At 33.9% G+C, this 193,099-nt stretch carries 169 protein-coding genes, 2 tRNA genes and 5 pseudogenes; 65 read left to right on the forward strand and 111 right to left on the reverse strand.

Going from position 1 to position 193,099, the window contains the following annotated elements; translation table 11 throughout:
- Positions 1-266 precede the first annotated feature (266 nt).
- The 6 genes and pseudogenes from C3L50_RS13550 to C3L50_RS13575 form a co-directional block, all read right to left on the reverse strand.
- Positions 267-917: a hypothetical protein gene (locus C3L50_RS13550; RefSeq protein ID WP_103806725.1), complete on the reverse strand. Its 651-nt coding sequence runs from the start codon at positions 915-917 to the stop codon at positions 267-269.
- Positions 918-964: 47 nt separating this feature from the next.
- Entirely contained in the window at positions 965-2,170 is a 1,206-nt protein-coding gene (locus C3L50_RS13555; protein WP_103806726.1) for a tetratricopeptide repeat protein, read from the reverse strand.
- A gap of 188 nt (positions 2,171-2,358) precedes the next feature.
- Positions 2,359-2,647 (reverse strand): annotated as a pseudogene (locus tag C3L50_RS13560) (GIY-YIG nuclease family protein).
- A gap of 130 nt (positions 2,648-2,777) precedes the next feature.
- A complete protein-coding gene (locus C3L50_RS13565) occupies positions 2,778-3,455 on the reverse strand; it encodes a metal-dependent hydrolase (RefSeq protein WP_103806727.1) in 678 nt (225 codons plus the stop codon).
- A gap of 68 nt (positions 3,456-3,523) precedes the next feature.
- The gene (gene menA, locus C3L50_RS13570) at positions 3,524-4,486 is read right to left on the reverse strand and encodes a 1,4-dihydroxy-2-naphthoate octaprenyltransferase (RefSeq protein ID WP_103806728.1); all 963 of its coding nucleotides are present in this window, start codon (positions 4,484-4,486) and stop codon (positions 3,524-3,526) included.
- Positions 4,487-4,615: 129 nt separating this feature from the next.
- Positions 4,616-5,497, reverse strand: coding sequence for a 1,4-dihydroxy-2-naphthoyl-CoA synthase (locus tag C3L50_RS13575; protein WP_262496703.1), 882 nt, complete (start codon positions 5,495-5,497; stop codon positions 4,616-4,618).
- 647 nt (positions 5,498-6,144) lie between these two features.
- On the opposite strand from C3L50_RS13575, the gene C3L50_RS13580 reads away from it, so the two are divergent.
- Positions 6,145-6,999, forward strand: a complete 855-nt coding sequence (locus tag C3L50_RS13580; protein WP_103806730.1) for a DUF3943 domain-containing protein — start codon at positions 6,145-6,147, stop codon at positions 6,997-6,999.
- A 117-nt stretch (positions 7,000-7,116) separates the two neighbouring features.
- On the opposite strand, the gene C3L50_RS13585 is transcribed toward C3L50_RS13580, so the two are convergent.
- Positions 7,117-7,971, reverse strand: coding sequence for a CvfB family protein (locus tag C3L50_RS13585; RefSeq protein ID WP_103806731.1), 855 nt, complete (start codon positions 7,969-7,971; stop codon positions 7,117-7,119).
- Positions 7,972-8,137: 166 nt separating this feature from the next.
- Here C3L50_RS13585 and C3L50_RS13590 point away from each other — a divergent pair, with 166 nt between their 5' ends.
- The 6 genes from C3L50_RS13590 (at position 8,138) to C3L50_RS16565 (ending at position 11,584) form a co-directional block, all read left to right on the forward strand.
- Positions 8,138-9,037 (forward strand): helix-turn-helix transcriptional regulator, encoded by a 900-nt coding sequence (locus C3L50_RS13590; RefSeq protein WP_103806732.1) that lies wholly within the window; start codon positions 8,138-8,140, stop codon positions 9,035-9,037.
- 2 nt (positions 9,038-9,039) lie between these two features.
- Positions 9,040-9,240: a hypothetical protein gene (locus C3L50_RS13595; RefSeq protein ID WP_103806733.1), complete on the forward strand. Its 201-nt coding sequence runs from the start codon at positions 9,040-9,042 to the stop codon at positions 9,238-9,240.
- A gap of 11 nt (positions 9,241-9,251) precedes the next feature.
- Complete coding sequence (locus C3L50_RS13600) at positions 9,252-9,734, forward strand: 3'-5' exonuclease (RefSeq protein ID WP_103806734.1); 483 nt, start codon at positions 9,252-9,254, stop codon at positions 9,732-9,734.
- Positions 9,735-9,739: 5 nt separating this feature from the next.
- Positions 9,740-10,981 (forward strand): PDDEXK-like family protein, encoded by a 1,242-nt coding sequence (locus C3L50_RS13605; protein WP_103806735.1) that lies wholly within the window; start codon positions 9,740-9,742, stop codon positions 10,979-10,981.
- Between the two features lie 150 nt (positions 10,982-11,131).
- On the forward strand, positions 11,132-11,362 hold the full coding sequence (locus C3L50_RS13610; RefSeq protein WP_103806736.1) for a beta propeller repeat protein: 231 nt from the start codon (positions 11,132-11,134) through the stop codon (positions 11,360-11,362).
- A 93-nt stretch (positions 11,363-11,455) separates the two neighbouring features.
- Positions 11,456-11,584 (forward strand): hypothetical protein, encoded by a 129-nt coding sequence (locus C3L50_RS16565; protein WP_262496697.1) that lies wholly within the window; start codon positions 11,456-11,458, stop codon positions 11,582-11,584.
- Between the two features lie 227 nt (positions 11,585-11,811).
- Here C3L50_RS16565 and cydB read toward each other — a convergent pair whose 3' ends face one another.
- The 4 genes from cydB to menD all read right to left on the reverse strand — a co-directional run bounded on the left by cydB (position 11,812) and on the right by menD (position 18,566).
- Positions 11,812-12,849 (reverse strand): cytochrome d ubiquinol oxidase subunit II, encoded by a 1,038-nt coding sequence (gene cydB / locus C3L50_RS13615; RefSeq protein ID WP_103806737.1) that lies wholly within the window; start codon positions 12,847-12,849, stop codon positions 11,812-11,814.
- 9 nt (positions 12,850-12,858) lie between these two features.
- The gene (locus C3L50_RS13620) at positions 12,859-14,211 is read right to left on the reverse strand and encodes a cytochrome ubiquinol oxidase subunit I (protein ID WP_103806879.1); all 1,353 of its coding nucleotides are present in this window, start codon (positions 14,209-14,211) and stop codon (positions 12,859-12,861) included.
- A gap of 128 nt (positions 14,212-14,339) precedes the next feature.
- The gene (locus tag C3L50_RS13625) at positions 14,340-16,691 is read right to left on the reverse strand and encodes an alpha-2-macroglobulin family protein (protein ID WP_133158891.1); all 2,352 of its coding nucleotides are present in this window, start codon (positions 16,689-16,691) and stop codon (positions 14,340-14,342) included.
- A 213-nt stretch (positions 16,692-16,904) separates the two neighbouring features.
- Positions 16,905-18,566 carry a 2-succinyl-5-enolpyruvyl-6-hydroxy-3-cyclohexene-1-carboxylic-acid synthase gene (gene menD, locus C3L50_RS13630; RefSeq protein WP_103806739.1) on the reverse strand — a complete coding sequence of 554 codons (1,662 nt, stop codon included), beginning with the start codon at positions 18,564-18,566 and terminating at the stop codon, positions 16,905-16,907.
- A 154-nt stretch (positions 18,567-18,720) separates the two neighbouring features.
- Between menD and C3L50_RS13635 the strand changes: the two genes are divergently transcribed.
- Positions 18,721-19,218 carry a GNAT family N-acetyltransferase gene (locus C3L50_RS13635; RefSeq protein ID WP_103806740.1) on the forward strand — a complete coding sequence of 166 codons (498 nt, stop codon included), beginning with the start codon at positions 18,721-18,723 and terminating at the stop codon, positions 19,216-19,218.
- 161 nt (positions 19,219-19,379) lie between these two features.
- Entirely contained in the window at positions 19,380-20,105 is a 726-nt protein-coding gene (locus tag C3L50_RS13640) for a PmeII family type II restriction endonuclease (RefSeq protein ID WP_103806741.1), read from the forward strand.
- On the opposite strand, the gene dcm is transcribed toward C3L50_RS13640, so the two are convergent.
- On the reverse strand, positions 20,088-21,335 hold the full coding sequence (gene dcm / locus C3L50_RS13645; RefSeq protein WP_394338031.1) for a DNA (cytosine-5-)-methyltransferase: 1,248 nt from the start codon (positions 21,333-21,335) through the stop codon (positions 20,088-20,090). The genes C3L50_RS13640 and dcm overlap by 18 nt on opposite strands.
- A 132-nt stretch (positions 21,336-21,467) precedes the next feature.
- Here dcm and C3L50_RS13650 point away from each other — a divergent pair, with 132 nt between their 5' ends.
- The 4 genes from C3L50_RS13650 to C3L50_RS16510 all read left to right on the forward strand — a co-directional run bounded on the left by C3L50_RS13650 (position 21,468) and on the right by C3L50_RS16510 (position 24,488).
- The gene (locus C3L50_RS13650; RefSeq protein WP_103806742.1) at positions 21,468-22,418 is read left to right on the forward strand and encodes a tRNA dihydrouridine synthase; all 951 of its coding nucleotides are present in this window, start codon (positions 21,468-21,470) and stop codon (positions 22,416-22,418) included.
- Between the two features lie 63 nt (positions 22,419-22,481).
- Positions 22,482-23,525 (forward strand): o-succinylbenzoate synthase, encoded by a 1,044-nt coding sequence (locus C3L50_RS13655; RefSeq protein ID WP_103806881.1) that lies wholly within the window; start codon positions 22,482-22,484, stop codon positions 23,523-23,525.
- A 227-nt stretch (positions 23,526-23,752) separates the two neighbouring features.
- Positions 23,753-24,292, forward strand: coding sequence for a S66 peptidase family protein (locus C3L50_RS13660; protein WP_449528505.1), 540 nt, complete (start codon positions 23,753-23,755; stop codon positions 24,290-24,292).
- On the forward strand, positions 24,270-24,488 hold the full coding sequence (locus C3L50_RS16510; RefSeq protein ID WP_243400384.1) for a S66 peptidase family protein: 219 nt from the start codon (positions 24,270-24,272) through the stop codon (positions 24,486-24,488). Before C3L50_RS13660 ends, C3L50_RS16510 begins: the two co-directional genes overlap by 23 nt.
- Here the strand turns inward: C3L50_RS16510 and C3L50_RS13665 are convergent.
- The 8 genes from C3L50_RS13665 to C3L50_RS13700 all read right to left on the reverse strand — a co-directional run bounded on the left by C3L50_RS13665 (position 24,485) and on the right by C3L50_RS13700 (position 40,833).
- Positions 24,485-25,549, reverse strand: coding sequence for an AI-2E family transporter (locus tag C3L50_RS13665; RefSeq protein WP_103806743.1), 1,065 nt, complete (start codon positions 25,547-25,549; stop codon positions 24,485-24,487). The genes C3L50_RS16510 and C3L50_RS13665 overlap by 4 nt on opposite strands.
- 104 nt (positions 25,550-25,653) lie before the next feature.
- Entirely contained in the window at positions 25,654-31,698 is a 6,045-nt protein-coding gene (locus C3L50_RS13670) for a PAS domain S-box protein (RefSeq protein WP_103806744.1), read from the reverse strand.
- Between the two features lie 401 nt (positions 31,699-32,099).
- A complete protein-coding gene (locus C3L50_RS13675; RefSeq protein WP_103806745.1) occupies positions 32,100-36,326 on the reverse strand; it encodes a PAS domain S-box protein in 4,227 nt (1,408 codons plus the stop codon).
- A 115-nt stretch (positions 36,327-36,441) separates the two neighbouring features.
- Complete coding sequence (locus C3L50_RS13680) at positions 36,442-36,918, reverse strand: nuclear transport factor 2 family protein (RefSeq protein ID WP_103806746.1); 477 nt, start codon at positions 36,916-36,918, stop codon at positions 36,442-36,444.
- Positions 36,919-37,062: 144 nt separating this feature from the next.
- On the reverse strand, positions 37,063-37,740 hold the full coding sequence (locus C3L50_RS13685; protein ID WP_103806747.1) for a peptidoglycan DD-metalloendopeptidase family protein: 678 nt from the start codon (positions 37,738-37,740) through the stop codon (positions 37,063-37,065).
- A gap of 5 nt (positions 37,741-37,745) precedes the next feature.
- Positions 37,746-39,536 (reverse strand): chloride channel protein, encoded by a 1,791-nt coding sequence (locus tag C3L50_RS13690; protein ID WP_103806748.1) that lies wholly within the window; start codon positions 39,534-39,536, stop codon positions 37,746-37,748.
- A 40-nt stretch (positions 39,537-39,576) separates the two neighbouring features.
- On the reverse strand, positions 39,577-40,245 hold the full coding sequence (locus tag C3L50_RS13695) for a DNA alkylation repair protein (protein WP_103806749.1): 669 nt from the start codon (positions 40,243-40,245) through the stop codon (positions 39,577-39,579).
- A 3-nt stretch (positions 40,246-40,248) separates the two neighbouring features.
- Positions 40,249-40,833 carry an acyl carrier protein phosphodiesterase gene (locus C3L50_RS13700; RefSeq protein ID WP_103806750.1) on the reverse strand — a complete coding sequence of 195 codons (585 nt, stop codon included), beginning with the start codon at positions 40,831-40,833 and terminating at the stop codon, positions 40,249-40,251.
- Between the two features lie 89 nt (positions 40,834-40,922).
- Between C3L50_RS13700 and glmM the strand changes: the two genes are divergently transcribed.
- Together glmM and C3L50_RS13710 are read left to right on the forward strand one after the other, a co-directional pair.
- Positions 40,923-42,323 (forward strand): phosphoglucosamine mutase, encoded by a 1,401-nt coding sequence (gene glmM / locus C3L50_RS13705; protein WP_103806751.1) that lies wholly within the window; start codon positions 40,923-40,925, stop codon positions 42,321-42,323.
- A gap of 232 nt (positions 42,324-42,555) precedes the next feature.
- On the forward strand, positions 42,556-44,406 hold the full coding sequence (locus tag C3L50_RS13710; protein WP_103806752.1) for a T9SS type B sorting domain-containing protein: 1,851 nt from the start codon (positions 42,556-42,558) through the stop codon (positions 44,404-44,406).
- Between the two features lie 245 nt (positions 44,407-44,651).
- Here the strand turns inward: C3L50_RS13710 and C3L50_RS13715 are convergent, their stop codons facing one another.
- A complete protein-coding gene (locus tag C3L50_RS13715; RefSeq protein ID WP_103806753.1) occupies positions 44,652-45,110 on the reverse strand; it encodes an SET domain-containing protein-lysine N-methyltransferase in 459 nt (152 codons plus the stop codon).
- On the opposite strand from C3L50_RS13715, the gene C3L50_RS13720 reads away from it, so the two are divergent.
- From C3L50_RS13720 to C3L50_RS13735, 4 genes are all read left to right on the forward strand, one after another.
- Complete coding sequence (locus C3L50_RS13720; protein WP_133158892.1) at positions 45,092-45,556, forward strand: hypothetical protein; 465 nt, start codon at positions 45,092-45,094, stop codon at positions 45,554-45,556. The genes C3L50_RS13715 and C3L50_RS13720 overlap by 19 nt on opposite strands.
- Before the next feature lie 166 nt (positions 45,557-45,722).
- Positions 45,723-46,412 (forward strand): hypothetical protein, encoded by a 690-nt coding sequence (locus tag C3L50_RS13725; protein WP_103806755.1) that lies wholly within the window; start codon positions 45,723-45,725, stop codon positions 46,410-46,412.
- A gap of 85 nt (positions 46,413-46,497) precedes the next feature.
- Positions 46,498-47,664 carry a hypothetical protein gene (locus C3L50_RS13730; protein WP_103806756.1) on the forward strand — a complete coding sequence of 389 codons (1,167 nt, stop codon included), beginning with the start codon at positions 46,498-46,500 and terminating at the stop codon, positions 47,662-47,664.
- Between the two features lie 228 nt (positions 47,665-47,892).
- On the forward strand, positions 47,893-50,904 hold the full coding sequence (locus C3L50_RS13735; RefSeq protein WP_243400385.1) for a LamG-like jellyroll fold domain-containing protein: 3,012 nt from the start codon (positions 47,893-47,895) through the stop codon (positions 50,902-50,904).
- Between the two features lie 85 nt (positions 50,905-50,989).
- On the opposite strand, the gene C3L50_RS13740 is transcribed toward C3L50_RS13735, so the two are convergent.
- Entirely contained in the window at positions 50,990-51,859 is an 870-nt protein-coding gene (locus C3L50_RS13740; protein WP_103806882.1) for a lysophospholipid acyltransferase family protein, read from the reverse strand.
- A gap of 125 nt (positions 51,860-51,984) precedes the next feature.
- Here C3L50_RS13740 and C3L50_RS13745 point away from each other — a divergent pair, with 125 nt between their 5' ends.
- Both C3L50_RS13745 and C3L50_RS13750 read left to right on the forward strand, forming a co-directional pair.
- A complete protein-coding gene (locus tag C3L50_RS13745; protein ID WP_103806758.1) occupies positions 51,985-52,626 on the forward strand; it encodes a rhomboid family intramembrane serine protease in 642 nt (213 codons plus the stop codon).
- 52 nt (positions 52,627-52,678) lie between these two features.
- The gene (locus tag C3L50_RS13750; protein WP_103806759.1) at positions 52,679-53,371 is read left to right on the forward strand and encodes an SIMPL domain-containing protein; all 693 of its coding nucleotides are present in this window, start codon (positions 52,679-52,681) and stop codon (positions 53,369-53,371) included.
- Between the two features lie 213 nt (positions 53,372-53,584).
- Here the strand turns inward: C3L50_RS13750 and C3L50_RS13755 are convergent.
- The 6 genes and pseudogenes from C3L50_RS13755 to C3L50_RS13780 form a co-directional block, all read right to left on the reverse strand.
- Positions 53,585-53,665: transfer RNA gene (locus C3L50_RS13755), tRNA-Tyr, on the reverse strand.
- A 164-nt stretch (positions 53,666-53,829) separates the two neighbouring features.
- A pseudogene (locus C3L50_RS13760) lies at positions 53,830-54,216 on the reverse strand (TlpA family protein disulfide reductase); the annotation flags it as partial.
- Positions 54,217-54,234: 18 nt separating this feature from the next.
- Positions 54,235-55,002, reverse strand: a complete 768-nt coding sequence (locus C3L50_RS13765) for a DUF4369 domain-containing protein (protein ID WP_103806761.1) — start codon at positions 55,000-55,002, stop codon at positions 54,235-54,237.
- Between the two features lie 177 nt (positions 55,003-55,179).
- Positions 55,180-55,419 carry a hypothetical protein gene (locus C3L50_RS13770; protein WP_103806762.1) on the reverse strand — a complete coding sequence of 80 codons (240 nt, stop codon included), beginning with the start codon at positions 55,417-55,419 and terminating at the stop codon, positions 55,180-55,182.
- Positions 55,420-55,560: 141 nt separating this feature from the next.
- The gene (locus tag C3L50_RS13775) at positions 55,561-56,001 is read right to left on the reverse strand and encodes a KTSC domain-containing protein (RefSeq protein WP_103806763.1); all 441 of its coding nucleotides are present in this window, start codon (positions 55,999-56,001) and stop codon (positions 55,561-55,563) included.
- Positions 56,002-56,131: 130 nt separating this feature from the next.
- Positions 56,132-56,380, reverse strand: coding sequence for a hypothetical protein (locus tag C3L50_RS13780; protein ID WP_103806764.1), 249 nt, complete (start codon positions 56,378-56,380; stop codon positions 56,132-56,134).
- A 92-nt stretch (positions 56,381-56,472) separates the two neighbouring features.
- On the opposite strand from C3L50_RS13780, the gene C3L50_RS13785 reads away from it, so the two are divergent.
- The 5 genes from C3L50_RS13785 to C3L50_RS13800 are packed head-to-tail and all read left to right on the forward strand — an operon-like array spanning position 56,473 to position 58,668.
- Entirely contained in the window at positions 56,473-57,015 is a 543-nt protein-coding gene (locus C3L50_RS13785) for a hypothetical protein (protein ID WP_103806765.1), read from the forward strand.
- A complete protein-coding gene (locus C3L50_RS16365; protein ID WP_165784019.1) occupies positions 57,015-57,167 on the forward strand; it encodes a hypothetical protein in 153 nt (50 codons plus the stop codon). Before C3L50_RS13785 ends, C3L50_RS16365 begins: the two co-directional genes overlap by 1 nt.
- Positions 57,168-57,169: 2 nt before the next feature.
- Entirely contained in the window at positions 57,170-57,400 is a 231-nt protein-coding gene (locus C3L50_RS13790; RefSeq protein WP_103806766.1) for a hypothetical protein, read from the forward strand.
- A complete protein-coding gene (locus C3L50_RS13795) occupies positions 57,393-57,776 on the forward strand; it encodes a YchJ family protein (RefSeq protein ID WP_103806767.1) in 384 nt (127 codons plus the stop codon). The genes C3L50_RS13790 and C3L50_RS13795 overlap by 8 nt, the downstream gene beginning before the upstream one ends.
- 40 nt (positions 57,777-57,816) lie before the next feature.
- Positions 57,817-58,668, forward strand: a complete 852-nt coding sequence (locus C3L50_RS13800; RefSeq protein ID WP_103806768.1) for an EamA family transporter — start codon at positions 57,817-57,819, stop codon at positions 58,666-58,668.
- Positions 58,669-58,674: 6 nt separating this feature from the next.
- Here C3L50_RS13800 and C3L50_RS13805 read toward each other — a convergent pair whose 3' ends face one another.
- From C3L50_RS13805 to C3L50_RS13825, 5 genes are all read right to left on the reverse strand, one after another.
- Entirely contained in the window at positions 58,675-59,607 is a 933-nt protein-coding gene (locus tag C3L50_RS13805; protein ID WP_207764339.1) for a protein-glutamine glutaminase family protein, read from the reverse strand.
- Positions 59,607-60,473 carry a transglutaminase family protein gene (locus C3L50_RS13810; protein ID WP_103806770.1) on the reverse strand — a complete coding sequence of 289 codons (867 nt, stop codon included), beginning with the start codon at positions 60,471-60,473 and terminating at the stop codon, positions 59,607-59,609. Before C3L50_RS13810 ends, C3L50_RS13805 begins: the two co-directional genes overlap by 1 nt.
- Positions 60,463-63,054 (reverse strand): circularly permuted type 2 ATP-grasp protein, encoded by a 2,592-nt coding sequence (locus C3L50_RS13815; protein WP_103806771.1) that lies wholly within the window; start codon positions 63,052-63,054, stop codon positions 60,463-60,465. The genes C3L50_RS13810 and C3L50_RS13815 overlap by 11 nt, the downstream gene beginning before the upstream one ends.
- 87 nt (positions 63,055-63,141) lie before the next feature.
- Positions 63,142-66,567 carry a transglutaminase family protein gene (locus tag C3L50_RS13820; RefSeq protein ID WP_103806772.1) on the reverse strand — a complete coding sequence of 1,142 codons (3,426 nt, stop codon included), beginning with the start codon at positions 66,565-66,567 and terminating at the stop codon, positions 63,142-63,144.
- Between the two features lie 266 nt (positions 66,568-66,833).
- Positions 66,834-67,553 carry a GYF domain-containing protein gene (locus tag C3L50_RS13825; protein WP_103806773.1) on the reverse strand — a complete coding sequence of 240 codons (720 nt, stop codon included), beginning with the start codon at positions 67,551-67,553 and terminating at the stop codon, positions 66,834-66,836.
- Positions 67,554-67,812: 259 nt separating this feature from the next.
- On the opposite strand from C3L50_RS13825, the gene C3L50_RS13830 reads away from it, so the two are divergent.
- From C3L50_RS13830 to C3L50_RS13880, 11 genes are all read left to right on the forward strand, one after another.
- Complete coding sequence (locus C3L50_RS13830; RefSeq protein ID WP_103806774.1) at positions 67,813-68,616, forward strand: SDR family oxidoreductase; 804 nt, start codon at positions 67,813-67,815, stop codon at positions 68,614-68,616.
- Between the two features lie 38 nt (positions 68,617-68,654).
- Complete coding sequence (gene fsa, locus C3L50_RS13835) at positions 68,655-69,311, forward strand: fructose-6-phosphate aldolase (protein ID WP_103806775.1); 657 nt, start codon at positions 68,655-68,657, stop codon at positions 69,309-69,311.
- 14 nt (positions 69,312-69,325) lie between these two features.
- Positions 69,326-69,829, forward strand: a complete 504-nt coding sequence (locus tag C3L50_RS13840) for a hypothetical protein (RefSeq protein ID WP_103806776.1) — start codon at positions 69,326-69,328, stop codon at positions 69,827-69,829.
- A gap of 224 nt (positions 69,830-70,053) precedes the next feature.
- Positions 70,054-70,284, forward strand: a complete 231-nt coding sequence (locus C3L50_RS13845) for a 4Fe-4S dicluster domain-containing protein (protein WP_103806777.1) — start codon at positions 70,054-70,056, stop codon at positions 70,282-70,284.
- A 20-nt stretch (positions 70,285-70,304) separates the two neighbouring features.
- Positions 70,305-71,429: a 3-methyl-2-oxobutanoate dehydrogenase subunit VorB gene (locus C3L50_RS13850; RefSeq protein ID WP_103806778.1), complete on the forward strand. Its 1,125-nt coding sequence runs from the start codon at positions 70,305-70,307 to the stop codon at positions 71,427-71,429.
- Positions 71,383-72,159, forward strand: coding sequence for a thiamine pyrophosphate-dependent enzyme (locus C3L50_RS13855; RefSeq protein ID WP_103806779.1), 777 nt, complete (start codon positions 71,383-71,385; stop codon positions 72,157-72,159). The genes C3L50_RS13850 and C3L50_RS13855 overlap by 47 nt, the downstream gene beginning before the upstream one ends.
- A gap of 3 nt (positions 72,160-72,162) precedes the next feature.
- Positions 72,163-72,726 carry a 2-oxoacid:acceptor oxidoreductase family protein gene (locus tag C3L50_RS13860; protein WP_103806780.1) on the forward strand — a complete coding sequence of 188 codons (564 nt, stop codon included), beginning with the start codon at positions 72,163-72,165 and terminating at the stop codon, positions 72,724-72,726.
- 267 nt (positions 72,727-72,993) lie between these two features.
- A complete protein-coding gene (locus tag C3L50_RS13865) occupies positions 72,994-74,091 on the forward strand; it encodes an SGNH/GDSL hydrolase family protein (protein WP_103806781.1) in 1,098 nt (365 codons plus the stop codon).
- On the forward strand, positions 74,081-75,460 hold the full coding sequence (locus C3L50_RS13870) for a sialate O-acetylesterase (protein WP_103806782.1): 1,380 nt from the start codon (positions 74,081-74,083) through the stop codon (positions 75,458-75,460). The genes C3L50_RS13865 and C3L50_RS13870 overlap by 11 nt, the downstream gene beginning before the upstream one ends.
- Positions 75,461-75,495: 35 nt before the next feature.
- On the forward strand, positions 75,496-77,790 hold the full coding sequence (bglX, locus tag C3L50_RS13875) for a beta-glucosidase BglX (protein WP_103806783.1): 2,295 nt from the start codon (positions 75,496-75,498) through the stop codon (positions 77,788-77,790).
- Positions 77,791-77,941: 151 nt separating this feature from the next.
- Entirely contained in the window at positions 77,942-78,463 is a 522-nt protein-coding gene (locus tag C3L50_RS13880; protein ID WP_133158893.1) for a hypothetical protein, read from the forward strand.
- Between the two features lie 70 nt (positions 78,464-78,533).
- On the opposite strand, the gene C3L50_RS13885 is transcribed toward C3L50_RS13880, so the two are convergent.
- From C3L50_RS13885 to C3L50_RS13920, 8 genes are all read right to left on the reverse strand, one after another.
- Positions 78,534-80,522 carry a glycoside hydrolase family 97 protein gene (locus C3L50_RS13885; protein ID WP_103806785.1) on the reverse strand — a complete coding sequence of 663 codons (1,989 nt, stop codon included), beginning with the start codon at positions 80,520-80,522 and terminating at the stop codon, positions 78,534-78,536.
- A complete protein-coding gene (locus C3L50_RS13890; RefSeq protein ID WP_103806883.1) occupies positions 80,522-81,817 on the reverse strand; it encodes a glycoside hydrolase 5 family protein in 1,296 nt (431 codons plus the stop codon). Before C3L50_RS13890 ends, C3L50_RS13885 begins: the two co-directional genes overlap by 1 nt.
- Positions 81,818-81,833: 16 nt before the next feature.
- On the reverse strand, positions 81,834-83,561 hold the full coding sequence (locus C3L50_RS13895; protein WP_103806786.1) for an alpha-L-arabinofuranosidase: 1,728 nt from the start codon (positions 83,559-83,561) through the stop codon (positions 81,834-81,836).
- A gap of 8 nt (positions 83,562-83,569) precedes the next feature.
- On the reverse strand, positions 83,570-86,416 hold the full coding sequence (locus tag C3L50_RS13900; protein ID WP_207764338.1) for a TIM-barrel domain-containing protein: 2,847 nt from the start codon (positions 86,414-86,416) through the stop codon (positions 83,570-83,572).
- A 26-nt stretch (positions 86,417-86,442) separates the two neighbouring features.
- Positions 86,443-87,651 (reverse strand): AGE family epimerase/isomerase, encoded by a 1,209-nt coding sequence (locus tag C3L50_RS13905; RefSeq protein WP_103806788.1) that lies wholly within the window; start codon positions 87,649-87,651, stop codon positions 86,443-86,445.
- 92 nt (positions 87,652-87,743) lie between these two features.
- Complete coding sequence (locus C3L50_RS13910; RefSeq protein WP_103806789.1) at positions 87,744-88,934, reverse strand: glycoside hydrolase family 130 protein; 1,191 nt, start codon at positions 88,932-88,934, stop codon at positions 87,744-87,746.
- A gap of 23 nt (positions 88,935-88,957) precedes the next feature.
- Positions 88,958-90,349: an MFS transporter gene (locus C3L50_RS13915; protein ID WP_103806790.1), complete on the reverse strand. Its 1,392-nt coding sequence runs from the start codon at positions 90,347-90,349 to the stop codon at positions 88,958-88,960.
- A 35-nt stretch (positions 90,350-90,384) separates the two neighbouring features.
- On the reverse strand, positions 90,385-91,530 hold the full coding sequence (locus C3L50_RS13920; protein WP_103806884.1) for a glycoside hydrolase family 26 protein: 1,146 nt from the start codon (positions 91,528-91,530) through the stop codon (positions 90,385-90,387).
- A gap of 278 nt (positions 91,531-91,808) precedes the next feature.
- On the opposite strand from C3L50_RS13920, the gene C3L50_RS13925 reads away from it, so the two are divergent.
- Complete coding sequence (locus C3L50_RS13925) at positions 91,809-92,687, forward strand: AraC family transcriptional regulator (protein WP_103806791.1); 879 nt, start codon at positions 91,809-91,811, stop codon at positions 92,685-92,687.
- 83 nt (positions 92,688-92,770) lie between these two features.
- Here C3L50_RS13925 and C3L50_RS16240 read toward each other — a convergent pair whose 3' ends face one another.
- The 14 genes and pseudogenes from C3L50_RS16240 to C3L50_RS13990 all read right to left on the reverse strand — a co-directional run bounded on the left by C3L50_RS16240 (position 92,771) and on the right by C3L50_RS13990 (position 103,691).
- A complete protein-coding gene (locus C3L50_RS16240) occupies positions 92,771-93,178 on the reverse strand; it encodes a hypothetical protein (RefSeq protein WP_133158894.1) in 408 nt (135 codons plus the stop codon).
- A 219-nt stretch (positions 93,179-93,397) separates the two neighbouring features.
- Positions 93,398-94,159 carry a tryptophan synthase subunit alpha gene (gene trpA, locus C3L50_RS13935; RefSeq protein WP_103806793.1) on the reverse strand — a complete coding sequence of 254 codons (762 nt, stop codon included), beginning with the start codon at positions 94,157-94,159 and terminating at the stop codon, positions 93,398-93,400.
- A 50-nt stretch (positions 94,160-94,209) separates the two neighbouring features.
- Positions 94,210-94,542 carry a gamma-glutamylcyclotransferase family protein gene (locus C3L50_RS13940; RefSeq protein ID WP_103806794.1) on the reverse strand — a complete coding sequence of 111 codons (333 nt, stop codon included), beginning with the start codon at positions 94,540-94,542 and terminating at the stop codon, positions 94,210-94,212.
- 22 nt (positions 94,543-94,564) lie between these two features.
- Entirely contained in the window at positions 94,565-95,746 is a 1,182-nt protein-coding gene (gene trpB / locus C3L50_RS13945; RefSeq protein ID WP_243400389.1) for a tryptophan synthase subunit beta, read from the reverse strand.
- A 48-nt stretch (positions 95,747-95,794) separates the two neighbouring features.
- Positions 95,795-96,400 (reverse strand): annotated as a pseudogene (locus C3L50_RS16515) (phosphoribosylanthranilate isomerase); the annotation flags it as partial.
- 81 nt (positions 96,401-96,481) lie between these two features.
- Positions 96,482-97,264 (reverse strand): indole-3-glycerol phosphate synthase TrpC, encoded by a 783-nt coding sequence (gene trpC, locus C3L50_RS13950; protein WP_103806795.1) that lies wholly within the window; start codon positions 97,262-97,264, stop codon positions 96,482-96,484.
- A 2-nt stretch (positions 97,265-97,266) separates the two neighbouring features.
- Entirely contained in the window at positions 97,267-98,259 is a 993-nt protein-coding gene (gene trpD / locus C3L50_RS13955; protein ID WP_103806796.1) for an anthranilate phosphoribosyltransferase, read from the reverse strand.
- A gap of 71 nt (positions 98,260-98,330) precedes the next feature.
- On the reverse strand, positions 98,331-98,738 hold the full coding sequence (locus C3L50_RS13960) for a GNAT family N-acetyltransferase (protein ID WP_103806797.1): 408 nt from the start codon (positions 98,736-98,738) through the stop codon (positions 98,331-98,333).
- A gap of 5 nt (positions 98,739-98,743) precedes the next feature.
- Positions 98,744-99,580 (reverse strand): c-type cytochrome, encoded by an 837-nt coding sequence (locus C3L50_RS13965; protein WP_103806798.1) that lies wholly within the window; start codon positions 99,578-99,580, stop codon positions 98,744-98,746.
- 94 nt (positions 99,581-99,674) lie between these two features.
- Positions 99,675-100,241, reverse strand: a complete 567-nt coding sequence (locus C3L50_RS13970; RefSeq protein WP_103806799.1) for an anthranilate synthase component II — start codon at positions 100,239-100,241, stop codon at positions 99,675-99,677.
- Between the two features lie 44 nt (positions 100,242-100,285).
- On the reverse strand, positions 100,286-101,686 hold the full coding sequence (locus C3L50_RS13975) for an anthranilate synthase component I family protein (RefSeq protein WP_103806800.1): 1,401 nt from the start codon (positions 101,684-101,686) through the stop codon (positions 100,286-100,288).
- Between the two features lie 304 nt (positions 101,687-101,990).
- Complete coding sequence (locus tag C3L50_RS13980) at positions 101,991-102,554, reverse strand: YceI family protein (RefSeq protein ID WP_103806801.1); 564 nt, start codon at positions 102,552-102,554, stop codon at positions 101,991-101,993.
- 29 nt (positions 102,555-102,583) lie between these two features.
- Positions 102,584-103,216, reverse strand: coding sequence for an NAD(P)H-dependent oxidoreductase (locus tag C3L50_RS13985; RefSeq protein WP_103806802.1), 633 nt, complete (start codon positions 103,214-103,216; stop codon positions 102,584-102,586).
- A 19-nt stretch (positions 103,217-103,235) separates the two neighbouring features.
- Positions 103,236-103,691 carry a MarR family winged helix-turn-helix transcriptional regulator gene (locus C3L50_RS13990; RefSeq protein WP_103806803.1) on the reverse strand — a complete coding sequence of 152 codons (456 nt, stop codon included), beginning with the start codon at positions 103,689-103,691 and terminating at the stop codon, positions 103,236-103,238.
- A gap of 418 nt (positions 103,692-104,109) precedes the next feature.
- On the opposite strand from C3L50_RS13990, the gene C3L50_RS13995 reads away from it, so the two are divergent.
- The 3 genes from C3L50_RS13995 to C3L50_RS14005 all read left to right on the forward strand — a co-directional run bounded on the left by C3L50_RS13995 (position 104,110) and on the right by C3L50_RS14005 (position 106,692).
- Entirely contained in the window at positions 104,110-104,415 is a 306-nt protein-coding gene (locus tag C3L50_RS13995) for a rhodanese-like domain-containing protein (RefSeq protein ID WP_103806804.1), read from the forward strand.
- Between the two features lie 87 nt (positions 104,416-104,502).
- Positions 104,503-106,083, forward strand: coding sequence for an NADP-dependent glyceraldehyde-3-phosphate dehydrogenase (locus C3L50_RS14000; RefSeq protein WP_103806805.1), 1,581 nt, complete (start codon positions 104,503-104,505; stop codon positions 106,081-106,083).
- Positions 106,084-106,287: 204 nt separating this feature from the next.
- A complete protein-coding gene (locus C3L50_RS14005) occupies positions 106,288-106,692 on the forward strand; it encodes a c-type cytochrome (protein ID WP_103806806.1) in 405 nt (134 codons plus the stop codon).
- A gap of 69 nt (positions 106,693-106,761) precedes the next feature.
- On the opposite strand, the gene C3L50_RS14010 is transcribed toward C3L50_RS14005, so the two are convergent.
- A complete protein-coding gene (locus C3L50_RS14010; RefSeq protein ID WP_317044968.1) occupies positions 106,762-107,823 on the reverse strand; it encodes a substrate-binding domain-containing protein in 1,062 nt (353 codons plus the stop codon).
- A 135-nt stretch (positions 107,824-107,958) separates the two neighbouring features.
- Between C3L50_RS14010 and C3L50_RS14015 the strand changes: the two genes are divergently transcribed.
- The 3 genes from C3L50_RS14015 to C3L50_RS14025 all read left to right on the forward strand — a co-directional run bounded on the left by C3L50_RS14015 (position 107,959) and on the right by C3L50_RS14025 (position 110,622).
- Positions 107,959-108,771 (forward strand): SDR family oxidoreductase, encoded by an 813-nt coding sequence (locus C3L50_RS14015; RefSeq protein WP_103806808.1) that lies wholly within the window; start codon positions 107,959-107,961, stop codon positions 108,769-108,771.
- Between the two features lie 23 nt (positions 108,772-108,794).
- The gene (gene uxuA / locus C3L50_RS14020; RefSeq protein WP_103806809.1) at positions 108,795-109,955 is read left to right on the forward strand and encodes a mannonate dehydratase; all 1,161 of its coding nucleotides are present in this window, start codon (positions 108,795-108,797) and stop codon (positions 109,953-109,955) included.
- A 199-nt stretch (positions 109,956-110,154) separates the two neighbouring features.
- Positions 110,155-110,622, forward strand: a complete 468-nt coding sequence (locus C3L50_RS14025; protein WP_103806810.1) for a hypothetical protein — start codon at positions 110,155-110,157, stop codon at positions 110,620-110,622.
- Between the two features lie 18 nt (positions 110,623-110,640).
- Here C3L50_RS14025 and C3L50_RS14030 read toward each other — a convergent pair whose 3' ends face one another.
- The 5 genes from C3L50_RS14030 to C3L50_RS14050 all read right to left on the reverse strand — a co-directional run bounded on the left by C3L50_RS14030 (position 110,641) and on the right by C3L50_RS14050 (position 116,992).
- Positions 110,641-111,543, reverse strand: a complete 903-nt coding sequence (locus C3L50_RS14030; protein WP_103806811.1) for an AraC family transcriptional regulator — start codon at positions 111,541-111,543, stop codon at positions 110,641-110,643.
- Between the two features lie 136 nt (positions 111,544-111,679).
- A complete protein-coding gene (locus C3L50_RS14035) occupies positions 111,680-112,942 on the reverse strand; it encodes an L-rhamnose isomerase (protein ID WP_103806812.1) in 1,263 nt (420 codons plus the stop codon).
- Positions 112,943-112,970: 28 nt separating this feature from the next.
- Entirely contained in the window at positions 112,971-114,131 is a 1,161-nt protein-coding gene (fucO, locus tag C3L50_RS14040; protein WP_103806813.1) for a lactaldehyde reductase, read from the reverse strand.
- A 19-nt stretch (positions 114,132-114,150) separates the two neighbouring features.
- Positions 114,151-115,455, reverse strand: a complete 1,305-nt coding sequence (locus C3L50_RS14045; RefSeq protein WP_103806814.1) for a class II aldolase/adducin family protein — start codon at positions 115,453-115,455, stop codon at positions 114,151-114,153.
- Between the two features lie 34 nt (positions 115,456-115,489).
- Positions 115,490-116,992, reverse strand: coding sequence for a rhamnulokinase (locus tag C3L50_RS14050; RefSeq protein WP_103806815.1), 1,503 nt, complete (start codon positions 116,990-116,992; stop codon positions 115,490-115,492).
- A gap of 333 nt (positions 116,993-117,325) precedes the next feature.
- Here C3L50_RS14050 and C3L50_RS16635 point away from each other — a divergent pair.
- The 6 genes and pseudogenes from C3L50_RS16635 to C3L50_RS14085 all read left to right on the forward strand — a co-directional run.
- Positions 117,326-117,409, forward strand: a pseudogene (locus tag C3L50_RS16635) (REP-associated tyrosine transposase); the annotation flags it as partial.
- A gap of 23 nt (positions 117,410-117,432) precedes the next feature.
- Positions 117,433-117,681: a DUF6266 family protein gene (locus C3L50_RS14060; protein ID WP_103806816.1), complete on the forward strand. Its 249-nt coding sequence runs from the start codon at positions 117,433-117,435 to the stop codon at positions 117,679-117,681.
- A gap of 907 nt (positions 117,682-118,588) precedes the next feature.
- On the forward strand, positions 118,589-119,344 hold the full coding sequence (locus tag C3L50_RS14070) for a hypothetical protein (protein WP_103806818.1): 756 nt from the start codon (positions 118,589-118,591) through the stop codon (positions 119,342-119,344).
- A gap of 1 nt (position 119,345) precedes the next feature.
- On the forward strand, positions 119,346-119,771 hold the full coding sequence (locus C3L50_RS14075) for a DUF5675 family protein (protein ID WP_103806819.1): 426 nt from the start codon (positions 119,346-119,348) through the stop codon (positions 119,769-119,771).
- Positions 119,772-119,808: 37 nt separating this feature from the next.
- Complete coding sequence (locus C3L50_RS14080; RefSeq protein WP_103806820.1) at positions 119,809-120,045, forward strand: hypothetical protein; 237 nt, start codon at positions 119,809-119,811, stop codon at positions 120,043-120,045.
- A complete protein-coding gene (locus tag C3L50_RS14085) occupies positions 120,032-120,208 on the forward strand; it encodes a hypothetical protein (RefSeq protein ID WP_103806821.1) in 177 nt (58 codons plus the stop codon). The genes C3L50_RS14080 and C3L50_RS14085 overlap by 14 nt, the downstream gene beginning before the upstream one ends.
- An 83-nt stretch (positions 120,209-120,291) precedes the next feature.
- On the opposite strand, the gene C3L50_RS14090 is transcribed toward C3L50_RS14085, so the two are convergent.
- Both C3L50_RS14090 and C3L50_RS14095 read right to left on the reverse strand, forming a co-directional pair.
- Positions 120,292-120,471 carry a hypothetical protein gene (locus C3L50_RS14090; RefSeq protein ID WP_103806822.1) on the reverse strand — a complete coding sequence of 60 codons (180 nt, stop codon included), beginning with the start codon at positions 120,469-120,471 and terminating at the stop codon, positions 120,292-120,294.
- A gap of 24 nt (positions 120,472-120,495) precedes the next feature.
- Positions 120,496-120,918 carry a DUF6943 family protein gene (locus C3L50_RS14095; protein ID WP_103806823.1) on the reverse strand — a complete coding sequence of 141 codons (423 nt, stop codon included), beginning with the start codon at positions 120,916-120,918 and terminating at the stop codon, positions 120,496-120,498.
- A gap of 1,560 nt (positions 120,919-122,478) precedes the next feature.
- On the opposite strand from C3L50_RS14095, the gene C3L50_RS14105 reads away from it, so the two are divergent.
- The 9 genes from C3L50_RS14105 to C3L50_RS14135 all read left to right on the forward strand — a co-directional run bounded on the left by C3L50_RS14105 (position 122,479) and on the right by C3L50_RS14135 (position 127,969).
- On the forward strand, positions 122,479-122,820 hold the full coding sequence (locus C3L50_RS14105; protein WP_103806825.1) for a helix-turn-helix domain-containing protein: 342 nt from the start codon (positions 122,479-122,481) through the stop codon (positions 122,818-122,820).
- The gene (locus C3L50_RS14110; RefSeq protein WP_103806826.1) at positions 122,807-123,550 is read left to right on the forward strand and encodes an ImmA/IrrE family metallo-endopeptidase; all 744 of its coding nucleotides are present in this window, start codon (positions 122,807-122,809) and stop codon (positions 123,548-123,550) included. Before C3L50_RS14105 ends, C3L50_RS14110 begins: the two co-directional genes overlap by 14 nt.
- On the forward strand, positions 123,534-124,061 hold the full coding sequence (locus C3L50_RS14115; RefSeq protein WP_103806827.1) for a hypothetical protein: 528 nt from the start codon (positions 123,534-123,536) through the stop codon (positions 124,059-124,061). Before C3L50_RS14110 ends, C3L50_RS14115 begins: the two co-directional genes overlap by 17 nt.
- A 168-nt stretch (positions 124,062-124,229) precedes the next feature.
- Positions 124,230-124,403, forward strand: coding sequence for a hypothetical protein (locus C3L50_RS16370; RefSeq protein WP_086440623.1), 174 nt, complete (start codon positions 124,230-124,232; stop codon positions 124,401-124,403).
- A 73-nt stretch (positions 124,404-124,476) separates the two neighbouring features.
- Entirely contained in the window at positions 124,477-124,638 is a 162-nt protein-coding gene (locus C3L50_RS16375) for a hypothetical protein (protein ID WP_165784020.1), read from the forward strand.
- Positions 124,639-124,741: 103 nt separating this feature from the next.
- Positions 124,742-125,722: a CBASS oligonucleotide cyclase gene (locus C3L50_RS14120; RefSeq protein WP_103806886.1), complete on the forward strand. Its 981-nt coding sequence runs from the start codon at positions 124,742-124,744 to the stop codon at positions 125,720-125,722.
- Between the two features lie 5 nt (positions 125,723-125,727).
- Positions 125,728-126,240, forward strand: a complete 513-nt coding sequence (locus tag C3L50_RS14125; protein ID WP_103806828.1) for an HORMA-1 domain-containing protein — start codon at positions 125,728-125,730, stop codon at positions 126,238-126,240.
- Positions 126,240-127,124 (forward strand): AAA family ATPase, encoded by an 885-nt coding sequence (locus C3L50_RS14130; protein ID WP_103806829.1) that lies wholly within the window; start codon positions 126,240-126,242, stop codon positions 127,122-127,124. The genes C3L50_RS14125 and C3L50_RS14130 overlap by 1 nt, the downstream gene beginning before the upstream one ends.
- The gene (locus C3L50_RS14135) at positions 127,121-127,969 is read left to right on the forward strand and encodes an SMODS-associated NUDIX domain-containing protein (RefSeq protein WP_103806830.1); all 849 of its coding nucleotides are present in this window, start codon (positions 127,121-127,123) and stop codon (positions 127,967-127,969) included. The genes C3L50_RS14130 and C3L50_RS14135 overlap by 4 nt, the downstream gene beginning before the upstream one ends.
- Before the next feature lie 68 nt (positions 127,970-128,037).
- Here the strand turns inward: C3L50_RS14135 and C3L50_RS14140 are convergent, their stop codons facing one another.
- From C3L50_RS14140 to C3L50_RS14370, 48 genes and pseudogenes are all read right to left on the reverse strand, one after another.
- Positions 128,038-128,703 (reverse strand): hypothetical protein, encoded by a 666-nt coding sequence (locus tag C3L50_RS14140; RefSeq protein ID WP_103806831.1) that lies wholly within the window; start codon positions 128,701-128,703, stop codon positions 128,038-128,040.
- The gene (locus C3L50_RS14145; RefSeq protein WP_103806832.1) at positions 128,700-129,365 is read right to left on the reverse strand and encodes an AAA family ATPase; all 666 of its coding nucleotides are present in this window, start codon (positions 129,363-129,365) and stop codon (positions 128,700-128,702) included. Before C3L50_RS14145 ends, C3L50_RS14140 begins: the two co-directional genes overlap by 4 nt.
- Positions 129,295-130,140 (reverse strand): transcriptional regulator, encoded by an 846-nt coding sequence (locus C3L50_RS14150; protein WP_103806833.1) that lies wholly within the window; start codon positions 130,138-130,140, stop codon positions 129,295-129,297. Before C3L50_RS14150 ends, C3L50_RS14145 begins: the two co-directional genes overlap by 71 nt.
- A gap of 8 nt (positions 130,141-130,148) precedes the next feature.
- Positions 130,149-130,442 carry a helix-turn-helix domain-containing protein gene (locus C3L50_RS14155; RefSeq protein WP_103806834.1) on the reverse strand — a complete coding sequence of 98 codons (294 nt, stop codon included), beginning with the start codon at positions 130,440-130,442 and terminating at the stop codon, positions 130,149-130,151.
- 163 nt (positions 130,443-130,605) lie between these two features.
- Positions 130,606-131,451: an RteC domain-containing protein gene (locus C3L50_RS14160; RefSeq protein ID WP_103806835.1), complete on the reverse strand. Its 846-nt coding sequence runs from the start codon at positions 131,449-131,451 to the stop codon at positions 130,606-130,608.
- Positions 131,452-131,639: 188 nt separating this feature from the next.
- Positions 131,640-131,858 carry a GDCCVxC domain-containing (seleno)protein gene (locus tag C3L50_RS16525; RefSeq protein ID WP_243400391.1) on the reverse strand — a complete coding sequence of 73 codons (219 nt, stop codon included), beginning with the start codon at positions 131,856-131,858 and terminating at the stop codon, positions 131,640-131,642.
- Between the two features lie 51 nt (positions 131,859-131,909).
- Positions 131,910-132,239 (reverse strand): annotated as a pseudogene (locus tag C3L50_RS16530) (MerC domain-containing protein); the annotation flags it as partial.
- A gap of 2 nt (positions 132,240-132,241) precedes the next feature.
- Positions 132,242-133,486: a hypothetical protein gene (locus C3L50_RS14170; protein WP_103806836.1), complete on the reverse strand. Its 1,245-nt coding sequence runs from the start codon at positions 133,484-133,486 to the stop codon at positions 132,242-132,244.
- 106 nt (positions 133,487-133,592) lie between these two features.
- The gene (locus tag C3L50_RS14175) at positions 133,593-134,069 is read right to left on the reverse strand and encodes a 5-fold beta-flower protein (RefSeq protein ID WP_103806837.1); all 477 of its coding nucleotides are present in this window, start codon (positions 134,067-134,069) and stop codon (positions 133,593-133,595) included.
- 160 nt (positions 134,070-134,229) lie between these two features.
- The gene (locus C3L50_RS14180) at positions 134,230-135,447 is read right to left on the reverse strand and encodes an efflux RND transporter periplasmic adaptor subunit (RefSeq protein WP_103806888.1); all 1,218 of its coding nucleotides are present in this window, start codon (positions 135,445-135,447) and stop codon (positions 134,230-134,232) included.
- Positions 135,448-135,449: 2 nt separating this feature from the next.
- The gene (locus C3L50_RS14185; protein ID WP_103806838.1) at positions 135,450-136,697 is read right to left on the reverse strand and encodes an efflux RND transporter periplasmic adaptor subunit; all 1,248 of its coding nucleotides are present in this window, start codon (positions 136,695-136,697) and stop codon (positions 135,450-135,452) included.
- 2 nt (positions 136,698-136,699) lie between these two features.
- On the reverse strand, positions 136,700-137,953 hold the full coding sequence (locus tag C3L50_RS14190) for a TolC family protein (RefSeq protein WP_103806839.1): 1,254 nt from the start codon (positions 137,951-137,953) through the stop codon (positions 136,700-136,702).
- Positions 137,940-139,877 (reverse strand): efflux RND transporter permease subunit, encoded by a 1,938-nt coding sequence (locus tag C3L50_RS14195; protein ID WP_103806840.1) that lies wholly within the window; start codon positions 139,875-139,877, stop codon positions 137,940-137,942. Before C3L50_RS14195 ends, C3L50_RS14190 begins: the two co-directional genes overlap by 14 nt.
- An 11-nt stretch (positions 139,878-139,888) precedes the next feature.
- Complete coding sequence (locus tag C3L50_RS14200; RefSeq protein ID WP_103806841.1) at positions 139,889-141,169, reverse strand: efflux RND transporter permease subunit; 1,281 nt, start codon at positions 141,167-141,169, stop codon at positions 139,889-139,891.
- Between the two features lie 15 nt (positions 141,170-141,184).
- Entirely contained in the window at positions 141,185-141,748 is a 564-nt protein-coding gene (locus C3L50_RS14205; RefSeq protein ID WP_103806842.1) for a DUF3347 domain-containing protein, read from the reverse strand.
- A 23-nt stretch (positions 141,749-141,771) separates the two neighbouring features.
- Positions 141,772-142,230 carry a heme-binding domain-containing protein gene (locus C3L50_RS14210; RefSeq protein ID WP_103806843.1) on the reverse strand — a complete coding sequence of 153 codons (459 nt, stop codon included), beginning with the start codon at positions 142,228-142,230 and terminating at the stop codon, positions 141,772-141,774.
- A 1-nt stretch (position 142,231) separates the two neighbouring features.
- On the reverse strand, positions 142,232-142,783 hold the full coding sequence (locus tag C3L50_RS14215; protein WP_103806844.1) for a DUF3347 domain-containing protein: 552 nt from the start codon (positions 142,781-142,783) through the stop codon (positions 142,232-142,234).
- A 61-nt stretch (positions 142,784-142,844) separates the two neighbouring features.
- Positions 142,845-144,338: a multicopper oxidase family protein gene (locus tag C3L50_RS14220; RefSeq protein WP_103806845.1), complete on the reverse strand. Its 1,494-nt coding sequence runs from the start codon at positions 144,336-144,338 to the stop codon at positions 142,845-142,847.
- Positions 144,339-144,404: 66 nt separating this feature from the next.
- Positions 144,405-144,767 (reverse strand): heavy metal-binding domain-containing protein, encoded by a 363-nt coding sequence (locus C3L50_RS14225; protein ID WP_133158895.1) that lies wholly within the window; start codon positions 144,765-144,767, stop codon positions 144,405-144,407.
- A gap of 52 nt (positions 144,768-144,819) precedes the next feature.
- Positions 144,820-145,437: a heavy metal-binding domain-containing protein gene (locus tag C3L50_RS14230; RefSeq protein WP_103806847.1), complete on the reverse strand. Its 618-nt coding sequence runs from the start codon at positions 145,435-145,437 to the stop codon at positions 144,820-144,822.
- 225 nt (positions 145,438-145,662) lie between these two features.
- Positions 145,663-146,028, reverse strand: a complete 366-nt coding sequence (locus tag C3L50_RS14235; protein ID WP_103806848.1) for a hypothetical protein — start codon at positions 146,026-146,028, stop codon at positions 145,663-145,665.
- Between the two features lie 84 nt (positions 146,029-146,112).
- Positions 146,113-148,137, reverse strand: coding sequence for a heavy metal translocating P-type ATPase (locus C3L50_RS14240; RefSeq protein ID WP_103806849.1), 2,025 nt, complete (start codon positions 148,135-148,137; stop codon positions 146,113-146,115).
- Positions 148,138-148,155: 18 nt separating this feature from the next.
- On the reverse strand, positions 148,156-149,391 hold the full coding sequence (locus C3L50_RS14245) for an efflux RND transporter periplasmic adaptor subunit (protein WP_103806889.1): 1,236 nt from the start codon (positions 149,389-149,391) through the stop codon (positions 148,156-148,158).
- A 10-nt stretch (positions 149,392-149,401) separates the two neighbouring features.
- Entirely contained in the window at positions 149,402-153,724 is a 4,323-nt protein-coding gene (locus tag C3L50_RS14250) for a CusA/CzcA family heavy metal efflux RND transporter (RefSeq protein ID WP_103806850.1), read from the reverse strand.
- A gap of 148 nt (positions 153,725-153,872) precedes the next feature.
- Positions 153,873-154,190, reverse strand: coding sequence for a DUF6660 family protein (locus C3L50_RS14255; RefSeq protein WP_317044967.1), 318 nt, complete (start codon positions 154,188-154,190; stop codon positions 153,873-153,875).
- A 63-nt stretch (positions 154,191-154,253) separates the two neighbouring features.
- A complete protein-coding gene (locus C3L50_RS14260) occupies positions 154,254-155,498 on the reverse strand; it encodes a site-specific integrase (RefSeq protein WP_103806852.1) in 1,245 nt (414 codons plus the stop codon).
- 269 nt (positions 155,499-155,767) lie between these two features.
- A tRNA-Ser gene (locus tag C3L50_RS14265) sits at positions 155,768-155,855 on the reverse strand.
- A gap of 167 nt (positions 155,856-156,022) precedes the next feature.
- A complete protein-coding gene (gene ribB, locus C3L50_RS14270) occupies positions 156,023-157,156 on the reverse strand; it encodes a 3,4-dihydroxy-2-butanone-4-phosphate synthase (RefSeq protein WP_103806853.1) in 1,134 nt (377 codons plus the stop codon).
- 7 nt (positions 157,157-157,163) lie between these two features.
- Positions 157,164-158,600, reverse strand: coding sequence for an LptF/LptG family permease (locus C3L50_RS14275; RefSeq protein WP_103806854.1), 1,437 nt, complete (start codon positions 158,598-158,600; stop codon positions 157,164-157,166).
- A gap of 6 nt (positions 158,601-158,606) precedes the next feature.
- Entirely contained in the window at positions 158,607-159,299 is a 693-nt protein-coding gene (locus C3L50_RS14280; protein WP_103806855.1) for a LolA family protein, read from the reverse strand.
- Positions 159,300-159,308: 9 nt separating this feature from the next.
- Complete coding sequence (locus tag C3L50_RS14285; RefSeq protein WP_103806856.1) at positions 159,309-161,765, reverse strand: DNA translocase FtsK; 2,457 nt, start codon at positions 161,763-161,765, stop codon at positions 159,309-159,311.
- Between the two features lie 18 nt (positions 161,766-161,783).
- Positions 161,784-162,158 carry a diacylglycerol kinase gene (locus C3L50_RS14290; RefSeq protein ID WP_103806857.1) on the reverse strand — a complete coding sequence of 125 codons (375 nt, stop codon included), beginning with the start codon at positions 162,156-162,158 and terminating at the stop codon, positions 161,784-161,786.
- A 7-nt stretch (positions 162,159-162,165) separates the two neighbouring features.
- Positions 162,166-162,663, reverse strand: a complete 498-nt coding sequence (gene tpx / locus C3L50_RS14295; RefSeq protein WP_103806858.1) for a thiol peroxidase — start codon at positions 162,661-162,663, stop codon at positions 162,166-162,168.
- 160 nt (positions 162,664-162,823) lie between these two features.
- A complete protein-coding gene (locus C3L50_RS14300) occupies positions 162,824-163,081 on the reverse strand; it encodes a DUF6952 family protein (RefSeq protein WP_103806859.1) in 258 nt (85 codons plus the stop codon).
- A gap of 2 nt (positions 163,082-163,083) precedes the next feature.
- Positions 163,084-163,392 carry a thioredoxin family protein gene (locus tag C3L50_RS14305; RefSeq protein ID WP_103806890.1) on the reverse strand — a complete coding sequence of 103 codons (309 nt, stop codon included), beginning with the start codon at positions 163,390-163,392 and terminating at the stop codon, positions 163,084-163,086.
- 173 nt (positions 163,393-163,565) lie between these two features.
- Entirely contained in the window at positions 163,566-164,201 is a 636-nt protein-coding gene (locus C3L50_RS14310; RefSeq protein WP_103806860.1) for a peroxiredoxin, read from the reverse strand.
- A gap of 146 nt (positions 164,202-164,347) precedes the next feature.
- Entirely contained in the window at positions 164,348-165,946 is a 1,599-nt protein-coding gene (locus C3L50_RS14315) for a glycoside hydrolase family 3 protein (protein ID WP_103806861.1), read from the reverse strand.
- A gap of 217 nt (positions 165,947-166,163) precedes the next feature.
- Entirely contained in the window at positions 166,164-167,441 is a 1,278-nt protein-coding gene (locus C3L50_RS14320; protein WP_103806862.1) for an MFS transporter, read from the reverse strand.
- Between the two features lies 1 nt (position 167,442).
- On the reverse strand, positions 167,443-169,002 hold the full coding sequence (locus tag C3L50_RS14325; RefSeq protein ID WP_103806863.1) for a glycoside hydrolase family 10 protein: 1,560 nt from the start codon (positions 169,000-169,002) through the stop codon (positions 167,443-167,445).
- A 152-nt stretch (positions 169,003-169,154) separates the two neighbouring features.
- On the reverse strand, positions 169,155-170,426 hold the full coding sequence (locus C3L50_RS14330; protein ID WP_103806864.1) for an acyltransferase family protein: 1,272 nt from the start codon (positions 170,424-170,426) through the stop codon (positions 169,155-169,157).
- Between the two features lie 33 nt (positions 170,427-170,459).
- Complete coding sequence (locus C3L50_RS14335) at positions 170,460-173,456, reverse strand: glycoside hydrolase family 3 N-terminal domain-containing protein (RefSeq protein WP_103806865.1); 2,997 nt, start codon at positions 173,454-173,456, stop codon at positions 170,460-170,462.
- Between the two features lie 34 nt (positions 173,457-173,490).
- Positions 173,491-174,996 (reverse strand): sodium:solute symporter, encoded by a 1,506-nt coding sequence (locus C3L50_RS14340; protein WP_103806866.1) that lies wholly within the window; start codon positions 174,994-174,996, stop codon positions 173,491-173,493.
- A 22-nt stretch (positions 174,997-175,018) separates the two neighbouring features.
- Positions 175,019-175,837: an N-acetylmuramic acid 6-phosphate etherase gene (gene murQ / locus C3L50_RS14345; RefSeq protein WP_103806867.1), complete on the reverse strand. Its 819-nt coding sequence runs from the start codon at positions 175,835-175,837 to the stop codon at positions 175,019-175,021.
- 78 nt (positions 175,838-175,915) lie between these two features.
- Positions 175,916-177,103: an exo-beta-N-acetylmuramidase NamZ family protein gene (locus C3L50_RS14350; RefSeq protein WP_103806868.1), complete on the reverse strand. Its 1,188-nt coding sequence runs from the start codon at positions 177,101-177,103 to the stop codon at positions 175,916-175,918.
- A 46-nt stretch (positions 177,104-177,149) separates the two neighbouring features.
- Positions 177,150-178,883, reverse strand: a complete 1,734-nt coding sequence (locus C3L50_RS14355) for a family 10 glycosylhydrolase (protein ID WP_165784021.1) — start codon at positions 178,881-178,883, stop codon at positions 177,150-177,152.
- Positions 178,884-179,115: 232 nt separating this feature from the next.
- On the reverse strand, positions 179,116-180,045 hold the full coding sequence (locus C3L50_RS14360; protein ID WP_103806870.1) for a hypothetical protein: 930 nt from the start codon (positions 180,043-180,045) through the stop codon (positions 179,116-179,118).
- 25 nt (positions 180,046-180,070) lie between these two features.
- Positions 180,071-181,675 (reverse strand): SusD/RagB family nutrient-binding outer membrane lipoprotein, encoded by a 1,605-nt coding sequence (locus C3L50_RS14365; RefSeq protein WP_103806871.1) that lies wholly within the window; start codon positions 181,673-181,675, stop codon positions 180,071-180,073.
- Positions 181,676-181,687: 12 nt separating this feature from the next.
- Entirely contained in the window at positions 181,688-184,759 is a 3,072-nt protein-coding gene (locus C3L50_RS14370) for a SusC/RagA family TonB-linked outer membrane protein (RefSeq protein WP_103806872.1), read from the reverse strand.
- A gap of 252 nt (positions 184,760-185,011) precedes the next feature.
- Here C3L50_RS14370 and C3L50_RS14375 point away from each other — a divergent pair, with 252 nt between their 5' ends.
- The 6 genes from C3L50_RS14375 to C3L50_RS14400 all read left to right on the forward strand — a co-directional run bounded on the left by C3L50_RS14375 (position 185,012) and on the right by C3L50_RS14400 (position 192,937).
- Positions 185,012-185,761, forward strand: coding sequence for a DeoR/GlpR family DNA-binding transcription regulator (locus tag C3L50_RS14375; protein WP_103806873.1), 750 nt, complete (start codon positions 185,012-185,014; stop codon positions 185,759-185,761).
- A 122-nt stretch (positions 185,762-185,883) separates the two neighbouring features.
- Entirely contained in the window at positions 185,884-187,812 is a 1,929-nt protein-coding gene (gene nagB, locus C3L50_RS14380) for a glucosamine-6-phosphate deaminase (protein WP_103806874.1), read from the forward strand.
- Between the two features lie 281 nt (positions 187,813-188,093).
- Entirely contained in the window at positions 188,094-190,016 is a 1,923-nt protein-coding gene (locus C3L50_RS14385; RefSeq protein WP_103806875.1) for an amino acid permease, read from the forward strand.
- Positions 190,017-190,049: 33 nt separating this feature from the next.
- On the forward strand, positions 190,050-191,357 hold the full coding sequence (locus tag C3L50_RS14390) for an MFS transporter (protein ID WP_103806876.1): 1,308 nt from the start codon (positions 190,050-190,052) through the stop codon (positions 191,355-191,357).
- 161 nt (positions 191,358-191,518) lie between these two features.
- Positions 191,519-192,253 (forward strand): hypothetical protein, encoded by a 735-nt coding sequence (locus tag C3L50_RS14395; protein WP_103806877.1) that lies wholly within the window; start codon positions 191,519-191,521, stop codon positions 192,251-192,253.
- A 168-nt stretch (positions 192,254-192,421) separates the two neighbouring features.
- Positions 192,422-192,937, forward strand: a complete 516-nt coding sequence (locus C3L50_RS14400; RefSeq protein ID WP_103806878.1) for a DUF6252 family protein — start codon at positions 192,422-192,424, stop codon at positions 192,935-192,937.
- Positions 192,938-193,099 lie beyond the last annotated feature (162 nt).

Genomic DNA, 193,099 nt, shown 5'->3' on the forward strand with positions numbered 1-193,099 from the left:
TCTTGAACAATTTGTAATTTAAAAGACATTGTGTAGTCCTTTTGGGTGCGCTTTACATAGCGGCTTTCTTGGGCGTTTTCCATAACGATGAATTTTGTGTATCGTTATTTCAGGACAAGACAAGAACAACAAAACAAAAAAGAGTTTGCCTTGCAAGCTCTTTTTTGTTTTCTTTTATTAAGACGAATGCTGATGCGTTTACTTCATTGGTCGCAAATACAAAATAAATTATGATTTTGGTTGTCGATGTTTCAATTGCATTGATTTTATTTTATAATTCTATATAAAATCCAAATTACAATAAATACAACTCCAATGATTAAAATTCGGTTTCCTTGTTTTCTATCATTTTCAGAATAGGCATAAATTCGGTTCCCATTGGGTAATGTTTTTTTAAATGTCAATAAATGCCACCCGATAAAAACACCTAAAAAACCTCCTAAAAATGCGCTAACATAACCAATAATTATATAAACACGTTGACTTTCTTCTGGCTTGGATAGTTCAACCATTCTTTGCTTTTTAATTTCGCTAATTTGATGCTCTGTAATTTCTTTTCCTCTATCTTTTAGTAATTTATGAGCAAGCTCAACATCAAATTTATTCCATTCATCACTTTTTTCAATTACCTCTATTAATTCTTCGTCTGAAAAACTTAATAGATAATAATCATTTTCAAGTGCTTTTATTTCTGCTTTAGCAGTTTCACGCAAAATAGTATCTGCTTTTTCAAAATCCGCTTTTTTAATTTTTACGCAATACTCTTTTCCAAATTCATTATTTGAGAGAATGGGATCGAAATTTATTGAAGTATTTTCAATCAAATATTCAATTTGATTTAAATTCATTAGGTTCCCAAAATCTTTTGCGGCATTTTGATTATTAAATTTTTGGAATACTATAAATTCTTCTATCATTGCTTTTTTGAGTTTGGAATTTTATTTTTTGGAATTTAAATTTTTTATTACTCCAACAACTTCAAAACTCTTTTAAAATTGTCACTTGGCAATCCTGCTTTTTGGAAGGTTTCGAAATCTGATTTTACTTTTTGAGTCCAACTAATGCTGTCGGTTACGTTTTGTGATTGGTATTTTTTATAAATAAGTTTCGCTGATTTGAAATCATTATTTAACAAATAGGCGTGTGCCAAATTCATTTGTATCAACAATTCCGAATCGTCTATTTTTTCGCCTTCTTTGAGGGTTTTGATAGCTTTTGCATATTGTTTGGTCATCAAATAAGAATAACCAAGGGTGTTAAAATCAAGCGGATTGGCTTTTCCGTAAATCACAATAATCCCAATTTTATCAATTGCTTCGGCATATTTTCCTTGTTGGACTAAATTGGCAGCTTGATTGCGTAAATCCGAATATATTTTATCTGAAGTTCCTATTTCTTTTAAACAAGAATTACCAAAATCAGTATAGGCTTTCGATTTTTCGACAGTCAATAGTTTTTGGAATTCCTGAAATTTGTATTCTTTTTGTAACTTATCAAGCACACAAACACAAAAATCGTCAGGATTAATGAGTTTCTTTGCCAAATCAGTGGTTTTGCATTGATTGAGAATCAATTTCCGGTTTTCGAGATTCCAACCGCGACTTAATCTAGTATTGACCCAAGGCACTACTTCTAGAACTATTTTTTGGTTCATTATCCAGTTTTTGCTTTCAAAACCAAACCACATTGCATTAGAATTGGGTAAAATACACAAAGATTTATCAACAGAAAGTCCTTTGGCATCTTGGCTAACGGGAACATTTTGTTCATAGCAAGCTTTTGTAGTTGTTCCGTTTTTTTGGTAATCTGAAGCTGAAATTTCATTCGAAAAAATAGCGTATTTGCATTTGTCTTCGCCTGAAATTTTGGAAAGTAAAAAAACTGCTCCGGCAGAACCTTGGCTAATTCCAGTTGGGTCTGGTATGGATTTTAAGACTGAAACTAAGCTATTGGCCATTTCTTGATTCTGATCCAAGAGAGTAATTCGATAAACCACTTCGGTGGTTCCTACTGGCAATTCTTCAGTTTTGAAAATAAATCTATCTCTTGCCGAAACTATAATTTCTTTTTTGGTTGCTCGTTCCTTATCCCAATAACCGTCTTTTTGAGCGAAAAGGGTGTTAACAGAAAGGCTAATTAGTAGAACGAAACTGGTGTGTTTTATATTCATTTATTAAGTGTAAATACGCTATAATTATTTAAATTTTAGTTGTCTATTCGAATGATTATCAATTATCCTTTTATTTAAATTTACCCGTCTCTTCGAGTGATTTTGAATAGTAATGCGACAGCTTTACTATTCAAAATTGTATCGAGAAGCTTTATAAATCGCAAATATTCTCTAAGCATTGAACATCTTTAAAACTTTTTCTTTGATAAATTAGGCAGTTTGTCATACTCATCATTTATCAACGCTTCTTTTTTTGCTCTTGACCATTTTTTTATTCTTTTCTCTGTATCTATTGCAAAATTAATATCTGTGAATTCACAATAATAAACCAATTCAACAGGTCATTTGTTTGCTGTATAACAATCAGGATAAAAACCTGTTTCGTGCTGAAAAAAGTCGTTGAGTTAAATTACTCGTCACTCCTGTATAATAAGAATGATCGGAACATTTTAAAATATACACATAAGATTGTTTCATTTATAGATAAATTTTAAAAGGGTTCTCGATACAATTTTTAAAGCACTACTTTTTTTATTTAATGAACATTTATCAAGCTTTAAAAATCACTCGAACTGACGAGTAAAATAAACGCTTTTATTGTCAAAGACTACAATTCGATACTTTCTCCAATTTCAAGAAGCATTAAATCTTTTCCTTTATCAAAAAATTTGCGAATAGCTTCTTCGTGATTAATTTCGATGTAGCCAAAAGTATCGTAATGAGCGCCTAAAATCTTATCGCATTCTATAAAATCGGAAGCGATTATAGCATCCTCGACATCCATTGTGAAATTATTACCAATTGGGAGTATTGCCAAATCGAGTTTGGTTCGCATCGGAATGAGTTTCATATCCATTGTTAAGGCTGTATCGCCAGCAATGTAGATGTTTTTATGCTCTCCTTCAATAACAAAACCACCAGGATTTCCGCCATTACTTCCGTCGGGAAAAGAACTAGAATGAATTGCGGTTACATATTTTACTTTTCCAAAGTCAAAATTCCAGCTTCCTCCGTGATTCATGGGGTGTGATTTCAAGCCTTTGTTGGCATAATGTGTGGCAATTTCGTAATTAGAAACGATTACCGCATTGGTTCTTCCAGCAATATATTCAACATCAAGAATGTGATCACCGTGAGCGTGGGTCAACAAAATATAATCGGCCGTAAGCTCGTTGATATTGATGTGTGACGCATTTGGATTGGCAGAAATATAAGGGTCAACCAAAATGTGTTTCCCACCAACTTGAATTCCTAATGAACCGTGACCGTAAAATGTTATTTTCATTTTTGATATTTTTAAGTGATTTATTCAAACTGTTAGACTCTTAAACCTTTAAACCCTGAACCAAAGATTTATCTTCCTCCCAAAAAGAGATTTACGATTAGGTCTTGAATTAGCGAAATCATACAAATTGCTAAAAGCATAGAAAGTGCAAAAGTGCTTAAGGCTAATTTTTTCAATTCAGGGTCTAATGCTCTAGGCTCTTGATTTTTATATACGGTAATCAAATGTTTAGTCAAAGGGATGTAGGCCAATAAAAATAAGTATTGATCCAAGTTAAAATCATTTAGTATTGCAAAAACCAAAACCAAAACCATTGCGGAAACAATTAGAAAATAATGGTATTTTTTGGCTTTTTCTCCGCCAATTTTTACAACAATGGTATTTTTATTTGACTTTCGGTCAGAAGCTTCATCTCTCATATTATTGAGATTCAAAACCCCTACACTCAAAAAACCGATGGCGGTGGCAGGCAAAATTAAAGGCCATTCGACTTCTTTTGTATATAAAAAATTGACTCCAATAGTACTCACCAATCCAAAGAATATAAAAACAAATAAATCGCCAAATCCTCTGTATCCATAAGCAGTATTGCCAACAGTATAACGAATTGCCGAAGCGATTGCCAAGATTCCCAAGACCAAATAAAACAAAGAATAACCAATATTTGTATCCTTGAAAGCAAAATAAATCAACAATATTGCCGAAATTAGTGTCAGAAACGAAGTAATAACCAAGGCACGTTTCATGGCTTGTGGAGAAATCAAACCGCTTTGTATAGCACGTTTTGGTCCAATTCGATCTTCGTTATCAGTTCCTTTCATTCCATCGCCATAATCATTAGCAAAATTGGATAATATTTGCAAACCAAGCGTAGTGAGAATGGCAAAACCAAAAATGGTCCAACTAGCCACTTCGGTTGGAGTGAGTTCAAAATCTGTAGGGTGGGCTAAAGCGTACATACTTCCCACTACTATTCCGGAAACGGATAGGGGCAAGGTTCTTAATCGTGCGGCTTGAATCCAATGCTTCATTTTTTGTGTATTAAGTATAGTGAATTAAGTATTAAGATTGTTTAAAGGTTTAAAATGGTTTAAAGTTATTTGAAAATTTAAGATTCCTATACAACTTTAAACTTTTAAACCTTAAACTATTAAACATTTTTATGGTAACCATTTTTTTTCAAAATTCGGTTTTCTCTTTTCGAGGAAAGCATTTCTACCTTCTTTAGCTTCTTCGGTCATATAGGCCAATCGAGTAGCTTCGCCTGCAAAAACTTGTTGTCCTACCATTCCATCATCAGTAAGATTCATAGCGAATTTTAGCATTTTGATAGAGGTTGGTGATTTTTCCATTATTTCTTGTGCCCATTGATAAGCGGTATCTTCGAGTTCATCGTGTGGAATTACAGCATTAACCATTCCCATTTCCATAGCTTCTTGAGCGGAATAATTTCGCCCAAGGAAGAAAATTTCGCGTGCTTTTTTCTGTCCAACCATTTTAGCCAAATAAGCCGAACCATAACCTGCGTCAAAACTGGTTACATCGGCATCGGTTTGCTTGAAAATAGCGTGTTCTTTGCTTGCCAAAGTCAAATCGCAAACTACGTGTAAACTGTGTCCACCTCCAACAGCCCAACCTGGAACTACAGCGATAACTACTTTTGGCATAAAGCGAATTAATCGTTGCACTTCTAGAATATTTAAACGATGCTGACCATCATCACCCACATAACCTTGATGTCCACGAGCATTTTGGTCACCACCCGAACAAAAGGAATACACTCCATCTTTAGTTGAAGGGCCTTCTGCCGAAAGCAAAACCACTCCAATAGAGGTATCTTCTTGAGCATCATAAAAAGCTTGATATAATTCTGATGTAGTTTTAGGACGAAACGCATTGCGAACATTGGGTCTGTTGAACGCTATTCGAGCCACACCATTGCATTTTTTATAAGTGATATCTTCGTATTCTTTGACGGTAATCCAGTCCATTTTATTCGGTTTAAAATATAAATGTAAAAATAGCTCATTTTTTAGATTTATCTAATACTTCTGAAATTAAAAATGCAGACTAATTCAAGGCATTCGCTTTCAAAAGTTTTCGCCACGAATTACACTAATAATCACGAATTAAAATTGTTTTTTATTGTACGAATTATTAGAGATAAATGAAATTAGTTTAATTCAAACCCGTTGGGTGTAATTAATTTTTAATACTAATTTTCGTCAGTTCGAGTGCTTTTCGATAGAAAAGTGTATCGAGAACAAAAAAATTAGGATTAAAAATGGTTCTAGATACATTTTTTGTTCCGTTTTACTCCACAAAAAACACTCGAACTGACGATTTTAATAATTACACCCAACGGGTTAATTCAATTTTTAAATTACACTAATTTCTAAAAGTGAGAGAATTAGTGTGATTAATTTTAACAATAATTAAATCTGCCTATTGTTAGATTCAGATTTGTGGTAATTTGTGTAATTTGTGGTAAAAAAAAAGTATGAGTTTGCCCTGCCAGACTAATTCTTAAAATTATTAGGAAAAATATTTTAACTATATTTGCAGCCGTTGTAAATAACCGAGAGCAAAATCGGTTGCATCTATTTATTTGAATATCCAAATAGTATAAATTAAAAAGTGCTTTATAGTCATACTAAAAAAGTGTTTTTTATTTTAAATTTTTCTTTCTATGACTCCTAAAAAGGCTTTTTTTTCTATCGCACTATTATTTTTTATTTACACTTCTACGTTGGCACAACAGTTAGTAAGCAATGATTTAACTGTAGAAGTTACTCCAGAATTTGTTGATAGCACCGCTGTGAATCTAGACAAAACTACGCTAGTACTTAATGACAGCCTTACGGCAATAAACGATTCGGTTGCACCGATTGTACAAAATGTTCCCGCAGCTTATCCGCCACCATATCGAGATTATCGAAGATTGGGTTATGATACAGCTTTATTTGCTGGAGCTGCTGTTGTAGGTTTTGGAGTACTTTGGGTAATGCCAGAAAGTGTTACCAATTGGGATAAAGAGGAGATGAGAGACAAGGGTGTTTTTTGGAAATGGAAAGAAAATGTAAAAGCTGGCCCCGTTTGGGACAAAGATGATTGGGTATTAAACTGGATTACGCATCCTTATTGTGGAGGTATTTATTATATGACAGCCCGAAGCAGTGGTTTTACAGCATTAGAATCTTTTGGTTATTCGGCAATAATGTCCACGTTCTTTTGGGAATATGGAATCGAAGCATTTGCAGAAGTTCCCTCGATTCAAGATTTAATCATAACACCTGTTGTTGGTTCTGTGGTTGGAGAAGGGTTCTTTTATGCCAAAAAATCTATTGTTCGACACGATAAGAAAGTCTTGAAATCAAGATTTTTAGGAATAACAACTTTATTTTTAATGGATCCTTTCAACACTATTTTGGACGGATTTGGGTATAAAGATAGAGTGAAAACTCAGATGAATATTGCTCCAGTTGGAGTCAATCAATTTTCCAAAACACCTGTTTGGGGTGTTAGTTTCTCAGCCATATTTTAAATCAAATTTTACTAGAGTTATTCTAAAAAAACATCGCAAATTCTCAAATTATTTGACCCTTTTGGATAAAAGAAATTTGAGAAATTGCGGTTTATTTTTGCATTTTTTTAAAGAACTTTATTCTTTTACTAGATAAATTCCGTCTTCCTTAATTTCAATTAGTTTTTCTTTATATAACGCTCCGACGGCTTTCTTGAAGGTTTTTTTGCTCATTTTCAAGACCGTTTTGATGTCTTCGGGATGGGAGTTATCTGTTAATCGTAAGAAACCACGACTCGCACGAAGTTCATCTAGAATTTTCTCGGCATTAGGTTCAATATTTTGATATCCTTGTATTTGTAGCGAAACATCAATTTTATGATCGGGACGAATGGTTTTGATGTAACCTCGCAATCTGTCACCAGTTCGAATCGAATCGTCATAGACTTCGTCTTTATACAGCAAGCCTTTGTGTTTTTCGTTAATGATAACATTAATCCCCAATTCGGTGATGTGAGAAACAATCAAATCGACTTCTTCACCTTTTTCGACCGTTAAATGGTCATTTTTCAAGAACTGGTTGGTTTTACTGGATGCCACTAAACGTTTGGTTTTTTCGTCCATATAAAGATAAACCAAATAGCGTTTTCCTTTTTCCATTGGTCGAGCTTGCTCTTTGAAAGGAACCAGAATATCTTTTTCCATTCCCCAATCCATAAAAGCACCCACTTGATTGACATAGTTTACACGCAAAAGTGCAAATTCATTCAACAAAATATAAGGTTCTAATGTGGTAGCAACTGGGCGTTCTTCGTGGTCTAAATAGACAAAAACAATAATTTCTTCGCCTATTTCCCATTCGTTGGGAACGTATTTATTGGGTAAAAGGATGTCGTGAATTCCTTCAGGATCTTTTTCGGGATTTCCCAAAAACAAACCCACTTTGGTATCACGTAATATGGTGAGGGTGTTGTATTTTCCTATTTCAATCATTTTATTCTAATTTTCTAAAGCGCAAAGGTACGAAGATTGAAATGATTTATTTTGAATCCACGGCATTAGCTTTTAAGACTTTTAGCCGCAAATTATCACGAATTATTTCATGCCGTCACAAAACGGCAGACAAACTACATATCTTTGAAAAATAAATTAAAACATTATGTCAAAATTAATCTATTTTAAAAGGTATTTGTACGTTATCGACCGCTTGCGAAGCCGACCTTGTAGTTTCAACGATTTGCAGGAACACGTGATGCGTAAATTGGAAAACGACGACATCGACACGACTTTCGAATATGCGATTCGTACTTTTGAGCGGGACAAGAAAGACATTTCGACCCTTTTTGGGATTGACATTCACTACAACCGAAAAGACAAAACCTATGCTATTGACGAAGCTGAAATCGAAGACCAGTCGGTTACTCGAATGATTGATGCTTTTTCGATTCATCACGCACTGCAAGAAGGCAATAAATTATCGCCAAGTGTATTTCTAGAAAAGCGAAAATCATTGGGAACCGAACATATTTACGGAATTATTCACGCCATACAAAATGCTAATATCCTGCAATTTACCCATCATAAACATTGGATAGACGAGATAACGCAACGGGAAGTAAAACCCATTGCCATTAAAGAATCGCAACAAAGATGGTATTTAGTAGCTTGGGACAAAAAAGGAGAAACCGTAAAAACTTTTGGACTGGACCGAATCTCCAATCTAAAAATCACTGATACCAAATTTAAACTCATTAATTACAACGTAGAAAAAGAATTTCAACACGCTTTTGGAGTAGAAACTTATGAGGCAGCAGAAAAAGTGATTTTGGAATTTTCGAAACAACAAGGTAACTATATCAAAACCTTTCCGTTGCACGAATCCCAACGCATTGTGGAAGAAACCGAAAATACTGTAATCCTAGAAATTTTCATTCATACCACCAACGATATTAAAATGGAATTGTTGAAATACGGTAGCGATGTAAAAGTACTCTCTCCTATTTCACTTCAAAATGAAATCAAAAACAGGATTTCGGAAATGTCTAATCTTTATAAATAATTATGGAAAAAGAAGAGTTTGTGCGCTTGTTTTCAAAACGGATTGATAAGCTTGAGCGTACTTTTAAGGAAAAATTCCCTGATGGAATAGATGATAGAACAACAGCGACTATTCCGCTGGGTTTTCTGAATCGATTAGTAATTGATGGCAGACTATATAAGATAGAAATTTCAGGAATGAATATTACAAATAGTAATGAATAGCAATTAAATTTATGAACTCTTTTACTGCCTTAGATTTTGAAACGGCAACAGGTTATAGAAATAGCATTTGCCAAGTTGGATTGGTTAGAATAGAAAACGGAATCATTACCCAAGAAGTCAATCTATTAGTACAACCACCCGATAATTATTATTGGAATCGCTTTACGGACATTCACGGAATTGCTGCCAAAGACACTTTGAACTCGCCAAATTTCGCCCAAATTTGGCAACAAATCGCACCTTATATCGAAAACCAAAATGTAGTGGCACACAATGGTTTTGGCTTTGATTTTCCTGTTTTAAACAAAACACTCGACTATTATAATTTACTCACTCCTGACTATAATAAATTTTGTACTTATAAGATTTATAGGTCAAATTTGGCTACCTTGTGCGAAGAACATAATATACTGCTGAATCATCACGATGCGTTGAGCGATGCTAGGGCTTGTGCGGAGTTGTGGTTGAGGAGTTTGGGGAAAATTAAAAAATAAAATTTATGGATAAAATTAACAACCTATTGCAGCAAGTTTCAATCATTCAAAAAAAATATGATGAAATCGCAAAAATTACTGGAGAAAATTTTAATATTTTTTCTATTATGAGAGCCGAAAGTGATGAGGTAAGAACACACTCAAGGATAATTGCAGATTTTTTAAATCCTAAAGGGCTGCATAGCCAAGGGAGTATTTATCTAAAACTTTTTTTTGAAGAGGTGAAGGCTCTAAATGAGATTAAAGAAAACTTTGATTTTGAAAACGCAAAAGTTTTGGTAGAAGAGCATACAGGTAGGATTGATGGAGAATATTCAGAAGGTGGTTTTATCGATATTGTGATAAAAGATTCAAAAAATCAAGTTGTTATTGAAAATAAAATTTATGCAGGTGACCAAAAAGGACAATTGTTGAGATACAAAAAAAAGTATCCTATGGGTACATTGATTTATTTGACTTTAGAAGGTAAACAACCTTCTAAATTTAGTTATAAAATTGATAATGGTCAGGAATTGAGTTTAAAGGATATTATTTTAGTCTCATATAAGGATGATATAAAAAAATGGCTGGAAAATTGTCTCGAAAAAACACATTCTCTTCCTATAATTAGAGAGACTTTGGTACAGTATTTATATTTAGTAAAAAAATTAACCAATCAATCAACAAATAAGAAAATGAGTAACGAAATTCAGAATATAATTTTAAATAATTTTCTATCTGCTGAACAAATTGTAAAAGAGTTTGATTCTGTAAAATATAAAATATGTGGAGGCATAAGAGCTGATATTATTAATAAGTTAAAAACAAAATTAATCAACAAATACGATATTTCTGATAAAGGAAGTAAGGTTGGAGATAAAAACTCTAAAATATGGATTGAATCCAAAGAATATATGGGAAACTCTCTGTTGTTTGGAATCGAATCTTTTAGTGGTAGCGGAGGTAATGGTTCAGAATTATTTTACGGAATAATCGATTTATATGAAAAAAATAAAGATTTTTTTGTAAAATTATCTGAATTTAATCAAAAAGGTTGGTGGAGAGAGATAAGATATTTTGAGGATTTTGAAAACTTTAAAGTTGATTTTAGTGATTCTAATTTCATCGGTTTCCTAGGGAGAAATAAAGATAAAAAAGAGGAATTAGTACAGGCTTTATCTCAACAAATTATTGAATATATCGAATCAAGGGAGAAAGTGTTATTTGAGATTTATAAAGAAATAACAGAAAAAAACAATAAATTTTAAATCTCCATTTTTTTAACAAATAAATATAGTTAGCACAAGGGTTGTCGATAATAAAAAAAAGGTGGTGATACCAAAATTTGGTTTTAAACGGACAGGGTTTGGCAGACACTCTTCATAAATTTGTTCCATAACAACTAAAAACAAAAAAATATGTCACAAATGATTAACAGAAATGGGGAATTAATTAGAATTAACCCAAAAAAGAACAACCAAATTGAATACTCAACAACCAACGGAAGGTCTTGGCACGTTCGCTATTCGGGTTCTGGTTGCGGAGATTTTCAAGATTTAATTGATAATGGCAAAGAAATATTAGCCAATACCTCAAAAGGTCTTTTTTATTCAACTACAAACGGGATGAGTTGGCACAAAAGAGGGTAAATAATGCCATCGTTTTTCTTTTAAATTTGAACCGTCACAATATGGCATTGTGGCGGTTTATTTTTGTTTCACAATAATTAAAACATAGCAATTATGGAAGAGAACAACATTATTTCAGCACTAGAAACCATTCACAAAATAGCTGAAAAATCCGAATTGAAACTGGACGCTTTTGCTAGTATTCCAGTTGAAATAAAACTGGTTTGTGACTATTTTGGCTAAAGCCAATTACACATCAAACCTAAATTCCTTTGACTGAAGTCAACGGCAATTGAAAAATGTAGATTGCAGTTTCAAAAAATTAGAGATTATTTTTTATTGTAAACCAACCTAATAACTCTTGAGCAACTAATGAGATTGCTTCGCCAGTTCGCTATTGCTCGAGTCCTCCTTCGTCGGAATGACAAAATTGGGTCACTTTTTCTTTAAATTATTGAAATTATAATTCTCTAATAACTCGTATCGTCCAATTCAACTTTTCCATTAAATGTTCGGTACAAAAAGAAAAAATAACCTGCTAATAACGGTGCTCCAATGACAACAATAGTCAGCATAATTCCTAATGATTTTTGGGAAGAAGCCGCATTGTAAATCGTAACATTATATTGGGGGTCAATGGTCGAAATTAAAAGCGTAGGATACAATTGCAAAGCCACGAGAATAAGCAAAAACGCCATTGTCAAAGACGAAAACACTAATGCCATCATATATTGTTTTTTGGAAACCAAACGAGGCACATTGGCCACAGCCAAAAACGACAATACTGGAACAACAAAATAAAGTGGTTTTTCTCTAAAATTGGCCGTAACTTCTGGAATAAAAACCAAGGTGTAAAGTGTTGTAATTCCGAAGCTGATGATGAAAAAGATCATCCCTTTTTGGAGTAAAAAAGTCAATCGAGCGTGTAATCTTCCTTCGGTTTTTAATAACAAAAAAATCGCTCCTTGAGTCATAAATATAGAAAGTGTAGTAAACCCCACCATTATAGCATACGGATTCAAGAATGAAAAAAAGATGCCTCCTTGATAAGTAAAATTAGGTCCTAAAGCGAAACCTTGCAAAATATTTCCCAAAACGACACCCAACAAAAAGGCAATCATAATACAGGAAACACTGTAAATGACATCCCAACTGGTTCGCCACCAAGGCATTTCTTCGGCACTTCTGAACTTGATGGCTGCTGCTCTGAGTACATTAAACATCAAAAATAACATAAAAGGAATGTACATTGCCGATAACATCGTAGCATACATTACTGGGAATCCTGCAAATAATGCGCCACCGCCAATGACCAACCAAACTTGATTGGCATCCCAAATAGGACCAATGGCGTTGATGGCGATTCTTCGGCTCAAATCTTTTCTGAAAAACAAATGCCAAGCTCCTGCACCAAAATCAAAACCTTCTAAAATGGCATAACCTGAAAACAACAATCCGATGACCAAATACCATAAAGTGGGATAATCTATTCCTAAAAAAGTTTCCATAAGTCTTGATTAAAAGTTTTTAGAGTTTGAAAATGCTACTGCTTCTTCATAAGGGCCGTGTTTTATTTTTTTATTGACCGAATACAAAAACAAGACCAACAAAAGCGAGTAAACCACGGTAAACAATACCAATGAAAACACAATTTGATTGGATGCGACTTCTTGCGAAAAAGCTTTACTGGTTCGTAATAAACCGTAAACTACCCAAGGTTGTCTTCCCATTTCGGCAGTGAACCAGCCCACTTGATTGGCTATTTGAGGCAAAATAACCGAGAAAGAAAAAATCCACATTAGCCATTTGGTTTCGAATAATTTTCCTCGCCACCAAAGGAAACTAGCATAAAGTGTCATTCCAATTAACAGCATTCCAATGGCAACCATAATGTGATAAAACTGAAAAATAGCATTGATTTGACTGGGTCTGTCTTCAACAAGAAAATCATTCAAACCTTTTATGGGAGCTTGAAAATCTTGATGTACTAAAAATGATAATCCACCTGGAATTCCAATTCCCGTAACGGTTTGTTTTTCTTTATCGACCCAACCCAAGAGATACAAATCGGCAGGAGAGTTTTTCTGGAAATGTCCTTCCATAGTCGCCAATTTTGCGGGTTGATTTACGGCAACACCATCGGCAGTACTGTGACCTGAAAGCAATTGAGTAAGCGAAAATAGGGTAGCCACCACCAAAGAAATTTGGAAAGCTTTTTTAGATATTTCGACAAAACGTCCTTTTCTAATATAATAAGCGTGAACACTCAAAACTAAGAAAGCTCCAGCCAAAATTGCACCTTGCCAAGTATGAATAATTCGATCGACGCTGGATGGATTGAAAACCATTTCCCAGAAATCAGTCACTTCGGCACGAGCGTGCAAACCTGTTCCGACAATATGGTAGCCTGCAGGAGTTTGTTGCCAAGAATTGGCCACTACAATCCAAACGGCTGAGAACATTGAACCTAAAAATACGCCCAAAGTAGAAACAAAATGCACCCAAGGTTTTACTCGATTCCATCCAAATAGTAGAATACCTAGAAAAGTGCTTTCTAAACCAAAGGCAAATAATCCTTCGGCAGCCAAGGCACTTCCGAAAATATCACCAACATAACGAGAATAGACCGCCCAATTGGTTCCAAATTCAAACTCCATTATAATTCCGGTAGCCACGCCAATTCCAAAAGTCAAGGCGAATATTTTAATCCAAAAACGAGTTAGAATTTCATAATCCTTGTTTCCGGTTTTAAGATAAAGGCCTTCAAAAATAACCATTATCAGCCCAATTCCGATACTTAATGGTGGATAGATGTAATGGAAAGCAATGGTAAATGCAAATTGTATTCGAGCTAATATTTCGACATCCATGATAGTAGATTTTAACCCAAATTTAGGCAACAAATCTGGGAATGACATTCAACATTCGTTAATTAACTTATTAATTAGAAATTAAAAAAAAATGTGTGTCTATTTATGGATATACCATAAAAAAATCTTTATTTTTTGATGGTGTAATACACTTTTTTTGCCACCGGAATTCCTGTAGCGGTAATTCCTTCCAGCTCAACTTTTACCTTGGTTTCGACCTTAGTGTTGAAAAAACTTAAATTGGCATTACCTGTTGCGTCTGGATGCACGAACGGATTCCAGTAGATGGTGTTTCTTACAGCCAGTTTATTATCCAACTCGGCTTGTTCTGGAGTGGGTGAATAAAAAACACGCTCTGTGTAAAAACCATCGATTTCTTGCTTGACGGAATAAGAGTTTTCGCTTACAGCCTTGTTTCTGTTTCCATTCGTAAAAACGGAAATCACAGAACCCCTTCCGTACAAAGCATCTACAACATATCCGCTTACCACTTCTATTTTCAGGATATCCTCGGGTGCAATTCCCAAGAGCTCTCCGGCTTCATAAGCTTGATATCCATCTATCAAAATAATAGGCATGTTGTTCTCTGGTGATTCAATAAAATAAGAATTTAATTCCATACTAAAATTGTTCGGGATTACTCCCTTACATTGTTCTTCAATAAGGTCGGCACTGTTGCTCAGTTTTTTTGCCTCTTCTTTGTCAATAATGTACTTGTAATCGGGTGCTCCATAGGAGACAACTGCGTATTTTTTCTTTTGGCCTTTGATTTGGATTTCGTCCAACATATTTTCGGGTTTTACCCCAAAAGCGGTAAATTTTCTAAATACATTATATACTAATAAGCGAGTTGATTCATCCCAAATAAAGGGTTCTTTTATAGCAGAAACCGGCATAGAAGATTGTTCAGAATTTGCTATTAATTCGCCTCCATACTTCCCATTCTCATTTCTAGAATTTAAAACCATTTTGGTTTTTCCAGAAAACATTAGATTTTCAAATTTAAAACTTCCTGAAACATCTGTAAAAGTCTTGAAAGAATTCATATGGTTTTTATTCAATAAAACCAGACCAACTCTGTTGTTTACTTTTGCTTTATTTCCAAAAAGTTGCTTTACTCTACCAGAAATTGTAATGCCTTTTTCTGCTTTATAGGTTGTCAAATCACTGAATTTTGAGGTTGATTTCCATAGAAAATCTCGCCAGCCTTGCGTCAAAAGTAAATCATCTAAATGTTCTAGTCGTTTTAAATTAGAAGGATCAAAATAGTATCCCGGATTAAATACTTTGCCTCGAATGTCAGACTCCAACAAGAAATAAGAACAAATAGTAGTGCCAGAATTTTTCTCATCCGCTCTATTCATATCGGTAACGCTTACTGAAAAACTGGCCGATTTGGCAACGCCTGTTTTGGATTTTGAAACCACATTTACAGTAGCTTTTTCATAGGGCTTGTATATCACTTTGTCTGTCAAAAGTTGAACGTCTAAATCCTGATCTTTTTCAATATAAATTAAACGCTCGCTTTGGGGTTTCGAATTGCTGTCGTAAAGTGTTATTTGGCTTATACCATCCAGAGTTTTATCTTTGGAAAGTTCAAAAGAAAATGTGGTTTGGGTTAGTGTTGGCGAGCTTTCAAAATAAGAAACACCTCTTGCTTTGCACACCACAGTTAGTGCAGCGTTCGGATTTTGGAGCAAGGTTTTTTCGTTCGTTAGTATGGATATAATATTTTTGCCTTTGAAGGTTTTAAAACTTAACGAATAGCCTTCTTTAGCCACTTTTGGAAGTTCTATTCGTATTAATTTGCCATCGGGAGTTTTGATTTTTGCGTAATAATTTTTTCCTTCCATGGGAATCATTTGAAATTTCCCCATCCCATCGTGTGGACTTGAAAAAGGTGTGACTAATTCATCATCGGAATTATAAATTTCGCCCGTAACATCTATCGGATTTCCATTGCTATTCACCCCTTTAAAGCCTACAATACTAGCCACATTTTCTATAAGCGAACCTCCCTCGGGAAAGAAATCAATTCTAAAGTTGTTTGGGTTGCCCATTGGAGCGATTAGCTTTTTGGTAGCGGTATTTTGTGCCTCATCGGTTTTTGAATACGATTTAAAAGCATCTATAATTTCGATATTTTTTTTAAACACAAAATCTTCTCCAAAATTTCTATTCCAATTGGTGTAAGCCCGTAATTGGTAAACCCCTGGTTTTACGCCAAGCGAATCGGTCAATTGAAAATCGCCGTGTCCCAAACCTATTTCAATATTGGTTTTGTTTCGGGCAATTATTTCAGAATCGGGAGAGATGAGTTCTACATACAAAATATTGCTATTGTCAAAAAGTAAATTATTGGAAGCTCGAACATCATAGGCTTTGTACCATAAATCTTCCCCTATAAAATAGATAGATTTGTCGGTATGAAGGTAAATTTTCTCTATCTCGGGAATCTTTTTTTGTTCTTGCGCCTGCAAAAAACTAATTGATAAAACAAAGCACAAAAAATAAAGAACACGACAATTTCTATTCTTACTAAAAAACTCAAACATTTGAAATCAAGATTAATTATTTAAAAAATAAAGATATCTAAAAACTTGTTATCTTAATAATAAATAAGAAAAAACTTCAGCAAATTCGTAAATTGTTTTAAAATTTGCAGTATAAATTGTTTTAAAATTTGATTTTAATTAAGTTAGTTCCTTAAAATACTGCAACAAGATTTTGTTGTTTTCTAATGTTGGTGTAAAAATTTCCAAAATAGCGGGTTTATCATTTTGAGAATACAAAGCAATTAAATTCTTTTCTAAACTTACTTCATCACTAGCGATACTATATTCAAAACCATACATTTTTGCCAATTGTTCTGCTGTTAGGCAATGCGAAGTTTCGAAAAATTTGTTAAATACTGGCGTTTCTTCGTGTCCGGGCAAAATCCTAAAAATTCCTCCTCCGCCATTGTTGATGAGTATGATTTTGAAGTTTTTGGGAGTGTATTCGTTCCACAATGCGTTGCTGTCATACAAGAAGCCGATGTCTCCCGCAATTAAAGTAGTTTGTCTTTCGTTGGCAACAGCCGCACCAATTGCCGTAGAAGTACTTCCATCAATGCCGCTGGTACCACGATTACAGAAAACAGTAATCGAAGGTTTTATGGAGAACAATTGTGCATATCGAATGGCTGAACTATTACTTATATGCAACATCGAATTATCGGGCAAGGATGGAATTATTTTTTCGAAAGCCTTGAAATCCGAAAAGGGAGTTTTGGCTAAATATTCCTGATGTTTCTTTTCTCTTAAAGCTGAAATGGCATTAAAAGTCGAAAAATAATTACTTGCAATAGGAATCGTAAAAGGCAAAAATTGAGTAAAAAATTGATTGGGATCAACTTCAAAATGTTTCGTCAAGCAATCGTAAGTATCATAAGCTCTCAAAGTATCAATATGCCAATGATGTGTGGGTTTGTATTGTCTCAAAAAGGCTTTTATTCTTTTGGAAACCACCATTCCGCCAAAAGTAATTAGTATATTGGGTTGTAAATTTTCAAAATCTTTCTGCGAAAATGGAGTAATTATAGTATCAATATTATTCAAAAACGAAGGATGATGTATGTTCGAAGTCGTTTCTGTCATCACCACTACCGATGGATCGTTGGCTAAAGCCTCAATAATTGTTGTATCGATTGTATTGGGTTTATTTTCCCCAACAAGAATTAATTTTTTTTCGAATTGGTTCCAAATACTAGTAAACTCATCAATATCGTCAATTGAAACTTTGTTATTTTTTTTACCGAAAGTTGAAAGCGTCACATCGACATTCAATTTCGAAACCGTTTGGTACAAAGGCTCTTCAAACGGCGCATTGATATGAACAGGGCCTTTTTTGGCGAAAGCCTCATTAATGGCTTCGTTGATTTTTAAATCATTTTCAACCGAAACTTCTTCGGTTAAATTGGCATTGTATAATGAATGATTTTGGAACACATTTTCCTGACGAATAGTTTGACCGTCACCAATGTCAATCTTGCTTTGAGGCCTATCTGCCGAAATCACGATTAATGGAATTTCACTGTAAAAAGCTTCCGCAAAAGCAGGATAATAATTCAACAATGCCGAACCCGAAGTACAAACTACGGCAACGGGTTTCTGAATTTGTTGGGCAATTCCAAGGGCAAAAAAAGCAGCGCAACGCTCGTCGGCAATACTGTAGCAATTAAATTCGGGATTGTTTACAAAACCTATGGTTAAAGGCGCATTTCTGGAGCCTGGAGAAATTACTATATTTTTGATTCCTTTGTCCAAACAAATCTGGATGATGCTTTGTGCAAGGGGTATTTTAGGATAAATCATTAAAGTTTTGGTTTAAAAGTTTAAGTTTTAAAAGTTTAAAGTTTAAAGTTTAAAGTTGTTTGAAACCTCAATTCAGCAAAGTTACAAACTTGCCTACCGATATCCTTTAATTAAATCAACTTTTTCATACTTTTGAAGAGAAATAATTTTAGGAATGGAAATCAAGATTAGACCTTATAAACCTGAAGATACCCAAGCCATTTTGGATATCATCAACCATAATATTTTGCATTCAACTGCTTTATATGATTACAATACCCGAAGTTATGAGCAACAACAAACTATTTTAGAAGAAAAAATAAATAAAAACTATCCCGTAATTATTGCCGAATTGAATGGGCAAGTAGTTGGTTTTGGAATGTACAGTGAATTCCGATTTCGGGAAGCCTATAAATTTACGGTGGAACATTCCGTTTATGTAAACAAAGATTTTCACGGCAAAGGCATTGGCAAATTATTGCTTCAGGAATTGATTTCTTTAGCCAAAAAACAAAAACTCCATACAATGATTGCTGTTATCGATGCTGAAAATCAAAGTAGTGTGGAATTTCACGAGAAATTTGGTTTCAAAACCGTTGGAATTATTAAGGAATCGGGCTATAAATTTGATCGTTGGTTAGATTCGGTTTTTATGCAATTGATTTTGGAGTGATTGATTCTAAAAAAGTTAGCCACGAATTATAGTAATTGATTATTGCGAATTATCAAATACCTAATAGTTTTAAAAAAACTTTTAGGTATTGACCAGAAAAATTTAACGAAAAACCAATTTAAATTCATAGTTTAGTAATTAAAATTAAATTGATAAATCAAATGTCAAATAGAACCGAAAAAGAACTTTTAATTGAAATTGTAGATTATTTCAACGTGTATATTTTTGAAAATCATATTAATGCATCACTAAAAGTTCATTCTAAACTTAAATCTTATAACATTAACCCAATCGTTGTTAAATATTTATCGAAAGTTTTAGAAAATAATTATAGTCCAGAAGGAGTTGCAAAAGCCCTTTTTTATCCAAGAGTTTTAGGAACTTCTATCAATACTTCTTTTGGTACTCGAATTCAAAATATGTTTGTTGAACTTAAAATCGCAGAAGGTTCTTTAATTCCAGGAATGGACATTGAATTTATTGACAAAATAGAAAACCGCAAAAAATGGTGTCAATTGAAATCAGGTCCGAATACTATAAATTCCGAAGATGTAAAACCATTAATAAGAAAATTTACAAATACAATTCAGTTAGCTCGTACAAATAAAGCTCTAAAAAATATAAATAACACTGATTTTATTGTTGGCGTTTTATATGGTGAAATTTCCGATTTAAGTATGCATTATAAAGAAATTGACAAATTTCATCCTGTAATTATTGGAAAAGATTTTTGGCATAGAATAACAGGATTTCCTAATTTTTATGATGGATTAGTTACTGCTCTTCATCAATGTATTAACAATCTTGACACAAAAGATTTTATTACAAAAGGTTGTGATGAATTAGCTAATGAAATTAAAAAATCACCTTTATTTAGATTTCAATAAATTATAATAACTATTCAGAAATTTTACAATCGAATAGCCAACTTCTTTTCCTAAATTAACTGGAACCGCATTTCCGATTTGTTTGTATTGTTGCGCTACAGAACCTTCAAATTTCCAATCATCGGGAAAGGTTTGAATTCTAGCATATTCCCTAACTGTAAACGGTCTAGTTTCTTCGGGATGACATCTTTCCGTTTGTTTTTGGGCAGGACTGCAAGTTAAAGTTAAGCAAGGTTCATCCCAACCAATTCTTCTTGCAATTCCTGTTTTTCCTCCACCAAGATGGAAACTTCCTCCCATAAATTCTTTTTGAATTTCAAGAGGTAAATCTCTCCAATATCCTTTTTGCGGAACCAAATCCAAAACATCTATTTTACTTTTTGGGTATTTTGAACCTTCGGATTTTGGAACATCACAATCAAACAAATCTCCTTTTTTCAAAGCGTCTTTCAAATTGTATATTTTTTTGTTGGGTTTTGGATATTCGTATTTTAAATCAATGTCTTTTCTAATTCCAACCAAAATTAGACGTTCTCTTTTTTGAGGAACATTATAATTTATCGCTTTTAAAACTTGAACAGGAACAACATTATATCCAATTTCATCTAATATAGAAATCATTCCTTCTAGCGTTTTACCATTTTCGTGACTTAATAGGCCACGAACATTTTCGCCAATGCAAATTGCAGGATTTACTTCTTTGACAACTCTTGCAAATTCATAGAACAAAGTTCCTCTTGCATCTGCCAAACCTAATTTTTTTCCAGCATAACTGAATGCTTGGCAAGGAAATCCGCCAGTCACAATATCAATTTTATTGTGGTAATCGTTAAAATTTAAAGTTCTTATATCGCCTTCCAAAACATTCCAATTTGGGCGATTTTTTCTTAATGTTTGACAAGCCCATTTATCAATTTCATTTAGCGCCACACATTTTAAACCAGCTTTTTCCATTCCAACAGCTAATCCGCCAGCTCCAGCAAAAAGTTCTAAAACAGTGTACTCATTTTGAGGTTCTGCATAATTTGAAGTTATATTTTGACTATCTTCATCCAAAAAATCAGCAAATAATGTATCAACATCTGATTTTCTGTAAACTCTATAGTTACTCATTGGCTCACGAACAGCAGACAATTTTCCTTCTTTGTCCCAACGTCTCAAAGTTTCTTTACTTTTTCCAATGTATTCCGAAGTTTCAGAAAGCGTCATATATTCTTCATTCATAACCATATTGTTTAACATTACACAATGGTTACAAATTTAGAAGAATAAACGGGATAACCAAACAAATAGAAAAGAAAAAAAAACATTAGTTATCACAGATTTTTTTTATCCCTTATCTTTGCCTCTTTACAAATATTTATGAGCTTTACCCTTCTTTCATCTCCTTTACAAGGATTTACTGATTTTCGTTTTAGAAATGCCCAAAACAAACTTTTTGGTGGAATCGATACTTTCTATTCGCCATACATTCGTTTGAACGGAAAATTGGAGATAAAAGCCTCGTATCAAAGAGATTTATTGCCAGAAAATAATTTGGATTTAGAAGTGATTCCGCAAGTGATTACTAATAATGCCGAGGAATTTTTATTTGTTGCCAAATATGTTCGGGAATTGGGTTATAAAGAATTGAACTGGAATTTGGGTTGCCCGTATCCAATGGTAACCAAATCAGGAATGGGTTCTGGACTTATTAAAAACACACAACAAATCAATCATATTTTGGACAGAGCCCATTCTGAAACCGACATTATTGTGTCGATGAAAATGCGTTTGGGTTATGAAAATACTGAAGAAATTTTGGATGTTTTGCCTATTTTAGATCGATATCCGATTAAGAATATTGCCATTCACGCTCGAATTGGTAAACAATTGTACAAAGGTGGTGTTCATTTGGATGCTTTTCAGCATTGTATAGACAATACCAAGCACAAATTGTATTACAATGGTGATATAACTTCGGTAGCTAAGTTTCACGAAATGCAGGAACGTTTCCCTACGATAGACCACTGGATGATTGGACGTGGATTGATTTCAGATCCTTTTTTGCCCAGTATGATAAGAAATAATTCAGTTGAATATCCTGAAAATAAAATGGAATTGTTTAGCGAATTTCACGATACTTTGTATGCTATTTATAGTGAATCTTTGTCTGGACAAAGCCATATTTTGTTGAAGATGTATCATCTTTGGGAATATTTTTCGGTGACCTTTTCGAACCCGCATAAAGTGCTGAAACAGATTAAAAAAGCACAAAGTATTCGAAATTATGAGGCGGCTGTGGCATCGATTTTTAAAAACGAAAAAATATAATTATTACAATTGTCAACCAGAAGGGAAGACAAAGTTGAACTTGATAAAACCAGATATCTAATTTTGAAAGCAACCTATCACAAATATATTTTAAATTTTAAACGACCTTCGGGAACTTCTCGTGGCGTAATGACCGAGAAAGAAACTTGGTTTATTGTTTTGGAAAAGGACGGAAAAAAAGGAATAGGTGAGTGTGGAATTTTGAGAGGATTAAGCGCTGACGATAGACCTGATTATGAAACCAAATTGCAATGGACTTGTGACAATATTCATTTGGGCGAAAAACAACTTTGGGAAGCTTTAATCGAGTTTCCTTCGATTCAATTTGGAGTGGAAATGGCATTCCAATCTTTGGCGAGTGAAACGCCTTTTTTACTCTTCTCATCAGACTTTACAAAAGGAGAAAAAAGCATCGAAATTAATGGCTTGGTTTGGATGGGCGAGGAGTCCTTTATGAAGCAACAAATTGAGGAAAAACTAGCCGATGGTTTTCGTTGTGTGAAACTCAAAATAGGAGCTATAGATTTTGATAAAGAACTACAATTATTGCGGTATATTCGTCAATATTTTACTCCAGAGCAAGTTGAAATTAGGGTTGATGCTAACGGAGCTTTTGATGTAACTTTAGCTTTATATAAATTAAATCAATTATCTGGTTTTAAATTACATAGTATAGAACAACCTATTCAAAAAAATAATACTGACAGGATGTCAGAGCTATGTGAAATCACTCCAATTCCTATTGCTTTAGACGAAGAGTTGATTGGTGTGTTTTCATTGGAAGAAAAAGAAGCTTTACTGCAAAAAATCAAGCCACAATATATCATTTTGAAGCCTAGTTTTGTGGGTGGTTTTCGTGGTGCAAAAGAGTGGATTTTATTGGCCGAAAAATACAATATTGGTTGGTGGATTACCTCGGCTTTGGAGTCGAATATTGGATTAAATGCTATTGCACAATGGACTTTTTTGCAGCACAATTTAATGCCACAAGGACTTGGAACAGGAGCTTTATATACCAATAATTTCGATTGCCCTTTACAAGTTTCGGAAGGTCAATTGTGGTATAAAAAAGAACTCAATTGGAAGTTTGATTTTGAATTTTTTTAGATTTCTATCAAAAAAAAAAGCAGTATTTCTATATGAAAAAACGAGAAAATAGAGCACAAAAAAGAGTTCCTTTAATTTGCATTCAACTGCTTTTTATAGTTGTTTTTGTACAATGTAAATCCCATTATCAAACCATGAAACAAGATCCTTTAGTTAGACAAGATCAGAATAAATTGCAATCTATGAAATTCACAAAACCTTCTTATCTTAAAAAAGGAGATACAATTATGATTGTGGCTCCCGCAGGATTTGTTCCTGATTCTACCGAAATTGAACCTGGAATTGAGTTAGCCAAAAGCTGGGGATTGGAAGTAATAGTCGGAAAAAATGCTTTTAAAAAACACAATCATTTTGCAGGAACCGATGAAGAGCGTCAAACCGATTTGCAATTGGCATTGGATGATAAAAAAATTAAAGCAATTTGGTGTTCAAGAGGTGGATATGGAACGGTTCGCATTATTGACCAATTGGATTTTACAGCTTTCGAAAAAAATCCAAAATGGGTTATTGGTTTTTCTGATATTACTACTTTGCATACCACTATTCACAATCTAGGAATTGCTACTATTCACGCTACGATGCCTGGTGGAATAAAGCGAGCTTCTGATGAAGCTAAGCAAACTCTGTATAAAGCTCTATTTGGTTATAGTTATGGATTGGAAATAGCATCAAATTCTTTGAATAAGAAAGGAAGTGCCAAAGGAGTTTTGNTACACTTTGAAAAGAACGGGTGCATTGAAAAACTTGAAAGCCCTTATCGTAGGTGATTTTGATTATAATATTGAAAAAGACACCTTATTTGGAGGAACCCATCGTGAAATTATATTAAATGCTGTAAAAGAGTATCATTATCCAGTAATTTTTGACTTTCCAGCTGGACATATTCGTGACAATCGAGCTTTGATTTTTGGAAAAGAAATCACAATTGAGGTGAATGAAACGGTTTCAAAAATTTGGCATTAATCACGTTTTTTACTTTCTCCTTCGCCCAAAAGGATAGCTAATGTTTTTAGACCATTGGTTTTTTCTGCAATTAATTTTGCAATGCTTACAAACGGAATAAACAAAATCATTCCCGCTGCTCCCCATAGTATTCCGCCAATAATGATTACTACAATTATGACTAATGTATTTATTTTTAGTCGCTTTCCAACTGCCAGCGGAAAAATAATATAAGCTTCGATTAGTTGAACTAAACTAAAAACTGCTATTACTCCAATTGGATACCAAATAGAATTGAAGGTAATCCAAGAAATTGTGATAGGCAAAAGCGATGATATTAGGATTCCAACATAAGGAATAAAAGTTAAAATGGAAGCAATAAACCCAAATAAGAATGGATGCGGAACGCCAATTAATGCAAGTCCAATACTATTCAAAAGTCCGACTAATAGATACACCACAAGCATTCCTTTGATAAAGTCATAATAGGAGTGAATAGTTTGAATAAGGATTTCTCGAATGGTTTCTTTTTTTTCTGATGAGAAAATGTGACAAAGTACATCGACCAATAATTGACGATAATAGAGAATAAGCGCCGAATAAATAGGGATAATTAGTAAATAAAATACTGATTCGGATAGAGAAGATAAAGTGTTTTGTATAAATAAAATGGTTTGTGCTCCTGAATTGTTGATTGCATTTTTTAGAAATAAAGATTGATTTTCTGAGCTGAGATTGAATTGCTCCGACAAATAAATACTCCATTGCGTTCCTGTTTCCAACAGTTTTACTTTTAATAATTGCCATTCGTTTGAAAATTCAATTAGTTGCAAAAAAAGTAAATAGAGTAGGGCTCCAAAAAAGAGTAAGATTCCAAAAATAGAAATGAATATAGAAATGCTTTTGCTAATTCCTTTTTTTTCCAGCCATTTACATACTGGATAAAGTATGAAACTGATGAGTAAGGCAAAACTCAACGGAATAAAAAGAGGTTTTCCGAAGTAAAGCAATACTGAAATTAATACGGTGTACTGCAGAATTTCTAAAACAGAAAATTTCTTATTCGTTGGAATTGGTATCATAATAATTCAGGATTATAAGCTTTTAAACTTTTTTGAGAAGATTAATTCTTCTTCATTTTATTTGAATTATCGTTTTAGTTTTTACATAGGTCAAACAAAAAAAATTATTTAAAATATTTGTAAATTAGTGTACTCAATGACGCTAAATTTACGGGTTTAGAGATATAATCAGTGCATCCAGCAGCAATTGCATCGTCTCTGTCACTTGCAAAAGCATTAGCTGTTTGAGCAATAATCACAAGGTCTTTATTAAATTCTCTTATTTTGTTTGTAGCTTCATATCCGCCCATTTCGGGCATATTTACATCCATCATTACCAAATCAATATCGGGATTATTGCGGCAAGCTTCAATGGCTTCTATTCCGGTATTTGCGTTCAGGATTTCTCCAGCAAATTTTTTGACTGCAATTTTGATTAGCAATTTTGAAACAGCATCATCTTCGACAATTAATATTTTTAGTTTTCGTAAAGGAGCATCTATTTTTTCGATTTTTGTATCAATTTCTTCTTCATTTACTTCATTTTTAGTCGGTATAAACGGAATTGTAAAATAGAAAGTACTTCCTTTTCCTTCTTCACTTTCGACCCAAATTTTACCATTAAGCAATTCAGTGTAAGCTTTAGAAATCGTTAATCCTAAACCAGAACCGCCAAAATTTCTGCTTACTGATTCGTTGGCTTGCCTGAATCTTTCAAAAATAAGTTCTTTTTGGTTTTCAGAAATTCCTGTGCCAGTATCTTTTACAAAAAATTCTAAGAATTCACCTTTTTTTGCATATCCAAATTCTATAGTGCCCTCATTTGTAAATTTGAGAGCATTTTTTACGAGATTGGTTAAAATGGCGTCTAGTTTTTCCTTATCGGTTTTGATGTTTGCTTCCTTATCGTTTAACGTATTGGAATAGGTAAGTTCTAATCCTTTTTGATTTGCCTCGTGTTTAAAGAAAGTATAAAGATCTTTTATCTGTTCGTTTACGTTTGTTTCAGATATTGAAATTTCTGTTTGTCCTGATTCTACTTTAGATATGCTAATGATATCATTGATGATGCTTAGCATTCTATTACCACTTTTCTCAATGATATTGATATATTCTTGTTGGTTTTTGCCAGACAATTTAGGTTCTTTAAGCAATTTTGTAAAACCTAGAATTCCGTTCATAGGAGTTCTAATTTCGTGACTCATATTAGCCAAGAAGGCTGATTTTAAACGATCACTTTCCTCTGCTTTTTCTTTTGCTTTGGTCAATTCAAACTCGGTTAGTTTAGAGTGGGTTATGTCTTGAGTTGTACCAATAGCTCTCAAAGGATGTCCTTGTTCATCATATGAAATATGCCAATTAGCTTCTACGTATTTTATTTTTCCTGATGGGGTTATAATGCGATGTTCCATCGTATTATAGGTGTTTTTATTAAAGGAGTTTTTGAATTGTGCATCCACTCTTTCACGATCATCGGGATGGATACTGTTCATAATTCCTAAATGCGATGCTTGAAAACTAGTAGGGTCAAGTTCGTAAATTTTATAGAATTCTTCTGATAATACTACATCAAAAGTAGTTAAGTCAGTTTCCCAACTACCTATTTTAGCCAAAGTTTGTGCTTCGGTTAAACTTTCAGTAAGGAGTTGTTTTTCTTTCTCAATTTTTTTGCGATCGGTTATGTCTTCCTTAATAGCAATATAGTGTGTAGTTTTGCCTTTTTCATTAATTATTGGCGAAATCAAGGCATATTCCCAGTAAAAAGTTCCATCTTTTCTCTTGTTATAAAATTCGCCATGCCAATCGTTACCTAAAACAATAGAATCCCACATTGCTTTGTATTCATTTGGTTTTGTATGGCCTGAGTTGAGGATTCTTGAATTTTTACCCTGAACTTCTTCAAACGAATATCCGGTTGTTAATTCAAATTTTGGATTAACATATTGTATATTTCCCATTAAATCAGTAATTACAATAGTGGCAGGGTTTTGTTCAACGGCTTGGGATAGTTGACGAAGTTGAACTTCTGATTTTTTGCGTTCTGTGATATCTTGTATGATGAGTTGAACGGCTTGTTTGCGTTGAAATATGGTGGGTATTGCTTTTATTTCTACATCAATGGTTAGTCCGTCCATACGAAGAAATTTTTCTTCTGTTGATGGGAAAGAATTTCCTTCTTTAGAAACTTCTTTCAACATTTTGTAAACTTCAGCACGATTAAAAGGGTGTACAAATTGTAAAATAGATTTGCCTAAAATTTGGTTTTTGCTTTTGGATGCTATTAAATTGACACACTCATTGTTGATAAAAACAATTTTACCATCTACTTGAATGATAATAGCATTAGTTGAATTTTCAACAAGACTGCGGTATTTTTCTTCACTTTCAAATAATGATTCTTCGGTTTCTTTTTGTTCTGTAATATCAAACATTACTCCTCGCAACCATTTTGGTTTTCCATCCTCCTCAATCACGTTTGTAAGGGCTTTGAGCCAAATGATTTTGTTTTTTTGGGTAATAAAACGATAAGTAATATCATAGGATATCATTTTTTCTGTTTGTAAAGCACAAAAAGCGATTATTTTTTGTTTGTCATCTGGATGCAAATGATTTTCCCAAAACTTTGGTACATACCATTCTTCTAGTGTATAGCCCGTTAATCGTTCGGCTTGTTTGCTTATGTATGAATATGTTGAAGTCTTAGCATCAGCTTCCCAAACAATTCCATTAGTTGAATCTACAATATCTCGAAATCTTTCTTCTGCTTGTTTTCGATCTTGTTTGTTTAAAATGGATTCAATAGAGAACGCCATATTATCTGAGACTTTTTCGAGTAATTCAATTTCCTCTTTACTCATAAAAAAATTGTTTTCCTCAGAATACAAGTTAAAGATGCCAATGGTTTTGTTGCGAATTATGATGGGCAGTGCCAGTGAGGAACGATACCCTCTTTTTAAGGCTTCATTGCGCCAAGGTTTCATTTTAGGGTCGTTTGCAATATCATTGCAAACAATAGATTTATTATTAATGAGTGCTTGTGCAGCGGGGCATTTGCCTTCATTTGGATTTTCGATATGAATACTTTTTAATTTTGAAAGATAACCTTCTTCATATCCATACCAATTTGTTGGAATTATTTCATTTGTAACTTCGTCAAGGAGACCAATCCAGCACATTCGAAATTTACCATAGGTAACCGCAATTTTGCATATTTCTTGAAAAAGTGTTTCTTGATTATGAGCTCTAAGGATCAAATTGTTAATTTCACTATTAAGTAAATGTGCTCTGTTGAGTTTTTCTAATTCTTTATATTTTTCCTTGCGTTCTGTAATGTCTTGAATGCTTCCAAGCATTTTTATAGGTTGGTTCTTGTCGTTGAATTGTAATTCTCCTAAACCATGAATCCATCTTTCTGATTCATCATTTTGTCTTATGATTTTAAATTCTAAATCAAATGTGTTTTTTTTGGCAAGTACTTCATTAAAGAAATAATTTGTAACGGGTTCTCGCCAATCTTTATGAATGATAGGTTTCCATCCGCTTAATGATTTTTCATAATTGGCGTCAATACCAAATATAGAATCTAATACCTGAGAAGTTTTCCATGTGGCAGTTTCAATATCTAAAGCATAAGTTCCAAGATTGGCTATTAGTTGTGTTTTTTTTAAAAAATTTTCGCTTTCTTGAATTTTTTTTTCATTTTCTTTTCGTCTAGTAATATCGTGTATTACTGCTACAATGAACTTATTACCATTAGCATCTATAAACCTTGTTTTTGTTGTAGAAATTGTTAATGTTTTACCTCCTCTGACGGTTAATAGTTCTTCATTTATATTTTCTTGTCCGTCTTCAAGTACTTGTTTGTCTATTTTTAAAAAAGATTCTTGTTCTTCTTTAGATACGTCCTCGGCGAGTGTTTTTCCAATTATTTCGGCTTTATTTTTACCAAACATTTTACAAAAAGCATCATTGACAACCAAAATTCTACTTTGATCATCTTTTACAAAAACTGGATCTCCAACATTGTTGATAATGTTGTGCAAGTATTCGCTACTTATTTCGGCTTTTTCTTTGGCTTTAATTATTTCAAATTCTGCGTTTTTGCGTTCGGTAATATCTTGAATAGTTCCTATCATTTTTATAGGCTCATTCTTGTCATTAAAAACTAATTCGCCCATTCTGTGAACCCATCGTTCTTCTTGATTGTTTTGTTTAATTATTTTGTATTCTTTGTCGAATGCTTGTTTTTTGCCAATTACATCATTGGTAAAATAATCCATCATTGTTTGTCTCCATTCAGGATGAATTAGGGTTGTCCAATTTTCAATTGTATGGTCAAAATTTGAATTAATACCAAAAATAGAATCAAGAATTTCAGAACTTGTCCATTTATTAGTTTGAATATCTAAGGAATAGGATCCTAACTGTGCTATAAATTGAGTTTGTTTTAAGAATTTTTCACTTTCTTTGAGAGAATCTTCTGCTAGTTTTTGACTTGTAATGTCAATAACGATAGCTGTTGCATTTTCTATTTCATTGTTTTTGTTTCGATTGGCCGAGATAGATATATTGCCCCAAAAAACAGATTTATCTTTTCTTATATATCTTTTTTCAAAACTGCATTTATCTAATTCTCCATTATAAATTTTCTGTACTAATAGTTTACTTTGCTCTATATCATCAGGATGTGTGATATCAATAAATGTTAATTTGTATATTTCTTCATATGTATAACCAAGGGTTTTTATCCACCAATCATTGACAAAAATAAATTCTCCTTCTTTGTTTACTGATAAAATTCCCGAATTGGCAATATCAAATATAGTTTGAAGTTTTTCTTCACTTTCTTTAAGGGCTTCGATAGCTTTTTTTCGTACAGTAATGTTTCTGGAAAGGGCAATAAAGTGTTTGTCCTTGTTTTTGCTATCATTGATTTTTGAAACTGAAAGTTCGAACCAAAATTTCTCTTTTTGAATCTCTAGCGAAAACTGTTTTCCAATTGACCACCCATTTTTGTTGGCTTCTTTTAATGCTTCAAAAATTATATTCGATGCTTCGACAGGAAGTACTTCCTGAAAAAATTTACCGACAAATATTTCTGGTGGTACGGCAAGAAAGTCATCGCTGTGGGACTGGTAATGATAAATTTTTCCATCAAGTCCAACTTCAAATAGCAAATCAGGAATGGCTTCCATGATTGTTCCTAGATTTTCATAGGCTTTCTTAATGTTATTTTCCAGCTGTTTGCGCTCAGTAATGTCTCTTGTAACATTCATTATTGCGAGTTCATTGATGTAGTTGATCAGTGCTACTTGAACTTCAATGTTTTTCTCTTCACCATTTTTTGTTTTGATAACGGTTTCAAAATCAATTTTACCATGAAGTTTTAGGTTTTTTATTCTTTCGTCCTTTGTTTTCTTGGATATTTTTTCTAAATCATAAACTGTAAATGACAAAAGTTCTTCTTTTGAATAGCCAAATAGTTTTGTAGTAGCATTGTTTACTTCAATAAAAGGACCAGGTTCCCCATCTTTGTCAAGTCTAAATATACCTATACTGTCTCTTTCGTTTTCAAAAATAGTTTGGTATTTTTGTTCATTTATCTTTAATTTTTGTTCGTTTATTTTTTTTTCTGTGATATCAATTGCAGTTATAAGCGATTGCTTTTTATTTTCGATGGCAATACCATCAAGATGAAGGTAAAGAGTAGTTTTGTTTATGTGTAATCTTATTTCACAGCTTACTTTGGTTTCGCTTGCAAAAACTTTGTTGAGAAAGGAGCTAAAAGCAATTTTATCATCATCATCAATAAAAAAGGTAAATCGTCGGTTTAATAAATAGCTACGTTCTTTGCCTAGAATATTGGCTCCCATTAAGTTTAATCCCAGAATTTCGGCTGAATCAGATAGAATGTAGTAGCCTGAAGGCGCAAAATCATATAATTCCGTATATTTTGGACCAGTAATTTCTGGATATTCTTGGGTTGTTTTTAATTCTTCTTTTAGTTTTTTGCTTTCTAATAAACTAAGAATTTTGAATTCGTTTAAAATCTTAATTATTTCTGATGCTGTATGGTTAGAATCATCAATAGGTATTTTGTTTTTTATAATTTCAGTTCCTTTTTTATGAAGAATTATTTCAAGTTCTGATTTTGGAACGCTCTTTTTCATAATTATTGAGTGTTTGAATTATTATTTAATTTTGCTTTTTTTCAAAGTTTTAGTACTTTGAAATAGTACCAGATTTTTTTTTGAAATAAGTCAACTTTTTTATTCAATGATTGAAGTATTGATTTTATTGTAATTCATCATTATTTTAAAGAGGAAAGTCTGGATGTTTAATTAGCTATTTAATGAATTTAACTTAAGAAGTTTCTTAATAGCTATTAGTAAATAAGCAAACTATATACACTCAAATTTAGTAAAAAAATATCATATTTTTATATAAAACCCACTATTTTTCTATAGAGTAACAGAAATGATAGTTTTTATAAACTATTGATTAGTAGTTAATAAGAAATAAAAATAGAAAAAAATATAAATATTGATGTATTAAAATATATTTTTCGAATTTATTTCTTGAAATGCTTGCATATTAATTTGCTTAATGTAGAAATGTTTATTGGTTTTGAAATGTAATCAGTAAATCCAGCTGCAATGGCTTTGTCATGATCGCTTTGCATTCCGTTTGCGGTTTGAGCAATGATTACTAGATCTTTATTGAATTTACGTATTTCTTTCGTGGCTTCATAACCACCCATTTCGGGCATATTTATATCCATCATCACTAAGTCTATATCAGGATGATTGCGACAGGTTTCAATCGCGTCATAACCCGTGCTCACTTTTAAAGTTTCTTTGCTAAAAGGTTTTACAGCAATAGTAATTAGCAATTTAGAGATCGCATCGTCCTCGACTATTAATACTTTGAGGTCTTTGATGTTGTTTTCCTCTTGGTCACAAGATGTAATTTTTTCTACAACCAAGTTTTCTTTACTTTCATATTCTGAATAGAAAGGTAGTGTAAAATAAAAACTGCTTCCAACTCCTTCTTTACTTTCTACCCAAATGTGTCCGCCTTGCATTTCAACATAGGCTTTTGAAATGGCCAATCCTAAACCTGAACCTTCGTGTGTTCGACTAATGGTATCATTGGCTTGTCTGAACCTTTCGAAAATTATATTTTTTTGAGAATCTGAAATTCCTAAACCAGAATCTTTCACGAAAAATTCTAGATAACCTTCTTTTTTTTCGCAACCCAATTCGATGCTACCATTGCTTGTAAATTTGATGGCATTTTTCACAAGATTAGTTAGAATTGCGTATAATTTTTCACGGTCTGTTTTTATAAAACTTTCATTTGGAGGCAATGCTTTAGATGAAAAAAGTGATATTTGTTTGTGTTTGGCTTCTGGTTTAAAGAAAGTGGTTAAATAGTCAAACAGTTCATTTATATTCGTTTCGGATGTTGTTATTTCTATTTGTCCTGATTCAATTTTTGAAATACTAATGATGTCATTGATGATGTTTAGCATTCGTTTACCACTTTTTTCAATGATGTTTATATATTCTTGTTGAATATCACTTGACAAATCTTTTTCTTTTAAAAGTTCGGTAAAACCTAGAATACCATTCATTGGAGTACGAATTTCGTGACTCATATTGGCAAGGAAAGCTAATTTTAAACGATCACTTTCTTCTGCTTTTTCTTTAGCTAAGATGAGTTGTTGTTCAATAATTTTGCGTTCTGTAATATCTTCTTTAATTGCAATATAATGGGTTGTAATTCCTTGCGAATTTAAAATTGGAGATATTGACGCAAATTCCCAATACTTGGTTCCGTCTTTTTTCTTGTTATGAAATTCGCCATACCATTCTTTGCCAGAATTTATGGTATCCCATAATTTTTTATACTCAGTTGGCGATGAATGTCCTGATTTTAAAATATTCGAATTTACTCCAATAATTTCATCATAGGAATAACCCGTTGTTTCAAGAAATTTTGAATTGACGTATTCGATGATTCCAAATTTATCCGTAATCTCAATGGCAACAGGACTTTGTTCTACTGCTTGCGATAGTTGTTTTATTTTATCTTGTGTTTGTTTTTGTTCAGTAATGTCGTGTATAATAACTTGAACAGCATTTTGCTTTTCATATAATGTTGGGATAGCTTTTAGTTCGACATATACTGTTTGACCAGTTAAAGAAACGAGTTTTTCTTCGACCACTCTAGAAGCATATTCGTCAAGAATTACTTCTTTCATTTTTTCAATGATGCTTTCGAGGCTATCTTGATGAACGAATTCTAAGACCGATTTTCCAATAATTTGATCACTATTGTCAGCATTTACAATTCGAACCGCTTCATCGTTGGCATAAGTGATTTTGTCACCGACATAGGTAATAATTCCGTCTGGTGAATTTTCGACTAGACCTCGATATTTTTTTTCGCTTTCTCGAAGTAATTGTTCTGCTATTTTTTTTTCGGTAATATTAGTAACAACTCCAATTGTGCTTGTAATAGTGTTGTTTTTATCTTTTATAGCAGATACGGAGGTTTGACCCCAAAAGATTGTTTTGTCTTTTTTTATATAGCGTTTCTCAAGTTCATATTTATCTATTTCGCCATTTATTAATTTTGATAACATCCTTTTGCTTTTTTCTAAATCAACTGGATGGGTAACACCTAAATTTTTCAAGTTGCTGAATTCTTCCTGCGAATAGCCTGTCATTTTGAGCCACCAATCGTTGAATTCCAGAAAATTACCATTCAAATCGGCTAGAATAATCCCTGAATTGGCTAGATTAAAAATATTCATTAACTTTTCTTCGCTTTTTCGAAGAGCAATTTCGTTCCTTTTGCGTTTGGTTATGTCGCGGGCGGTAACGATTAGAACGTATTTTCCATAATATTTTCCTCTATTGACGACCACTTCTTTGGGGAAAATTTCACCATTTTTGCGAATAGACCAGAATTCTAGCGAGATAGGAACACCGTTGTCAAATACAGATTGAATTATTCTATTTACTTCGTTTAAATCATTGAGTCCAGGGGCAGCAACGCTTTGAGGGTTTTTTCCAATGAGTTCTGATTTAGGTAATTGATACATTAATTCGGCACCTTTATTTACATCAATAAAAGTTCCATTTTCATCAAGTACATAAATGGCTTCTGAAACAGAATCAAAAATGGATTGCAGATTTTCTTCACTTTTTTTGAGTTCTATTTCATTTTTTTTGCGTTCAGAAATATCGTGGATTACTGCCACAATCAACTTATTGCCATTGGCATCAATAAATCGGGTCTTCCTTGTTGAAATTGTTAAAGACTCACCACCTCTTATTGTAAGTGTTTCCTCGTTTATGTTTTCCAGACCATCTGCAATTACTTGTTTGTCTATTCTTAGAAATGATTCTTGTTCCTCTTCGCTTACATTTTCGGCAAGTGTTTTGCCTATAATGTCAATCTTGTTTATGCCAAATAATTTACAAAAAGCATCATTCGCAATCAAAATTCGACTTTGTTCGTCCTTTACAAAAAGAGGATCACCCACATTATTGATGATTTTGTCTAAGTATTCTCTACTTTTCTCGGCTTCTTCTTTGGATTTTATTATTTCAAATTCTGCTAGTTTGCGTTCAGTAATGTCTTGAATGGTACCTATCATTTTTATAGGCTCATTCTTTTCATTAAAAATTAGTTCTCCATTTCCCCAAACCCATCGCACTTCATTATCCTTTTGTCTAATGATTTGGTATTCTTTATTGAAGTTTTCTTTTTTACTAATCACTTCATTTGCAAAATAGTCTGTCATCGTTTGTTGCCATTGAGGATGAATAATGGATGTCCAGCCTTCAATTGTACGATTAAAGTTGTTGTCTATGCCAAAAATAGAATCAAGAAGTTCAGAACTTATCCATTTGCCAGTTTCAATTTCTAAAGTATAAGACCCTAGCTGCGCTATAAATTGAGTTTGTTTTAAAAATTTTTCGCTTTCAATAAGTGCTTTTTCTATTTCTTTTCGCACAGAGATGTTTCGTGCAAGAACAATGAAGCGATTGTCTATGCTTTTTTCTTTGGTTTCCTTTATTTTAGAGACTGAAAGCTCGAACCAAATTTTTCCTTGTGGCAATTGTAGTGAATATTGTTTGCCTAATGACCATCCTTTTTGGTTAGCTTCTTCAATGGCTGAAAAGCAAGTTTCTATTACTTGTTGAGGTAAAATGTCCTGTAAAAAACTCCCAACAATTTCATCAGGCGGAACGGCTAAAAAATCTTTGTTATGTGAATGATAGTTATATACTTTGCCATCATGACCTACTTCAAAGAGTAAATCTGGTATAGCTTCGAGAATTGTTTTTAGGTTTTCTTCAGTTTTTTTTGAGTTTTCTTCGATTAGTTTGCTAACTGAAATATCTCGGGTAATGTTCATTACAGCAGCACTACCTTCATAATTTATTAAAACCGCTTTTACTTCAATATTTCTATTGACACCGTTTTTGTCCCTAATAATGGTTTCAAAATCTATTTTTCCTTTAGACAATAACTCTTTTGTTCTAGAGATTTTTTCTTTTTCGGAGATTATTTCAAGGTCATTAAAACGCATCGCTAATAACTCTTTTTGACTAAATCCAAAAAGTTCAGTTGTAGCTAGGTTAACTTCAATAAAAAGGCTCGGATTCCCTTTCGAGTCAAGTCTGAATATAGTAACACTATCTCTATTTGATTCGAAAAGGGTACGATACTTATCTTCGTTTGCAGTGATGCTTTCTTTTGCTATATTTTCTGTTTTCATATAAGAATAAAGATTCTTTAATGTTTCAGTTTTTAGGATTGTTTTGAATTCATTTCAAAACATTAATTAGTGTAAAAAAAAAATAGGTTTTACTCAAAAAACGAATAATTATAATTCAGATAATATTCTTTTTACAGTATGTTTTTAAGGTCATTCGAGCATTTTCTTGAATTTTTTTCTGCATAAAGCCTGTCCATCCAAGGAGTAAGCCTTTAATTCCCAGCGCTTGTTTTGCCCACTTCCAAATGTCAAAATCATCGGTGTGTTTGACAATCAATCCGTCTTGAAAGTGAAATTTTGCCGATACTGAATTGACCACTTTGCGATTTGTTTTGCTAAAATTGTAAGTTGCAATCCAAAGTGCAGAGCCATATTGTCCTTTTGTTTTGATTTCTGAGAATTCGATTTTTATGTTTCCTTTGCTTTTTTCTAGAAGCATTTTCCACATTTGGCATACATCATTGCCATTTAATGTTCCAAAAGCGGGATCACTAAATTGAATTTTAGGATGGTAACATTCACACATTTGATTAGCATCAGCGTTGGCAAATGCAGTGTAGAATTTTGTAATGATGCCTTCGTTTGCTGTCATTAATTTAATTGTATAATAAACGTAAAGCTAATGATTTTTTTTTAGAATTGCTTTTTTATAGCATCTAATTTAGTAATAAAATAGTGATAAGCCCAAAATAAAAGAATTGTGATTTTGAATAAAGAAATTACTATTGAATATTTATTATTTAATTTTTAATAATAAATCGGGGTCAGGACAATTTTTCAGGTAATATTTCAAATCTTTTTGGTTGCAAACACCAGGATAATCACTAAAATGATCTTCTATGTTTTTTATAATTTGAAAATGCAAATGCGGAGAATAGCCACCATTTACTGTCGAATCTCCCAAAGTAGCTAGCTGTTGCCCTTTTTTGAAAAAGGAGCCAATTTCAATATTTTCAATACTTTCAATTGATAAATGACCGTATAAAGTATAAAAAAAATGATTTTCTAAATTATGTTTTAAGATAATGGTTGGCCCATAATTTCCCTTTCCAGCGTTGTAATCAAATCCATAAACTATTCCGTCTATAGCTGCTAAGACAGGCGTTCCAGCTTTTATCCACAAATCCATCCCGATATGAATGTTTCTTTCATTGACTTGTCCATCTCCAAAAAGTGACGATTGTTTGTATAGATTTCTCACTTCATTATAACCGCCAAAAGCTACTTTTGCATTGTTTTTTTTAAGATAAGTTTCTATATAAATTTCAAAATCATTGGGGTTTTTTATGTCAATTTGAGATAAATCTAAATTGGAAATCGATAAATCTAATGGAATATATTGCGAATAGGGAATGGTGTCATCAATGACTTTTATAGAATTGAGCTGTAATAAAAGAGTTTCTAGTGTTGGCATACAAATTATTCTATTGTCATCGATTTTAGCTTGGTTCTATAGGCTTCGAGGGCATTGGATTTCGAAATAAATCCATAATACTTACTGTTTTTTATTACAGGAAGAAAAACGACTTTAGCTTTTTCGAACTTGTTCATTACAATTTCCATACTATCGGTAGGATAAATAATTTCCAGAGGTTCTATCATTATATCTTTCACCAAAGTATATTTTACCCGATATTGGTTGAAGATTATTTCTCTAATAGTATTAAAATGAACGATTCCTAATAAGTTTTTTTCTTTGTCCACAACGGCAAAAATAACCTGATTCGAATGGGATATCAAATCGACCAATTTTTCTAAATTTTCGTCTGGACTAACCGTCAAAAAATCAGTTTGAATAATCGAATTAGTGTCTAAAGTAGTAAGGATATTGGTGTCTTTATTGGTGGTTAAAACATGACCTTTTCGGGCTAAATTTTTTACATCCATAGAATGTTTTTCGAATCGTTTTGAAATTGTAAATCCAATAGAAGCTACAATCATCAACGGGATCATTAAGTCATAGCCACCCGTTATTTCGGCAATAAGGAAAATAGCTGTCAATGGAGCGTGAAATAATCCACTTAAAATCCCTGCCATCCCCACCATTGTAAAATTGCTAACTGGTAATTTTGTGAGTCCTATTTGATTTAAAAAAGTAGAAAAGAAAAATCCAACATAGGAACCTAAGAACATGGAAGGAGCAAAGTTTCCTCCATTTCCTCCACTTCCCAAAGTAATTCCTGTTGCAAATGTTTTGAGCATGACCGTTAAGCCAATGAATAATAGAAGTGCCCAACTGTTATTTCTGTAACTACTAAATAGCGTGTTTTCAAGTAATTGACCCGGGTCATTTTCAGATAAGGTTTTAATGCTTTCATAACCTTCTCCAAATAAGGTTGGGAAAATAAATATCAATAAGGCTAAAATTGAAGCTCCAAAAAAAGCTTTTTTATAAGGTGAAAATTTCAGTCGGGCAAAAATATGTTCTACTCTTTGAAAATTTCTTGAGTAGTAAACCGAAACAACTCCTGTAATCAATCCAAGTAAAACGTAATAGGGAATGTTGTGATAATCAAAGCCTTCTTGCTGTTTGAAAGTTAACAGGATTGTTTCTTTCAAAACAATTTTAGAAACTAATGCACCTGTTGCTGCAGCAATCATAATTGGGGTAAAAGCCGAAATACTGACATCGACTAATAGTACTTCAATAGCAAACAAAACCCCTGCAATTGGCGCATTAAAAGCGGCCGCAATCCCTCCAGCAACACCACAACCAATAAGAAGTGTTCGGTCTTTGTAGCTTAATTTATAACGTTGTGCATAATTAGATCCAAAAGCAGCTCCTGTAATTACGATAGGACTTTCTAATCCTGCTGAACCTCCTAAACCAACAGTAAGCGAACTAGTTACGATTTGGGCATACATTTGCTTCTTCGGAATGATACTAGCTTTTTTGGCAACAGCATACAAAATTTGAGAGGTGCCTTTTTCTATATTTCCACCTAGAAATCTTTTGACAACAAAAACAGTCAGCATAATTCCTATAACGGGTAGCATTCCTTTGATAAAACCGTATTTAAAGATGCTAATACTGGTAACATAGGTGGCAAAAGTAAAAATGCTGTGGGCAAAAGCTTTTAAAACAATTACTGCAAAAGCCGAAGAAATACCAACCAAAACACTAGATAAAAATATAAATTGTTTGTTTGTGATTTTATCCCGCGACCAGGCAATTAGGTTTTCAATTCTATAAATTGTTTTCTTTAACATTTTGCTTTTTTAGAAGTGTACAAAAATACTTATTTAGAAATCAAAGAATGTTTTTTAAGGCTTCTTTTTGACTTAAATTTTTTAAATTAGTGTTGGCTACATAATTTTTTACTGCTTGAGGATTCGTTTTTGCATACTCTCGTAATGCCCAGCCTATGGCTTTTTGAATAAAAAACTCGTTGGAATTTTTATGTTTTTCACATTCTGATTTCAATAAATCGAAATTGGTTTTTTGCTTGAATCCCAATTGAAAAAGAATCGCACTGCGGTTGAGCCACATATTGTCTGAATTCGAAAAACGTTCTATCACTTTTTCGATTTCTTGCGGATGTTCAAGTAAATATTGACCTAAAATATTTTTTGAAATCGTATCGACACTGTCCCACCAGGAGTTGGTAATTAATAGTTTTTCAATTAGTTGAATATCTTCAATTCTATAATTTCTTTTCAATTGTTTTATCAGGATTTCAAGTCCGCAATAGTGCAATTCACGTTCTGGTTTTAAAAATAATTGCAAAGCAATTTCCCTAGAATGAGCTGAAACTTCTATCCGATTTTCGCTCCAAATCGATTTAAAAACAAGTCTTCTTTGGTCGGTTTTCATTCCATAAAACGAAAAATAATTTCGCATATATTTGGCCATAGCCAAAGCATTTTCAGGATTGCTATTTTCTTGAAAAGCGTTTTCTAAATTTTGAATGAAACTCATTGGTTATAGGGTTTGTATTTTTTGGTTGGAGTAGTATTGTATTTCTTTAAAAAACAAGGTGAATTCTTCTTCAAATTCAGAGTAGAAAGTTCTCAATTCAGCTACAGCAAATCGCATATTCGAATTGCGTTTCATTCGATTATCCATTTTTTCTAAAATTATTTCAATGCCTTCAACGGTTTGGTAACTCATTAACCAGTTTTGAGTAACTAAATAAGGCACCATCTTTTGGGTTTTAGGAGTAAGAACTTCAAAATTATCTCTCAAAGATTGGTAAAAGCGTTCTGTATAATCTTCCAATTTTTCATCCGAATAATTTTTCCAGTTTTTTGCCAAGAAATGGTCGTAAAAAATATCGACAATAATTCCAGAATAATGATGATAATTAGCGTGCAAACGTTTGGTGCTTTGTCTAAATAAAGGATGTGAATCGGTAAAAGTATCAATTTCTCGATGCAAAATAATTCCTTTTCGAATTTCTATAGGAAAAGAATCGAAGTGTTTTCCGTGAATGCCATCGGCCATAAAATTGCCAATTTTTATCAAGCCGTTTTCGCCAGAAAGATAGATATGTGCTAGAAAATTCATTCGACTAATCTATGAATTTTAAATGACTTTTCTAAACTGTGTTTATTATATTTGTAGTCAAAAATTTTAAAATCTAAATTTAATTCAAAATGACTTTAATAAAATCGATATCAGGAATTAGAGGGACTATTGGCGGAAAAGTAGGCGAAAACCTGACTCCTGTTGATGCAGTAAAATTTGCTTCGGCCTATGGAACCTGGTTAAAACAACAAACAATCAACGATAAATTCAAAACAAATTTTAAAGTTGTCATTGGTCGTGATGCTCGTATTTCGGGGCCAATGATTCATAATTTGGTGGTAAATACATTAATTGGTTTAGGAATTGATGTAATCGATTTAGGGCTTTCGACAACGCCAACTGTTGAAGTAGCAGTGCCTTTAGAAAGTGCCGATGGAGGAATTATTCTTACTGCTTCGCACAATCCAAAACAATGGAATGCCTTGAAATTGTTGAATGAAAAAGGGGAGTTCCTAAATGGAATTGAAGGAGAGAAAATCCTTCAAATTGCCGAAGCCGAAGCTTTTGATTTTTCGGATGTGGACAATTTGGGCGAAATTATTGAAAATAATGCTTATATGGATATTCATATCGATGAGGTTTTGAACTTGCCATTGGTAGATATCGAAGCTGTAAAAGCGGCTAAATTCAAGGTGATTGTTGATGGTGTGAATTCATCGGGCGGAATTATTATTCCAAAATTATTAGAATTAATGGGCGTTGAAGTCGTGAAATTGTATTGTGAACCTAACGGACATTTCCCTCACAATCCAGAACCTTTGAAAGAACATTTAACCGATATTTCAGAATTGGTTGTTGAGAAAAAAGCCGATTTAGGTATTGTTGTTGATCCAGATGTAGATCGTTTGGCTTTTATATCTGAAGACGGAGAGATGTTTGGCGAAGAATATACGTTGGTAGCTTGTGCAGATTATGTTTTGAGTAAAACTCCAGGAAATACAGTTTCAAATATGTCTTCTTCGCGTGCTTTGCGTGATGTGACTAATTTACATAATGGTAGCTACGAAGCTAGCGCAGTAGGCGAGGTGAATGTTGTCGAATTGATGAAGAAAAACAATGCCATCATAGGTGGAGAAGGCAATGGAGGAATTATTTACCCTGAATTGCATTACGGTCGTGATAGTTTGGTAGGTGTTGCCTTGTTTTTGACGCATTTGGCCAACAAAAAAATGAGTGTTTCTGCTTTGAGAGCTTCATATCCAGAATACTATATGAGTAAAAACAAAATTGAATTGACACCACAAATTGATGTGGATGCTATTTTGGTGGCAATGACCGAAAAATATAAAAACGAAGATATTGCTACGATTGACGGTGTGAAAATTGATTTTGCCGAAAACTGGGTGCATCTAAGAAAATCCAATACGGAACCTATTATTCGAATTTATACAGAAGCAGCTTCGCAAGAAAAAGCCGATGCTTTGGCCTTGAAAATCATTGATGAAATAAAGGTTATAGCAGGGATTTAACTTTCATAGTTTATTAAAAGCCGTTTTTGAGTAAAATTTAAAACGGCTTTTATATTTAGTATTAGATGTTTTTTTTGAAAAAGCAATTTTTGGTAAGATTTTTGCGTAAGAATATACAAATTAGCAATAAGATAAAAATTAGTATTAATTTTGTAATCTCCAAGGGGTGTAATTAGGAAATGAAATCAGTAAAATAACTTCCATCTGATTTTGAAACGAATAGAAAACTTTTATGAAAAAAAACGCACTACTTTTACTAATAGTTTTTCTAATTACAAACATAGTTTCTTCACAAGAATCCTGTTATAATTTAGATTTTGAAACGGGTACCCTTGTTGGTTGGGAAGGGGGAACGGGACAATGTTGTCCAGTAGAAATCAAATATTCAGGAATTATTAGAGGTAGGCATACTATTATGAAGGGAAAAGGAGTTGATCCCAATACCTGCGATAATTTGTCAGTTGTAGCTCCTGGAGGTTCCTATTCTGCAAGATTAGGTAACGACAGCACGGGCAAAGAAGCCGAATCACTATCTTATACTGTCGATATTACAGAAGCCAATTCCTTATTTATTTATAAATACGCCGTTGTTTTACAAGATCCAGGTCATAAACCCGAAGAGCAAGCCTACTTTAGGGTAAACATTTATAATGATAACAGAGAACTCATAGATCCTACTTGTGGTTCTTATAATGTAATTGCTACAAGCAATCTTCCTGGTTTTAAAACTTGTGATAAATATGGAGTTGTTTATAAAGATTGGACTACTGTAGGATTGGATTTAAGTCCTTATATCGGTAAAAATATTACTGTAGAATTCGAAACTAGTGATTGCTCGCTAGGAGGTCATTATGGATATGCTTATGTAGATGCTTATTGTTCCTCGCTTAGAATAGGTTCTAGTTATTGTGTTGATTCTAATGGGGTTACTCTTTCAGCTCCTACAGGTTTCGAGTATTTGTGGGAAACGGGTGAAACTACCCAAACAATAAAAATTGACAACCCTATTGACGGAAAAAAATACATTTGCGAATTGACATCTGTAACAGGATGTAAGGTTAATATTTCAACAGTTTTAAACCTTCAAGATCCTATAATTAATTTTGAAGTTGCTAATGCTTGCGATAAAAAAGAGGTTGTTTTTACAAATACCACCTTAAATACTGATAATACATTAAATACTTTTCTTTGGGATTTTGGTGATGGAACAACTTCTACAGTTGAAAATCCTAAACATACTTATGCTGCTCCTGGAAAGTACAATGTAACATTCGAATTTAAAAACATTTTAGGTTGTGAATTTAAAATGACCAAAGCAGTGACTATAAATCTAACTCCAGAACCTCATTTGAGCGATGGTGTAGTTTGTTTAGACTCAACCGGAAATTTAGTAAATGGTTATGTTTTGGACACTGGTTTATCTGATGTTGAAAATGAATATCAATGGTTTTTGAATGGTACGTTACTTTTTGGCGATATAAAAAGCACTTATACCGCTCTTGAAAAGGGAAAATATTCCGTATTGGTTACAAATTCAAAATCGGGCTGTTCTAATCAAGCTTTCGCATCAGTAACTTCATCGATAATGGCTAGTGATTTTATAGCAAATGTTAGTGAAGCTTTTGCAACAATTGGTTCTGTAAATGTTCAGGTTGTTGGAGGAACAGGGCCTTTTCGTTTTAAATTAGACGATAATGAATTTCAAGAATCCAATGTTTTTAATGGATTGCCATACGGAGAACATAGCATTACAGTAAAGGATAGTGTTAATTGTACTTTAATCACTAAACCAATTACTATTATGGGATACCCCAAATTTTTCACACCTAATAATGATGGTATTAATGATTATTGGAATATTCCAAATTTCAAAAATTTCTATCAAGCACAGATTTATATTTTTGATCGATATGGTAAATTGATAAAAGAAATATCTCCAAAGGAATTAGGATGGGACGGTACTCGTCTTGGTAATTTTATGCCAGCTTCAGATTATTGGTTTACTTTGAATTATACAGAAATGGATCAAAATGGGGATTTAAAATCAAAAACTTTTAAGTCTCATTTTTCTTTAAAGCGATAATTTTACATCAAAGCCCATTTGATGACAGTAAGTAGTAATTTTTATTTCTCAAATTATTGATGAATTCAAAATTATTGCTGGAATTTGAGTAATAGTTAATCCAAAAAGCAGAATTAGTTAAAAAAATGCATTCAATGTTTTTATATATTGGATGCATTTTTTTTATATTTTTAACAAAAAGGTGTGTGTTTTTTTATGTGTTAAATAAAAACTTGTATATTTATAAAGTTTTTTAAGAAAATAGATTACAATTCAGGTTTGTTAAACCAGCTTTCAATAGATTGTCCAGCAGATTCAGGCCCAAGATAATTTATAGTAATTTCCTCATCTTTTGCGATGGGTTGAACTGCTTCAAAAATCATAAGTTCTTTGTCTTTGTTGAAATAATAAATGGCATTGCAATTGTCTGAATGGTTGTATAAAGAGCCATAACCTAGTGCAATTCCTGTATATTCGCTTTGTTCATCAATCATAAAAGCATAATAGTTTAACAACATATGCTTTCTAACTGTCATTTCCTGAAGTTTCATTTTTATAATGGGACATTCTTCAATAATGGAGCCAACTTTAATAGGATGTTGAGCAAAAACGCCACGACCGTGAATAGTTGAAATGGCAACATAAATAGAATTATTGGGTTTAGTAACAAAAAAAATATTTTTATCACTTTTAAATTTCTTGAAATATGAAAAAAACGATCGCATTAATTGGAGCTTTTTTTATGGGTGCTTTAGCGTTTGCGCAAGTTAGCAAAAAAGATACTATAAATAAAACAGCTAGTAGGAAAGTAATGAGTAATGATTTGAAAAGTATGCCTTCAGATGCTGATAATGAGGTTAAAAGCGATGCAATTAAGAGGGGATATAACCAAAAAACGAGTAGTCAACAAAACGGATATATGAAAATTTCTGATCAAACTTCTCAAAGTAGTAAAGCATCAGTTATCCAAAAAGGCAAATCTTCTGCTACATCAATGTCAGATGAAACAATTACTCAGAAGGGAAGAGAGGGAAAAATGACAACTACAGAAAAACAACATTATACCATAAAAATGAGTAATGCAGATAAGAAAGTTGTTAAAGACAGTATTTCTAAGCCTACAAAATCTTCGGATACTTTTATAAAAATATCAGATGTAAAAGGAGAATAATATTTTTTTTAATTTGTAACCATATGTATTTTAGCTGTTTACATTTTTGAAAAACAATTCAGTACTATTTTTTTTAATATTTTTAATTTTAAGGGGTAACAATTTTTGGACTTAAAGTATCTACTACTATAACAACAAATAAACTAACATTTTAACTTTAGAAATCATGAAAAATCAATTTATTATTACAGTAGCATTTATTGCCGTAACAAGTTTTACAAATTCATTATTAGCACAACAACCCGCTGCCAAAACTGCTGGTTATGATCTCAAAACTGCAAAAGGACTTAGTTGCAGTGTCGTTAGTACAGACCAAGGTTGCTCGCTTAATTTCACAAAAATTGAAATGTCTTACAGAGATGGTGCCAGCGGAATGGCTACTGGAAAAAGACAGCACAAACCTTTTGTTGTAATATATGATGTGAGTTCAAGTGATAATTCAGTTAGCCAAGTGAAAAGCCCAAGAGATGCAGCTAGCGGACAAGCAACGGGAAAAAGAACATCTTCAGTAACATCTGGAATGAGTGAAGTAAGTTCTAGTTCAACAGTTCAAGGTTCAGGTGGTGGAGCAGGAAAAGTTTCGATGCAAGATTTTCATTTCTCGATGAAAGGTAACGGAAAAACAATAAGTTTATCCTGTCCTGATGGCAGTTGTGATATTTCAACTGATTTGCCTGATGGTCAATACACATTATCTTGTGATTGGAGCTGGGGTTTGTCTCAAACAGGAACGATGTCTTCTGGAACTGGTGGAAAATCAAGCCCAAAAAGAGGTTCAGTTGACTTTTTATTAGATATTGAAAATGGTGCTTGTATGGCAATTAATCAAAAAGGAACAGGAGCTTCGAATAAATAGATTAAATGATGAACAGGGAATCAGATTTGATTTCCTGTTTTTATTTAAAAAGTTATTTGGATTTTTTTACTAAAACAGAAACCATATGAATAACAATACGCTTCATTTGTCAATCTGTAAAAAAGCAAAAACTGTTGTATTTAATCCTTTTTTATTGTTTCTTCTTTTTCTTGTAGGAAATAGTTTGTTTGCTCAGAAAGATGTAATAATTAAAAAAGACAGTATCGAAATTAGATGTAATATTCTAAAAGAAAATCACACAAAATATACCTATGCTTATATTAATTCAGCTAATAAAGTTGTAAAAGCATCAATTTTAAAATCAGTGGTAAGTACTATAAAATATGATAAATATGACTCTAATTTAGTTGCCAATAAATTATTTGACCCCGAACCAATTCCTGCGGGTGAAGAACCTGTAAAATCGTATCAATTTACTTTTGGTATTGGTTTGAATGTTAGCAATATATTAGAATTTAATTCGTCTTCGGGACCTGATAAAAAAGCTTTTTCAGCAACAAGTGCTTTAGATTTAGGATTAGATTATTACAAAGAAGGAAATAGATTTGCAATGACCAATGAACTTCATTGGAATCTTTCCTTACAAAAAACAGGAATTTCTGCTACAGATCATATTCAAAAAGTCAGTGATGAATTCGTAACCTTACACGATTTCTCCTATTCACTGGGCAAAAGCAGCAAGTGGAACGTAAATTTAATTGTCAAAACAAACACTTCTATTTTTACCACTTTTGATGGTAATTATTTTAAAGATTACAACAATAACGGAAAGATTCAAGGTTTTTTAAGTCCTTATGAAATTGTGCTTTCGCCAGGAATAAAATACCAACCCAATGATTATTTCAGACTTTCTTTTGCACCTTATTCCGTTAGTTTATATGGATTGACAAGCCAAGAGATTGCTAATACAGGATTTTATACCCAAACATTTGATACAAATAATAACTATGATTTATTTGTTTTTAAACAATTGGGTGCAGAGCTTAATATTTGGTACGACAGGAAATACAAAAAATGGTTAGAAATGCAATATCGATTAGGAATTTCTTCGGACTATTTTTCAGAAACTTCAACGACTGTTCTGTTTGAAGGCTTATTTATTACAAAATTTAAAATCTATAAAAATATTTCTTTGTCTCATAGAGCGAGTTTGAAAGGAGACTTTATGGAGAGTCCTTTTAAACCTTATTACAAGCAAACCATTTTGTTAGGATATTCAAAAAGCTTTTGATTAGAAAGCAAACTATTCTATTTCAATTTAAACTATATAAAAAATGAAACGACTCTTTTAGTGTTTTAAACTCTGAAAGGGTCGTTTTGTCGCTTATTAAAATAAACGATAAAGTCTAAAATAGCTTTTGATGATGCAGGATGGTACAGGATACTATATTATGTCTTTAAGGCTAAATTAGCTTTTAACTAAAATAGTAGCTAATAACCAAAATTACAACCAATTTTTATGAAACAAAATAATTTTATTGTTAAGCATTTGCTTAAAATTTTTATGATTTGTGGGTTAATCATCACTTTTGGTGATTTAAATGCTCAAACATTATCATTTCCAGAGGCTTCTGGTTTTGGACGATACACACTTGGAGCAAGAGGATATGCAACTCCTGAAGTTTATTTTGTAACAAATTTAGACGATAGTGGAGCAGGTTCATTTCGAGATGCAGTTAGTAAACCGGGTAGGTTTGTAATATTTAAAGTTGGTGGTGTCATTAAACTAGCGTCTGCAATTGCAGTAGCAGCTAACACAACTATTGCTGGACAAACCGCACCTGGCGAAGGTATTGTACTTTTAGGAAAAGTATCCTTTTCTGGGTCAAGTAATACAATAGCTCGATACCTTCGTATTCGTTATGGAGATACGACACAAAATCAAGATGCTTCTGGTATCTCAAATGGAGCTAATATCATTTTGGATCATATGACTTTTACTTGGGGTACTGATGAAGTATTTTCTATTAACTGGGACAGTAAAGGAACTAGCCCTGATAATATAACTCTTCAAAATTGTATTATAGGTCAAGGTTTGCATCGTCACAATCACTCTGCCGGAGGATTGATGCAGCCATCTGGTGGAAAGATAAGTTTAATTGGGAATTTATACATCTGTAATAAAACGCGAAATAATAAAATTAAAGGAATTAATGAATTTGTAAATAACGTGGTTTATAATTGGGGTAATTATGGCAATACTTATGGACATGTCGAATCTGGTGATGCCTACATTATGGGTGGAGATTCAGCAGGAAGTTCAGACGTAAACATTATCAATAATTATTTTATTGGAGGTCCTAATACAAGTACTACAGTTTCTACTCCTTTCAATAGAGGTAACTCACTTTTCTCTCTATACGGAGCGGGTAATTATTTCGATAATAATAGAAATGGTATTTTGGATGGAACATTAGTTCCTGCCGATTTAACAGGATATCCTGTTGAAGATGCGGCTTCTATTTTGGCAACGCCGTATGATTATCCAATGAAGAATACTACTTTAACTGCTCAAGATGCATTTGATAAAATTGTTTTAGGTGTTGGAGCATCTTATCCAAGACGTGATCAGGTTGACAATTTGATGATTTCTGATTTGATGTCAAAAGGAACAACAGCAACTTATGTTTATGTTCAAACGGATTTAACGAAAGCCCCATATAATTTTAGTAACGGTGGTGCTGGACATGTTTATGGTGCTCCAGCTCCTTTGGATACTGATAGTGATGGAATGCCAGATGCTTGGGAAGATGCCAATGGCTTGAATAAAAACGTTGCCGATGCTTTGGCTGTAAGCACTACTTATGCACCGTATTTGAATATAGAAGTTTATATAAATGGTCTAACCAATACAACACCTACTGATTTTATTATACCTCCAACTAATGTGACTTTTACTAATGTAATTACTACTGAGGTTCCAGCCGCAAGCTCTTTTACTGTGAATTGGAATGATAATGCTGCTAATGAAACTAATTATGTATTAGAACGTTCTACAGATGGAACTAATTTTACGGTAATTGCAACATTGGGGGCTAATGTAACAAGTTATAACGAATCAGGTTTAACACCAAATACTTTATATTATTATAGAGTTAAAGCTATCAATGCTACAGAATCATCGGTTTATACTTCGATTGCATCCTTAACTACTCCGCCAATTCCATCGGCTCCAACTAAACCATCAGCTCCATCGCCTGCTTCAGGATCAAATACTGTTGAGTTAGTTAGTGGTAATTTAACTTTAAAATGGACGGGTAGTTCAAACACAACCACTTATTCAATTTATTTTGGAACTGATGCAGCAAATTTGACTAAGCTAGCCGATCTTGCTTATGTTGCTTCTCCTTCTTATGTAGTTAATGGTCTAATTCCTGCCACAACTTACTATTGGAGAATAGATGCTTCTAATGTAAAAGGAAATATAATTGGGGATGTGTGGAGTTTCAAAGCATTGACTCCTGAGCTTGTTGGCCATTGGCCTTTTAAAGAAGTTGCTGGCGACGGACAACAAATTGCCGATATTTCAACTTATGCTAATAATGGTCAAATTGATGCAGCTTATGATAATAGTGCTGTAAGAGTAGCTGGTAAAGCCAATAATGCGATAGATTTCTCGACATTATTACCCAATAAACTTATGGTAAGTGTCCCAAATCAGGATAATCTTTTTTTTGATAAAAATTCATTTACTGTTTCATTTTGGATGAAAGCTGATGCAAGTATGCTACCGGCAACGTCTCCAACAGCTTTAAGTTCTTATATATTGTGCAAAGGCTCAATGACTAAAAATACCATAACAGGCGCGACAGGTAGAAGATTTAATGTCGAAATTAAAAGTAATCAATTGCGTTTTGCTATAGATAATGATGTAACTAAAACAGAACTTAATTCAACATTAGCAGCAACTAGTTATTTTAACAGTACTTGGGTTAATGTGGTTATTATGAGAGATATTACCGCAGCCAAAATGAGGATATATACCAATGGTGTTTTAACCGGCGAGAAGGCAGATGCAACAGGAACTTCAGTAGGTATAGGTGAACCAACAGATTTAGTAATTGGTAACATCGGAGCGCTAGAGTTGTTTGCTAATACCACTCCTGCACCATACAAAGGATTGTTTGACGAACTAAAAATGTTTAATTATGTCCTTACAGCATCAGAAGTAACAGCCCTGTACAATCAAGCTATGTTAAGTAATGAAAAATTTAGCTTTAACAATTATGGTACTGTTTATCCTAATCCTGTAAAAGACCAAATTTTTGTTAGTATTCCTAGTTACAAACAATCGCAGGCAACTGCCACATTAAGTGATATTTCAGGAAGAATTATCCTTAAAGAGAAAGTTGTTTCTGATTTGAATGGAACTTTTACTTTAAATATTGCAAACAAAAAAGTGTCAGGAATATATATATTGAATGTTTCTGGCGAAAATTTAAATAGTAGTTTTAAAGTTGTGGCAGAATAAACAATTCAAGTTATTTATTTTTCACAAAAAAACCGTTTTAGATTTTTCTAAAACGGTTTTTTGTATTCAATAGACATTCTAAAATCTATCTTTTATGTTTCCAACGTTTGTGAGTCCACAAATAATATTCAGGGGCTTCATAAATTTGTTGTTCAACTAGTTTTAAGAATTTATCAGTAATTTGATAGTTTGGAACTTCTTTAGCATTTTCCGAAAGGATTTCAAAACTAGCTTCATAAAAACCACGTTTTACTTTTTTGACTTTCAAGAAAATGACATTCATATCATATTTTTTCGAAAGCATTTCAGCTCCAGTATGAACAGGAACTTCGATTCCCATAAATTTTTGCCAATGAAAAGCAGAAGCAACTTTGGGCGATTGGTCACTAGCAAATCCGTAAATAGACAACAAATGATTATTTTTATTTTTAATAATATACGGAACCGTTTCTTTAGTCGTTATTAATGCTGCCTTAAATCGGGAACGAATATCACGAACTAATTTATCAAAATAAGGATTTGCAATTTTTTTGTAAATAGCAAATGCACTGAAATTTACATAGGTATTCATCGAAATAACCCATTCATAACTAGCATAATGAGCCAGCATCATAGCAATGCTTTTATCTTGTTCTTCAAGTTTTTTATATACTTCAAGATTAGGAAATACAAAACGCTTGCTGATCTCTTTTTTTGAAATAGTCATTGTTTTAATCATTTCAAGAAACATATCGCACAAATGTCTAAATGATTTTTTTTCGATGTTTAATCGTTCGGAAGCAGACAACTGAGGCAATGCCAATGCTAAATTTTCCCGCACTGTTTTTTTTCGGTAACCAATTACATAATAAACAATTAGATACATGAAATCTGAAAAAAGATACAATAGTTTAAATGGCAACATCGAAATGCACCATAAAAACGGATAAACAATAAGGTAAATAAGAAAACGCATTAACTCCATATTTTCAACAAATATAATTCAAAAAATGGTCAGGATAGTAATTTTAGATTCATTGCTCTATTTTATTACCACAAATATTAATTAGATTTACATCTTAAAATACATTCAAATTAGTTATGGACTCACTTTTAATTGCAGTTATTGCCGCCACTTGTTTATTCAGTTACAAAGGATTTAATGATTTGGCATTTTTTAGAAAATATGAATTTCACATTGGTAGCATTCGTTCTGGCGAACAAATCCGAATGATTTCATCCGGTTTTTTGCACGCCGATTTGGGACATTTATTTTTCAATATGTTCACACTTTATATGTTTGCGCCTGTTGTGATTCAGTATTTTGGAAATACTTCTTTTTTATTAATTTATATGATTAGCCTTGTTTTTGGTAGCCTTCTGACCTTATTGATGCATAAAAACGACTATAGTTATAGAGCCATAGGGGCATCAGGAGCAGTGACAGGAATTTTATATTCGGCTATTCTGATTAATCCTAATATGAGTTTGTATTTATTTTTTATTCCCATTCCCATACCTGCATATCTTTTCGGTATTGGCTATTTATTGTATTCCATTTATGGAATGAAGGCCAAGAATGACAACATTGGTCACACGGCTCATTTTGGAGGTGCAATAGGAGGTTATTTGATTACATTGATAAAAGACCCAGATATGCTAACAAATAATACTTCTATGGTAGTGCTTTTAGCAATTCCTATTCTGATTCTATTTGTGATGACAAAATTAGGAAAGTTATAATTGGCACAAGATTTGAATACAGATTGTATAATCTAATTAAATTTATTTTAAAATGAAAAAAGCACTATTGATTCTAGGTATTCTATTTCTAACAATGTCAAATGCACAAGAGCAAAAGCAAATTCCGATGATAAATGTTTCTGGCGAAGGAAAAGTAAAAGTGGCTCCTGACCAAGTTTCGATTTCAATTTCAATTGAAACAAAAGGAACTAAAGCCGAGGACGTAAAAAGGGAGAATGATAAAAAAATGGATGGAATTTTAAAATTCATCAAGAAATCGAACATTTCAGCCGAAGATTTTCAAACCCAACGAATTTCCTTGAATCCAAATTATGATTACGAGAAAAAGAAATCTAATTACATAGCCACTCAGTCAGTTCAAATTTTGTTAAAAGATTTATCAAAATACGATACTTTGATGGAAGGCTTGGTTAATGAAGGAATCAACAGAATTGATAATGTTGAATTCAAATCTTCCAAATTGATACAATTGCAATCCGATGCTCGAAAATTAGCAATGAAAGATGCCAAAGCCAAAGCTGAAGATTATGTTTCTGTTTTAGGACAAAAAGTAGGGAAGGCCATATTGATTTCTGATAATTCACAAACCTATAATCCGCAACCGCAACCCCGAATGTATGCAATGAAATCGATGGCAATGGATGAAGCAACCCCAAAAGAAACCTTGGCAATTGGTGAAATCGAAATTGTAGCGAATGTAAGTGTGAGTTTCGTTTTAGAATAGCAAATAAGAAACTGTAGTAAATAAAAAAAGTCCTGAAATTTCAGGACTTTTTTTGTGGGGACAAGGTTTCCTAATTACGATTGGCTAGGAATGGTTTAATTTCTAAAAAAAAGTCGGATTATTTTCAATGATCCTTGAAGAGGAAACCTTGCACAAAAATAAAAACACATTTTTAATGAAGCAAGCTTCTTAAAAATGTGTCATTTATTCTTGTGGGGAGAGCAGGATTCGAACCTGCGAAGTTCACACAGCAGATTTACAGTCTGCCCTCGTTGGCCGCTTGAGTATCTCCCCAGAACCACTTTATTAGCGGTAAGCGGTTGCAAATATAATAACTGTTTTCAGGTTTCCAAATTATATTTCAACTTAATTTTAGATAAGTTTTTAATGTGTTGGTATTGAATAAAATAAAAAAATCTCCACTAGGGAGATTTTTTATATTCTATAAAACTTAAATGTTATTTAGATAAAAGCTCGGCTATTTTTGCTCTAAGTGCTTCGCCTTTTAAATCTTTTGCAATTAATTTACCCGAGGCATCTAGTATAAAAGGAGCAGGAATAACTTGAACTTGATATTGTGCGGCTATAGGTTCGTCCCAATATTTTAGATGTGATACCTGAGTCCAAACCAATTTATCTTTTGCAATAGCTTCTTTCCATTTAGCTGCATCTTTATCTAGAGATACCCCAATAATATTTAAACCTTTGGAATGAAAATCTTTGTAAAGGGCAACCATATTAGGGTTTTCAGCTCTACAAGGTCCGCACCAAGAAGCCCAAAAATCAACAATAGTTATCTTTCCTAAACTTTCTTTTAGACTAACTATTTTTCCCTCAGGATTTGGAGCTGAAAAATCAGAACTTCATTTAGCTGTACCCGGAGCTGCTTGAACTGGAGGCATTGCTCCAGCACCAACAGAAGGTGTTTTTGCGGCTTTAATTTTTTGTGAGATAGCTTTACCTGGTTTTGTTGTTTTTAATGATTCATCAAGACCATTATATAATTTTTCAACAGCTTTTATATCAACTGATGGATCGTTTGTCATTCCTTGAACAATCAATACACTGATGAATGATTTAGGATGAGATTCTGTATAGCTATTGTATTTCTTTTTAGATTCAGTAGTTACAACTTCTTGAAGTTTGTTATACTCTGCCATTAATTTATTGATAGTAGCAGTGTCATTACTTTGTTGTGCTTGAGACATTAATGGAGTGTTTTTCTTTTGGAAAGCCATTATCTCTTTTTGAATTTTTATAAGTTCTTCGTTAAAACTTACAAACTCATCATTATTGTATGTTCCAGAAACTTTAGATTTATTGATACTATCTTTATTAATTTCAATACTAATATCTCCATTTTCTAAGATAAAAGGAAATTTCCCTTGAACTCCTTCTACGTTTATCATATGAAATGAAGGTTCTGTAGCTTTTCCTGTGATTTCAAATTTTCCATTTTCTACTTTTACTGTATCTACGGCAATAAGACCCATTCCTGAAGCATCTTGTGTTTCCATAATTACGGTTTTACCATTTTCAATTCCTTTTGCAGTTCCTGAAATAGTGTACTTGGTTTTGCTACAAGAAATTAAAAGCACAGTAGCAGATAGTAATAAAATTATTTTTTTCATTATGATTAAGTTAAATGATTTAAGTGTGCAAAAGTATTTAATTTTATAAAATATCAATAATTTTAAGCCTTAAATTTTTGTTATAACTAATAAATAGTATTTCTCATTCAGGCACAAATGATTTTATGACTAGTTTTAGTCAAAAAATCAAATTATTGAAATATTAAGTAGAGTTTCCTAATTTGAAATTGGAATGTTTTTTGAGATACATTCTTGAATATTGTATTCAGCATGTTCAATTTCATTCAAAGTAATTCGAATATCCATGTTCAAGGTTCTTAATTCCTTATGTAAATTAGCACAGAAATCATTTGATTTAAGTTTAAAATTGATTTCATCTCTTTGTTTTTCCAGAATATCAAGTGCCTCTTTTGCTTTGTTGCGTTGTGAAATATATAGATTACAAGGGTCTTTCATAATGAGTAATTTGAAATAGTATTTAGGGTTGCTAACTTACTCAAAATAAAACCACTAAACAATTCTTACTTTGTTTTTTCGATGAACAACAAAAAAAACACCCCTAAAAGGAGTGTTTCTAAATATATTCTAGTAAACTGTTTAGTCTTGGTTGATAGTTTTTCTCCAAGTAAAAGAATTTAATATATGTCTTTTTGCAAATCTTCCTGGAGAATCAGCATTTACCATTTTTACGTAAGTAGCTTTAGGTACACTAATGTACTCATAAACACTACCGTTAGAGAAATTGATAATTAATCTTCCTTCAACAAACTTGTAATCAGTTATAGTTGCTGTAGAAATTGTTTCTGTATATTCTGGCAAGTTAGCTTTGATAGTTTCAGGGTTGATGCTTACTAAAAAGTGGTAGGCTTCAATAATTTTGGTACTGTTTTCTTCAGCAGCTTTCAAACCGGCTTCGTCTCCTTGAAATTTATCAGGATGCGATTCTTTCATCGCATTGCGATAAATGGTTTTTAATTCTTTTAATTCTACTGTTTTATCAACATTTAGCAGCTTGCGGTATTCAACTATTTTTTTCATAAATAAGATAACTACTTGTCTTTTACTATGGAATCAGTCTAATTTAGATCCAAAATCGACAATTTTTTGCAAAGGTACACTTTTTTTTAAGTTTTCAATTTTCGACTGAAAAAAAATCAATTAAAACTGATTATTGTTGCGGTTTGTTATTCGCTTTGTCAAAGTTTTTTGACTTTTTAGGATATGTATTGTAGTTGATATCACTTGGGTTTTCAATCACTGATTTGATAGTAACCCTATCGCCAAGTTTAAAATTGGCCATTACCATTTTGTAATCCAATAAATAGTCGCCACAAAAAAAGTTATTGTTTTCGTCTTGTTCAATGATTCCTGTGAAAACTCCTTTTTGAAGCATTTTTTCTTGTGAAGATTTGGTCATAATCGTTTTGTATTAAGTGAATTCTTGGTCGCAAAGTTAATCAATTATTGTTTGTCTTGCTTAATTCTGCGCATTCTGATTATCTTTGCAGGATGAACAAAGTATTTCGTCCGAGTCCTAATTCTTTTAAAAACACCTTTTGTGTATTTCAAGAACTACTGCCTGAAAAAGTTCAAGGAATGCCAATTCAATACGATAGCAAGTCGGGAAGTAAGTATTTTTATACCGAAGAAGGAATGTATCGATTGTCGAACCATTGGGGAAGATTGGCTAACAGCAAATGGCGATTGGAGCCAATGGAACCAGAAACTGCATCAAAAACAAAATTAGGTTTTGCTGCTTGGAGCGAATTTTATCCCGATAATGCCGAAGAAAAAATCTATTATTTAGAAGCTAATTTCATCAAAAAAACGGTTAATTATCAGCATAAAAATAATCCGAATTATGATAAAAAGGCGATTCTGCGAACGAGTTTTGAAACGACTAAAAAAATCAAACAAATTCGGAATTTATTTGCGTTAACTTCTTGGGCAAAATATTATGAATACGACGATTTGGATGAATTACGTGCAACAATAATCAATCAATTAATTTTTACCAATAAAACATTGGAAGAAATAAAAAGAGAACTATAATGGGAAGAAATAACGAAAGGAATATCAAAATACACAACGATAAACTGCACAAAGAACAGCAGAAAGTTAAGGCTGCCAAAGAGTTGCGCAAAGAAAAACTGAAACAAATCGTGAAAAAATTCAACGAAGATAAATCTTCAGAAAATAATTAATTATGGAAAAAAGTCAATTCGAAGAATTAAAAAACGGCGTTCAAGAAATTATAGATTTCATTGCAGCCAAAGACAATAAATCAGCCAACAATAAATTATTGGAAGTAAGCGATAAATTAGACGATTTTTTGGATCATACAGACGAAGACGAAGATTTAATCGAAATCAGTAAATATCAAGTACTTTTGAATCAATTGTTTAAAAAAATCAATCCAGAAGAAGAAGGTGAATAATTCAGTTCATTGCTTTTGTGGTTCAACAATTTCGTTTGAAGATTGTTGCCAAAAATACATCAATGGAAGCCAAAAAACCCCTACTGCTTTAGCCTTGATGAAATCAAGATATTCCGCTTATGCCACGCATCAAGCGGATTATTTGTTTGATACTACTCACATTTCCCAACGAAAATACTATTCTAAAGCCGATATTTTGAATTGGGCTACAGCCAATGAATGGCAAAAACTAGAAATCATTTCCTTTACAGAAACTACGGTGGAATTCAAAGCCTATTTTCTGGATAAAAATAAAACTGCCCAAGTACATTATGAGTTTTCTACTTTCAAACAAGAAAACGGTAATTGGTTTTATGTGGATGGAAAGTTTGAATAAACATTAGAGTTGAAGAACACTTCTTAAGAAAAAATAAATTATGGTATTCCTGATTTTAAGTATTATTTGCAGCGTGAGTGTGGGTGTTATTTTTAAAATAGCTCGCAACTATTCCATTAATATTCCTCAGATTATTGCCGCAAACTATTTAATAGCGCTTTCCCTTTGCTACTTTTTTTTTCGTCCAGATTTTGCTGAAATTGGAGAAGAGATTCCTTGGAAGATCTATTTTTCTCTTGGCGTTTTAATGCCTACTATTTTTCTTTTTTTAGCGGCTTCGATTAAAAATGTGGGAATCGTAAAAACCGATGCGGCTCAACGACTTTCGTTGTTCATTCCTATTTTGGCGGCTTGGTTACTTTTCGACGAAAAATTCAGCATTTTAAAAATAGCAGCTTTCGGGATTGCTTTTCCTGCACTTCTTTTCATTTTGAACAAACCTTCAGAAAAGACATCAAACAAATGGGTTTATCCTGCCATTGTTTTAATTGGATTTGGAATTATTGATATACTTTTTAAACAAATTGCCTTGTTCACAGATTTGCGATACACAACTTCTTTGTTTATCGTTTTTGGCTTGGCTTTGCCGATAATGCTGGTGGTGGTTGGTTATGAAATGGGGTTCAAAAAAGTAAAATTCGATTATAAAAACCTTCTTTTTGGAAGTTTGGTCGGTATTTTCAACTTTGGCAATATTCTGTTTTATCTAAAAGCACATCAATCTTTTGCCGAAAATCCTTCGACAGTTTTTGCGGGAATGAATATGGGAGTAATTCTCATTGGGAGCCTAACAGGTATCTTCATTTTTAAAGAAAAACTGTCCAAAATGAATTATGCGGGATTATTTTTGGCTTTGATTGCAATTGTATTAATTGTGTTATCACAACAATAATTCCAATTATTTGATGTTTTTTTGAAGTATAATTTCGTTTAAAGATGCCAATGCTTTTTTCCATTTATCAAGATTCAAGGAATAAATCGTGCGGTATTTTGAAATAATTTCCTGATGTTTGATTTGAAAGTCATTATTCATTTCATAATTCCAATTGTTATCTCTAAAAATGGTTTCGAAATTGAAAACATCTCCCACCAACATTTTATAATCTTTAACTAAATCTTGATGCTGTTCAGAATATAAAATGGGTTTGATTTCGGTATCATAAAATTCTATGGCAGTTTCGTTTACAGCCAATCCTTTTTCTACCCAATGTTGTTCTAGAGATTCTTCTTCATATTTAAAAAAATCAGTGATAAGTTTGTCTGCAAACCATTCTGGAAGTTTAATATTGGGTTGATTTGCATTTATTTCTTCATTAGAATCAAACTCTAATTGAGCATTAGTAATCATTGATGAATTGTATAAATACCATTCTGAATCCATAATTAAATAGATGAGTTTTTTGGTTTTAAGTTTGGCAAGCCAAGTTCTGTACCGAACAAATTCATTGGGAAATAGCCCCAAATCAATAACCATTTTTCGCACTTTGTTTCCAATTTGGACTTCTATTACAGGGGCTACGTGATAACGCCAATCGATGGTTCCTGTTGGAGAAATATTTTTTTCATCGATAAAAGAAATCAATTTACTATTGGAAGTAGAATAAACTGCTGGCGCAAAAGCCCAAATTTTGGCACATTGATACCCTTTCGATTCTAATAGCGAACTAATATAATGCGAAATATTATGACAATTAGCTTGTTGATAGTCATAAGGAATTCCAGATTCTGTAATTTCAGCAAATAAGGATTTTGCTGTATTTAGATCTAGTATTGATGCTTTATGCGACGTTAAAAGTGGATGCTTTTTGATGATGCAATTGTTTTGATTTATTACAAAGGTATAACATCTACTTCAACTTTTATTTTTTGTTCGCCAGAACTAAAAATAATTCCTTTTAGAGGCGAAACATCGGCAAAATCTCTTCCGTATGCCGTTACAATATGGCGCTGTTGCGGAATCATGTTGTTGGTGGGGTCAAATTCGCACCAGCCCATTTCTGGAATGTAAACAGATATCCAAGCATGAGAAGCATCAGATCCTTCTAATTTTACTTTTCCTTTTGGTGGCAGGGTTTCAATATAACCGCTTACATATTTTGCTGGAATTCCAACACTTCGCAAACTCGCAATTGCCAAATGGGAGAAATCTTGACAAACACCTTTACGTTCTTTAAGTACTGTTTTTAGTGGTGTATTGATATTTGTTGCACCCGATTTGAATTGGAATTCGGTATATATTTTTTTGATTAAATCTAAAACTGCTTCAAAAAGGGGAACATTGGGTCGTAAACAAGTTTCTGCAAAAGCTACAATTTCTTCGTCCCAACTGATGAATTGACTAGGTAATTGATATTGTAAAACTTCAATTTTCAGTGGACGATCGGTGGTGAATTTCACCCTAGCTTCTTCACAAGTGATGGTGCTCAAGGGTTGAACTTCATTTTTCAACACTTCAATTTCGCTAGAAACTGTAACTTTTAAGGATTTATGCGATTCGTGAAGCGAAAAATAATGCTGAATATTGCCAAAATAATCGGTTCGTGAATATATTTTAGAAGGTTTTGGTTCAATTTCTAATTGGAAATTTGTGCAAATTTGTTTGGCTGAATTACGAGGTTGCAAACACAAAATACTTTGATAATTGTGAACTGCGTTTGCATAAGTATAAAGAGTCTTATGTTTTAGTTTATATTTCATCTGTATCTCTATTTTCAAGGGTGTCTAAAGCGGAATGTTGCATCACAGAATGATTAAAATACAAACTGGATAAATTGGTAGAAACTTGACAAATCAGATCAAAAACTTGCGATATTGTTTTATCTAATTTCGGTCGAAATTGAGTGAATTCATCTACTTGTATTAATTCATCTGCATCAATTAGTTTGACTATAGTACATGCTTCCAAAGCTGATTTTTCGGCAATACTCAATCGATTAGGGTCATTGGCTTTAGGCAATTTTGACAAATAATAACAAAGAGTATCCAATAAATAAGAAAGGGTATAAGGCAAGTTTTTTTCCAAAAACACCATATTGACTACGGCTTTCAAACTCAAATGCGATTTGTAAATATTTCGATATTTGGCCAATAAATGGTGATTTTCTAGAATAGCTTCCATCAAAAGGGCCTCTTCTTCCTCTTTTTTCTTGAAATTTAATGTAGATCGAAAAACCGAAAGCAAGGATAAAATGCGTTCCACATTTTTACCAGTTTCTAACAAGTAAAAACCATTGTCACGAGGCAAAGTTTCATAGATATTGCCATAAAATGAAAACAGGCGAATATGTAATTTGTCTAAACCGTGGTTTACAAATGTTATGTTATTAGTGTTGGTGTTTTTTAGGGCAAAAAGACTGTCTTCCACCAAGTTGATAATTCGTCTTGTGTCGTGATTCCATTTTTCGCTAACTTGATTAATGGTGTTGAGCATAGACTGAAGATTATAAACTACCGAACCGGGTTTGGTCGAATCATTGATCAAAAGAAGTAATTCTTCTATAGGGTTTTCAAAAATGGCTTCGTTGTCAAAGACTTCTCCTAGTTTAGGCTCTTTCCCCACAAAACCAGGATAAGTTTGTGTAAGATGGGTCAAAGATTTAAGTAAAACGACTAAAAAATCGGGTTGTTTATTATCACTTTTAGTTACATTTTCGTTGAGACTATTCAAGATGATTTTCAGGAAACTACGCAATGCCATTGTTCTTTCGCACAAACGTCCTAACCAAAATAAATTTTCAGCATTTCGGCTGGTCAAAGAGTTGTTGAGTTGGTTGTTGGTGTTTTTTCGTTCTACAGACTTTTCGTGATATTCTGTTGGCGAATCCGAAATAATCCAAGTATCTTTTGAAATCCCTCCCAATTGGTTTGAAATTTCAAACTTTCCTTTCACGGCTGAACTTCTGGTTAAACCACCTTGCATAACAATATAATCTGTTTCATCGGCAATTAAAAATGCACGAAGAGCGGCAAATCGAGGTTCGATAGTTCCGTTGATAAAGGATGGCGTTGTTGATAAACTTACTTCCTCTTGGGCAACAAAATCTTTTGGGTTTTTGAGAATAAGTTTTTTTAAATCTTCGAGCTGTTCTTTGGTTAACAAACGACAATAAATGGATCTAAAACCTTGTTTCCTATTGGTTTTCTTAATGATTAATTTGGGCAAATTGGTTAGAACAAAATTCAATTCTTTGGCTTGACCACACCACCAAGTAGCCACTGAATTCATCAATAAAGGTTCTTTGAGAAGAAATTTACATGCATTTTGCATAAAAGCCATTAAACCATAATTCTCTAAAATACTAGTTCCAGGAGGATTCACCACCGATACATTGCCTAAGCGAATCACTTGTAGCAAACCAGGAATTCCTAGTAAAGAGTCTTTGCGTAATTCTAATGGGTCACACCAAGTGTCGTCCAATCGTTTGATAATTACATCAACCCGTTCGAGTTGGTCAATAGATTTAAGCCAAACAAAACCATCCCGAACCAATAAGTCATTTCCTTGAACTAGGGTATATCCTAAATAGGAGGAAAGGTAAACGTGTTCAAAATAGGTTTCGTTTCCGGGACCTGGAGTCAAGAAAACTACATTTGGATTTTCATTAGAATTATTCCCTAGTGTGTCAACGGTTTGCTGCATTTGACTGAAGTAGGGTGAAAGTCTTTTTCTATACGTTTTTTTGTTGAGTTCAGGAATTACCTTACTCATTACAATTCGGTTTTCGAGAGCATAACCTGCACCCGAAGGCGCTTGGGTTCGGTTGTCTAGAAGCCACATTTTTCCGTCGGGACCACGAGCCAAATCAACAGCATAATTCAATAATTGTTTGTTGTGTTTTTGTCTAATGTCAAAACAAGGCAAAAGAAAACCTGAATTATCAAACACTAATTCGGCAGGTATAATGGCGTTTTTAATTAATGTTTGAGGGCCATAAAGGTCTTTCAAAATCAAATCTAGCAATCGCGCTCTTTGTTTTAACCCTTTTTCAATCGTTTTCCATTCCGATTCGTGAATTAAAAACGGAATAGGATCTAGTTTCCATGCTCGATTCGAATTTTTGTTGGAATCATAAATATTGTAGGTAACTCCGTTTTCCTTTAATTTTTTTATGATTTCTTCATTGCGCAAATTAAGTTCCTCGATGCCGATGGATTCTAAAGTATCAAAAAGCCCTTTCCAATAAGGCTTTACTTGACCATTCTGGTCAATCACTTCGTCGTATGAGTTGATGCTTTCTTTATATGTGTTGAGTAATCCCAATGAAATATCTTGAATCATTTGTTAATATTGAATGATTTACATGTATTTTGGTTTGCAAAATAATAGTTTTAAAACAAACCACAATACAATTGGCTTAATTAAATATTATTCTTTGGCTTTCCAATAATGTCTTAAATCTAAAGTATAAGGATATTCAGGATTTATTAGTTCTATCGGTGTATCAGGTCTTAGTTCTGATTTTGATTCTACTAAAAATCGAGAAGTGGCATTACTATTTACGATAGTTTCTCTTTCTTTCTCATTTTCAGCTTCTTCAAGTGCTGAAGAAGGCGTGTGGCCAAAATCCCAGAAACGACTTATTTTTCTGGATTCTGCTTCAAAACTATTTATAGGGAAAGTATCAAAACTTCTTCCGCCGGGATGCGTTACAAAATAGGTACAACCACCAATTACTTTATTATTCCAAGTATCAACTAAGTCAAAAACAAGAGGTACATCAATGCCAATATTGGGATGCAAAGCCGAAGGTGGATTCCAAGATTTATATCGGATTCCAGCAACATATTCACCTTTAGTTCCAGTACTTCTTAAAGGAATTCGACAGCCTTTGCACAATAAAATATGACGGTCAGGAACAATTCCAGAAACCTTTACTTGCAAACGTTCTAAAGAGGAATCAACAAATCTAGAAGTTCCAGAGCTAGAGAGTTCTTCGCCCAAAACGTGCCAAGGTTCTATTCCCAATCGAATTTCTAATTGAATATTATCGATAGTCACATTACCGTGATGCGGATATCTGAATTCGAAGAATGGATCAAACCATGATATGTCAAAATTATAGCCTGCATCTTTCAAATCATTAACCACATCAATCATATCCAGATAGGCGAAATGAGGCAATAAAAACTTATCGTGCAATTCAGTTCCCCAGCGAATTAGTTTCTTCTCGTAGGGGTTTTTCCAGAATTTGGCCACCAAGGCACGAACCAATAAGTTTTGAACCAAGTTCATATGTTTGTGTGGTGGCATATCAAAAGCACGTAATTCTAATATTCCCAATCGTCCTGTTGAGGAATCTGGAGAGTATAATTTATCGATACAAAACTCGGTGCGATGAGTATTTCCTGTAATATCGGTCAAGAGGTTTCTAAAAATTCGATCCACCATCCAAAACGGAACTTCTTTGTCTTTTGGGATTTGTTCAAAAGCAATTTCCATTTCGTATAAACGCTCATCACGACCTTCGTCAATACGGGGAGCTTGACTTGTTGGACCAATAAAAGGCCCTGCAAAAAGGTAACTCAAAACCGGATGATGTTGCCAATAGGTAATCAAACTGCGCAATAAATCGGGTCTTCTTAACAGAGGACTATCTTCAGGTTTTGAAGCACCTAAAGTTACGTGATTGCCACCGCCTGTCCCAGTATGACGACCATCTACCATAAATTTATCGGTTCCCAAACGAGATAAGAAAGCTTCTTCATATAAAGCGGTGGTATTATCTACAATTTCTTGCCATGATTTTGCTGGATGTACGTTTACTTCAATTACACCTGGATCTGGCGTTACCATCATTTTCTCTACTCGATAATCTGTTTTGGGTTGGTAGCCTTCAATTCTAACAGGCATTTGTAGTTTTTCGGCTGTAATTTCTATCGAAGTGATTAAGTCGATATAGTCTTCCAAATAATCTGTTGGCGGTAGAAAGATATATAACATGCCATCACGTTCTTCTATACATAAGGCTGTGATGAAAGTATCTACTTCAAACAATAAGGATTCTTCGGCTTTCTTTTTCTCTTCTTTTTTTGACAATACTTTTTTGACCACTTCAAAAATCTTTGAAATGGTTCCGTAGCGATTGTTTATTTTTTCGGTAGGATCTCCTAAAGCGGGTAAATCTTCGAATAAACTTCTATCTACAACGGTTTCTCTTTTGTTTTTGGAAGTCTTTGGAAGAGAATCCAATGGCAAACGCAAACCAATAGGGGAGTTTCCAGGAATTAAGAAACAATTGCCTCTTCTGAATTCCCAAGCGCAACTTTCCCAATTGTCTTGAGCGTAATCTTTTCGAATTGGTAAAACGAATCCCGATGGATTGTTCAAGCCTTTTTCTAGGACTTTGGCTAAATTGTGGCGTTCGATAGAATCTTTTAAATTTACTTTCAAGGGATCTAAATTCACAGGAAGTTTTCCTTCTTCCAATGCCCAATAAATAGGGTCTTCGTAGGTTGGTAATAGGTTTTTAGTGTCAATTCCAAGAAATTTGGTCAACTCTAGGGCAAATTTTTCGGCATCGTGAAAATTGTATTTGGTTTCACCTTCTTTGGCTACTAAATCATCATTTTTCCATAAAGGCAATCCGTCTTTTCTCCAGTACAATCCATATTGCCAACGCGGAAATAATTCGCCGGGATACCATTTTCCTTGTCCAAAATGCAGCAACCCTCCGTGAGCAAAGCGTTGTTTCAATCGAAGGGCTAAATCGTAAGCTAATTTTCTTTTCAATGGGCCATCGGCAGCAGTATTCCATTCATCGCCTTCAAAATCATCAATAGAAATAAAGGTGGGTTCGCCACCCATTGTTAGACGAACGTCGCCTTCAATTAAATCTTTTTCGACCACATTTCCCACTTCCATAATTTCTTCCCATTGCCTGTCGGAATAGGGTTTGGTTACTCTTGGGTCTTCGTGAATTCGGGTGACTATATTTTCAAATTCAAAACTTACTTCACATTTTTCTGTTGCACCCGTTACTGGAGCTGCACTTTCGTAATGTGGTGTACAACACAACGGAATATGACCTTCGCTGGCAAATAGTCCCGAAGTAGGGTCAAGTCCAATCCAGCCCGCACCAGGAATATAAACTTCTGCCCAAGCGTGTAAATCGGTAAAATCTTTTTCAGGTCCTGACGGGCCATCAAGTGATTTAATATCTGGGGCTAATTGTACGATATAACCAGAAACAAAACGCGCAGCAAGACCAAAATGACGCAAAATATGAATCAACAGCCAAGCAAAATCCCTACAAGATCCGCTTTTTATTCTTAAGGTTTCTTCTGGAGTTTGCACCCCAACTTCCATCCTTAGATTATAGGTCAGCTCTTTGTAAACAGCTTGATTGATGTAAACTAAAAAATCATTTATTTGTATAGAATCATTTAGTTTTATCTTTTCAATAAACTTCAAAAAAACAGGACTTTCTTCGCTTAGTTTCAAATAAGGAATTAATTCGTCTTTTAGTGTACTATCGTATTTGAATGGGAATTTTTCAGCATATTCTTCTACAAAATAGTCAAATGGGTTAATGACTTGTAGTTTGGCAATAACTTCAACTTCCACTTTTAATTCCTTGATTTTATTAGGAAAAACAACTCTAGCTTGATAATTTCCAAAAGGGTCTTGTTGCCAATTGATAAAATGCTCTTCTGGACTTATCTTGAAAGTATAGCCCTCTATTTGAGTTCTCGAATGTACCGCTGGACGTAGTCTAAAGATGTGTGGAAATAATTGAACACTTCGGTCAAATTTATACGTTGTTTTGTGGGAAATGGCTATTTTTATGGACATATAAAAGTGTTTTTTATAGAATAATTTTACTTATACAAATATTGAAAAAAAAACACCATTTACCCAATTTATATGATAATTATTTATCAAAATTATTTATTAATACCTTTAAATCGATAATTTTAAGTTTTATTTTTGAGAATAATGTAATTCAAGTAAAAATCCTTTGTGGTACACTCTATTTTAAATTGAGGTAACTTATTTTTTATTCCATATTTACTCCAAAAAAGAATAGGCTTTAGCTATTTTAATGCTATTCGAATCAATTACGGTATTTTCTCTAATTCGAGTTTCAGTTGATCGGATTCGTTTTTTAGTTTGGATATATTGGTTTTAATCGAATCAATTTGGTTTTTCAACAAATCCATTTGTTCTTTTTTCTCTGCTGCGGTTCTCAATAACTTAAATTCAGCTGCGTTGGTTAGTTTATTTTCATAGGTATTCAAATTATTTTGAGAGTTGACCAATAGTTGCTCAATTTCCAAAAGTCTATTGTTGTTTTTTTGTTTTAATTCTGCAGCCATTCTATCTGCATCAATTTTTTCTTGTATAGCTGCCTGAATTTTTTCGTCTTCTAATTCTTTTTGTTTAAGTTCCAATTGATAATTTTCAATTTCGGTTTTGTGGTTTTTTTCTTTTAATTCTTGACTTCTTTTTTCTTCTAAGGCTCTCAATACTGTTATTCCAACTAAAATAATTATCGCAGCACAAACAATCCAAAACGTATTCTTGGACAAGCCTAAAATCTTGATTGTATTTCTTTCTGTATCTGTTTTTGTCTCTGGTTCAGGAGTCATAAACGGAGGAAAAGGAGGCGGGTTTACTACAAAAAGTTGGTTCAATTCGGGGATTTCTCCAGCGGTTTTCCAATGTAGCATTCCTTCAAACCATACAGGGCTAGAGGGTGTGATTTTTTTGAACTTTAATTCTCCTATATCAAAAGGACCACTGCTTTCGGTTCCGTTGTGTAGATAGTATTTTTTCATAAAAAGACGCTATTAAATCGATTTTTTCAAATCTACAATCATTTTTTGATACTTCAAAATGGGTTTGTATCTAAAAGTAATTTTAACTATTATTCTTTGCAATTATTATAACTTGTTGAAGTTATTCAAAAAGTAGTTTGCTACGTCCTTCACTTGGGGCATAATTGTTTTTGCAGTTTGTATTTGAAAAAAAATACTAAATTTACAATCAAAATTCACTAAAATCCCCATCTCTATAGCTGTTGGGTTCAATAATAATATGAGTAAAGTTGTTTTAATCACAGGCGGTTCTTCGGGAATCGGAAAATCTATTGGCGAATTTTTACACCACAAAGGATTTATTGTTTACGGAACTAGTAGAAATCCAGATCGGGTCTTAAATTCAGTATTTCCATTAATTGCTTTAGATGTTAGAAGTACTGAATCCATTCAATCGGCTGTTGCTAAAATTATTGCATCTTCTGGGCGAATAGATATCGTTATAAATAACGCTGGTGTTGGAATTACTGGCCCTTTAGAAGAAATTCCGACTGAGGAAATCAGAAATAATTTCGAAACTAATTTTTTTGGACCAATTGAGGTAATGAAAGCGGTTTTGCCACAAATGCGTTACCAAAAATCAGGAATGATTATCAATATTACTTCTATTGCAGGTTATATGGGGTTGCCTTATCGTAGTGTTTATTCAGCATCCAAAGGCGCTTTAGAATTAATTACCGAAGCGTTGCGAATGGAAGTACAATCATTTGGAATTCAGATTACGAATGTAGCTCCAGGAGATTTTGCTACAAATATTGCTTCTGGACGTTTTCATGCGCCATTATTCAAGGATTCGGCCTATGAAATTCCGTATGGAAATACTTTGAAAATGATGGATGAACACGTGGACAGCGGCAGTAATCCTAACGAAATGGCAGAAGCAGTTTATCAAATAATTCAAGAAAAAAATCCTAAGATACATTATAAAGTGGGGGCTTTTATGCAAAAATTTTCGATTGTTTTGAAGCGAGTTCTGCCTGATAAAGTGTATGAAAAAATGCTGATGAACCATTATAAATTGTAATTTTACTAATCAATAATAGTAACTATAAACTTTAAACAATGAAATTTTTTATCGATACAGCTAATTTAGCTCAAATTAAAGAAGCCCAAGCATTAGGCGTTTTAGACGGAGTAACTACCAATCCATCCTTGATGGCAAAGGAAGGTATTACCGGAAAAAATAATATTTTGAAACATTATGTTGACATTTGCAACCTTGTAGATGGAGATGTAAGTGCCGAAGTAATCGCGCTGGATTTTGATGGAATGATCAAAGAAGGTGAAGAATTGGTTGATTTACACGAACAAATTGTGGTAAAATTGCCAATGACTAAAGAAGGTGTAATGGCTGCAAAATATTTTTCGGATAAAGGAATAAAAACTAATGTAACCTTAGTGTTCTCTGCAGGCCAAGCTTTATTGGCTGCTAAAGCGGGTGCCACTTATGTTTCTCCTTTTATTGGTCGGTTAGACGATATTTCTACAGATGGATTGGCACTTATTGAAGAAATCAGATTGATATATGACAATTACGGTTACGAAACACAAATTCTAGCTGCTTCAGTCCGTCATACTATGCATATTGTAAACTGTGCTAAAATTGGTGCCGATGTAATTACTGGGCCACTTTCTGCTATTTCAGGTTTATTAAAACACCCATTAACCGATATTGGATTGGCACAATTTATGGCCGATTTTGAAAAAGGAAATAAATAAAAAACAAAGTATCTATGAGAAAATTGGCTTTAATAATAGCATTCTTGTTGACAGGTTTATTTGTCAATGCTCAAGTAAAAAAAATTGTTATATCTGTTGATGAGTCTGGTGATGTAGCCAGTTTTGATTTGGATTGTAGTACAAGTTTTCCAACCTTGGCCAAAGGTCTGAAATACAATGTCACTCGACATGAATACAAAGGCGAAGAACTGAAAAACACCTATCATTTATTATTAGTCATGGATGGATTTTTTACTAAAACACTAAATAAAAAGATGACTATTTCAGTTGTATTTAGTGATGATACCACTTTTTCAGAAATTGAAACCATAGAAAACGATGGTTATTTTGATGGAGCATGTACGCTAAAAATGAAAAGCCCACCAGAGAATGCTTTAACTTTGGATTTGAAAAAAGTTATTGTAAGTACTGGTACTAAAGATGTAGTTTATACAATTTCTGCTCAAAAAGCAGCTGATTTTAAAAAGAATGTACAGAACATTGTTACTGCTAAATAAAAGTTAGATCTTACTTATAATCATTGAGTTGATTTTAAATTTTAAAAGCCACTAAATTCAAAATTTAGTGGCTTTTTTGTTTGGAAAATGTTTTAAATTGAAATTATTTTTTTGTGTCCAAAAATCTAAACAATATGACATTTGTCATTTTATTTGCAATGGATAAGTTGTAAATTTGAGAATAATAAAATTATGATTGAATAATTACATCTAAATTTATTAAAATGGCAAAAGTAAGAGGTGCTATAGTTGTAAATACTCAAATTTGCAAAGGTTGCGAAGTTTGTGTTCCTGTTTGTCAGGAAAAAGTCATTGGAATCTCAAGCGATGTCAACAGAAAAGGCTATCATTATGCTTATATGAAAAACCCCGAAGCTTGTAATGGTTGCACCAATTGTGGCACTGTTTGTCCAGATAGAGCCATTGCCGTTTATAGGGTAAAAGTCGCAACATAATCCTTTATATTTTAAAAAAAATGTCTGAATTAAAATTAATGAAAGGAAATGAAGCATTAGCAGAAGCTGCCATCAGAGCAGGGGTTGATGCATATTTTGGCTATCCAATTACTCCACAAACCGAAATTATCGAATATTTAATGACTGCTCGACCAGAAAATAGAACAGGAATGGTCGTTTTGCAAGCCGAAAGTGAAATTGCGGCGATAAATATGGTTTATGGTGCAGCAAGTACCGGCAAAAAAGCGATGACTTCATCTTCAAGTCCTGGAATTTCTCTGAAATTAGAAGGAATATCGTATTTGGCTGGAGCCGAATTACCAGCTGTAATTGTAAATGTCGTTCGTGGTGGCCCTGGTTTAGGAACCATCCAACCTTCGCAAGCCGATTATTTTCAATCGGTAAAAGGTGGAGGTCACGGTGATTACAAATTGTATGTTTTAGCACCAGCATCGGTTCAGGAAATGGCCGATTTTGTAGAAGATGCTTTTGATATCGCCTTTAAATATAGAGCTCCAGTTTTAATTCTTTCCGATGGATTAATTGGTCAAATGATGGAAAAAGTAATTTTAAAAGACCAAAAACCAAGATTAACTGATGCCGAATTAATCGAAAAACAAGGCAATTGGGCCGTTACAGGCAAGAAAGGACGTGAACGCAATATTATCACTTCACTCGATTTGCAATCCGAGAGAATGGAAGCCAGAGTGCATCGATTGCAAAAGAAATATGCCCAAATGGAACAAGAGGATTTGCGTTTCGAAAAAATAAATTGTGATGATGCCGATTATCTGATTGTGGCTTATGGTTCAAGTGCCAGAATATCGCAAAAAGCAGTGGAATTGGCTAGAGCCAAAGGAATAAAAGTGGGGCTTTTGAGACCAATAACTTTATTTCCTTTTCCAAAACAAGCCCTTTTTGAATTGGCCAATCAAGTCAAAGGAATTTTAAGTGTGGAATTAAATGCAGGACAAATGGTAGAAGATGTGCGACTTTCGGTAGAACATAAAATACCGGTAGAACACTTTGGAAGAACTGGAGGGATTATTCACACTCCAGAAGAAATTGTAGCTGCTTTAGAACAAAAAATCATCAACAATGGAAGTTTTAGACATCATAAAACCAGAGAATCAAGTATTTTGTAAATCGCAATTAATGACCGATACGCCTTTGTCGTATTGTCCGGGTTGTGGTCACGGAACGGCCAATAATTTGATTATGGAAGTCATTGATGAAATGGGAATTTCTGAAGATACTATTGGGGTTGCGCCTGTAGGTTGTTCCGTTTTAGCCTATGATTTTATGAACATCGATATGACCCAAGCCGCTCACGGACGTGCTCCGGCGGTGGCAACAGCCATTGTGAGAACTTGGCCCGAAAAATATGTTTTCACCTATCAAGGAGATGGTGATTTAGCCGCCATTGGCACTGCCGAAACGATTCACGCTTGCAACCGAGGCGAAAATATGGTTATCTTTTTTATCAATAATGGAATTTATGGAATGACTGGTGGACAAATGGCTCCAACAACTCTTGAAGGAATGAAATCCTCAACTTCGCCTTACGGAAGAGAAATTGCTACGATGGGTTCTCCCTTAAAAATAACCGAATTAATTGCTAATCTTCCTGGAGTATATTCCGTGAGTCGTCACGCACTTCATACTCATAAACATGTTCGAAAAGCTAAAATAGCCATTAGGCAGGCCTTTGAAAATACCCGGTTGAAAAAAGGGCTTTCGTTTATTGAAATCCTATCCAACTGCAATTCGGGTTGGAAAATGACTCCCAACGATGCCAACGAATGGATGGTTGAAAATATGTTTCCCTACTTTCCTCTTGGGGATATTAAAGTCGAAGGAAAATTAAAAGTATAAATCATGACTGAAGAAATAATTATAGCAGGTTTTGGTGGGCAAGGAGTACTCTCGATGGGAAAAATTTTGGCCTATTCTGGAATAATGCAAGATCAGGAAGTGAGTTGGTTGCCGTCTTATGGTCCAGAAATGAGAGGAGGAACGGCAAATGTTACTGTGATTTTGAGTGATGAAAGAATTAGTTCGCCTTATTTAAAAATAGTAGATACCGCCATTATTTTGAACCAACAATCGATGGATAAGTTTGAGGCATCTGTAAAACCGGGAGGCATTTTAATTTATGACCCTAACGGAATCACCGCACATCCCACAAGAACCGACATTAAAATTTACCAAATCGAAGGCACCAAATTAGCGGCTGAAATGGGCAATAAAAAAATCTTCAATATGGTGATTTTAGGTGGGTATTTGAAAATAAAACCCGTAGTAAAAATAGAAAATGTGATTGAAGGATTAAAAAAATCAATCTCCGAGAGATACCATCATTTAATTCCTTTAAACTTAGAAGCAATAACATTGGGAATGAATAGTATCGTTCCTTACAAAGTTGTTGAACCCGTTTCTTAGAACGAAAAAAATAGTAAAAATCATTTTGAATTAGTAACCCATTGATTTTTTATATATGACCTTTGAAGTACAATTGCTTCAAAGGTCTTATTTTTTTGATAATATAATACCTTTATAATTCAATTTATCATCCAATGGGTTTGGCATAAAAATCGAGCCGAGTATATAGAAATTTGCATATTTTAGATTATAAATTGACAGTTTTGTATCTTTATTTTTGGTATTTATTTAATATTTTTACTGCTTTCAACATAAATTCTTAAAAAAATGATTTTCAAAAAATGCTCTTTTCTTTTTCTGTCCTTGTCTTTTTTCATAGCTTCTTCGTTTCAGAATTTGCAAGCTCAAAAAACCTTTTTTTCTTCAGCAGCAAGGGTTGAAATTCTTGACCAAAACAAGTTCATTCTCATCGGAGCAGCTTCGTCTGTGTCTTTCGATTTCAAAGGAAATTCCTGTTCTATTTCCTTGCAAAGTTTAGTAGATCATCAAAATTATGTTTCCATAGAACTGGATGGTAAATATGTGGGAAGAATTCGAATTGAAAAAGGAGAAATGAAATCCTTTCCGATTGAAGTTTCAGGAAAGAAAAAAACGCATCAAATTTCTATTTATAAAGCTACAGAAGCAGCTAATGGAGGCGTTTTATTTGCAGGCACAACTGCCCAATTAATAGAGAGCCCTGCTCCAAAAATTAAGAAAAAAATTGAACTCATTGGCGATTCCATAACTTGTGGCTATGGCAATGATGATTCTGCAATTGCTTGTGGAGCAGGGGATTGGTTTGATCAACACAATGCGTATTGGGCTTATGGACCAGTGCTTTCCAGAGCTTTGGATTTGGATTATGTGCTGAGTTCGGTGTCGGGTTACGGAATGTATCGCAATTGGAATGATGAGCATCTGTTAGAACCCATTATTCCCGATGTATATGAAAATTTATACCTCAATAAAGACAGTTCAAAACCCTATGATTTCAAATTTCAACCCGATTTGGTAAGCATTTGTTTAGGAACCAACGACCTTTCCGAAGGCGATGGCAAAAAAACGAGATTGCCTTTCAATGAAGAAAAATTTATTTCGAATTATATTGAATTTGTCAAAACGGTTTACAAACACGCTCCCAATACCCGAGTTGTTTTGCTCAATAGTCCAATGGTTTCGGGCGAAAGAAATGTAACTTTTATCAATTGTTTGAAAAAAGTAATTCAGGCATTCGAAAACGACAATGCTCACAAAAAAATTGAATTATTCGAATTCCAACCCATGCAGCCAAAAGGGTGTGGCTATCATCCTAATATTGCCGATGACAAAGAGATGGCCGACCAATTAATTCCTTACTTTAAAAAATTACTCGATGAAAAATAATTTAAAAGCATTTGTTTTTTTCCTACTACTTTCGAATACGGCTTTCGCCAATGTGATGCTTCCGAATGTGATTTCGGACAATATGGTTTTGCAACGCAACAGCGATGTTAAAATTTGGGGTTGGGCAAATCCGCAGGAAGAAGTCGTGATTGCACCAAGTTGGAACAATCAAACCTACAAAATCAAAGCCAGCAATCAGGCAAAATGGGAAATTACTATTCCAACTCCAAAAGAAGGAGGCCCTTATACGATTTCGATAAAAGGCTATAACGAAATTGTCTTGAAAAACATTTTGATTGGCGAAGTTTGGGTTTGTTCTGGTCAATCTAATATGGAAATGAACGCCAGTTGGGGAATTGAAAATGGTGACGAAGCAGTAAAAGCTGCCACCAATCTTAGTATTCATTTTTTTGTGGTTCCGAAATTGACCGCTACAACTCCTCAAAATAATCTGTCGGGAAATTGGACAGAATGCACGCCAGAAACGATGAAATATTTCAGTGCTACAGGCTATTTTTTTGCAAAACGCTTGCAGGAAGAATTGAAAAATGTGCCTATTGGTTTAATTTCTTCCAATTGGGGCGGAACTCCAGCCGAGATTTGGACACCCGAAGAAGTGATTCAAAACAATGAAGTTTTACTTGAATCAGCCAAAACAAGAAGAGAAGAAAGTTATGGTCCCAACCAACCAGGACGTGCCTTCAATGCTATGATTTATCCTTTGACGAATTTCAAAATCGCAGGTGTAATTTGGTATCAAGGCGAAAGCAATGTGGGTTCGCCGGTGTATGACAAAACATTTTCGGCTTTAATAACCTCTTGGCGTAAATTATGGAATACCGATTTTCCGTTTTATTATGTTCAGATTGCGCCTTATAAATATGGTGAAAATCATTTTGGAGGTGCCGTAATTCGCGATGCACAAAGAAAAGTCTTGCAAGAAGTCCCGAATACAGGAATGGCAATAACCAGCGATATTTCTCCAATAGATGATATTCATCCGAAAGACAAGAAATCGGTTGGAACTCGTTTGGCGAATTTAGCATTATTCAATACTTATAAAACCAACACTAATTTGGTTAATGGGCCACTTTATAAAGCAATTCAAATCGATAAAAACAAAGTTATAGTTTCTTTTGATTTTGCCGAAGGATTGCATTTTACCCATACAAAAACCAATCAATTTGAACTAGCTGGAATCGACGGTGTTTTTTATGAAGCTATTGCAGTCATCAAAAATAATACAGTAATTTTACAATCAGATAAAGTGAAAAATCCTGTGAAAGTCCGTTTTGCTTGGAAAAACACCGATCAATCTCAACTTTTTAATAAAGCCAATTTACCAGCTTCTTCATTCCTATCAGAATAAATACCAATTTTAACTAAACCAATAAAAATACCATTATGATTCATAAAAATTTAATTTTTGCAGGGACTTTTTGTCTGTTAGCTTTTGGAACTTTAAATGCCCAAAAAAAAGCATATTTAGACAAATCCAAACCTACCGAAGAACGAATTGATTTGTTGATGAAACAAATGACAATCGAGGAAAAAGTGGGACAAATGAACCAATACAACGGTTTTTGGGAAGTAACTGGGCCTGCGCCAAAAGGAGGAAATGCCGAAGTCAAATATGAACATTTGCGCAAAGGCTGGGTAGGTTCAATGCTAAACGTTCGGGGAGTAAAAGAAGTTCGTGCAGTTCAGAAAATTGCAGTCGAAGAAACCCGATTAGGAATTCCTTTAATCATAGGTTTTGATGTCATTCACGGCTACAAAACATTAAGCCCAATTCCGTTAGCCGAATCAGCGAGTTGGGATATGGAAGCGATTAAAAAATCTGCTCAGATTGCAGCTGACGAAGCTTCGGCAGTTGGAATTAATTGGACTTTTGCTCCAATGATTGATATTTACAGAGATGCTCGCTGGGGAAGAGTGATGGAGGGGGCTGGAGAAGACCCTTATCTAGGTAGCAAAATAGCAATAGCAAGAGTAAAAGGTTTTCAAGGCGAAACCAAAGCCGATTTGTTAAAAGTGAATACGATTGCGGCTTGTGCCAAACATTTTGCAGCCTACGGTTTTGCCGAAGCAGGAAGAGATTATAATACGGTTGATATAAGTAATTCAACGCTTTACAATACCGTTTTGCCTCCTTTCAAAGCAGCGACCGATGCAGGAATTCGCACCTTTATGAATTCGTTTAATATTTTGAATGGAGTTCCAGCCACAGGAAGTAGCTTTTTGCAAAGAGACATTCTAAAAGGAAATTGGAAATTTGACGGATTTGTAGTAACCGATTGGGGTTCTATCAGAGAAATGATTGTTCACGGTTATGCCAAAGATGGAGCAGAAGCTTCTGAAAGAGCTGTAAATGCAGGTTCCGATATGGATATGGAATCTTCTTTGTATGTTGCTGAATTGGTTAAATTGGTTCAAGAAGGAAAAGTAAAAGAAACTTTGATTGACGACGCCGTTCGTAGAATTCTTCGTGTAAAATTTGAATTAGGATTATTTGACGATCCTTATAAATATTGTGATGAGAAGCGAGAAAAAGCAATTGTTGGCAGCAAAGCTAATAATGATGGTGTTTTGGATATGGCTAAAAAATCTATCGTTTTGTTGAAAAATGATAAAAATTTATTGCCACTAAAAAAATCAGGACAGAAAATCGCCTTAATTGGAGCTTTGGCAAACGACAAAAACAGCCCATTGGGAAGTTGGAGAATTGCAGCTGATGATAACACGGCAGTTTCTGTTTTGGAAGGAATGCAACAATACAAAGGCAATCAATTAACCTTCGAAAAGGGAGCTGATTTAACCATCGGAAAAACCTCTTTTACTAATGAAGTAGTTCTCAATACCACCGACAAAAGTGGTTTTGAAGCTGCTAAGAAAGTTGCCGCCAACGCTGATGTTGTTGTAATGGTTTTAGGTGAAGTTGGATTTCAGACCGGAGAGGGTAGAAGTAGAAGCAATTTGGATTTGCCTGGTTTGCAACAAGAATTATTAGAAGAAATCTACAAAGTAAATCCAAATATTGTATTGGTTTTAAACAACGGAAGACCGCTTGCATTGCCTTGGGCTGCAAAAAATATCCCTACTATTGTTGAGGCTTGGCACTTAGGAACTCAGGCCGGAAATGCTGTTGCACAAGTTTTATATGGCGATTATAACCCAAGCGGAAAATTGCCAATGTCTTTCCCTAGAAACGTGGGGCAATGTCCAATTTATTATAACAATTATAGTACTGGAAGACCTGGAAATTCGGATACAAATGTTTTTTGGTCGCATTATACTGATGTGGAAAAAACACCACAATTTCCTTTCGGATTTGGATTGAGTTATACGACTTTCGATTATAAAAATTTGAAAATCAACAAAACGGCTTTCGCCAAAGGAGAACCTGTAACTGTTTCGGTTGAGGTAACTAATTCAGGAAATTATGATGGTAAAGAAGTAGTTCAATTGTACATTCACGATGAGTTTGGCAGTTTAGCACGACCAGTGAAAGAACTCAAAGGTTTTGAGTTGATCGAATTAAAAAAAGGCGAAACCAAAACGGTAAGTTTTACTTTGACAGACAAAGAATTAGGTTTCTATAACAATGACGGCAATTATTTGGTAGAACCAGGCACTTTCAAAATTATGGTAGGAGGAAGCTCTGACAAAGGTTTGGAGAGTGGTTTTGAGTTGAAATAATAAATAATCAAACACAGATTCCACTAATTTCACGAATTAATTTGTGAAAATTAGTGGGATTTTTGTTTTAAAATTAGTTGTATATTTGGAATTGAGCGGATATTTCAAGTTAGTGGTATTAGATCACAGAATTCAACGAAAATCTAATATAATGAAGAAATTAATCATCATGTCAATTCTTATCTTGTTTTCTTGTAAAAATGAAAATCCAAAATTGACAGCAAATTTTAAAGACTTTTTTTACATAAACTTGAATTTAACAGAGACTAATTCTTTAAAATTTAGCGTAAATGATACTTTGTATTTACAAAAAAGTTTTTCTGAAAAACCAGATGAACATTACATTGTAATTCTAAATAGACAAGTTAAAGATTCTCTAATAAATAGAATTAATGCATTAAGTTTTGAAAAATATGAACCCAATTATATAGGTGGTGTTAATAAACAAGTTTTGATAATATGCAGAAATAAAAAATCTGAATTCATTTCAATTGACGAAAAAAATGGTTCATCAGAAATTAGAACTTTTAAAAATTGGTTAGAAAAATTGGAAAACGAATTAAAATTTATCAAAACAAAAGAAAATAGTCACTTTTGGAATAACAAAAATATTGTTCCAGCACCACCACCGCCAAAAAAAGTGAATATAAAATTTAATAGTAACAGTCACTAACAGCCGTTGGAGAGCTAAATTTCAAAACATAAAAGGGGCAAATTTTGAATTTCAAGTTTTGCTCTTTTTTTTATTTTACCGTGATAATTCCAGATAACCCACCACCGCTAGCCAAATGATAAGTCAATTTGGTTGAAGAATTTACAGTAACAACTTCTTTTTTATAATCTTGTGCAGCTTTGTCAGCATTTAAGCCGTCAGAGTAAATTTCGGCTTCGAATTGTTTTCCTTTTTCCAAAAACGAAAAATCAATTGTAATATCTCTAGCGTTCCAGTTGGTTATGGCACCCAAATACCATTTAGACTCTTTTTTTCGAGCTATCGCAATATACTTTTCAACTTCGCCATCCAAAGCCACTGTCTCATCAAAAACGGTTGGAATTTTGGCAATAAAATCAGTCGATTCTTGCTCTTTCATATAAGCCGTCGGACTGTCGGCCATCATTTGCAAAGGAGCTTCAAAAATGGTATATAGCGCCAGTTGATGGCATCTCGTTCCTTGACTTACTGGATTGGAATGGCTGGGTTTGAATTCGCTTTTTGTAGCATTTCGCATCGCTCCTGGAGTATAATCCATTGGCCCCGCCATCATTCGGATAAACGGAATCGAGCAATCATAAGTAGGAACATTATCGTTGGGAGTCCATTTGTTGTTTTCCATTCCTTTAACCCCTTCAAAGTTCAAAATATTGGGAAAAGTACGTTGAATTCCAGTTGGTTTGTACATTCCGTGAAAATCGAGCAACAGCTTGTAATTTGCAGCTTTTTGAGCAATTTCATAAACTGAATTCACCATTTTGGCATCGTCTCTGTCCAGAAAATCCACTTTAAAACCTTTGACACCCAAATTAGAGTAGTTTTTGAAAATCGCTTCGGTATTTTCGTGTAAAGCCATCCAAGAACTCCACAGAATAATGTCCACATTTTTCTCTTTGCCATAAGCGATTAAAGCATTTAAATCCACTTTTGGGTTGTTTTCCATAATGTTGGTTTCCACGCTCCAACCTTCATCCAAAACAATGTATTCGACTTTGTTTTTTGCTGCAAAATCGATGTAATATTTATAGGTTTCGGTGTTGATTCCCGCTTGAAAATTGACGTTGTAAATATTCCAATCGTTCCACCAATCCCAAGCTACTTTTCCGGGTTTTATCCAGCTAATATCTTTGATTTTTGAAGGCTCAGATAATTTTTGAACCATATCATTGTTGGCTAAATCTTTGTCGTTTTCAGAAATAACCACAATTCGCCATGGGAAATTTCGATTGCCTTTTGTGACAACCAAATAATCGGCTCTTTGGCTAATTAATTTGTTGAGAAAGTTGAAACCTCCATTTTTTTCCTGCAATGGATAGTTAGAAAATCGAGCTTCAAATCCTGTTTTGGTTTTGTTATGGGTTACAAATAAACCAGGATAATCTTCCAAATTAGCTTCCAAGAAAACGGCTTTTTTATTATTTTTTAAATCAACTAAAAACGGTAAAAAGGCCAATGTATCTTTGGCAAATTCGCTAATTTTTTTGTTTTCGTAATGCGATTCAAACGAAGAAATATATGGGTCTTTCGGGTTTCTTAAATCCCGAACATAAGGCATTACAGTACTGTAATCTTCATCGAAATTTAAACTGACTTCTTCTGATTTTACTGTAATATCTTTTTTATTTTTGGTAATAAAACGATACGCAACACCATCATCAAAAGCACGGTATTCAATGCTGAAATCATTTTTAAAATTTAAAAGCAGCAGATTGTACTGGTTTTTGATGGCACTTTTTTTATAAAAAGGGGAATCAAATGAAGTGTTTACTTTTTCTCTTTTTGAATTCAAAAGCACACTATTTTTTCCTAAAACTTCATTTGGGTCTAACGTCATTGACATTGCCGATGGTGTCAAAACCACTTCTTTTTGGTGCAAAATGGTCCAAGTAATGATATTATCAATCACAATTTTAACTTGAATTTTTCCGTTTGGAGAGGTTAAAACAAAGTCTTGTTTTTTTTGTCCAAAGGAAAGGTTCATTAAAAGTACTGCCAAAAAGAAATAGCTTGTTTTTTTCATTATTTTTTGAATTTCAAATTGTATTTCTTCACGATTTCTAAAGTAGATTTATCCGATGAAAAAACACTATTCAATCCTTGTGGTTCTTGCGGTGGATCGGTTGTTAATGGATCTCCTGGTTTCCATTTTCCATCAGCGGTAACTGCTTTTCCTTCGCCACCAAATCCCCAGAAATTTGCCGCTTGTAATGCCCCATTTTTAGCAACACTTTCGGCTACTCTGTTGAAAATATAATTGTAAAAAATATCTCGGTTGGTAACAGAAGTTGTTGAAACTAAACTTTCATTTTCTCTTGGTAAACCAAATTCTTCAATGATGATGGGTCTTTTCAAATGATTGGCAACAGCAATATGAGCATCAATATATTTACCTGCATTTTCTAGTGTTGTTGGCAAGGTTTTTTCGGCATCGTCGGCTTTGAACCAGTTCCAGTTTTTGGGCCAAATGTGCATTGTTAAATAATCGATATTCGGGTTTTGATGTGTTCTTTCAAAAATTTCTATCTTGTCATTTGAACTATTCAAGCCTTCGGATCCAGTCGAAATCAAATGATTTTTGTCTAAACTATCCATCAAATTGACAATATTGTTTAACCAAACTGTGAATTTCGCTTCGTTTTCTACCGAAAAAAGTCTTGGTTCGTTGCCTACTTGCCAAGCCATAATGGTGTTGTCTTCGGTGTATTTTCTTTGGGTATAAACATTTGTTCTACCCATAATAAATTTCACGTGATTATTTAAGGCTTCCATACAAGATTCGCAACTGTAGAATTGTTCAGTGTAAGCCATATATTGCGGCCAAGTATTAGGCGGAATCGCAGGAATTGGAATTGCTCCTTTTCCAGACCATTCTAGATATTGCGACATTCCGCCTGACCATTCCCAGTTGTTGGTCAAAAATAAAACAGCATACATTTTGCGCTTGCCCATTTCGGAAATCAAGAAGTCCAAACCATCTAGCAAATCTTGGTCGTATTTTCCTTGCTCGTATTGCAAAGCTGGGCGAACGGTATAATCGTATTTTCCGCCATCTCCACCTACCAAAATACGCAAGTTGTCGATGCCATTTTTTTGCATTAAATCCAGTTCACGCAACAATCTTTTTCGGTCGCCCACTTTTTTGGAAGCCAACAAACTTCCGTACCAATAATTGGTTCCAATGTAGGAATAAGGTTTGTCTCCTTTGAAGAATTGAGTTCCTTTAACCGTGATTCTAGGTTGCTGTTTTTGGGCTTGACAAGAGATATTTCCAATGCAAAAAAGGATTACAATTATTTTTAAGAGTGATTTTTTCATATTTAAATTTATAATATTATTGTTTTTCGATGACAACAAATACCGAAGAACGTGCAGGCAAAGTTACATTGGTTCCGTTTGTTGTTGATGCAGAATACGGTTTAATGGTTTCATAATTAGTAGGACCACCCGCTTCTAATGTTGGGCCAGTGCCATTGATGATTACTTTTCTTGAAAATTCACCGTTATCGGTATCGCCAACAAGAGAGTACCAATACATTCTTTTACCAGTGAGGAAATTATTTAATTTAATTTTTATTGTAATGGCAGTGGTAGCTTTGTTCACAAAAGTAATTCCCACTTTTCCATCCGAAAACGAAGAAGCATACACTTCGTAGTTTCCTGTGGCATCTTTGGTGGCATCGATAAGGCGATCTCCCATATTTTTTTGAAAATAATACATTTGATAGAAAGCTGGACGGGGATTTCCCTTAGGAATATTGGGTTCATCTCCATTGCTGAACAAACCGTGGTCGTCACCTTTACTCCAACCATTGAATAAGTCCCAACGTGCGGCAAGACCTATTTTGTTTTTTAAAACTTCGCCTAGCAATAAAACGCTGTGTAACCCATTAATATGCGATACTTGTTGCTTACTACCATTAGCAAAAATGTTCCATTCATCGAGTGCAAAAGGTTTAATTTGTCTATTATTGGCACTCAAACTATTTTTGACGTAGGTCGTGAATTCGTTTATTCTTGCTTTTGGTGTTTCTAAAATGGTAACAGCATCAACATTTGCAATTGCCGTAAAATAGCTGTGTAATACATAATAATCGGCTTCTTCGAGAATGGTAGGCAAGAGTTTGTCGTTCCAAGTTTTATTGTTGGTGCTCATCCAAGTTTCAGGTTTGGATTCAAATAGCACTGCGCCAATCTTGATGTTTGTATTCCCAACAGATTTGGCAGCTTCTCGCATTGCGGCAGCGATTATTTTGAAATGTTGAGCATACAATTCGCCTGTTAGAAATTCGGGTTGACCGTCTTTATTAAGTGCTGTATTGATGCGATATCTGGCTTCCCAATCGCCAAAATTTTCATTGCCAATTTCCCAATATTGGGTTCTGCCGTTGTCATATTTTACCCAATCGGCGGCTAATTTTGCAGCATCTTGAACTGGGTTTGTACCTGTTCCATATCGGGCATAGCCATAATTTACGGTTATTAAACCTTTGCTATTGGTGGCTTGCAAAAGTTGGTAATAGTTGTCTAATGAAATCGTCCAATTGGCGTCATTTTTTCCAAACCAAAAGTTAGAAGGAACAGTTGTACCGTCTGAATTGACCATAGTCGAAGGTACGGTTGAAGGATTGCTAGCTGCATTCCAAAAGTACACATCACTTATACTTCCACCAGGAAAGCGTATGATATTGGTTTTTAAATTGGTAAGATCGGATACTAATTTAGTATCTGTGACCATTTTGCCAGACCATAAATTGGCGTTGTTGCCATAAATAGTAGTAGGAATTTTGGTAATTACATTGGCATAATCAATTGTTACTGTCGAGTTTGTAGTTGTGGGAACTGCTGTTTCAACAAAATTTGTTGGCGAAGTCCAATTTTTTGGACTCCAATTGTCCATAAAGAAGCCTACTGTGTTTTCTACAGTTGGATCAACCTGTGGTTTTATCACGGGAACTTCAGGAGTTGGAGTTACTGGAATTGGTGTTGGATTTTCTTGACTCGAACAAGCCGAAAGCCCCAAAATAATGATCGCTACGATACTAATTTTGTATGTTTTCATATAAGTTTTTAGTATTGAACAGCAATTTTACTGCCATTGTACTTCACTTTTTTACCTTCATTTGCGTTTGAAGTCAATTGAAATGTTGCGTTTTTGTTTTTGCCAATAAAGACAATGTTAAAAACTCTATTTTTTAGCATTCCGTCAAAACTACCTTTTCTGTCGGCAATAGTTAGTGTTTTTGAAGCTTCGTTATATTGGAATTCTATGTTAGAAAATTTCCCTTTTTCGTAATTGTAATTGGTGTTTTCATCTTCGTATAAACTAAAATTAGCATCTTTTCCGGTGTAAACATAAATCGTAAAAGGTTCGGATGATTTTTGTGAAGTATATTCAATATTTGGACCACAAGGCAGGATAGAACCTTCTTTTACATACAATGGAATTTCATCGTAATCGGCTTTTGCTGTGATAGATTGACCACCTTCTAAGAATTCGCTAGTATAAAAATTGTACCAACCATTGGTGTTCGGCAAATACAACTCACGACTGCGTTTTTTGTATTCGGTTACAGGATTGACCAATATTGCTGGGCCAAACATAAACTGATCGGCGATATTTAATACTTTTTTATCAGAACTAAAATCCATTGGAAGTCCACGCATCATGGTGTAATCGTTTTGGTAGATTTGTCCCATTAACGAATAGATGTAAGGCATCAATCGGTAACGCAATCTATTAGTATTTAAGATGCTTTTGTAAGCTGGATGATCTTCGGGTGCAATGTTGAATATTTCTCTGTATGGAAATTGACCGTGAGCTCTAAAAAGCGGACAGAAAACACCATATTGATACCAACGTGCGTTTAATTCTCTCCATTCTTCAAGAGTTTCACCAGTAGCTTTTTCATAACGAGTTTCTACAGAAAAACCTCCAATATCAGTTGTCCAATAGGGCAATCCAGACATTGAAAAGTTCAAACCTGCTGGAATTTGATTTTTCAAATCTTCCCATCTTGAACCAATATCACCGCTCCAAGTGGCTGCCGCATAGCGTTGCAATCCTGCAAAACCAGAACGTGTTAGCATAAAGATTCGTTTGTTGGGATCAACGCTGCGTTGCCCTTCATAAATTCCTTTGGCGTTCATTAGCGAGAAAGCATTATAATTGATTTCTGCCGCTCCAAGAAAGGTGTTTCCAATCATTTCTTTTCGAACTTCGGGTGGCATATTGCTGTGAATATCTGGTTCTGAGGCATCCATCCACCAAGCGTCAATTCCTGTACTGTAGATATTTTTGTTGATTAATTTCCAAAATTCTTTTCGAGCATCGGGATTGTAAGGATCATAAATAGCGTTGTTGAATCCTAACCAGTCTTTACGGTTTTCGGCTACGTTTCTTTTTAAAATATAGCCTTTTGCGTCTAAATCTTTGTAGTTTTGAGTGTCTTCATAGAATTTTGCCCAAACCGAAATCATTAAATTAGTATTGTATTTTTCGTGCAATGTTTTCATCATTCCTTTTGGGTCTGGAAAACGTGCTGGGTCAAATTCTTGACTTCCCCATTGGCCTTCTCTCCAGTATCTCCAATCGAGTACAATATTGTCTAATCCAATTTTTCTTTTTCGGAATTCGGCAACAGTAGTCAAAATTTCGTCTTGTGTATTATAGCGTTCACGGCTTTGCCAAAATCCCATTGACCATTTTGGCATCATCGTTGCTTTGCCCGTAAGGGTTCTATAACCGCTAATTACTTCGTCGATATTTTTTCCAGAAACAAAGAAATAATCTATTTTTTGCCCTGCTTCTGATTCAAAAGCGAATTCATTTTTTTGAGCTTCAGTTTTCGGTTTTGACCAAGTGAAACTTATGAAAGATTCATTTCCTAATGGATCCCATTCGATTTTTAGTTTGTGTTTTACTCCTTTTTCAAGATTGATTCGAATTAATTCGTTGGTAGCATTCCATCCTTGTCTCCATCTTGCAGCTACTAATTTATCGTCAATATAAACATTGGTGTATCCTGATAACCAAAGATTGAATTGGTGTTCACCTGAAAAATCAGATTCGAAAGAGCCTTCCCATTTTACAAGTGTATTTTCTAATTTAATTCCTTCAGGAAGCTGTTTTAATGATGGAATATAACTGTAATCAATATAGGATTCTGGACGAGTAAGTACTTTTTTAGGGTCTTTTTTATCTGTGTATGTTGCTGTCAACCAACCTTTGTCTCCAGTAGCAGAATACAATCTTAGCGTAGAAATTTTATCATAATTTTGAGTATCTATCGACTTTGTAAGTGAATTATTGTCCCACAAAATGCCATAATTTTTGCTGGATACCAAGAATGGAATCGCCACTTCGGTATTGTATTGCGATAATAAAACTTTAGTGCCTTTGTAATTGAAAGCACCATTTTGATGTTGTCCTAAACCGTACAAAGCTTCATCAGTTTCGCTGGTGAAGGATTGTTTTACGATATAGGATTGTTTGCCATCCAATGTGGTTCCTGTAATGGTTTTTCCGCCACCTTTGGTTTCTTGTAAGAGTGTTTTTCCAGCCCTATCTTTAAATACTATTTCACCTGTTTCTATCGAAACGGTGGCTTTCAAATTTTTTGTCGAAAGGGTCGCAGTATCGTTTGAATTTATCACTTCAAATGGAGTCGAGTTTGGTTTTAAATCGAGAAGCATCAAGCTTTTTGTAGTGTCAAAAGTAGTGGTTGGGCTAGCTGTGATGTGTAAAATAGCATTTGAAACTACTTGTATTCTTAGAACAGCGGCATCGTTTTGTTGTGGCTTTTTAATTTTAATTTCAATTCCATCGCTCAGTTTTGTTACATTTTCTTGAGCCGAAACTTGGAAAAAAGGTAGAATGATAAATAAAAATAGAAATTGTGGTTTTAGTTTTTTCATTTGGATAGGTAATTTAAGTAACGATTTTATTTAGCTAAAGGTAAGTTTTTTATTCGATAAATCAATTCGATGCATGCTCTACTATTGTGATAGGGGCATTTCCAAAATCCCGTTTTGTCTTTTTCAATTTTGGAGTAATCTTGGTTGATTCCCCAAATCCATTCTCCATTTTCGGGGTCTAAGATGTATTGCTTTACAAATTCCCAGTTTTTAAGTACAACATCCAAGTATTTTTTGTCATTTGTCATTTGGTAGGCATTAAAAAAACCAATCATCAATTCGGATTGTGGCCACCAATGTTTCTCTGCCACCAAGGTGTTGGTTTCGGGCTCTAATTCGTACCAAAGTCCTCCATCTTTTGAGTCAATTCCTTCGAAAGTGGCATCGGTTAAGAGAATAGCGTATTTTTTGTAACGCTCAATTATGTTTTCATCACCCGAAATTTCAGCACATTGTAATAATAACCAAGCAGCTTCAATATCGTGTCCATAAGAAATCACGTCTGGCTTTTCGATCCAATTTTCGTTAAAAAACAGTTTTAAATGCCCCGTTTTTTGGTCGATAAAATGGGTTTCTATGACTTCGAGTAATTCTATAATGTCTTTTTGTAAACCTTCGTTTTTCCAGACTTTATACAAATTAGCATAGCCTTCAACAATGTGTAAATGAGTATTCATTGTCTTTTTTTCGTTGGCATCTTTATCGCTCAAACGCAAATCTTCGATGGGTTGCCAATCGCGGGTAAAAGCTTCGAAATAGCCTTTGTTAATGGGGTCGTAACTGTATTCCTGTATTTTTTTATACAGTGCTATTGCATATTTTAAAGCTCTTTCATCATTAGAAATTGCGTAATATTCGCTCATTCCATAAATGGTAAAGGCTAGTGCATAAATTTGGTTTTTGGTGTCTTTTGGTGTTTTATCAGGATTGATGCTCCAAAAAATTCCACCAAATTCCGCATCATAAAAATGGGCAATAACATATTTAAAAGCTTGTTTTGCAAGCTGTTTGTGTGCTTTATTTTTAGTGATAGAATAAGCAGCAGCGAATGACCAAAGAATCCGAGCATTGAGTACAGAACCTTTTTCGGCTTCGAAATTTTTAAACTCTTTGTAATCAATTTGACCAATAAAACCACCGTTTTTTGAGTCAATAGTGTGTTTCGACCAATATTCAAGAATGTTGTCGAGTTCAGCGGTTAATTCGGTTTTAAGATTATTAGTTTTTTGAGTCACAGTTTAATTTTTTATAACTATTTTGTTTATAAATGCGGATGGAGACCGCTAGTCGCATCCGCAAAGTCGGAGACTTTGCGGAGCAGAATTTATTATTTAATTTCTTTGTTCTTGTTCACTTGAGCAATGATAGTATTTACTGAACCTGCAGATATGAAAGTGTCTTCGGGTGTATTCATCACATAATCTACTAATTGATCTACGGAAGAAACAGCTACATGCATTCGAGTATCTGAAGAAGCATAATAAATGAAAACTGTTCCGTCTTCATCAGCAATCCAACCATTGGAGAACAAAACATTGGACACGTCTCCAACTCTTTCGGACTCTTGAGGCGCCATAAAATGTCCAGCAGGAACGTGAGTTACTTTCGAAATATCATTTAAATCGGTCATAAACATATAGAGTGTGTAGCGTAATCCAGCAGCGGTATTTCGAACTCCGTGTGCCAAATGCAACCAACCTTTTTCGGTTTTAATTGGAGCTGGGCCCAAACCATTTTTGAGTTCATAAACGGTGTGGTATTGTTTTCCGAAGATTATTTTTTCTTCTTTTACAATTGGATTTAACATATCATCGATATAACCCAATCCAATTCCACCACCACTTCCTACATCAATAAATCCATCTTGTGGTCGAGTGTAAATAGCATATTTCCCGTTTACAAATTCTGGATGCAAGACAACATTTCTTTGTTGACCTGTATTTGAAATTAAATCGGGCAAACGTTCCCAATTCACTAAATTATTTGTGCGCACAATTCCTGCATTGGCAATAGCCGAACTGGTATCGTCTTTTGGAGCGTTGGGATCTTTTCTTTCGGTGCAAAAAATGCCGTAAATCCAACCGTCTTCGTGGTTGATTAAACGCATATCATAGACATTGGTATCGGGCTCATCGGTTTGTGGAATCACGCAAGGTTTATCCCAAAATTGGAAATTATCAACTCCATTTGGACTTTCGGCAATAGCAAAAAATGATTTTCTGTCCACACCTTCTACACGAACGGCAAGAATGTATTTATTGTTCCATTTCATCGCACCAGCGTTGAATGTTGCATTGATGCTAATGCGTTCCATCATAAATGGATTGGTGGCTTCATTTAAATCAAATCTCCATTCTATTGGTGCGTGATTTCGGGTTAGAACTGGATTTTTATACCTGCTGAAAATTCCATTTCCGGCACTTGATTGTGGTTCGTTTTTTTTCTCAATCAATTCTTTAAATTCGTTTTGGATAGCCGCTTTTCTTTTATCAAAAAGTGTATTTGTTGTTGTGTTCATAATCGATATTGCTAAATCAAAGATTAATTTGTTGTATTTCTTTGTTGGGTTAATTCGTGTTCGATGGTTTCTAGTTTTTCTTCATTTAATGGATAAAGAAGTATGAAGAGTACTGAAACTCCAGCAGCAATTGCAGGAAGAATACTCAACATTAATTGTATTCCGTTTTGGGTTACTGCGGTTTGAACAACATTAGCTTGAAAACCATAATATCCCAATAGCCATCCTGTTGCAGCTCCGCCAATTGTCCAGCCAAATTTTTGTGACATGGAGGATGCTGAAAAGATAAGTCCAGTAGCTCTTCGGCCTTGTTTCCATTCCGAATAATCGGCGCTATCGGCATACATAGACCAGATTAATGGGAAAATACAACCTGCACAAATGCTTATCAATACTTGGAAAACCATAATTAAGAGTACGTCTTCTTTTCCAAGGAAATAGAAGAATACACTTAAAATTGCCGCCAAGGCCATTGCTCCAAAAAAGGTGTTCTTTTTTCCGATTTTGTTGGCGATTGGTGTGGCTGCGATTACTCCGATGATATTGGCAGCTTGACCTAAAACTAAGTAAAAGGAGGTGGGTGTCATGGCAAAATTTTCGCCAAACACATTGAAACTATAACTTACAGTACTGCTTACAAAATATTTAAAATAATAAACAGCAGCACCATCGCGAATAGAATTGAAAACCAAGGCGCCAATTCCAGCCCCTAAAAGAATCCACCAAGGACGATTTTTTAATAAGTCGCTTAAATCTTCTTTCAAATTGGGTTTTTCGTCTGAAATGGGTACCACTCTTTCTTTGGTTAGAAAAAAGCAACCCCAAAAGAAAATTGTGGTAATCATTCCGAAAACAATTATGGTGTATAACCAGCCTGTTTTTGAATTCAAACTCCCTCCAAAATGATTTACCAAAGGCTCGATTAACCAAAGTGCTAATAAGCTTCCGCCAAAAGCAAAAACCATGCGATAGGAGGAAAGGGTTGTTCTTTCTTTTCGGTCTGAGGACATTACCCCAAGTAATGAAGCATAAGGAACGTTGATTATAGAATACACCATCATCATTAAAGAATAGGTTACATAAGCATAAATTATTTTTCCTTTTTCGTCAAAATCTGGAGTGTAAAAAGTTAAGATTCCAATGATGGCAAATGGGATAGCTGTCCATAAAAGATAAGGTCTAAATTTGCCCCAACGTGTTTTGGTTCGGTCAGCCATAATACCAACAAAAGGGTCAAAACATGAATCCCAAATTCGAGTAATGAGGAACATGGTTCCAACAACTGCTGGTGCTATTCCGAATACATCGGTGTAAAAAAACATCAGATACATACTGAATATTTTCCAAAACATAGACGAAGCTGCGTCTCCCAGGCCGTAACCTACTTTTTCTTTTAAATTAATTTTTTCGTGCATTGGTTGGTTGTTAATTTCGATGATTGGGTTAGTACTTATTTATTATATAATTTTTCTTTTGCGGCTTCTTTTTCGAATAAAATTTGGTCTAGATTATAAAAATCAACAAAATCTTTTTCGCTTATTTGTCCTTTATAAGGAGCGTAGTAGTGCATTTTTTTCTCATCTTCTTTCCATCCGTGATTTCGCCATAACAAAACATAAGAAATTTTATAATCGCCAATAGCTTTCATCAAAGTGTTCGTCCACCATTTGTCATACGGAATGGCTTCGTAACCTGTTTCGGCAAAAGCCATAATTTTGTTTTGTTCTTGGGCTATTTCGTTCATTATTTTGAATTGTCTTTGGCAATTTTCTACAAAGGAATTGTCTTTTGTTGGGTCATTGTATTGGTAATTGTCAAAACTCAAAACATCCGCATAATTAAAACCGGGATAATAGTCTAAAAAATCTTCTTTGGATTTGAAATCGGCAGTATTGTAAACGTAGATTAAATTATGAAGTCCTTTCGCTTGAAAATAATCGAAGGTAAATTTCCACAAAGTCTTAAATTCTTCGGGGCTTGCATTGTTTTTGCACCACCAAAACCAAGTACCTGTCAATTCGTGATACGGACGAAAAAGAATTGGAATGGTTTTTCCGTTTTTATCTTTTAATGTTAGAATGAATTTTGCAACTTCATCCATCCAAGATTTAAATTTTTCGTGATTTTTTCCTCCAGGTAAGGCAGAAACGAGTGATTTTGGCGTGGTGTCCCAAGCGTTTTTACCCGTTAACGGATTGTCAACATGCCAACTAAGCGTGATTAATCCTCCACGAGAATGCCCATCTATTATATATTTTCGCATTTTGTCAAAAGGAACTCCATCAATATTTTTATCGGATTTTTTTTCTAATCCGCTAATATCCCAACCATAAACTGCAGGATAGTCGCCGGTAACGTCTTTTACATCGCTTCTTCCTGCTTCATATTTCCAATTTACACCATAGGCCAAATCGTCTTGGTGACCAAAAAGGATTCCTTTATTGACTAAGGTTACTAAATTTTTATACATTATTTTAGTTTCAACTGTCGCTTTTGGGTCGGCCAATGATGGTTTAGTATTAGTAGTTTGGGCTTTCGAGGCACAAGATATTCCTATATTAATAATGATGACGAACAGAATTAGGTGTTTTTTCATGGTTTTTGAGTTGTTGTTTGGAATCACTTTGATGCTGTTTTTTTTTGATAAATTACTGAGAATTAATTCATTCTGTAAATTTTTATAATAGGAATGATTTTTCTGTAGAATTATTAAAATCATAAAAACTAGTAAGGTTTATAACGATTAGTGTTTTTTATAAATATTAATTCTAAAAATACTGTAATTATATCTTTTCAAAGATAATTTGATGATACAAGTTTTAATAATATTATTTTATCATTTATATATCCTATTATTGCAAATAAAAACTCGATATGAGTAATTTGAAAAAATTTTACAGAGAAATACCGCCACTTTCCCCGCAAGATAGTTTTTTGGTTTTCGATAGAGTTAAAGATACTTTTGATTTTCCAGTGCATTATCACCCTGAGTATGAGATTAATTTTATCCTAAATGGCAAAGGTGTAAAACGGGTCGTAGGCGATAATATCGAAGATATTGACAGTGTAGAATTGGTTTTGATTGGTCCTAATTTATACCACGGATGGGAATTAAATAAATGCACTAGTGATAAAATTCACGAAATAACCATTCAATTTGATACTAATTTATTTCCCGATTCTTTGCTTTCTAGACGAATTATGAATCCTATAAAGGAGATGTTTAATCGTTCGATTCATGGGATTTTATTCTCAAAAAAAGTAGCCGAAGAGCTGACTCCCAGACTTATTAAATTATCAAAATTAGACGGAATGGATTATTTTTTGGAGATCACTTCGCTCTTGTTTGATCTTGCAAACTCCCGAAATCAAAGGCTTCTTTCAACTTACACTGTTGATTATGCCACTTTTGAAGATTACGACAAAATGAAGTTGGTGTATGAATATGTTCAGAAAAAATTTGCCGAAAAAATAACTCTCGAAGACGTTTCGAGCGTTGCTAATATGACTAGTATTTCCTTTAATCGATTTATAAAAAAACGTACAGGTAAAACATTTGTCAATTACATAAACGACATCCGAATTGGGTATGCGGCAAGATGGTTGGTCGAGAAAGATATGAGTATTTCCGAAATTGCCTTTAAGTCTGGGTATAACAATCTGGCTAATTTTAATCGAAGTTTTAAAGCTATAAAAAACCGAACTCCAAGCCAATATCGGGATGATTTTTCGGGGTTGAAGAGGATACTTTAGAATATTGGTTTAAGGTTATCTAATTATTTTGATATGAGAACTTTTTTGGGGGTTGTGTAACGGCTACGGCTGTTGGCAGTAGTTCATCTATTTCTCGGTTTCTTGATTCTGAGCCAAATTCCAAATATTCCAATTCCGCTAAAATTTGCAATAAAGTAAAAAAGTGCACTATCCAATATTGCTGGAGATTTCAATTCGTCCCAATTTGAATCATAACCATATATCATCCCTAAAATTTTGTCGACAAGTATTCCCGAGCCAATTAGTACAATAATTGATACTATTCCAGCGTAAACAAATTTCTCGACAAAGATTAATTTCTCTGTTGTCATTAAGTAAACTAACATATTCAAAATTGTAATTAGGAAATAGAATCCGTATGCTGGCTCACCGTAATAATCTCCATGATATGGTGATTCTAAAAATACTGAACAGAAGGTCAATAATAATACTATGAAAAGTATCCTATATTTAGTGAATTTGTCAATCATTCGCGTAGTTTCTATAGATATGCATGTGAATTACCACCAACTATTATATACTCGCTACTAGCTAGCGACTATACACCCCAAATAGGTTAGATTGTTGCAACAAAGTTTTTTGCTTTGCTAATATATAAATAATTCTTTACAAACCACTTCCAAATAAGTATAAAAAAACGACGTTTAAATCAATTTTAAACGCCGTTTTATATTTATATTAAAGTAAATTTATCGAATTCCCTTCACAAATTCTCCAATTTTTGAAGTACCTTCTTCAGATAAATGTTTGATAAAAGCACTTCCAATAATTGCCCCTTTGGCAAATTGTGTGGCTTGATTAAAAGTTTCTTGATTGCTAATTCCAAAACCTACAATTTGAGGATTTTTCAGGTTCATATCGGCAATGCGTTTAAAATAGTCTTCTTGTGTGCTTCCAAAACCCGATTGCGAACCCGTAACACTAGCCGAACTCACCATATAAATAAATCCATCCGAAACGCTGTCAATAAAACGAATGCGCTCGTCAGAGGTTTGAGGTGTAATTAGGAATATGTTTTTGAGTCCGTATTTGTCGAAAGTAGCTTTGTATTCATCTGCATAAACATCAACTGGAAGATCTGGAATAATTAATCCATCAATACCAATTTCGGCACATTTCTGGCAAAAAGCTTCTACACCATATTGCAGCATTGGATTAAAATATCCCATAATCACTAACGGAATGGAGACTGTTTTCCGAATATCTTTGAGTTGGTCAAACAAAACTTGAGTAGTCATTCCGTTTTGCAAAGCTTGAGTCGAACTAGCTTGAATCGTAGGTCCATCAGCCAAAGGATCACTAAAAGGTAATCCAATTTCTATCATATCAACCCCGTTTTTTTCTAAATCTTGAATGATTTGCACGCTATCGTTTAGGCTCGGATATCCTGCCGAAAAATAGATGGAAAGTATTTTTTTGTTTTCTTGTAATTTTTGATTTATTCTGTTCATTTTATGTTTGTAGCAGCACTATATGATGCTTTTTTGAATTTAGAAATATTTTAAAAGTGGGTTAAATTAGCAGCACTATAAGCCCAAGCTTTTTGGTTCGAATGCAAATGTACTGCTACTCGTTTGTAATGCAATCCTTCATACAAATCCGCTTGATTCAGTTCGTGTTCTGTAAGCTCATATACAATTCCATCTATGAAATCCTCTTCATTATTAGTTTCTACAATAACTGGATATTGAACTATTCCAAATTCTTCTTCGATCTGAATTCTCTTTAAAATATATCCTATCAATTTTTCGGGGGTTCCGGTTAGAACACGTCCAAAAAGGTTTTCTTGTACATCATCATGTTGCAAAGTTCCGTAGGTGAATAATTGTATCATAGCATGCAGTTTTTAACGTCAATTATAATTTAAAATAATCTATATAGGTGTTCAAATCTTTGTCGCCACGACCTGAAAGGCTGATTACGACAATATCTTCGGGTTTGAAATTCTTGTCATTTAAGACCGCCAAAGCGTGTGAAGATTCTATCGCAGGGATAATACCTTCGAGTTTGCAAAGTTCTAATCCTGCTTTCATAGCATCGTCATCGGTTACAGAGAAAAATTCGGCACGACCGGTTAGCGCCAAATGTGCGTGCATTGGTCCAACTCCAGGATAATCCAATCCAGCCGAAATAGAATAGGGTTCGGTTATTTGACCGTCGGGAGTTTGCATCAATAAGGTTTTGCAACCGTGAATGACACCTACTTTTCCCAGTTTGCTTGTGGCAGCACTGTGTCCAGAATTGACTCCTTTTCCAGCGGCTTCTACAGCTATAATACTCACTTCGGGCTCGTGCAAAAAGTGGTAATAGGTTCCTGCTGCATTACTTCCGCCACCGATACAAGCTACAACATAATCAGGGTTTTCACGTCCTTCCTTTTCTTTTAACTGCCATTTAATTTCTTCAGAAATAACACTCTGAAAACGAGTTACCATATCAGGATAAGGATGTGGACCAATGGCTGAACCAATGATGTAATGCGTATCGACAGGATTGTTAATCCAATCGCGAATGGCTTCATTAGTAGCATCTTTTAACGTTCTTGAACCAGAAAGTGCTGCACGAACTTCAGCGCCCAACATCTTCATTCGAGCTACATTTGGAGCCTGACGAGCGATGTCAATTTCACCCATATACACGATGCATTCCAATCCCATAAGAGCACAAACGGTAGCTGTGGCCACTCCGTGCTGACCTGCTCCAGTTTCGGCAATGATTCTTTTTTTGCCTAGTTTTTTGGCTACTAAAATCTGACCAATAGTATTGTTGATTTTGTGTGCTCCAGTATGATTCAAATCTTCTCTTTTCAGATAGACTTTGGTGTTGTATTTTTCAGAAAGTCTTTTGGCAAAATACAACGGACTTGGGCGACCTACATAATCTTTTAGCAATTGGTCAAATTCGGCTTTAAATTCGGGTTGAGCCGTGATTTCAAGATATTTTTGACGTAATTCTTCCACATTTGGATATAACATTTCAGGGATATATGCTCCTCCAAATTCTCCGTAATAGCCTTTTTCGTTAACGTTGTATGACATTTTTATTTTTTTAATTGTAGAGACGTAATGCGTTGCGTCTCTGCATAATTGTATATTTTTTAATCCAGGTTCAATTTCAAATTTACTGTTTACATCAATGGCATAAATGGGTAAATTCGTTTTCAAAATTTCATTTATGGCCTCTATATTATCCATTCCGATTCCGCCACTCAAGAAAAACGGCTTCGTCGAAGGGTATTTTTCTAAAACTTTCCAATCAAAAGAGGTTCCGTTTCCACCAGGCAATTTTCCTTTGGTGTCAAAAAGAAAATAATCACACACTTTTTCGTATGGTTTGAGCAAATCAAAGTCAAAGGTATCTAAAATTGAAAATACTTTTATGATATCTATCAGGTTTGGTATATTTTTTTTTAAATTTTCACAAAATTCAACAGATTCGGTACCGTGAAGCTGAATGGCTTGCAAATCGTGCATTTCAATTTTCTTTAGAATTTCTTCTAAAGAAGCATTGACAAAAACGCCTACTTTCTTAATAGACTTAGGCAGTTCGGGAATTATTCCATCAAAATAACGTGCCGATTTCTCCCAGAATATAAAACCCATATAATCGGGTAGGAGCTCGCATACTTCGAGCATGTTTTCGGGGTATTTCATTCCGCAGATTTTGAGTTTCATAGTTTTAGTTTTTGCCATAGATTTGCTTCGCCTATTTGCTGTCGCTTGGGTCACAGATTTTCACAGATTTGATTCGTGTAAATTTGTGAAATTTGTGTCTTATTTTAATTGCTTAATAAATTCTGTTGCTGCTTTTCCAGCATTGTCGGTTTTCATAAAGTTTTCTCCAATCAAGAAGCCTTTGTAACCATATGGTTTTAATTCGTTAATCGCTTCAATGGACGAAATGCCGCTTTCGGAGACTTTCACGAAATCATTCGGAATTTGGTTGGCCAATTCTTTGCTGAAATCTAGGCTAACCTCGAAAGTTTTCAGATTTCTGTTGTTCACGCCAATCATATCTAATGTAGGCATAATTGATTTTTCCAGTTCTTCCTGATTGTGAACTTCCAATAAAACTTCCAATCCTAAACTTTTGGCAAACTCTGATAATGATTTGATTTCCTTGCGAGTCAAAACTGCTGCGATTAATAAAATCAAATCGGATCCGTGGGCTTTGGCTTCCAATATTTGGTATTCATCCACAATGAATTCTTTTCGTAATAACGGAATATTTACCGATGCTCTCGCTAAAAGTAAATCGTCTAAAGAACCGCCAAAATATTTTCCGTCTGTTAAAACCGAAATGCCGCAGGCACCAGCACTTTCATATCCTTTTACCACTTCTTCAACGGTGAAACTATAATTTATTTCAGCTTTCGAAGGTGAACGACGTTTGTGTTCGGCGATGATTCCAGAGTTGCTGTTTTTTAAATTTTGACTCAAAGAAATCGTCTTTTTTTCAAAGAAAACCGAAGTTTCCAATTGCGAAACAGGAATGATGGATTTCTTGAGAATAACTTCTTTTTTTTTGTCGATTATGATTCTGTCGAGTATGTTCATTTTTATTTACTTAATTCTTGTAATTTATTCAATGCTGTCAATGCTTTACTTGAAAGCAAACTTTCTTTTGCCAACTGGAAACTTTCCAAAGCAGAATTTCCGTTCACCGTTGCAATTGCCATCGCCGCATTGGCACAAACCACATTATTCTGAGCTTCATTTCCTTTTCCGGAAATGATATTCATAAACATTGCTGCCGATTCTTCTATGGTTTTTCCGCCTTCGATTTCGCTTTGCAATAATTGTCGAACGCCAAAATCTTCTGGTTTCAGCACGCCTTCCATTCTTTTCGTAATGGTCTTCGTTGGGCAGGTCAAAGATACTTCATCATACCCGTCCAGCGAATGTAAAATGGTAAAATTCATATCGGTGTTTTGATACAAATAGGCATATTTTCTGGCGAGTTCTAAATTGAAAACACCTACCAATTGATTTTGAGGAAAAGAAGGATTTATCATTGGTCCGAGCATATTGAAAAAGGTTCTCACACCTAATTCTTTTCTAATGGGGCCCACGTTTTTCATTGCAGGGTGAAACAAAGGTGCGTGCAAAATGCAAATCCCAGCCTGATCAATACATTTTTCCAAAAAATCATTATTATTACTGAATTTTACGCCTAGTTTTTCCATTACATTGCTGGAACCCGAAATAGACGAAACCCCATAATTCCCGTGTTTCGCCACTTTGATTCCTGCTCCAGCTGCCACAAAAGAAGCTAAAGTGGATATGTTGAAAGTGTCTTTTCCATCGCCCCCAGTTCCGCACAAATCGATAGTGTTGTAAGTGGATAAATCCACCCGAACACACAATTCCAGCAAGGCTTCGCGAAAACCGGCCAATTCATCAATACTGATGCTTCGCATCATATAAACGGTAAGAAAAGCAGCAATTTGACTCGGATTGTAATTTCCGTTGGATATGTTGAACAACACGTTTTTGGCTTCTTCCTTGGAAAGCATTTCGTGGTTGATGAGTCTATTTAATATATTTTTCATTTTGATTTAAGATTCTAAGTTTTATTTTTGAACGGGCACTGCTAACTAAATACTGATAACTGACTACTTTTTTAGTGTTCGTTTCCAGAATAAATCCACATTGGTTTCGTATTTCCAGCACGTTCAAATCCATTTTTTTTATAAAAATCTATTGCTTTTCCATCAGCTGTTAGCATTTGCATATGGAAATCTTTATATTTTTCTTGCATTTTATCCATAATCATCTTGCCAATTCCTTTCCCTTGATAGTCTGGAAGGACTAATAAATGCGGATAATAAACGGTTAAATGTCCATCGGAAATGGCGTTTCCAAGTCCAACCAATTTTTCATTGTCCCAAGCGGTTACCAAAGTTTCAGAATTCAAAAGTCCGTTATATAATTGATTCGGTTTATTTGCCGAACTCCATTCATTTGCTTTATAAAGTTCTAAAATGTCTTCAAGATTTAAATCTCTTCGATCGGAAATTTGGATATTCATTTGGCTTATATTTTCTTTTTATTTTCAGACATATATTTTAAATAATCAACAATTTCCTGGGATTGTTGTTTGGTGATTCCGAGTGTCGGCATTTTTACCTTGTTTCTGAAAGAAGCCGGATTCACAATGTAATTTACCAATTCGTTTTCTTTCCAATATTCGGTCACGCTTTTCGGATAATTCAATTCCGGTCCCATTGTTCCTCCGATGCCGTTTATCGAATGGCAAGTTAGGCACTGATTTTTGAATAATGTATAGCCCGTTTCCAATTTTTTGTTTTTCAGAGGATACAATTCCAAAGTTGATTTATTCAGCGGTTCCAAATAGATTTTCACCAGATTATAAGGCCATTTGTAACGCGAATCTTTTTCCGAAATCGAAGGATAAACAATGTAAAATGGTTCAGCATTCATCTCGTTCCCTTCCTTTAGAATAGGTTCCCATTTGCTTCCTTTTGGCGCGTCAACATCTTCAAATGCCAAAAACGGATTGGCGTTTAAAAACAATTCCAAAGGCATTTCAGGTTTGTAACCATCCACACATTCAAACACTATTTTGGTGTTTTTGCTGTCGATTTTGTTTAATTCAATTTCAGTTTTAACCAAAAGCGACGCACTCACGGCTTTGTATTTCTTTGCTTTGTGATAAACAGGATCATTCACAATGGTCACAAGCGTATCTTTTCCTAATTTGTTATTTGCCTGTAAATCCAATAAATCCAAAACCATTTCGGGTTGGGAAATACTCGTGGTTTCTATTTTTTGCTCCTTCTTTTGATTGCAAGAAAGGATGCTAAAAATAAAAAGACAAGAGAGTATAAGATGGATTTTAGCTGTTTTCATTTTATTTACCGTAAGGTAGGGACGTGTTGCAGTGCAACGTTTCTTTTTTATTGTTTTTTTATTAACAATGTACAGACGTTGTATTGCAACGCCTCTACGATTTCAACCAATTCTCCAAAATCTTCTTTCCATTTGGTGTCAACACACTTTCCGGATGAAATTGCACGCCGCGAACATCGTATGTTTTGTGACGCAAAGACATTACTTGTCCGTTTTCGTCAAATGAAGTGGCTTCCAAAACATCTGGTAAATTGGCATCAACCACCCAGGAATGATAGCGTCCCACTTCGAATTCATTTCCTAAACCTTCAAATAAAAGTTCATCATTAACAGATGTTTTTACCATTGAGGAAACTCCGTGATACACTTTGTCCAAATTAGATAATGTCCCGCCAAAAACTTCTCCAATAGCCTGTTGGCCAAGGCATACACCAAGAATACTTTTGGTTGGAGCATATTTAGCGATTACAGGTTTCAATAATCCTGCTTCATCAGGAATTCCAGGTCCTGGAGAAAGTAATATTTTGTCGAAATGAGCAATTTCGTCAATATCAAATTCATCGTTTCTGTACACGGTAACTTCACAATCCAAATCTTCAAGGTAATGCACCAAGTTGTAAGTGAAGCTGTCGTAATTGTCTATAACTAGTATTTTTTTCATTTTGTTATTTTTGTTTTAGTGACAAGTCGTGACTTGTCCTTACATTATATTGTCTCTGCTAAATCCAGCGCTTTATTCAACGCCAATAATTTATTGTAAACCTCCTGCATTTCGTTTTCTTCGCTAGAATCGGCTACAATTCCGGCTCCGGCCTGACAATGCAACTTATGATTTTTACTTAAGAAAGTTCGAATCATAATAGCGTGATTGAAATTGCCTTCAAAATCCATAAAACCGATAGCACCTCCGTAGAAATTACGATTGGTTTTTTCGTAATCTTCGATTAATTGCATCGCTCTGTGTTTGGGCGCTCCGCTTAATGTTCCTGCCGGGAATGTATCGGCAACGACCTGCATTGTGGTGGCTTTTTTATGTAAATGTCCAGTCACTTTGGAAACCAAATGGATTACGTGAGAGAAAAATTGAACTTCTCTGTATTTTTCCACTTCCACACCGTGACCGTGACGGCTTAAATCGTTTCTCGCTAAGTCAACCAGCATTACGTGTTCGCTGTTTTCTTTTTTGTCTTCGGATAATTTTTTGGCCAAAACGGCATCTTTTTCGTCATCGCCAGTTCTTCTGAAAGTTCCTGCGATGGGGTGAATTTCGGCTTTGCGGTTTTTGACAATAATCTGGGCTTCTGGAGAAGAACCGAATATTTTGAAATCGCCATAATCAAAAAAGAACAGGTAAGGAGAGGGGTTGATGCTTCTCAAAGCTCTGTACACATTGAATTCATCACCTTTGAAACCTTGGGTAAATCTTCTGGACAATACCAACTGGAACACGTCACCTCTGTGGCAGTGTTTTTTTGCTAAAGCTACATTGTGTTTGAATTCTTCATCAGTTAAATTAGAAGAACCTTCGCCATCTCTTGAGAATTTATACGAAGCTATATTTCGGGATTGCAACAATTGTTCAATTTCAGCAATGTTATTTTTTCCGTCTACACTGTGGCAGAAAATATAAGCTTCGTTTTTGAAATGATTGATGGCAATGATGTTTTGATACACTGCATAATACACATCGGGAATGGTGGTTTCTCCGTCTTTTTTGGCTATAGTTACTTTCTCAAAATAACGAACAGCATCATAAGAAATATAACCAAACAATCCATTGTTGATGAATTTGAAATCATTCTTTTCGGATTGGAACTGACCTGAAAATTCCTGAATTACTTGAGGAATATCCGTTTTTGAATCTATCGAAATGGTTTCGGAAGTTCCGTCAGGAAATGTTTTGAAAATGGTTTCGTTTTCGATTTTGATGGAAGCAATCGGGTTGCAACAGATGTAGGAAAAACTATTGTCGTTTCCGTGATAATCACTACTTTCCAAAAGCAAGCTGTTGGGGAATTTGTCACGAATTTTAAAATAGACGCTTACTGGGGTAATCGTGTCGGCAAGGATTTGCTTGTAATGTGTATTTAAAGTAAATGCTTTCATTTTGTTTTTATTATTTGATGGAGATTTTTACAACTCCTGTATTTTTGAAATAGAAAAAGGCTTGTCGTGATGACAAGCCTTTTATATGATAGTTTATACTACAGGTGCTTTGTTCACGACGTTTGACGTAAATTGTTCCACCACCAAGTATTGTTTAAAATCGTTTTCATTCGACAAATATAGAAATCAAATTTGAAAATCCAAACAGAATAAATTAAAAATACTTTTTTTTTGTCTTTTTGTTAAAAAAAGTAACCCTGACAATTGCTTGTCAGGGTTTACTAAAATTTATTTTAACTTGAAATTAGAATTTCAAAGTCACTTTCAATTCGAATTCATCATTGATTGCTTTGTCTCCAATGCTATCAAAGAAAGATTTTGAACCGTATTGAATTCCGTAAATAGTTCTGTTTACATTGAAAGCTGTTGTAGCAGTATTTCCGTTTACAGTGATGTCAAAAGTTACCGGTTTAGTGATTCCTTTTATAGTCAAATCGGCAGTTGTAGTGTAAATGTTGGCTGATTTAGCACCAATTTTTTTGATAACCAAGGTTGCTGTTGGGAATTTATCGGTTCCAAAAAAGTCGTCTGCTTTCAAGTGTCCGTTCAGTTTCCCTAAATATTCACCAGTAAGATCGGTAGCGGTCAATGAAGTCATGTCAACTGTGAAAGTTCCACCCACCAATTTTTTTCCTTTTAATACTACGGCTCCGTCTTTGAAATTTACGGTACCATTATGTTGTCCAGTTACTTTTTTTCCAACCCATTCGATGGTACTTGTTTTAACATCAATTTTTTTGGTTTGAGCTGATACTGAAAGGGTAGCGAAGGCTACGAATGCTAATGCAATTGTTTTTAGATTTTTCATAATGTTTGAATTTGTTTTTGGATTTATAATTAAAGTGTGATAAATAATTCTTCGTTTGATTTTCTAACTTTTGCGTAATGCTGGGTGTCATCTTCTTGGCTTCTGTAACCGATAGGCGCAATTAATGAAGCGTTCAATCCCAATTCGTTGAAACCTAATATTTCGTTTACTTGGGCAGGAACAAAACCTTCCATTGGCGTCACGTCAATTTTTAGTTCCGCTGCGGCATTCAATAAGTTTCCAAGTGCTAAATAGGTTTGTTTAGATGTCCAATTGGCTTTATCGTCATCTGATCTGCTTAGGATTCCACCTTTCATAAAATCGCCGTAACCTGATAATGCTGTTTCTGGGATGTTTCTAGTTTCGGCTACGTTTTTCAAATAACCATCAATATCCGCTTCTGTTATATTAGTTTGATTTGCGAAAACGATAAGGTGAGAAGCATCCACAATTTGGGTTTGACCCCAAGCAGCAGGTTGAATTTTGGCTCTTAATTCAGAGTTTTCAATGATAAAAACTTTGTAAAGTTGTAATCCATAAGAAGAAGAACTTAAACGAATGGCTTCTTTTAATGTATTTAAATCTTCGGTTGAGATTTTTTTGGTGGAGTCGAATTTCTTTGTCGCGTATCTCCAGTTTTGGTGTTCTAAAAAAGTACTCATATTGTATTTGATATTTAATTTATTGATTTCTATATTTTTCTAATAATTGGTTTAATACCACAATTTCGTCATCCGTTAAGTTTTTCGAAAAAGCGATTTCGTGTTCGGTTACTTTTGGATCTAGTTCTTTCAAAACATCTAACCCTTTTTGAGTGATGGTGACTTCGATTTTGCGTCGGTTTTCTGGGCAAACTTCTCTTGTAACAAATTCTTTCAACAATAATTTATCAACTAACCGGGTGGTATTACTTGTTTTTGCCAGCATTCGTTCTTGAATCACACACATATTGGCTGGATTTCCTTTTTGACCTCTCAAGATTCGCAATACATTATATTGTTCTCCTGAAATATCGTAAGGTTTCAAAATTTCATTAAATTTTTCTGCCAAAATATTTTGTGTGTACATCACATTCAGGATAATTTTTTTGGAATTTTCCATCGGTACAGTTGATTTTATAACATCTTCAATTTTCATATTTGTATGTATGTTATTTGTTGATACAAATGTAATATGTTTTTTAGTTGTATATACAAATGTTTGAGTTAATTTTTTGTTAAAACAATTCTAAGAAAAATTAATGATTAGTAGATATTGTATTTATGTACTTGATTTTTAATGTTTTAAAATGGTGTTTAAAAAATAATTACAACATATAATTATTGATTATTTATAATAATTAAAATTTTTAATTAGAGATAAAAACAAATAAACTGTAAATTAGCTGCATAATAGTTAGTTTTTCGAGTAGTTGTTAATGAATATTACAGTAGAATTAAAATTTTATTGTTTTTTTATTTATACTAAAACGTTTTCTGTAAAAAATTATCCAATTAACAGATAGTGCCATAAATGTTGGGCAAAAACTTTGTAATTTTACCAAAAACAATATTATATGAATTTAACACAAGAAGATTGGGTTTCTCAATTGAAAGCCGATGATAATTCAGTTATTCTGGATGTCAGAACCGAAGCCGAGTGCGATGAAGGAATGATTGCTAATGCTATCAATATTGATATTTATGAAGGTCAAGGATTTGTATCAAAAATTGAAGACTTAGACAAAACCAAAAATTATTATGTCTATTGCCGCTCTGGAGCTAGAAGTGCTAAAGCTTGCGAGGTTATGAATAGCCTTGGTATTGAAAATACCTATAATTTATTAGGTGGAATTTTAGAATGGGATGGGGAAGTAGTTTAAATATTTAAAAGTTTAAATGTTTAAGAGTTTAAAGGTTTGAATGTTTTAATCGGTTAAACAAATTAATGAATCAACAACAAAAAAAGAATGAATACAATACCACAAGAATTTCAAATTAGCAGTTTACTTACTCAAGATACCTATTTAGTTAATGGCGAATTAAAAAAATGGTCAGGCGAAACAACTCCTGTTTATTCGACAATTTCTTCAACAGAAAATTATGCACCTACTTTATTAGGAAGTATTCCTTTTATGGGTGAAAAAGAAGCATTGGAAGTGCTAGAATCAGCTTCTTCTGCTTATAATAACGGACAAGGTTTGTGGCCTACTATGAAAGTAGCTGATCGAATTAAATGTATGGAAAAATTTGTCGCTCAAATGAAAACTACTCGAACAGAAGTGGTTAAGCTTTTGATGTGGGAAATTGGAAAATCATTAGGAGATTCTGAAAAAGAGTTCGATAGAACGGTTGAGTATATTTATGATACCATCGAACATTACAAACAATTGGATAGAAATAGTGCTCATTTTACCAAAAGTCAAGGTGTAAATGCAATGATTCGTCGTGGACCATTGGGAGTTGTTTTGTGTTTAGGACCTTATAATTATCCTTTAAATGAAACTTTTTCCTTGTTGATTCCTGCCTTAATAATGGGAAATCCGGTTATTTTCAAACCCGCAAAGCACGGAGTTTTATTGATTTCACCATTATTAGAAGCTTTTAGAAACAGTTTTCCCAAAGGTGCTATTAATGTAGTTTATGGAAGAGGACGCGAAGTGGCTTCGCCAATAATGAAATCAGGGAAAGTTGATATTTTGGCTTTGATTGGCAACAGTAAATCAGCGATTGCTTTGCAAGACCAACATCCAAATAAAAACAGATTGCGTTTGGTTTTAGGTTTAGAAGCTAAAAATCCAGCCATTATTTTGCCAGATGCCGATTTAGATTTGGCTATCCAAGAGTGTATTGTAGGAACTTTGTCTTTCAACGGACAACGTTGTACTGCTTTGAAAGTTTTATACGTTCACGAAACAATTTCCGAAGAATTCAACAAGCGTTTTGCTGCCAAAGTAGATGAACTTGTTTTTGGTAATCCTTGGGATAAATCAGTTTCATTAACACCATTACCAGAGAGTGAAAAACCAGCTTACATTCAGGAATTGATTGATGATGCAACCAGTAAAGGAGCAAAAGTAATTAATGCCAAAGGTGGAGAACATTCAGATAATTTCATATTTCCAGCGGTTTTATTTCCAATAAACAAAGAAATGCGTTTGTATCACGAAGAGCAATTTGGGCCCATTGTGCCTATTTTGACATTCAAAGACATTCAAGAACCATTGAACGATATGGCCGAGTCTAATTACGGACAACAAGTGAGTTTGTTTGGGCAAGATATCAAAACCATTGCTCCGCTAATCGATACTTTAGTGAATTTGGTTTGTAGAGTAAACCTAAATAGTTCTTGCCAAAGAGGACCAGATTTGTATCCATTTACAGGTCGAAAAGATTCGGCTGTAGGAACATTGAGTATTTTTGATGCGCTTCGTTCTTTCTCAATCAGAACTTTTGTGGCATCCAAAGACAATGAATATAACAATGCAATTTTGCAAGAATTGTTAAATAGCAAAGAATCAAACTTCATCAATACAGATTATATTTTATAGTCTAAATTTGATCAATATTCTAAACCGCATCAGTTTTGCTTTTGCGGTTTTTTTGGCTCAAATAGTATCTAAAGAATTTACAATCAGTATCACATTGCTATATTTGTTATAATATTTTAATTGTTTGAATATTTTGTGATATTTATGATGTTTTATTGAATAATATGTAGTAACTTTATTATGTAAATTTTAATCTATACTATTATGAAAAGTAAATATTTGTTATTGGTAGTGTTTGCAATACTGTTTTTTGTTAGTAATACAGTTATAGCTCAAAAAAAATGGGCAGTTCCAGAATATACTAAGGGATTAAAAAATCCTTTTGATGGTAATGCGGTTGCAACCAATGAGGGAAAAGTAATATATGGACAAATGTGTGTGTTATGCCACGGTATTTCTGGCAAAGGAAATGGAGAAGCTGGGTTGAGTTTAGAAAAAAAACCAGCCAATTTCTTGGCCTTAAAAAACATTCCCAATGAAACTGATGGTGAAATTTTTTGGAAAATAACTGTTGGAAAACCACCAATGTCTTCTTATGATGAGTTGTTAACCGAAGACCAACGTTGGAAATTAGTTAATTATATAAGAGAACTCAATAAGAAAAAATAATTTTTATTCCATTTCAAATACAAAGAAGCCATTTCAGTAAGGAGACGGCTTCTTTGTTTGATTTTTATCCTAAATCGTTTTTGTATAGTTTTCTTGTACAATAATTTCTAAAGGCAAATATTGCTTCTCATTTACTGGCTCTTTTAAAACTACTTTTTTATACAAATGACTGATGCCTTTGTAGCCTTGATCTTCGGGTTTCTGATTGATTAAAAAGGCTATGGTGTCCTCTTTTAAAAATTCAATGTTATCTTTCAATAAATCATAACCTACTAAGTGAATGTTTTTTAAATGATTGTCTTTGATGAATTTAGCAACAATGTGTGCTCTAGAATTTGGAATAAAAACACAATCAATACCTTCGAACATTGTACTATTTAATTGGTTTTTACTGTCATATTGTATGCTAATTTCAGAGAAATTAAATTTTGGAAGATTTGTTTTTTCCTTAAAATAAGAATAAAATCCTTTAATTCTTTGTAAGTAAACATTTGTTCTTGTGGTGCTTTCTGCATTTCGATTGATTTCTAAAATCAATACATTACTATTTTCTTTTATTCCATAACTAATGAGTTTGCCCCCAAGATAACCACTCTGATAGGAATCTTGGCCAATGTAGGCAATGTTTTCGATTTCTTCAATATTAGAATCGATCATCACAATTGGAATGTTTTTTTTCTTGTATTCGTTCAGAAAAGAAACCGATTCTTTATAAAATATGGGTGCAAACAGCAATCCGTTGTACTCTAATTTTAGGATTTCTTGGGCTATTTGATTAAAAGAAGTAGTGTTGTATTCAAAAAAGAAGTAATCAATAGTCACTCCAAAATTCGCAAACTCTTCTGCCGCTTTTTTGATTCCAACAATTGGAGCTTGCCAATATTCAATGTTTTCATTTTTGGGGAGAAAGACGGCAAATTTAAATTTCTTATTGAAGGCTAAATTACTAGCAAAAATATTTTTCTTATAACCATATTCTTTGATTATGGCATTTACTTTTTCAATGTTTTCTTCCGTTACTTGACCTCGATTATGGATAATACGATCAACTGTTCCAACTGAAACATTGGCAATTTGAGCTATTTTTTTTATTGTTATAATGATTTCAAGTTTTTGTATTGGGCTGTAAATTTATCATTTTTTGCCTCAATATATTTATAATTTATTTTTAGTTTGACTTAAGTTTTTTTATATATTTGCATAAGCCGTGTGCGTACACGAATATATAACTATTTTTTAAAACAATAATAAATTAATACACAAAAAATGAATTCAATTTTTAATTTAAAAGGAAAAGTTGCCCTTATAACAGGTGGTGGCGGTGTTTTAGGAGGTAATATGGCCGAAGTTTTAGCAAAACAAGGCGTAATTACAGGAATTGTGGGACTTACATTAGAAGAAGCGGAAGCTACTGTTGCAAGGGTTAAAAATAATGGTGGCGAAGCATTTGCAGTAAAGGCTAACGTATTAAACAAAGAAGAACTAGAAGTGGCTAGAGATTTTGTAATAGAGAAATACGGAAAGTTAGATATTCTGATTAATGCAGCAGGAGGAAATATGCCCGGAGCTACTATTGGGCCAGATCAGGCTATTTATGATATGCAATTGGCACATTTGCAAAAAGTGATTGACTTGAATATCATTGGAACCATGTTGCCTTCGCAAGTGTTTTCTGAAATTTTTGCTAAACAAAAATCTGGAATTATAATCAATTTATCATCGGCTTCGGCTCAAAGACCTTTGTCTAGAGTAGTTGGTTATTCGGCTTCAAAAGCAGCAATCGACAATTTTACCAAATGGATGGCTGTAGAATTAGCGGGTAAATATGGTGAAGGATTACGTGTAAACGCCATTGCTCCAGGATTTTTTATTGGAGAACAAAACCGAGCTTTATTGCTAAACCCTGAAGGTGGATTAACTCCAAGAGGTGAAAAAATTATCGATCATACTCCAATGGGAAGATTTGGTGTGCCGGAAGATTTAGATGGTGTATTGTTGTTTTTATGTAGCGATATGTCAAAATTTGTAACGGGTGTTGTGGTTCATGTTGATGGAGGTTTTGGAGCTACAAGTATTTAATTATAATTAAAAATATATAAATTATGGAACAAACATGGAGATGGTATGGACCAAATGATCCAGTAAAATTATCGGATGCCAAACAAGCTGGAGCAACCGGAATTGTGACTGCGCTACATCATATCAAAAATGGTCAAGTGTGGGAAGTAGAAGAAATTATGAAGCGTAAAAATGAAGTGGAAGCGGCTGGATTAACTTTTTCAGTAGTCGAAAGTATTCCAGTTCATGAGGATATTAAGAAACAATCAGGCGATTATTTGAAATATATTGAAAACTACAAGCAAAGTATCAAAAACTTGGCTAGTTGTGGAATTCACATTGTTTGTTATAATTTTATGCCTGTTTTAGATTGGTCTAGAACCGATTTATCATACGAAATGCCAGATGGTTCAAAAGCTTTGCGTTTTGATATTAATGAGTTTGCAGCCTTTGAATTGTTTATTTTAAAACGTCCTGGAGCCGAAAATACTTATACTGACGCTCAGAAAGCCAAAGCCAAGGCTACTTTCGAAAAATTGACTGATGCTGATAAAATTAAATTGCAACAAAATATTATTGCAGGTTTGCCAGGAGCAGAAGAGTCCTATACAGTTGAAGATTTCTTAAAAGTACTTCAAGGATATGATGGAATTGATGCCAATAAATTAAAAGAAAATTTATATTATTTCTTGCGTGAAATCGTGCCTGTGGCCGAGAGTGTTGGCGTAAAAATGGCCATCCATCCTGACGATCCACCTTATCCTATTTTAGGATTGCCAAGAGTAGTAAGCACCGAAGCTGATTTGGTACAACTTCTCAATGCCATTAACTCTCCTTCTAATGGATTTTGTATGTGCACCGGTTCTTATGGAGTAATTGCCGAGAATGATTTGTCAGGAATGATTGATCGAAATGGTGAGAAAATGAATTTTATTCATTTGAGAAGCACTCAACGTGACGAAGAAGGAAACTTCTATGAAGCCAATCATTTAGAAGGAAATGTCGATATGTATGAAGTGGTAAAATCTATTATTAAAATGGAAAAACAAACGGGTAGAATCATCCCGATGCGTCCCGATCACGGACATCAAATGTTGGACGATTTGAATAAAAAAACCAATCCAGGTTATTCAGGAATTGGCCGTCTGAGAGGGCTTGCTGAGTTGCGTGGATTAGAAATGGGAATTAAAAGAAGTTTGTTTTAATAGCCAATTTCAGTTTCTATAATTTAAAGACCTTAAACCAATCGATTATGATGGTTTAAGGTTTTTTTTAGGGAACAAAATTTCTTTTTTAAATTTAAAAAACAATTATAATTACCGTTATATAAAGTTTAATTACTCGCTTTTTTTCGTATTTTAGCATTGGCTATTGCCACATTATTAAATTAAAAAATGGATTATTATGAAAAATCTAAGTTTGTTTGGTTTACTATTAGTTTGTGTTTCATTCGGAAGTTGTAATAAAAATCAGAAAGCTGCTGATGCTCAAACTTTGAATGAAAAACCAATTGAGGTAAAATGTTATAAAGCCATTTATGAAAAAGACACCATTAATTTGAAAATTAATACTTTAAAAAACAATAAAGTTTCAGGAGATATGGTGATGAAATTTGCAGATATGCCAGTTAAAGATGGTAAAATTGCTGGAGAAATGCGAGGAGATACCTTGTTTGCCGATTATACTTTTGCTTTAGGTGCGAATACTTTCAAAAACCCAATTGCTATTTTAAAAAGGGGAGAGGAACTGATATTGGGTAACGGTCAAATAGAAACTTATTTAGGCGCATCTTACTTTGCAAAAGGCAAACCAATAGACTTTGATAAAGTCAAATTTAAGTTTACTGCTGTGGATTGCATCGAAAAAAAATAAGTCGATTTTTTAAATAATCTAACTCCCATTGGAAGCAAAATTTCTGTATTCGCTGGGAGTTTTTCCTGTTCTTTTTTTGAAGAAAATAGGGAAATAATCAGGGTTTTCAAAGTTTAAGCTATACGATATTTCTTTGATGGGCAAATTGGTATTGTTCAATAAAAGTTTGGCTTCATTGAGTTTTAATTCCAACATATATTTTGAAGGAGAAGTTCCTGTTAGCTCTTTAAAAGCTCTACGAAAACCAGAATAGCTAATGCCCAAATTTTTGGAAATATCCTCGGCGGTGACGTTTTTATATACATCTTCGCGCATCATTACTTTGGCTTTGTTGATTTTGTTGATAAGCTCTTGATCTTCAAAAGCTCTTGTTTTGTTTCGGTAATACATCAAACCCAAAATATTCATCACAATTCCAGAAAGTGCTTGTTGAAATCCAGAACGTTCCTCGTTGGCAATTTCTATCGCTTTGTAATACAAATCGATGATTTCTTCATTCATACCAAGATTAAATACGGGAGTTTTATTCAAGAAAAAGCCTTCTTTTACAATTTTTTCGATGATTTCGCCCTTAAAACCAATCCAATATTCATTCCAACCCGAATTTTCTAATGGTTTGTATGTGTGCCAAACTCCAGGCATTAAAAAAAACATTTTTCCTTCGGTAATGAAACAAGATTGCTTCGAATTGCCATAAGTAAAGACTCCATTGCCGTTTGTGATATACAACAGTTGATATTCATTTAGAACACGGCCTTTTTCTACATCGAAAAAATAACCAACAGGATGTTTTTCGGGAGGATAGTTTTCCTTTTCACAAATATTTTGGCGTCCAACTGTGGTAATGGTCAAACCCCATAACTCATCTTCCTCAGAAGATATGGGGTAATTAACACTATTATTGAGGTCTTTATTAAGCATCAAATAAAAAATTCAGGATGTAAATTTTAGGGTAGTTTTCATTACAAATATAGCTAATAATACCGTTTTAACTTTAGAAATAAAATCAAAAAAACTCCCCAATCTCTTATTAATTAGAAATTGGGGAGCAGTATAATTATCTTTTTGAAGTTACCTCTTTTTCATATTGTTGAATGTCTGAAATATAATTTTCGGCAGCAATAATTCCTTTTGATGCACAATAGTAATCATAAACAGCAGCCCAAGGCAAGGATTTAGCTTCTTCTAGCAAAGCCAAACGCTCAAAATTTTGACCATTTGCTTCATAAGAACGCAATTGAACCGTTGGCTCTAATAAAGCTTGCAAGAATGCTTTTTGAGTGGCACGAACTCCAATAACATAAGCGCCAATTCTGTTGATGGAAGCATCGAAGAAATCTAAACCTACGTGAACTCTTTCTAGGGCATTAGCACGAGTAATTTCTTGTGCAATGGCTTGCAATTCGTCGTTTAAAATTACTACGTGATCGCTATCCCAACGAACACCGCGACTTACGTGAAGCAAGATTTCAGGTGTAAACAACAATAAGGAAGATATTTTATCTGAAATGACTTCGGTAGGATGAAAATGGCCAGCATCGAGTGTAATCATTTTGTTATTAGCAATGCCATAACCCATATAAAATTCGTGTGAGCCTACTACAAAACTTTCGCTTCCAATACCGAATAATTTACACTCGATACTATCTAGCATTAGTTCGTCATTGGTTTTGTATTCGAAAATTTTGTCTAATGAATCTTTTAGATTTTGACGGTATAGTGAACGGTCAATCACTAAATCTTTGGAACCATCAGGAATCCAAATGTTGTGAATACATTTTGAACCCAATTGACGTCCCATTTCTTCAGCAATTTTGCGACAACGAATGACGTGTTCAATCCAAAATTGACGGATAGCTGGATCAGGATGTGATAATGTAAAACCTTCTGATGATTTTTCGTGAGAGAAACAAGTGGCGTTGAAATCTAATTTGTATCCTTTTTCTTTTGCCCAATCAATCCAACTTTGAAAATGTTTGATTTCGATTTGGTCGCGATCTACTTTTTCTCCTCCAAAATCACCATACAATGCGTGAAGATTTACTCGGTGTTCGCCAGGAATTAATGACATTGCTTTGTCGATATCAGCACGAAGTTCGTCAATGGTTCTGGCTTTTCCAGGATAATTTCCTGTAACTTGAATGCCTCCTGTTAATTCGTCATTGCCCGATTCAAAACCAGTTACATCGTCGGCTTGCCAACAGTGAAGCGAGATAGATAATTTATCCATTTCGGCAACTGCTTTTTCAACATCGATTCCAAGACCAGCATATCTTGATTTGGCATATTCAAATGCTTGATTAATTTGTTCTGTTTTCATTATTTTTAATTTTTTTATTTGTGGTAAGTTAAAATGCTTTTTTATAAAGTGTTAAAATGTCGTTTAATTGTACTTCACGAGGATTTCCTGGCGTGCAAACATCTTCAAAAGCAGATTGAGACAAACGCTCCAAATCTTCTTCTTTTACATTCAACAATTGTAATTTTTCTGGAATACCTACTTCAATAGCCAAGTTTTTCACAGCTTCAACTGCCGCTTGAGCCGCTTCTGAAAGTGATAAATGATCTACTTTTATTCCCATAGCACGCGCAATATCTACATATTTGGCAATAGACGATTCGGTGTTGTATTCCATAACAATTGGCAATAATAAAGCATTGGCAACACCGTGTGGAATGTCATAATAGGCTCCAAGTGGATGTGCCATTCCGTGTACCAAACCTAATCCAACATTCGAAAATCCCATTCCTGCGATGTATTGGGCAACCGCCATTCCGTCGCGAGCTACTACATCTGAAGGATTTTTGACAACTACTGGCAAATGTTTAGCAATCATTTCGATAGCTTTCAATTCAAACATATCCGACATTTCCCAAGCTCCTTTGGTAATATATCCTTCGATGGCGTGGGTCAAGGCATCCATTCCTGTTGCAGCTGTCAAACTTGGTGGCAAACTCAACATTAATTCGGCATCTACAATAGAAAGAACTGGAATAACATTTGGGTCAACGCAAACCATTTTCTTTACATTTTCTTCGTCGGTAATCACGTAATTGATGGTTACTTCGGCAGCCGTTCCAGCAGTGGTTGGCAAAGCGATAATCGGAACGGATTTATTTTTGGTATTGGCAACACCTTCTAGTGAAACCACATCGGCAAATTCGGGATTGTTGGATATAATTCCAATTCCTTTGGCAGTATCTATTGGCGAACCTCCACCGATTGCCACAATCGCATCAGCGCCCGATGTACTAAATTCTAGCACGCCTTCTTTTACTTGGGCAACTGTTGGGTTTTGTTTTACATTTGAAAAAATAGTGTATTCAATTTTTGCTGCATCTAAAATAGAGGTCACTTTTTCGACTACTCCAAATTTTAGTAAATCTTTATCGGTTACAATAAAAATTTTCTTCAAGCCTCTTTTTTTAATTTCTTCGGCAAGTACAGAACGACTTCCTGCACCGTAATAGGACGTTTCGTTTAAAATAATTCGTTTAATGGAACTCATAATATTTTTTATTTTTAATTTATCTAATTATTGCGCTAAAGGCTACTCTCAATTCCTCTATTTCAGCATCTCCCATTGGACATAAAGGCCCAACAGACGCAGCCATTACAAGTGAATTGGCACTAAATTCAGCTACTTCAAGATAGTCGAAAGTGTTTAGTAGTTTGTCTCCTGTAACCACAACGCAGTCATTTTCTATTAAAACAACACGGTTTTTGTCAAACATATTTGCCATACCATCAATATCATCGAATAAAGAACCGAAAGGAACCGAAGGTACATCCTGAAGGAAAATCCAACTTTCTGGAATGGTTCGAACGTCAAATTTGGTTCCGCTAATCGAGTGAGCCATCAGATTAGGTGACTGTGTCATGATGATGGAATTGATGTGCGGGTTTTGTTCGTAAATACGTTGGTGCAATGGCACTTGATAACTTGGATTTTTATTGTCTTCGGTCATTCCGTTTTTAACCTGAATGATATTATCGGCCGTAATGTTCCAACGAGAGACATTGTGAGGCGTAATCAAGAAGTCATTTCCACTCCAACGCGCTGAAACGGTTCCAAAAGTTGAAATCATTAATCCTTGCTCACAAGCACGGTGAATGATATTTACCATATCTCTTCTTATGGCCAATTCATCTGATGGATATCCTGGATCTGAGAAACGAGTGGCTTTTGAAGGAATTTGTGCTCTGTACTGTAGAATTTGTTCATCGGTCAATACATTTACTTTACCCAATTTTCCGGCACTTACGATGGTGCAACAGCATAATTCCAAAGTTTCAAATCGTTGGTAGGCATCCAGCATGTCTGAACCTCCTAGCACCACTCCGTGATTTTCCATAATTACTGCTTTACTGTCAGTACCAATAAATTGATCCGCAATTTTTTGGCCTAATTCCTCACTTCCCGGACAACCATAAGGTGCATAACCTACTTTACCGCAAACCGAACGGAAATGGGGAGTAATATTGGTATTGGGAACTTGGCGAGTGATGCTGAAAGCTACCAATCCAGGAGGGTGTGCGTGAATGATGGCGTTAATGTCAGGACGCGCTTCAAAAATGGCTTTATGAAAAGGGAATTCAGATGATGGCTTGTGCAAACCTACAATGCTTCCATCTTTTTTGACGCAAACAATATCCTTTGGAGTCAAATCTCCTTTATCAACAGCTGAAGGAGTGATCCAAATATCTCCGTTTTTATCTCTTATCGAAATGTTTCCACCTGATGTAGTAGTCATTCCTTTTTCGTAAATTCTTCCGATTACCATATTGATTTGCTCAACAGGGTGCATTAATTTAATATCTAACTTTTTCATTATTTTATAATTTGTCTTATGATGTGTTTTTAATTTAGATTTGATTTTCGAATGTTTCTTTTTGGAGTTGGGTTATATCCAAGAATTTTTCATATGCTTCGTTCCAAACAAATGAATTTTCAGGTGTGAATTCGTCTAATGGTACTGAATTGGCAATAATCTGACGCATTTCATGTAGTGAACTTACATCGCCAGCAGCTTTAGCTTGAATCATGATATTCCCGATAGCAGTAGCTTCAGAAGGACCTGCAATTACATTAATTCCGGTAGCATTTGCAGTCCATTGATTTAGTAAAGGATTTTTCGATCCACCACCAATGACGTGTAATTTTTCAATTGCGAAAGGAGATAAGTTTTTGAGTTTTCCAAGGACATAATTGTATTTTAGGGAAAGACTTTCAAAAATGCAACGAACAAATTCAGCGTGAGTTGAAGGAACGATTTGATTCGTATTACGACAATAAGTAGCAATAGCCGTTGTCATACAACTAGGATTAGCAAATGAACTGTGATCCGGATCAATTAATGATTGAAAAGCAGGAACTGAAGCTGTCATTTGAACTAGTTTTTCGTAGGCATAGGTAATGCCTTGAGTTTTCCAATCTTTCAAGCATTGTTCTAGAAGCCACATGCCAGTAATATTTTTCAAAAAACGAGTGGTTCCTTCAATTCCGCCTTCGTTAGTGAAGTTCAAATCAAAGGTTTCTTCGTTGATAATTGGCTCTTTAACTTCGATTCCCATCAAAGACCAAGTTCCAGAACTGAGGTAAGCAAAATTTTCGTTTGTTGCGGGAACGGCTGCCACGGCTGCAGCAGTATCGTGTCCTGCCACCGCAATAACATTTATTTTGCCTAATTCACTTTCTAAAGCTATATCTTCTTTAAGTGTTCCAATCAATTGACCTGGCATTACAATTTCTCCAAGGATTGAAGGCGAAACTCCAGCTTTCGAAAGTAATTCGCTTTCAAATTGTTTGGTTCGAGGGTTTAATAGTTGAGACGTTGAAGCTACAGTATATTCCACCACTTTATTTCCGGTAAGCATATAGGCTAAGGCATCGGGAATGAACAACATATCTTTAGCACTTTTGAGCAGAGAATTGTTAGCTAGACTTAGTGCAAAAAGTTGGTATAAACTGTTAAAATTCATTACCTGAATTCCGGTGAGTTCATAGACTTTTTCACGAGAAATTAATTCGAAATATTTTTCAGGCATATCGACAGTATGAGGATCACGATACGCATAAGGTGCTCCAAGTATAGAACCGTCTTCGGCAAGTAAAACAAAATCAACTCCCCAAGTGTCAATGCCAATCGATGCAATTTCGACCCCTTCTCTTTTGGCAGCAACGAGTCCTTCTTTTAGATGTTCGAATAAGGAATAGATATTCCAGTGAATGTGATTTCCAATTTGAAGTACATGATTTGGAAAACGACTAAGTTCCTTCATTTGAAGTCGGCCTTGTTCAATTGTTCCTAAAATGGTACGTCCGCTAGTAGCGCCAAGGTCGAAGGCTAAGAATGATTTATTTTTCATCCGATGGTATTATTTGGTCTTTAATAGAATAAGAAATAAGTGTTTGATAGTTATTGCTTTCAGTAGTATTATTTTTCTAAACGGCTAATAACTCTATACAAATGTATTTTTTAAACTAAATGAGGATAATGTATTTTTGATATTTAAACTTAGTTTTTTGATAAAATTCTAAATTTTAACACTTGTTTTTTATCATATACGCAATTTTATCGATTATATCGTTTTCGTAGAGTAGTTGGATTAGTTTAAAATGGAGTGGAAGATTAGAGAAAATCTGTTGGGTACAATTCTCAAAAACTAATTGCGCTCTTGGAAGATTAAATTGTTATTATTTCTGAAGATTATTATTTTAGTTCGGCAAGAAATTATGCAGGATTAGATTATGAATTAGAGGTGATTTTGTTAGATTTGTTTTAGTTGCCAATTGGAGTGGGCACAGAATGCAATTCTGCGCTATCCAACCGCTACTATCCAACCGCTATCCAACCAAGTATATTTATTACATATCCGAGCGATCGGGGGAAAGTGTATTAATCACTGATGGAGCAACGAGTGTAGATTTATCTCAAACGGTGATTATACCTAATAGTTATGCTGGAGATGATTTACAGTTGTTTATTTCGTTTATGAACGCAGAAGAAACACAATTATCAAATAGTATCTATATCGGCTCTGGTACGGCTTCATAAAATTATTAGATACTTATTTCAAGAACCACCTGTAAAATGGTGGTTTTTTTATGCTCAAAATATAATGATTGTGGGGATAATGTAGGGATATTCAGTAAATAAAAAACCCTAACTAATTGATAATCAATCGTTAGGGTTTTAATTCCGCGGAGAAAGAGGGATTTGTCAACTACAAAAGCCACCAATAAAATCAATACTTCGCAAAGCATTTTATTTAAGTGACACCTCGACTGACACCTCTTTATTAGGATTACAATTATCTTAAATTCAAAGTAGTCAAATATAAGCATAATAATCTGAATATTAAAGTATCAAGACTAAAAAATGAACTAGTTATTTAATACTATATTTATCTAAAATGGTTTAAAATGGAGTTGGGATATTATCCACATTTTAACCAAAAATCAAATGAGCTACTTGTTCATATTTTAATCCTGCATACAAACAAAACTCTTCGATAGTTAAAAACTCATTTTCGAGCTTGTTGAGGTCAGTTTTTACTTTTTGCATCAATCTAGTACTTTGACGATAACTCTTTCCCGTTATGCGCTGTATGTCTTTCGGATAGATGCACACCCTCTGTTTTTCAAATTTCATACACTATCTATGCCTTTGACTAGGCTTTGATTAGCTTAAACCTACTGATTAGTAAAGTTTAAGATTATACAAAAGTAAGTTTTTTTGAAATGTAATTTTCTCCCGCAATTTACTATGTTTTTGAATGCTTTTTGACAGGCATTTATGTCGATTTAAGCCATTTATGTCGCTATGCGACATATGGAACTATCCTTGCTTTTTTATTCTGTTTAATTGACTAAAATTTGTTCTCAAATCATTCAAGATTTAGTTGCAACGAGTATTCGGAATGAAGGAAAAAAATGATTTAATAACTTAATTTTTAGAAATTATGGCAAGGCAAAAAGGCATAATTAAATTGAAAGGTACTATCGGGGATATTACTTTTTACAAAACCCAGGACGGGCATTTGGCGCGTGAAAAAGGTGGAATAGATGCGAGCAGAATTGCGAGCGATCCTGCATTCCAAAGAACACGTGAAAATGGTTCTGAATTTGGTAGAGCTGGGAAAGCAGGAAAGATTTTGAGAACGGCTTTGAGAGCTTTGCTCTTGAATTCTGCCGATGGCAGAATGGTAAGCCGTTTAACTCAAAGAATGATGCAAGTTATCCAAGCTGATTTAATCAGCGTGAGAGGTTTGCGAAATGTAATTGATGGTGAAGCGGAGCTTTTAGCAGGTTTTGAATTCAATATTCGTGGAAAACTGGGCACCAGTTTATTCGCTCCTTTTGTGGGAACAATTGATCGTGCATCTGGTGAGATTACTGTTGATTTGGATTCGTTTATTCCGGCGAATATGATTGCTGCACCGATAGGAACCACACATTTCAAAATTATATCTGCAGGAGCAGAAATTGATTTTGAAGCGGAAACTTTTGTTGAAGCACATTCTGAAACTGCCATTTTACCTTGGGATGCTGTGGCAACAGTTGCCATCAACCACGTGAATGCAGTTACTCCAGCCAGTACAAAACCTTTGTTTTTGGCTTTAGGAGTGGAATTCTACCAAGAAGTTAATGGTCAAATGTATGCCCTTAAAAATGGTGCTTACAACCCATTGGCATTGGTTCAAGTGAGCGGATTATAAGATGGTTTTACAACTATCGAGAACTTATTTCCCTGATGGAACCAATGGCAAACTCGAATGCGAGGGTAAATTCATTTGTAACACGATTGAATTGCCTTGGAAGAATAACGAAACGAAGGTTTCCTGCATTCCGGAAGGGAAATATTTTATAAGAAAACGATACAGCAAGAAATTTCAATGGCATTTGGAGGTTTTGGAAGTAAAAAGCAGAAGTTTAATTCTGTTTCATCCAGCCAATAACGCCTTGCAAGAATTAAATGGATGTATTGCTCCAGTAACAAAACTTTCTGGACCAGGTTTAGGTCTTATGTCTCGAAAAGCGTTTACTAAATTAAAAGACTTGGTTTATAAAGTTTTAGATCAGAAAGAAAGTGTTGAATTAATTGTGGCTCCCGCCTTCGAGGGAATGACAAACAGGAATTACTAATTCCTTCTTTTGAGGGAATGACAAAAAAAGAGAAAAGATGAATATTATAAAACGAGTGAAAGCTCCAACGCCTAAATTTTTTAAAGTGCTTCGAAATATTGGATTGGCTATGGCTGCCATTGGCGGAACGATCCTGGCTGCTCCAGTTGCTTTGCCAGTTGTTTTGACTACTGTTGGTGGTTATCTAGCTGTTGCTGGAGGTGTTGTCTCGGCGGTAAGCCAGCTGACCACAGGGGAAGCGGTTTTGGCACCAAGCGAAGATGACCAACAGTAACCATACCCTGATGGGGACAGCCGGAGGTACTTTTTTGAGTGTTTTGCCGAATTTACATTCGGAAGATATTTTAAAAACGATTATATTAGCTGCTCTTGGAGCGATTGTCAGTTTTGTAATATCGATGCTACTCAAATACCTCATCAAGAAGCACAAAAAATAGTCTAATTCTAGTTGTGGTGACCTTTGGATTAGACCATATTGAAGCCCAAACCGCAAGGAATGGGCTTTTTTTGTGGCTAAAAATCATATTTCTTCAAATAGATTTAGCGTAACTTCTAAAACTACCACTTCGGAATTGTGGTTGTATAATTCTTGCCATTTTGCGCTGTCAATGGCTTTGGCTCTGGTGTCGAAAACACCAAAACACACTCTTGATGTCTTGGATTTCCAGTTATCGGTTTGATATAGAATGAACAGTTTCATAGTATAGATTTAGGTTAATAAAAATTATTTCCTGCAATAGCGGTACAAAATGGCTTTACGGATGTCATTTATGAGCATCATATCCTCTTTGTATTGTTTTTCTTTTTTCTCCAAAAGTTTGAGAGCTGCAACATTTTTTAGATGCTGCTCGTGCTCCAGCATCATCAAACTGGCTTGTGGATTAAACTCTTTTTTGAAGTCTGGAAGTCTCAAAAAGGGAATAACCGAACCAATCAGGAATGGATGCCAGAATTTTGTTTGCCATAAACTATACGCCACAAAAAATAAGCTTTCACAATCTTCTTCTTTCTCAAAAATGACTACAAAACTGTTTGTGAACTGTTCTTTTTGGGGCTTCCCGCTGTTCATCCCCTTGTTAAGTATGAATAAATGGGGTTTTGAGTAAGCAGTATCTTTTCGGTGGGTCTTGATGATGAAATTCGGCATAGCTTCGGATTTAAGGGATGTGCTTCGCTACGCTCCGCACACATAAAATTTTTAAAAGAAAAAAAAGAAAAAAAAGAAAGTCGTCCTTCAAGTGGAGGTTTCAAGAAAGTCAAGTTTTTTTATAAAAAAATACTACCCGACTCGTCCTTAGAAACGGAGGCGTGATTCATCAATCGGAAGTTTGTTATGAAATGGCTAGGGTGGAGATTTTTTTATAAAAACCGGAGGCTTGAACTTTACTTTCTTGAAACCGGAGCTTACCTTTACTTTCTTTTATTTATTTTTTTATTTTCTTTTTGACCGAGGTGTTTCTATTTAAGACAGATTGAAAACGTTGATGAGATAGAGGGTCGTCTTCGGAAAGTGTGTGGATTTTCAAAACAGAAAAAAGAAATATAAAATCCATTCCAATTATTTTTCTGTTTTGAAAATCCATACTCTTTCTTGGACTTGATTTTGTGGGTATTGAAAATGACTTTACGGAGTTTTTCAATTTTATGCTACAGGTTTTCAAGTGATTTTCAATACTTACAAAAACAATGAAAAAACAATACCTAGTGCGATGGGGCAGTAGCGCAGGCAAGTGTGTGGTTTTTTATTTGCTTACTGGGGTGTTTTTGATTGCTTTTGTGGAAAAGTCGATGCCATAGACTTGAAAGAAAGACAATGCTTCGGGCTGGACAACTTTATATTTAGGAACGGTATGGCATCGGCTTTTCCGCTGAAGCAGTTACTTTGGGTTTTCTGGCAAATAAAAAACCACACTCTTGCTGGCTTCTCTTGATTTTGTGGGTGTCGCAAATTGCTTATTCCTATATCGTGAATGTTTGAAATGGAGTTGATAAGCAATTTGCGACACGCACAAAAACAATGCAAAAACTTACCGCATTAAACATCAAGTTGCTAAAAACAGTGACCGTGAACGTCCTTGAAACTAGGTAGTTCAGTAAAAGTTCTTATGAAATGGCGAACGTTGTTAATGACAGTGGCGAAGGATGGTTTTTTTTATTGCAGGCCGGTGCGAGGAAGCAATAAAAAAGACTGTCCTGGAGCCACTGTCTTGCGCGTTGGGTGTGGCGGCTGTTTTACATAAATGATATTATAGCTTCATTGCAAAAACCAAAAAAACAATATAAAAGCTTTGTAATGAACTATAATACTCAATTATGTAACACAGCTTGGGGAAAAAAATTAATGGCGCAAGTTGCGAAGCATACGTGTTTTTGTTTCAAAAACTGTGACAGTAATTTTTTTTGGAGCGTTGGCAAAGGAGTGCCTTTTGAAATGTAAAACGTCCTTTTTAAACCGAACGAAAAAGAATATTCTCGTTATTGGAAAAGTAATTAGCGAAATGAAGCAAACAAAGACTTGAGTTTAGGAATACTTGGACTAAATGAAAGTTTTGTGCAGCTGAATGAGATAATGGGTAGTTTTCAATACTATGTTTTTAATATTTCGATTAATAACTTTTGTACAATTATGTGTAATTTAAAAAAAATAAGTATCTTTGTAACATAATTAGAGAATTAAAATTGATTACTTAACCTTATAATTTAAAAAATGATGGAAGCAACTACAGGATTAGTAATAAAAGGTTTGCGAGAAAAATATGGATACACACAAGATAAAGTCGCAAATTATTTAGGAATAAAACGAGAAATGATAAGTTTCTATGAAAATGAAGGTAGAGAGATTCCACTTGATGTTTTAGAAAAATTATCAGATTTGTTTGGTGTTGAATTAGATGTTTTTTTTGTTGATAATGTTGATGATGCACTTGCCGAAGTTGTTTTTGCTTTTAGAAAAGATGATATGGATAATGATGATATGGATAATATGGCAGCTTTCGGTAAAATTGTAAAAAACTATTTGAAGATTAATAATTTGTATGGTAGCATTTAATGATAAAATACTAGAAGTAAGGGCTAATAAATTTAGACGTCAATGCGGTATCAGCGATGATAGTGCTATTGATTTTGAAAAATTATTAATATCACTTGATGTGCTAACTGTTTTTAAGCCATTGAATGGGGAATTCTCTGGAATGGCATTGCGAACTCGAAGCAGTAATTTTATGATGATTAATACTAAAAACCCTGTTGGTAGACAGCATTTTACTATTGGACACGAATTGTATCATTTATTTATTCAAGAAGGTTTTAGTTTTAAAATGTGTAAAGCTGGTAAGTTTGATAAGAAAGATAGAGAAGAGTATAATGCGGATATTTTTAGTTCCTATTTTTTAATGCCGGAAGTTGGAATAATAAAACAAATTCCAGAAGAAGAGTTGGCTTGGGGTGGAGAAATCTCATTGGCAACAATTATCAAATTAGAACAATACTTTGGTGTTTCAAGATCGGCACTTTTAATACGATTAGATAAAATAGGTTTGTTGCGAACGGATTATTCTAATTACAAGAAAGATGTCAAAAAGAGTGCTATTGAACACGGATATTCGGACAGATTGTATAGTAAAACTGACGAATTTAAAGTTGTTGGGAATTATGGAATAAAAGCAAAAGAATTGTTCGATAAAGATAAGATTTCGGAAAGTCATTATCTCTCATTAATGTTTGATATTAATATTGATATTGACAACTTAAATAATAAGGAAGATGACAAAGAAATCTAATGATCCAAAAATATTATTGGATTGTGATGTCATTATCCATTTTATAAAAGCAGGTAAGCAATTGCTTTTACCAAAAATATTTCCTGGTCGGTTTGTTATTCTTGACAAAGTTTTTGAGGAGTTGATGGCAAGACCCAGTAATAAAATACCTGTGGGTAATTTTATTGAATACACAAAAATTGATGTGATACCAATACCTAATAAAATTGAAATAATTAAAGAATATTCGAGACTTAAAAAGATTGTAGGTAATGGCGAAGCTGCTTGTATGGCGGTTGCAAGAAATACAAATGATTATATAGCAAGTAGTAATTTAAAAGATATTAGGCTGTACTGTGAGGAGTATGATATTGTTTACTTGACCACAATGGATATTTTGTTAGAAGCTTATAGATTAAAGATTATGAGTGAATTAGAATGCGATAATTTTATAAAAGAGGTGAAATCTAAAGACAGTAAACTAATTTATAATATAGATAGTATTACGGCTTATGAAAAAACAAAAAAATAACCGAAGCAAACTGGAATAGCGCTTCGGTCAGTTGAAATTAAAAGTGTGGTAGCTGTTTGATTTCTTCTGCAAAAGTAATAGAATTCTATTTATTACCTAATTATTCCTTGGGTTTTTAGTCAAACACCTCAATTTCAAATTGTTTGGCTGCACTAAATCATATATGCAATGGCAAAAAATGGTAAAGTTGGTGATGGTCATCGAAATGGTGCGGTTAAAGACCGTAGCCAGACTTATAATCCGAAAACAGAGCAGTGGGTAAAGCGTGATGCTGATACTGGCCGTTTTATGGATGTTAAGCAAGATGGTACGCCATTTAAAGGAGTTACTAAAGAAAAGTAACGAATTATTAGGTAAGCTGATATGACACGGCTTGGTGTTGTCTGGAATTCTATTAACGACCAAATTATTTAAAATGAGTAATTTAATTAAGTTCCCTACTAGGGAACAAGCAACTCTTTGCTATAAAAACAACTGTGTAACAGTTTATGGTGGAACGGCTCAATTTGTTAATGCGATAGCAGTAACTGTTGTAGTCGTTTCTGCAATAGCATTGATTGCAAAGGCATTGAAATAATGTCATTAAAAACGAGTTTTGCATTGGCAAAACTCGTTTTAATAATAAATTTTTGAATTCAAAAACAGGTTTTTCCTTTGATATAATTAATAAAACATACCCTATGAAATTAGACAACAATCAATTACATTTCTTTATTGATAAAATAAAATTGAAGCCTGAAAATATGCAAAAGTATAGAGATCAGATAAACAATTTAAAACAAAAATTAGAAGATAAAATTAAAAACGACGATAGAACTGGGCTAAAAGTTTCTAAATATATATTAGCTGGTTCTTGGAAAAAGCATACAATATTGAAGCCTACTGGAGAACACCCAATCGATATTGATTTAGTTCTATTTGTTGTGGGAGATGATAAAATCCAAAATGACCTTAAGAAATTACACGATTTTATCGTCAAATATTTAGAAGAGATATATCCGCAAAAAGACATTAATAAAGATGTTGATGCTGAAGGAAATACAAAATCAATCACCATCACTTTTACTGGAACTGGTTTGCAAATAGATATTGTTCCTGTTGTTCCTCTTTCCGAACCAGTTGACTATGTGTGGCAACCACAAAGAGGTGGAGGCGGTAAATACATTACAAGTGTTTCTAAACATTTATTGCATAATCTTGAATTAAGAAGAAATAATTCTTCTTATACTTCAATTGTTAGGGCTTTAAAATGGTGGAAAAACTACAAAGAGATAAACCCCACAGATACGGAACCAGGTATTTCTTCATTTGTTATTGAATTGATTGTAGCATATTTGGATGCAAATTTTGGTGTTGAAGAAAATATTGAAGAGGGAATTATTAGATTTTTTCAATTTGTTAGTTCTGAAAATTTTCCAGAAATTACTTTTGAGAATGCTATAAATGAAATTCCATCATATCAATCTCCAATATTTATTGCTGATGATACAAATAATGAAAATAATGCTTCAAAAAAAATAAACAATACAATTTGGAAAGAAATAAAAGCGGAAGCAGAAGACGCATTTGATTCACTTAATATTGCTCAATCTAAAAATTTTGAAGGAGATACAATTGAGGAATGGAAAAGAGTTTTTGGACCAACATTTAATATAAAATAAAAAATATGTACAATACAATTACAAACACAACCACTTATACAGTCATTGATATAAGAAAAACATTTGAAGGATGTGAAACAGATATTAGAACAATTGCTCGGAGAACTGGTAAATGGGAAGTAAGTTATACTGATAATGTTTTTAACGATATTATGATTTATGCAGAAAATGAATATTTAAAATCGGTAGATATTGTTTTACTAAATGAGAATAATACTGTTTTAAGAGCATCAAAATTTGTTGTAAATGCAAATGGAACTGCAATTTCCAGTGAAAGAGCAGGGAATAATAATGATTGGAGTAATTTGCCTGACACACATCTATCTGTGATATTGTCTTTTTCTAAAAAGTGGAATGATCTTACGGCAACTGATAAAAGTAATTTCCAAAAGAATAATAATTTTAAATTGTCTTGGAGTACTACTGATATAGACAATTCTTTTCCTCATTTGAGTAATTCTCAAGGGCAATTATATGGAAGTAAGGGCTACGAATTACAAAAAACAACATATAAATAATGGCTACAATTTTTGATAATACAATCGACTTACCAAATTCGGAAATACAGGAGAGAACGAAATACCTAATAGGATTTGATACAAAATTTAATAGGATATACTCCAATTTAAAATTATTATTAGACCAAGATAGTTTGATAGAATGGAGTGAAAAATTCCACCACGTTGAATTACCAATTATTGGTCAATTAAAGGATAAATACCCTTTAATAATTTTGGCAGGTGATGCTGGAACTGGAAAAACAGTTTCGGCTGAATCAATTGCTGATAGAATGACAAGAGAGTTGAAAAAGGAAGGTTTTTTTCTAAAATTAAGTACAAGAGTAAGAGGAGAAGGATTACACGGACAGATGGGTAATTTGGTTAATGATGCTTTTGCAGAATTAAAAGTTCAGGCAGGTAAAAAACGTATTGCTTTTTTATTAATAGATGAAGCTGATGCAATTGCAACAACGCGTTCTACATCTCAAATGCATCAGGAAGAAAAAGCTGCTGTAAACACATTAATTCAGAAAATAGATGAAATTAGAGAATTGAATGGAAGAGCTGTTGTTTTTATGTCAACCAATAGACTACATTTTATTGACGAAGCAATTATTAGAAGAGCTGCAATTATTTTAGAATTTGAAAGACCAACTACAGAAGAAAGAAAAGAACTTTTTTCTAAAAGTCTTATAGGTTTGGATTTTACTGAAGAGCAATTAAATCAATTAGCAGATATCACTAGTCCAGAAAAGAACGAAAATTTAGGTTATTCTTTTTCAGATATAAGATTAAAAATTTTACCAGAGGCAATCGCAAATGCTTATCCGGACAAAGCATTAAGCTTTGAAATTATTCTGGAAACAATTTCAAATGTCAAACCAAGCCCTAAAATAATATGACAACAAGACTTTCAAACATAGTAGTTCTAATAATTTTTGGCGGATTTATACTTTTTAGAACCCTTTTTCCAGCTAATGAAAATGATCAATTATCCAATACACTTTTTAATCTTTCGATTGAACTTGTAGGAGGTATTATTTTGTATGGATTACTTCAATTATTGCAAAATATAAAACAATTAAAATTTTATTATCAAACCCAATTTCTTTACTGCAAAAAAGACATTCGTTTATCGTTAGCCTATTTGTATAGAATTAAAATTGACAACAAATATTTATTAGTAAAAAGCAATCATAGGGATTATTTTCAACCAGTTGGAGGTGCTTATAAAACGTTACCTGGTTCAGAAAAAATATTTGAGAAACTAGATGTGAAATCCGATAGATTAATTGAGACCGAAAAAGGAATAGCAAAAGGAGATTTAAGAATATTTGTAAAAGGTATTAATGTAATAGAATTTTTAGAATGGTACAATTCAAAAGAAGATAGAGAAATTTCTCCTTGGAGAGAATTCTGTGAGGAATTAATTTCTACTGATATATTACATTGGAAAGATTTTAAATTTATTGACTATAAATTCAAAGGAACTATTAAAACTCCTATTATCAATTTAGACAGTGGAGATAAGGGTATATTTATTTTTGATGTTTATGATTTCATTCCTAATAACGATCAAATCAAAATTTTAAGAGATTTATTGAGTTTAGGTGATACTGAAAAATATATTTGGGTTGATGAATATCTTATTAATCGTTTAGGACACGACGAAAGGACTAAAAAATATGTTTATAAAATTGGGAAACACACTAAATGGGCATTAAATCTTAAATGGGATAATGGATAAATAGATAGATTGTGTCTTATTTGAATTTAATTGTTTTTTATCTAAACTATTAAATATCTTACCCTAGTTTATATACGATTAACTTTTGGCCAAAAACATATGTTTTGTTGAAAGTTAATTTTATTTTTAATATAGGCTCCTAAATTGTAAAGCTCCATAAGCTTTAATTTGTTATAATCACAAGGTATTTGTGCAATATCAATCAAGCTAATATCATTTGCAAATGATTTTTCTCCTAGCAAGTGTTCCAAGTGAGAATAAACAGTTTCTCTCAATCTTGGGCTGTCTTTGTAAACTATGTGATTTTTGATGTAAACTTTAATCCCTAATTCTAAAGGTTTGTTTTCAATTTTTAAAGCTTCAAAATACATTTCGCTTATTTTTAAAGAAATTCCATAGTTTTCTATTGGTTTGTCTGTGCCTTGCTGGTATTTAGAAAGATTTGTTTCTGGCTGAAGGAATGCCGTTATTTTCCAACGTTGTACAACTGGAGCATAATACACTAGTAGTTCTACTTCTTTGAAAAGATAGGGATTTCCATTTGCTGTAATGATTAGTTCTGCTCCTTTGTTTTTGTTTTTTATGATTAGATCTAAATCTTTGTTGTAGTGGTGTAGAATCGCAATTAATTTATCAAAATGAATTTTGAGTTCGTCGTTTGAGATTTCGTTTAATAATAGAAAAACAAAGTTATTTTGTTTGAAGTAATTCCAGAAGTTAGTTATTTGGTTCATCGTTTGTCTTTTATGTTTTTGTCATAGGCAATTAGATTAAACATTTCTCGCATTCTACTTCTAACCCGATTCCCATAAACATTCTCAATTTCACTTGCAGAAAGGTTTGTAGTTATATGCGTTTGGATTTTTTTACTTGTAAAAATATCATACCGGCTTAATAGAATTTCTGCCATTACGTTACATTCGTTTCCGTAATATTTTAGATTGTTTTCAGTTCCTAAATCATCGAAGCATATTGTTTTGGGTTCGGATTGATAGAGTTTGCCTTTACTGTATTTGTGGATGATTTCGTAGCCATCCTGGATAAATTCAAAGCTTATATCTCGACACGGTTTTACGAAAAACTTATGTTCGGTTGGCGTTAAGTGTTTCATTAAATTCATTAGTGATGTTTTGCCACAGCCGATTGGTCCAGAAAGTAAAATTCCTTTGTTGAGATTAATGTTGTATTGAAAGCAAGTTGCTTCATCTTTTAGAAAATAAGCAATAAGTTTGTAAATTACGGGATGATCGTTTTCAAGGATTTTGAAATGATTGCCGTATAATTCAATGCCTTTTTTCTCGAGCCAAACAATTATTTCAATGTAGCTATAATGGCTCTGAATAGTCTTTGTCTGTTCCTGTGTTGAGGTGTTTTGCTCTGTTGGATTGTGGTTCATTTGAAATGAATTTAGGTGCGTTTAATATCCAATTTTGTGCTGATGCTTGCCAATCGACCATCGGAGTTTTGCCGCCGACTAACCAACCATTACTGGAGAAGTAATTGAAAAACTTGATAGCTTCAATTTCCGGAAAGTGTTGTTCGAGAAAATAAGCTTTGACGTTTTCAATTGTTGGCACATTCTCTTTTTCTTTTTTGGCGGAACTTTTTTCTTTTTCATCTGTACCAACATTTTTTAAAAATCCATCGTCATTTTCAATTTTTTTTGCTTGCTCGTCCAAGTTTACAATCTTTAAATCGTTTAAAATGTTTGGTATGTTTGTATTGTTTATATAAGATACTAGAGCTTGTTCAGTACCTGTTTCATTACTTGTACCACTACCAGTATAAAGCTTGTTCACTACTTGTTCATTGACTTGTTCAAAAACAGGTTCATTTTTTGGTATTGTTATTTTTTCGCCTTTTGGAATTGGTTTTAAATCATCCGAAAAATTGAATAGATACACGTGGCTTCCTTTAAATGGATTGTAGGATGGCTCATAGTTGATATAACCAAGAGAATGCAAGTTTCTCAAACACTTATGATAGGTTGCTTTGGAACTGATTTTGCTTATTCGCATTACCTCATCACGCGATATACTGATTGGGTTTTTGAACCGATTACAATTCCAGAATTGGAATAGTGCCACATACAGACTGACGTGAGTTGGATTGAGTGTTTTGTCAATTGCCACTTTCTCAAAAAATCCTGTTAGATGTTTTATATAATTCATCTTGGGGGTTATTTGCGATTGAATAAATTGGGGGCGGCTTCGACTTTGTTAGTTTCTAAAACTTTATCTAAATCGTTACTAGCATAATATAGAATACCGCCTATTTTAGTATAAGTGATTGTTCCGTTTACTCGTAGATTTTGTAAAGTACCTGGGGAAATGTTTAACAGCTTTCTGACTTCGGAAGATTTAAGCCATTGTTTTTGCTGTTGTGGTTTTGAATTAAATATTGCGTTTAAATCAGAAAGAAGAAGTGTACGGAATTCGTTCAAATCTTCGCGAGTAATAACTTCGATTGCCATAACGTGAGGTTTTAAATTGTTATGGAACAAATTTGTGGGTTTTGATTGGTTTTAAATCACAAGTCAATCACAAGTTGTGAAAGATTTTACTTAAAACCCAACGAAATTACCATCTTGCACTCATTCGATAGAAAGTTGTCAAGATAATGATGCATTATTTTAATTATTCTTCATCAGCTTCATCCATTCGCTTAAGGAGTGTTTCTTTGAGCGTATCTAAAAATTTTGTTCTCCCAGATTTTCTAGCTCGAATTTCAAGGAATACTCTATTAAATTGACCTAAATCTATATTGAAAGTGTATTCAAAAAAGCTAACAAATTCTTTTAAATCAGATACTCCATTATTGAGTGTAGCTTGTGAATGTAAAGCGTACAAAAGTTCTATTAATGCGACTTTAGAGGCTGTCCATTTTTGTGTCGACTTGTGATTGACTTGTGATTTTTCTTTAATTCCTTTGTTGTTAATTTCTAGTAGTTTGCTTTCGATATACACTTGAACCAGATCGTGAGCCAATATTTTCGCCACTTTAAAGTCGTGGGAAGTAGCAAAATTATGATCAGCTTCGAAAATGAAACTATCAATTGTTAGTTTTATATCAAAATTGCCTCGAACAAAGTATTTATAATCTAAATAATTATTTCCCGTTCTGTAATATCCATAGAAGTCTAGATTATTATCAAAATATCTTTTTAGTTTGTCCAATTCGTTATTGAGGTATTTTTTCATTACACGTTCGCCACCATAAGGTTTTTTGGTTTCGATTTTGTAAATTATATTGTAAAAGATGAACTTTGAAGTAAACTTAGGTTTTACATTTTTGAAAAAATCTATTTCCTGTTCTTGGTTTTTGATGTTTTCTTTAAGAAATAATGTTTTAAGTTTTTGAACTGATTTGATCGTAATTTCGATTGCTTTTTCACATCGTTTGATAGTGTCATCAATTTCTAAATCTATGAAGTTGAGTTGTTCGTTTAGGTCTAAAAGTAGCTGGTTTATTTTTGAGTTCAATTTTTGGATTTAAATTAATTGATAGGGGACTTTACTAAATGGTTAATTTTATTAACGTTTTTTAAATTGATTTTGCGATTTTTTCCATAATAGAATGATCTGTTTCAAATTTGCAAATCGCATCATATTGAGGTTTTAATTCTGAAAACAGAAAGTATTTAATATATATTCAGTTTATTAAGGTGATATTAACAACAACTTTCACCAGTCTGTATTGATGGACATTTTACAGTACCATAACTACAATAAACACAACAATCACCTTGTTTGGGTTTTAATATGACCTTACAATTTTCGCATTCATAAAAGAATTGACAAGCATCGGTAGGCATTATTTCGTCTTTTTTATGTTCGCAATTTGGGCAAGTTAAAGTTGATTTTAGTTCTACTGACTTACCATTGTAGATTGCACAAGTGTTACAAGTACCATACAATTTATTTCTGTAATAATTTACTCCAGTTGCAATCAATACCCCAAACATACCTATGTAAATAAAATAAGGGTTGCTGTTAAAATAGTATTCGTAATAAATTAATAGAACTGATGGTACCGCTATTAATAAAGGATAAACACTACGATGTTTGCAATAAGAAATGATTAAGCCAGCAATTGAGACTAAGATCATTGCCTGAAATATCCACATTGTCCATCCATCAAACAATTCGAAACTACCCAATCCCAAAGCAGAAGCTACGAATGCAAAAAGGGGAAAACAACAAGGGGAGAATAATGCTGTGAAGAAAAGTCCAAGTGTACCTAATTTATCCATATTATTATTTAATTTCATCTTTAAATTGATTTTGCGATTTTTTCCATAATAGAATGGTCTGTTCCAAATTTGCAAATCGCATCACAATTGGCTCTTAATTCTGAAAACAGAATGTATTTGATATTCATTTTTGAGTTTTTTATAACTGGTCGGTTGAGTTGTTGGATAACGTCTTTCTCTCGACTGTCTGGAATGATTATATAAAAAACTTCTTCGCCGTTAGAAATACTAAAATATAAATCAGATAATCGTAGTATTCCTGAATAAATACTGGTGCTTTTTTCGACTTCAAATGCTCCGATGATTTTGTTAGTTCCTTTTTGAAACCATAACACATCGATCAGTTTTATGGTGTTTTGTGTGTCTTTATCAGTTGGAAGTTCTGGAAATTTATTTATTGATATAAATGAGAAACTTTGTCCGCCAAACGATTTGCTTTTGTCATTAGTTGCTGGTGTAACATCAAAACCCAATGAAGCTCCAATTTTAAGTAAATGGTATTGCATTTCATTATGAAGATTTTCTGCTAATTTCTCTTCCTGGATTTCTTTTTGTCGTTTTAAGATGTTTTTTTCAAACTTATTGCGTTCTTCTTCGCTTAAATATTCATCGTTACCAATAAGCATTTTTTGTGTTCCTATTTCAAAGCATAATCCTGCAATAGCTCCTAAATCATTTGATAATTCGGATTTATGTTTACTGTTAGTTTCTATTAAAGTTTCCCTGATTTTTAAATATTCTGTCCAACTTCCAAGTTTCTTTTTATCCTTGAATAGAAAATTAAACCCATTAAGTATTGCCGTATTGAATGGCGGAAACCAAGTTGGATGCAAGAAATATAAAATACTGGCCACGGCTGGGCCAAGACCTTTTATTTTGAGTTCGTCCAGTTTTACAATTTCTTTTACTACTTGTTCCTCTGTTTTGGCATTAATACAGTTTTCGAGAAATTGACCAAAAGCAATTTTATTGTTTTGGTTTTCGTAAATATCTGGAATTCTTAATTTTGGTTTCCAATAAAAAGGATGCGCTACGCCTACAAATATTTGTTTTTGTTCTGCGATACAACTCAATACAAATTCTAAACTGCTTCCTTTAAAATCGTTTGGAAAAGTTTTGTTTTTGATATCGTCTATCACTTGCAAAACGCCACGACGAATAGTCCGAAATGCTTTTAATCGTTGGTCATTATCAAGAAACCAAGTAGTATAAACACTTTCGGCATCGGTTTTGTATTGTTGGATTATTTGAGTAAGGTTGTTCATTTTTTATACAGCTATAACTTATTTCTTATTCGCTTACAATTAACAGATAGTCGTTTTATATTATAAAATAAATGGTTCGTCCTAAAACGAACCATTTATTAAAAAATTAATTTTTAGATTTTTCCTCATTCATCTTTTTCTCCAACAATAAGCAATGGGCGGCACACGCGTGGAGTTTGTAATTTTTATGTACGCTACCGACATTATGACCTTTTGCATCCAGTATTTCGCATTTTTCTTCTTGTGTTTTTCCAATATTAACCACGTTTTCACCTTTAATGTTGTAGTACGAACCATTCTTTTTAGCCATACCCATCTTTTTTCCATTAGAATCAATAACATTCCCATTTCCATCAATAAAATAGATGGTCTTACCTTGGTTGTCTTTCACGATATTGTCTTTGGTAATAAATCCTAATTTGTTCCAACCGTGATCGTGAATTTCACCCTTTTTATTGATATAAATTTTTTCAGAAGGGGTGGAGTCAGGTTTAGTTTGTGCATTGGCACTTAACGAGATTACCATTAAAAACATTGTTAGTAATGAAACTGTTTTTGTCGAAATTAATCTTTGAATTTTCATAATAAATTGTATTTAATTATTCTTCAGTTCCGCTGTTGCTCGGTCTTCAGTATCGCTGTTGCTCGATTTTAAATTATAAAATTTTTATTTTCTCAATATTAAAGGATTTACAATCAAAGAAACCAGATACGCTAAGTATTTCGTTTGCTAGTTTTAGGTATCACATCTTCATTCCCTCCATTGGATTACTGCCTTTTCTAAAAATGTACTCGCTATTTATACCATAAGCACCAGTAATCACGACTTTTTTCGTACTGTCTATTTCAGATTTGATTTCTATCATTCCATTGGTTTCTATTCCTGTTTCGACCATTAGGTTTTCAAATACTCCAGGTCTTTTTTCTACCCAAATATAGGAAGCGTTTTCTTCCCTGATAACTGCATCAACAGGGATATACAATCCTTTCAGATTAGATTGTGTTAATTTTGCCATTGCTTGCATCCCGGGTTTTAATTGCAAATTTGGATTTGGTATTTCCAATCGAATTAAAAGCAGCCGAGTATCAGGATTTATTTCGGGATTGATAAAAGAGACTTGTGCATTTATGGTTTTCTCAGGAAAATCGGTAAATGTGATTTGGGCTTTTTGTCCTATTTTTAGATTTTTAGCATAGTTTACGTTTACCTGTGTTTCTAACCAAAGACTGTTTAAATCTGCCAATTTGATAATGGGAGAACCTTCCATTGCATAACTGCCTTCTGTGGTGCTTATTTCAGATAGTGTTCCACTAGCGGTGCTATAAAAAAGGGTATAAGGAGATACCTCCTTATTGGTTTTTAGGCTTTCAATTTGGGCATTGGATAGACCAAAGAACAACAGTTTTTGTTTTGCTGCATTGAGCATATTTCGGGCATTCTTTCCAAAATCGCCAGGCATTGCCAGTTGTTTGTATGCCGTGAAATAATCCTGTTTGGCAATGGCAATATCTTCACTATACAATTGATATACGGCTTGGTTTTTAGCCACATAATCTCCAACGGTTTTGAAGTACAACTTTTCAATTCGCCCCATTGCTCTTACAGAAATGGTTTTAATTTTCTCTTGATTAATGGTCAAGACTCCCGTATAATTTTGCTCTAAACTGCTTTGAGTTTCTGAAATAGTTTGGGTAGTGATATTTCCCAGTTGTATTTGCTGTTTACTCAAACTTATTTCATTAGCCTCTGTGTCATCTTGTTTTATAGGGGTTAACTCCATATGACAAATGGGGCATTTTCCCGGTTTATCTTCCTTAACTTGTGGATCCATAGAACAAGTGTAAAATGTTGTTGCTGCACTCTTATTGTGTTTGCTATGGTCTTCTTTGTTTTTAGAATTACAAGCTATCATTACCACAAATAGTATTGATAGTAAACCTATTGTTTTTATTGTCTTCATCATTATTCGGTTTTAATAAAGCTTTCGCTGTCAATTAAATATTGTGCGTTTTTGGCAATGGTGTCTTTTACTGAAATACCCTCCATAATTTGAACAAAATTATCCATTTCAATTCCTGTTTTTATGGAGGAAGCCTTAAAGCCATTCTTTATTTTTAAGAAAACTATTTTCTTGTTTCCAATGCTTACCATTGACTCTTTTTGTATCCAAATTCCATTTACTGGATTTGTTTTCACAACTCCTTGCAATCGTAAACCAATTGGTAATTTCAATTTGTTGTTGTTTAAATAAACTCGAATTCTATTGGTTTTGTCAGCTGTATTTAATTGTGTTTCGATAAAATTTATTTTTGCATCCATAAATTCATCTTTGTCTAGTTCGGTAGTAATTTTGATAGATTGATTGGCTTTGACAAGACTATTGTATCCTTGGATAACATTGAATATTCCCCAGACTTTATCCGTATTTAAAAGTTTAAAAATGACTTCTCCCTTTTTTATATAATCTCCTTCCTTGACATTCAAAACTTCAGTGTTGCTACTTGAACTTTGCATAACAACATTAGTTGTGTTATCCATCGTTTCTGTTCCTTCAATAATCCCGGAAGCGGGACTGTAAATTGAAATTTCAGGATTTACTTTTTTGGAAGTGGTCAAAGTATTTATTTGATTCTGGGTCATTCCATAAAGCAACAATTTTTGTTTGGATGCATTAATAATCGAAGGATTTTCAACATCATTAGTAATCATATAAATGAAGTTTTGTTGTTCTGTCAGTAATTCCGGGCTGTATAAATCAAATAGCTTTTGTCCTTTATTAACTTTTTGGTATTTATAATTGACATACATTCGTTCGATTCTTCCGCTCATTCGAGCTGCAATGTTTACATATGAATTGGGATCATACCCCACAATTCCCGGTAGATTTATTTCACTGCTTAAGGTGGAGTCTATTGCCGTTGTCGTTTGATAATTACCTACTATAAAATTGTCGGTAGGTTTTATAAGATTGTCGATTGAATTGTCGTCAACGGAATTGTTTTCTGTTACTTTTTTTACTAAAGTCATACTGCAAATGGGACAATTTCCGGGTTTATCTCTAATGATTTCCGGGTGCATCGAACAAGTGTAAACCTCGTTTTGATGTTCCATTTCTGAATGATTGTCTGATTTTTTGGCAAAGAAATAGATTGCAATTCCGATAATGGCAATTGCAGTAAAAGCCAAACCATATTTTATATACTTGTTCATAATTATTTGGTTTCTAATTGTTTTTCAATTTCTACTTGTGCTGCCAAAATATTTTGTAATTTATCTAACGCATCAATTTGAGCCATATTTAATGCTTCCCAAGCATCGAGAGTGGGAAATAAATCACCCGTGTTATTTTGCCAAGCCAAAATTGCAGTTTCATAATTTTTTTTCAAGGCAGGAATGATGCTTTTTTGGGCAACTTCGTATTGTTTTTTTAAAGCGTTCAATTCGGTGGTCATACCCGAAATCATTCCTGTGGCTTCATTCAAAATCATTTGTTTTTGATAGTTCAGACTTTCATTTTTAATTTGAAAACTATTGATATTGGCTTTATTCATTTTGGATGACCAAGGCATAGGAATGGTAATCATACCCATTAAGGAGAACTGTTGAGGTTGTGTTCCAAAAGCAAACATATGATCGTATTTTATACCGAACTCGGGCAATAATTTTGTTTTTTCAGCTGCAATTTTGAGCTGATTTATTTCCATCGTTTTTTCAATAGCTTTCACATCGCTTCTGTTTTTGGAAAGGGAAGTTGTATCTGATACTGCAGAATTGAAATCTTTTATTTCGTATATTTCATCAATTTCAAATGCGGTGTTTTTATCTCTAGCCATCAAGGTATTTAGCATAATCCGTTTTTGGGAAATGTTATTTTGCAACATTAGAATCATACTTTCTAATGCGCTGTATTGTGATTTTGCTTTGTAATAGGTTGGCAATTTGTCCATATTATACTGATAGCGTATCTCCATACTTTTAATCATATACTCTAAAAGTGACAAATTATCATTGGCTATTTTTATTTTTTTATTTAAAACCAACCATTGATAATAATTTGTTTTTGCCAATGCTTTCAATTGATTAATTGTATAGTTTTTGTTTTCTTTTTCAACAGAAGACATTGCATTCATAAGATTAGAATCCGCTTTTAACTTGGAAGCATTCGGTATCATTTGCGTAACTCCCAACATATAATTTCCCATACCAGGGTTCATTTCATCTGCTTTCCACATTTTGGTATTGTAGGGTGTCATAAAAAAACCGGTTTCCACCTGAGGAGGCATCCAGCTTTTAGCTCCTTTTGCCGCTGCATCCATACTTTGAATATCGGCATCATACATTTTTAGTTGAGGATTATTTGTCTTGATTGTACTCAAGATATTATCCAAAGAAAGTGTTTGGGCTGCCAGATTAGTGGCGCTTAAAATCAAACAACTTATGGCTATATAAAATTTATTCTTTAACATCTATAATATCTATTTTACCTTTTGTTTTCAATTCACGAAGCTTTACAATCTCGAAAACAATTGGTGTTACTAATAATACATAAATCGTGGAAGTAATAGTACCTCCAATTAGTGGGACAGTAATGGGAAGCATTATATCGGATCCTGTTCCTGTTGCCCAAAGAATAGGGATTAATCCAAATAAGGAAACCGAAACAGTCATCAATTTTGGTCTTAACCTTTTGGCAGAACCATCAATAATATATTGTTTCAATATTTCTTCAGTTATGGTTTCCTTACTATTTCCGTACTTTTCTACCATTTTATTCATTGCTTCATTCAAATAAATGGTCATTAACATTGCCGTTTCGATTGCCATTCCAAATAATGCAATAAATCCAACGGCAACAGCAACGGATAAATTAATTCCATAAAAATAAACCATAAATATTCCTCCAATTAGAGCAAAGGGTACTGTAATCATCGTGATTAAAGCTTCTTTCATTGAATGGTAAGTAAAATATAAAACAAGAAATATTATGACCACAACAATAGGCAGTATTAAGCTTAATGTTTTATTGGCTCGAATTTGATTTTCCCATTGTCCGCTCCATTCCACATAATATCCTTTTGGCATTTTAGTCATCATTGCATTAAGTTTCTTCTGCGCCTCTTTTACAGTGCTTCCTAAATCACGTTCCCGAACGTTGAACAACACAGTGCCACGAAGCATTGCATTTTCGCTATTTATCATTGGAGGGCCATCACTTATTTTTACATTAGCTACAGTTTCTAATGGTATTGGACCAAAATCCATTGTTTGTACTTGTAGTTTCTTTAAGGCCTCAAGGCTATTTCTGTATTCTTGTGCATATCGTGCATTTACAGAAAAACGCTGTCTACCCTCGATAGTCGTGGTTAGTTTCATACCTCCAATTGATGCTTCGACCACGTTATTTATATCATCTATGGTTAGTCCGTATCTGCCAATAACATCTCTTTTTGCTTCAATATCAATATATTTCCCTCCTGTTATTGGTTCAGCATACAAATCTTTAACTCCAGAAGTTCCTTCCAATGATTTTTTAATTTTTTGAGCCAAAACATTTATAGTATCTAAACTTGCTCCGTAGATTTTTATTCCCACATCGGTTCTGATTCCTGTCGAAAGCATATTGATACGGTTTATGATAGGCTGCGTAAAACCATTGGTCACACCAGGAATTTGCAGTTTGTTATTTATTTCCGTGACAATATCATTCTTGGTTTTGTCTTCTCGCCATTCTGCTTGAGGTTTTAACAAAATAATTGTTTCAACCATACTTATTGGACTGTTATCAGTTGCCGTATTTGCCCTGCCTGCTTTACCCAACACGTGAGCCACTTCGGGAATTGATTTTATCAATTTGTCCTGAACTTGAAGAATTCTTTTTACTTCGGAGTTGGATACATCAGGCAAAGTAACTGGCATAAACAATACAGATCCTTCATCTAAAGGAGGCATAAATTCTGAGCCAAGCCTTGTAAACATTAATACACCAAGCAGTAATGCAATGATGTTGATACCCAAAACCGTTTTTCTCCATTTTAAACAAAAAATTAAAATTGGGGTATAAATGCTTTCCAGTTTTTTGTTAATTGGGTTCTTGTTTTCTGGACGAAGTTTTCCTTTGAGTAAAAAACTAATTAGCACTGGTGTAAGTGTAATGGCTAAAAAAGCATCAACTATCAGTATAAACGATTTCGTCCAAGCTAATGGTCCGAATAATTTGCCTTCCATTCCCGTGAGAAGAAATACAGGCAAAAAGGATGTAATTACAATTATTGTTGAATAGAAAACTCCCGGGCCAACTAATTTTGAAGAGCTTTCTATAAGCTTCAACTTATCTTCAGGAGATAACGGATCGTTTTCTTTTTTGAATATATTTTTAATTTTATTTTTCATCTTATTTCCAATTACTGGTTATTATCCATTTCTTCCTGTTTCTCCGAAATTGTCCGGTAAGCATTCTCCACCATTACAATACCATCATCAACGACAACGCCAATTGCCAGAGCAATACCCGTTAATGACATAATATTGGAAGAAATACCAAAAGCTTCCAACAGTATAAATCCGACAGCAACAGAAATGGGTAATTGTATCAGAATAATAAGCGCACTGCGCCAATGAAAAAGGAACAATAAAACAATGATAGAAACGGCAATCATTTCCTCGATTAAGGTGCCTTTGACTGATTCTATTGCTTTTTCAATTAATTCACTTCTGTCATAAGATGTTTTAAAAGTAACTCCTTCAGGTAATCCTTTTTCGACTTCTTTCATTTTCTCTTTTACTGCCGTGATTACTTTATCAGCATTTTCGCCATAACGCATTACCACAATTCCGCCAACAACTTCACCTGTTCCATTTTCGTCAAAAATTCCTAAACGTAAATCACCACCCATTTGTATTGAACCAATATCTTTAACTTTTACCGGAACGGAATTATAGTTTTTAATGGCAATATCTTCTACATCTTTTATGTTTTTGATATAGCCCAAACCCCTAACTATATAAGACATATTGCTCATTTCAAATTTCCGTCCACCAACGTCATTATTACTAGTTTTGACGGCATTCATTACTTCCATCATACTCACATTGTAGTATTGCATTTTCAAGGGATCTAACACTAATTGATATTGTTTTTCAAATCCACCAAAGGAAGCCACCTCGGCAACTCCCGGAACGGTTTGCAAGGCAAATTTCACGTACCAATCTTGCAAGGCTCTTTGTTCACCCAAGTCCATACCATTCGCATTTAAATGATACCAAAAAACGTGACCAACACCTGTACCGTCTGGACCCAAGGTTGGAACTACATTTTGTGGTAATAATCGTTGCGCGTAATTTAATCTTTCTAAAACCCGAGTTCTTGCCCAATAAATATCGACATCATCTTCAAAAATGATGTAAACAAAACTCATCCCAAACATAGATGCTCCACGAATATTTTTAACTTTTGGAATTCCTTGCAAATTTGAAACTAGGGGATAAGTTACCTGCGCTTCTATAACCTGTGGACTTCTTCCCATCCACTCCGTAAAAACAATCACTTGATTTTCGGATAAATCAGGAATGGCGTCAATGGGGTTTTGTTGAACGCTGTAAACGCCCCAAGCAAATAAGCAAGCTGAAACCAGCAAGACAATTGCTCGATTTCGTAGTGAGAATGTTATTAATTTTTCTACCATTATTTTTAATTTTGTTTAGTTAATTTGCTTTTTAACACTACCACATTTTAGCATTTTACTTCCATAATAAGGATTTTTCACTTCTTTGGTTGTGCTTAACCACGCACTTCCTTTGTCATACATTGGGCAAAACTGCTCATATAATGTGTTTGCAGTTCCGGTAATGGTAATCAAAGCAGTCACATCCTTGCTCAACGTTTTGAAATGTTCTCTTTGATGATTTATTGGGCTTTTTACAATGTGTTCTGCTTGCTCGGTTGCATCTGCAATAATTTCAATAAGTTCCATTTGTTGCATATCTTCATAAGTTTTTCTATTAAATGCCTTTAGGGATGCTATCAACTTTGACCCTGCTTGGGCAGCCTCTTTGGCATCATCATTCACCAAAGCATCTTTTAAATTGAAGTATTCCCATAAAATAGCCTCTGCTTTCGCATCGCTTTTCATAATCATTTTGCTATGATTCATTTCCTTGTTGTCCTCCATTTTCATTGTGCTGTGGTTGTGTCCACCTTGTGCGTTCACATAGGTTACTGTTAACAATAGTATTGCTGCGATATTCATTTTTAATTTCTTCATTTTTATTTATTTTTAAATATTAATTATAAACTGTCTTCTATTTTATTTATCCAATCCAATACTTCTTTTTTTTGAGTGGCTGAAAGGGTTGCATTTTTATGGATCAAAGTATATGATGCCAAAGGCATTTCGTTTGATTGGATTTGTTTTGCAATTCTATCTAATTTGTTATTTTGCTTACGGCTACTATAATTCCCCCATTCATTAAAATTCAAATTTTCTTTTCCGGCTGCAATATGACTTTCCATAAGAAACCGAGCGGGTTGAATGTAAGAATACCAAGGATAATTGGTATTGTTACTGTGGCAATCATAACAAGAAGTTCGCAAAATGATTTCAACCTTTTTCGGAACATTATATACTTTTGTAAAATCAGCAGTTATATCCTGCTCAAAACCAATGTTTCGAGCAGGTTGATACAACTGCATCAACAAAAAAATAATTAACCCAATAAAAAGTATTTTTTTGATGCTAATTTTCATTCTAGAATTCTTTTTTTACAGAACCGCAAGTAGCCATATCTTTTCCAAAATAAGGGTTTGTAATTTCTTTGGTTTCGCTTATCCAAACGGCACCTTTGTTGTCATCTGCCATTGGACAAAAATCCAGATAAAGTTTTTGATTGGTTCCAAATAATTGAATTAAATCTTCCATATCCTTACTTAAAGTTACAAAGTGTTCTCTTTGGTGTTCTATCTTTCCTCCATTATCTCCAATATGCTCTGCGTGTTCTTTTACATCATCTGCTATACTCATATAAGTTTCCATCTGGTCGGCAGCAACTTTTTCCATACCAGTTTTTGCCATCGTCTCTGACAATGCTTTTCCGGCATCAGCCGCAGCATCAGAATCATCATTTGCCAATGAGTTTTTAATTGCCAAATAATTCTTTACAATTTTATCAATTGAGAAGGCGGATTGATTGACTGCTTCTGTTGAGGTTTCTACCTTCATTGTTTCTTCTTGTTTGTTTTTTTGGTTACAAGAAACTAATACGAATGCCATCGCAATGGCTGAAAGAATTATATTTTTCATTTTGTTTATTTTTAAATTGTTATTGATAAAGTATTTTTAAATGTGTAATAAGGGTAATGTTTTATGATACTTGAAATTGTCCCATCATACCAGTTTCCTCGTGTTCTAAATTATGGCAGTGAAAAACGAATTTTCCTGTATAACCATTAAATGGCACTATTGTTTTTACTTTTTCGCCCGGCATACACAAAGCCATATCTTTCCATCCTTTTTCTAAAGCTGTAAGTGTACCTCTTCCGCCTGTTCGATTTAGTATTTGAAATTGTACACCGTGCAAGTGCATTGGATGTGGTTCTGCACCGTTTGTGTTATCAAAAGTCCAGATTTCGACTGCTCCATTGTTAACTAATTCATCAATTCTATTTGCATCATAGCTTTTATTATTGATTGTGTGCATCATCATTCCTGACATTGAACCACTATCCACATTAGAGATTTCAAAACTTCTAGTTTTAGTAGCCATACTTTCGGTTAATTGAGAAATGGAAGAAAGAGTAGTTGGAATGCTAAAATTGTCAACCACTTGTGTAGCGACTTTGAATTTCATTATCTTAAATTCCTGTGTTCCTTGTGCATTTCCACCAACAAAAGTTTTACTGATTAAAAATAATTCTGAATTCAGCCCCATTGAACTAAAATCAATTATTAAATCAGCACGTTCTCCAGGAGCAATAATCAGACTGTTTACAGTTTGTGGTTTTGCCAGTAAGCCTCCATCGTTACCAATAACCGTAAATGAAGCTCCATTTGATAGCGCTAAATTGTAAATTCTTGCATTGGAACCGTTTAGTATTCTCACTCTATATTTTGCAGTTTCAACATTGTGAATTGGAGCATATACACCGTTTACAAGTATGTATTGTCCCATTAAGCCCGTCATTTGATCCATCATTGTAGGTGCATAAGGAATTCTTCCTGCTGAAATTCTTTTATCTTGAATTACCAATGGTAGTTCTCTGATGCCTGATGGTAAATTCAATGCTGCCTCTTCACTGTCATTGACGATAATTAAGCCTGCCAAACCTTGAAAAACTTGTTTGCCTGTTGTTCCTTCAGCGTGTGGATGATACCAATACAATCCAGCTCTTTGATTCACCGTAAAATTATAATTGAATGAACCTCCAGCATTGATAAAATTTTCAGGATGCCCATCCATATTAGCAGGTATTTTTAGGCCGTGCCAATGAATGTTTGTTTTTTCATTTAATTGGTTTACAAAGTTTACGTTCATAGATTGACCACTATTTAGTTTCATAGTTGGGCCAAGTAAACTACCTAAACTATAACCTAACCCTTTGATGCTTCCAAATCCATTACTATTAGCTGTTACATTTTGCGCTGTAAGAGTTGTTGTACTACCAACAATTGGAGGAATTGCGAATAGGGCTGAAAAGCCGCCTTCTGTTACTGGAACAGGTTGCCCCATATTCATATTTCCTCCCATATCCATATTCATATTGCTATTTGAACAAGAGGAAAGAAACGGGATACTGCTACTTACTAATAAGGCAGTAGTTGATAATCCTGATAATTTTATAAAATTTCTACGTTTCATTTGGGTTTATTTAGTGTTTTTTTTCCAGTGAGACAAGTAGTCCCACTGGTTTATTAATTCAGGAAATTAATGTTTATGTTTTTTTTCCTTTTTTTGCTCATTCATTTTTTTCATATCCATTCCACATTTAGGACATTTTCCTGGTTTATCAGAAGTTGCTCCATCCATTGTGCAAACATATTTTGTAACGACTTTTCTACTTGTTTGACTTCCTTTTACTGCTGGGTTATGTTTTCGAACTATGGTTTTTACCAATTTCATTTCGCATTTGCTACATTTACCTTCAATAGGACTCATTTCTTCAGGATGCATCGGGCAGGCGTACATTGTTTTTTGAACTTCTTTTTTAGAAGTATCTTTTTTTACTTGAGCCAAAACAGTTGTGTTGGCTACAAAAAATAAACTCAAGACAATAATTAGATTTTTCATTTTATTAAATTGTTTAGTGTTACTATTTCCAACATTTTTCGTTGTTAGGTTTTTACTTTTCATCAGATTTTTTTTCGGTCATTTCCATTCCACATTTAGGGCATTCTCCTTTTATGTCGGCAGTTGTTCCGTCCATTGGGCAAACATATTTTGTCACAACTTTAGTTTTAGGTTGACTGCCTTTTTGAGGATGGTTATCTACAATTTCGGTGATTTTTACCATTCCTGTTCCACATTTAGAACATTTCCCTTCAGTTTCAGAAGTTGAACCATCCGCAGGGCAAACGTATTTTGTCACCGTTTTAGTCATCGGTTGGCTTCCTTTTGTAGCGTATGTAGGTACCTTTTCGGTGGTTTTTACCATCATTATTGCACATTTAGAACATTCACCTGGTTTATCAGAAGTTGAACCATCCATTGGACAAACATATTTGGTTACCGTTTTAGTCATCGGTTGACTACCTTTTGTGGCGTAAGTAGGTACTTTTTCGGTAATTTTTGTCAATACCATTCCACATTCAGGACATTTACCTGAGCTTGGATTCATCTTGTCTGGGTGGGTAGGGCAAACGTAAATTGTTTCAGGGCTTTCTTGTTTTGTAGCTTTTTGAGCTGATACTGATGTAATTGCTGTTAAGAATACGCTTAATACGATAATTAAATTTTTCATTTTATTTGATTTTATGAAACAAGGTAATGCCTTCATCGAAATTTTCGATTTAGTGAATTACAGTTTCGTTAATAAGTTTAGATAATTTTAAATTGAACACGCTAAAGCATAAGTAAACAATAGCAAAAAGCCATAATTTAATAGTTGATTAGGTGATAAAAAATAGATAATTTAAAAGCAAGAATTGCTTTCAATTTGACACACCTTTGGCTGTCAAAATTTAATTTAGCTTATTTTTGGTATAAGCCAAAGAGAGGAAAAACCAGAAGAAAGATTGGCTTCTGAATTGAAATAATTTGATTTTTTTTCTGAAAAAGCAAAATTGCTGTTGTTGAATTGTATTTCGAAAAAGGGAACACTAAATTGAGTTGAAGTAGTTACACAATTTGAATGACCACATTTTCCATTGCAGCCTTCTCCTTTTTTATTTTTTGAATGATTGTCATTTTTGCAACAATCCATCTTTTCTGTATTTGCAGAAGTTTCTTTGTTGCAAGAACTTTTTTCTGAATGGCTTCCACACGCAAAAGCATTACCTGGAATCAGTAAGAAACTAAATAATACAATTGTTAAAATGTGAATCTTTTTCATTTATGAAATTAAAAGTAATCAAAAGTAATCAAATTAAATTATTTTTTGATTAAACTATTGTTAATTTTTTCAACAATAATAAAGCTAAAACTTCATTCGTTGTATTCTGGCGGCATTTAATATCGCCAACAATGCTACCCCAACATCGGCAAAAACGGCTTCCCACATTGTGGCTAATCCTCCTGCGCCAAGAACCAAAACAATTGCTTTTACAGCAAATGCCAAACCAATGTTTTGATAAACAATTTGTTTGGTCTTTTTACCGATGTTTATGGCTGTGTATATTTTATAAGGCTGGTCGTTTTGAATTACTATATCGGCAGTTTCAATAGTGGCATCGCTTCCTAAACCTCCCATTGCAATACCGGCATCGGCAAGGGCAACTACTGGGGCATCATTTACACCATCACCCACAAAGGCAATTTTTAGGTTTTGTAATTTTAGTTCCTCGACTTTTTGGACTTTGTTTTCGGGTAACAATTCGCCAAAGGCTTGATCGATATTTAATTCTTTTGCAACAGCATTAACAACCGCTTGTTTATCGCCTGAAAGCATTACTGTTTTAACGTTTATTTTATGTAAACTCTGAATTGCTTGTTTTGCATCTTCTTTGATTTCATCAGCAATTAGAAAATATCCTGCATACTTTTGATTGACAGCAATAACGATAATCGTGAAAGGTGTATTGTCGATTTGAACATCATAACTGATATTGAATTTCTTCATCAATTTTAGATTTCCTGCCAAGATTTCGTTTCCGTCCACTTTACCTTTTAATCCGTGTCCTGCAATTTCTTCTACATCGGTAACAGTTGCCTTTTTCTCTGTTCCTTTTGCATATTCTATAATAGCGGTTCCAACGGGATGAGTTGATTTGGTTTCTAATGCAGCCGTGAATTTTACTAAATCAGCTTCGGAAATATTCACCGCTACGACTTTTTGAACTTTGAAAACTCCTTTGGTCAGTGTTCCTGTTTTATCCATAACTACCACTTGAATGGCTGCCATAATATCTAGAAAATTGGATCCTTTAACCAGAATTCCGTTTTTGCTTGCAGCACCTATTCCTCCAAAATAACCCAATGGAATAGAGATTACCAATGCACAAGGACAGGAAATAACCAAAAAGATTAAGGCTCTGTACAACCAATCGCTGAAGACATAATTATCGACAAAAAGCATTGGCAACACGCAAATTGCAATGGCTAAAAACACTACCGCCGGCGTGTATATTTTGGCAAATTTTCTGATAAATAATTCGGTTGGTGCTTTTTTGGCTGTAGCCTCTTGTACCATTTGGAGTATTTTGGACAATTTACTATCGGTATATGCGGTTGTAACCTGTACTAGTGCAATTGTGTTTAAGTTTATCATTCCGGCGAGCACTGTTTCGTCTTTTACTTTGGTGTCGGGTTTGCTTTCGCCTGTTAGTGCCGCCGTATTGAAAGAAGCTGTTTCTGACACTAATTTGCCATCCAGACCCAACTTTTCTCCTGCTTTGAGTTGGATGATATCACCAATTTTTGCATTTTCGGCTTTGATATTTTTGGCCTCATTATTTACCAAAATGGTTACTGTATCCGGTCTTTGATCGAGTAAGGATTTGATATTTGCTTTTGCTCTTTTGACTGCCAATGTCTGAAACAATTCGCCAATGGCATAAAACAACATTACTGCCACACCTTCGGGATATTGTCCGATTGCAAATGCTCCGATGGTAGCAATGCACATTAACAGGAATTCTGAAAATATTTCGCCTTTGCGGATACTTTCAAGAGCTTCTTTCATTACGGGGAAGCCCACTGGTAAATAAGCAATAGCATACCATATTATTCTTACCCAACTGGTGAACCAATCTTGTGGAAAATAGTTGTCAAAACCAATGGCAATAAGTAATAATGTAAAACTTATGATTGCCGGGACGAACATTCTAAGGGTACTTTCATTTTGTTGGGAATGGTCGTGGTCGTGTCCGTCATCATCGGAATATTCCGATTTAGAGTCAATCGCACAACAACCAATATCAATATTGGTTTCCTTATTTACTTTTTCTTCGAGTGTGCAACAAAGCTGTTTGCCGTTTGCATCGTATTTATGTTTGTGTGTCATTTTTATAGTAATTGCAGTTTATTCTTCTCCTTTGTTGGTCAATTTTGCATTTACAAAGAAAGCTCCTTTGGTTACAATTTTTGCATTTGTTGGTATATCTTTAACTAAAGTGATTGCGGTATAACCCATATTAGCAACGCCAACCGCCACTTCTATTTTTTCAAAATTGGTTGTCACTTCTTTGGTTTTTGGTTCTTCAGTTTTGTTTTCTTCTTCTTTTGGTTCGTCTTCCGCTTTTTTATCAGTTAGCACGAAAATATATTCTTTTCCATCTGCACTTACTATGGCATCGGTTGGTACTGCATCAGTAGTAACATTGTTTAAACTTACTATTGCAGTAATATTCATTCCGTCGATTAGTCCAGATTTATTACCCTGAACGGTGGCGTGAACTGGAATACTTTTACTGTCATTCTCAAAGGCAGCACCTATTGAATACACTTTAGCATTGTAATCTTGCCCTGAATTATTGGTAATTCTAAAATGTATAATTTGTCCCACTTTCAGCATTGGCAAATCTTTTTCGAAAATATTCAAATCCAAATGCAATTGTGAGTTGTCTACAATTTCGGCAACAGGCGAAGACACATCCACATAACTTCCAATTTTAGAAAATACATTGCTAATAGTGCCCGTTATTGGACTTGTAACCGACAAAGCAGAACGCAAATTGTTATTATTGAGGCTATTTGGATTGATACCCATTAACTGGATTTGTTGTTGCAAAGAGGCTCTACGGGTTCTAATTGATTTTAATTCAGCATCGGCATTTTGGTAGTTTTTTAATGCCCCTGCGTTTCCTGCACTGAGTTCTTTTTGTCTTGCTAATTCTTGTTCGGCAAAGATTACTTTACTGGAAGTACTCAAATATTCCTCCTGTAATTGAATGAATTGCGGATTAACGATTGTAGCAATTACTTGTCCTTTTTTTACAAAATCGCCTAACTGTACATTAATGGTTTTTATAACACCACCGTACATCGAAGTTGCATTGGCTTTGTTGTTATTAGGCACTCGCAATGCCCCGTTGGCTCTGAGTGTTGCCGTTAATTGCTTTTGTTCGATGGTTCCGAATTGTATGTCCACCGTTTTTATTTGCTCGGTTGTAAGTGAAGCGATTGTAGGTGCAGCTTCTTCTGTTGTTGCTTTTTGTTCCTCTTCTTGTGGTTTAGTTTCCGTTTTACCACAAGAAACAAGCAAGAAACAAGAGGTAAGCAGCAAAAGGGAGTACTTATATATTTTTAAAGATTTCATTTTAATAAATTTATTTGTTTGTAAAATAATTGTATTGGATAATAGCTTGGTTGTAGGCATTTAGATTGTCTAAATAATTTTTTCGTATCTCGATGGCTTGGCTCAAATACAATGAAAAATCGGCGTAACTAATTTCTCCGGCACGATAGGATTGATTGGCAGCTTTAATAATTTCGTTAGCCTGTTGCAAACCTGAAGTTTCATAAAATTGTATACCCGACAAGCTTTTTTCTACTTCGGTTTGTCTTTGTGCCAAAGAGGATTTCAGTATTTGTGTCTGGTATTGCAACTGTTGTTCCTGCATTTCTTTTTCTGTTTTGGCTGCTTTTATTTTATTGCTGTTAGCTCCGGTTCCGAAAACAGGGAATGAAGTGGCAATCGAGAAACCGCTATACGGATCTTCAACTCCATACAGTTTTTGGGAAAAAACCCGACCCGTGAATTCTGGTAGGCGGTTGCTTTTTTGTATTGCAATTTCACTATTGGCAATCACTACATTTTGCTGCAATAGAAGAAGATTGGGGTGGTTTTCTGTTGCATTTTGCAAACCAAAATCCAATTTACCCAAGGGTTCAGCAATCGGTAAAATAACTTCCGAGCTATTGAGCAATTGCATTAATGCCTGTTGCTGCACCTGCATTTCTTTTTGAAGCTGGATAATGTTGGTTTGAATTTCATTGCGTTTTACATTAGCCGAAATTTTTTCGATACCTGCACTTTCTCCCGTTTTTACTTTTAGTATCGTGGTTTTTAACAATCCGATGTAAATGCTGTCCAATCTTTGGTACAAAGCCATCTTGTCCTGTAAATACCACAATTGATAATATACCGAACGGATATTTTTTTTCAAATCAGTATTGATTACTTCCTTGTTGTATTCGAAGTATTTTGTTTGTTCCCGATAGTAATTTTTTCTGGCTTGGTTTACTTGGGGCATATAGAAACTTTGTTGTAAACCTATTTTCAATACACCCGTTTTATCCGAAGGACGCAAATCTTCATTTTCTACAAAGATTCCTGTTTTGGGGAATTCGTTGTTTCCTTTCACCAAAAACTGGTTTTTTGCGATTTGCGATTGATTGATGTTGTATTGCAGATTGTCTTTCAAACCCAACTTCAAAACTTCATCGATGCTTTTTCGGGATTGTGCCTGACCATTATGGAAGGAAAATAATAATCCGATAACTAGAATTGTGGTGATTGATTTCACTTTCGGTATTCTTTTTAAATTCATTTTTGTGTTGAATATGATGTAGAGCAACGGCAATACAAACAAGGTTAAAAATGTTGCCGTGATTAATCCTCCAATAACTACGGTGGCTAATGGTTTTTGTACTTCGGCACCTGCACTGTGTGATAATGCCATTGGCAAAAAACCTAATGAAGCAACGGCAGCCGTCATTAATACAGGTCGTAATCTTATTTTTGTTCCTTCAATGACCCGTTTTATAACATCATCCCAACCATCTTTTTCGAGTTGGTTGAATGTGCCGATTAATACAATTCCGTTTAATACGGCTACACCAAACAAGGCAATAAAACCAATGCCTGCCGAAATACTAAACGGCATTCCACGAAGTAGTAAAGCAAATACCCCACCGATGGCACTCATTGGAATTGCCGTGAAAATCAAACCGGCTTGTTTCATTGAATCGAATGTAAAATACAACAGCATAAAAATTAGCAGCAATGAGGCTGGCACAGCAATCAGCAACCGATTGGTTGCTTTTTGTAGATTTTCAAAAGTACCGCCATACGTAAAATAATAACCTGATGGCAGTTTTACTTTCGTAGCCAACTTATCCTGAATTTCTTTAACCACACTTTGCACGTCTCTGTCCTGAATATTAAAACCAATTACAATTCTTCGTTTTCCTGCCTCACGGCTTATTTGTGCCGGACCCAGTTTGAAATCTATTTTTGCCACTTGTGATAACGGTATTTGATTTCCAGTAGGTGTTGGTATCAATAGATTATTCACATCATCAATACTTCTTCTTGATGTACTGTCCAAACGCACTACCAAATCGAATTTTCGTTCATTTTCATACACTACACCCGCTGCCTTTCCTGCAAAAGCAGTACTTACAATACTGTTGATGCCTTCAACATTCAGCCCATAATTGGCAATGCGCAATCGGTCGTATTCAATGTTGATTTGTGGTAATCCATCCACTTGTTCTACCTGAGGAGCAGAAACGCCTTTTACTTTTACGATTACACTTTCTACTTTTTTGGCATATACAGAAAGACTGTCCAGGTTTTCTCCAAATATTTTTACTGCTACATCTTGTTTAATACCCGTCATTAATTCATTGAAACGCATTTGAATGGGTTGGCTTTTTTCGACAAATACGCCAGGGATAACACTTAATTTTTCTTCTAAGGCATCGCCTAATTCGTCATAAGTTCTGCCCGATTTCCATTCGTCTTGAGGTTTTAGTATAATCATCATATCCGTGGCTCCTGGAGGCATTGGGTCAGTAGGCACTTCACCTGCTCCGGTTTTTCCTACCACCATTTTTACTTCCTCGAATTGTTTTGCAATTCTGGCGCCTTGCATCGAAGTTTCGATGCTTTGGGATAATGAGGTTTCTAGCGGCATTTTAAATTCAAAGGCATAATCTCCTTCGGCCAAATTGGGGATGAATTCGCCACCCATTTTGCTGAAAACAAAAACGGTAATCAACAATAAAACGACAGTAGCGCTAACGACCTTGTATCTTATCTGAATGACTTTTTCTAAAAGAGGTTCGTATTTGCTGTACAAGAAATCCATCATTTTATCCGAAAATGTTTTCTTGTGACTGATGTGTTTCGGTAAAAACAAAGCACTCATCATAGGGATGTATGTTAACGAAAGTATCATAGCCCCAATAATGGCAAACGAAACAGTCATAGCCATTGGACTAAACATTTTACCTTCGATACCCACCAATGATAAAATTGGGAAATACACGATCATAATGATGATTTGCCCAAATGCGGCACTACTCATCATTTTTTTAGCACTATATTCTACGGCGTGATCCATTTGTGGCTGGGTCAGTTTTACGGGGCTTTTATTATGCTCTAAAAAATACAAGGAAGCTTCCACTATAATTACAGCACCATCCACAATTAAACCAAAATCTATTGCGCCGAGGCTCATTAGGTTTGCACTTACACCAAATATTCTCATTAATGCCAATGCAAAAAGCATTGATAGCGGTATTGCAGAAGCGACAATAAGTCCCGCACGAAGGTTCCCGAGGAACAATACCAATACAAAAATTACAATTAAAGCTCCTTCGACCAGATTTTTTTCAACAGTAGAAATGGCACGCTTTACAAAGGTACTTCGGTCAATATAGGGTTCTACAATCACATCATCAGGCAATGATTTTTGAATAATGAGCATTTTATCTTTAACCCTTTGAACTACTTCGTTGCTGTTTGCCCCTTTTAGCATCATCACAATACCACCAACGGCGTCCACTTTTCCATTGTAAGTCATCGCTCCATAGCGTACAGCACTGCCAAACTGCACTTCGGCAACGTCTTTTATGAAAATTGGAACGCTGTTTGGGTTGCTTTTTACCACGATATTTTTTACATCTTCCAATGAAGTGACTAATCCAACTCCACGAATAAAGTAAGCACTTGGTTTTTTGTCAATGTAAGCGCCACCCGTGTTTTGATTATTTTTTTCCAAAGCGTTAAAAATGTCTGGAATAGTAACACCCATTGCTTTTAAGCGGTTGGGGTTAACACCCACTTCGTATTGTTTCAGTTTACCGCCAAAACTATTTACTTCTGCAATACCGGGAGTTCCGTTGAGTTGTCTGGCTACAATCCAGTCCTGCATAGAACGCAAATCCATTGCGGAATATTTTTTTTCGCTTCCTTTTTTGGGATGTAAAATGTATTGATACACTTCGCCAAGTCCTGTACTGACTGGGCCTAATTCGGGTATTCCAATACCTTGAGGGATTTGATCGGTTGCTTCTTTTAGTCGTTCACTAATAAGTTGGCGTGCAAAATAAATATTTACATCATCATCAAAAACTACCGTGATTACCGATAAACCAAAGCGAGAAATGCTACGGGTTTCTTCTAAATCTGGAAGATTTGCTATGCTTTGCTCAATTGGAAAAGTGACTAATTGTTCTACTTCTTGCCCTGCCAAAGTGGGACAAAGTGTAATAATTTGTACCTGATTGTTTGTAATATCCGGTACGGCATCGACGGGTAACTTGGCAGCACTCCAAACTCCCCAAATGACGAGAAACAAAGTCATCAAACCGATGATGAACTTGTTATTTATACTAAAATGAATGATTTTGTCTAACACTATTGAAAATAATTAATGTTTATTAATAAATTTATAAATCACAGTATTTGAATATATTAAATACTGTAAAATGATTAATGAAAATCAATATTGTGATTAATGCACAAGTCATTCATCACTATTCATTTAATCATTAATCCAAAAAATATTAAGCATTAATTTGAGGCGGTTGCCAAATACTCCCGAAGAAATTGGAAGCAAGAATTGATTTGTATTCCGGTACTTTTTTGTCAATTATGGTTTTAACAGAAAAGAAATTATAAGCGTAAACAGTATTGTAAGCGAAACCTTGACAGCCACAACAGTTGCAGATGCACAAAGGAGAACAGGCATCTTTGTCGTGTGTATGATTTGATTCATTGCTAATTGTCACTTTATTATACGACACATTATGCTCCATATCTGCGCAAGGCATACAGGAAAGTGTTATTAAATAAATCGATAATATAAAGTTTAGAATTTTCACGGCTGTAAAAGTAGGTATTTTTTATTATATCATTGAAGAAAAATATTAGTTACAGGCATAATTTCATATAATTTTTTCTATATTATTATTACTTGTCAATGAAAATTTCCCTCTCAATATTTTCATATCCTCACTTACTTTTTTATCCAAAATTTTTGCATAATGCTGGGTAGTTCTCAAATTTTTATGACCAAGCATTTTACTCACACTTTCAATAGGAACGCCATTTGTAAGCGTTACAGTCGTTGCAAAAGTATGCCGGGCAATATGAAAGGTTAATTCTTTTTCAATCTCGCAAACGCCTGCTATTTCTTTGAGATAAGCATTCATTTTTTGGTTTGTCAAGATAGGCAATAATCTATCTTCATTATTGCTTTTAGGATGGTCTGCATATTTATCAATAATCATTTGGGTTACTGGAAGGATTGGAATTTTAGAAGCCGTTTCTGTTTTCTGTCTGTGGGTAAATATCCACTTCTCGCCATCAATACCAATGCTTATATGTGACTTTGTTAAGTTTTTGACATCAATGTAAGCCAAGCCAGTAAAGCAGCTAAAAAGGAAGATATCGCGTACTAATGATAATCTTTCTGTTTTGAAATCTTTGTTGATAATACTTTGAATTTCATCTTCGGATAAATAAACTCTTTCAACTTCTTTGACTTTCGATTTATAGTTTGCAAACGGATTTTTGTCTAGCCAGTCATTGGCCAGACAAAGCTTGATTATTTTATTGAAGTTCTTGATGTATTTAACCGCTGTGTTATTGGCACAGTTCCGAACGCTTCTTAACCAAAATTCATAATCCGTAACGAAAGCGTGATCTATTTTGTTTATTTCGATATCGGAAACTTTGTATTTCCATTGTAAAAATTCGATTGTATGGCTCAACGATGTTTTATAGCGTTCTAATGTTCCTGGCGCATATTCTTTGCCAACCAATTCTTTTATTTTGTTATTGTGGTCTTGGAATATTGGGATTAGCATTCTTGCTCTTTCATCAACTCCTAGAATTTTGCTTTTGAGAGTTTCTGCTGTTACTGGAATTTTTTTGTGTACTAATTCCATTTGCATATCTATGATTTGAATTTTCAACATATCAAGATGGCTATTTATTGAACGAGCTTCTTCTGAGTTGCCTTTCATTTTGCCTGCTTCTGTAGACCATTTGGACAATTCTACAAATCTGTTGGAACTTAATTCAATTCTTTTGCCATTGATTGTAATTCGTGTGTAGATAGGTACTAAACCGTTTACACTGGCTTTTGCTCTCTTTGCGTAAAAGAGAATAGATACTTTTGTTTTCATCGTGGTAACCTTTTAGTTGTTATTAAATTTAATTCTAATAAGACTAACACACAAGATGTACAATTTTTAAACTGGTCATTGAACTGGTTGTAATGCCTTGTGAATGCTAGGTTGAGATAAAAATCGGTTACCCTAATTTCGGGTAGTTTAGGGTAACCGATTTTATCCCTTTCAGTTCACGCATTAATGAATAATTTGATGGTATGGGAAAAGAAAAAACCCTTTAAATCATACGATTCAAAGGGTTTTAATTCAATTTGTATTTCTACTGGCGGAGAAAGAGGGATTCGAACCCCCGGACCTGTTACAGTCAACAGTTTTCAAGACTGCCGCAATCGACCACTCTGCCATTTCTCCAGTATGTTGCTATCATTTTGTGATTGCGAGTGCAAATATAAGAACCTTTTTTGGTTATGCAAGTGTATTTTTAGAAAAAACACAGCTATTTGATTCGCAATTTTTTAATTGTTTCATTTCCTTTGTGTTAATTAAAAATAAAATCTGAAAAAAATTAAAAATGGATGCTAATACTTCACATATTCTTTGATTTCAAGACCATATCCTATCATTCCCACACGCTTGGTTTGCTCAGTATTTGATAGTAATCTAATTTTTGAAATATCTATATCGTGCAAAATTTGGGCACCAATTCCAAAATCACGATTGTCCATCTTGATTTGTGGGGCTTTGAAAATTCCTTTGGATTGCAACTCTTTCAATTCAACAATTCGATTTAGTAAATCACCCGATTGGCTTTCCTGATTGATGAACAATACAGCTCCTTTGCCATCGGCATTGATTAATTCAAAAAGGTCGCATAATTTTTTATTGGCATCATTAGTTAACGTTCCCAAAATATCATTATTGATTAAAGTCGCATTAATACGAGTCAAAACGGGTTCACCAATATTCCAAGTGCCTTTTGTCAGGGCTATATGGACACGATTATTTGTGGTTTGTAAGTAAGCTCTAAGTCTGAAGGTACCAAAACGTGTTTCTATATCAAAATCCTCTTTTTTGACGATCAAACTGTCGTGCTGCATTCGGTAAGCAACCAAATCTTCAATAGAAACTAATTTTAAATTAAATTTCTTGGCCACTTTGACTAATTCCGGTAAACGTGCCATCGAGCCGTCTTCATTCATAATTTCGACAATCAGTCCCGCAGGTTTAAATCCGGCTAAACGAGCAAAATCTATAGCTGCTTCTGTGTGTCCTGTTCGTCTCAATACACCTCCCTGTTTGGCTATTAAAGGAAATATATGTCCTGGTCTGGCAAGTTCGTGGGGTTTGGTGTTAGGGTCAACTAAGGACAAAACTGTTTTGGCTCTATCAGCAGCCGAAATACCTGTGGTAACACCGTTTCCTCTCAAATCAACCGATACAGTGAAAGCGGTTTCCATAGGATCGGTATTGTTATGAACCATTGATGACAATCCCAACTCTTTACATCTATTTTCGGTTATTGGGGCACAAATAAGTCCTCGGCCATGGGTAGCCATAAAATTGATCATTTCTGGAGTTACCTTTTCGGCAGCTGCAAGAAAGTCTCCTTCATTTTCACGACCCTCATCGTCAACAACAATAATAATTTTGCCCTGACGAATATCTTCAATAGCTTCTTCTATGGTGTTGAGTTTTATTTTGGAGGTTTTCATATAGTAATTATTTTGATGGAGGAAATATTTTTTGATATATTTTTTGAAAAGGAGCCATAATTATGTCCATATTAATTAATCCAATATCATTGGTAGCCCGATAGGTCAGTAGTATGGCTAATGGTAAAAGTATTAATGTGGACATCCAAGCTCCTAGAAATGGAGAAAGCTGATTTTCTTGTGAAATTCGTTTGCCAAAAGTATTAATAAAATGGAAAGTAATAAAGATTAATACAGCAAATACAATAGGCAATCCTAATCCTCCTTTTCGAATGATAGCACCCAGTGGAGCGCCTATGAAAAACATTAGGAAACAAGCAAAAGCAATTACGAATTTGTCATAGAAAGCTAAAATGTGACCATTAATGTTCTTTTGTTTGAATTCTAATTCGGAATTAGTAACCGAAATTGAAAGCAAATTGTTTTCAATATTGCTAATGGCAAAGTTTAGTATATTTAACTTTTTATCATTCGAATACTTAGATAATAAATTACTAGGGAGCGTCTTGGTTTTATTGAAAACTAAATCATTTTTGATAATTCTTTGCATACCAATACGCTGATTGATGTTTTCTGAAAAGGAAAGCACTTCTGTTTTCATGTTTTTATGTAAGGAATCTAAAGTATAATTTAGTTCACTTATATTAAGCATAGTATTTGTATTTGATACGCTTTCATTATTAACATCAACCTTATTTAATTTTGACAAATCAATATTGATATTGTATTTTTTGAAGGAGCTTTTAGCAAATGGAACTTTGATGCGATCTTCATACTTTTTTGGAATGACATCTTCATAGTAGTAACCATCATTCAAAACCATTTGCAATGTATTTGATTGTTCGCTACTTATTAATAAACCATTTTTAGCTTTTATAACAGTTTTATTACCTTCACCCACAGGTGATTTTTTATGTATTGTAATTCCAGTTAGGGTGTTCCCATTAACGCCAGATTTCTTGTTTACCTTTATAGAATACAAACCAACATCGCTAAACTGACCTTCAGCAATAGCCATTGCGGGTTTCAATTGAGCAATATTTCTTCTAAAATTAATGAATTTATATTCGGCATAGGGGATGACGTTATTGGCAAAAGTAAAGGCTACAATACTTAAAATTGTAATGAAAATAATTAAACTCCTCATCGCTCGTTGCAACGAAATTCCAGCCGATTTCATAGCAGCAAATTCATAGTTTTCTGCCAAGTTTCCAAAAGTCATTATTGAGGACAATAATACTGATAGTGGCAATACTAATGGAATAATTCGGGGAATGGCAAATAACAAAAACTTGATTACCATTGGAAAATCTAAATCTTTACCAGCTAATTCGGCAATAAATAGCCATACCGATTGCAGTATAAATATAAAAAGCAAGATAATAAATACCATTAAAAAGGTACTCAGAAAAGTCTTTAGTAAGTATTTGTCGAGAATTTTCACTTAGAATTAATCTATTTTATTGATGTAGTAATTGGGATATTTACTCGCAACAAATGTAAATTGATTTTTCGACAATGGTTGGTTGGTTTTAAAAGAATTAACAGTCAATGTAGTTTTTGTCCCTTTTTTGTCTGTTTCAATCAAATTATAGATGTGTTTGGTTTGCACATCAATGCCCAATAGAATTTCTTTTCTTTTGTCCTTCGTGTTGTTTGGAGTCAGTTTTACATACTGAATTTTTCTCCCTTTGACATCTTCCAATTTATCTATTGTACATCTATATCCTGAATTAAAAAAGGTTAGCATTTTTGATGGAGTGATAGCGCTATCGTCTTTTTCATTTACTGTTGAAATAGTAACTTCCTCGTCTTCTGGAACTATTGTATAGGATTTTTTTCCGTCATAGATTTTAGTAGCCCCCATAAAATTCAAAACATATTGGTTGCCCATCATCGTTACATTTCCTTTGCTATCTTGCTTTATGTTTTCTTTGGTATTGTTAAGACTGTATTTAAAATCAATTACAATATTCTTGTATCCTTTTACAATTGCGGATACTTCGTTCAAAAGGTCTTTCGCTTTATTTTCTTGAGCTTGAATTGAAAAACTGAATAAAAGCAATGCGGTAGTAATTAGAAAAAAGGATTTACTAAAGCTTTTCTTTTTATCGTTTCTGTATTCGTGAATCTTCGATTTCATTTTTAATTTTTAATTTTGTTCATTATTGAAAAATTGTTCAAGACCATTCATATCAAGAATGTTAACACTTCTAGCTTTGCTACCTTCAAATGGGCCTACAATTCCGGCAGCTTCTAATTGATCTATCAATCGTCCGGCTCTGTTATAACCTAATTTTAGTTTCCTTTGAAGTAATGAGGCTGATCCTTGTTGCGCCATCACAATTATTTCTGCAGCTTCTCTAAATAATGTATCTCTTTCGGAAATATCCATATCAAGATTAATGCCAGTTTCTTCTCCAACAAATTCTGGAAGTAAATAAGCGGTTGCATAAGCTTTTTGTGAACCAATAAAGTCAACAATTTTTTCTACTTCTGGAGTATCTACAAATGCACATTGTACACGAACTACATCATTACCGCCGTGGAATAACATATCACCACGTCCTATCAACTGATCTGCTCCTTGGGTGTCTAAGATGGTTCTGGAATCAATTTTAGAGGATACTCTAAAGGCAATTCTAGCTGGGAAATTGGCTTTGATTAATCCCGTAATTACATTTACCGAAGGTCTTTGAGTAGCAATAATCAAATGGATTCCAATGGCTCTGGCTAATTGTGCTAATCTTGCTATTGGGACTTCAACTTCTTTTCCAGCTGTCATAATTAAATCAGCAAACTCATCGACTACCAATACAATGTAGGGTAAAAAGCGATGTCCGTTTTCAGGATTTAATTTTCTAGATTTAAATTTCTCGTTGTATTCCTTAATATTTCGAACCATCGCATCTTTTAGCAAAGAATAGCGATTATCCATTTCCACACAAAGTGAATTCAAAGTATTGACAACTTTGGCATTATCTGTAATAATAGCATCATCAGTATCGGGTAGTTTGGCCAAATAATGTCTTTCAATTTTATTAAAAAGTGTCAATTCTACTTTCTTAGGATCGACCAAAACAAATTTGATTTCAGCAGGATGTTTTTTGTATAATAATGAGGTGATTACAGCATTCAAACCTACTGATTTTCCTTGTCCTGTTGCTCCAGCCATCAATAAGTGGGGCATCTTGGCTAAATCTACTACAAAAGTTTCATTCGAAATGGTTTTTCCTAAAGCAAGAGGCAATTCCATTTCCGCTTCCTGAAATTTGGCTGAACCAATCACACTTTTCATCGAAACCATTGTAGGATTCTTGTTTGGAACCTCAATACCAATCGTTCCTTTTCCAGGAATAGGAGCAATGATTCGAATCCCTAATGCCGATAGTGACAAGGCAATATCGTCTTCTAAACTCTTAATTTTCGAAATTCTAATTCCAGCCTCAGGAACTATTTCATATAGTGTAACCGAAGGTCCAACTGTGGCTTTAATTTGTGCAATTTCTATTTTATAATTGCGTAATGTTTCAACAATTCTATTTTTATTTTCTTCTAATTCTTCTTGATTGATGGTAATTCCTCCTGTTGAATATTCTTTTAATAAATCAATTGTTGGATACTTGTAGTTGGATAAATCCAAAGTGGGGTCGAATAATCCAAAATCGGCCACCAATTTTGAAGCTAAATTTTCTTCGATAATATCTTCTTCTGGCGCTTTTTCGATTACAAAATGCTCGTCTTCTGTTTGGATTATTTCGGGAATATTAAATGGAGGTGGTGTTACTTCTTTTGGAATTGGTTTTAAAGTAATTTCAGATGCATTACTAATGGTTGGTTTTAAGGCTTCTTTGTTAATTTCGAATTGAGAAACTGGAATGGTTTTTAATTGAATTCCTTTTATATCTTCGTCCTCCTGATTTTCTTCAACGGCATATTCTTCTAGATTATAAGCACTTGTAGCAGGATTAGTTGTCGAAGCCGAATTTAAATCGTTTTTAATTTCTTTTTTTGTGTTTTCGAAAAAAGATTTTATCCTCTCAGGAGACAGTTTAATTTTAAAAATCAAATAGACAATTAATCCAAAGATTAAAACCAGTAAGGTTCCTGTTTTACCAAGATAATCCTGCGAAAACAAATTCAATTCATAACCAATAGTTCCACCCAATTCAGGTAGGGAAGTGGCAAAAAATCCGAACAATACCGATACTATAATAATTACGAATAAATCCCAAAACCAAATTCTTTTAAGCTTTTTTAAAGAAATATCAAGAACTAAAAAGACACCCGTTAGAAAAAACAATCGAACAAATAGAAAGGAAGCCAATCCAAAACCTTTGTAAACAAAAAAATCGGCTAAAAAAGCACCAAATTTTCCCAACCAATTCTGAACCGTTTCTGTTCTATCAGATAATTGATTAACGGCACTTTGATCGGCTTGACCATGGATATAAAAGGATAAAAATGCAAGCAATAAAGCAATTGAAAATAACACCAAAAGCGATCCCAAAACAATTTTGTGCTGTTTTGTAATCGCCCATGATTTTTTTGCTACAGAATTTGTGTCAGATTTTTTATCCGAAGTAACTGATTTTATTGTTTTTGCCATTCTAGGTCGAACTGTTTTCTATAAAAATTTTGGTACATAAATGATACATCCAATTGCAATTGCAGTTAAAGCAGCAAAAAATACCGCACCAGCTGCAATGTCTTTAATAAATCCAATGCGCTCGTGATAATTAGGATGAATAAAATCGGCAATCTTTTCGACAGCAGTATTAATTCCTTCTATACTCATTACTAATCCTATGGCTAATATTTGAAATAACCATTCAGTAGCACTTATATGCATACAAAAACCAAGAATTGTCATCATTATACCAATAAAAAACTGAGTCATTACACTATGTTCGGTTGTAATTAATTTTACAGCACCTTTGACAGCAAATGAAACGCTTTTTAATCTTCCGCTAAAAAAAGAAGTGTCTTTCTGAAATTCCATCCGTTAATTAAAGTACTGCTAAAGCAGCTTCATAATTAGGCTCGTTGGCAATTTCAGGAACTTGTTCAGTATAGAGTACAGAACCACTCGCATCAACAACAATAATACATCTGGAGTGTAAACCTGCTAAAACTCCGTCGGCAATTTCTAAACCATTAGTTTTACCAAAACTACCATCATTGAAATCAGATAAATTAACCACATTTTCGATTCCTTCTGCTCCACAAAAACGTTTTTGGGCAAATGGTAAATCTCTGGAGATACACAATACTTTGGTGTTTTCTAATTTTGCAGCAGAAACATTAAACGTTCTTACAGAAGTTGCGCAAGTTCCAGTATCAATACTTGGAAAAATATTTAGCACTAAATTTGTTCCTGCAAAATCACTCAATGTAGCAATAGTTAAATCGTTTTTAACTAATTTAAAATCAGCTAGTTTTGTGCCAACTTTTGGTAATTCGCCTGAAGTGTGGATTGGATTTCCACCTAATGTGATTGAAGCCATAATGTTTGTTATTAAATGAGGTTCAAAAGTATGAAAATTTATTTACGATTTTGAATTTATAATTTACTAATTTACGAAAAAAAACGCTCACATTGCTGAAAGCGTTCTAAAATAGATATTATTTTATATCCTAATAATTAGTATTCAAAAAGGGTTCTTCTTACTTATCAATTGAGCCCAAAACGCGCTTCATAAAAGTATTCAGAGCTTCTTTTTTGTCCATTCCGTCTTTAGTCATTTTGTGTACTTCTAGTGCTCCGTACATATTCGAAATTAGTTCGCCAATAACGTCTAATTCTTCATCTTTCAAGGAAGAAACTTCGGTTAAAGCTTCCAAAACATCGATAGTTTCAACAAGGTAATCTTGGTCATTTTCGTCAATAAATTGAGTTAAATGTTTGATTATAGGTAGTTTCATAATTACTTAATTTCGTTTACCAATTCTGTCAAAACTTCCGCTTTATTGGTTTGGGTTTCGTTTACTAATTTCCCATTTACGAAAGTAGCAAAGGTAGGCAAGTTGCTCACGTTCGCTAATTTTCTTGATTCGGGAGAATTTTCAGCATCCACTAAAACAAAAGTCAAATCGTCATTCTCTGAAGCCAATTTTTTGAACTTTGGTTTCATAATTCGACAATTTCCACACCAAGAGGCCGAAAATTGAACGATTACTTTTTCCTCTTTAGCAACTAAATCTTGTAATGTATCTTCGTTTAATTCGATTAACATAGTTTTTTGAAATTTCAATTTCAATTTCAATGTCAAAAATCAATTTTTAAATTGGTGCAATTAAAATGTAGCTATTTATTTAAAATAAGAGTTTTATAAAATCAAATTCTATTATTCACATTGAAATTGCAATTGATTTTTGACATTGTAATTGAAATTATTGTTAGTGAATGTTAGTGAGATCCTAAATAAGCAGCTGTACTATTTCTGTCAGCTGTCATTGCATCTTTTCCTTCTTCCCAGTTTGCAGGACAAACTTCGCCTTTAGTTTGAACGTGAGTGTAGGCATCTACTAAACGTAAATATTCGTTCACATTACGACCTAATGGCATATCGTTTACACTTTCGTGGAAAATTTTACCTTCTTCGTCAATTAAATAGGTAGCTCTGTAAGGAACGTTTGAGCCTACTAATAGTTCACCGTCAAAAGCTTCGTCATATTCCATTTCGATGTCTAAAATACCTAATTCGGCAGCCAAATTTCTAGTTGTATCTGCAAGGATTGGATAAGTTACTCCTTCGATTCCACCGCTATTTTTTGGAGTGTTTAACCAAGCAAAGTGTACTTCGTTAGTATCGCAAGAAGCTCCAATTACGATAGTGTTTCTTTTTTTGAATTCGCCTAAAGCAGCTTGAAAAGCGTGTAATTCTGTTGGACAAACGAAAGTAAAATCTTTTGGATACCAAAACAAAAGTACTTTTTGATTGTTTTCTGTAGCTTCTTCAAGTACATTGATTCTTAAATTGTCGCCCATTTCTGAAATAGCGTCAACTGTAATGTTTGGGAATTTTTTTCCTACTAATGACATTGTGTTATGTTTTAAAGTTATTATTATTTTTTACTGAGACAAATGTAATTCAAAAGCTAATTTTGAAATGGAAATTGTAATTATATATTTTTATTATTGTATAATAAAATCTTATTGTATTTAAAAATACAATAGTAATTAGCTATTTAAAAGCCGTTTATAGTTACAGGTAAACTTCCTCTGCATCTTGAATTTCTTAGCAATTGGCGTGCGGCACTTTCTTGAAATTCACGAAAATCTTGATACACTTGTACGATTCCAATAGTTGATTTTAAATTAGGAATTACATCTAGTACATAAGGATTTCCAAATACGTACAAAACGCATTTCTTTTTAGAAAATAGATCTTCTAAAAATTCTAATACAGAGTCTTCTATACCAAAATTATTCAAAGGTTTGGCTTTCGGAACAAAAAGAGTTACAAGAATTGTATCAAAACATTTTAATTCTTCTTTAATGTTTGCTATGGCTGTTTTATCTCCCGTTTCTAGTGCGAATTTTTCTGAAGGAAGAACTAGTTTTAGTGATTTATAAAATATGTTATCAATATTTTTATAGAGACATAATTTAGCAAGTTTGTCATTATTTTTAGCTTCAAACAAGTGCAAACCATTTTGCTTGTCCTTGATTAAAGTTGTGCTTTTATCAGCAATTAGACGATTTAATATGGAAGTGGCTTCAAAATCGAATTCTCCTTCTGGAGCAAAATTTCCATCTAATATTCCCGCTTTTTGTTTGCATTTCCACAAGCGATTGAAACTTTCTTCGATACGTTTTGGAGTTGCATTTTTGAGGATTTCCTGAATTCCTTCGGCTACATTTTCGGCAAAACACAGTACATCATTTCCTGCATTAAAAGCTTCCCATTCGAGTTGTCCTTTTATATCATACAGTTTTGAAACGCTATGCATATTCAAAGCATCCGAAATGACTAAACCATCATATTTCAATTGTTTACGCAAAAGATCTTCAATAATTGATTTGGATAAAGTTGCCGAGGTGTTTTTTCCTTCATTCAATGCCGGAACTGCCAAATGTCCAATCATAATCGAATCGACATTGTTTTCGATTCCTTTAATGAAGGGAACTAATTCGTTTTCCATTAATTGCTCCAAAGTTTCTTCTAAAATAGGTAATCCCAAGTGCGAATCGACACTTGTATTACCGTGACCTGGAAAGTGTTTCAGACAACCTAAAACGCCAACTTCATTCAGTCCACGTAAATATTCAGTAGAAAAATTAGCAACTCTATTTTTGTTTTGACCAAACGAACGATAGCCAATTACGGGATTTTTTGGGTTGTTATTAATGTCTGCCAAAGGCGCCAAATTGTAATGAATTCCAGCTGCTTTCAAATCCAATCCTGTTCGTCTTCCTACTTCGTAAACCAAATATTCATAACGCTCTGGCAAAGCACCAAGAGAAATTGCGTAAGGATATTGAGGTGTGTTTTCAACTCGCATTGCCAATCCCCATTCGGCATCAATACTCATCAAAAGTGGAGTGGAAGCACATTTTTGAAAACGTACCACAAGTTCTTTTAAACGCTCAAAACTAGAGTCGTTAACTTCAACTTTTTCTTTGGATTCATAGTTGGTTGCAGCACTGGCACGACTATGAAAAAAAGTAAGTCCACCAATGTTGTGTTCTGTAATTAAACGTTCAATTTCTTGAAAATTTTCTTCAGTATCATTAATAAAAACTGCAGGAAAAAAGAATTGACCAATTTTTTGTTCTAATGTCATTGATTTAGAAATTTAAACTAAGATGAATCTCAGATTAAACTGATTTTTGAATCTGTTTTTTTCTGAGTTTTTGCAATTAGTATTGCTGCATCTGAGTGCTATTTTTTGTAGGTTTAAATTTAGCACTATTTTTTTAAATTTCAATTATTTAATTGGCATTAAATTGTTAGGTTACAAAGTGAATTTAATTCTTTTGTTTTATTTTTTTGAGCATTAATTAGTCTATTTTTTTTCCAAACTCTTTTGGGAAATTCAAAAATTGTGATAAAATCAACCCCGGAATTGTAGCCAAAAATACCCAAATAAAGAAATTGCCATAGCCCAAATATTCCTGAATATATCCACTCAACATTCCGGGTAACATCATCCCAAGAGCCATAAATCCTGTTGCAATAGAGTAGTGCGAGGTTTTTGATTCGCCATCAGCTAAGTAAATTAAATACATCATAAAGGACGCAAAACCAAATCCATAACCAAATTGTTCTGCAATTACAACTGCATAAATATAATAGATAGAAGTTGGATGAAAATGAGCCAGCAAAATGAAACCAATTATTGGCAAGTGCATAGTTAATATCATAGGCAACATCCATTTTCCGAGTCCATTTTTAGAAATGGCAATTCCGCCCAGAATTCCACCAATTGTAAGGGCTAAAACACCAAAAGTTCCATAAATGATACCTACATCTTCAGTTAACAATCCCATTCCTCCAACTGCTTTATCGTCAATCAAAAACGGAGTTAGCATTTTTAACAATTGAGATTCGCCTAATCGAAATAATAGTATGAATGATAAGGCTATTCCAATTTGTTTTTTTTGGAAAAAGCTCGAAAAAACAGTTCCAAAACTCACTTTAGGAGTGGGTTGAGATTCGGTTTCTAGCGAATTAATTTCGGTTTTTGGAGTTAAGAAATAATTATATATCGTTAAAACGGTCATTATTAGCCCCACAATTATCATCGTATAAGACCAAGCTTTGGTTTTGTCGGCATATAATTGTTCAAAATAACCAGCAATAATTACAATCAATCCATTTCCTGTTAGCATTGCCAATCTATAAAAAGTGCTTCTAATTCCTAGGAAAAACGATTGTTGATCTTTAGTTAAAGCTAGCATATAAAACCCATCACTGGCTACATCATTCGAAGCAGATGCAAAAGCTGCTACCCAAAAAATGGCTAAACTCAAAATGAAAAAGTTGCTAACAGGAATCGTAAATCCAACTACTAAAAAGGCAATTGAAATTAACAATTGCATTACCAGAAACCAATTTCTTTTGGTCGAAAACAAATCAATAAATGGGCTCCATAACGGTTTTATTACCCAAGGTAAATACAATAGACTTGTATAAATCCCAATATCTTCGTTGCTGATTCCTAGGTTTTTGTACATTATTACCGAAACCGAAATTATAATAGCATAAGGCAAGCCCGAAGCAAAGTTTAAAAACGGAATCCAATACCAAGGTTCATTTTTTGTTTTTGAAGTTTCCATTTTAGTTTTGTTTTATTTCGGTGTTTAAATTGACAATTTCAGGAACACTTTCGTTTCCGTAAAAATCGATAAATGTAAAAGCTACTTTTTTGATATTATTTAATTGGTCTTTAGCAATCGAATATTTTATGGACTCGCTTTTTGCATCGATAAATATTTTTTCTAAGATTTGACTAGGGTCGTTGCTGTCAAGTTTCGTATTGTTTTCGGTGATATAAACCACTATATATCGAACTTGGTCTGATTGTGTTTTTTTGAATGCAAATTGATATAAATTTCCTTCTTTAGAAAATGAATTGATTAAAGGTCGTTCAGTTCCTGTTTTTTTTGAATTAGGTACAGGCAAAGGAATTGCAGGATATTTATATTGATTTGCTTTTAACAAGTCTGCAACGTCTTTATTGATATTGACAAAAGCTTTGGCACTATAAAAGGAATTTCCTTGTATATTAGGAAAGGTTCGGGTTAAATCGATTTGATTAGGAATTTCGCCCGGAACAAACCACTTTTTGTCTGAATCATTTTTAATTTTATAACTTCCATTTCCAATATAAACATTAGCATTTATAGAATTATTGGCCCACCATTTAATTAATTTTGAATAAGAAGCTGTTTTATGATCGATGCTCCAATACAATTGTGGCAACATATAATCTATGTAATTTCCTTCCATCCAAGCAATTGGATCGGCGTATAAATCGTCATAATTCGTTTGTCCTGATTGTGTATCTGACCCTTTTGGATCCACTGATTTATTGCGCCAAACCCCAAACGGACTAATTCCAAATTGAACCCAAGGTTTGATTCTTTTTATTGAATAATAAATGTTTTTTACAAAATTATTTACGTTGTCACGTCTCCAATCTTCAAGCGATTGTTTGTAACTGTATTTTTTAAATGAAGCTGCATCGTTAAATTCTTTGCCACTAACTTTATAGGGATAAAAATAATCATCAAAATGGATGGCATCAACATCATAATTTTTTACAACTTCCTCAACAACAGCAGTCAGATGGCTTTGAACTTCGGGTAGAGCAGGGTTGTAGTAGTATTTTTCTTTTCCAGTCTCTCCATATTTTATCATCCAATCCCGATGTTTGAAGAAATCGTGTTCTTTGCTCAACGTTTCTGTTTTGGTATCGAAAGTTGCTCTATAGGGATTTAGCCAAGCATGAAATTCGAAGCCTCTTTGATGTGCTTGTTCGATCATCCAAGCTAGAGGATCATAATAAGGTTTTGGTGCTTGTCCTTCTTTTCCGGTTATATATCTTGACCAAGGTGCTAATTTTGAAGGATAAAAAGCGTCTCCAGTACTTCGTATTTGAACAATTACTGCATTGTAATTCAGTTTTTTATAAGTTTCTAAAATTTCAATAAAATCGGCTTTTTGTTTGTTAACAGAATCTGTACCCGCTTTTGGCCAATCAATATTTACTACAGTTGCTATCCAAACGGCTCTGAATTCATTTTTCGGATATTTGGCATCATATTGTGAATGAGCATTCCAAAATGAAAGCAGAACTATAAAATTCAATACAAAAAAAGGCTTAATTCTAATCATTATAGTAGTGTTATGTAAAAATCAAAAGTAGTTTTTTAGAGAAGTTTATCCTATAATTTTTTTAATAAATTCTAATTTTTATTGCTGCAATTTGTTTGCCAAATTAGTTGAACACTTATTTTATTTTTAAATAGTTAGTGATTATTATTAGATTACACTTTGAAAATGAGCTTCTGTTTGTAAAAAATATATAAAATAATAGTCCAAAAAAGTACATACAATAGGGCATATGCCAATGAAGCGTTTAAAGGATTTAAAAATTGAGGTGTGATGACATAAGTATAAAAATACTCATTGATATTTATTTTTTCGGATGCAATTTCTGGATTTTGAATTTCAATCATCCCCCAGACTCTCGGCAATATTCCTGACAAAAAGAATACAATCATTGGATTTACTCCCCAAATCAAAAAAAGCTTCGTCCATTTTTTATAATTGGCAATCTCTATCAAATAATATAAAATCATTAGAATTGATATGGCTAAGCCAGCGGTGTATAAAACATAAGAGCTACTCCAAAGTGATTTGTTTATTGGGAAAACCAAACTCCAAATCAAACCCAGTGCAATAAGTGAAATACCAAGAACGATGAGTTTTTTTGTGATTTCTATTTTTGTGGCTTGTATATTCAATAATTGACCGATTAACATTCCTATAATTCCTGTTGCAATGGCAGGTATTGTGCTTAAAATACCTTCAGGATCCCAAGTTTTACTAGCACTCCATAGATGTCCGTTCAAGATAGAATTGTCTAACCAAGCAGCTAGATTAGTTCCTTTTTCAAAATTAGCAGCACCAAAACCGGGTACAGAAATACAAGTCATCAAAAACCAATAAATCAGCAATAATAGAACTGCAATTCCGATTTGGATTTTTGGACTAGTTTTCAAAAATAGGAGTGAAGTAAAGAAATATACGATTCCAATTCGTTGCAAAACTCCGGGGATTCTAACTTCTTGAAAACTTTCAATTGAGCTGTAAGCTAAAAATAATAATATCCCCAGAACTCCAAAAGCCAAATAGGTTTTTATTTTTTGATTAAAATTTCCCAAAAGGGCAATTCCAACAATAGTAGTAATTAGGATTCGGATTGTCAGTAATGGAATTCCCTCTAATCCTAAAAAGTGTATTTTTCCAAAATAATTTAAAAACAATCCTAAGCAGAAAATTCGAATGGAACGAACCACAATTTTATTAAAAATGGAACTGTCAAAATGTTTGTCAGGCATTGCAAAAGGAATTGCTGTTCCCATAATGAATATGAAAAATGGAAATACCAAATCAGTAGGAGTACAGCCATTCCATTCAGCATGTTCCAAAGGTGGATAAATGTGTGCCCAACTTCCGGGATTATTGACAATGGTCATTAAGATTATTGTAAATCCTCTGAAAACATCAAGTGAAATTAAACGTTCTTTTTTCATTGTTTTGGAGTTTTTAATTCAAATTATGGGTTACTATTTCACAATAGCATTTTGTATTATTTGTTGAATGTCTTCCCTAATTCTTCCTTTAACTAGAGTATTTCCTTCATATTCAGGATATGTTCTGTTAGAAAGAAAAACATAGATGATTTGGGTTTCGGGATCAGCCCAAGCCATATTTCCTGTAAAACCAGTATGACCAAAACTAGCAGGAGAAACACAACCGCAAGTTGAGCCGTCTTTTCCAATTCGTTTGTCAAAACCTAAACCTCTATTGACTCCTTCTGTGTAAAAATAACAAGTATTAAAATCATTAAATGTTTTTTCGGAAAAATAGCGTTGGTTGCCATAACTTCCTTTTTGCAAATACAATTGCATCATTTTGGCTACATCCATTGCATTCGAAAATAATCCTGCATGACCAGAAACGCCACCTTCCATAGCGGCTCCCATATCATGAACATATCCTTGAAGCGTTTGATGGCGGAAATAATTGTCTTTTTCAGTTGGCGCAATCGAGTTTTTATCAAACTTTTTTAATGGATTGAATAAGGTATAATTCATTCCTAATGATTTATAGAATTTTTCCTGAACCAAAACATCTAATTTTTTATGGTTTACTCTTTCTAGATATTCTTTTAGAAGAATGAAGGTTAAATCGCTGTATTTATACTCAATTTTTTTGTCCAATGGACTGTCGGCAATGATTTTAATGATAGTATCGTGATAGTCATTTCTGATGAAAATACTATCGGCAACTTGTCTAATATGCTGGGCATCAAAAGTTTTTTGGTAATACTTTTTCGAAGGCATTTTGGCACTATCCAATGTTGCTTTGTAGAAAGGAATCCAAGCTTGAAGACCTGCATAATGCGAAAGCAAATTTTTGAAACCAATATCTTTTTTATTGGATTTACTTAAAGAAGGCAACATCTTAGACAATTTAGTATCCAATGTCACTTTGTTTTGGTCGTATAATTGCATCACATTGGGCAGTGTGGCAACCATTTTTGTAATTGAGGCTAAATCATATAAATCGGAATTTGTGACCAATTTTTCCTTTTCATAAGTCTGGTAACCATACGATTTTTGATAAATTACTTTTCCATTTCTAGCCACCAATACTTGTGCTCCAGGAGTCATTTTTCCATCGATGGCTTTCTTGGCATATTCATCAATTTGGTTTAAAATCATTGGATTCATACCTTCGTTTTCGGGTGCTGTGAATCCCAAACGATCTAATTTTTGGGTACTTATCCCAGTATTTACAGCAAAGTTAGAATTGATAGAAACAGGTAATTTTCCCTTGGCTTCGATGGCACCAAAAATAAGCTCAGCCGATACAATTTGTGAAATTGTTGAGTTTTGATAGGAAACTACTAATCCTTCAATCTCATCAAAATTAGTTATAGGCAACAAAGAATAAGGTTTTGCAAAAACATCTAAAATTACTTTATTGTTTTTGGCAATTTCTTGCAGCCACAACAATTCTTTTTCTGTGAAATCGTGATTTTTCCAAGCCAAATCTGATTTGTGGAAACCAATAATTACGGTGTCGAAATTTTTTAATTTTAAAGTAAGACTGTCAATACTTGAAGCTGTTACTTCGGTAATTTCAGTATATTTTTTTAAAGTCGTCAGAAAAGAACTGTTGTCATCGTCTCCCAATTTTACATAGGCTATTTTTTGATCTAATTTTTTTATCGGAAGTACATTGCTTTTATTATTCAAGACCGTGATTGCATTTTCAAATAATTGATATTGTAAAGCATCATTTTCGGTTTTGTTTATGTCTTGATACAAGTTTGCAAGGTCAATTGGTTTTGGTTTATTTAAGCCTGCTTTGAATTTGTAATGCAAAATTTTCTTTACTGAATGTGCCAATCTTTCCTCAGAAATTGTTCCTTGATTGTAAGCTATTTTAATTTTTTCGACTGCCAGCGAAACATTTTCTGGACATAATAAAATATCATTTCCTGCCATAAATGCGGCCAAATCGATGTCTCCTGGTTGCATAAAATTGCTTGCACCCTTCATTCCAAGCGCATCGGTGAAAATTAAACCATTAAACCCCAATTCCTTTTGAAGTAAATTAGTAACCACATTATAAGAAAGGGACGAAGGACAATCTTGTTTCGTTTCTAGACTTGGAATGTTCAAATGCGCAACCATTACCGAGGCTAAACCATCGTCAAACATTCTTTTGAAAGGATATAATTCTACTAAATCTATTTGTTCTTTAGAAAAATTAATTGTTGGTAGAGTTTTGTGAGAATCTGTTGCAGTATCTCCGTGGCCTGGAAAATGTTTGCCTGTGCAAAAAACGCCTTGACTTTGCTCTCCTTTTAAAAACGCAATGGCTTTATCGGCAACATTGACTTTTGATTCTCCAAAAGAGCGATTTCCAATAATTGGATTTTTGGGATTGGTATTGATGTCGAGCACAGGAGCAAAATTGAAATGAATTCCCATTCGTTTGCATTCATTCCCCATATTTGAGCCCACTTTTTCAATCAGTTTTAAATCTTGAATAGCGCCAAGAGTAATATTCCAAGGATAGCGATAAGTAGAATCAAGTCGCATTGCCAAACCCCATTCGGCATCAATCGCAATAAACAAAGGGACATTGGCTTTCGATTGGAACCTATTGGTTAATTGAGCTTGACGAACTGGCCCACCTTGAAAAAAAATAATGCCACCCACTTTGTAACCCTGAACCAAAGAATCAATTTTCTTGGCGTGAAGACTATCTTTATTAGAGTAGGTAGCAACCATAAAAAGTTGTCCTATTTTTTCTTCCAAAGACATTTTTGTATAAATGCTATCTACCCAATGATTTTCTTCATCCGAATCTTTAAAAAAAGTAGCGCCAACGGTTTTATTTTTAGCAACATATATTTCTTTATTTGCTGAAATCGTAGTTTCTTTTTTGGCATCAATCGTTTTTTGGTCTTTTTTTAAACCTATACAATTGCTAGCCAAAAAGGCAAAAGTTAAATAGAAAGTAATTTTTATAAAGTAATTTTTCATTGTTCAATGAATTAATTTTTGATTATTATTTGGACTAAAAATCTATTTTTTCTGCTTTTTTGCTGATGGAGTAGAGACCAATAAAAGTAATTAAAGCGTTTATGATAATGAGTTCATTGTCAAATATATATCCAAAGAATAATGTTGCGGAATTTTCACTTACTAAATAGGTTATTGCCGGTGACAAAAAGCAGATATAAGGAACCAATTTGTCGTTTACTTTTCGTCCTTTATGAAATAATCCGAAGGCATATAAACCTAACAAAGGGCCATAAGTGTAGGAAGCAACCTTGAAAATCATTCCAACAACAGAACTATCATTTATAGAATTAAAGACTAAAATTATTAGAAATAATAAGGCTGAAAAGCTTAAATGGACTAAATGTCTAGTTCTAATGATATTTTTTTTGGCCTGATTTTCGGATTTTTCCATTCCCAAAAAATCTACGCAAAAAGAGGTTGTCAATGCAGTTAAAGCTGAATCGGTAGTGGCAAATGTAGCTGCAATAAGTCCCAATAAAAATACTATTGCGGGTATTACTGTTAAATGATTCAAGGCAATTTCTGGAAATAATAAATCGGTTCTGGGTTTATTAGTAATGGAATCAATTGGGATTTCAATTCCGTTTTTGGATGCATAAATGTATAATAATGCTCCCACGCTCAAAAAGAAAATATTAATGACCACGAAGATTCCAGTGAAAGTGAACATGTTTTTTTGGGCATCTTTTATGTTTTTGCAGCTCAAGTTTTTTTGCATTAAATCTTGGTCAAGACCTACCATTGCTATGGTTACAAACATTCCGCCAAGAATTTGTTTGGCAAAATGAAACTTGTTGGTCATAAAATCATCAAAGAAAAATATTTGAGAATAATTACTATCCTTCACTTCGTGGAATGCGCCAACCAAACTCAAATCTAAACTATTGCAAATGAAATAAATTGTTAAAAACACTGAAGAAACTAGAAAGAATGTTTGCAAAGTATCTGTGATAATTATTGTTTTAAGTCCGCCACGATAAGTATAAGAAAAAATTAATAATAAAGAAATTAAGACCGTTAACGAAAATGGAATGTTATAATAATCAAATACAAAACGCTGCAAAACAATAACCACAAGATAGAGTCTAAAAGCAGAGCTAATGGTTCTGCTTACTAAAAAAATAGAAGCCGCAGTTCGGTAACTATAATGTCCCATTCTTTGCTCGATATAGCCATAAATGGAAGTTAAATTCATTCGATAATAGAGCGGAAGAAGGAGTTTTGTAATGATAATAAACCCAATTGCATTTCCCAATACAAACTGAAAATATTTGAATTGTTCTCCATTTGGCGAACCCACTTCTCCCGGAACCGAGATGAAAGTTACTCCAGAAAGTGCTGTTCCAATCATTCCAAAGGCAACTAAATACCATTTAGAATTTTTATTGGCTTTGAAAAAGGCATCATTTCCATCATTTTTCTTGCTGACGCTATGAGAAATGTAGAAAAGTAGTCCAAAATAAACGATGATTAATATAAGGATTGCGCTTGGAGTCATTTTGTGTTTTTTAGGGTTTTAATTAAGCTTTATTTCTAGATAGCAAAACAGCTCTCACACTTTTGTGTTCTTTTAATAATTGGGCGGCTAATTTTTCGTCAATATCAAGTGCTTCTACTATCATTTCAACACCTCTTTGCACTAATTTTTTATTTGACAATTGCATATCAACCATTTTATTACCTATTACTCTTCCGAGTTGAATCATTACAGAAGTCGTAATCATGTTTAAAACCATTTTTTGCGATGTTCCAGCTTTCATTCGGGTACTTCCAGTAAGAAATTCGGGACCAACCAATAATTCTATCGGGTAATCGGCTTCTTTGGATATTTTACTATTATTGCTGCAAGTGATGCTGCCCGTTATGATGCTATTTTCTTGAGCTTTTTTTAATCCGCCAATTACGTAGGGAGTATTTCCCGAAGCTGCAATTCCAATGACTACATCCAATGAATTTATATCGTGTTTTTTTAAATCAATCCAAGCTTGCTCAAAATCATCTTCGGCGTTTTCGACCGCTTTTCGAATGGCAAAATCTCCACCAGCAATTATTCCAATGACCATTTGATCGCTTACTCCAAAGGTAGGAGGACACTCGGATGCGTCTAATATTCCTAATCTACCCGATGTTCCTGCACCAATGTAAAACAATCTCCCACCCAATTTCATTTTGGAAACAATTGCATCTACCAATTTTTCTATATTGGGTATTTGAGTTTCAACGGCATGAGCCACTTTTTTGTCCTCGGCATTGATGTTTTCCAATAACTCTTTGGTTGACATTTTGTCCAAATTACTATAATTGGATTCTTTTTCGGTATCGGGATATATTTTTTTCATTGAATTTGTTTAGGTGTGTTAGAAATAAGTTTTTTTGAATTATTATTTTGAAAACAAATCTATTTCAGGATATTAAAATTAGTAAATAAGATACTTTGCCCTTTTAGTTTTGAAGTCTTTTAATCCTTTTTTCCAGCTTTTTCTAATTTTATTTTCAGATTCACCATTTTCTATTTGTTGTTGGAGTTGTTTCGTTCCAGCAAGCTTTGTGAAAAATGCATTGAAAAATTTAGTTTTGTCGGTGGTCATTTTATAAGAACGAATCAACCATTGCAGTTCCAACCGATTCACTTTTTTATGAGTTGTCAAATCTTCGCCATAGCAAATTTGACTGTTATAAAGAGGTTCTTTTGCCCCAAAATTAGGCTTTGGAGTAAATGAAAAATCGTTTTTGGGTAGAAAAGGGGAGCCAAAAATTTGAAATTGTTTTTCGGTTCCACGTCCCACGCTTACATTGGTTCCTTCAAACAAACACAAACTGGCATACAAGTTTATGGATTGATCGTTGGGTAAATTTGGCGATGGTTTTACAGGCAAACTATAGTCTATTGAATGATTATAGTTGATACAAGGAATTACTGTTAATTGGCATTGTGCTGCATTTTTGAGCCATTTTTCGCCATTAATCATTTGGGCATATTCGCCAATAGTCATTCCGTGTAGGATAGGGATGGGGTGCATTCCAACAAAGCTGGTATATTCTTTTTCTAAAATTGGACCATCAACAATTCCTCCGTTTGGATTGGGTCTGTCTAAGATAATAAGTGGAATATTGTTTTCGGCACAAGCTTCCATCACGTAATGCAAGGTAGAAATATAAGTGTAAAATCTTGCACCAACATCTTGCAAATCAAAAATCATTATTTCAATTCCTTTCAATTGTTCGGGTTTTGGTTTTCTGTTTTCTCCATAAAGTGAAACAATAGGAAGACCTGTTTTGCTGTCTTTTACATCTACAACATGTTCGCCAGCATCGGCTGTACCTCGAAAACCATGTTCGGGTGCAAATATGGTTTGAATAGCGATTTGCTTTTCAATCAGAAAATCTACGAGATGCATTTTGTTAGTCAAAATTCCAGTTTGATTGGTGACAATGCTAACTTTTTTATCTTTTAGCAGTGGAAGGTATTTTTCGAAATTATCCGCACCAGTTTTAATTTTTTCATGAGTATTTCCTTTTGTAAATCTTTCCAACGGATTCGAATAGGAATTGATAGCAATAATTGCCATCAAAAAGAGAATGTATTTTTTAAAGGATAGTTTCATAATGAATTAATTTTTGTTTAAAACCTAAAGATAGAAAAGGATGGTATTAATCTTCTTGTTTAATAATTTTAAAACTTTCAGTAGTTCCATTTTCAAAACTAATTTTTACATAATAAATTCCATTAGTTATATTCATTGGAGCTATTGCTATTTTTGAATTTGTGATAACATAATCTTGTTCCAAAACTTGTTTTCCATTAAGGTCATAAAGTGAAATTTTTACATTATTTGAAAAAGCATTTTGAAACTCAACTTCAAACTGATTGAAGAATGGATTGGGATAAACTAAATATGATTTATTAGCAATTAAATCAAAATTTGGATTCCCTAAAACAGCATTGAAATTCCCGGCTTCATTATTGTTTTTATCCAATGAGGTCACTACAAAATATTTGGTGTCAATCAAGGATTGAGAAACGACTAATTCATTTCCAACAACAATATCAATTATTTTCGTGCCATCGTCTTTATTGGTAATGGCTTCAGCAGCATTATTGAAAGCATAGACTACATATTTTATAGGCAAATCACCGTCTGAAGCTGCAGCAGGAGTATTCCAAGTCAATGTCGTGTTAACAAACCGAATATTTTCAGGAACGTTTGGACAAATAATATCTTTACCTACAATTGGTGGTGCAAATGATTTGTATTTGTATTGAGCGTTGTTTAAAATATCATTAATAGTTTTCGAATTATTTTTGATTGTTACGTAATTATAAGCAATTTGCCCAAAACTAGCATCCATAGATGGGGCTCTATTTTGAATGAGTTGATTTTGTATTTCAGTTCCTGCCCAATTACTCGCATCTGCCATTCTATAATAAGCCTGACTAATATACAGTTGTTTTCCATTGGTTTTAACTTGGTCATTCCACCATTGCGATAATTTTAAATAATCCTGAGTTCCACCGATGACCCAATATAATTGTGGTGCCAAATAATCTACTTTTCCAGCATTTAACCAAGCTATTGCATCGCAATAAAGGGCAGAATATGCCGAATTTCCCGAAATTCCAGTTGGTGTTCCGCTTTTCCATATTCCAGCTGGACTCACACCAAAAACAATATTTTTATTTAAATTGGCATTTATGGTCTGGATTGCATCATAAGTTCCAGCTATCATTTGGTTTACATTATCTCTTCTCCAATCTGCAATCGTAGCAATGTTTTTTGGATTGTTGTCAATGTAGGTTTGGGCATCTTGGTTGGTTGTCATTCCACCATTGGGATAGAAATAATCATCAAAATGAATTCCATCTACATCATATCGTGTGGCAATATCTTGCACAATACTGATGATATAATTTTTTACGGCAGGCAAACCTGGATTTAATATTTTTTGTGTGTCAGCCGATGATGTAAACCACCAACTGGGTTGTGTGACTGTAATGTGATTTGCCGAAGTAGTGTAGGTAGAAGTTGTTTTTGCTCGATAGGGATTTAACCAAGCATGTAAATCTAGACCTCTTTTATGGGCTTCGGTTATGGCAAATGACAAAGGATCCCACAAAGGATTTGGTGCTAAACCCTGAGTTCCTGTTAAATAATATCCCCAAGGCTCAATAGATGAGTTGTACAAAGCATCACACTCTGAACGCACTTGTAGAAAAACCGTATTGTAACCATTTGTTTTTAAATTATCTAAAATTGCAATCAATTCGGCTTGTTGTACCGCGGGCGTTGCCAAACGATTTGTAGGCCAATTCAAACTGTAAACCGAGGCTAAAAAAACACCTCTCAATTCACGTTTCGGATTACTTTTGCTAAACTCAGCATCCATTAAACACTGTGCATTACTAATTATTGTACAGATTAATACTAGAATAAAGTATAGTTTTTTTATGTAGTTTTTTCTCATTTGATAAAGAGGATTGGTAATTATCTATTTAGGTTTCCCATTAAAAATAGGGCATAGGAATGACTATTGCCTACCTATATGAAGTAAACAAAGACAATAATTGGAATATAAAAAACCACTTTAGAACTTGTTGTCTAAAGTGGTTTTAAGATTTTTATTTGTTAGTGTACCAACCAATGGCTGGAATATTTACAGTTGTACTGGGTGCACCTGCAGATAATCCACCTGCAAAACCTCTACAAAAGATGGTATATACTCTACCAGCTCTTGGAACTAATATGCCTGTTCCAGAATTGGCTAGATTTGCCACAAGAGCGGGGGCAGCAAGGGTTGGGTTGTTTGTTGCTGAACCTGCAACTCGCAATTGAATCTGATAACCTCTTGCATCAGTAGGGTCTTGAGCTTCTATAGGAATAAATACTTCACTACCACCTTTGAAAGTCACATTTTTATAGGTTTGAATTTCTTGGTTAACTACTGGAGTTGCTCCACTTATTGAAGTAGTTTTGATGATTCCTAAGTCATAACCAGCAACAGGAGTATTGCTAATCACATTGATGAATCGGATGTAGGCTTTAGTTTTGTCTAAAACTGGCGAAAAATCATCATTGACTTGGTAAGTAGAATAGGTTACAGGAGTAACATTAGGAAGTGAACCAATTAAGAAATTGCTATAATATTTCCCTTTTTCAGTTACTAATTTGCCAACAAAACGATCTACTGCTGGAATTTCAGCAACTGTTGCAGTGGCAGCAATTTTAGGTGTTACCGCACTAAAAGGCTGATCTCCTGATTGTACCAAACTATAAAGAGTTACTGGATAAACTGAACCCATAGTAATTCCAATTGGCAAACCAACAGTAACCCCAACAGATGATATTTTCTCGACTCCCATAAAATAATTTACCTGAAAATTTGTTCCAGAAGCACCAACTGCTGTGTGAATAAATTTTACATTAGCTGCGTTTTCAGGCGCGCTTGATTCATAAGGAGTGAAATTGTGTTCATCCCCACAAGAGACAATAAGTACCACTCCTAGAAGCGGGAATACAGCCTTTTTGATTGTGTTAAATATATTTTTCATTTAATAAGTTTTTAGGTTTTATAAATTATGGTTTAGAGTACCACATTTCTACGGTATGATAATCTACTTTATCAGCCCCAATGGCTTGTAAAGCCCCAAAATTCCATACATATTCCGAATTGAATCTTGGGCGAACTCGGTAAGGCAATTTTCCACCATTATCAGCAAATAATCCACTACCAGTAGGAATAACCATAGTTTTGTAAATATTTACATTGTCATAATGGTATTTGCGCATATCTGTCCAAGCTTCTAAATTTCCAAAACCAAAAAGTGAAATGTATTTTTGAAGGATGATATGACTCATGGTCAAGTTAGCTTCTGCTGGAACCACATTTACGTTAGCTAGAAAAGCTGTTTTTTCGGACGCAGTTATAGTAGTTGTGATTGGGTAAGTTGTACTAACAACAGTATTTGAGTTTACAAAATCGATACTTGCATCAATTCCTTTTTTGTATGCTGCCAATGCCAGGGTTTTGTCTCCTTTTATAAAAGCAGCTTCAGCTTTGATAAATTGAATTTCAGCATAAGTCATTAAAGGAAAATTGGCTTTATCTCTAAAAATATATCTACCAGGAGTTGTAGGTGTTCCCTGAACAAATGTCCCCCAAAGATTAGGAATTCTGCTTGGACCAGCAGTTGATGAGGCAGTTGAATTCAGTGGATTACCTACAAAAGTATATTTAGTTGGGTCTGGATTTGCTGCCGATGCTGGAGCTGTTTCAGATGTTCCAATAGATGGAGCCAAAATTCTTGACATACGAGGGTCAATGGCTCCCGTAAAAACAGTACCATTCATAACTCTAACCATAAAATCAGTTTGACGAAAATTTGCAAAATTTTGTCTTTGTGGACCATTAAAGTTTGAATCGGCAGATACTGTCCCATTATAGTTAATTAAAGCATTGTCTGCATTAGACGCTAAGGATTTATCGCAGGCAGCAATAACAGCAGCTGGATCATAAGTCGCTTTGTTAATTTGATTGTTCAAATTACGAGCTACAACACCCCAAGCAAATTTCGTCCATTTGGCTCTGTCTCCATTGTACATTTTATCTCCAACGGCGGCGTATGTAGCTGAAACTTTACCATCGGTTCGAGCTAGATCAGCAACACCTTCGTTTATCAAACGCAATACTTCGGCATAAACCTTGTCTTGTCCTACATAGTCAAACGACATACGTTGTGTAAATGCTTGATCAAAATCGATCAATTCAGAATGATAATCTGTGGCAACTTGCCAAGACCAAGCTCTAATTACTTTAGAAATACCTGTAATGTCGTGGCGCTCTTCGGCAATTGCTTTTTCTTGCATTCGGGTTAAATTTAATCCGATTGAAAAGTAGGCCATTTTCCAAATTTCACCTCCCTGGTCATTATTAGCTACATAACCTAATCTATCCCATTCGTTTCCTGTTGTTGCATTACTAAAATATTGGACATATCTTCCTAAATAACGATTGTCAAATTGTAAGCCTACAGCCATTTGTTGCTCAATAGGTGGCAGCAAAGCTTGTGCAGAAACATCTACTGGAAAACTTGGATTTACATTCAAATCTTGCAAGTTATCACACGAAACTACAGCAGTTAATAAACCGAGTGCAGTTATATATTTTTTTATATTTTTCATTTTATATAAGTATTAAAATCCTAATTTTACTCCCATGTTCAAACCTCTAGGCGTAGAAACTGTACCAAAGTCAAAGCCAACTCCACCAGCACCACCAGCAGAAGCATTTAATCCATTAACCGCTGGATCTGCACCTGTATAATTAGTTATCATAAAAGCATCTGTCATTGTTATATTAAAAGCTAATGAACGAATAGCCGTTTTTTTCAATGTTTCAGAAGGCAATCTATAACTCAATGTAATATCTCTCATACGCAGCCAATTGACATCTTTTTCGATAAAGTCAGCATCAACAGCACCACCAGTTCTGTAATATTCATTTTGTAAATAAGGCGTTACCATAATGTTGTTTTGAGTAGGAGTAGCCGAATTTTCTAATCCGTCTCTTATTACTCCTTGTACAACTCGTGGTTGCTCTCTATCTAAAGTTCTGGTTGAAATTCCGTTTTGGTACATCCAAAATTCGGTACCATTAAAGATGTCTCCACCTTTTCTAATGTCTAATAATATTGATAAGCTTACATTTTTGTATTTGAAAGTGTTTTGAAAACCAAGTACAAAATCTGGATTTCTGTCACCAGCGATTACAAAGTTTGGATTTTTTAATGGATAACCTGTACTTGGATCTATCAATATTTGTCCAGCATTATTTCTTAAATAATCTACAGCAGTTATTGTAGTAGTAGGTCCACCTACTTTTACACCACCTCTAACATTATTGTAAAGCCAAGTATCAGAAAGGTAATATTCGGTTACAGCAGCAGGAAGATTCAATACTTCGGAGCGAGTTTTATTGAAATTTAGGTTCAAATCCCAAGAAAAACTAGCCGTTTTAACAGGTGTTGCATTTAAGGTAATTTCTAAACCTTCGTTTCTTAAGTCCCCAAAGTTTGCAGAGGTTAATACAAAACCTGTTCCATAACTCAAACGCATATTTTTCAAGATAGGATCTACAGTTTTAGTACTATAAACAGTAACATCTAATCCTAATCGATCATTAAAAAATTTCAACTCAGTACCAAATTCGATAGATTTTCTAAATTCAGGAATTAAATTAGGATTGGCTCCTGTTACTCCATAAGCATATCCGCCGTTTGTGGTTAATTGAGAAGTAAAAATAGGAACTGCTGAATAAGGCGAAGGGATATTTGCTGCTTCAGCATAGGAAGCTCTAATTTTTCCATAAGATAATATTTTTTTATCTTTTAATCCAGGCAAGTTGGTAAACATAAAACTGGTCGATGCAGAAGGATAAAAGAAGGGATCTGGTAATACCGAAGTCCAGTCTTTACGACCTGTTAAAGAGACAAAAACAATTTTGTCATAATCAAAATTTAGCTCTGTAAAGAAACCTATAATTCGACTTTGAACGATTCTCTCTTGTGATCTTTGTGTTGTAGCATCTGTATTATTGATAGAATTAAAATTAGGGTCAAAATACTTGCTTCCAGAGGTAGATAAAATTCTAAAATAGTTATCATTGATAGCATTACCAATCATAATCTTGGTATTAAATTTACCAAAAGATTTCTTTGCTGTTCCTAACAAAGTAGAGTTTAAGTTACTGGTACTGTTATAATAAGTTTCAATAAATCCACCCGTTGAAAGTCCCGCAGCCGATTCAGGGTGAATAGCTCTGAATCCTTGACCTGAATTTACATCCCAACCCACACGAGCGGTGAAATTTAACCAAGAGGCAGGGTCATAGATTAAACCAACATTGGTTACAAAACGGTTGTTCCAGTCTGTAGATAAGTTTTTATTAACATCCCAAAAAGGGTTGTCAGTTTCAGTATCTAAAGCACCTGAAGTGATTTTTTTTCTTGTTCCATCGGTATTCAAGTAATCGCGAACATCTAGATTTTGAGGCCATCCTAGCAATGTCAACAAATAACCATTGCTACCTGTTAATCCCCCAGAACCTCCTTTTGAAGCTTTATCATTTTCAGATTTTGTAAAACTAAAAGTTCCTTCTGATTTAAATTTAGGAGATATTTTTGCAGTAGCATTCAAACTAGCCGTCAAACGTTCGTAAGAAGTGTTTGGAGTTATCCCTTCTTGTTTTAAATTACTCAAGGATAATCTATACGAAGTGTTTTCAGTACCTGCTTCAAAAGATAAATTATGAGTGGTAGAGGTACCTACTCTGAAAAAATTACCAATATTGTCATAGAATTTTGTACCAGGAGCAAAAGCCTCTCCAAATTGTCTTCTATAATCTGTATTTGTAATTCCTCCTGAACCTCTTTGATATACGTTTTGAGTTTCTGGGAAACGATAAACTTGATCTAGTCTTGTATTAGTAGAGTAACTAACTCTTCCAACCCCTTGTTTCCCTTTTTTTGTGGTAATAACAATAGCTCCATTACCAGCTTGCATACCGTAAAGAGCTGCTGCTTCTGGTCCTTTCAGGATAGTGATGGATTCAATATCCTCTGGGTTGATATCGGCTCCTCTATTGGTGTAATCTTGGTTTCGGTTTGGAGCATTCGAAATCATCAATCCTTGATCTAATGTTTCGTTACTTACAGGCAAACCATCTACAATATATAAAGGTGTATTGTTTCCACTCAAAGAGTTTACCCCTCTTAACTGAATTGCTGTAGATGCTCCAGGTGCACCAGTACTACTTGTTACCGTTAAACCTGCAATACGACCTTGTAGCGCATTGGCAAAATTGGAACGTTGGGTATCGGCGATTTCCTGACCTTTAACTGCCTGTGCAGAATAACCTAAAGAGGATTTATCTAAAGTTCTACCCATAGACCCCGTAATTACAACTTCTTTCAAGACTTGAGAACTTTCATTAATAATGATATTCAATTTAGCCCCAGTAACTTTTACTTCTTTGGTTTCAAAACCAATAAATGTAATTACTAAAGTAGCTCCATTTTTGGTGTTAATAGAGAAGCTACCATCTCCTCCTGTAGAGGAACCGTTTTTTGTCCCTTTTTCAAGGATGTTAACACCCGGCAAAGAATAGCCATTGGTGTCTGTAACTTTACCTTTTACTGTGAGATTTTGCGAATAAGTTGTAATTATTCCAGCAAAAAACAGCAAAAGAATTAAATACTTTTTTTTCATAGTGGTTAAATTTGATTAGTTAATTAATACAAACTTAATACATTATTCTTAACAAATACATTATTATGCTGGTTTTTTTTAACAAATTTCTTCAATAACGCATAATAATGCAATATTTTTTGCTGTTTGACGCTATTTTACAGAAAAAACATTAAAACAAGACCTCGGTTTCATTAAAAAAAATATAACCTTATTAATTTTGATAAGAAGTATTTTTATATATATTTGAAAATAATATTAATTTTTTTGACAATGCTAAAAGCGGAAAGACAGAAATTCATAATGACTAAAATAGCTTTAGAACAGAAAGTTAACACGATTACACTCGCGTTAGATCTATCTGTTTCAGAGGATACCGTCAGAAGGGATTTGAATGAATTAAACAAAAAGGGATTGCTCGAAAAAGTATATGGTGGAGCTATACCAATCGCTGAAAAGCCAACTAGTGTTTTTGATTTGGTTGTTGTAAATGGAGGCAAAAAGGATATTATTGGTCACAAAGCTCTTTCTTTAATTGCTGATGGACAGGTTATTATAATGAGTGGAGGTACCACAAATTTAGCTTTCACAAAATTACTCCCTTCTGATTTAAAAGCAACTATATATACTTATAGTTTGCCAATAGCTATGCAGTTAGCTCAACATCCTAGTGTAGAAGTAATTTTTATAGGGGGTAAATTGCAGAAAAATGCAATGGTGACTATTGGTATGGATGTAGTACAAGTTTTGTCCAAGCTTAAAGCAGATATTTGTTTTATGGGTTCTAGTAGTATTAACGTTAGACTTGGTCTTACGGAAATGGGGTATGAGGTGTCTCTTGTGAAAAAAGCAATGATGGAAGCTTCTGATAATGTAGTGTGTATGGTTACTTCTGAAAAATTAGACACTAAAATGCCGTATGTTGTTTGTGAACTAAACCAATTGAATATAATTATTACTGATTTAAATCCAGACGCTCCAATCTTGGAGGAATACGCTAAAGCTGGAGTTCAGCTCATGTAAATAAAATATTTATGCGTTTTGTTGCGTTATTTGTATTTTTTTTATTAAAATAATGCAACAAAGTGCTTTTTGTTTGTTTTCTTGTCTATATTTGTGTTGTAAATCTTTAACACGACACAAGAATGAGCACAATTCAAACTTTAACGTATGCAAAACCTGGAAAGTACGAAACAACCCGTTTTGAAAAAATCCATAATGTCATTTTTCAAAACTCGGTAGAAGCTTCTAGGATTGTTGCACAAGAAATAGCCCATTTAATAAAATCAAAACAAGCCAAAAATAAAACTTGCGTTTTAGGGTTGGCTACAGGCTCTTCTCCTATAAAGGTTTATGAGGAATTGGTGCGACTTCATAAAGAAGAGGGACTTAGTTTTAGCAATGTTGTTACTTTTAATCTGGATGAATATTATCCAATGAATAAAGAAAACAATCAGAGCTATTATTATTTTATGCATCAACATCTTTTTAATCACATCGATATTAAGCCAGAAAATGTGAATATTCCCGATGGGACTGTTTCTATTGAAAGCCTGAATCAGTATTGTGTTGATTATGAAAATAAAATTGCAAAAGCTGGTGGACTTGACTTTCAATTACTTGGAATTGGCCGTACTGGTCATGTCGGTTTCAACGAACCGGGTTCTCATATTAACTCTGGAACTAGAATTATCACTTTAGATCACATTACTAGAGTAGATGCTTCTTCTGATTTTAACGGTATCAATCAAGTTCCAAAAAGAGCCATTACAATGGGAGTTTCTACCATTCTTCGATCAAAAAGAATTGTATTGATGGCTTGGGGACAAAATAAGGCTTCTATTATCAAGACAACCATTCAAGGAGAAATTAGTTCCGAAGTACCTGCCACTTTTTTGCAAAATCACAATAATGTAACTTTTGTTTTAGACCAATCGGCAGCTTCAGAATTAACCCGATTTGAAACACCATGGTTAGTTGGAGAATGTATTTGGACAAAAGAATTGAAACACAAAGCTATTGTTTGGCTGTGTAAAGAAACCAATCAAGCCATATTAAAACTTACCGATAGAGATTACAATAATAATGGAATGTCAGACCTTTTGGCACAAGAAGGTTCTGCTTATGATTTGAATATCAATATGTTCAATGTTTTGCAGCATACTATAACGGGTTGGCCAGGCGGAAAACCAAATGTTGATGATTCTCATAGACCAGAAAGAGCCAATCCTGCCCAAAAAAGAGTTATTCTTTTTAGTCCACATCCAGATGATGATGTAATTTCTATGGGGGGAACTTTTTCTAAATTGATTAAGCAAGGACACGATGTGCATGTTGTTTATCAAACCTCAGGAAACATAGCTGTTACTGATGATGAAGCTTTGAAATTTGCCGAAGTGTGCAATGATTTTATTGGAGGCAAAAAAGATTTGGATATTAATTTTCAAGAGGTTATTGATTTCATTAATAATAAAAAAGAAAATGAAGTCGATTCTTCGGAAGTTAGAAAATTAAAGGGATTAATTAGACGTCGAGAATCTTATGCAGCCACACGTTACATTGGATTAAAAGATGAAAACACCCATTTTTTGGATCTTCCTTTTTATGAAACAGGAAAAATAAAGAAAAATCCATTGGGAGCAGAAGATATTGCTATAGTAAAAGACATTATAGAAAAAATCAAACCACATCAGGTTTTTGCTGCAGGCGATTTAGCCGATCCACACGGTACTCATGAAGTTTGTCTAAATGCCATTTTGGCGGCAATGAATTTATTGAAACACGAATCTTTTATGAATGATTGTTGGTTGTGGCTGTATAGAGGAGCTTGGCACGAATGGGATGTTCATGAAATAGATATGGCGGTTCCATTAAGTCCTGACGAGGTTTTGTTAAAAAGACATGCTATTTTGTATCACCAATCTCAAAAAGACAGAGTAATGTTTCAAGGCAACGATTCAAGAGAATTTTGGGTAAGAGCAGAGGATCGCAACAAGAATACTGCAAAAATTTATGATGAGCTAGGGTTGTCCGAATATCAGGCGATTGAAGCCTTCAAACGCTATAATTACTAGTGAAAAGCAATTCAAAAGTCGGATTATAAAAGACTAATTCAAATATTGAACTTATAGAAAAAAGTGGTGGGAAGAAATTTCGACCACTTTTTTAGTTTTATTCAACTTAAAAAAAAAAGAAATAGATTTTAAAATAAAGGAAGGACATTTTAAGAACAATTGGAAGTTAAAAATAGCAACTCAAAACTTTATAAATTGAATTTGTTTTCTATATTTGAAAATATAAAATAGGGAACTAAAATAGATTCTAAATTAGTAGCCCATAACTATAAAATTCACCAATGGCATTTTCAAATTTATTTAGAAAAAAAACAGTTCACGATATTTTAAAGCAAGTAGATAAAAACGAGTCTGATGGACATCATGTTTTAGGAAAACACTTAAACGCTCGTGATTTGACTGCGTTTGGAATTGCAGCAATTGTTGGAGCAGGAATTTTTAGTACCATCGGAAAAGCTAGTGCCGATGGTGGTCCAGCCGTTATTTTCCTGTTTTTATTTACTGCAATTGCTTGTAGTTTTGCGGCTTTTGCTTATGCCGAATTTGCGTCAATGGTTCCGGTTTCTGGGAGTGCTTATACTTATTCTTATGTGGCTTTTGGAGAAATCATTGCTTGGATTATTGGTTGGGCTTTGATTATGGAGTATGCTATTGGCAATATAACGGTTGCCATTTCGTGGAGTGATTATTTTACAGGCTTGCTCGAAAGTGGTGGAATTAAACTTCCGCAATGGATTCAGATGGATTATTTAACAGCTTCGAATGGCTTTAAAGATGCAACAGCATTGATGCACGGAGGGAAATCTTTCGAAAATTTAAGTGCTGGTTTACAAGCTTCCTATACGGCTTGGACGACTTCGCCAGTAATTGGTTCTTTTCATTTTGTTGCTGATTTACCTGCATTATTAATTATAGTTTTAATTACGGCTTTGGTTTATCGTGGAATGAAAGAGTCCAGAAATGCTAGTAATTTGATGGTAGTAATTAAATTATGCATTGTACTTTTAGTGATTGCTGTTGGTGTTTTTTATGTAAATACTGATAATTGGCATCCGTTTGCACCCAATGGAGTTTCAGGAGTTTTAAAAGGAGTTTCGGCTGTTTTCTTTGCTTATATTGGTTTTGATGCTATTTCAACTACTGCCGAAGAGTGCAAAAATCCACAGCGTGATTTGCCTCGAGGAATGATGTGGGCAATAATTATTTGTACCCTTTTATATATTGCCATAGCCTTAGTGTTGACAGGAATGGTCAGTTATAATGAATTGAGTGTGGGCGATCCGTTAGCTTTTGTTTTTGATAAATTACACATCGGATGGATGTCAGGAATTATTGGTGTAAGCGCCGTAATAGCAATGGCGAGCGTTCTTTTAGTTTTTCAGATGGGGCAACCTCGAATTTGGATGAGTATGAGCCGTGACGGATTGTTGCCTAAACGTTTTTCTACAGTGCATCCAAAGTTCAAAACACCTTCGTTTGCCACCATTGTTACTGGATTTGTTGTAGCAGTTCCAGCTTTGTTTTTGAATTTGACAATGGTAACCGATTTGTGTAGTATTGGAACCTTGTTTGCCTTTGTTTTGGTTTGTGCTGGGGTTTTGGTTTTGCAAAATAAAAAGGATATTCCTCGAGGAAAATTCAAAACACCTTATGTTAATTCAAAATATGTCATTCCTTTTTTGCTAATTATCGCTTTGGTTTTTGCCTTTAAATACAACAATAAAGCAACAATGGCTTTTTTGACCAATGAAAAACAAATTAGTTCGCCATCAGTTATTGTGACTTCCTTAAATAAGGATAAATCTAAAGAAGTTTATGAATTTATTGCTCAAAATTATGGAGATAAAAAAATTGCTTCCGAAGATTTAGAGCAAGTTTTGAGTAGTTTTAGTCAGGATGATGCGCTTTATAAAACGGTTGTAGATTCATTGCCAATAGACATTTCTCTGAAATATGAAAGTGGTTTTAGCCTTTTTAAACATAAAATTCCAATGTGGATTTTCCTGATTGTTATGATAGGTCTCACAGTTTGGTCTAATAGATCTAATTTGTCTTTAATTCCATTATTGGGATTGATTTGTTGTTTGTATATGATGGCAGAATTGAGCGTTTGGAACTGGATTTACTTCACTATTTGGTTGCTAATAGGTCTTTTAATTTACTTCAGTTTTAGTCGAAAAAACAGTAAACTAAACATTCAATAAATATAAATTTTATCAAGTTTTAAAATATCATAAATGGAAAATTTACCAAAAGGAAGTCCTAAATTGATCAATGCTTGGGCATTTTATGATTGGGCAAATTCAGTTTATTCGTTAGTAATTGCAACAGCAGTTTTTCCTATTTATTATGAATCTGTAACGAGTAGCAATGGCGGGATGGTAGATTTTTTGGGAATTACTTTGCCCAACAGTTCACTTTTGTCTTATTCCTTATCATTTTCTTTTTTGATTGTAGCTTTTTTATCTCCAATATTATCAGGAATTGCTGATTATTCAGGAAACAAAAAGAGTTTTATGAAGTTCTTCTGCTACTTGGGCTCTTTGTCAGTGATTAGTTTGTTCTTTTTTAGAGACACCAATACGCTTTGGATAGGTATTTTAGCCACCATTTTGGCTAGTGTTGGTTTTTGGGGAAGCATCGTTTTTTATAATTCCTATTTGCCAGAAATTGCTTTTCCAGAGCAGCACGATAGAGTGAGTGCCAAAGGATTTATGTTTGGTTATACCGGTTCTGTATTATTATTGGCGTTCAATTTGACAATGATTATGAAACCAGAATGGTATGGTATAATGGATGAAACTTTGCCTGCAAGAATCTCCTTTTTAATGGTTGGTATTTGGTGGATGGGTTTTGCACAATACACTTTCCATTATTTGCCATCCAATGTTTACAATAGAAAACCGAGAAAAGATTTTATCTTCAAAGGGGTTAAAGAGTTGAAAGAAGTATTAATAGGTTTAAAAAAGCTAACCACTTTAAAACAGTTTTTAATTGCATTTTTTCTATACAGCATTGGTGTTCAGACCATTATTTTATTGGCTGGTATTTACGGAAAAGTAGAATTAGGAATTGAAACCAGCCAATTGATTATTACCATTTTATTGATTCAAATTGTGGCCATCTTTGGCGCTTTTCTTTTTTCAAGAATTTCCGAAAGAATAGGAAACATAAAAACCCTAAAATTAACCATCGCCATTTGGGGATTTATCTGTTTTGCCGCTTATTTATTAGACAAGGATAACAAGTATATTGATATACAATTTTATGCTCTTGGAGGTGTAATCGGAATGGTTTTGGGAGCCATTCAGTCTTTATCGCGTTCTACTTATTCTAAATTATTGCCCGAAACAGAAGATCATACCACTTATTTCAGCTTTTTTGATGTGACCGAGAAAATTGCCATCGTTTTAGGAACTTTTATCTTTGGTTTTGTGGGTTCGATAACCAATTCGATGCGAAATTCTATTTTTATTTTAGCCATTTTCTTTTTGCTAGGTTATATTGTACTTAGTTTTATGAAGAAAATTGAACCAGTTAAATAAAATTTATAATCAATTAGCGATAAAGTCATTAATAGTATAAGATTTGTTATTGTGATTTTAGTCGTAGTTTTTTTAGGATTAAATTTTATTTAAATTCCTGCAGCAAAGGTTTCGTATATTTAAAAGAAAATACTACATTTGATGTGTTTAAAAATAAAAAAATGAAATTCATAAAATGTATTACCGTATTTTTCTTTGCGTCATTATTAATTACTTCTTGTGAAATAGAACCCGTAGATGTTTCATCAACAACTCCAACAGTACCAACGACTCCAGGTGGAGGAACTTCTTCGGGAGATTATTGGCCAACCGCAGTAAATAATCAATGGGTTTTCAAGATGGATGGCGTATTGCAAAGCCCAATGAAAATGATTTCCACAAATACAATAAACGCAAATCCATATTATACCTTTAATGAACAAGTAGGAACAGAAATAGGTACCACTATTTCTGGAGTGCAGCGATTAAGAAAATTGAACGGGAATTATTATTTAAAGATGGAGAATTTAAGTTCACCTGCACAAGGATCAATACCAGGTTTTACAATGACTGGATATGAGACTATTATATTAAAAGATTATTTATCTGTGGGAGGAACTTGGACTGATAAATATTCTCAAACAACTAGTTATACAGATCCAAATTTCCCAGTTATCTCTTTAGATTTTGATATTTTAGCAACTGTTATGGAGAAGAATAGTTCCATTACTATTGCGGGTCATAAATATACTGATGTAATCAAAATTAAATATATTCAGAAGGTAACTATGGTTGGTCAAACTACGACCGTTACTAGCTATTATTGGTATTCCAAAAATGTTGGCCCAATTAAAATGACTACAGAAACCGGAGGTCAAACAGTTGTTCAAGAGTTAGATTCATACATCGTTAAGTAAATTAACCAATGACTAGTCCTAAAAAATGGCTACAATAAATATAGCCTACAAATAGGAAAGAATTTAGATTCTCACTATTTTTATTATTGCCATATTTTTTGAAAAAAAAGCTAATTCAATAGTTATTAAATATTAAATAAAACACTACATTTTTTTAAAAGTATAAACATGAATTTCATAAAATATATTACCGTATTTTTCTTTGCATCAGTATTATTTACTTCCTGTGAAAACGAACCTCTTGACGGTAGCATAATTCCAGATAATGGAACAGGAGGAGGAACGAGCACGGGTTATTACCTTAAAGTGACTAAAGATGGCGTAGCAAAACAATGGTCAACAGTTCAAGCATTAAATTCAACACCTCTTAATTCTATTATAATTACTGGCGCAGATAACTCAAGTTCTATGACTTTGGTTGTACATGATGTTTACAAAATAGGCACAGGTGTTTACAATCTCAGTTGGGCTGAAAAATCTTGTGTTTATACCGAAGGAACCAATATTTTTAGTTCTGATTATTCTGACTTTAATACAAGTGCTGGTAATATTACGATAACTGAGTTAAATCAAACGAATAAAACAATTAAAGGAACATTCAATTTTATTGGAAAAAACCAAGCCATGACAGCAACAAAAGTGTTTACAAAAGGAGAGTTTTATTTAAAATATACCTTACAGTAATTTCTACTTAATAAATTATTTGAAATCTTAGAATCATCTGTATGACTAGTCCTAAATAATCGATACAGATTATTAGACAAATTTAAATAAATTAAACAGCATCAAAAACGTTTTTGGTGCTGTTTTTAGTTTTATAGGTTTTCATTAATATTTTATTTTGTT

Source organism: Flavobacterium alvei, from assembly GCF_002920895.1.
GTDB lineage: Bacteria > Bacteroidota > Bacteroidia > Flavobacteriales > Flavobacteriaceae > Flavobacterium > Flavobacterium alvei.

Excerpts from the sequence above, each read along its gene's own strand:
- C3L50_RS13550 (WP_103806725.1), bottom strand. The coding sequence starts at position 917 with ATGATAGAAGAATTTATAGTATTCCAAAAATTTAATAATCAAAATGCC.
- C3L50_RS13555 (WP_103806726.1), bottom strand. The coding sequence starts at position 2,170 with ATGAATATAAAACACACCAGTTTCGTTCTACTAATTAGCCTTTCTGTT.
- C3L50_RS13565 (WP_103806727.1), bottom strand. The coding sequence starts at position 3,455 with ATGAAAATAACATTTTACGGTCACGGTTCATTAGGAATTCAAGTTGGT.
- menA (WP_103806728.1), bottom strand. The coding sequence starts at position 4,486 with ATGAAGCATTGGATTCAAGCCGCACGATTAAGAACCTTGCCCCTATCC.
- C3L50_RS13580 (WP_103806730.1), top strand. The coding sequence starts at position 6,145 with ATGACTCCTAAAAAGGCTTTTTTTTCTATCGCACTATTATTTTTTATT.
- C3L50_RS13585 (WP_103806731.1), bottom strand. The coding sequence starts at position 7,971 with ATGATTGAAATAGGAAAATACAACACCCTCACCATATTACGTGATACC.
- C3L50_RS13590 (WP_103806732.1), top strand. The coding sequence starts at position 8,138 with ATGTCAAAATTAATCTATTTTAAAAGGTATTTGTACGTTATCGACCGC.
- C3L50_RS13595 (WP_103806733.1), top strand. The coding sequence starts at position 9,040 with ATGGAAAAAGAAGAGTTTGTGCGCTTGTTTTCAAAACGGATTGATAAG.
- C3L50_RS13600 (WP_103806734.1), top strand. The coding sequence starts at position 9,252 with ATGAACTCTTTTACTGCCTTAGATTTTGAAACGGCAACAGGTTATAGA.
- C3L50_RS13605 (WP_103806735.1), top strand. The coding sequence starts at position 9,740 with ATGGATAAAATTAACAACCTATTGCAGCAAGTTTCAATCATTCAAAAA.
- C3L50_RS13610 (WP_103806736.1), top strand. The coding sequence starts at position 11,132 with ATGTCACAAATGATTAACAGAAATGGGGAATTAATTAGAATTAACCCA.
- C3L50_RS16565 (WP_262496697.1), top strand. The coding sequence starts at position 11,456 with ATGGAAGAGAACAACATTATTTCAGCACTAGAAACCATTCACAAAATA.
- cydB (WP_103806737.1), bottom strand. The coding sequence starts at position 12,849 with ATGGAAACTTTTTTAGGAATAGATTATCCCACTTTATGGTATTTGGTC.
- C3L50_RS13620 (WP_103806879.1), bottom strand. The coding sequence starts at position 14,211 with ATGGATGTCGAAATATTAGCTCGAATACAATTTGCATTTACCATTGCT.
- menD (WP_103806739.1), bottom strand. The coding sequence starts at position 18,566 with ATGATTTATCCTAAAATACCCCTTGCACAAAGCATCATCCAGATTTGT.
- C3L50_RS13635 (WP_103806740.1), top strand. The coding sequence starts at position 18,721 with ATGGAAATCAAGATTAGACCTTATAAACCTGAAGATACCCAAGCCATT.
- C3L50_RS13640 (WP_103806741.1), top strand. The coding sequence starts at position 19,380 with ATGTCAAATAGAACCGAAAAAGAACTTTTAATTGAAATTGTAGATTAT.
- dcm (WP_394338031.1), bottom strand. The coding sequence starts at position 21,335 with ATGGTTATGAATGAAGAATATATGACGCTTTCTGAAACTTCGGAATAC.
- C3L50_RS13650 (WP_103806742.1), top strand. The coding sequence starts at position 21,468 with ATGAGCTTTACCCTTCTTTCATCTCCTTTACAAGGATTTACTGATTTT.
- C3L50_RS13665 (WP_103806743.1), bottom strand. The coding sequence starts at position 25,549 with ATGATACCAATTCCAACGAATAAGAAATTTTCTGTTTTAGAAATTCTG.
- C3L50_RS13670 (WP_103806744.1), bottom strand. The coding sequence starts at position 31,698 with ATGAAAAAGAGCGTTCCAAAATCAGAACTTGAAATAATTCTTCATAAA.
- C3L50_RS13675 (WP_103806745.1), bottom strand. The coding sequence starts at position 36,326 with ATGAAAACAGAAAATATAGCAAAAGAAAGCATCACTGCAAACGAAGAT.
- C3L50_RS13680 (WP_103806746.1), bottom strand. The coding sequence starts at position 36,918 with ATGACAGCAAACGAAGGCATCATTACAAAATTCTACACTGCATTTGCC.
- C3L50_RS13685 (WP_103806747.1), bottom strand. The coding sequence starts at position 37,740 with ATGCCAACACTAGAAACTCTTTTATTACAGCTCAATTCTATAAAAGTC.
- C3L50_RS13690 (WP_103806748.1), bottom strand. The coding sequence starts at position 39,536 with ATGTTAAAGAAAACAATTTATAGAATTGAAAACCTAATTGCCTGGTCG.
- C3L50_RS13695 (WP_103806749.1), bottom strand. The coding sequence starts at position 40,245 with ATGAGTTTCATTCAAAATTTAGAAAACGCTTTTCAAGAAAATAGCAAT.
- C3L50_RS13700 (WP_103806750.1), bottom strand. The coding sequence starts at position 40,833 with ATGAATTTTCTAGCACATATCTATCTTTCTGGCGAAAACGGCTTGATA.
- glmM (WP_103806751.1), top strand. The coding sequence starts at position 40,923 with ATGACTTTAATAAAATCGATATCAGGAATTAGAGGGACTATTGGCGGA.
- C3L50_RS13710 (WP_103806752.1), top strand. The coding sequence starts at position 42,556 with ATGAAAAAAAACGCACTACTTTTACTAATAGTTTTTCTAATTACAAAC.
- C3L50_RS13720 (WP_133158892.1), top strand. The coding sequence starts at position 45,092 with ATGAAAAAAACGATCGCATTAATTGGAGCTTTTTTTATGGGTGCTTTA.
- C3L50_RS13715 (WP_103806753.1), bottom strand. The coding sequence starts at position 45,110 with ATGCGATCGTTTTTTTCATATTTCAAGAAATTTAAAAGTGATAAAAAT.
- C3L50_RS13725 (WP_103806755.1), top strand. The coding sequence starts at position 45,723 with ATGAAAAATCAATTTATTATTACAGTAGCATTTATTGCCGTAACAAGT.
- C3L50_RS13730 (WP_103806756.1), top strand. The coding sequence starts at position 46,498 with ATGAATAACAATACGCTTCATTTGTCAATCTGTAAAAAAGCAAAAACT.
- C3L50_RS13735 (WP_243400385.1), top strand. The coding sequence starts at position 47,893 with ATGAAACAAAATAATTTTATTGTTAAGCATTTGCTTAAAATTTTTATG.
- C3L50_RS13740 (WP_103806882.1), bottom strand. The coding sequence starts at position 51,859 with ATGCGTTTTCTTATTTACCTTATTGTTTATCCGTTTTTATGGTGCATT.
- C3L50_RS13745 (WP_103806758.1), top strand. The coding sequence starts at position 51,985 with ATGGACTCACTTTTAATTGCAGTTATTGCCGCCACTTGTTTATTCAGT.
- C3L50_RS13750 (WP_103806759.1), top strand. The coding sequence starts at position 52,679 with ATGAAAAAAGCACTATTGATTCTAGGTATTCTATTTCTAACAATGTCA.
- C3L50_RS13765 (WP_103806761.1), bottom strand. The coding sequence starts at position 55,002 with ATGAAAAAAATAATTTTATTACTATCTGCTACTGTGCTTTTAATTTCT.
- C3L50_RS13770 (WP_103806762.1), bottom strand. The coding sequence starts at position 55,419 with ATGAAAGACCCTTGTAATCTATATATTTCACAACGCAACAAAGCAAAA.
- C3L50_RS13775 (WP_103806763.1), bottom strand. The coding sequence starts at position 56,001 with ATGAAAAAAATAGTTGAATACCGCAAGCTGCTAAATGTTGATAAAACA.
- C3L50_RS13780 (WP_103806764.1), bottom strand. The coding sequence starts at position 56,380 with ATGACCAAATCTTCACAAGAAAAAATGCTTCAAAAAGGAGTTTTCACA.
- C3L50_RS13785 (WP_103806765.1), top strand. The coding sequence starts at position 56,473 with ATGAACAAAGTATTTCGTCCGAGTCCTAATTCTTTTAAAAACACCTTT.
- C3L50_RS16365 (WP_165784019.1), top strand. The coding sequence starts at position 57,015 with ATGGGAAGAAATAACGAAAGGAATATCAAAATACACAACGATAAACTG.
- C3L50_RS13790 (WP_103806766.1), top strand. The coding sequence starts at position 57,170 with ATGGAAAAAAGTCAATTCGAAGAATTAAAAAACGGCGTTCAAGAAATT.
- C3L50_RS13800 (WP_103806768.1), top strand. The coding sequence starts at position 57,817 with ATGGTATTCCTGATTTTAAGTATTATTTGCAGCGTGAGTGTGGGTGTT.
- C3L50_RS13810 (WP_103806770.1), bottom strand. The coding sequence starts at position 60,473 with ATGAAATATAAACTAAAACATAAGACTCTTTATACTTATGCAAACGCA.
- C3L50_RS13815 (WP_103806771.1), bottom strand. The coding sequence starts at position 63,054 with ATGATTCAAGATATTTCATTGGGATTACTCAACACATATAAAGAAAGC.
- C3L50_RS13820 (WP_103806772.1), bottom strand. The coding sequence starts at position 66,567 with ATGTCCATAAAAATAGCCATTTCCCACAAAACAACGTATAAATTTGAC.
- C3L50_RS13825 (WP_103806773.1), bottom strand. The coding sequence starts at position 67,553 with ATGAAAAAATACTATCTACACAACGGAACCGAAAGCAGTGGTCCTTTT.
- C3L50_RS13830 (WP_103806774.1), top strand. The coding sequence starts at position 67,813 with ATGAGTAAAGTTGTTTTAATCACAGGCGGTTCTTCGGGAATCGGAAAA.
- fsa (WP_103806775.1), top strand. The coding sequence starts at position 68,655 with ATGAAATTTTTTATCGATACAGCTAATTTAGCTCAAATTAAAGAAGCC.
- C3L50_RS13840 (WP_103806776.1), top strand. The coding sequence starts at position 69,326 with ATGAGAAAATTGGCTTTAATAATAGCATTCTTGTTGACAGGTTTATTT.
- C3L50_RS13845 (WP_103806777.1), top strand. The coding sequence starts at position 70,054 with ATGGCAAAAGTAAGAGGTGCTATAGTTGTAAATACTCAAATTTGCAAA.
- C3L50_RS13850 (WP_103806778.1), top strand. The coding sequence starts at position 70,305 with ATGTCTGAATTAAAATTAATGAAAGGAAATGAAGCATTAGCAGAAGCT.
- C3L50_RS13855 (WP_103806779.1), top strand. The coding sequence starts at position 71,383 with ATGGAAGTTTTAGACATCATAAAACCAGAGAATCAAGTATTTTGTAAA.
- C3L50_RS13860 (WP_103806780.1), top strand. The coding sequence starts at position 72,163 with ATGACTGAAGAAATAATTATAGCAGGTTTTGGTGGGCAAGGAGTACTC.
- C3L50_RS13865 (WP_103806781.1), top strand. The coding sequence starts at position 72,994 with ATGATTTTCAAAAAATGCTCTTTTCTTTTTCTGTCCTTGTCTTTTTTC.
- C3L50_RS13870 (WP_103806782.1), top strand. The coding sequence starts at position 74,081 with ATGAAAAATAATTTAAAAGCATTTGTTTTTTTCCTACTACTTTCGAAT.
- bglX (WP_103806783.1), top strand. The coding sequence starts at position 75,496 with ATGATTCATAAAAATTTAATTTTTGCAGGGACTTTTTGTCTGTTAGCT.
- C3L50_RS13880 (WP_133158893.1), top strand. The coding sequence starts at position 77,942 with ATGAAGAAATTAATCATCATGTCAATTCTTATCTTGTTTTCTTGTAAA.
- C3L50_RS13885 (WP_103806785.1), bottom strand. The coding sequence starts at position 80,522 with ATGAAAAAAACAAGCTATTTCTTTTTGGCAGTACTTTTAATGAACCTT.
- C3L50_RS13890 (WP_103806883.1), bottom strand. The coding sequence starts at position 81,817 with ATGAAAAAATCACTCTTAAAAATAATTGTAATCCTTTTTTGCATTGGA.
- C3L50_RS13895 (WP_103806786.1), bottom strand. The coding sequence starts at position 83,561 with ATGAAAACATACAAAATTAGTATCGTAGCGATCATTATTTTGGGGCTT.
- C3L50_RS13900 (WP_207764338.1), bottom strand. The coding sequence starts at position 86,416 with ATGAAAAAACTAAAACCACAATTTCTATTTTTATTTATCATTCTACCT.
- C3L50_RS13910 (WP_103806789.1), bottom strand. The coding sequence starts at position 88,934 with ATGAACACAACAACAAATACACTTTTTGATAAAAGAAAAGCGGCTATC.
- C3L50_RS13915 (WP_103806790.1), bottom strand. The coding sequence starts at position 90,349 with ATGCACGAAAAAATTAATTTAAAAGAAAAAGTAGGTTACGGCCTGGGA.
- C3L50_RS13920 (WP_103806884.1), bottom strand. The coding sequence starts at position 91,530 with ATGAAAAAACACCTAATTCTGTTCGTCATCATTATTAATATAGGAATA.
- C3L50_RS13925 (WP_103806791.1), top strand. The coding sequence starts at position 91,809 with ATGAGTAATTTGAAAAAATTTTACAGAGAAATACCGCCACTTTCCCCG.
- C3L50_RS16240 (WP_133158894.1), bottom strand. The coding sequence starts at position 93,178 with ATGATTGACAAATTCACTAAATATAGGATACTTTTCATAGTATTATTA.
- trpA (WP_103806793.1), bottom strand. The coding sequence starts at position 94,159 with ATGAACAGAATAAATCAAAAATTACAAGAAAACAAAAAAATACTTTCC.
- C3L50_RS13940 (WP_103806794.1), bottom strand. The coding sequence starts at position 94,542 with ATGATACAATTATTCACCTACGGAACTTTGCAACATGATGATGTACAA.
- trpB (WP_243400389.1), bottom strand. The coding sequence starts at position 95,746 with ATGTCATACAACGTTAACGAAAAAGGCTATTACGGAGAATTTGGAGGA.
- trpC (WP_103806795.1), bottom strand. The coding sequence starts at position 97,264 with ATGAACATACTCGACAGAATCATAATCGACAAAAAAAAAGAAGTTATT.
- trpD (WP_103806796.1), bottom strand. The coding sequence starts at position 98,259 with ATGAAAAATATATTAAATAGACTCATCAACCACGAAATGCTTTCCAAG.
- C3L50_RS13960 (WP_103806797.1), bottom strand. The coding sequence starts at position 98,738 with ATGAATATCCAAATTTCCGATCGAAGAGATTTAAATCTTGAAGACATT.
- C3L50_RS13965 (WP_103806798.1), bottom strand. The coding sequence starts at position 99,580 with ATGAAAACAGCTAAAATCCATCTTATACTCTCTTGTCTTTTTATTTTT.
- C3L50_RS13970 (WP_103806799.1), bottom strand. The coding sequence starts at position 100,241 with ATGAAAAAAATACTAGTTATAGACAATTACGACAGCTTCACTTACAAC.
- C3L50_RS13975 (WP_103806800.1), bottom strand. The coding sequence starts at position 101,686 with ATGAAAGCATTTACTTTAAATACACATTACAAGCAAATCCTTGCCGAC.
- C3L50_RS13980 (WP_103806801.1), bottom strand. The coding sequence starts at position 102,554 with ATGAAAAATCTAAAAACAATTGCATTAGCATTCGTAGCCTTCGCTACC.
- C3L50_RS13985 (WP_103806802.1), bottom strand. The coding sequence starts at position 103,216 with ATGAGTACTTTTTTAGAACACCAAAACTGGAGATACGCGACAAAGAAA.
- C3L50_RS13990 (WP_103806803.1), bottom strand. The coding sequence starts at position 103,691 with ATGAAAATTGAAGATGTTATAAAATCAACTGTACCGATGGAAAATTCC.
- C3L50_RS13995 (WP_103806804.1), top strand. The coding sequence starts at position 104,110 with ATGAATTTAACACAAGAAGATTGGGTTTCTCAATTGAAAGCCGATGAT.
- C3L50_RS14000 (WP_103806805.1), top strand. The coding sequence starts at position 104,503 with ATGAATACAATACCACAAGAATTTCAAATTAGCAGTTTACTTACTCAA.
- C3L50_RS14005 (WP_103806806.1), top strand. The coding sequence starts at position 106,288 with ATGAAAAGTAAATATTTGTTATTGGTAGTGTTTGCAATACTGTTTTTT.
- C3L50_RS14015 (WP_103806808.1), top strand. The coding sequence starts at position 107,959 with ATGAATTCAATTTTTAATTTAAAAGGAAAAGTTGCCCTTATAACAGGT.
- uxuA (WP_103806809.1), top strand. The coding sequence starts at position 108,795 with ATGGAACAAACATGGAGATGGTATGGACCAAATGATCCAGTAAAATTA.
- C3L50_RS14025 (WP_103806810.1), top strand. The coding sequence starts at position 110,155 with ATGAAAAATCTAAGTTTGTTTGGTTTACTATTAGTTTGTGTTTCATTC.
- C3L50_RS14030 (WP_103806811.1), bottom strand. The coding sequence starts at position 111,543 with ATGCTTAATAAAGACCTCAATAATAGTGTTAATTACCCCATATCTTCT.
- C3L50_RS14035 (WP_103806812.1), bottom strand. The coding sequence starts at position 112,942 with ATGAAAACAGAACAAATTAATCAAGCATTTGAATATGCCAAATCAAGA.
- fucO (WP_103806813.1), bottom strand. The coding sequence starts at position 114,131 with ATGAGTTCCATTAAACGAATTATTTTAAACGAAACGTCCTATTACGGT.
- C3L50_RS14045 (WP_103806814.1), bottom strand. The coding sequence starts at position 115,455 with ATGAAAAAGTTAGATATTAAATTAATGCACCCTGTTGAGCAAATCAAT.
- C3L50_RS14050 (WP_103806815.1), bottom strand. The coding sequence starts at position 116,992 with ATGAAAAATAAATCATTCTTAGCCTTCGACCTTGGCGCTACTAGCGGA.
- C3L50_RS14060 (WP_103806816.1), top strand. The coding sequence starts at position 117,433 with ATGCAATTCTGCGCTATCCAACCGCTACTATCCAACCGCTATCCAACC.
- C3L50_RS14070 (WP_103806818.1), top strand. The coding sequence starts at position 118,589 with ATGGCAAGGCAAAAAGGCATAATTAAATTGAAAGGTACTATCGGGGAT.
- C3L50_RS14075 (WP_103806819.1), top strand. The coding sequence starts at position 119,346 with ATGGTTTTACAACTATCGAGAACTTATTTCCCTGATGGAACCAATGGC.
- C3L50_RS14080 (WP_103806820.1), top strand. The coding sequence starts at position 119,809 with ATGAATATTATAAAACGAGTGAAAGCTCCAACGCCTAAATTTTTTAAA.
- C3L50_RS14085 (WP_103806821.1), top strand. The coding sequence starts at position 120,032 with ATGACCAACAGTAACCATACCCTGATGGGGACAGCCGGAGGTACTTTT.
- C3L50_RS14090 (WP_103806822.1), bottom strand. The coding sequence starts at position 120,471 with ATGAAACTGTTCATTCTATATCAAACCGATAACTGGAAATCCAAGACA.
- C3L50_RS14095 (WP_103806823.1), bottom strand. The coding sequence starts at position 120,918 with ATGCCGAATTTCATCATCAAGACCCACCGAAAAGATACTGCTTACTCA.
- C3L50_RS14105 (WP_103806825.1), top strand. The coding sequence starts at position 122,479 with ATGATGGAAGCAACTACAGGATTAGTAATAAAAGGTTTGCGAGAAAAA.
- C3L50_RS14110 (WP_103806826.1), top strand. The coding sequence starts at position 122,807 with ATGGTAGCATTTAATGATAAAATACTAGAAGTAAGGGCTAATAAATTT.
- C3L50_RS14115 (WP_103806827.1), top strand. The coding sequence starts at position 123,534 with ATGACAAAGAAATCTAATGATCCAAAAATATTATTGGATTGTGATGTC.
- C3L50_RS16370 (WP_086440623.1), top strand. The coding sequence starts at position 124,230 with ATGGCAAAAAATGGTAAAGTTGGTGATGGTCATCGAAATGGTGCGGTT.
- C3L50_RS16375 (WP_165784020.1), top strand. The coding sequence starts at position 124,477 with ATGAGTAATTTAATTAAGTTCCCTACTAGGGAACAAGCAACTCTTTGC.
- C3L50_RS14120 (WP_103806886.1), top strand. The coding sequence starts at position 124,742 with ATGAAATTAGACAACAATCAATTACATTTCTTTATTGATAAAATAAAA.
- C3L50_RS14125 (WP_103806828.1), top strand. The coding sequence starts at position 125,728 with ATGTACAATACAATTACAAACACAACCACTTATACAGTCATTGATATA.
- C3L50_RS14130 (WP_103806829.1), top strand. The coding sequence starts at position 126,240 with ATGGCTACAATTTTTGATAATACAATCGACTTACCAAATTCGGAAATA.
- C3L50_RS14135 (WP_103806830.1), top strand. The coding sequence starts at position 127,121 with ATGACAACAAGACTTTCAAACATAGTAGTTCTAATAATTTTTGGCGGA.
- C3L50_RS14140 (WP_103806831.1), bottom strand. The coding sequence starts at position 128,703 with ATGAACCAAATAACTAACTTCTGGAATTACTTCAAACAAAATAACTTT.
- C3L50_RS14145 (WP_103806832.1), bottom strand. The coding sequence starts at position 129,365 with ATGAACCACAATCCAACAGAGCAAAACACCTCAACACAGGAACAGACA.
- C3L50_RS14150 (WP_103806833.1), bottom strand. The coding sequence starts at position 130,140 with ATGAATTATATAAAACATCTAACAGGATTTTTTGAGAAAGTGGCAATT.
- C3L50_RS14155 (WP_103806834.1), bottom strand. The coding sequence starts at position 130,442 with ATGGCAATCGAAGTTATTACTCGCGAAGATTTGAACGAATTCCGTACA.
- C3L50_RS14170 (WP_103806836.1), bottom strand. The coding sequence starts at position 133,486 with ATGAACAACCTTACTCAAATAATCCAACAATACAAAACCGATGCCGAA.
- C3L50_RS14175 (WP_103806837.1), bottom strand. The coding sequence starts at position 134,069 with ATGAAAATTCAAAGATTAATTTCGACAAAAACAGTTTCATTACTAACA.
- C3L50_RS14180 (WP_103806888.1), bottom strand. The coding sequence starts at position 135,447 with ATGAAGACAATAAAAACAATAGGTTTACTATCAATACTATTTGTGGTA.
- C3L50_RS14185 (WP_103806838.1), bottom strand. The coding sequence starts at position 136,697 with ATGAACAAGTATATAAAATATGGTTTGGCTTTTACTGCAATTGCCATT.
- C3L50_RS14190 (WP_103806839.1), bottom strand. The coding sequence starts at position 137,953 with ATGTTAAAGAATAAATTTTATATAGCCATAAGTTGTTTGATTTTAAGC.
- C3L50_RS14195 (WP_103806840.1), bottom strand. The coding sequence starts at position 139,877 with ATGAAAAATAAAATTAAAAATATATTCAAAAAAGAAAACGATCCGTTA.
- C3L50_RS14200 (WP_103806841.1), bottom strand. The coding sequence starts at position 141,169 with ATGGTAGAAAAATTAATAACATTCTCACTACGAAATCGAGCAATTGTC.
- C3L50_RS14205 (WP_103806842.1), bottom strand. The coding sequence starts at position 141,748 with ATGAAGAAATTAAAAATGAATATCGCAGCAATACTATTGTTAACAGTA.
- C3L50_RS14210 (WP_103806843.1), bottom strand. The coding sequence starts at position 142,230 with ATGAAAATTAGCATCAAAAAAATACTTTTTATTGGGTTAATTATTTTT.
- C3L50_RS14215 (WP_103806844.1), bottom strand. The coding sequence starts at position 142,783 with ATGAAAAATATAATTCTTTCAGCCATTGCGATGGCATTCGTATTAGTT.
- C3L50_RS14220 (WP_103806845.1), bottom strand. The coding sequence starts at position 144,338 with ATGAAACGTAGAAATTTTATAAAATTATCAGGATTATCAACTACTGCC.
- C3L50_RS14225 (WP_133158895.1), bottom strand. The coding sequence starts at position 144,767 with ATGAAAAATCTAATTATTGTCTTGAGTTTATTTTTTGTAGCCAACACA.
- C3L50_RS14230 (WP_103806847.1), bottom strand. The coding sequence starts at position 145,437 with ATGAAAAATTTAATTATCGTATTAAGCGTATTCTTAACAGCAATTACA.
- C3L50_RS14235 (WP_103806848.1), bottom strand. The coding sequence starts at position 146,028 with ATGAAAAAGATTCACATTTTAACAATTGTATTATTTAGTTTCTTACTG.
- C3L50_RS14240 (WP_103806849.1), bottom strand. The coding sequence starts at position 148,137 with ATGACACACAAACATAAATACGATGCAAACGGCAAACAGCTTTGTTGC.
- C3L50_RS14245 (WP_103806889.1), bottom strand. The coding sequence starts at position 149,391 with ATGAAATCTTTAAAAATATATAAGTACTCCCTTTTGCTGCTTACCTCT.
- C3L50_RS14260 (WP_103806852.1), bottom strand. The coding sequence starts at position 155,498 with ATGAAAACAAAAGTATCTATTCTCTTTTACGCAAAGAGAGCAAAAGCC.
- ribB (WP_103806853.1), bottom strand. The coding sequence starts at position 157,156 with ATGAAAACCTCCAAAATAAAACTCAACACCATAGAAGAAGCTATTGAA.
- C3L50_RS14280 (WP_103806855.1), bottom strand. The coding sequence starts at position 159,299 with ATGAAATCGAAGATTCACGAATACAGAAACGATAAAAAGAAAAGCTTT.
- C3L50_RS14285 (WP_103806856.1), bottom strand. The coding sequence starts at position 161,765 with ATGGCAAAAACAATAAAATCAGTTACTTCGGATAAAAAATCTGACACA.
- C3L50_RS14290 (WP_103806857.1), bottom strand. The coding sequence starts at position 162,158 with ATGGAATTTCAGAAAGACACTTCTTTTTTTAGCGGAAGATTAAAAAGC.
- tpx (WP_103806858.1), bottom strand. The coding sequence starts at position 162,663 with ATGGCTTCAATCACATTAGGTGGAAATCCAATCCACACTTCAGGCGAA.
- C3L50_RS14300 (WP_103806859.1), bottom strand. The coding sequence starts at position 163,081 with ATGAAACTACCTATAATCAAACATTTAACTCAATTTATTGACGAAAAT.
- C3L50_RS14305 (WP_103806890.1), bottom strand. The coding sequence starts at position 163,392 with ATGTTAATCGAATTAAACGAAGATACATTACAAGATTTAGTTGCTAAA.
- C3L50_RS14310 (WP_103806860.1), bottom strand. The coding sequence starts at position 164,201 with ATGTCATTAGTAGGAAAAAAATTCCCAAACATTACAGTTGACGCTATT.
- C3L50_RS14315 (WP_103806861.1), bottom strand. The coding sequence starts at position 165,946 with ATGACATTAGAACAAAAAATTGGTCAATTCTTTTTTCCTGCAGTTTTT.
- C3L50_RS14320 (WP_103806862.1), bottom strand. The coding sequence starts at position 167,441 with ATGGAAACTTCAAAAACAAAAAATGAACCTTGGTATTGGATTCCGTTT.
- C3L50_RS14325 (WP_103806863.1), bottom strand. The coding sequence starts at position 169,002 with ATGATTAGAATTAAGCCTTTTTTTGTATTGAATTTTATAGTTCTGCTT.
- C3L50_RS14330 (WP_103806864.1), bottom strand. The coding sequence starts at position 170,426 with ATGAAAAAAGAACGTTTAATTTCACTTGATGTTTTCAGAGGATTTACA.
- C3L50_RS14335 (WP_103806865.1), bottom strand. The coding sequence starts at position 173,456 with ATGAAAAATTACTTTATAAAAATTACTTTCTATTTAACTTTTGCCTTT.
- C3L50_RS14340 (WP_103806866.1), bottom strand. The coding sequence starts at position 174,996 with ATGACTCCAAGCGCAATCCTTATATTAATCATCGTTTATTTTGGACTA.
- murQ (WP_103806867.1), bottom strand. The coding sequence starts at position 175,837 with ATGAAAAAAATATATCCCGATACCGAAAAAGAATCCAATTATAGTAAT.
- C3L50_RS14350 (WP_103806868.1), bottom strand. The coding sequence starts at position 177,103 with ATGAAACTATCCTTTAAAAAATACATTCTCTTTTTGATGGCAATTATT.
- C3L50_RS14355 (WP_165784021.1), bottom strand. The coding sequence starts at position 178,883 with ATGGATGCTGAGTTTAGCAAAAGTAATCCGAAACGTGAATTGAGAGGT.
- C3L50_RS14360 (WP_103806870.1), bottom strand. The coding sequence starts at position 180,045 with ATGAAAAATATATTTAACACAATCAAAAAGGCTGTATTCCCGCTTCTA.
- C3L50_RS14365 (WP_103806871.1), bottom strand. The coding sequence starts at position 181,675 with ATGAAAAATATAAAAAAATATATAACTGCACTCGGTTTATTAACTGCT.
- C3L50_RS14370 (WP_103806872.1), bottom strand. The coding sequence starts at position 184,759 with ATGAAAAAAAAGTATTTAATTCTTTTGCTGTTTTTTGCTGGAATAATT.
- C3L50_RS14375 (WP_103806873.1), top strand. The coding sequence starts at position 185,012 with ATGCTAAAAGCGGAAAGACAGAAATTCATAATGACTAAAATAGCTTTA.
- nagB (WP_103806874.1), top strand. The coding sequence starts at position 185,884 with ATGAGCACAATTCAAACTTTAACGTATGCAAAACCTGGAAAGTACGAA.
- C3L50_RS14385 (WP_103806875.1), top strand. The coding sequence starts at position 188,094 with ATGGCATTTTCAAATTTATTTAGAAAAAAAACAGTTCACGATATTTTA.
- C3L50_RS14390 (WP_103806876.1), top strand. The coding sequence starts at position 190,050 with ATGGAAAATTTACCAAAAGGAAGTCCTAAATTGATCAATGCTTGGGCA.
- C3L50_RS14395 (WP_103806877.1), top strand. The coding sequence starts at position 191,519 with ATGAAATTCATAAAATGTATTACCGTATTTTTCTTTGCGTCATTATTA.
- C3L50_RS14400 (WP_103806878.1), top strand. The coding sequence starts at position 192,422 with ATGAATTTCATAAAATATATTACCGTATTTTTCTTTGCATCAGTATTA.